The organism is Rhodococcus sp. 14-2483-1-1 (assembly GCF_002259335.1).
Taxonomy (GTDB): domain Bacteria; phylum Actinomycetota; class Actinomycetes; order Mycobacteriales; family Mycobacteriaceae; genus Rhodococcoides.
In genome coordinates this window covers 1-195,764 of sequence record NZ_NPFX01000024.1, presented here as the reverse complement: position 1 = coordinate 195,764, position 195,764 = coordinate 1, and the positions used below count along the sequence as shown (strand labels likewise).

Annotated in this window: 170 protein-coding genes and 2 pseudogenes; 52 read left to right on the top strand and 120 right to left on the bottom strand. The window is 61.9% G+C overall.

All coding sequences use genetic code 11. The features are described from left to right. Positions 1 to 228: 228 nt before the first annotated feature. Positions 229 to 966, bottom strand: coding sequence for a hypothetical protein (locus CH294_RS26260; RefSeq protein WP_015586238.1), 738 nt, complete (start codon positions 964 to 966; stop codon positions 229 to 231). On the opposite strand from CH294_RS26260, the gene CH294_RS28040 reads away from it, so the two are divergent. Next, positions 965 to 1,087 (top strand): hypothetical protein, encoded by a 123-nt coding sequence (locus tag CH294_RS28040; protein ID WP_255032396.1) that lies wholly within the window; start codon positions 965 to 967, stop codon positions 1,085 to 1,087. The genes CH294_RS26260 and CH294_RS28040 overlap by 2 nt on opposite strands. Positions 1,088 to 2,268: 1,181 nt before the next feature. Continuing rightward, entirely contained in the window at positions 2,269 to 2,559 is a 291-nt protein-coding gene (locus tag CH294_RS26250; RefSeq protein ID WP_032375883.1) for a hypothetical protein, read from the top strand. Positions 2,560 to 2,917: 358 nt separating this feature from the next. On the opposite strand, the gene CH294_RS27645 is transcribed toward CH294_RS26250, so the two are convergent. Beyond that, positions 2,918 to 3,088, bottom strand: a complete 171-nt coding sequence (locus CH294_RS27645; RefSeq protein WP_155289038.1) for a hypothetical protein — start codon at positions 3,086 to 3,088, stop codon at positions 2,918 to 2,920. Between the two features lie 123 nt (positions 3,089 to 3,211). Here CH294_RS27645 and CH294_RS27315 point away from each other — a divergent pair, with 123 nt between their 5' ends. Further along, the gene (locus CH294_RS27315) at positions 3,212 to 3,469 is read left to right on the top strand and encodes a hypothetical protein (protein ID WP_141215472.1); all 258 of its coding nucleotides are present in this window, start codon (positions 3,212 to 3,214) and stop codon (positions 3,467 to 3,469) included. Between the two features lie 41 nt (positions 3,470 to 3,510). On the opposite strand, the gene CH294_RS27310 is transcribed toward CH294_RS27315, so the two are convergent. The 23 genes and pseudogenes from CH294_RS27310 to CH294_RS27935 all read right to left on the bottom strand — a co-directional run bounded on the left by CH294_RS27310 (position 3,511) and on the right by CH294_RS27935 (position 29,539). After that, positions 3,511 to 3,807 (bottom strand): hypothetical protein, encoded by a 297-nt coding sequence (locus tag CH294_RS27310; protein WP_139278548.1) that lies wholly within the window; start codon positions 3,805 to 3,807, stop codon positions 3,511 to 3,513. Positions 3,808 to 4,386: 579 nt separating this feature from the next. Further along, positions 4,387 to 7,131, bottom strand: a complete 2,745-nt coding sequence (locus CH294_RS26235; protein ID WP_015586233.1) for an FtsW/RodA/SpoVE family cell cycle protein — start codon at positions 7,129 to 7,131, stop codon at positions 4,387 to 4,389. Then, positions 7,128 to 7,976, bottom strand: a complete 849-nt coding sequence (locus CH294_RS26230; protein ID WP_032392088.1) for an FHA domain-containing protein — start codon at positions 7,974 to 7,976, stop codon at positions 7,128 to 7,130. Before CH294_RS26230 ends, CH294_RS26235 begins: the two co-directional genes overlap by 4 nt. Positions 7,977 to 8,047: 71 nt before the next feature. Continuing rightward, positions 8,048 to 9,082: a protein phosphatase 2C domain-containing protein gene (locus CH294_RS26225; protein WP_157773226.1), complete on the bottom strand. Its 1,035-nt coding sequence runs from the start codon at positions 9,080 to 9,082 to the stop codon at positions 8,048 to 8,050. Between the two features lie 404 nt (positions 9,083 to 9,486). Next, positions 9,487 to 11,901 carry a DUF4407 domain-containing protein gene (locus CH294_RS26220; protein WP_015586230.1) on the bottom strand — a complete coding sequence of 805 codons (2,415 nt, stop codon included), beginning with the start codon at positions 11,899 to 11,901 and terminating at the stop codon, positions 9,487 to 9,489. Between the two features lie 79 nt (positions 11,902 to 11,980). Then, positions 11,981 to 13,129: a DUF4407 domain-containing protein gene (locus tag CH294_RS26215; protein ID WP_157773223.1), complete on the bottom strand. Its 1,149-nt coding sequence runs from the start codon at positions 13,127 to 13,129 to the stop codon at positions 11,981 to 11,983. A 14-nt stretch (positions 13,130 to 13,143) separates the two neighbouring features. Then, positions 13,144 to 13,755 (bottom strand): NYN domain-containing protein, encoded by a 612-nt coding sequence (locus CH294_RS26210; protein ID WP_157773221.1) that lies wholly within the window; start codon positions 13,753 to 13,755, stop codon positions 13,144 to 13,146. A 142-nt stretch (positions 13,756 to 13,897) separates the two neighbouring features. Beyond that, entirely contained in the window at positions 13,898 to 15,292 is a 1,395-nt protein-coding gene (locus CH294_RS26205) for a DNA cytosine methyltransferase (protein ID WP_015586227.1), read from the bottom strand. Beyond that, entirely contained in the window at positions 15,289 to 16,251 is a 963-nt protein-coding gene (locus CH294_RS26200; RefSeq protein WP_015586226.1) for a phage Gp37/Gp68 family protein, read from the bottom strand. Before CH294_RS26200 ends, CH294_RS26205 begins: the two co-directional genes overlap by 4 nt. 208 nt (positions 16,252 to 16,459) lie before the next feature. Then, complete coding sequence (locus tag CH294_RS26190; protein ID WP_015586224.1) at positions 16,460 to 17,179, bottom strand: HNH endonuclease family protein; 720 nt, start codon at positions 17,177 to 17,179, stop codon at positions 16,460 to 16,462. Then, complete coding sequence (locus tag CH294_RS26185; protein ID WP_015586223.1) at positions 17,176 to 17,496, bottom strand: hypothetical protein; 321 nt, start codon at positions 17,494 to 17,496, stop codon at positions 17,176 to 17,178. Before CH294_RS26185 ends, CH294_RS26190 begins: the two co-directional genes overlap by 4 nt. Before the next feature lie 151 nt (positions 17,497 to 17,647). Further along, a complete protein-coding gene (locus CH294_RS26180) occupies positions 17,648 to 18,055 on the bottom strand; it encodes a hypothetical protein (RefSeq protein WP_032375879.1) in 408 nt (135 codons plus the stop codon). Positions 18,056 to 18,398: 343 nt separating this feature from the next. Beyond that, the gene (locus tag CH294_RS26175) at positions 18,399 to 18,701 is read right to left on the bottom strand and encodes a hypothetical protein (protein ID WP_032375878.1); all 303 of its coding nucleotides are present in this window, start codon (positions 18,699 to 18,701) and stop codon (positions 18,399 to 18,401) included. Between the two features lie 677 nt (positions 18,702 to 19,378). After that, positions 19,379 to 19,714 carry a hypothetical protein gene (locus tag CH294_RS26165; RefSeq protein ID WP_015586219.1) on the bottom strand — a complete coding sequence of 112 codons (336 nt, stop codon included), beginning with the start codon at positions 19,712 to 19,714 and terminating at the stop codon, positions 19,379 to 19,381. 27 nt (positions 19,715 to 19,741) lie between these two features. After that, positions 19,742 to 21,037 (bottom strand): AAA family ATPase, encoded by a 1,296-nt coding sequence (locus CH294_RS26160; RefSeq protein ID WP_015586218.1) that lies wholly within the window; start codon positions 21,035 to 21,037, stop codon positions 19,742 to 19,744. Between the two features lie 57 nt (positions 21,038 to 21,094). Beyond that, positions 21,095 to 22,291 carry a hypothetical protein gene (locus tag CH294_RS26155; protein ID WP_015586217.1) on the bottom strand — a complete coding sequence of 399 codons (1,197 nt, stop codon included), beginning with the start codon at positions 22,289 to 22,291 and terminating at the stop codon, positions 21,095 to 21,097. Continuing rightward, positions 22,288 to 22,476 carry a hypothetical protein gene (locus CH294_RS26150; protein WP_032364835.1) on the bottom strand — a complete coding sequence of 63 codons (189 nt, stop codon included), beginning with the start codon at positions 22,474 to 22,476 and terminating at the stop codon, positions 22,288 to 22,290. The genes CH294_RS26155 and CH294_RS26150 overlap by 4 nt, the downstream gene beginning before the upstream one ends. After that, a pseudogene (locus tag CH294_RS26145) lies at positions 22,473 to 23,643 on the bottom strand (VWA-like domain-containing protein). The gene CH294_RS26150 and the pseudogene CH294_RS26145 overlap by 4 nt, the downstream one beginning before the upstream one ends. Then, on the bottom strand, positions 23,640 to 24,740 hold the full coding sequence (locus CH294_RS26140; RefSeq protein ID WP_015586215.1) for an ATP-binding protein: 1,101 nt from the start codon (positions 24,738 to 24,740) through the stop codon (positions 23,640 to 23,642). The pseudogene CH294_RS26145 and the gene CH294_RS26140 overlap by 4 nt, the downstream one beginning before the upstream one ends. 976 nt (positions 24,741 to 25,716) lie before the next feature. After that, on the bottom strand, positions 25,717 to 26,433 hold the full coding sequence (locus CH294_RS26125) for a hypothetical protein (protein ID WP_015586212.1): 717 nt from the start codon (positions 26,431 to 26,433) through the stop codon (positions 25,717 to 25,719). Further along, the gene (locus CH294_RS26120) at positions 26,433 to 27,293 is read right to left on the bottom strand and encodes an RAMP superfamily CRISPR-associated protein (protein WP_015586211.1); all 861 of its coding nucleotides are present in this window, start codon (positions 27,291 to 27,293) and stop codon (positions 26,433 to 26,435) included. The genes CH294_RS26125 and CH294_RS26120 overlap by 1 nt, the downstream gene beginning before the upstream one ends. Continuing rightward, positions 27,290 to 27,739 (bottom strand): hypothetical protein, encoded by a 450-nt coding sequence (locus CH294_RS26115; protein WP_015586210.1) that lies wholly within the window; start codon positions 27,737 to 27,739, stop codon positions 27,290 to 27,292. Before CH294_RS26115 ends, CH294_RS26120 begins: the two co-directional genes overlap by 4 nt. Before the next feature lie 750 nt (positions 27,740 to 28,489). Beyond that, complete coding sequence (locus CH294_RS27935) at positions 28,490 to 29,539, bottom strand: MinD/ParA family protein (RefSeq protein ID WP_306436682.1); 1,050 nt, start codon at positions 29,537 to 29,539, stop codon at positions 28,490 to 28,492. A gap of 776 nt (positions 29,540 to 30,315) precedes the next feature. Here CH294_RS27935 and CH294_RS26100 point away from each other — a divergent pair. Continuing rightward, positions 30,316 to 31,176, top strand: a complete 861-nt coding sequence (locus tag CH294_RS26100; protein WP_032375899.1) for a phosphoadenosine phosphosulfate reductase family protein — start codon at positions 30,316 to 30,318, stop codon at positions 31,174 to 31,176. 136 nt (positions 31,177 to 31,312) lie between these two features. On the opposite strand, the gene CH294_RS26095 is transcribed toward CH294_RS26100, so the two are convergent. The 4 genes from CH294_RS26095 to CH294_RS26080 all read right to left on the bottom strand — a co-directional run bounded on the left by CH294_RS26095 (position 31,313) and on the right by CH294_RS26080 (position 34,478). Then, complete coding sequence (locus tag CH294_RS26095; protein WP_139278550.1) at positions 31,313 to 32,320, bottom strand: DUF6615 family protein; 1,008 nt, start codon at positions 32,318 to 32,320, stop codon at positions 31,313 to 31,315. 52 nt (positions 32,321 to 32,372) lie between these two features. After that, positions 32,373 to 32,975: a MerR family transcriptional regulator gene (locus CH294_RS26090; protein WP_094615671.1), complete on the bottom strand. Its 603-nt coding sequence runs from the start codon at positions 32,973 to 32,975 to the stop codon at positions 32,373 to 32,375. A 73-nt stretch (positions 32,976 to 33,048) separates the two neighbouring features. Continuing rightward, on the bottom strand, positions 33,049 to 33,246 hold the full coding sequence (locus tag CH294_RS26085) for a hypothetical protein (RefSeq protein WP_032375875.1): 198 nt from the start codon (positions 33,244 to 33,246) through the stop codon (positions 33,049 to 33,051). Positions 33,247 to 33,620: 374 nt separating this feature from the next. Next, positions 33,621 to 34,478, bottom strand: a complete 858-nt coding sequence (locus CH294_RS26080; RefSeq protein ID WP_158514280.1) for a LysR family transcriptional regulator — start codon at positions 34,476 to 34,478, stop codon at positions 33,621 to 33,623. 92 nt (positions 34,479 to 34,570) lie between these two features. Here CH294_RS26080 and CH294_RS26075 point away from each other — a divergent pair, with 92 nt between their 5' ends. From CH294_RS26075 to CH294_RS26025, 11 genes are all read left to right on the top strand, one after another. Beyond that, a complete protein-coding gene (locus tag CH294_RS26075) occupies positions 34,571 to 35,563 on the top strand; it encodes a DMT family transporter (protein WP_230591638.1) in 993 nt (330 codons plus the stop codon). Next, a complete protein-coding gene (locus CH294_RS26070; RefSeq protein ID WP_015586201.1) occupies positions 35,514 to 36,350 on the top strand; it encodes a hypothetical protein in 837 nt (278 codons plus the stop codon). Before CH294_RS26075 ends, CH294_RS26070 begins: the two co-directional genes overlap by 50 nt. Before the next feature lie 22 nt (positions 36,351 to 36,372). Continuing rightward, the gene (locus tag CH294_RS26065) at positions 36,373 to 36,684 is read left to right on the top strand and encodes an antibiotic biosynthesis monooxygenase (RefSeq protein WP_015586200.1); all 312 of its coding nucleotides are present in this window, start codon (positions 36,373 to 36,375) and stop codon (positions 36,682 to 36,684) included. Next, on the top strand, positions 36,681 to 38,159 hold the full coding sequence (locus CH294_RS26060; RefSeq protein WP_015586199.1) for a pyridoxal-dependent decarboxylase: 1,479 nt from the start codon (positions 36,681 to 36,683) through the stop codon (positions 38,157 to 38,159). Before CH294_RS26065 ends, CH294_RS26060 begins: the two co-directional genes overlap by 4 nt. Beyond that, positions 38,156 to 39,163 (top strand): cupin domain-containing protein, encoded by a 1,008-nt coding sequence (locus CH294_RS26055; RefSeq protein ID WP_015586198.1) that lies wholly within the window; start codon positions 38,156 to 38,158, stop codon positions 39,161 to 39,163. The genes CH294_RS26060 and CH294_RS26055 overlap by 4 nt, the downstream gene beginning before the upstream one ends. Further along, positions 39,160 to 39,894, top strand: a complete 735-nt coding sequence (locus tag CH294_RS26050) for a type 1 glutamine amidotransferase domain-containing protein (protein ID WP_015586197.1) — start codon at positions 39,160 to 39,162, stop codon at positions 39,892 to 39,894. Before CH294_RS26055 ends, CH294_RS26050 begins: the two co-directional genes overlap by 4 nt. A gap of 752 nt (positions 39,895 to 40,646) precedes the next feature. Continuing rightward, the gene (locus CH294_RS26045; RefSeq protein WP_015586196.1) at positions 40,647 to 42,551 is read left to right on the top strand and encodes a hypothetical protein; all 1,905 of its coding nucleotides are present in this window, start codon (positions 40,647 to 40,649) and stop codon (positions 42,549 to 42,551) included. Positions 42,552 to 43,407: 856 nt separating this feature from the next. Further along, positions 43,408 to 44,163, top strand: a complete 756-nt coding sequence (locus CH294_RS27930) for a site-specific integrase (protein ID WP_230598334.1) — start codon at positions 43,408 to 43,410, stop codon at positions 44,161 to 44,163. Further along, a complete protein-coding gene (locus CH294_RS26035; protein WP_015586194.1) occupies positions 44,156 to 46,075 on the top strand; it encodes a hypothetical protein in 1,920 nt (639 codons plus the stop codon). The genes CH294_RS27930 and CH294_RS26035 overlap by 8 nt, the downstream gene beginning before the upstream one ends. Next, positions 46,072 to 48,153, top strand: a complete 2,082-nt coding sequence (locus tag CH294_RS26030) for a hypothetical protein (RefSeq protein ID WP_015586193.1) — start codon at positions 46,072 to 46,074, stop codon at positions 48,151 to 48,153. The genes CH294_RS26035 and CH294_RS26030 overlap by 4 nt, the downstream gene beginning before the upstream one ends. After that, complete coding sequence (locus CH294_RS26025; RefSeq protein WP_015586192.1) at positions 48,150 to 48,527, top strand: hypothetical protein; 378 nt, start codon at positions 48,150 to 48,152, stop codon at positions 48,525 to 48,527. The genes CH294_RS26030 and CH294_RS26025 overlap by 4 nt, the downstream gene beginning before the upstream one ends. A 289-nt stretch (positions 48,528 to 48,816) precedes the next feature. On the opposite strand, the gene CH294_RS26020 is transcribed toward CH294_RS26025, so the two are convergent. The 4 genes from CH294_RS26020 to CH294_RS26005 form a co-directional block, all read right to left on the bottom strand. Further along, positions 48,817 to 49,977, bottom strand: coding sequence for a glycosyltransferase family 4 protein (locus tag CH294_RS26020; protein ID WP_015586190.1), 1,161 nt, complete (start codon positions 49,975 to 49,977; stop codon positions 48,817 to 48,819). Further along, a complete protein-coding gene (locus tag CH294_RS26015; protein ID WP_015586189.1) occupies positions 49,974 to 51,176 on the bottom strand; it encodes a glycosyltransferase 87 family protein in 1,203 nt (400 codons plus the stop codon). Before CH294_RS26015 ends, CH294_RS26020 begins: the two co-directional genes overlap by 4 nt. A 72-nt stretch (positions 51,177 to 51,248) precedes the next feature. Beyond that, a complete protein-coding gene (locus CH294_RS26010; protein ID WP_015586188.1) occupies positions 51,249 to 51,917 on the bottom strand; it encodes a response regulator transcription factor in 669 nt (222 codons plus the stop codon). Then, on the bottom strand, positions 51,914 to 53,092 hold the full coding sequence (locus CH294_RS26005) for a histidine kinase (RefSeq protein WP_139278552.1): 1,179 nt from the start codon (positions 53,090 to 53,092) through the stop codon (positions 51,914 to 51,916). The genes CH294_RS26010 and CH294_RS26005 overlap by 4 nt, the downstream gene beginning before the upstream one ends. Before the next feature lie 389 nt (positions 53,093 to 53,481). Between CH294_RS26005 and CH294_RS26000 the strand changes: the two genes are divergently transcribed. Continuing rightward, the gene (locus CH294_RS26000) at positions 53,482 to 54,459 is read left to right on the top strand and encodes a hypothetical protein (protein WP_032407140.1); all 978 of its coding nucleotides are present in this window, start codon (positions 53,482 to 53,484) and stop codon (positions 54,457 to 54,459) included. Between the two features lie 549 nt (positions 54,460 to 55,008). After that, the gene (locus CH294_RS25995; RefSeq protein ID WP_141215047.1) at positions 55,009 to 55,848 is read left to right on the top strand and encodes a hypothetical protein; all 840 of its coding nucleotides are present in this window, start codon (positions 55,009 to 55,011) and stop codon (positions 55,846 to 55,848) included. 77 nt (positions 55,849 to 55,925) lie between these two features. On the opposite strand, the gene CH294_RS25990 is transcribed toward CH294_RS25995, so the two are convergent. The 19 genes from CH294_RS25990 to CH294_RS25895 form a co-directional block, all read right to left on the bottom strand. Beyond that, on the bottom strand, positions 55,926 to 56,165 hold the full coding sequence (locus CH294_RS25990; RefSeq protein WP_141215468.1) for a hypothetical protein: 240 nt from the start codon (positions 56,163 to 56,165) through the stop codon (positions 55,926 to 55,928). Positions 56,166 to 56,280: 115 nt separating this feature from the next. After that, a complete protein-coding gene (locus CH294_RS25985) occupies positions 56,281 to 56,871 on the bottom strand; it encodes a hypothetical protein (protein WP_141215467.1) in 591 nt (196 codons plus the stop codon). A gap of 101 nt (positions 56,872 to 56,972) precedes the next feature. Continuing rightward, a complete protein-coding gene (locus CH294_RS25980; protein ID WP_139278554.1) occupies positions 56,973 to 57,728 on the bottom strand; it encodes a hypothetical protein in 756 nt (251 codons plus the stop codon). A gap of 311 nt (positions 57,729 to 58,039) precedes the next feature. Continuing rightward, positions 58,040 to 58,876, bottom strand: coding sequence for a hypothetical protein (locus CH294_RS25970; RefSeq protein WP_015586180.1), 837 nt, complete (start codon positions 58,874 to 58,876; stop codon positions 58,040 to 58,042). A 390-nt stretch (positions 58,877 to 59,266) separates the two neighbouring features. Beyond that, positions 59,267 to 59,419 carry a hypothetical protein gene (locus CH294_RS27640; protein WP_155289037.1) on the bottom strand — a complete coding sequence of 51 codons (153 nt, stop codon included), beginning with the start codon at positions 59,417 to 59,419 and terminating at the stop codon, positions 59,267 to 59,269. Continuing rightward, complete coding sequence (locus CH294_RS25960) at positions 59,416 to 60,615, bottom strand: hypothetical protein (RefSeq protein ID WP_032384406.1); 1,200 nt, start codon at positions 60,613 to 60,615, stop codon at positions 59,416 to 59,418. The genes CH294_RS27640 and CH294_RS25960 overlap by 4 nt, the downstream gene beginning before the upstream one ends. A 208-nt stretch (positions 60,616 to 60,823) precedes the next feature. Next, the gene (gene mce, locus CH294_RS25955; protein WP_015586177.1) at positions 60,824 to 61,258 is read right to left on the bottom strand and encodes a methylmalonyl-CoA epimerase; all 435 of its coding nucleotides are present in this window, start codon (positions 61,256 to 61,258) and stop codon (positions 60,824 to 60,826) included. Positions 61,259 to 61,570: 312 nt separating this feature from the next. Continuing rightward, positions 61,571 to 62,326, bottom strand: coding sequence for a methylmalonyl Co-A mutase-associated GTPase MeaB (gene meaB, locus CH294_RS25950; protein WP_015586176.1), 756 nt, complete (start codon positions 62,324 to 62,326; stop codon positions 61,571 to 61,573). Beyond that, complete coding sequence (locus CH294_RS25945; RefSeq protein ID WP_015586175.1) at positions 62,323 to 62,778, bottom strand: cobalamin B12-binding domain-containing protein; 456 nt, start codon at positions 62,776 to 62,778, stop codon at positions 62,323 to 62,325. The genes meaB and CH294_RS25945 overlap by 4 nt, the downstream gene beginning before the upstream one ends. Next, complete coding sequence (gene ccrA, locus CH294_RS25940; protein ID WP_015586174.1) at positions 62,775 to 64,097, bottom strand: crotonyl-CoA carboxylase/reductase; 1,323 nt, start codon at positions 64,095 to 64,097, stop codon at positions 62,775 to 62,777. Before ccrA ends, CH294_RS25945 begins: the two co-directional genes overlap by 4 nt. After that, on the bottom strand, positions 64,081 to 65,925 hold the full coding sequence (locus CH294_RS25935; RefSeq protein WP_015586173.1) for a condensation domain-containing protein: 1,845 nt from the start codon (positions 65,923 to 65,925) through the stop codon (positions 64,081 to 64,083). Before CH294_RS25935 ends, ccrA begins: the two co-directional genes overlap by 17 nt. Then, the gene (locus CH294_RS25930; RefSeq protein WP_015586172.1) at positions 65,922 to 67,505 is read right to left on the bottom strand and encodes an AMP-binding protein; all 1,584 of its coding nucleotides are present in this window, start codon (positions 67,503 to 67,505) and stop codon (positions 65,922 to 65,924) included. The genes CH294_RS25935 and CH294_RS25930 overlap by 4 nt, the downstream gene beginning before the upstream one ends. Next, the gene (locus CH294_RS25925) at positions 67,502 to 67,762 is read right to left on the bottom strand and encodes a phosphopantetheine-binding protein (RefSeq protein ID WP_032382025.1); all 261 of its coding nucleotides are present in this window, start codon (positions 67,760 to 67,762) and stop codon (positions 67,502 to 67,504) included. Before CH294_RS25925 ends, CH294_RS25930 begins: the two co-directional genes overlap by 4 nt. Before the next feature lie 98 nt (positions 67,763 to 67,860). After that, a complete protein-coding gene (locus CH294_RS25920) occupies positions 67,861 to 69,324 on the bottom strand; it encodes a methylmalonyl-CoA mutase family protein (protein WP_032364855.1) in 1,464 nt (487 codons plus the stop codon). Then, positions 69,293 to 80,905: a non-ribosomal peptide synthetase gene (locus CH294_RS25915; protein ID WP_254923896.1), complete on the bottom strand. Its 11,613-nt coding sequence runs from the start codon at positions 80,903 to 80,905 to the stop codon at positions 69,293 to 69,295. The genes CH294_RS25920 and CH294_RS25915 overlap by 32 nt, the downstream gene beginning before the upstream one ends. Before the next feature lie 108 nt (positions 80,906 to 81,013). Further along, positions 81,014 to 82,243 (bottom strand): NAD(P)/FAD-dependent oxidoreductase, encoded by a 1,230-nt coding sequence (locus CH294_RS25910; RefSeq protein WP_202902191.1) that lies wholly within the window; start codon positions 82,241 to 82,243, stop codon positions 81,014 to 81,016. Positions 82,244 to 82,544: 301 nt separating this feature from the next. Continuing rightward, a complete protein-coding gene (locus tag CH294_RS25905; RefSeq protein ID WP_202902192.1) occupies positions 82,545 to 83,207 on the bottom strand; it encodes an FMN-binding negative transcriptional regulator in 663 nt (220 codons plus the stop codon). Further along, complete coding sequence (locus CH294_RS25900; protein ID WP_015586166.1) at positions 83,204 to 84,478, bottom strand: SidA/IucD/PvdA family monooxygenase; 1,275 nt, start codon at positions 84,476 to 84,478, stop codon at positions 83,204 to 83,206. The genes CH294_RS25905 and CH294_RS25900 overlap by 4 nt, the downstream gene beginning before the upstream one ends. Before the next feature lie 4 nt (positions 84,479 to 84,482). Continuing rightward, positions 84,483 to 84,794, bottom strand: coding sequence for an MbtH family protein (locus CH294_RS25895; RefSeq protein ID WP_015586165.1), 312 nt, complete (start codon positions 84,792 to 84,794; stop codon positions 84,483 to 84,485). Between the two features lie 203 nt (positions 84,795 to 84,997). Here CH294_RS25895 and CH294_RS25890 point away from each other — a divergent pair, with 203 nt between their 5' ends. Further along, a complete protein-coding gene (locus tag CH294_RS25890; protein ID WP_080730065.1) occupies positions 84,998 to 85,951 on the top strand; it encodes a UbiA family prenyltransferase in 954 nt (317 codons plus the stop codon). A 12-nt stretch (positions 85,952 to 85,963) separates the two neighbouring features. On the opposite strand, the gene CH294_RS28035 is transcribed toward CH294_RS25890, so the two are convergent. The 20 genes from CH294_RS28035 to CH294_RS25790 form a co-directional block, all read right to left on the bottom strand. Continuing rightward, complete coding sequence (locus CH294_RS28035; RefSeq protein WP_080730074.1) at positions 85,964 to 86,224, bottom strand: LuxR C-terminal-related transcriptional regulator; 261 nt, start codon at positions 86,222 to 86,224, stop codon at positions 85,964 to 85,966. Between the two features lie 611 nt (positions 86,225 to 86,835). Then, positions 86,836 to 87,402 carry a peptide deformylase gene (def, locus tag CH294_RS25880; RefSeq protein ID WP_094739352.1) on the bottom strand — a complete coding sequence of 189 codons (567 nt, stop codon included), beginning with the start codon at positions 87,400 to 87,402 and terminating at the stop codon, positions 86,836 to 86,838. Between the two features lie 145 nt (positions 87,403 to 87,547). Further along, positions 87,548 to 87,715, bottom strand: a complete 168-nt coding sequence (locus CH294_RS27635; protein ID WP_155289036.1) for a hypothetical protein — start codon at positions 87,713 to 87,715, stop codon at positions 87,548 to 87,550. 25 nt (positions 87,716 to 87,740) lie between these two features. Then, a complete protein-coding gene (locus CH294_RS25875) occupies positions 87,741 to 88,631 on the bottom strand; it encodes a hypothetical protein (RefSeq protein WP_015586160.1) in 891 nt (296 codons plus the stop codon). 168 nt (positions 88,632 to 88,799) lie between these two features. Next, positions 88,800 to 89,108, bottom strand: a complete 309-nt coding sequence (locus CH294_RS25870) for a hypothetical protein (protein ID WP_015586159.1) — start codon at positions 89,106 to 89,108, stop codon at positions 88,800 to 88,802. A gap of 36 nt (positions 89,109 to 89,144) precedes the next feature. Further along, positions 89,145 to 89,576 carry a hypothetical protein gene (locus CH294_RS25865; protein ID WP_015586158.1) on the bottom strand — a complete coding sequence of 144 codons (432 nt, stop codon included), beginning with the start codon at positions 89,574 to 89,576 and terminating at the stop codon, positions 89,145 to 89,147. A gap of 78 nt (positions 89,577 to 89,654) precedes the next feature. Further along, positions 89,655 to 90,404, bottom strand: coding sequence for a hypothetical protein (locus CH294_RS25860; protein WP_015586157.1), 750 nt, complete (start codon positions 90,402 to 90,404; stop codon positions 89,655 to 89,657). A 76-nt stretch (positions 90,405 to 90,480) separates the two neighbouring features. After that, complete coding sequence (locus CH294_RS25855) at positions 90,481 to 91,260, bottom strand: hypothetical protein (protein WP_015586156.1); 780 nt, start codon at positions 91,258 to 91,260, stop codon at positions 90,481 to 90,483. Beyond that, positions 91,250 to 91,930, bottom strand: a complete 681-nt coding sequence (locus CH294_RS25850) for a hypothetical protein (protein WP_052049379.1) — start codon at positions 91,928 to 91,930, stop codon at positions 91,250 to 91,252. The genes CH294_RS25855 and CH294_RS25850 overlap by 11 nt, the downstream gene beginning before the upstream one ends. Positions 91,931 to 92,657: 727 nt before the next feature. Next, positions 92,658 to 92,990: a hypothetical protein gene (locus CH294_RS25840; protein WP_015586153.1), complete on the bottom strand. Its 333-nt coding sequence runs from the start codon at positions 92,988 to 92,990 to the stop codon at positions 92,658 to 92,660. Between the two features lie 40 nt (positions 92,991 to 93,030). Beyond that, positions 93,031 to 95,280: an FtsK/SpoIIIE domain-containing protein gene (locus CH294_RS25835; protein WP_052049378.1), complete on the bottom strand. Its 2,250-nt coding sequence runs from the start codon at positions 95,278 to 95,280 to the stop codon at positions 93,031 to 93,033. After that, complete coding sequence (locus CH294_RS25830; RefSeq protein ID WP_015586151.1) at positions 95,280 to 95,708, bottom strand: hypothetical protein; 429 nt, start codon at positions 95,706 to 95,708, stop codon at positions 95,280 to 95,282. The genes CH294_RS25835 and CH294_RS25830 overlap by 1 nt, the downstream gene beginning before the upstream one ends. A 666-nt stretch (positions 95,709 to 96,374) precedes the next feature. Beyond that, complete coding sequence (locus CH294_RS27920) at positions 96,375 to 96,974, bottom strand: hypothetical protein (protein ID WP_015586149.1); 600 nt, start codon at positions 96,972 to 96,974, stop codon at positions 96,375 to 96,377. Continuing rightward, entirely contained in the window at positions 96,974 to 98,563 is a 1,590-nt protein-coding gene (locus CH294_RS25820; protein ID WP_015586148.1) for a peptidoglycan DD-metalloendopeptidase family protein, read from the bottom strand. The genes CH294_RS27920 and CH294_RS25820 overlap by 1 nt, the downstream gene beginning before the upstream one ends. Further along, entirely contained in the window at positions 98,560 to 100,677 is a 2,118-nt protein-coding gene (locus tag CH294_RS25815; RefSeq protein WP_141214634.1) for a hypothetical protein, read from the bottom strand. Before CH294_RS25815 ends, CH294_RS25820 begins: the two co-directional genes overlap by 4 nt. A gap of 50 nt (positions 100,678 to 100,727) precedes the next feature. Continuing rightward, entirely contained in the window at positions 100,728 to 103,253 is a 2,526-nt protein-coding gene (locus CH294_RS25810; protein ID WP_094739351.1) for an ATP-binding protein, read from the bottom strand. Next, complete coding sequence (locus tag CH294_RS25805; RefSeq protein ID WP_015586145.1) at positions 103,253 to 103,984, bottom strand: hypothetical protein; 732 nt, start codon at positions 103,982 to 103,984, stop codon at positions 103,253 to 103,255. The genes CH294_RS25810 and CH294_RS25805 overlap by 1 nt, the downstream gene beginning before the upstream one ends. A gap of 61 nt (positions 103,985 to 104,045) precedes the next feature. After that, positions 104,046 to 104,378 carry a hypothetical protein gene (locus CH294_RS25800; protein WP_015586144.1) on the bottom strand — a complete coding sequence of 111 codons (333 nt, stop codon included), beginning with the start codon at positions 104,376 to 104,378 and terminating at the stop codon, positions 104,046 to 104,048. A 33-nt stretch (positions 104,379 to 104,411) separates the two neighbouring features. Then, a complete protein-coding gene (locus CH294_RS25795; protein WP_015586143.1) occupies positions 104,412 to 105,521 on the bottom strand; it encodes a conjugal transfer protein in 1,110 nt (369 codons plus the stop codon). Next, on the bottom strand, positions 105,518 to 105,799 hold the full coding sequence (locus tag CH294_RS25790; RefSeq protein ID WP_015586142.1) for a hypothetical protein: 282 nt from the start codon (positions 105,797 to 105,799) through the stop codon (positions 105,518 to 105,520). Before CH294_RS25790 ends, CH294_RS25795 begins: the two co-directional genes overlap by 4 nt. 334 nt (positions 105,800 to 106,133) lie before the next feature. Here CH294_RS25790 and CH294_RS25785 point away from each other — a divergent pair, with 334 nt between their 5' ends. From CH294_RS25785 to CH294_RS25775, 3 genes are read left to right on the top strand one after another with little or no spacing between them, the layout of a single operon-like run. Beyond that, the gene (locus tag CH294_RS25785; RefSeq protein ID WP_015586141.1) at positions 106,134 to 106,979 is read left to right on the top strand and encodes a hypothetical protein; all 846 of its coding nucleotides are present in this window, start codon (positions 106,134 to 106,136) and stop codon (positions 106,977 to 106,979) included. 46 nt (positions 106,980 to 107,025) lie between these two features. Continuing rightward, the gene (locus tag CH294_RS25780) at positions 107,026 to 108,456 is read left to right on the top strand and encodes a cutinase family protein (RefSeq protein WP_015586140.1); all 1,431 of its coding nucleotides are present in this window, start codon (positions 107,026 to 107,028) and stop codon (positions 108,454 to 108,456) included. 39 nt (positions 108,457 to 108,495) lie between these two features. Beyond that, positions 108,496 to 109,056 carry a hypothetical protein gene (locus CH294_RS25775; RefSeq protein ID WP_015586139.1) on the top strand — a complete coding sequence of 187 codons (561 nt, stop codon included), beginning with the start codon at positions 108,496 to 108,498 and terminating at the stop codon, positions 109,054 to 109,056. A gap of 48 nt (positions 109,057 to 109,104) precedes the next feature. Here CH294_RS25775 and CH294_RS25770 read toward each other — a convergent pair whose 3' ends face one another. The 19 genes from CH294_RS25770 to CH294_RS25675 all read right to left on the bottom strand — a co-directional run bounded on the left by CH294_RS25770 (position 109,105) and on the right by CH294_RS25675 (position 130,731). Continuing rightward, the gene (locus CH294_RS25770) at positions 109,105 to 110,307 is read right to left on the bottom strand and encodes a hypothetical protein (protein ID WP_032365006.1); all 1,203 of its coding nucleotides are present in this window, start codon (positions 110,305 to 110,307) and stop codon (positions 109,105 to 109,107) included. Between the two features lie 129 nt (positions 110,308 to 110,436). Then, the gene (locus tag CH294_RS25765) at positions 110,437 to 111,741 is read right to left on the bottom strand and encodes an NtaA/DmoA family FMN-dependent monooxygenase (protein ID WP_015586137.1); all 1,305 of its coding nucleotides are present in this window, start codon (positions 111,739 to 111,741) and stop codon (positions 110,437 to 110,439) included. A gap of 106 nt (positions 111,742 to 111,847) precedes the next feature. Next, the gene (locus CH294_RS25760; protein WP_202902193.1) at positions 111,848 to 112,429 is read right to left on the bottom strand and encodes a TIGR00730 family Rossman fold protein; all 582 of its coding nucleotides are present in this window, start codon (positions 112,427 to 112,429) and stop codon (positions 111,848 to 111,850) included. A 14-nt stretch (positions 112,430 to 112,443) separates the two neighbouring features. After that, complete coding sequence (locus CH294_RS25755) at positions 112,444 to 113,760, bottom strand: FAD-binding protein (protein WP_032365005.1); 1,317 nt, start codon at positions 113,758 to 113,760, stop codon at positions 112,444 to 112,446. Beyond that, positions 113,757 to 114,524 carry an adenylate dimethylallyltransferase Fas4 gene (gene fas4, locus CH294_RS25750; RefSeq protein ID WP_015586134.1) on the bottom strand — a complete coding sequence of 256 codons (768 nt, stop codon included), beginning with the start codon at positions 114,522 to 114,524 and terminating at the stop codon, positions 113,757 to 113,759. Before fas4 ends, CH294_RS25755 begins: the two co-directional genes overlap by 4 nt. A 28-nt stretch (positions 114,525 to 114,552) precedes the next feature. Continuing rightward, positions 114,553 to 115,443 (bottom strand): transketolase, encoded by an 891-nt coding sequence (locus CH294_RS25745; RefSeq protein ID WP_052047801.1) that lies wholly within the window; start codon positions 115,441 to 115,443, stop codon positions 114,553 to 114,555. A gap of 54 nt (positions 115,444 to 115,497) precedes the next feature. Continuing rightward, entirely contained in the window at positions 115,498 to 116,412 is a 915-nt protein-coding gene (locus CH294_RS25740; RefSeq protein ID WP_080730063.1) for a ferredoxin, read from the bottom strand. Positions 116,413 to 116,425: 13 nt separating this feature from the next. Continuing rightward, positions 116,426 to 117,625, bottom strand: coding sequence for a cytochrome P450 (locus CH294_RS25735; RefSeq protein ID WP_015586131.1), 1,200 nt, complete (start codon positions 117,623 to 117,625; stop codon positions 116,426 to 116,428). A 95-nt stretch (positions 117,626 to 117,720) separates the two neighbouring features. Then, a complete protein-coding gene (locus CH294_RS25730; protein WP_032365004.1) occupies positions 117,721 to 118,572 on the bottom strand; it encodes a methyltransferase domain-containing protein in 852 nt (283 codons plus the stop codon). 39 nt (positions 118,573 to 118,611) lie between these two features. Then, positions 118,612 to 119,463 carry a class I SAM-dependent methyltransferase gene (locus CH294_RS25725; protein ID WP_015586129.1) on the bottom strand — a complete coding sequence of 284 codons (852 nt, stop codon included), beginning with the start codon at positions 119,461 to 119,463 and terminating at the stop codon, positions 118,612 to 118,614. A gap of 1,793 nt (positions 119,464 to 121,256) precedes the next feature. After that, complete coding sequence (argJ, locus tag CH294_RS25715; protein WP_032365003.1) at positions 121,257 to 122,417, bottom strand: bifunctional glutamate N-acetyltransferase/amino-acid acetyltransferase ArgJ; 1,161 nt, start codon at positions 122,415 to 122,417, stop codon at positions 121,257 to 121,259. 32 nt (positions 122,418 to 122,449) lie between these two features. Continuing rightward, positions 122,450 to 123,916, bottom strand: coding sequence for a class I adenylate-forming enzyme family protein (locus CH294_RS25710; protein ID WP_032365002.1), 1,467 nt, complete (start codon positions 123,914 to 123,916; stop codon positions 122,450 to 122,452). Then, entirely contained in the window at positions 123,909 to 124,652 is a 744-nt protein-coding gene (locus tag CH294_RS25705) for a TauD/TfdA family dioxygenase (RefSeq protein WP_015586125.1), read from the bottom strand. Before CH294_RS25705 ends, CH294_RS25710 begins: the two co-directional genes overlap by 8 nt. Next, a complete protein-coding gene (locus CH294_RS25700; protein ID WP_033188359.1) occupies positions 124,649 to 125,704 on the bottom strand; it encodes an asparagine synthase C-terminal domain-containing protein in 1,056 nt (351 codons plus the stop codon). Before CH294_RS25700 ends, CH294_RS25705 begins: the two co-directional genes overlap by 4 nt. Positions 125,705 to 125,805: 101 nt before the next feature. Then, positions 125,806 to 126,630: an enoyl-CoA hydratase/isomerase family protein gene (locus CH294_RS25695; RefSeq protein WP_052047791.1), complete on the bottom strand. Its 825-nt coding sequence runs from the start codon at positions 126,628 to 126,630 to the stop codon at positions 125,806 to 125,808. After that, a complete protein-coding gene (locus CH294_RS25690) occupies positions 126,627 to 127,205 on the bottom strand; it encodes a formyltransferase family protein (RefSeq protein ID WP_032364999.1) in 579 nt (192 codons plus the stop codon). The genes CH294_RS25695 and CH294_RS25690 overlap by 4 nt, the downstream gene beginning before the upstream one ends. Next, positions 127,202 to 128,389, bottom strand: coding sequence for an argininosuccinate synthase (locus tag CH294_RS25685; RefSeq protein WP_015586121.1), 1,188 nt, complete (start codon positions 128,387 to 128,389; stop codon positions 127,202 to 127,204). Before CH294_RS25685 ends, CH294_RS25690 begins: the two co-directional genes overlap by 4 nt. Then, positions 128,386 to 129,903, bottom strand: coding sequence for an argininosuccinate lyase (gene argH, locus CH294_RS25680; protein WP_052047792.1), 1,518 nt, complete (start codon positions 129,901 to 129,903; stop codon positions 128,386 to 128,388). The genes CH294_RS25685 and argH overlap by 4 nt, the downstream gene beginning before the upstream one ends. A 204-nt stretch (positions 129,904 to 130,107) precedes the next feature. Continuing rightward, a complete protein-coding gene (locus CH294_RS25675; protein ID WP_032364998.1) occupies positions 130,108 to 130,731 on the bottom strand; it encodes a LysE family translocator in 624 nt (207 codons plus the stop codon). A 75-nt stretch (positions 130,732 to 130,806) separates the two neighbouring features. Between CH294_RS25675 and CH294_RS25670 the strand changes: the two genes are divergently transcribed. After that, complete coding sequence (locus CH294_RS25670) at positions 130,807 to 131,769, top strand: LysR family transcriptional regulator ArgP (RefSeq protein ID WP_015586118.1); 963 nt, start codon at positions 130,807 to 130,809, stop codon at positions 131,767 to 131,769. A gap of 322 nt (positions 131,770 to 132,091) precedes the next feature. On the opposite strand, the gene CH294_RS25665 is transcribed toward CH294_RS25670, so the two are convergent. After that, on the bottom strand, positions 132,092 to 132,730 hold the full coding sequence (locus CH294_RS25665; RefSeq protein ID WP_015586117.1) for a TetR/AcrR family transcriptional regulator: 639 nt from the start codon (positions 132,728 to 132,730) through the stop codon (positions 132,092 to 132,094). A 98-nt stretch (positions 132,731 to 132,828) separates the two neighbouring features. Here CH294_RS25665 and CH294_RS25660 point away from each other — a divergent pair, with 98 nt between their 5' ends. The 7 genes from CH294_RS25660 (at position 132,829) to CH294_RS25630 (ending at position 142,408) form a co-directional block, all read left to right on the top strand. Beyond that, complete coding sequence (locus CH294_RS25660) at positions 132,829 to 135,030, top strand: MMPL family transporter (RefSeq protein WP_052069823.1); 2,202 nt, start codon at positions 132,829 to 132,831, stop codon at positions 135,028 to 135,030. 55 nt (positions 135,031 to 135,085) lie between these two features. Continuing rightward, positions 135,086 to 136,168, top strand: coding sequence for an alpha/beta hydrolase (locus CH294_RS25655; protein WP_015586115.1), 1,083 nt, complete (start codon positions 135,086 to 135,088; stop codon positions 136,166 to 136,168). Between the two features lie 271 nt (positions 136,169 to 136,439). Next, positions 136,440 to 137,411 (top strand): ScbA/BarX family gamma-butyrolactone biosynthesis protein, encoded by a 972-nt coding sequence (locus CH294_RS25650; protein ID WP_015586114.1) that lies wholly within the window; start codon positions 136,440 to 136,442, stop codon positions 137,409 to 137,411. 2 nt (positions 137,412 to 137,413) lie between these two features. Next, positions 137,414 to 138,115 carry an HAD family phosphatase gene (locus CH294_RS25645; protein ID WP_052047793.1) on the top strand — a complete coding sequence of 234 codons (702 nt, stop codon included), beginning with the start codon at positions 137,414 to 137,416 and terminating at the stop codon, positions 138,113 to 138,115. Further along, a complete protein-coding gene (locus CH294_RS25640; RefSeq protein ID WP_015586112.1) occupies positions 138,112 to 139,755 on the top strand; it encodes an MFS transporter in 1,644 nt (547 codons plus the stop codon). The genes CH294_RS25645 and CH294_RS25640 overlap by 4 nt, the downstream gene beginning before the upstream one ends. Then, positions 139,752 to 141,413, top strand: coding sequence for an FAD-dependent monooxygenase (locus tag CH294_RS25635; RefSeq protein WP_015586111.1), 1,662 nt, complete (start codon positions 139,752 to 139,754; stop codon positions 141,411 to 141,413). The genes CH294_RS25640 and CH294_RS25635 overlap by 4 nt, the downstream gene beginning before the upstream one ends. Beyond that, the gene (locus tag CH294_RS25630) at positions 141,410 to 142,408 is read left to right on the top strand and encodes an aldo/keto reductase (protein WP_015586110.1); all 999 of its coding nucleotides are present in this window, start codon (positions 141,410 to 141,412) and stop codon (positions 142,406 to 142,408) included. The genes CH294_RS25635 and CH294_RS25630 overlap by 4 nt, the downstream gene beginning before the upstream one ends. An 842-nt stretch (positions 142,409 to 143,250) precedes the next feature. Here the strand turns inward: CH294_RS25630 and CH294_RS25620 are convergent. Together CH294_RS25620 and CH294_RS27620 are read right to left on the bottom strand one after the other, a co-directional pair. Continuing rightward, positions 143,251 to 143,823, bottom strand: coding sequence for a hypothetical protein (locus CH294_RS25620; RefSeq protein WP_015586108.1), 573 nt, complete (start codon positions 143,821 to 143,823; stop codon positions 143,251 to 143,253). Then, positions 143,820 to 143,984 carry a hypothetical protein gene (locus tag CH294_RS27620; protein WP_155289035.1) on the bottom strand — a complete coding sequence of 55 codons (165 nt, stop codon included), beginning with the start codon at positions 143,982 to 143,984 and terminating at the stop codon, positions 143,820 to 143,822. Before CH294_RS27620 ends, CH294_RS25620 begins: the two co-directional genes overlap by 4 nt. Positions 143,985 to 144,303: 319 nt before the next feature. On the opposite strand from CH294_RS27620, the gene CH294_RS25615 reads away from it, so the two are divergent. The 6 genes from CH294_RS25615 to CH294_RS25595 all read left to right on the top strand — a co-directional run bounded on the left by CH294_RS25615 (position 144,304) and on the right by CH294_RS25595 (position 150,394). Continuing rightward, the gene (locus CH294_RS25615; protein WP_032375847.1) at positions 144,304 to 145,917 is read left to right on the top strand and encodes a hypothetical protein; all 1,614 of its coding nucleotides are present in this window, start codon (positions 144,304 to 144,306) and stop codon (positions 145,915 to 145,917) included. 304 nt (positions 145,918 to 146,221) lie between these two features. Beyond that, positions 146,222 to 147,712 (top strand): DEAD/DEAH box helicase family protein, encoded by a 1,491-nt coding sequence (locus CH294_RS25610; protein WP_143538007.1) that lies wholly within the window; start codon positions 146,222 to 146,224, stop codon positions 147,710 to 147,712. A gap of 115 nt (positions 147,713 to 147,827) precedes the next feature. After that, on the top strand, positions 147,828 to 148,754 hold the full coding sequence (locus CH294_RS25605; RefSeq protein WP_032381211.1) for a hypothetical protein: 927 nt from the start codon (positions 147,828 to 147,830) through the stop codon (positions 148,752 to 148,754). Positions 148,755 to 148,902: 148 nt separating this feature from the next. After that, the gene (locus CH294_RS27615) at positions 148,903 to 149,055 is read left to right on the top strand and encodes a hypothetical protein (protein WP_155290115.1); all 153 of its coding nucleotides are present in this window, start codon (positions 148,903 to 148,905) and stop codon (positions 149,053 to 149,055) included. A gap of 4 nt (positions 149,056 to 149,059) precedes the next feature. Further along, the gene (locus CH294_RS25600) at positions 149,060 to 149,797 is read left to right on the top strand and encodes a hypothetical protein (protein ID WP_141216544.1); all 738 of its coding nucleotides are present in this window, start codon (positions 149,060 to 149,062) and stop codon (positions 149,795 to 149,797) included. A 231-nt stretch (positions 149,798 to 150,028) separates the two neighbouring features. Next, positions 150,029 to 150,394, top strand: a complete 366-nt coding sequence (locus CH294_RS25595; protein ID WP_015586104.1) for an Lsr2 family protein — start codon at positions 150,029 to 150,031, stop codon at positions 150,392 to 150,394. A 351-nt stretch (positions 150,395 to 150,745) separates the two neighbouring features. Here the strand turns inward: CH294_RS25595 and CH294_RS25590 are convergent, their stop codons facing one another. Further along, a complete protein-coding gene (locus CH294_RS25590) occupies positions 150,746 to 151,375 on the bottom strand; it encodes a TetR/AcrR family transcriptional regulator (RefSeq protein ID WP_015586103.1) in 630 nt (209 codons plus the stop codon). 311 nt (positions 151,376 to 151,686) lie between these two features. Here CH294_RS25590 and CH294_RS25585 point away from each other — a divergent pair, with 311 nt between their 5' ends. Further along, positions 151,687 to 152,208 carry a hypothetical protein gene (locus CH294_RS25585; protein WP_015586102.1) on the top strand — a complete coding sequence of 174 codons (522 nt, stop codon included), beginning with the start codon at positions 151,687 to 151,689 and terminating at the stop codon, positions 152,206 to 152,208. A gap of 78 nt (positions 152,209 to 152,286) precedes the next feature. Here the strand turns inward: CH294_RS25585 and CH294_RS25580 are convergent, their stop codons facing one another. The 4 genes from CH294_RS25580 to CH294_RS25565 form a co-directional block, all read right to left on the bottom strand. Then, the gene (locus tag CH294_RS25580; protein WP_032364995.1) at positions 152,287 to 153,306 is read right to left on the bottom strand and encodes an ATP-binding protein; all 1,020 of its coding nucleotides are present in this window, start codon (positions 153,304 to 153,306) and stop codon (positions 152,287 to 152,289) included. Continuing rightward, positions 153,303 to 154,373, bottom strand: a complete 1,071-nt coding sequence (locus tag CH294_RS25575; protein WP_015586100.1) for an ATPase AAA — start codon at positions 154,371 to 154,373, stop codon at positions 153,303 to 153,305. The genes CH294_RS25580 and CH294_RS25575 overlap by 4 nt, the downstream gene beginning before the upstream one ends. A gap of 63 nt (positions 154,374 to 154,436) precedes the next feature. Continuing rightward, the gene (locus tag CH294_RS25570; RefSeq protein WP_015586099.1) at positions 154,437 to 155,066 is read right to left on the bottom strand and encodes an RES family NAD+ phosphorylase; all 630 of its coding nucleotides are present in this window, start codon (positions 155,064 to 155,066) and stop codon (positions 154,437 to 154,439) included. Continuing rightward, the gene (locus CH294_RS25565) at positions 155,063 to 155,566 is read right to left on the bottom strand and encodes a hypothetical protein (RefSeq protein ID WP_015586098.1); all 504 of its coding nucleotides are present in this window, start codon (positions 155,564 to 155,566) and stop codon (positions 155,063 to 155,065) included. The genes CH294_RS25570 and CH294_RS25565 overlap by 4 nt, the downstream gene beginning before the upstream one ends. A 169-nt stretch (positions 155,567 to 155,735) precedes the next feature. On the opposite strand from CH294_RS25565, the gene CH294_RS25560 reads away from it, so the two are divergent. Continuing rightward, entirely contained in the window at positions 155,736 to 156,500 is a 765-nt protein-coding gene (locus CH294_RS25560; RefSeq protein ID WP_141216543.1) for a hypothetical protein, read from the top strand. 21 nt (positions 156,501 to 156,521) lie between these two features. Here the strand turns inward: CH294_RS25560 and CH294_RS25555 are convergent, their stop codons facing one another. From CH294_RS25555 to CH294_RS25545, 3 genes are all read right to left on the bottom strand, one after another. After that, positions 156,522 to 156,767, bottom strand: coding sequence for a type II toxin-antitoxin system RelE/ParE family toxin (locus CH294_RS25555; protein WP_094615520.1), 246 nt, complete (start codon positions 156,765 to 156,767; stop codon positions 156,522 to 156,524). Between the two features lie 29 nt (positions 156,768 to 156,796). Then, positions 156,797 to 157,084 carry a type II toxin-antitoxin system Phd/YefM family antitoxin gene (locus CH294_RS25550; protein ID WP_230591632.1) on the bottom strand — a complete coding sequence of 96 codons (288 nt, stop codon included), beginning with the start codon at positions 157,082 to 157,084 and terminating at the stop codon, positions 156,797 to 156,799. 177 nt (positions 157,085 to 157,261) lie between these two features. Further along, positions 157,262 to 157,804 (bottom strand): hypothetical protein, encoded by a 543-nt coding sequence (locus CH294_RS25545; protein WP_015586094.1) that lies wholly within the window; start codon positions 157,802 to 157,804, stop codon positions 157,262 to 157,264. Between the two features lie 64 nt (positions 157,805 to 157,868). On the opposite strand from CH294_RS25545, the gene CH294_RS25540 reads away from it, so the two are divergent. Beyond that, the gene (locus tag CH294_RS25540) at positions 157,869 to 158,168 is read left to right on the top strand and encodes a hypothetical protein (protein ID WP_015586093.1); all 300 of its coding nucleotides are present in this window, start codon (positions 157,869 to 157,871) and stop codon (positions 158,166 to 158,168) included. Positions 158,169 to 158,202: 34 nt separating this feature from the next. On the opposite strand, the gene CH294_RS25535 is transcribed toward CH294_RS25540, so the two are convergent. Then, entirely contained in the window at positions 158,203 to 159,831 is a 1,629-nt protein-coding gene (locus CH294_RS25535; RefSeq protein ID WP_052049375.1) for a hypothetical protein, read from the bottom strand. Positions 159,832 to 159,926: 95 nt separating this feature from the next. Here CH294_RS25535 and CH294_RS25530 point away from each other — a divergent pair. Both CH294_RS25530 and bcmE read left to right on the top strand, forming a co-directional pair. Continuing rightward, positions 159,927 to 160,648, top strand: a pseudogene (locus CH294_RS25530) (transposase); the annotation flags it as partial. A 241-nt stretch (positions 160,649 to 160,889) separates the two neighbouring features. Continuing rightward, entirely contained in the window at positions 160,890 to 162,158 is a 1,269-nt protein-coding gene (bcmE, locus tag CH294_RS25525) for a thiamine pyridinylase (protein WP_032364993.1), read from the top strand. A 636-nt stretch (positions 162,159 to 162,794) separates the two neighbouring features. Here bcmE and CH294_RS25520 read toward each other — a convergent pair. The 15 genes from CH294_RS25520 to CH294_RS25450 all read right to left on the bottom strand — a co-directional run bounded on the left by CH294_RS25520 (position 162,795) and on the right by CH294_RS25450 (position 178,120). After that, positions 162,795 to 162,983, bottom strand: a complete 189-nt coding sequence (locus CH294_RS25520) for a hypothetical protein (protein ID WP_015586087.1) — start codon at positions 162,981 to 162,983, stop codon at positions 162,795 to 162,797. A 9-nt stretch (positions 162,984 to 162,992) separates the two neighbouring features. Next, entirely contained in the window at positions 162,993 to 163,622 is a 630-nt protein-coding gene (locus tag CH294_RS25515) for a hypothetical protein (protein WP_139278539.1), read from the bottom strand. Positions 163,623 to 163,668: 46 nt separating this feature from the next. After that, a complete protein-coding gene (locus tag CH294_RS25510) occupies positions 163,669 to 165,183 on the bottom strand; it encodes a hypothetical protein (RefSeq protein WP_015586085.1) in 1,515 nt (504 codons plus the stop codon). A 1,060-nt stretch (positions 165,184 to 166,243) separates the two neighbouring features. After that, positions 166,244 to 166,867, bottom strand: a complete 624-nt coding sequence (locus tag CH294_RS25505; RefSeq protein WP_015586083.1) for a hypothetical protein — start codon at positions 166,865 to 166,867, stop codon at positions 166,244 to 166,246. 115 nt (positions 166,868 to 166,982) lie between these two features. Beyond that, complete coding sequence (locus CH294_RS28030; protein WP_015586082.1) at positions 166,983 to 170,645, bottom strand: LysM peptidoglycan-binding domain-containing protein; 3,663 nt, start codon at positions 170,643 to 170,645, stop codon at positions 166,983 to 166,985. 124 nt (positions 170,646 to 170,769) lie between these two features. After that, entirely contained in the window at positions 170,770 to 171,237 is a 468-nt protein-coding gene (locus tag CH294_RS25495; RefSeq protein ID WP_015586080.1) for a pilus assembly protein TadG-related protein, read from the bottom strand. After that, positions 171,237 to 171,695 carry a TadE family protein gene (locus CH294_RS25490; RefSeq protein WP_015586079.1) on the bottom strand — a complete coding sequence of 153 codons (459 nt, stop codon included), beginning with the start codon at positions 171,693 to 171,695 and terminating at the stop codon, positions 171,237 to 171,239. The genes CH294_RS25495 and CH294_RS25490 overlap by 1 nt, the downstream gene beginning before the upstream one ends. Continuing rightward, entirely contained in the window at positions 171,692 to 172,117 is a 426-nt protein-coding gene (locus CH294_RS25485; protein WP_015586078.1) for a type II secretion system protein, read from the bottom strand. The genes CH294_RS25490 and CH294_RS25485 overlap by 4 nt, the downstream gene beginning before the upstream one ends. A 38-nt stretch (positions 172,118 to 172,155) precedes the next feature. Beyond that, entirely contained in the window at positions 172,156 to 172,386 is a 231-nt protein-coding gene (locus tag CH294_RS25480; RefSeq protein WP_015586077.1) for a hypothetical protein, read from the bottom strand. Positions 172,387 to 172,555: 169 nt separating this feature from the next. Next, positions 172,556 to 173,479: a type II secretion system F family protein gene (locus CH294_RS25475; RefSeq protein ID WP_015586076.1), complete on the bottom strand. Its 924-nt coding sequence runs from the start codon at positions 173,477 to 173,479 to the stop codon at positions 172,556 to 172,558. Next, positions 173,476 to 174,354, bottom strand: a complete 879-nt coding sequence (locus CH294_RS25470) for a type II secretion system F family protein (protein ID WP_052047795.1) — start codon at positions 174,352 to 174,354, stop codon at positions 173,476 to 173,478. The genes CH294_RS25475 and CH294_RS25470 overlap by 4 nt, the downstream gene beginning before the upstream one ends. Beyond that, positions 174,354 to 175,982: a CpaF/VirB11 family protein gene (locus CH294_RS25465; protein WP_015586074.1), complete on the bottom strand. Its 1,629-nt coding sequence runs from the start codon at positions 175,980 to 175,982 to the stop codon at positions 174,354 to 174,356. The genes CH294_RS25470 and CH294_RS25465 overlap by 1 nt, the downstream gene beginning before the upstream one ends. A 32-nt stretch (positions 175,983 to 176,014) precedes the next feature. After that, positions 176,015 to 176,839 carry a hypothetical protein gene (locus CH294_RS25460; protein WP_015586073.1) on the bottom strand — a complete coding sequence of 275 codons (825 nt, stop codon included), beginning with the start codon at positions 176,837 to 176,839 and terminating at the stop codon, positions 176,015 to 176,017. 3 nt (positions 176,840 to 176,842) lie between these two features. After that, entirely contained in the window at positions 176,843 to 177,391 is a 549-nt protein-coding gene (locus CH294_RS25455; RefSeq protein ID WP_230591630.1) for an SAF domain-containing protein, read from the bottom strand. Between the two features lie 168 nt (positions 177,392 to 177,559). Continuing rightward, entirely contained in the window at positions 177,560 to 178,120 is a 561-nt protein-coding gene (locus tag CH294_RS25450) for a hypothetical protein (RefSeq protein WP_139278540.1), read from the bottom strand. Between the two features lie 689 nt (positions 178,121 to 178,809). Here CH294_RS25450 and CH294_RS25445 point away from each other — a divergent pair. The 10 genes from CH294_RS25445 to CH294_RS25405 all read left to right on the top strand — a co-directional run bounded on the left by CH294_RS25445 (position 178,810) and on the right by CH294_RS25405 (position 191,376). Continuing rightward, on the top strand, positions 178,810 to 179,508 hold the full coding sequence (locus CH294_RS25445; protein ID WP_015586069.1) for a hypothetical protein: 699 nt from the start codon (positions 178,810 to 178,812) through the stop codon (positions 179,506 to 179,508). Positions 179,509 to 180,385: 877 nt separating this feature from the next. After that, entirely contained in the window at positions 180,386 to 181,300 is a 915-nt protein-coding gene (locus CH294_RS25440; protein ID WP_015586067.1) for a ParA family protein, read from the top strand. Continuing rightward, positions 181,297 to 182,016 carry a hypothetical protein gene (locus CH294_RS25435; RefSeq protein WP_015586066.1) on the top strand — a complete coding sequence of 240 codons (720 nt, stop codon included), beginning with the start codon at positions 181,297 to 181,299 and terminating at the stop codon, positions 182,014 to 182,016. Before CH294_RS25440 ends, CH294_RS25435 begins: the two co-directional genes overlap by 4 nt. Before the next feature lie 460 nt (positions 182,017 to 182,476). Continuing rightward, positions 182,477 to 182,647 (top strand): hypothetical protein, encoded by a 171-nt coding sequence (locus CH294_RS27610; RefSeq protein ID WP_015586065.1) that lies wholly within the window; start codon positions 182,477 to 182,479, stop codon positions 182,645 to 182,647. Between the two features lie 223 nt (positions 182,648 to 182,870). Further along, the gene (locus tag CH294_RS25430) at positions 182,871 to 188,243 is read left to right on the top strand and encodes a telomere-binding protein (RefSeq protein ID WP_032364989.1); all 5,373 of its coding nucleotides are present in this window, start codon (positions 182,871 to 182,873) and stop codon (positions 188,241 to 188,243) included. Between the two features lie 3 nt (positions 188,244 to 188,246). Beyond that, positions 188,247 to 188,897 (top strand): helix-turn-helix domain-containing protein, encoded by a 651-nt coding sequence (locus CH294_RS25425; protein WP_015586063.1) that lies wholly within the window; start codon positions 188,247 to 188,249, stop codon positions 188,895 to 188,897. A 103-nt stretch (positions 188,898 to 189,000) separates the two neighbouring features. Then, entirely contained in the window at positions 189,001 to 189,126 is a 126-nt protein-coding gene (locus tag CH294_RS28025) for a hypothetical protein (protein WP_254924250.1), read from the top strand. Between the two features lie 6 nt (positions 189,127 to 189,132). Continuing rightward, positions 189,133 to 189,771 (top strand): hypothetical protein, encoded by a 639-nt coding sequence (locus CH294_RS25415; RefSeq protein WP_015586061.1) that lies wholly within the window; start codon positions 189,133 to 189,135, stop codon positions 189,769 to 189,771. 265 nt (positions 189,772 to 190,036) lie between these two features. Continuing rightward, positions 190,037 to 190,756, top strand: a complete 720-nt coding sequence (locus CH294_RS25410) for a CPBP family intramembrane glutamic endopeptidase (protein ID WP_032394817.1) — start codon at positions 190,037 to 190,039, stop codon at positions 190,754 to 190,756. Further along, the gene (locus CH294_RS25405; RefSeq protein WP_015586059.1) at positions 190,756 to 191,376 is read left to right on the top strand and encodes a DUF2637 domain-containing protein; all 621 of its coding nucleotides are present in this window, start codon (positions 190,756 to 190,758) and stop codon (positions 191,374 to 191,376) included. The genes CH294_RS25410 and CH294_RS25405 overlap by 1 nt, the downstream gene beginning before the upstream one ends. 13 nt (positions 191,377 to 191,389) lie before the next feature. Here the strand turns inward: CH294_RS25405 and CH294_RS25400 are convergent, their stop codons facing one another. Both CH294_RS25400 and CH294_RS25395 read right to left on the bottom strand, forming a co-directional pair. Beyond that, positions 191,390 to 192,391, bottom strand: coding sequence for a hypothetical protein (locus CH294_RS25400; protein WP_015586058.1), 1,002 nt, complete (start codon positions 192,389 to 192,391; stop codon positions 191,390 to 191,392). A gap of 40 nt (positions 192,392 to 192,431) precedes the next feature. Further along, positions 192,432 to 192,959: a hypothetical protein gene (locus CH294_RS25395; RefSeq protein WP_015586057.1), complete on the bottom strand. Its 528-nt coding sequence runs from the start codon at positions 192,957 to 192,959 to the stop codon at positions 192,432 to 192,434. Positions 192,960 to 193,246: 287 nt separating this feature from the next. Here CH294_RS25395 and CH294_RS25390 point away from each other — a divergent pair, with 287 nt between their 5' ends. Both CH294_RS25390 and CH294_RS25385 read left to right on the top strand, forming a co-directional pair. Next, positions 193,247 to 194,170 (top strand): DNA processing protein DprA, encoded by a 924-nt coding sequence (locus CH294_RS25390; protein WP_052047799.1) that lies wholly within the window; start codon positions 193,247 to 193,249, stop codon positions 194,168 to 194,170. 352 nt (positions 194,171 to 194,522) lie between these two features. Continuing rightward, on the top strand, positions 194,523 to 195,518 hold the full coding sequence (locus CH294_RS25385) for a DUF4192 family protein (protein WP_015586055.1): 996 nt from the start codon (positions 194,523 to 194,525) through the stop codon (positions 195,516 to 195,518). Positions 195,519 to 195,764 lie beyond the last annotated feature (246 nt).

Genomic DNA, 195,764 nt, shown 5'->3' with positions numbered 1-195,764 from the left:
GCTCTGGTGGGCGCTGCGCGCCCACCGCCAGAAGCCGGCCGCCAAGGCGGCCTATTGCGGTCTTTCCTTGCCGGGCGCTGCGCGCCAACGGCCAACGGATCACCTATCTTGGTTGTCTTCCAACATCTTTCGCATTTAGTACACCTTCGGACCGCTGCGCGCCCCGACCAAGTAGACCGCTACCGGGAAGTGGGGCACGCTGCGCGTACCCCACTTCCCGTGCGACTACTACTCACCCACAGTGAAATTCACATCGAGATACGAGAAATTGTCTCGTAGATGCTGCCGTACATCGTCGAGATCTACGGCCTCGTCCGCATCTTCTTGGCTACGCGCCGATCGCGTCATTGTTAATGCAACCGTGACATTCACTTCTACATCGAAGTCACGTTCTCGGCCTTCGAGCCCCCACTGTTCGCAGAACCTCTCGAACTCGCTGCACAGACTGTTCTCGTCCGCCCATTCGCACGCGGACTCGCTCATCCGCCTGACCCACTCGCGATGGTTCGCACGCTCGGTATTGGCGCTCTCGCGTACGGCCTGCAAGGTCCGTTCGACGGCGGCCCGTTCGTGGATCGGCCGCACATACTCACCGAACCACGCGGGAGCGGCCCCAGGTGACACCGTGACCGGTGAGATGTCACGTGTACGCACCAACCCCGTCCAGCTCTTGTAGGTGTGCTCGACGGCCATCAACGGCTCACGCCACACGACAGCAACGCTTGCATGGGTCTCGGTGGCATTGCGCTCGTCCACCGAGAACCATCCCGACGCGGCGATACCGCCGCTTCCATCACTTATCTGCACATAGGCCCCCTCTGCGGGGTATCCCGCAACCAGGGGCTCTGGCAAGGCCTCGAGCACGACGGCCCGGTTCGACCAGTCAGCACCCCCTAGAGACCCGTTGTCGAAGACCACCTCGAGCACGGACGCAACTGGCAACACTGAATCGACGATCGATGTCATGGCAGATTTCAGCCTCTCAATTCGGGTGACGGATGGTCAGTCCGCCGATCAACAGAACGCCTCTGAATCTACCATCGAAACACTTGCACTGGAAGACGTAGGAGTCATCGAAACACGTTGATAAACAAAGCGTTTGGGATCACATCTATCGACAAGACGCAACCCGGCAGCGGCCGCAATTGTCCCCGGCGCACTCGGTGCCGGGGACCGGGTGCGCCCTGTCCGAAGCCAATGCCGGAATAGGATCGCTCAGGTGCCCCGTCCCTTTCCTCTTCTCGACGACTCCGTCTTCACCTCCTCCGGATACAAGCGGAGTACCAAACGGGTGGGACCCGATCTCGAGGACGCCTGCCTCTGCGGATCCCGCCGGCGGACGCGGTCCTGCCATGCGACTGCAGCCGGTCGCTGGATCGTCTCGGAACCGCCACCCCTCCTGAACGATGCTCGCACTGGCTACGCACACCCCGAGTGCTTCGGCCAGGCAGGAGCAGACTGTTCCGACAAGATCAGTAGAGAGCATTGGATCAGTGCCAACATTCACCGGCAGCTGCACATCGACGGAAAAGCACCCATGCTCAGCGGCGCACCGTGGCTGCATGGAGCATCGAAATCGGTAGGCACAAAAGCACTAGCCTCGAAGATCCTCTGTGAGCACCACAACAATGCATTGTCACCTTTGGATTCCATTGCAGGACAGTTCTTTCAGGCAGTACGGGACATGCAGTTGTCCTTGGCGAGCACGACAGCACCTTTCCTGGGGCCGGCCGACGATCATTTCCTCCTTCTCAGTGGACCACGACTACAACTTTGGCTCCTCAAACTCGTTCTCGGGGGCGTGGCCTCACGCTCCTTCGGTGCGGCCGGCACACCCCTCAAGTCAGTCAGGACACAACCAGGGGTTGCGCTCCATGATATTCTTTGGCGCGGAGCGTTGTTCCCTAATCGATGGGGACTGCACGCTCGAAGGCACCGAGTCGATCCCAAGGGCACGCCAGAATCCATCGGCGTCATCAACCAAACAATTGACGACGAGGTATGCGGTGCAACAGTTCAATTCGGGGCACTCAATCTGAACCTCGGCCTTGGGGTGCCCGAGAACAGCGCGACGGTACAACCTGCTTCATACCGCTTCGATAGACCCTCGACAGACGTCCAGAAATACATTGCGCTTGCCTGGCCAGAGGACGGCCACGAACCCATCAGTTACTCGAACCTTGGATAGCCCACGGCGCGGCCGCTCCGCCACCAACAGCGTTGATAGCTCCCATTTCGACCTCGTATTCGCGATGTATTCTCGCGGGCATGACGCTCACCAGTTCGCTGGACCAGGCCAGTTCTACGATCCACGACGCCGGCCTCCGCATTCAATCTCTGCAGTCCACACTGGACGGCACCAAGCGAGACCTTGCGCAAACGCAGGAAGAACTGGCTCGCCTAGCTCTCGTTCTCGACACCTACGCTGCAGCTACCGAGGCTGGGCAACCTGCTGAAGGGAACCAGCTCAGACTGATCTCAGGAGCACTTGCTGCCGCAGCACAGAGCCTCACTAAGTCGTCCGACGCGCTTCGCGACGACGTGATCGCAGGCATCTAGCTAGCAGGTGACCGCCCCTTGGTCTCGGTCTCTGCGTCTCCGCGACGAGCTCGCCGGGCTTGCCAAGTACCTGATCGAACTGCATCGCTCGACAACCCGGTTTGGAGCTGGTTTGCCGCCAGGCGGGGAAGCCGTCGCTCGACACAGTTACGCAGCCCCGCCCCATAGCCCTGCAAGAGGATTGCCCACCCAGCGTAGTTGATTGAACGACCCTCGACGTCGCGCACGTGACAACAACAGTGACCCGTCGTGAATTGCTGAGCAGAACTCATCGATCCTGTTGAGCACCGACTCGGCCGGGGACGATTGCACTGTGATCCACACCGGAACCGAAAACTTTCGTATCCATTCCCACGTCTCACGGGATCCGGTAGCGGCCCACAGCAACAACACTATTCGGGTTCACGCTGTTGATGTTCGGGGTCCGATCGAACTGCGCCGCGCTACCGTTGATCTCGTCCTCGAACAGCAACTCGCACGCGCTCGACGAGTCGCGTTGACCGAACGTCCGTACGCGCAGCCGTGGCACGAATATTTGACCTCACTCGGCGACGGAGATCAGGAGTTTCTTGATCTGATAGAGGCGGCGTCCCAGCAGCTCGTAGCCCGGTCCGGACGCGCCGAGGTAGTTGCGAAGGTGTGCTTGGCTGTAATGCTCGCGTCTGGGTGTGTGGTTCGGCCGGCGTTCGACGGCGGAGCGCGGACGACCAATCGTGCAGCCGAGTCGGCCGACGGTCAGGACGACATGGCAGCGTTCCCGGAAACGTGGGCGGCGCGAGACGTCACTCGAAATAACAGGCTGGTGCTTGCAGTGGGATCGCTTCCTGCGAGCGATCCCACCTTGGCGGACGCCCTGATCACTGCGGTCGTACAGCCGTGCCGAGTCAGTGTGTTTCGCCCGCATTCTTGACAGAACACGGCGATACGCCCGGACAGTGATCGGGGATCGCTCTAGTCGAGCGATCCCAGGCGCGAGTCTTGCCGATGATCGTGGAACGACAGCATGTTGTGCGCGACGATCCACTGTAGAAACGAATCCGGGAGAGCGTGAATGGCGTCGGCATCGACGTGGTGCCCGACTTGGGTCAGGGCGTGACGGAAAAGCAGCACCTTCTGACGCTCGCCAGAGAGCCCGGGCCTGCTCGCCGAAGGCTCGAAACGCGGCGGCCACTCCAGAAGATCGCTGAAGTGCCATTCGATTAGATCGAGTGCGGCCAGATACTCCCGATGCGCCTTGGTCCCCGGCACGACCTTTGGGTAGAAGTACTGGTCAGTCGGGTCTTCTCCGGCTGTGAGACCGGTTTCTAATTCGCCCGGAACATAGTTCGGGGACGTCGGTGGCAACCGATGCACCCTGCCCGGATGTACGAGCACCCAGACTGCCTGCTCGTGGGATGTCGTTTGACCGCGTTCCAACGGTCCCGAGCAATCGACTCGGAACGACGTGGGGTCCGTTGTCACGAAAAAATTCTCGTTCATTCTCAGCGCTCTAGCGGTTGCGTGACCCCACCACTGGATATGGCAGCCTCCGCGCTGCTTGGTCCTAACCTGCGTCGCGTCCGCCCTCTCCGTGATCAAAAAACTGTTCCGAGAGAACGCCTTATGTGCATCCGGCACATCTAGTCGTCTGTATCCGTCGGTGACGTTCTTGGTGGGCCTACCGATTTCGAGGCGGTCCCCTTCCTCCAGCTGGATCGCAGGTCCGACCTGTTTCGGCGGGCTGAACCTTACGACGGGGACGCGCCTGTTGTTCGCACCGTCATCTCGGTACTTGACGATGTCCGAGGCCCACACTTCGACCGTGGTGTAATTCGTTGCCGTCATGAACTATTTTCCCTGCGTTCCTTGTGGTTTGCGACACGGGCCGATATCTTCTCGTACTGCGTCGATTGCCGCCACCGCTACCTCGGCTGCGACGGGAGCGGCATCCGCTGCACCGGATCGAGGCGACTGTTCACCGCCCAAGATTCGGACGGCGATGACTATTTCGGGGTTCTCTGCCGGCGCGAGTGCGACTACCCAGCCGTCGTAGGAACCGCGGTCGTCATCCGCGGTGCCGGTCTTCGCGGCGACCGGCATGTCGAGAATCCCGAGCTCGCCTGCGTGTCCGTCCTGCACGACCGCCCGCATACCGTCGAGCACGGGTCCGGTAACCGGGTTGTCGAGAACGAGTGCGGTTGCCGGTGGCGACGTAACGGAGTCGACATCCAGCTGGTCGTCTGTGCATTGCCCTAGCTGCACCCGCGCGCGGGGTAGTGCTCCGTTCGTCGCGAGTCGGCCCACCGCCACGGCCATTTCGTACGGTGATGCGCGGACGTCCTGCTGACCGAATCCCGTGCGCGCAAGCGCATCTGGGTCGTCGCCGACGCCTCCCACGACGATGCCGGGGTGAGTCGGGAAGTCGGCGGAATCGGCGGAGAGCACCGCGGTCATCTGGGTGATCGACTGCAGACCGGTTCGGATGGCGATCTCGGCGAATGCGGTGTTACTGGACTCCGCAAGTGCCTGGGTCAGATCGCCGCCGCCTTCGATGTTGCCGGCGTTGTGGACGATGCCGACCCCGCCCGGGGGTGTGTATTCGTCGCGAACCGGCGTGGTGGTGTTCTGTCCTGCGCTCAGGGCGCTGGCTGCGACGATGGTTTTGAACGTCGATCCCGGTGCGCTTTGCGAATACACCGCCGGGTAGCCGGCGTCATAGGAGTGTTGGTCCGAGCGGTGTGAGTAGAGGCCGAGGATACTGCCGTCCTTGAGGTCCAAGGCTACGACGTCCCCTTCGTATCCGCGGGTTTCGAGACCGTCGCGGGCAGCGGTCTGGACCGCTGAATCGAGGGAGGTGACCATTGTCGGTGATTCGCATGCCTTCTTCACAACAAGGTGTTCCAGCCATGGTCGTAAGCAAGTGCCGGCGCTCATGTTCGTGGCGACGAAGTAGGCGGCGTCGATGTCTCCGTTGAGCTGCGGTATCGACGACTCCAGGGTGCGGGTTTGCACGTCGGCATCGGTGGTCGCGTCACGCATCGTCGATGGGACGAGGAACGGCGTCCCGTCGCGGAAGACAACCGGGCCGGGGTTTCGTGACGCGGCATCCTGGGCTGCGGTTCGTGCGGGAACTTCGGGTACGACGGTTTGCCAGGCAACCAAAGTGATGACGATCAACCACAGTCCGAGGATCGCCCACTTCGTTCGGTCGACGCGTGCGACAACGCGGAGTTCGGGGACGCTTGGAACCGGCCGCCAGCGGTGGGATCCGATGCCGACGATAAGCCCGACGGCGATCCACATACAGGTCAGCGAGCTTCCTCCGTTGGAGAGGAACGGGACGACCATCCCCGTGACAGGCACCTTGTTGATGGTGGCGAGCGTGACGTACAGGGCTTGCACGGACACCATGGCTGCCAGGCCGGTCGAGATCAGGCGTGGCCCTGCGCTGGTGGCACGGATTGCCGACAGCCAGCAGGCGGTGACCAAGGCACCGAATAGGCAACAGATTGCTATGACCACTATCGCTCCCCGTTCCTCTCCGATGCCGGCGAGGACGAAGTCGTTCTCTACGTTGGCGACGTCGAGCGGGGATCCGTTGTTGAAGCCGGTGCCGAGCCAGCCTCCGGTCGCGAACGACCGAAGTGCCGCGCCTGTGTTCTGAAGCTGTCCGTCGGACGTGATGGGGTTCAACATCTGGTCGATGCGGGCGCGGAGCTTTCCCACACCGAAAAAGGTTGCGACGACGAGGACTGTACCGACGGCCGTAAATCCGATCCAGACGCGCGGTGGCGGGCCGCACACGATCAGCATGACTGCTACTGCACCGGTGAGCACGAGTACCGGACCGAGGTCGGATGCGTAGCCACCGAGGGCCGCGGCGAAGGCGACCGGCCAGCAGGCTAGCAACGCGGGCGTAACCCTTCCCGCTCGCAGCGCTGGTCCTGCGGCATACAGCATCGATCCCAATCCGATGATGATCAGGATTCTGGCCAGATCGCCCGTCTGTCCGACGAAGGGCCCGACAGATATCCAACCAGGGGCACCGTTGACTAGTACGCCGATCCCGGGCATGAGGGGAAGCGTCAGTGCGACACAACCTGCGACCGCTACGCCTGTCCCCGTGATCGAGCGAGCGGTGGTGTTCCACGTACTGCCGATCCACGCAGCGACGAGGAACGCGGCCACCCCGACCAAGGCCCACCGCGCCTGGTCGACGCCGCTACCCGGATAGAGCCTCTCCGCCGTCACGGCACCGAGGCACGTGAGGGTCCAGGCGGCGACTGGGATCACGAGGGAGGCGGATGCGCCCACAACGCGCCGAACGAACGCACACAACACGATCGGAACCACCGCTGCCGCCGCGACGTAGAGCAACGAATGCTGCACGGACCAACCCAGCTGGGCTGCTGCAGTCAGCACCAGCGCGGGAGGTCCCCCAAGAGCCGCGAGGTCGCTGGAACTCTGCCCGCCGCTGAAACCGGGTGCGCCGCCACCTGCTGGTCGAGTCGCCACCGCTTCCGTGTGTACCCGCAGGAGGGCGAGAACTGTGAGCGCCAGTACGGACAGCGTCGCGAGCATGTCGGCGATCATCTCGACGCCCCCGAGGCACTTCGTTTCACCAGACGTATCCGGTCGTGCTTTCCCAGTCGGATCACGCACTCGGACGTCGCCGCCCTCGGTTCGCGGGGGGCCACCCGGCTGTTGTCGAGCCAGGTGCCGTTGGTGCTGTCGAGATCTTCGACTTCGACCACCTGAGCGGCGGGATGCCAGCGCAGGGCAGCGTGTGCCCGTGAGACGGTCCGCGAGGAAACGACAATGTCGGATGTGGAGGATGCGCCGACCACGTAGCGCCGACCCTTGCGAAGAGCGACGCGTCGACCGTCGGGCAGATCGGCGAACCACAGCTCGGAGGCGTCACCCGGCGCGACATCGGTGATGTCGTCCTCGCCGCGCGGTCGGCGAGGGACGTCGCCGACTTGGTCGGTCGGAGAGTCGTCGCCGTCGGGATAGCGAAGTACTACCTCGACATCTCGTCGGCCGAGAGCCGGGTTTGCGCGGAGGGAGAACGCAACGCCGGAGTAGTTCCACGATTCTGCTTCAGCACGGGCGGCGAGATCTTCTCCCAGTTCACGGGAGAACTGCACCCAGATCGGCACGACGCGTTCATACATCTCCGGAGCGAGTTCGAGGAGCACGCCTACCGGCATGAACTTCGTTCGAGCGGTGCCGATCGCACCGCTCACGATCTTGTCCAGAACCCGGACACTAACGTTTTCGGGGGTGGGTAGAGGAACCCGAAGACGCTCCTGCACCGTCTTGGAGACGGCGCGAGGAGCGTTCCCCGCGAAAGTGCCCTGTGCGCGTTGGGTCCGAACCACTTTCGCAATGACAGCGGCTGTAGCGACCAGTGCTGCGATGATGATCAGAGCAGTCATGCTTTCCTCCTCGGTCGAGGAAAGCATGACGCGCTACGGCCTTCACGAACAGAACCGATGGATTCTGTAGTTCACGCGCGCTGGATTCGGCCCACGATCACTGTGATGTTGTCGGTCGCACCGGTTTTGGCAATCTCAACGAGGCGTTCTGCGATGTGAATCGTGGAGCGTTGTCGCGCCTCCACCAACGTTGATTCGATGTCATTCTCGTGCAGTGAGCCTTTCCACAGACCGTCCGTGGCGACGAGCACGATGTCGCCTGGTTCTGCCTCGTGGGCCCACACATCGGGCGTGACCGACCGCGCACCACCGATACTGCGTGTGAGCGTGTTGCCGGTCGAATGGTCTGCCGTCAATCTTCTCAGTCGCCGACCTCGCGCAGGAAGAATGTAGACGCGGCTGTCACCGACATGGGCGCCGTACAGATAGCCGGTTTCATCCAAGTGAACGATATCCAGAGTCGTTGCTCTTCCTCGATCCGCGGGGTCGTCGTCCTGGCGCGCGCGGACGTCGGTGTTCGCACGCGTAACCGCCGACGCCAGACTCATGCCGTCTTCCTCGATCGCATCGCGGACTGCCCGCAGCGCAGCGCGAGATGCTTGACCGCCGGCAGACCGCCCGCCGACCCCATCGGCTATACCCAGCAAAGACCCGCTGAGGATCGCCCAGTCCTGATTTTCTTTGCGCGGGCCGGCGTCCGTCGCGCTGTCGGCGTCGAAGAAGAGTGCGCCACCGCCGCCGCCGGGAAACGACAGTATTCGACCTACTGTCGATTCCTCGGTATCGATCCGGTCCGTCGATCGGCCGAACAACCGGTCAAGGGCTCCGCCTCGGGTGCTCGTACTCGTACTGGGCTCGCCACGATCGATTACGCGAGACGCAGGGGGCACACCGATATCGGTCATTTCGCTTTGCACAGAGTCGGTTTCACCGCCGAGTGGAACGTGACGGGTGACGGTCAGGCTGTCCGGGTTGACCGTTGCACGAGGCGCACTGAAATCGTCCGGACTCGCTTGCCGTAGCACCCGGTCGGGACCGAACGGTTGCGGTGCCGGTGTTCGCTCCGGACGGCGTTCATCGTGGAAGTCGAACAGGTTGCGAGACATGTCATTCCGATCGTCGCGGCGGGGGGAGGCGGCCTGTGATTGCGCCACAGGATCGAAGGGATCGTGTTCTGTCTGTTCCTCGCGATCGGTCCATGAAGCACCGGCCTGGGACCCAAGCCCTTGCCCACGTTCGCGGCGATACTTCAGGTCTGAAATGCCAATACCAGCAAACCGCCACACCATCAGTGGGACAACACTTCCCACGAGAAAGACTGCCAGTGCGGCGTTGTCACGGACGAAGTCGATTCTCCCCACACCGAAGACCAGCACAGCGACGAAAACGATCCACAACGCAGCGCAGGCTATCCGGGTACGCAGTGCCTCGCGGATCCCGATCTTCGCGGGCGGAACTGGCGAAGAGTTGGGGACCATCGCACGTGCCTCTCTCAGTGGTAGATGCTTGTTCATCGTATGCCCCTGACCGTCGAGCCGAGGCGTGCCAGAGCGTCCGACATCACGGCTTCGTCACCGCGGTTCTCGAGCAGCGCACCGGGGTCGGACAGGCTCTCACCCTCGGCCAACGTCAGAGCAGTGCGATCAACTCGATCGAGTGGGTTGTTCGATAGCCATCGTTCGACGAGATCAGCAAGCGGCGTAGGCACACCGGGGGTGATGACGTCCAGCCGGGGCGCGTCAGGCCTGGTCTTTTCCAGCCACCGTCGGTACTCGTCCGATCGGCGGTCGACTTTGCCGTTGTCGAGCAGGGGCATGTCGACCCAACGGGACTCGGCGAAGTCACGCGGGTACGCCCCCGAGATGAGCCGATAGACCATTGCGCCCACTGACCACAGGTCGCACAGTGCCGTTTGATGGCCGAGTCCGCGCCCCGGGAGGATCTGTTCGATCGCGGCGTAGTTGTACGTGCCGGTGAAGGTGGAGTCCATGTCGGTGAACCCTGCTTGATCGAATGCGCGGGTCGCTCCGGCGATACCGAAGTCGGTGAGCACAGCGTGAGGTTCTCCATTGATCAAGTCGACAAGGACGTTGGCAGGCTTGATGTCGAGGTGCAGGAAGCCGGCGCGGTGCGTCACGAGCAGAGCTTCCAGCGTCTGGTGGATCAACTCCAGCAGTGGAAGTATCGGCACTTCGTTACCCCATCGGTCCTCCACGTACTTCTTCATATCGCCTAGCGGGTAGTGCCTCATGACGATGAACGGTCTCTCGGAATCGTCGTCTAGCTGCACGTCTTGTCCACTGACTATGTCGACGACATGGTGCCGACCCAACGGAATGAGCCGAGCGAGAACGTCGCGTTCGAGCCCTTTTAACGCTGGCTGCTTGGCCGGCGCAAACGCAGGATCGATTTTCCCGATCTTGGCTACGAAGTATTCCTCCCGAGTCGTTTGGTCTTCGTCCTCACGATCTTTTCTGGTGCACAGCCAGAGGTCGTACCACCGTGTTCGAGCGTCCGGGAGTGGTTCCACGAGCTGGAATTTGTCCCCGTCAGTCGTTCGGAGGACGTATCCGGGTCCGACACCGTTCGTCGGTTCGGAGTCCGGGTCGACGAGTGTCTCCGGCTCATCGAGAACATCGTCACGGGCGTTGGTCGGGGATTGCCAGCGCCCCCGAATGTCGTCGGCTTGTTTCTCGAAGACGTCGGTGAAGAACGCGCGGCGTTGATCGGCCGCGGGCTTCTTCCATCCCCTCTGCTTTTCCAGGAAGTGTGGAACAGCGTGCACAGAGTCGTTGATCTTCTCGGCCAGTTCGTTGTTCGCGTCGATGCTGTCCTTGCGGACCCGCGCGTCATGACCGGTGGTGCCGCCGACGAACTTCGCGGTCAACGGCACCAGATCGATGCTGGCGAGCACGATGAACAACAGGATGCGTACTGCCCAGATAGTGGTTCCGTGTTCTCCGGAGGCAAGTGAGGACAGCGCGACGATCCGACGCAGTAGCCCGTTCTGGCTGGTGTCAGCCTCGCTGGGTACCGGTACAGCGTTGACCTGTTCGCTGACCAGAATCTGTGCTTGGCATGTATCGATGGCCTGCTGTGTCAGGTCAGTGCTCGTCGGTCCTTGGCCGCACGCTTGCAACTGGTCGGCGGTGAAGCCTGATGGTTTGAGTATCACCGTGTAGTCCTGGCGCGCAGCGACTGCTCGCTGAAGCGCTTCGTTCGCTCTCGCGACTGCAGCGGAGGCCTCTTGTCCTTCTGCGCCGAGCCCCGGGATGCCGGTTCCCGTCTCGCAGTCCGGTGCCGGGTTTGATTCGCACTTGAGCACGCGATTCGCGTCCTCGACCTGTTTCGTCGCGGCATCGACCGAGGCCGTGAGACGGTCGACGGCTGTGTTCGGGTACTCGATTTGCTCTTTGTACCTCTGCTCTGCCGATGCCTTGGCATCGAGCCGAGCCTGGTTGTACTCGTTCTGCTGCCGGACTGCTGCAGCATTGTTGTCTCGATCGACCTGCGCTGAGATCTCGTCGTCGAAAAGCGTCAGCTCAACGCCCTCGGCCATCAAGATCGCGATGCCCGCGGCGAGGAGAAAGCGCACGAAGAACAGGCTGAATTTGCTCCGCCACCGCGACGAGGTGAGCGGCCGGGAAACGATCAGGCGGTCGACGTTGAACACGACGATCGTCCACACCACTCCGATGGCAATCACCAGCGCCAGCGGCAGATTCGAGTAGCCAGTGGTAGCGAGCAGCACTGCGGAAATGCCCGAGATGATCGAGGTCACGATCACCGACATCCCCAGGCTGCAGTACCAGTTGAGCTCCGCTTTTTCCTTGATGTGCATCCAGTTGGCACCGCAGCAACCGAGTAGAAAGCGTGCGATGGGGCCGGGTCGAGTGATCGTGTCCGGTCGGGTGGGGGTTGTCATGGCCGTGGCCTTTCCGAATGCTGCTGAACGCCGACGGGATCGGCATCACGATGGTCGCAGGTGTTGAAGTAACTAGAAGTCATCCGCGTCGGCCGCTCTGCACGAGAAACAACAGAGGTAGGAGATCCACGCTGACCAGAACGAAGAACAGCCCGACCACGACGAGCCAGACCGGGCCCGCGTTCTCGGAGTTCCACAGCAAGGAACCGAATGCCTCGAGGTGCGGGAGAAGCCCGTTGCTCGAGCGCGCGGGTGGGTGCTCCGGGGCGAGTTGGTCGACGCTCGATTCGACCAGCAGCATGCCCTGACAGCGGTCGGAATCGTAGGGCGTCAACTCGGTCGTCTGTTTCGAGTATCCGCACGTTGCAAGTTGGACTGCGTCGAAGGGGGCAGGCACCGGAAAGACGGTGTACTCGGCAAGCCGCTGCTGGGCCGAAGTGCGCTCAGTGGTGACAGCATCCAGCTCTTCATTGGCCGCCACCGACCGAGGGCCTATTCCTACTTCGCCTGTGCCGGAAAAACAATCGGGTGAAGACGTCATCTCGCACATCACCATTTGCCAGGCCCCGGCTTCGCGCATTTCAAGACCGGAGACTGCGTCCTGCAGGCTGTCTCGCATCTGCGCAGGCTGCGACAGTTGCTCGGCGTACATCCTCGACGCGACATCACGGTTGGCTTCTCGGCTGCGGTACCACTCGTTCAAGTCGTCTTGTTGATGCATCGCCACGTTCACCGCGACCTGAGAGCGAACCTCTTGCCCGAAGATCGCCATCCCGAACACCCAGGAACCCGTCCCGGCAGTGAGCACGCTCACGGACGCCATGACGGCCACACTGACGAGATGCGATCCGGTTCGTCGCGACCGCGCGAACACGGTGGACGCCACGGTCGCCACCACGAGGCGGCGATACGAAAAGTAGAGGGCGGCAACAACGACGCTGACGATCGATGCCCACACAGGACCCATGTCGGCAAGCCCCGCAATGATCGTCGCGCTCAGCGCGACGATCATTGTCGAGAACAAACCAGCTACTCCGACGCTCTGCAGCAGAGTCCATGTACCAACGGGCGCAGTACGTACGTACGTCGGGCCGGCGCACCACACGAGCGCCTGGGAGAAACGACTCGGCCCGTACTGGCCGCTCAATTCCTCACCCCCTCGCTCGACTCCGCCGCCGACCGACCCGTCCGGATAGACCGTTGGCTCCTCGTCGTCGTAGGACGTCACGCTGCCTTCCCCGCTCATTGCGCTGCCCGATCGGTAGTCCGTAACTGCGGCCGACTATCGGCCATCCGCGCTGCGAACACGGCGACACCCGAGCTGCGCTCGGACGCACGTGGGCCACGCCGCGCTGCGCTCGTCGAATGCGCGTTATGCGCCTCGACAACACGGTCCGATCCACGAAGACAGATCAGATCGTCACAGCTGCAGTACAGTTCGGCGCTCACACCGACGCCGGAGGCAACGACCTGAACGACTCGAACGCCGGCAGCCCGGAGCGCGCGTGCAAGCGGTGCGAAGATGTGGTCCCCGGACGCGATGATCACCTCATCGTGCTGGTGAGCCACCCTGCCCACATCCACCGAATCGAGCAACGCGAGGTCCGCGGCATCCGGCGCGGACGTGACACCGATACGCCGAGCGTTCGCCGGGACGGCGAAGAATGCCGGCGCGGCATGTCGCCAGGCTGCGGCGACCGTAATCTGGTCACGCTCTCCGACACCCACATCGGTGACGTAGTCCGCCCACCAGGCGGAGCATCGGACAGCGGAAACGTCGCCGGACACCATGTTCTCGATGTCGAGCAAGTGCAATCTGGATGGATCGATTCGGCTAGCCCGGTCGTCGCTCATGACTTCTCCGATCTCCGTCAGGACCCGCATATACGGGGTCTGACGATGATCAAACTGGAGGAGAGGCGACGACAACAGAATCGGTGCGTCCCCTTTGCCCGGGAACCTTGAATGCAACTACAGAACGACTGTTTGGCCGATGTCAACGGCTCAAGCTCTGCACGCCGACTCCCACGATATCTCGCGAGGTCGGTGGGGTAACCGCGTTTCCGCACATCCGAACATTTCGCTGCTTGGTTCCCCCGCGTAGAACGTACGTCGACGCGAAGCCCATTGCGCCTTTGAGTTCCGGTACGTCGAGCATTCTGAAGGACAGGTCTTCGACAGCGATCGGTCGGCGTGTGGACTTTCGATGGTGAGCGGCAGCGGGCACGACCAAGCCATGGTGGTTACCCGATGCCGTCACGGTGCAGAGAGCGTCGCTGACCGATCGCGCAGTCGAACCTCCACCTCGCAGCTCTGCGATGAACGGGGTGATCACCGCATGATGGCGGCCGCCCGCGGATACGGTCGACAGCGCCTCCGAGGTTCGATGATTCTTCGACTGGCCCCGCAGCACCGACACGAACGGCTCGAACACCGGGGCCCGCCCCTCAGACGGCCGTGATCTTGCCTGCCGATACTCGAACAGCGTGCCCGCGGCTTCTCTCGCGTCCTCGGCATGCGGAGCTGCCCAATACCGGTCGATGCCGGCCTGGATTCGTGCGATCGTTTTCGGCTTCAACGGACGAGTGCGGTCCCCTATCCGCTGGCCGGTCTTGGTCCAGTCGATGATGGTCGAGGCAGGGAGCCAGTCGGGCTCGAGCACGGTGTCCGCACACGCACGTGCGGGGCACCGGTAGGAGTACTGGCTACGGTACTTACCCACAGCCACCCCTGGGTTCTTCCAGGCCTGCAACGCACGCACGGGCCCGCAGCGAGAGCAGGTTGCCGGCGGACGGACCACGGTCTCGAAGTCAGGTGCCCGGTTGCCGGCCTTCCAGAAGCACACATAGAGGCGATCGCGGGACTGCGGCGCTGGTGTCCCAAAAGTCCATGAGTGCATCGAATTCAGGCAGATAAGGCGATGTTCGTAACCGAGGGCGTGCATCGCCGCGATCCATGGCCTGTAGAGAGGCCATGAGTAGATCTCGACGACGTTCTCGACGAAAACCAATTCGTATCGGTGATACTCGGTGAACCGAACGACGTCCCACATCGTCGCCCTCGATCGCTCGGCGGCCTCGGACGGTAGGTCGTCGGACAGTAACGAGATCTGCGCGGCGAGGCGCTTGGCCCCGCGAGCATTCGAGTGCCAGGTGCATTCGGGGCTGAACCATCCGATTGTCGTGCGAGGAAACAGCTTCGGAGTGATCTGAGAGAGGTCCGCGAGGATGTGCTCGGTGTGCTGGTGGTTGTACTGGTGCGTCTCGATTGCCTTGTCCCAGTGGTTCGACGCTGCCGATACCCTCACCCCGGGGATGGCGATCATTCCGGTCGTAGATCCGCCGGCACCGCAGAAGAAGTCCGATGCCGTGATGTCGAGCGATCCTCTCATCGTCCGGCTCCGTCGGGCACGCTGTCCCACACCCGTCGGTCGAGGATCCGGCCGGCGGCCTTACGGCCGACTCGTCGAACTTCGGTGCCGTCGTCGAAGTGGTGGTAGTCGCGGAATCTGGCGATCACCTCCGCTGGTGCCCACTCGCCCCACTGCTTGAACAGAAAGGGCACATCGGCAGCGGTGCACTGGTCCCGGATCTCTCGTACCCATCGCGGATGCATAGGCCGTGCCCCGCGGCCGGACTCACCGCCAACGATCACCCAGTCGAGCGCTGGTTCGCGCTCGCCGCCGCATTTCGAGTCTTCGACCGAACGGAGCCCGTCGCGAGTCAGCGCTCCTCCGATTCTGCTGGGTCGTAGGCGCGTGAAGTCGATCGGTCCGAGGAGCGGTTCGGCAGAGACGAACCGAAGAGCTGCAGGCGTGTCCAGCAGCGCCCATACTCGCAGGTCTGCAGTCTTCTGGTCTTCGGCCGAGACGCCGATCCACAGGTTCGGCAGCGGCCAGCTCTGGTACCAGACATCGGCGGGGCGGAAGGCTGCGACGACGCCAGCGATGGCGTCGTCGACGGCGCGGCGGAAGGCATCGGACTGGAGCAGTGCCCGCATCCGAGCGGGTCTCTTGGTGAGCAATTGAAAGGTGTGCTGGCGGGCGAGCGCGATCACCGCGAACACCGCGAACACCCGGGCGATGTAGTCGTCCGGGATTGCTGGATGGAAGAGGTCGCTCATCGAATTCACGAAGATCCGGCGTGGCCGGCTCCATCGCAGCGGCTGGTCGAGCTTGCCGGGGCGCATCTCGACGTCGAATCCGTGCTCGAAGTAGTGCCCCGGTGTGCCGCGGAACCGCTCAGCGAGGGTTTGGGCGTAGCAATGATCGCAGCCCGACGAGACTGCGGTGCAGCCGGTGACCGGGTTCCAGGTTGCGTCGGTCCATTCGATGGCCGTGGCGTCGCCCATCATCGCTCTTCCGGGTCGTGGAGGGCATCGAGGAGCTGGAATCGTAGATCGGCGTCAATCGCGAACGAGATCCCCCTGCTGGGCAATTCGATCGTGTAGCTGTTTCGATCAGGTGCGGTCGTGATGATCCATGGGTTGGGGTGGAGCGGGACAGCGTTTGTGTCGGTGGTGGGGTCGGTTTCGGTCATGGCGTCCTCCGAACGTTGGGTCATTGGCTGCAGACGCTCGACGCTGTTCGCGCATCGGCGCTGGTGATGTCGAGGTCGTATTTCGCGGCCACGGTGAGATACGAAGTGACGTAACGGCATTGGTATGGCGCGTTGGGTGGCAGCCAGGTGTCGATTCCCTTGTCCGACTTCTGCTGATTCGTACGTCCGTCCACCGCGAGCAAGTTGATGTCGACGTCGTTGGCGAAGGCGGTTCGCTGGTCGATCGACCAGGCCCACGCCCCTGCGTCCCACGCCCTCGCCAACGGGTACACGTGATCGATCTGAATCTTCCCGAGGTCGTCGATCGTCGATCCTGTGTAGGGGTCGTGGAGTATCCCTGCTGCGACTTTGCAGTCGCGGGTTCCGGGCTTGAACTCGACGTCGATCAGTTGGGTTGCCAGGACGTCGTTTCGAGTGTCACAGCCGTTGTGCGATCCAGGGGCGGACGAGTCATCGGTCCACGCCGGGCCGAACACGCACCCTGAGCCCTTCTTGCAGGATCGGTCGTATCCATCGACGTCTGCGAGCGAGTCCACCGTTTCGAGCTGAGCGAGGAGCTGCGCGATGGGTACAGGCGTGCTCGCCGCGGCTGGGTCTGGGGTGTTGACCACCGCTAGTCGTGAGAGCGGATCGGCGTGCGTTCCGAACGTGTACGTCCCGACCGCGAGTACGGCCATCACGATGGGCACCGCGATGCGGAGTCGTCCGCGCGCGCTCATCGAACCGCCTCCGCCGGCAAGTCGGCATGCCCGCAGCTTCCGCGCCGCCTACGGTCCGAACGGTCTGACCAACGATGCAGTAGTGCCAGAGTCAGAGCCGAGAAGGCAGCGAGCAACGTGCCGGCCAAGGAGATGACCAAACTGACGGTGACCAGATCCTTCACGATCGGCAGAGCCCCGTTGAAGATCGCGAGCATGCCGACGACGTAGCCGACACATGCAAGCGCAACAGTGCGAGCCTCGCGGCGGCCATCTTCGGCCGCGAGGTGGCGCTCTACGTCGTGGATGAGGCCGTCTCGGCCGGATTGTGGGTCCATCAGGGAGTCCTTTCGTAGTGAGCGCGATAGCAAACGCAGTCCTGCACGGGGTAGATAGCGTGGCGGTGAGGTCTGTGACAGCCGGCCACTGAATCGCAACCCAGGAGCGTTCTCCTGTGGCTGCACCGGGCGGGCAATATGCGCCCGGGTGTCACAAGCGTTGCGAGTTCGGGGCCGTCTGGTACTGGTCTAGTGGCCGGTCGCCGGGATGGACCGGGCCGACGTTGCGACGCCACGGCCCGGTCAGGTAGTCGTAGTGCTCTTGAGTGAAATCGGAACCGATCAGATCTCGTACGACCAAGCCTCGGCCGACATCGCGGGCAGCGACTCTGGCAGCCCCGCATCCGAGGACGCCGAGCAGGTTCATGGTCGCTGTGAGTTCGTGACGCCGATTGTCGCCGCAGGCCGCCGTGTGGGCAGCATGTGTCGCTTTCCGCCAGCCGGGTGCGCACCACCACGCGGCGCTGACCGTCTCCGGTGCGGTTTCCAGCAGATCGGACTCGACGTCGAGGGTGCGCGCCAAGTCGAACACCTGCCGCCACCGCAATCCGAAAACCACCTCGAAAACGTGGTCCGTCAGCTCATGGTCAGGAACGGTTGGTCGGAAGCGGTCGGCGGCGTTCGGAGTAGCAGCAAAGTACCTCTCAGACAGGCCGTGTTGCATCCGGCGATGGACTTCGCTGGCGATGGCGCTGTGCGCCTTACTGTTCGAGCTGCAGCCGGTACTGCCGGCAGCTCGTGCGTGCGGTGAGAGGTCGACCGAGGGCGGCCGCGTTGTCGAGATCGAGGATTGCATGGGTACTCCCGTTTCTGTGGGACAGATGGTCGGTCTGTCGATCAATTTCTGACTGGTCTCTGTGCCGCTATGCGACCAACAACGCGGCGCTATATCACTCTGCTGCTTAATTTTCCGATCTTTCAGCGCCGTCCAGCCAGTCACCGATCCTGCCGCGGACGGCGTCACCACCGGGGGGATCGTCGTAGGCGTCTTCGAGCGCTCCCCGCGCTCCGGATGAGATGACCGCGAGATCGCAGTCTCGTGTGTCGGCCCAGTCGCCCCACGTCCATCCCCTTCCTGCGTCGATGTGAAATTGTGTTGCTGCAGCCGGAACACCGTCGACGAAGACTTGGATGTGGGTAGGACCATCTGGATCGCGGACGACGATCACCTCGATCCGAAGTGCGGGGGCGAATCTTCTCGTCACGATGTCGCACCGGCCAGACGCTCGGGCCTGTCGAACTCCCCTGCCGCCCGACTATTCGAGTTCACAGTCCGGTGGTGGCGCGACGCAGCCTCTCTCGGTGGCCGTGCCCTGTGAACGGGCTTGGCATCCGTTGCGCCGCTACGCCGTCGAAGCAGCCACTCGATCCCGGTTGCTACAGCACACGCCACGGAGGAAACGGCGAACACCATCGCTACACGACGCGGATCTCCGTCGATGGCGGCATCGTCGGTCCGGCGCAGCAGTGCAGCCCAAGCCAAGCCGGCAAATGCAGCGAAGACAGCCAACACCCCCGCAACACCGCGCGCTACGGCTACCACGCAATATCGCGACGAACCCGAACTGCTCGCAGGTACATGATTCCTACCGTCGATCCGGACGAGGACTCTCATATTCGACACACCTCTGCACTTCTCGGAAGTCGGATGGTCAGTCCGCTCATCTGGTGAAAACGCCGACAACAACAGAAGTCGTCGTCGCCGCGGCTTCGTGGAACCACCCACCAAGCCGATACGCCAGGACACTACCCACCGGACCCGGAGTTCGCTAGGGCTCAGCAGCGAAAACGTCCCCGGCGCACCCAGTGCCGGGGACGGGCCTGGGGCGAGCAGCGACCCGGCGCACCGAACCGCCGCTCACTCCTCTCCCCAGAGCGTCCCCTACTCGGTCCCGTACAGCTCGCAGCGGTAGTGGTCTTGACCGCGTTCGTCTACGGCGTCCCAATCGACGCCGACGGCGTCGGCAAGGTGCCGCAGGTCGCTCAGAAAGTCTCCGAACACCGTTGTCAGTTCCTCGGTTTCGAGGCCGATCGGTCTGGCGTATGCGATCAGCCCTTCGGCAGCGTTGGCCGCTCGAACACCGTTGTCCCGGCTTTGGGTATCGAGGGTGTAGCCGATGCGCGGACGCTCGCGTCCCTCGACCGATGCGTGGAGTTCTTTCGGCGTCTCGATGCCGGATAGCCGCTCGGCCTTGTACTCGATACTTGTGTCGGACATGTTGTGTGCCTTTCTTTTTGGGGATCGCTACACGACGGGCGTGCAGTGCAGTGCGGCCATCAGGCCGGTGTGGGTGGCGTGAGCCGGGGATGGTTCGGCGTGTTCGAGGACGTGGGCGGTGGCGTCATCGATGACCACAGTCATGTGGGCTCGGTGGCGGGTGAGCATCACGCACGCTCTGCCGGGGTCGAGATTGAACGGCTCGGCTGTCCGGTACCCGGCAAGCGGGTGCAACACGACAACGGCGGCGCGTTCGAGGCCTTGCAGAGAGTTTGCGGTGCCGACCAGTACGTCGGGGTGATCCGAGAGCAAGGCCCGGACAGCGGCAGCCTGCGTGACATGAGGGACGACGACAGCCAGGTCCGCCGCTGTCATGGCCCGCTGTCCGTCCGGTGTGGTCACATCGGCGTCCAGCAGTTCTCGCGCGCGCAGGGCGCACTGTGTGGCCAGGACGGGGTCGGTTGGGCCTCCGATGACCCGCACTGGCCGATGCGCGAGTTCGGGCAGGCCGGGGCCGCTGGAATCGGTCAGATGCTCCGGTGGGCGACGGGAAGTGAAAGGCAGGCCGGGGTAGAACAGCGGTTGAATGAGGGCCGTTGTCCTCGCGCCGAGACGCCAGGTGTGTCGCAGACGGACCACGCCGACCGAATCGCCGTGAGCTGCTTGCAGAGCGAGGGGGGCAGGCAGGTTCGGTGCGGTCTCGCTGCCCTCCCACCGCGATACGTCTCCGGTGACCACCGGATCGATCTGTCCGGGGTCTCCGACGCAGACGACCTGTCGAGCCATCGCGCCGAGCGCCCCCAGATCGGCGTAGGTACATTGCCATGCTTCGTCCACGATCAACACATCGGCACCGATTCGGTCCGGGTCCGAGAAGAGCCACGGCGCCGTGGTACCGATGAGAATTGCGCCAGTCTCATTCGACCACCGCACTTTTCGTCCTGTCACTACGGGAGTGCTTCCACTGTCGGGGAGGGGTGCTTTCGCCTTCCAGATCAACGCTGCTCGATCTGTCAGCGCGCCGAGCCGACGCGCGATTTCCACGGCTTGTTCTCGGGTTTGCGCCGCGATACCCACCCGTAGGTCTGCGCGATGGGCCAAGGCGGCGGCGAGCAACGCGACCAGTCGAGTTTTTCCTGCGCCCGGTGGTGACGGGACGACGACAACGGGGTCTCCGGACCACACAGAGAACAGCACGCGTGCAGTGATCGGGTCGGCCATGATCTGTGATCCGGGCCAATGGGCGGGCGATGACGGTTCGGTTCCCTTGAAAGGTGTTGCGTCGGGGTTCGGGGTGTCCGCTCCGGGTGCGACGATACGCATTGTTGTCCCGTTCTTCTTCTAATGTGTTGTTCATGAATACTTTTGGTCGTCTTCTGATCACGGAGCGTCCTCTGCACCCGCTATCAGGACATCGAGCGGGACTTCGCGGCGCACGGCGCTCGGGGCTTGTCCGGTCGAAAGCCAGGAACGGCGAGCGCGGTACAGATTCCAGTACCTCGCCCGTCCTGCTCGCATCGTCGCCGGTGAAGGCGGTTGGGGCATCAAGGTCACCTGGTCTCCGTCGTTCGGTGCGTGCGCTCCGAACACCCCGATACCGAGCGTCAGTTTGCCGTTGACCACCTGTGCGGACGTGACGTCGGCAGAGAAGCGCTCGAAGGGTTGATCGAGCGGTGATCCGACCCATCCCGTAACTGCCGAATCAACCCGCATCCTTGAGTCCAGCCGGTCGCAGGTCACCGACACCGAAACGTTGCGGCGGCGTGAACCTGTCGGCGGTGCCGCCACCGATGCGATGCCCTGGGCCACGTGTCCTGTATGCAGCGCACGTACTCGCCACAGTGGATCACTCAGCAACGCAGCGGCTTTGAGGTCGGCGGCATCGCATCGGGTCCGTAGTCCCATGGCCGCACTAGCTGAGTTGTCCGGCCGTGACCAGTCGTGGCCCGCAGTCGTGGCCGACAATGTCCGATCCCAGGAGTATCGGTCATCGTCGTGTATCGGATCGAGAAGCGGCAACAGCGGTCCCGTTGCGATGCACGCTGCCCACTCATGCAGGCCTGCGACGCTCTCGTCGGTAATGCCGAGCCAGGAACGCCATGTTCGGGCCGCTCGCTCGGCGTCGGGCGCAGTGCCGAGGACCAGACGCGAGGACGACGCAGCAACCAGATCGATCACCGCCGACGTTCCGGGATGGTCGGCTCGATCGGCCCACCATCCGATCATGGCGGCAGCCCCCGCTATGTCCGGATCAGGGTGGTGGGCGTGCGCACGCGCCAGGGCCAGCAGGCTCGGTATCGTCGCGGCGTCATCGGTGAGCAGCATGGCCGGTTCAGCCGTACCCACCGTCGTTGCCCCGTTGCGAGCGAGCAGGGCCAGAGCCTCGGTGTCGTGCGCGGACTCTTCGGTGCATCCATCTCGAGCGACGGACACGGCCAGCGTTGTTCCTCGCGTGACCGCACGCACGGCCACGGCGGCTCTGGACGGCTTGAAGGTGGCATGTGCCAGCCGAGGGACCGGTTGCATCTTTTCGGCGGCATAGAGGCGTTGCGCGAGGTCGAACCACTCCACGCTCATCGCTCGTCACCGTCGACGAGGATCAGGGCGTTGCTCGCGCACTCCCACCCTGCGCGCAACGCCATTGTGGCGGCGTCGGCCGCTGCGCTGGCGACGACGATGCGGATATCGGCGGCGGCGATTCCAGTGCCGGTGAGCACCCTGTCTGCGTACTTGAGCAGTTCCACGGGTCCGCTTTCGTTCATCGTGTGGCCCCCGATCCGACTGGCACGTGCACCGTCGATGCCCATGCCGGTGTGACGCCCCTACCCTGGACGCCGCCGATGATTGCGCACACCAGGTGGGACCTCGTGGGCCGGTCGGGCCAGGGTGTATCGCCATCGGTCAGCACCACGACGACGTGGGGTGCAGGGCGCGCAGCGTTGGCTGCGGCGATTCCCACCCTCATATCGGTTCCGCCACCACCAACCAACGTCACATCAGCGACCGATCGTACGTGTTGTGCCGTAGTGGATTTGGCGTCACACGCCAGAATCCGAACCCGGTCGCGTGCTATGCCACCAGCTTTGAGAACTCCCGCCACTTCGCCCATCGCGGCATCGAGGTCTGCGGCGGGAGGGACGGGAGTACGAATAGTTCGTCCTACCCGCCTGCTCTGCCAACGCACGCCGAATTACGGCCCGTAGCAGACGATCCCACGCTACCGTGGGCGGGGCGAGAACATCAGCTGCCCACCGGACCAGTCCCGCCGGGGCACTACCTCGACCGGTACCAGCTGCTTCGCGAACTGCCTGCGCGATAGATCGGCGCACCAGGTCCGCTTCCGCATTGTCCAGTCCCTCCGTGATCACTTCTCCCGAGCCGATGAGTTCACCGGGGACCGCAGGGCACCCCGATCCTGATCCGCATCCCGGATCGCCCTCAGCGCCAACGAGTTCGGTGACAGTCTGATGCGCAATCGGGTCACGCAGGTAGTCGTAGTACTGCTCGGCTGTGTCTCCGGAAAGGCAGCCGAATGATTGAGGGGTGATCACCCCTTCGGGCAGGCTGACTCCCGCAGCCAACAGGTCGTCGTTGATTTCGGCGTCGGCCGCGAAGTTCCACACCAGATGATCGATGGGCTTCGCCAGAGCGGCGGCACGGTCGGCGTGTGCCCGTAACAAATGCCCGACCTCGTGCAGCAGCACTGCACCGACCATCGGCACCGGCCACGCGCAAGGCCCGACCAACAGATCCGGATCCAGGTACAGCCGCCACCGAGCGTCGACCGCAAACGTACCCAGGCCCGGTGCCGCCACGGGTTGCGCTGCGAACAGAGCGCGCATGAAGTACGGCATCTGCTCAGCCGACACCAGCCGCGCGAGTCGGAACGCTCGCATTTCAACCGGCTCGAGCTCACGCACGCCGCTCATGCCGCAGCCTCGACCAAACCCGCTGCCACCAGCATCGGCGCAAACCGGCGCGCGCTCGCAGGAACAGCGGCCTTCGCCGGTCGCGCTTTCGCCAGAGTGCGTGCCGCAGCCCCGGCCACGTCGGGTGCTCCTGCCTCGGCGGCGGCAATCAGCGGACCCCAGGCGTTGCGCCACGCTTCGACGGTGCCCCGCGAGGCCGCCCACGCCGTCACGCCGGACAGCACGGCCCACACCAGATCAGGACGCGAGCGCCAATCGAACGCCGTCTCGGGGTTTTCGATCACGGCAACGGGGTCTGGGAGGTCGGCCTTGCGACGCCATTCGAGGAATTCGACACCCGCGCCTTCCCCGATCAAGCCGAATACCACCGCGTTGGTCGCCGCATTGTCGTCGTCGCAAAGATGTGGCAACACCCGCGCAAGCATCGACCAGGTGCGCCGAGACGGCCATGCTCCACCTGTCTGCACTCCGACCTTCGGAAACGCATCGAGCGCCTCGGGCGCACGCTGGATGTACCCGATGATGGAACTGCGCACCAACGCCTCCCGCTGCTCGTCGCTGGTCACCGCACGCGAAGAGGCCGTGCTTGCCCAACCCGTGGCCATACCGTCGAGCCATTCATCGACAGACGGCGTGAACTCGATGTGGCAGAAGCGGTTTGCTAAGGGAGCCTCCAACTCGTACCCCCCTGCAGCGCAATCGGGCGGATTCGCACCTGCGATGACCCGAGTCCCCTTCGGCAGTTGCAGATCACCCACCTTCAAATCCAGTGCGACTGCCAGCATCGCCGCCTGAACGGCCGGTGGACTCGTGGTCAGCTCGTCCAGAAAGAGGTAGCCCCCACCCTCTGCATGTAGCCGTCGCGCCCAATCCGGGGCCTCCAATCTCACGCCACTCTCACGGACTACCGGTAGGCCTGCGAAGTCGGCGGGCTCCCGCAAGGACCCCAAGACCGTTTCGCACAACACCCCCTCGGATGCAGCAAGTGCTCGAACCAGGCTCGACTTCCCCATACCCGGACCCGAGATCAACAACGACGGGACACCAGCCCTCCCGCACGCATCCACAACAGTTACCGCAGTCGCCAAATCCGGCATCGCAAAACTCCTCGAAAGATGGGCAAGATGGTCAGTCTCACCAACAACAGGACGCCTCAATCTTACTGCGTCAGAACGCTTTTCACCCAGTCACACCAACCGTCAACGTCCCCGGCGCACTCAGTGCCGGGGACATTGACGGTCCGGGCTCAAAGAGCACCGGACCGCCACGTGTGCTGCGTGAAGTGTCCGGGTCCCTCGATATCGTCGAACCCACTCGAAAAAGGCCGGGTCGCCCGAAAGAAAGGACCCAACACGTGACACCGCTCGAAACAGCCATCGCCGCGCCACTGCCCCCGCCCGCGGCGGCGGACATTTCGTCATGGCGCTCGGACGCATTGTGCGCACAGACAGACCCCGAGGAGTTCTTCCCGCCCCCGGGTGGAGCAACCAGCAGAGCAAAGCGGGTCTGCGCAGAATGCCCCGCCAGAGCCGCTTGCCTCGCCCATGCACTGACGTACAACGAACAACACGGAATTTGGGGCGGAAAGACACCACGAGAGCGCCAAGAGCTTCAGCACACCACAGCCATAGAGAGCCGGCCTACCCGGCATCAACAACAGGCGCTCACGATAGCCACGCTTTCGGCCCAGAACGTCCCAGCCGAGTCCAGTGCAAGCCAGCTCGGAATCACGACCCGGCAGGTGTACCGAATACGCTCCCGCACAGCGTGAATCAACGCGCGATTCGCCGGTCAGACCTGCCTGGTGATGCCTACCCCGTTACAGTCGGCGCGATCAACCGCGGTTGATCGTCGAAGCGTCTCGACTTGCGTCGCTCCTCGCTGAAGGCTTCTCGCCGCAGGTGATGTCTTGGCCGGCGAGAAGGTCCGCAAGAACGACCGCGCGCGCCGCATGGGCCAAGATTTCGGCAGGTAGCGGTGGACCATCGAGGGTTCGGATTCGCATGGTTGTCAGTATGGCGTTCGGCTCCGACAAGTTGCTGTCCCGCAACGTTTCCGGTGCGTGTTCACGGGTCACTGGGGTGTCCATGGCATGCATAGCTCGCGCATTCTCGACCGGTGCATGTGCGGTGGCCGTATCGCGCCTCGGCCCAAACCGCCTGTTTCGACTGTTGGTTTGCCCTGCAGACAGATGCGTGGGCTCAGGCGGCCGAGGTGGCCGTTCGGATGGAGGTGGCCGGCCGACCAGTCATCGATGTCGACGGGCTGCACTTCCCATCTCAGCACCTGCCCCTCGCCCTGGCTGCGCTTCTTCCCGATCGCATCGATCGACGCCAGGGTTGCGCTCACCCGGTCGATGTCGCCGACACCTCTCCAGAGCACAGTCCGCGTGGAGGTCAGTAGGAGCGGCATTTGGCGTGCGCGATATCGGCCCTGCCGGTCGGAGATGACCGATGGTCGGTACCTCGCGAGTTGCTCGAGCGCACGGTGGTCGGGTCGTCCGCTCCAGTGATGGATTTCCGGGGCGTCGGCCAGGTCTTCGGGATAGGCGTATGTCGCGCACCAATGCCAGTCGTCGCCTCCCCCCAGAGTGCACCGAGCGAGTGGTAGATCCAGATCGGCGGGCACCTCGTCGGGGCCGGCGGCTTCGAGGTACTGTCCGCGGTCCCGAGCAGCGGCTTTTTCGTCTTCCCACATCTCGGATGCGAGCAAGCCATCGAGGCTCGTCGCCCACGGAGCTGCATGCGCAAGTCCGACCGCCAGGTGTGCTTTTACCTCGAACGGCCTCATCACGTCAACGCCTCCATGACTTCCAGCGCCTCGTCACGGCGCTCTCGAAGATGGGTTCGCCAGTCGAGCTCTTTCGGCTCGTCGCCGGCGAGAAGGGTCCGCTCGAATCTGGTGCGGACGAGGCCGTGTCCGATAGCTGTACGCCCGCCGATGGTTCCGGACTCGACGAACCTGCCAACGACGTCGGAGAAGAAGGCCACGTCCAGATCGGTTGCGCGATCGAGACGCAAAAAGGACTCGAATCGTGTACCGGCAGGCAGCGTTTCGATCTCATAACGCATCAGAGAGCTACCGTCGACGGTGGCTGCGTCGGTTCGGCCGACTGCGGGGAAGTCATGATCGGTGGAATCGTCGAACCGGCTGTACCGTTCGAGCGCCATGGTGTCGAATTGGCTCAAGACAGCACGGTCCGGTGCGGGACGGCTCATGAGGTGGTCGGTTTCGAGGACGTGCGGGATCACTTTGCCCACGCGGAGACAGCCGTCGATCATTCGACCGCCGCCGCTCCCGCCGAACACGCTGACCTGTGGGTTCAATGTACGGAGCCGGTGTAGCCGTTCGCCGGACAGCGGCTCTCCGGTGACCTTGGTCAGGCTGCCCCCGTTCCGAAGTGTGTGTGCTGCAGACAAGCTGAGAAGCCCTTCGTATGCGAGGACGTCCCGTAATAGCTCCTCCCCGATCCGCCGGAGCGCCCCTCGGAAGGAGTTCCCGGACACAATCGGAACCAAGGCTGCGGAACCGTTGGGCTGCTGTATTTTTTCGCGCCGGAACAAGGTCGTTGTGGTGGCGCTGTGTTCACCGCGGTGCGAGATTGCCGAGACCGCTGTGATGTCGAGCTGCCAGCGCATGGTCGAGGTCACTTCTGCCTCCTGGGCGATGTAGCAGTCGCTGCGGTGGACCGGCGCGCTTGAACAGCTTCGGCCACGATCCGTGTTCGGAGTACGAGGGCGGTGGTGTTTTCCCGTAAGAGGGTCAGGACCGGTATCGATTCCTCGCGTAGAAGGACCGATAGTTCGAGGCGTTGTTCTTTCGTCGACGGCGCTGACTCGAGATCGGTTGCCACGGTGCTCCACCATCGATCGAGGTCGGCTCCGCCGGTGTATGTCGCGACCCGGACTCGGTCTGGCAGGTGGTGGTCCCAGTACAGCTCTCTCCGGCGTCCCACCCACCCGGTGTCCCAGTTGATTCCGTAGTGCAGCAGCAACAACAGTCGTTCAGCTATTGCTGCCGCACCGGTGACGGGCGGCAGAAAGCTCGCTGCGTCCAGCCAGGTTCGGGTCGGTGTCGTAGCTCTGGTCGGGGTCATGCCGTGCCTCTGGTTGACGTTGAAGCCGTCGCTGCGAGGTCGAGGTACACAGGACGCTCTCGCCACGGATCGAGGCTGTCCCAATCCGCGAACACAGACGTCCACGTTCGATGAGGAATGTTCTTGAGCGTGCTGAATGCCGGCGCTGCGCGCGCAAGCGCTGCCAGGGAGAACCCTCGCCGTCGCAATCGCACGACTGCGCTCAGGCGTTCCGCGTCGTGCTCTGTCCATGGAAGCGCGACGTCGTCGACGGCGACCCGACCCCACCGGGCATGAGGAAGAATGTGCTTGCGCCCAGGGCGTAACGGAACCACGACGGCGGACGTCGGAGAGATCGCTTGTCCCAGAACGCGACGTAAGCGGGTCTTCGACAATTTTGTGGCGCACACTGGATCACTGGTGACCAGCAGGAGGTCCGAGCGAAGTGCCGTTGTCGTGTACACCCAGACGCAGACGTGACACATCGTAGGAGCCGCAACGTCTACCCACCCGTCGAACCCGGTGAACGTTCTCGACACAGTCTCACGCACTCGCCGTCCGGAACCTTCTGTCGCGCCACCGCACCGCGCGCACGCGGAGTCACCAGAAACGCCGGCTGGTGGCCACGAAACCGCGCATCCTGTTGCGGCCTTGTAGGCGGTCGTCACAACGTCGAGCGCCGCACTGCCCCTTGATAGTTCGACCATCTCTGCACTCTAACGGCGCGCCCGGACACCACGGACAGGCCAACTTTCACCGGCACGGTCCAACTCACCAAGGACTCGGGCCGGGCGCTGGTGCGTGCCGGCCGACGTTGGCAGGAAAGTCGTCGGCGAGGAGAGCAGCCAGCTCGACGAACGCGCGTTGTGCAGGCTTGCCCAGTAACTCGAGATCGATGGTGTCGCCTTCGGCAAGGTGGTCGTCGTACGGGACGACCTGGACGGCGCGAGTGCGTTCTGCGAAGTAGGACTTGAGTTGCTCGACATCGAGGGCCGTCGAGCCCTTCCGTGATTCGTTGATGACGACAACGGTGCGTTTGACCAGGTCGTCGAAGCCGTGTCGCGACAGCCATTCGAGGGTCGCCCCAGCGCTGCGCGCTCCGTCCTTGGCCGCGGAGGAGACCAGGACCAATGCGTCGGCTTCTTTGAGGACCCCTGCCATGGCCGAGTTCATGAGACCGGTGCCGCAATCGGTCAAGATGATGTTGTAGAACTGTTCGAGGATGCGCAGTGCGGCGGTGTAGTCGTGCTCGTTGAATGCCTCGGAAACGGACGGATCACGCTCGCTTGCAAGAACTTCGAGCCTGCTTCGCGCTTGCGAGGTGTAGCTCCGTACGTCGGAGTAGCTGTGTACTTCTTTGTCCGCGAGCAAGTCCCGCACTGTGCGGTCACTGTCTCGGTGAATGCGGTAGGCGAGCGTCCCGAAATCTGGGTTGGCGTCATAGGCAATGACGCGGTCGCCCCGCAGTGCTGCGAATGTCGATCCAAGCCCTGTTGTCGTGGTTGTTTTTCCGACCCCGCCCTTCATGGACAGGACTGCGATCTTGTAGTTCCCTCGAACCGGTTGCCGTACGCGGCGCAGGAGCTGCTCGTACTCGAGTTCAGCCGGCGACTGTCCGGGATTGGCTGAACCGAACGAGAGTCGGTAGAGCCACCGTCGCCAACCTTTGCTCGGAGGCAGTTGCGCACGGCGGATCAGCTCCAGTTCGTCGATCGACCGCGGAGGGGCAACAGCTGCTGTCGGCCTTGCTGTCGGAATTGCTGTCGGCACTGGTTCTACCAACTGAACGGGCTGCGAGGTGAAGGGGCGATGAGCTGTCACTGCCAGAGAGTCGGAGGCGCTTGTTGGCTCCGGGTGAGACGTCGGTGCTGAACTGTCGACCGACTTGTTGGTGTGCCATTGCTCAACAGCGGGTGCGGAGCCGCCCTGCCCTGGCCAGGCCGAGGGCCGGTCCGGCATTGGTGCCTGACCATCGTTGACGCGCGGCGGCCGTGAGGCCGGCTCCGAGGTGGGTCGATGTGCACCAGAATTGGGCTGGCTCGCCGAGGGGGAGCTGCTGGGTGCGGAGCTGGGCCGGTCTCTCTGCGCGAATTCTGATGCGACTTTGGACCGGGCTTGGGATACGTTTTTCGACACGTTTTCATCAGCGTTGTTGGCTGCGACTTTGGGTGCGTCGTTCGGCACGAATTCGCTGGCTACAGGCTGTTCACGGGCGGGTTCTGGATGGCCTACGCCCGAGTCCTGGACGAGGTCACCGTCCTGCCCATCGTGGCGATCTTCCGACCCCCCTTCCGGCTCGGAATGGTTCGACTGATCGGTCGCATTGTTCGCCGCCGACGGATCGACCACCCACCGGGGCAACGCGCTGCCTGGGTCGGACTCTGTGGGACTCATCGGTCGCCACCTCTTCCTCTTGCTCATTCAACGGACGATATCCGGGCGAACATAACACCGGCACCGGACACCTCGAACACCCCGAAAACTGCTGCCGAGCGGCCCCACGGACCGCCGTTGTGCAACCGGTAATTCCGCCTGTTCGGGTACAGCTTCTGCTTTGTCCAGTCTGAAGTGTCCGTGTCCCGACTATCGTTGTGGCGGTGCGTAGCAACGATTTCGACGGCCTCGATCTCACTCGACTACGGTCCCTTCGATCCTCGCGGCATGACATTTCGACGATCGTCGATCGCGTGGCCGAACACCTCGACGAATTCGATGGGTACGTCGCATTCAGCGGTGGAAAAGATTCCGTCGTTGCTGTCGATCTCGCCCGCCAGGCGGACCCAGATGTCCCGGTAGCCTTTTTCGATTCCGGTCTCGAATACCCCGAGACCTACGCCTACGTCGAGCAGATTGCGACGAAGCTGGGACTGGACCTGCACATCATTCGCGCTGAACCAACGCTGCTGACAGTGATGGCCCGGACCGGGGAATGGGACCACGGCGGTAGCCCGTCGGCTCATGTACCCGCACGAGGCTTCGAGACCTTGATTGCGCAGCCTGCCCGGGCTGCGCACACCAAGTTCGGTGACGGGGAGGTCTGGGGCGTGCGGGCAGACGAATCCAGGAAAGGAACCGGCAGGTGGTCGATGTACTACTCCGCTCTCGCACGTGAGATCAGCGAGCGCTGCCAAGGCGCGAGCTGCTGCAGCAACAAAGCGGAGCAGCGTCGACACCACGGGGGGACGGTTCGCCGCACCGATGGAACTGTGGCCTATGGGCCGGTATGGGACTGGTCCGCGGACGATGTGCTCGCCTATTCGCATCAGCACGACCTTCCGAGCAACCCTGTCTACGCCAAACTGGCCGCGCTGGGCGCACCTGCAGCGAATCTGCGGGTTTCACACATTCTCGACGGAAATTTCCTCGAATCGGGCAGGGTCACTCGTCTGCGTCGAGGTTGGCCGAGCCTGTTCGAGGAGATCGCCGCAGTGCTCCCGCGAATACGCGAGTTCGTGTAGATCGCCATATCGACTGTGCGCGTGTAGCATTCCTGGCACTGAGATTGCACAGGGTGAGTCGGAGGCACACCACACGGTGGCCTCCGACTACTTTTTTTGCATCAGAACCAAACGACCTCTTGTCGGCCGATCGGCGCTAGCTCAGGCGTAGGTTCATGAGGTCTGAACTTTCCGGGTTGAGCTCCAACAACAGGCGATACCCCGGCCCTGTCCGCTCGGTCTCGTCGGGCAGGTTCAGCATTCGACCCACCAGATCGTCTCTGCCGATCTCATGAGCGAATTGTTCGGCGCTCGCGAGGCGCTGAGCGTAACGCGCCTCATCGCGGGGGTCGAGAAATTTCCTCATCGTGTACATGCCGTAGGCGGCCTGCTCGGCTTCGCGAGACGGAATCGGGTAAGTCATTGCTTCGAAGGCATCGTCGGTGAGCGGCGATCTGTTTCCCTCCATGTGGTGCAGGTTCTCGGCCACCTGCCGCACAGTCGGAGCCGCGCCCGAAGGCCCGGAGTGAAGTAGATACGCCCAAGGGGTCGAATGCACGAGATACCGTGGGATATAGCGCTTGTTTCGGCGGGTAGCAGCTGGGATGAGAGCTGGCGGGAAGACTGATGTGGATGGGTTCTCATAAATTTCTTTGACCTTCTGCGCCGCGGAGACTGCGCACCCCCAATCCAACGAGCCCCACATCGGATACGGAACGTGCCCGCCGTGCACCGCCCTGAGGTTGCGTGCGATCGCATCGATGTACTGGCCCTTTACGAGAAATCTATCTTCGGGCCACCCGTTGAAGAAGACATACAACGGAGTTGCACCGTCGAGCCTGCTCTTCAAAATCAGGGTCTCGTACTGCTTGACTTCTTTAACTGAGTGTCCGAGCTGCTCATAGCGGTTGAATTTGTGGCTGGCGCGTTTTGCTTGAATACGAAGCTTGATCCACCGCTCGTCGGCCGAAGAACCGATCCACCACTCCCAATCCGCACCGTTGCCCGCCTCGACCGCCTTGGCGTATTTCGTCACTCTCAGCGCCGGAATACGCTGCTGAAGCTTGATCAAGTTGAGGTCGGTGAGCGTCTCTTCTCCAGGTCCGATGCCGCCTGCAATTCCCGTCTCCATCAGATCCCAGGTATCAGAGGCTGCTTCATTCATCGCGTGGACCATGTAATTGGCACTGAAGTGTGTACTCATCCCGGGGCCGACTTCAGGCGCTCTTGCGGTCGCGTCGCGATCCCAGTTCGTCGATTCGGGTGACCTTGTCGCTTCCCACAGAAACTGCAGGGAGCGCACGGATATCGGCAGCCACGTCCGCGACTGTATGTCCGATCGCGATGCCGAACACGCCCTGACCACCGTGTAGCAAGTCCACTATCTCGTCGTCAGATGTGCACTCGTACACCGAAATACCGTCGCAGAGCAGAGTTACAGACGCCAGCCCCTGGGCGTCACGCGCACGCAGGCACTCGATCGCAATGCGTACATTCTGCAAAGACACTCCGGCCTCGAGGAGACGACGAATCACTTTGACCACCACGATGTCGGAGAAGGCATACATCCTTTGCGATCCCGAACCGGATGCAGGGCGGATCGACGGTGACACAAGCCCTGTACGGGCCCAGTAGTCGAGCTGGCGGTACGTTACCCCAGTCACTTGCTGGACCTGGGGCGATTTGTACCCCAGACACCCGTTCACGGCGTCGGCGGCGGTGCCGTTCGAGGTCTTGAAAAGCCCCGGCACGATGTCCTCGAACGAACCCTGTTCGCTGCAGCTCACAACTCGCACCCACCCTTTAATCGATCGTTCGATGCACGATACCGCTCGACATCGCTCTGCTTTCTCTCCCGGCCAGCGGGCCACCTCTGCACGTCCGCCCCCACCGTTACTCGGCGGACAAACCGAGCAGCCATCCGATGAACGGCGTAAGACGAGGAACACCGAACCTGAAGAGCAGAAACACCGCGAGGAAGACGGCTATCGTGACCCGCTTGGATCGGAACTCCGTGAAGGAACGGATCGCTATAACGGCAGTGACTGCCACTACCAGGGAGCAGAAGTTCAGCACGTCGTCGCCGCTCATCCGAGCAAACCTGCCGATGCAATCGGGCTGAGTGGGGTCATTTCATGGGGCGTGATGCTGTTCATCGCCGCACCGTAACGATTATGGCACCGATGGCGGAGGTCTTGAACGGAACGTAGAATTCCCCGAATAGGGGAATTCTACGAAGCTTGATCCCACGGGCGTGTCGGACAGTGTTCGGCCACCACCGTCGCCCTGCTGACGTTCAGCATTCTCGATCTCCCCGCCTCCGGTGGCCGTGAACCCGGATCTAGCGCATACCTGCGCCCTGACAATCACTGCCATACAACCTGTTTCGCAGATGTCATGTGCCTGCCCGTTACCTTTTGAGCAGTCCTGATAACCGAGCGTTACGGGTGAGATCGGCCGCGGAATCAGCCTGCGAGAATCACGTTCATCGCATTCAGGAGCGCGCCGACTGCCGGGATTCGGGTCGAGCTCGCCGCACGTAGCGAACGTGTCACGGCCGGCTCGGTCGGCAGATACCGCACCCTGGCCGTTCGGACTCGCGCGGTGTCCGGAACCAGCGCGACGGCCAGACCTGCTTCGACGAGGGCCAGTTGGGTCGAGTAGTCGGACACCTCGTAGCGGATCGTCGGTTCGACTCCAGCTTCGCGCAATGCGTGCACGAGCGCGGAGTGCGCATCCGACCCTGATGGGCATACCGTCCAGATCGATTCCGTTTCGCCGGAGAGGGTTGCCATCTCACGGTTGTCCTCGATCGGTACCGCGAGGTGTACATCCTCGGTGTGGAGCGTGTGGACGTCGATACCTGCGGGGACCGTCGCCGGCCGATGGTCCCAGGACTCGAAGACGACGAGATCGAGGGTGCGGTGCTGGAGGCGGTCGAGCAAATCGATTCCTTCTCCGTCGACGACCTCGGGGCGCAGCAGTGGATACGTGCGAGCAAGGTCTGCCAGAGCTGGGACCACCAGCCGACGTAATGCACTTGCGACCGCGCCTACTCTCAGCGCTCCGGCAACGTCGGTGTCGATCGAGGCAAGGTCGTCTTCTGCGGCTTCGGCGAGAGCGGACATGGCGGCCGCACGTGTCGCCAGTGCGCGACCGGCGGGGGTCAGCCGTATCGACCTTCCCTCTCTCTCGACCAGGGTGGTGCCGGCTTCCTTCTCCAACTTGCGGATGTGTTGCGACACTCCGGGTCCGGTGAGGTGTAAAGATTCTGCAGCTCGAGTGACCGAACCTTGTTCGGCTACTGCGGCGAAAACTTTCATCCGATCCCACGACAACATATAAGTGATACTACTGTTTCAGCGGTAGAACTGGCTAGTAGACTTATCGGTTTGTAACTGGTTGCCTTGACCAGGTGACCAGAACCGCGATACCGAGAGCTGACGCCGCCGATCGGGGGGTGGGCGGGAATGCGGCGCTGGTCATCGCCGGTGCCGCGTCGCTGTCACTGTCCGCAACCTTCGTCAAACTCGCCGATGTCACCTCGGGGACGGCGGCATTTCTACGATGTCTGATCGCGCTGGCGGCTCTCGTTCCGATGGCGCTGTGGGAACTTCACCGACGCGGCGCAATGCCGACGAGGTTGTATCCCATGGCCATTGGTGCCGGAGTCTTCCTCGGAGCGGACTACGTGATGTGGACCGCGAGCATCCTCGACGTCGGTGCCTCGATCGCCACCGTCCTTATCAATGTCCAGGTCGTCGTGCTGCCGCTGATCGCGCTCGTCGTCGATCGAACCGCAATCCCCCGACGATTCCTCATGGCGGTGCCTTGCATGCTGCTCGGCGTTGCACTCGCCGGCGGACTCATCGGCGGAACAGGAGCCGACAACGCGCTCCGCGGGTCCATCCTGGGAATCTCCGCCGGTGCCGCGTACGCGGCCTACCTGTTCCTGAACCGCCGCTCCACCCAGCGAAGCCCCAGCCATCTGGTCACCCCGATCTGTGTGGCCACCGCATCGGCAACGGTCACTGCCGGCATTGTCTCGGCAGGCCTCGGAGACCTCGATCTCGACATCTCCGCGGCCGCGTGGGGATGGATGATCGCGCTCGCTTTGCTCGGACAGGTTGCCGCCTGGCTGTTCATCAGTTCGGGATCCCGATCGCTGGCGGCTAATACCGTCGCGGCCCTACTCCTGCTGCAGCCTGTGCTGGCTATCGCGTTCGGATTCGTTGTCCTCAGCGAGCGACCCACCTGGATTCAACTAGCCGGAGCCGCCGTCGTCGTCGGAGCCGTCTGGACCGCAACCCGACACCCCCACCACCCTGACTCCACTTCAAGCCACGGAAGAGGCCTTCATGACCCCATCTCCGACGAGCATCGATCGAGTCGTCCTACCCACCGATAGCACCATCCCTGTCGCCCGCAGCGCCGAATACGACACCTACTTCAGGATCTCCCGCAGCAACGACCCGCACGCGTGGGCGGTCAGCGCACTGACCGTCGTCACCGCCATCACCACAGATCTGCCGCAGTCCACTCTGGACAACGACTCACGACTCCGCCTACTCGACGCCCTGGCCGTAGTCGTCGGCGATGCCTCCGCCGCAGCAGCCGTGTCCGCACGGGAACGAGATCCTTCCCAATTGGCAGCGCCGACGGACCACAGTGCGGACAATCGCACCCCGCAGGCTCCGAACGACTCTGCACGACAAGCGATCACACGCTGGAAGAAGGGCCACCACCTGTTCCACCTGTTCGTCATATCCATGAACAGCCGGCTCGCGGCAGTGCTGGAGTGCCTTGCAAACAAGCAGTGGCCCACTCTCGCCCACCAACTCACCGAACTAGGGACTCTCTACGCCGGGGCGACCGAGAGCATGCGGTACGCGTCCGATTTCTCACCGGAGATCTACCGTGACTTCGTCCGGCCTTCCATGGAACCGCCCTGGCTCGAACCCGGGTTCTCCGCCGTGTTCAACCGGGATCACGACGTGATGCTCACCCGCGCCAAGATCGTCCGTACAACGCTCAAGACGGCTGAACTTCCCGGCGTCGCAGCAGATTCCGCACGACGGCTCTGGAAGAGCCAGGCCGAGAACCGGCGCGCCCACCAACTCATCTGCCAACGATTCGTCCCCGGCGGCGATTCACTGCTGCAAGAGCACTTCGACAGCACCGGTCAGAGCAACTGAAACAGAAAGGCTTCGCCCTCTCATGATCACCGTCATCGAAACCTGGCACCTGACCGCCGAAGCGGCCGAGAACGCCCTCTCGGTCCTGCAAGAAATGGACGAACTCCTCGACGACAACGCACACCACCACCCGGGGTGGGCGGGCCACGCGCGCTTCTTCCAGCACGCATCGGACCCCCAACGCGTAACGATGACCTACCCCTGGGAAAGCGCCGAGCACGCCACGCACCTCCTCGAATCGGAGACGCCACTACTCGAAGATTTCTACCGCCGGTACTGCGAACGCCCCCGCGAGGTCGTCTTCGCCCACGAGCTGCCGGTCGACGTCGAATGACCCCCGACCCAACAAAGCCGACTGGCGACTGGACTCCCGAGCAGCTCAAAGCCTTCGGCACCGACACCCTCGATCGAATATGTCGACACTTCGCCGCGCTCGACGACGTGCCCGTCACGACGCCGGCCGATGCGGCCGATGTCGCCGACGCGATCGACAGCGAGCTGCCGTCCGAGGCAACAGATTTCGCCGACATACTCGACGACACCTGGAACAACGTCGTTCCGCATTTGACGCACTGGAACCATCCACGATTCCACGCCTACTTCAGCAACAGTTCCTCCGGACCGGCCATCCTCGCCGAGATGACCGCTGCGGCATTGAACGTCAACGTCATGTTGTGGAAGAGCGCGCCCTCGGCTGCCGCCGTCGAAGACACCGTCACCAGATGGCTCGCCGAACTGCTCGACTACCCCGCCGCAGACGCACTGCTCGTCGACGGTGCATCACTGGGCACGTTCTACGCGTTGGCCACCGCCCGCCACCGGGCACAGCCCGAGGTTCGACATCACGGAACATCCGGCCAGAAACCCGGCCGGATCTACGCCTCCGACCAGGCCCACTCGTCGGTCGACAAAGCTGCGATCGCTCTCGGCATCGGGCTCGACAATGTCGTACGCCTACCCACCGACGCTAGCGGCCAACTCGATCCTGCTGCTCTGTCGACTCGCATTGGATCGGACGTCGCGGACGGTTACACACCGATCGCTGTTGTCGCCACCGTCGGTACGACCACTTCAGGTGCTCTCGACCCGGTCGAGGCGATTGCGGCCGTGTGCCGCGACCACCGAGTGTGGCTGCACGTCGACGCCGCGTACGGAGGCTTCTGGCGCATAGCCCCGGCCATCGCGCAGGTCCTTCCGTCACTCGCGGCCGCCGATTCTCTCGTCGCCAACCCACACAAAGTGCTCTTCACCCCTATGGAGTGCGGGGCACTGTTCTGCCGTCACCCCGGAGCACTCGAAGCCGCCTTCACACTGGTTCCCGAATACCTGCGTACCGACACCACCGGCGGTATCGACTACATGAATTACACCCTCAACCTTGGGCGACAATTCCGAGCTCTGAAACTGTGGTGGACCCTGCGCGCCTTCGGAATACGAGGCATCCGAACTCGACTCGAACACAGTCTCACCCTGGCGACGAGGCTGCGAGACGCCCTTGCCGCAGACCCGCGGTGGCATCTCGCGAACGATTCGCCGCTCCCCTTGCTCTGCCTCCGGATCTCCTCTGCCGACGGACAGGCGACGCGGAAGATCCTCGAGACCGTCAACAGCACCCACCGGACGCTGCTCTCCCACTCCGAGCTCGACGGCCACTACGTCATCCGAGTGTCCATCGGCAACATCCACACCACTGCCGACCACATCGACCAACTGGTTGCCGAACTTACCGAGGCAGCCGACGCCGTCGTCGGCACACCCCGACCACTCGCTTCAGTGACCGTCACCCAACAGGAGGTACCTGCATCGTGACCACCACCATTTCCACCGAGGCCATGCTGCACGAGAAGGCGGCAGCAATCTCCGCCATCGGGCGGTGGTCCGCGGCCAACGAGAACTTGCCGTGGGCCCCGGCCCCCGACTCCCATGCCGTGCACTGGAGTTATGCCGAGCTTCGACCGCTCGCGATCGCGGCCGCCGACATGGTCAAGGGCGACCGAGCAGCTCTACGGGTACTGACCCTCGCCAATCCGGGCCATGCCCGCGAGGCCGCCGTCGGATATCTCTATTCGGGGCTGCAGATCATCAACCGCGGTGAAGGTATGACCCCGCATCGGCACGCGCCGACGGCCCTGCGCTACATGCACGAGGGTGACGGGGCATGGACGGCCGTCGGTGGAACCAAGATGTATCTCGAGCCTCGCGACGTGGTGATCACCCCCGCCGGCGAATGGCATGAGCACGGCAACGACAGCCCCACCGACTCCCCCGCCATCTGGCAGGATTGCACCAACGACCCCCTCGTCGCCGCCCTCGCCGCGACACAGTTCGAGCTCCACACCGACAACACCCACCTCGAGCCCCACATTTTCGCGCAAGACAGACACCACCGAAACCTGAGCGAGCCGCTGCTCTACAAGTGGGACAACGTACTTCGCGCTCTCGGTGAGCAACAGCGGACCCACGAGGCCGACCCGCACCACGCATACCGACACACCCTGCACGCAGAAGGAACCCACGACCCTGTCACACCGGTCATCGATGCTGCATTCACACTCCTACCTGCAGGGATCCAAACACAACCGATGCGGCGCACCGCTTCCGCCGTCTTGATCGGGGCACAAGGGTTGTCCACCATCCACGTCGACGGAAAGCCGTTCCGGTGCAGCGAAGGAGACAGCCTCGCCGTTCCATCGTGGTCGACTGTCAGCTACGTCAACGACACCGACATTCCAGCCGTGCTGTTCGAGTTCAACGACGCGCCCGCGATGACCGCCCTCGGTCTCTACCGCGAAGAGAAAGACGCACAACGGTGACACCAACGTCGACCATCACGATCCTGCTGTCCGAAGCCCACATTCTGACGCTCAATGACGGCTCCACTCAACCATGCGGCTTCTGGGCCGAAGAGTTCATCACAGCCCATCGAATCTTCACGGCCGCAAACATACGGACGATCATCGCGACACCCGGCGGCGGCGCTGCGCACGTCGAGCCCGACAGCATGCACGCCCCTCACAGCCCAGACCCTGACGGGTACAGAACGTACCTATCCGGTCTGAGCGAAAATTTGCGCGCGCCGGCCGCGCTCGAAACGGTTGACCCCTCTACCGTCGACGGGATCTTTGTGCCCGGCGGCTACGGGCCAGTGGTGGACCTGCACAAGAACTCTCACGTTGGAGAGTTTCTCCGCGCGCTCCGACGGGAGGGGACCCCGATCGCGACGGTCTGCCATGGAACTGCGGCGTTGCTTGCCGACACAGCATCCGGAGCAACGTGGCCGTATGCAGCCCTGACGATGACGAGTTTCTCGGACCAAGAGGAAGCCGATGTAGGACTGCTCGGCACGCTCCCCTTCACCGTCGAGCAGGAAATCCAGCGCCGGGGCGGCACGTACACCGCAGGACACCCGTGGCAGCAGCACATCGAAATCACCGACACGCTCATCACCGGACAGAACCCCGCCTCCACCGAGGCGGTCGCAGAACAGCTGACCCAACGGATCGCAAACTACTCCAGTTCGACTACCCGTTCAGGAACTCGCTAGTTCACCGGCCGGTTGACCTCTCGGCTTTATCCCTGGATGGAACTGCTCGGAACGCTGTAACGTGCGTGGGATTTGGAATTTTAGAGGCCTATTCTGTCTGTCAGGATTGACGTCTTGGCCGAAGTCGCCACGACCAGCATTCTTAACCACTGACCGACCGAAACGAAAACACGACCATGAAAACCGACATTACAGATACAGAAAACCCGCCACCCTAGGTCGAGTGACGGGTCTTTCCATCGATTAAAGCGCCGCAATAATGCAAATCAACATTAATATCGAAGGGATCAATGTAGACGCTGCTACAACCAATCCCGTTGTTGCCTTAATTACTTCTGTCACGGCAACAATGATCGCCGCTAAGGTGTATAATTTATCTATCATGATTCAAATAGATCCTCCATTCAATAGATTTACCGATGCTTTTCCGGCATCCACCAATTATAGCAGGTAATTCACCTTTTCGCTTGAGCAACCCATTCCTCCAAACGATGAGAACGAACTCTGCGAAGAGTAGAAGGCAGATACTTTAAGTAGTCCTATTGTCGCATCAATTCTGCCGCGCCGCTGCCCGGCAGACCTTACGGAATTGACCGCTTCGATACCTGCGATAGCACTTCCCGGATCACCGGCCAAAACGATTCAAGACCTCGCCTCAATCACCCCGGAGGCGTCGTGCATGCTGGGACCACTCTACAGCTGGCTGACTGCATTCGGCGACCTAGCATTGCTCGACCTCGTAGGCTGCACGAATGGACAGAGCAAGCATTCCGTCGCCTGGCGATATGGACCATCTGAGCAGCGCAGAACGCAAAGCGAAGCGCAAAGATGACCGTGGACGGCGAGTCGGCACCAAAGTGCGCGATTACGAGCGCATGTGCGGATCTGGACCCGATCGATTGGCCGAGACTCTGATTGCGCGCCACAACGTCAGGATGAAGAACACGGAGAAGCTGCCGGATGGATTCCGATTCGAAGCAATCCTTTTTCTGGCACCGATAGCAATACTGGATATCGCGCATCGCAAGCTGAACCTCACTTTGGATCGCGCACCGTCAGCCTATTATGGCAAATGGCCTCACGACCTCGGTTGGGGAGTGGACAGCTGCGTCGCGGCCACCCGACTGCTTCTCGCAGGACAAGTGGTGGCCGCTGCCACGATCGCCCGACAACAACTCGAACGATGGACTGCGGTCATGGCACCTGTCGTCGGAGTCGAGCAACATCCGTCTGAAAAAGTGGAGGACTTCATCGCGCGTGCGTGGACCGCATACGCCGAGCGCATGCCAAATCCTGGCGCACCGCCGGAATCATCCAACATCGAGGGCGACGCAGACCCGACTACTGCGCAAGATATCGAGGGCGACGACAGCTCCGCAAGCACAGAGGAGCCAACCGCACCTCATAAGCACGTCGTCCTGGCGAACGGACGTGAAGTATGCCCAGCCGTCGTCTACGGCGTTCTCAGCGAAATAATGCATGCGCGACTCTTCGAGGAAGCCATGTGGTGGGAGTCGGCCGCGCTCCTGAGCAGATTCGATGTACCAAGTGTCGTATACGGCGCGGTGGACTGCATAGCGGACGCGTTGAGCTTGAGCCTTACCCAGATCCAGTACATGACGGCTGCTGGCCTGTATCGGCAGGGCGATCCCGAGGACGCCGTGACGTTGATAGCAAGTATCAACCTTGCCGTACGGCCGTCGGCTGACGTCGCGTGTGAAGAACCACCAGATGATGCCCTCCCTTATTCGGCATCGTTCGTACTGCCGAGATTGCCTACAGTCATGCCATTGTCGCCCGATGAAGGCCTCTTGCCGGTGTTTGTTCGCTACCTAGACGATCAACGATCCACGTACGAGTCGCTGGCCTGGAATCATCGGCCCGCAGGTCGCTTGTATCGGGACGACGAGCTTGCGACTTTAGCCTTCGGCGCTCATCGCCAGGCGAGTGCATCGTTTGCGCTACGAGCCCTCGCCGCCGAGCGAGACGAACTAGGCGACGATTTCAACATTGACTCGGTGGCCTCGCGCGGGACGAACTACATCGTGGTTGCCGAGTTGGCAGCTCTTGCTGCTCTGTGGACACGCAACGGTCCTCTGCTACCAGCAGCATCGACTCCACTGGCTCTGGTGTCGTCGACGTTGCGGTCCGCATACTGGCTGTGGTTGGAAGACGACGACCGGGCGATGGCCTCGCTTCGATGCACGCTCGAACAAATCGCTCGATCAAGAGTCCACCGGACGAAACCGGAGAAAGCGCAGCGCCTTGAAAAATCCGTACACAACAAGCCCCAGCGGTGGATAGAGACCGCCGGGTGGAGTCGACTGTCGGCTTGGAATCGAGTATTGGGCGCATACGCGCACGCCCACAAAAAGCCTAACTGGGAAGGCGCAAGAGAGCTCCTGAAGGACTTGCAGCTCGACGCTCACGAGCCGTACGCCTTGCAACGCGCGCGTGGTGACGCACTGAATGTGGTGACGACTCTGGTGGCGCACGAGTCAATCAGCATTCTGGCTCTATTCTCACAGAAGGTGGCGGCTACCGCCGCTGAACTGCTGGAAAACCACTCAGGCTTGGACATGACACGGGAATGGATGGATGCGTTGATGAGTAACGCACTTGCCCATCGGAAAACACCGATTACAGAACAAGACTGATCGGCCAGCCCGAACACCCCGCTCCGGTAGCTACTCGACGGGCTGGGCGGCGTCGGCGGGGCACCATTGGTGATCGAGGCGTTATGCGGTTCTGAACTTTGTCCGCAGGTATCGGTGATAGCTTGCGGCTGTGCATTCGGGGGGTTCCGGCGTATTGGGCTGGCGACTGTTTTTCACTCGTCAGCAGTTGCCTATACCTCGGTCAGTGAACGACCCGGGGGCTGAATCGGAGGATCTCGACAGATTGCCTCACACCGGCAAAACGCCGGATGGCACTCCGTACCTGATCGATCCGTCCGGACGATACGACGTACGCCTGAACGACTTTTTCACCACGGAGTTGATCAACGCACCGCCGACCACCCAGGCAGCGTATGCGTACGACCTGAAACGGTTCCTGAAATTCCTATGGGACAACCGATCCCAGAGATCATGGACTGATGCAACGCCAGGCGATCGTGATGCGTACAAGCATTGGCGATTGCTCGACCCGGCGGGCGCACGAGTAGAAGCTACGACGTGGGACCGTGAGGTAGCGACGGTGAACCAGTTCTATCGCTGGGCAGTCGTACGCGGGCACGCCGCATGTAACCCGTTCGTGCAGCGCCTATCTCGCAGCCGAGATCCACGGAGACCCCGCGGTCAAACACCGGCAGAGTCATCGCACAGGGGCCGAGTCAATGACGTCGCGTGGCTCCCACCGGCCACGTATCGGCGGTGGCGCGATATAGGTGTCCGAGGTTTCGACATGGCAGGGTTGCCGGATCCGGCGTTCCGCGGACGGTTTGCCTCACGGAACGGGGCTTATTGCGACCTGATGATTCGCACCGGTTTACGGTTGTCCGAGCAGACAAGCTTGAGTGTGTTCGAATTCCCTCACCCAGTAGCGGGCACGTTGAACGTTCGATCGTGGCTTCCGCGGAGTATCGCCAAGGGTGGATCGGCCCGCCACATCTACTTCCCGATGTCGACGTTGACCGAGGTATGGAACTACATCGCGATAGAGCGGGCGGAAGCCATCGAGATGGCCCAGGCGAACGGCGCGTACGAGCAGATTCGGAGTCCGCTGATCGTTGCCAATCGGCTTCGGCCGTTCGTTCGAATCGGCGGCGAACGGGTCGACGCTGCCAAGCTCACCCACGACGAGCGGCGCCGTACTTTCATCGAGTGCCGCGAGGGCTTGGAGCCAATTGCCCTGTGGATCAACGAGGACGGTCTTCCGAGCAAGCCGTCCGCGTGGCAGGAAGTGTTCAAGACAGCAAACCGCCGCTGTGTGCGCCGCGAGGTCCCGATCCGGTGTCATCCGCACATGCTTCGGCATTCGTTTGCCGTGATCACTCTCGAACAACTGTGGCGCGGGCATATCAAGGAGCTGACACCGATGTCGGGACCTCAGCGCGAGACGTACCAACGTGTGTTCGGCGACCCGCTGAACTGGATCCGCATTCGATTGGGGCATCGCTCGATCGAGACGACACAGATCTACCTGCACACCCTCTCGGAATTGGAGATGGAGACGCGCGTGGCGTTGGTCCCCGACGGGTGGGAGCCCACCGTTGTCGAGAAGCGAGTCGACCCCGACTTATCCTGCGCGGACAATTGCGTTGTCTGAGCCGATCAACGGCCAAGTGCGCCGTGCGGGACTGCATCACGTGGCACCGCATCCAGATGGCTACTACCAGCCCGATGTCACCGAGCAATCAGCAGGCGACCCGCCGGTTGTGCGGTTCTACGGCGAGGACAACAGGACAGCGCACTATTCGTTCGCGCGGTTGCCCTGCCCTGAGCTTCACGCCGATCTGGCTGTCGCATGGGCGGCTCGAATCGGGCCGGTGGGTCAGGTGCGCACCCGTTCGGGTGCCGACAACGGGTGGATCACTCTGCAGCGTTTCCTGAGGTTCCTCGGCGATCTCCCACAGCCGCCTGTCTGTTTGGACCGAGTGACGGTGGCGAATCTCGAGCACTATCGCGCACTGCAGCTCAAAAGAACCACTGCGACGCGCGTGACCCAACAGATGGCTGCAGTGAAACTGATACTTCGCCACCTGCCGGTCACCCGATTGCACTGGGAGGTCGCAGAATACGTAGCGCGACCGGGTGACTTCCATGAACCTCACCGACCCGGGGCCGGCGCGGCTCCCGGATACTCGGACCGCGAGTTCATGGCGATCATGGCAGCGGCACGTTCGGACGTCGCTGCCCTTCGCGGGCGGCTGCGGTCGTCGCGGCGATTGCTGTCCGTGTTCGAGCTGCAGCCGCACACGCTTTCAGCGGCAGAACGCGAGCGAGCCGCGCATCTGGCGGAGATGGCGAGCACCGGTGCCGTCACACCACCGCAACGCCCGAGCACTGTCTCCGGATCTGTCACCGACCTGGCCGGATGGCTGACGAAGGCCGGTCAACTATTTCTCACGACCCGCGACGTGCTGCCCCTGCTCGTGCTGGGCGTCGGACTCAGTGGCCGTAACAGCGAAACAATCAAGGAGCTTTCGCCCGAGCACCGCGTTCTGGAGGATCGCGCGGTAGCGGTCAACGTGATCAAGCGCCGGCGAGGAAAGGCTCGTACCTGCGAAACAGTGCACTGGGAGGGCGGCCCGAACGACTCCGGACTGCACACCCCCGGCGGCTTCTTCCTACTGCTCCACGAGTTGACCAGCAGTAGCAGAGCATTCAGCGGTAGCCGACGGGTGTGGTCCATTTGGACACGTGACAACATGCGAGGAACAGCGGACTTCATCCGGACGCGCTCGGCAGCCAACGGTCACATCGACCCTTTCGATCTGCAGGTTGGCCGATGGCTCGAGCATCGCAAGTGGGTTGCGCAGCATGGTCTGACAGCCGACGGCAATGGTCCGGGGGCGGAACCGTTGGTGTTGTCGATGAACCGTCTGAAAACCACGGTGGAAGTGCGTCGAACACGCGCTGTCGGAGGGCATCTCAGGTCTGCGTCGAGAACGAACACGCCGGATGTGTCATTTCTGCACTACCTGCGTAGCGATCCTAGGGTGCGTGACTGGGCCGATGAGGTACTCACCGAAGCACTCCACGAGGCAGAACACAATGCTCATGCCTTCCGTGGGAGAATTCTCGGACCCACTGGGGCGGCTGCATTCGTGTCGGATCCAACTGGCACCGCCGCCGGACTGGGTGTTTCGGTCGATCAGATCCGGCGCGCAGTCGACGGCGAACTGGACACCTTGGTGAGTTCGTGTCTGGACTTCGAGCACAGCCCATTCAGCGGCGGCGGAGTGTGTGGGGTGTCCTTCCTGACCTGCCTGCGCTGCCCGAACGCGTTGGTCACCGAACGCCACCTCCCCCACCTTTTCTCGTTGCTCGACTGGCTTCAACGTGATCTCGACCAACGCGACATCGACGATTGGTGTGGTCGGCACGGCGTCACTTGGCTGATCATCACCCGCCTGATACTTCCCAAATTTACTGATGCGCAACAGGAACAGGCCCGCGCCGCGAAACCTGACGACCTACCCGCCGACCTGCTCGACGGATTGAAGGAACTCGCATGAGCTTGCCAGCACCCCACCCCGGGCCAGCACGGATATCTGCCGAAACGCTGGTGCTCGGGGACCGAACTTTGCGACCGGGCGCGGTACTCGAAGACACGGCACGCTTTTCGGACATGGTGTGGAGGCTGGGACCCGCACAGCGACAACAACACCAGAAGCAGATATCCATCGACTTCACCAATGTTCCTAAGAGTTTTCGCGAGGTCGCGAAACAGGTTACTTACGCATTGCTCCGGGCGGATCGTCCTCGCGGGTGCGAACGCATCAAGGCGATCGACACGGTCGCAAACCTGTCCGGGCAAGTGGGTGCGGTCCTGCGCTGGGTCGACAACCGTGGCCTACGCTCGATCTCCGCGATCACGCGCGACGACCTACGGGCCTTCAAGCAGCATGTGCACGAGCTCCGCCTCACCGACGGAAGCAGAGCGCACCTTCCGCGGGCCTTTCAGCTGCTGTGGCTCTGCCGTGCACACCTCGATGATCCTTTGACCTTCGATCCGGCCGCCGCCCTCGATACACCCCGGTCCGGACACTCCCAGCACGGACACGAGAACGAGACCGCCCGCATACCCGAGCAGGTGCACGCACCGCTACTGGTCTGGGCCATGCGATGGGTCGACGATTTCGCACCCGATGTGCTCCGCGCCGGGGCAGAGTGGCACACGCTGCAAAGACCCCCGGCCGCGCCGGGACAAGATCGCCGAGGGCCGCAGACAGACACACGGGCCAACGTCGCGGCGATCTCCCGGGTAATAGCTCGCTATCGCGGTGAACGACGCGCGCTTCCGGCCTACCAAGGAACGGTGAATTTGAGTCACCTGCGCCGCGAAGCCAATCTCGGCCGCTCGGTCGTCGGCCCGACCCGGCCCGCCGGCGCGGTCATCATCGCTGCCGTCGCCGAGCTCGGGATCGACGACGACACCTACCTGCGGGCACCGATCGACGGACTGTTGGACGGACAACTCTGGCGGGGACGGATCCGATATGCGGAACTCGAAGAACTCACCAGGATGCTGTACATCGCCTGCTACATCGTGATCATCTACCTCTCCGGCATGCGGGACAGCGAGGTCAAACACCTACAGCGAGGATGCGTATCGGTATGGCGGGACGACACCGGAAAGGTCGCAAGGCACCGGATAACCGGAGTGGCGTTCAAAGGTGAACGACAGGCCACCGGGGTCGCCGCCACCTGGGTCGTTACCGCGCCTGCACAACGGGCAGTTGCAGTCCTGGAACGGTTGCAACCCACGACGGAGAAATACCTGTTTGCGCTGCCCCCGACCTCGAGAAGAAGCGGCAGCCCGCGGCCCAACCATGTGAAATCTACCGCTGCCACGAACCGCGACCTGGCCGACTTCGTAAGTTGGATCGACAAATTCAGCAGCAAACTCGGTCACCGCGATCGGATTCCCGAGGTCAATGGCGCGGCATGGAAGCTGAGCAGCCGACAGTTCCGGCGAACCCTGGCCTGGTACATCGCGAGACGCCCCGGCGGGAGCATCGCCGGGGCACTGCAATATCGCCACGTGCGCGTCCAGATGTTCGAGGGCTACGCCGGCACCTCCCAGTCGGGGTTCCGCGACGAAGCCGAAGACGACATCGCCCGCGGCGACAAGCTCGCCGACCTGATCACCAACCCGGATCTGCACCGTCTGACCGGACCCGCCGCCGCCGAGGCAGAACGACGGCTCGCTGAATTCGAGCGTCACGTTCGATTCGACGGCACGGTCATCAACGACCCCAAACGAATGCAACGCCACATGGCACGTCACGACCCCCACATCTACCCAGGCGAATTCGTGACCTGCGTCCACAACCCCGACCGCGCGCTCTGCCGACGAAGCGACGGACGAGACGGACCGTCACTGCCGGACTGCCAACCACTGCGCTGCCGCAACGCAGCACTGACCACCGGCAACCGCGAGCAGATGAAGGAAGCGCTGCAGTCCTACGACCGCGAACTCTCCGACACCGTCCGTCTGGGCCCCTATGTTCGTCACCGCCTCCAACTCAAACGATCCGAAATCGCAGAATTCCTCACCGACGAGCACAACGTTTCACTCACAGCACCGTGAAGAAACCACTCCCCGATGACGCCGCAGTCCAGGCCGCGATGGATGGCGTGCTTACCGAATGCGAAACATCGGGGCGTCGAGCAACCGTCACCTCGGTAGAGGACCGTCTCGGCATTACCCACGCGACGTTCTACCGGAACTATCCCGCCCTCATCACCTGGTTCCAGCAACAAAACAAGAGTCGGGCAGCGACACAGGTCAGCCGAAAAGACAGTGCAGCAGACGATCTCGCTCGACTGCGGCGCGATAACTCCGACCTGAAAAAGCTAGTGGCGATCTACGCGAACGCAATCCGTCAACTCACCCTCGACAACGCAGCGATGACAGCGGAGCTCGATAAGACGTCCGGCGTCACCACACTCAGACCTCGATGAAGCTGGCACCTTCTCCAGCCCAACTCCGATCCGCGTCGGCCGTAGCCGTGACCTCGCTGGTCAGGTTGACATATCGCGTGCCCAAACGCTTCCCGGGCGGATACGCAAGCCAGTGGCCAACGCGAATGGAGCGAAGCCTTGAGCCCAATGCGACAATCTCACCCCACCTCGAAGCTCCGGCGACTCCGGTGTTGCAGCTCTCGTGCCCGGACCGGCTCACACCCGCCCCGAGTTACCGCCACCGCTCTGAGCTGTAGGTCTAGATCGCAGGGTCAGGCGGTTTTGCGAATCACTGTTGTGGCGTACTCGACCGATCCTGGCCGTCTGCCAGGACGTTCGGGAACAGAGCAGTGAGAAGAGTTGAATACGCGGTATTCCAAGTCCATTGCGCCGCAACCCAACTGCGTCCGCGTTCACCCATCGCGCGGGCGCGGACCGGGTTGTCGAGGAGTTCGACGATGGCTTGGGTCAATTGCTCGACGTCTTTGACTACATAGCCAGTTCGGCCTGCCTGCACGGTTTCGGGGGCACCTCCGGAATCACCCGCGATGATCGGCAGTCCCATGGCGGAGGCCTCCAGGTATGCGATACCGAGTCCCTCCTCTTCGAGTCCCAGGCGACGCGTTCGGCACGGCATCGCGAAGATCGTGGCGCCGGCGAGGACTTGCGCAACGAGCTCGTGCGGAAGTCCCCCAACGAAGGTCACCGCGTTCTCCACGCCCTTTGTCCGGGCCAGACGCTGCAGACGTCGACGGTCAGGGCCGTCGCCGACGAGAAGCAACGTGGTGTCGGGATGTCGTTCCAGAACCGCAGGAAGCGCACGAATCAACGAGTCCTGGCCTTTCCGCGGGACGAGACGCGCGGTGCACACGATCACGCCGCTGTTGCCGTCCGGGGATGGATCGGGGCCCGCCACGGAGCCGCGCACGGGGTTGAATTGTTCGACGTCGACGCCCGGGCTCAAACGCACCAACGCTGTATCGGGCGTAACCGCTGGCAGGATTGCGCGGTAGGTATGGCCGGAGATGTACGTCAGCACGTCGACCCAACGGCCAATTGTGTGCAATCCCCACCGCGTCAAAGGAACCTTGGCCCACCATGTTTCATGCCCGTGAGTGGTGGCGACGACCCGCTTCACCCCGCAGGCCCGAAGCGCGGGAGCGATCAGGCCCAGGGGAGCTGCGGCAGCGATCCACGCGGTATCGCAGCCGTGTTCGAGCGCGATTCGACCTGCCCTGCGCATCACCCGTCCCGTCGGAAGCAGGGTTCGGCTGCGGTCCCGTATGACCAAGAATGGAAGCGAAGCGTCGTATGCGGCTGCTCCGCGTTCCGCCGAGGTGTAGACCACGATCGACTCGGACGGAAAGCGGTGAGCCATTTCCGATGCGAACGTTTCGATGCCGCCCTGCCTCGGCGGGAAGTCGTTGGTCACGATCAAGGTCCGGCTCATGCCGCGACCCGCTCGCTTTCACGATTGGGACTCGAGACGGCGGTGTCCGTTCCGGGAACCCTCGCAATCCACGCCATTCCCCAGAACATCAAAGGGTAGGCGAAGTACCCGAACCTGGCCGAAGGGGCAAGAAGGAACAGCACGGTGAGCCCGAGTGCAGCGATCGAGCAGGCCGCCGCGAACGTGCGCGGTGGTTTCACGCACAGTCTGATTCCGATGACGATGGCACCGACGAAAAGTGCGAGCAAAGAAACGATGTGGCCGTACTCGCCCGCTTCCGCCAACGCGCCGCCGATCACCGACGAGCCTGCCGGAGTCGGAACGTCTGCGCGACCGAGTGGGAACAACACCGTGTGCTCCACCAGTGCGCCGCCATCGAGGATCACTGGAGGAACGACTACCGCTCCCGCCAGAGCAACGGACACCGCACTGACCCGCACTGCTGACCATGTACCGGCGCGTTGACGATGTAGTACCAACGCGACGATGGCTACCGGCCATGCGGTCCACTTCAGTGCGCATGCGAACGCCAACACAGCAGCCGCGGCCCATCGGCGGTCTGCCGCCATCAGCGCCAAACCGAGCAGACAAGCACCGATGACCGGCAGATCCACCCCACCTGTGCACAGCGGAATCGCGATGAGAGGGGACGCTGTGAGAAGCCCGAGCTTCCCGAACGACTCCTGATCGATTCGTCCCCGGTCGGATCTCGTCAGCCGAACAACGATGAGCACACAGGCGGCGAAGAACACTCCGAACCAGACTCTGGGGTCCCCGAGCGGACCCTCCAGGACGACGCCAGGCAGCCCGAACAACGCCATCGCCGGAAGGTACGGGTTGTACTGAGTCAGCTCGTGAGGGTCATTGACATATGGACTGCCGGTGTCGAGCAAGTGGCGGGCCGAGTCGATGACTACTGCAACCTCGAGCTGCGCGAGTGCGCCCCCGATCAGCACGATCATCGGAACCAACACAGCGCCCAACACAGCGACACCAGCCGCTCGAGGTCGATTACGTGATCGCAACAGGACCGCACCCGCAGCGAGATAGCCAGTGACAGCGCACACTCCCCACACCCGATGCGTGGTCAATTCGGTGGTCATCACGTACACGGCCGTGTACGCGGCGAGTGCCACGTAGATCCCGACGAGTAGGCGGTCCCGACCGACAATGCTACGAGAATCCCTCTGTAAGAGCATGTTTCGACGCTACAAAGACAGTGGGACTATGTCGTCACGCATCGGAGCCAAACTCGGCATCCCCCGGAGGAGCTAGTCGAGTCGGTGGGAGAGTTCATTTTCGTAGTAGAAAACGACAGCCTGCGTCCGGTCACGAAGGTCGAGCTTGGTGAGAATCCGCCCGACGTGGGTCTTCACTGTCTCCTCCGCCAGCACGAGATCGGACGCGATCTCTCGATTCGACAGACCCGTGGCCAGAGCGTCCAACACGTCGAGCTCTCGGGGAGTCAACGCCGACACTGCGGCGGTGTTCGGGCGACCGCGCCGACGCCGGGCGAACTCCGAGATGAGCCGGGTTGTGACAGTCGGTGCCAGCATCGATTCCCCGGACGCGACTGTGCGGACGCCCCGGACGAAATCCGCTGCGGTGGATTGCTTGAGCAGAAACCCGCTTGCACCGACACTGAGCGCTTCGTACACGTAATCGTCGAGGTCGAACGTCGTGAGCATCAGCACGCGGATCGAGTTCGTCCTCTCGCCCAGTGATGCGAGGATCTGCTCGGTCGCCCGGATTCCATCGAGCACTGGCATTCGGATGTCCATCACGACAACGTCGGGCCGCAGGCTGACAGCAAGATCGACGGCCTCCGCACCGTTCGCGGCCTCACCGACCACGACGATGTCAGGTTCGGCCCTGAGTACGGCTGCGATTCCGTCGCGCACCAATTCCTGGTCGTCCGCCAGCAGAACCCTGATGGTCATCGGCGGCGCTCCACTGCGCTCGGATCATCGCCAATGTTACTGCGTGGTGGGATGTTTCGTCCGCGAACTGGGAAGATTACAGACACCTCGAATCGTCCGTTCTTCGTCATCCCGGCAGTCATGCTTCCGCCGAATGCGGCTGCCCGCTCGGAGATACCGACAAGTCCGTGTCCTCGGCCTCTCGAATCGGCGGACACCTGTTCGGTTTCGTTGCCGACAGTCACCCGAAGCTCGTCGTTCGTGCGGGTCACGCGTATCTCAACCTTCGTGCCGGGTGCGTGACGTGCTGCATTGGCGAGCGATTCCTGGAGGATGCGGTAGACGGTAGTGGACAGCGCTTCCGGCAGCGTGTCGAGCTCCCCGTCCGTATACAACGTGACGTGGGCTCCGGCCGCGCTCCATTGGCTCACAAGGGCGCCGATGTCGGACAGGTTCGGTGCCGGTGAGTGTTCAGTTGCCTCGTCCGGGTCACGAAGGACCTCGATAACCTGGCGCATCTCGGTCAGTGCGGTTGCCGATGCGCGATGTATGTCGTCGAACGTCGCAATCGCCTCGGGTGGGAGGTCGGGGCTCTTGAACCGTGCGGCCTGTGCCTGCACCGCGATCATCGACATGTGGTGCGCCACTACATCGTGCAGTTCCCGTGCGATCCGCGCCCGCTCTTCGATCACCGCCTGACGCCGCTCCTGTCCCATGCGGAGCTGCTGTTCGTCCGCCAGGGCGGTTTCCGCCGACGACAGTCGCATCATGACCACTCCCGCGACGGTGATCGCAGCCAACGTCGCGGCAATGATCAGCAAAGCGAACGGTGGCATCTTCACCGTCAAGACAGTCGGGACCACGACCGCCAGGAAGGACACGAGGGCGACCGCGGCTCCCACGTTCGGCGGATGCACTCGGGCCACTCGATACAGGGCGAGCCCCGCCGCAATGCAACTTGCCGCCGGCCATGGGAAAACCTCTTCCTGAACCAGCCCTGACAGCGTTCCGGCGAACATCCCGAGTGCGATCAACTGCCAGGTCAGCAGAGGTGCCACCCGGATCAGAAGGAGGGGAAGTGTCTGAACAGCGCCGAGGACGTAACTGGCGGCGACCGAGTTGACCATACTCGTCAGTTGACCTATCGCAGTACCGAACAGCACGGCGACAAGCACCGCTCCAGCTGCAAGCGCCATGAATCTCGGCCGACTACCAGGCTCGTCGGTCCGCCCTCTCATTGTGGGCAACGTCGGGCGCAGGGCCGTTTTGATTCCGGCTGTCAGTTCGGCAATCACCGACACGACCCTACTTTGAGAAGATCCGCTTCAAATCGAAGATTGCGCGGCCGCCCACGATGCAGTCGTGGGCGCGCGGCGAAGCTGATCGCAGACAGCTTCTAGATCGACTGTGGACGGTGACACAGGTTGAACGACCTACGGCGAGCCGGACATAGCCCTTGTCGTTGCCCTCAGCCACGTTCGGGTGACATACTCGAATGGTCAGGAGCGACGCCGTGGTGGTGCTACGGGGTTTCCGGCGAATCTTCCACTATTTCGGCTGTCCCTGCTTGGCAACCAGTCTGGCAGTGCCACGTGCACTCCTGGTCGCCCGGCTCGGCCCGGCTCTCAAACGAGAAGGCGGCACCATCATGACCAGCTACAGCGTAATGAAGGCATCACACGACCGGGCAGCGGTAATCGCGACGTGGCCGGGCTTCGACTCAGAAGAACATTCCATCAAGATCACCACCGTCGCCAGCGCCTCGTACGCTCACAGCCTTGCTTTTTACCTCACTCAACTATCGGAATCCGCATGGGACGCAGCTATGTGGCTCGACACCTACCCAGAGATAGCCACGGCCATATCGAAATTGATCGTGCAGCTCCGAACATCCAATAGAATTGGGCCACAAACAGTTTCGACCGACGGCCTGCGCCATGGAGAAACGTGGACGTCCTCGGCACTGGCAGAGCAGCTCGTCGACGACTACTTCATCTCCCTACTCGACGACCTGACCACCACACAACGACTCTCTGTTGCCGATGAACTCGAAACCGACGCTGACGAACGACGCGACCTACTCGACCACACTCGCGACGAATACGAAACCGACAGCAGAGTCAATCAAGCCGGCCTGGTCACCCGCGTTCAAGAATTCGGCTCCATAGGACCTCTACCCGAAGGCGCATCCGGCTACCTACGCACCTGCTACAGCGAAGGACTCGATTTCGGAGACCGATTGAGGGCCGCGAAACAAATCCGACGGATGGAACAACTCGTCGCTGCATGCAACCATCACGGCGGACGCGCACGGGCACATACCGATCCCTGCGAGGCACACTGCGTTGTCGCTGTGCACCCCGGGAAAATCAGCGACGGCGACACACCGTGCTACATCACTCCCGTTCGCTTCGGACCGCACACACATTCCCCGGGCAGACCCAACCCGTACGGCAAGCTGCGCATACGTCGCGGCCACGAGTGGATCGCCGAGGTCGACCCAGATGACACTGCAGGTTTTGTCACCGCCCTTGGTGACTGGGCTGGAACCTTCGCGTCGTAGTGCCTGAGGCCCAAAATCGGCTCTGCGGCCAACTGCCCGAGGGCGGTAAGGGAAGGAGACCTCGTCGACGCCCGCAATCACCTCGCACACGGCGATGAACCCCGCATTTGCAAACGGTCAGAGAACGAATGGTTCGCACTCTACGAATCCACCCTCACGTTGTTGGCATTGGTGGCGATGACGAAGCCGGCGTATTCGAGGCGGTGCAACTTCGTGCACTTCGACGCGGTGCTCTACGACGAGCAGGTGTCGATCGCAGAGAACGCGCGTTGAACCGTCCGTTGGGCAAGGCCCGGCCAGGCTGCCGATCGTGCTGGGGCGGGCTCTAGGGGTGCTGTGTAGCTGTCTGGTGCGCGAGTGCCACGGTGCTTACGGCCTAGCTTCCAGGGCGGCTGGGGTCGTTGTGCGGCCTTGCCCCTGCTGCGCCAGTCTGCCTGTTCGTGGTCAGTTCGGAAGTTCGCAGTCGATGGTTGCACTGCACACCAACCCGGCCAGGCGCGAGGGTGCCTGCAGGCGGCACAGGTGGGCTCACCTCCTTAGGGTGATTGGGTGAAAGCAATGCGTGGAGATCGCCCCTGGAGCCGCATCGCAGGCCTGGTGTGCGGTGCACTCGCCGTCATTTTCGGCACCTTTTCCCTCCACCGGACGGGGTGGACCGTAGATCGGGTCTTCCAGGAGTTCTGGGTAGCCACAGCTCTCATAGGCCTTGTATTGGGCTGTGCCGCGATCGGGTGCCCCATCAGCGATTTCTGGCGTGCCCGTCCACGCAAAAGAGACTGGGCGTGGTCCATGGCCGTAGCGCTCGGCCTGGTCGCCGTCCTTGCTCTGACGAGTACCCACACCAACGTGGATCTGGGCTCGCTGCCGGCATGGGTCTCGGCAGGTGGTGCTCTGTTCACCGCCGCAGGCGTCGTACTCGCCCTCCGGTCGTACCAATCGACGCGGCATTCGGACCTGGAGGACCAGGCGAACCAGGTCCGACTACTGCACATGCTCCCGTGGCCCGACGGCCTCGACGCGAACCGAAAGCAACAGTGGCGCACAGAATTCACCAATCGCAGCAAGGACCCGCTGTACGAGATCGAAATTCACGGCTTCCGCGCCCAGGTCGAAGACGACGCTGACGCGGTGAATATGCGGGCGTTCGCAGAGACAGCCCTGTCGGAGGACACACCGATCAGATCGGGTGGTTGGCGGAGGCAGGCCGTGCTCGAGGCGGGTGAAACGTTCAATATCCGGTGGGAATCAGACGATCCCGCCGAGCAGAACCCGGCTCCCGCATTCGTTAGCATCTGGTACTCGGTAATGGACGCCAACGGCCGCTACTGGAACGTCGTCGACAACAACGAACCCGAGAAAGTGCCCCGCCCGTCCCGTCGCCTCGGATGACACGAGCAAAGGCTCACACCCCCAGCCGCGGAAGCACACTCGACGGTGTCAGCCCTCTGCTTCTCCCCCTGGGCGGCTCAGACACCATCCGAGGTAACCGGAAGAACGTCGAACTCAGCGTCGCGGATCACCGATAGATCGAACGCGTCCGAGCCGTCGACCGGTGCAACGAGAATCGTCTGACCCTCATCTGGGGCTGTGATGATCCGCCCCCACTTCTCAGGCTCGTAGCGGACGAGCCCGAAGCGATAATTCCCGAGGTGACGGCCTCGGGCGGTGACGACACGAGCCGGGTCGATAAGCATGTTCGTAGCCATAATCGCACCGTACCCGAACACGGAAAGCCATAGTGCACAACACCATCAAGCATCAAAGACCTGCCGAACAATGGCAAGTTGCTGGTCGCGTTGTGTTCGCGATGACCCGAGGCTTCTACCGTCGAAATCCCCGCCGAGGGTCACGTGGCTCGTGTCCGTCCATGGCCGTGAACCACGTATCGCATGGAAAGACACGTAGACCGTGTGCCGCTGTCGCCGGGTGATAGAACACCTCGACATCGCGGTCGCCCATCAGAACGTCTGTGACGGCGTCCCAGTCGACGTCCCGCGGATGGGACGCCAGTACGGCAACATCGTCGCCGTACACCTCATCGGCCAGCGCTGCGGCGGCTTGGGCGATGACGATCATGAGCGCGAGCTGTTCGGCGATCGTGTGAGGCCGGGGTAGCCGACCGGCGTCGAGGTCCTGAGCCAAGTCGTCGAAAGATCGGGCCATCTGACGTCGCCACAGAGCGGACTCGGCGAATGTGCATTCGGGAAGTCGGTTCAACAAATACCACCACCGCACCGTGTCGACCGGATCATCACCGCGCTCCTCGACGTCGTCGTACGCCATGTCGGCGCACACCCACGCGTGGATCCGTAACAACTTCCGCTGCCGATCAGTCAGTGAGAACCGCGGCACAAACTCGATGACATCGCCCATGGTCGTCCATGCTGCCCGCCCCAGAACTGATCTGCGCACGGATCGACCACATCCGCACGTCGACCCGTGCATGCAGGAATACGCGCACGTCTGCATGCAGATCGGATACCACGTACCAGCCAGGGTCACTCGGCAGTGAGCTACCAGGACAGCCGGAAGCTCCTCAGATCATTCGATTCGATGGTGTCACCGTCCCACGCGAATCGATCGTCGGGCAGTTCAGCGTGTTCGGTCAGTTTCTCGAGGTGGAGCGCCTTGCTGTGATCGCGGCTGCTTAGGCTCGCGATGAGGCCGGTTCCATCGTCGATGACGATTGTCGTGGTGAGTCCAGTGGGCGATGTCAGCTCGGTCGACCATGCCGGACGGTCAGCGTGGTCGATCGCCGTCGGGCCCTGGGTGACGTGCTGAGGTGGTGTGCGCCGAGTCAGGAGTGAACGCGGGCCGAAGAGATCTCGCGGGGTGAACAGTGCGCCGAGGCGGATCAGGCTGGTGGTGCGTTGGTGGACCATCTGTCCATCGATGCGGGCGACGGGGACCGTATCAGTGGAGCTCGACGATGAGTAGACGATCTCGCCATTGCGTTCGACCCACCAGCGGTCACCCCGGCCGTAGCGGAACTCGAAACGGTCGTCGACGAAGCCTGTGTCGGTCACACCGACAACGTGCAGCGAGCCTGACATGTTGAGGTCGGTCGCCGCGGCATTGCGCGCTGTGAGTTGTTGCCACGTCGGGACATTCACCGTCTCGAATTTACACTTGACCTCGTTCGCTTCGACCTCCCCGAGCAGGGGCGCATCTTCCAGCCGGCGGCACGCTTCTCCCGGGCAGGCGATCGAGTCCGCACACAACCGCCGGAGTCGTTGATCGCAGGCAGCCTCTAAATCAACCTTGGACAATAGACACAAGATGAACGACCGTCATAAGAGCTGAAGGTACCCCTTGCCGTTCCCGATCGGAATTTTGAAACTTAGGCAGCAAATCCACTGTCCCCTTCCAGTTTTCGCCCATGCGTGAAAAAGCCCAGGGGCCTTGACGTCCATCGCGAGACCTTCCGACCGGACTTTGAGCGGCACCCCGTCACGGAAGGATCCTCCAGACGAGCCAGCCACGGTGAGCGCGACGCTGACCAAGACTCTCTGAGGGGGATCGACAACGAGGCGTGTGGGCGGATCGAAAGTGACGGGCCAGTTCTCGTACATCTCGGGGCTCACTGCACGACCGCCAGACCGTGTGGCCGGTGCAGGACGGCCGCGTCGACGCTGCTCGGGATCCACCGCAGGCCCTGTTCGCCGAACGTGGGCGCGGTGAGGGTGTAGCGGCCGGTGCGCTCGGCGATACCGCGCCCGTGCACGGTGGTCTCGAGGGTGATCGACCGGATACGGCCCCTGCCCTGCTCGATTCCGCCGTACGCGACAGGCCGCGAGGAGACTGCCAGGTCGAGACCGGGCATGCGTCCGTTCGTGATCGCGAGAATTCCTGCGTGCGTACGGTTTCGGGCCAACAGGGCACGCGCCCGGGTTGGCGGAACATCGCGTCCGTGCACGGTCGTCACGACCAGATCGAGGCCCTCGATACAGAGGCTCGCAGCGTCGAGGGGGTCTGTTTGGCCTGGGTCGATCAGGTGGATTTTCGACAGGTCGCCGCCCTGCTCGTGGACGGCGAGGAGTCCGAACTTCGACTGCCCGATCAATGCGACGTGGTGGCCGGCCGCGCTGGCTGTAGCGACGAGACCGACGAGGATCGATCCGGCACCAGTAATCGAGATGGCCGTTCCGCGGGCCAGCGCACCGCGTGGGAGGAGTTCCGACAGTGGCGTGGGCACGGGGATGGTGCGCAGGGTCTGTGAACGCACAGGGCCGCTGAGGGTCTGTTCGTCGGCGGGCGGGGCCGTTGGCTGAGATGGGGCGAACAGGGATGCGTCGACGGGCTCGATGGGTGCGTGGACACGTCGTCCGGGGATCGCGGCCATGCTGCGTCGGAGCGCGGCGAGCTGTTCGGCCTTGCCCAAGCCGGTGAGGTCCCCGATTGCGTCGACGGTGGCCATGTGGATCGACCTTTCGCGCGCCGATAGGAACCACCACACCGTATCGAACGCATGTTCGATTGTCGAACGTGCAGGTGGGCGCGTTCAGCGGTGGAGGGTGCGAGTGTCGAGGTCGTCTGCCGTGAAGGTCCAGGCGAGATGCCGGTATAGGTGAAGCGTTCGTTTCACCTGGTCGAGGGCGCTTACGACGGCCGGGTCGCTGGGGTCGCGCCCCTCGTCACGGATGGCTGCGCACTCGTCGTCGTCCATGCTGTGTTGGACGCACAGCGCTGCTTTGTGGTTCCCAGGCAACAATCATTCATGTGAATGACTGGACGAGCTGCGTCGTTCTTTCCGGCATGACGGTGCATCGGTCTTCTCGAGCCTGCGCCGAGGAGTTCCAATCTACGTCTAGTTCGACGCGTCGGCCTCGGGGGCGGTTGCTCCGTCGTAGATCAGGTCGTCCGAGCCGTGGTAGCGGTAAGCACGCTGTCCACTGGGCAGAGTCACCCAGCCCGCCTGGCCGTGATCGGCGTCCGGATCGAAACTACGGTCGTTGGTCATTCAACACTCTCATTCTCCGCAGGCGGGCGCACCACAGTCACCTTGCTCTTGACGACAATCGGGGCATCCGCGGGCCCCTGCAAATGCTCATCGATCCACATGGGTAGATGACGCTTCTGCGATGGATACCAATGCCGACGCCAATGCCCCCGAACGACGTGGCGGTGCGAGAGCTTGCCAGATCCTTCCGACGATGAAGCACTGGATGCAGACCGCGGCTGCCGGTACGACAAATACGTCACCTCACGCATCCGCTTGACTACGCCGTCGTTGTCTCGCATGCGCGCCGACTGCTGGCGGGTGGACTCCACGAACTTGTTGCCTCGCAGCATGTTCACCATCGAGAAGAACGTTCGCGCAACGTAATCCAGGTCATTCATGGCGGTCACGGAATGCGCAGGTTCGTCGGGACCGACGTCCGTGAAACCCGCGCCTCCTGATCGGTTCGGTGCACTGGGCGCAGCATCGGATTCGGCTGGGCTGAGCTGGACCTCGGCGAAAGGAAACACCGGTAGGTAGTCGTTGACGACGCGGTACAACCGGTTTCCGTCAGTAGGAAGTGCCCCGTCGGCCCGCGCCAACCACCACCGCAAAGCAGGAACGGTAAGCATGGCTATCAGGAGAACATCGGTTCCACTTCCACTGTCGCGACCTGTCTCGTTCCACACCAGGACCCGCCCGTGGTCGGGCACTCCATCCGCTGGAGCGAGATAGAGAACTCCTCTGCTCGAGGGAAGATCGGCCACGGTCACAGCAACATCATGGTCTCGATCGGCACTCTGGCCGGCCTCGATCAACGCAGACATCTCCGGCGTCGCATAGTAGGCATACCGGTCCGCCGTCGACGCGCGCAGAAGGAAGTGGCTGTAGTAAAGCATCTGGAACCAACGGAAGGGCTGCAGGCCGACATCGTGCGATTCCGGTTCGTCATCGAGCCAGAAGGGCAAGTGCTTGTGGGGCTCCCGCGCAACAGCTTCGACCGGCAGCTTCGTCATCCGGGACAACCTATGGAGCATCTCGCCCACGTCGGCCGGGTCGGACCGAAACCGGATCACGTCGTAGCCGCCCTTAAGGAATTTTCCCAGGTAGGTCTCCACCGGCCAGGCTGCGGCCTCGATGGCCTCGAGCACAAGGGGCCACCGCGCCGCGGTGACCTTTGCTTCCAGCACCTCGGCGGCCTGACGGCGGATACGCATGTCGACCGAAAATTGTTGCCCTGGAACGAACTCACCGTCGAATCCATCACGGCGAACCCGAGTGCCCTTCGCATTCCGAGGCTTCTGCCCTCTTCTATCCGAACGCCGCGCCAATTTTCCCATCCCGCCCCCTCGTCTACCACTCCATGGCACAAATCCGCATCAACACTCTGACGATATGGACCATCGCAACATTAACTGGCAGTTGTCATTCGGAGTCTGGTGTTGCGGCGGTGACGAGTTCAGTCAAGACCCCGTGGCAATCCTTTGGGTGCAGGAAGTTGATTCGGGACCCCATTGAACCTTGTCTCGGCTCGTCGTAGAGTGCCCGGACGCCCTTACTCCGTATGGCTTCTGTTTCGCCACTCACGTCGTTCGTGCCGAATGCGATGTGGTGGACGCCTTCTCCGTTCTTGGCCAGCCACTTGCCTACTACTGAGTCGTCCCGGGTCGAGCCCAGCAGCTGGAGGTACGAGGCGTAACCGTCCGGGGTCTCGTTGATCTTCAACATCGCTTCACGGATACCCTCCTCCTCGTTCGATTCCAGGTGAGTAACCTCGAATCCATAGGTGGCACTGTAGAATTCGACGGTTTTGTCGAGGTCGAAACAAACAATCCCGATATGGTCAATTCGAGTCAGCATGCCTACAGTCCACCGCATAACTGCTCGCTATGCAACATGCTGACATGACCGAATCCGCTTGTCTGACTGATATTTACAAGATCAGTCAATCTGAACTCTGCCAACAGTCCCTACTTTGCTTGGTTGCCTAGGTCGTCAAATTCAGCCCAACCCTTGACTCGGGCCCAGTTCAAGCCGCTGCGCAGGTGATTTCGTGCCATGCAGGTGTCCCCGTCGATGTCGCAGACTTCGATCACCTAACGGTGGCCCAAAGCTTCGCTGCTTTGCAAAGCGCGGCAGAGGTAATGACTGGAGGAACGATCTGCTCCAGCTCTACGTCATAGGAGATTTTCGCTTGGCCTCAAGGGCTCTAACTACCTCGGCGGCCCCTTCTTGACGGCTGGCGGTAGTCGTCACAATGGGGACGTCGCGTTGACCAAGCTCGATCACGGCCTGGAGTTCGCGAAGTACTGCGTGGACTCCGTTCTGATCTGCCTTGTTTACGACGTAGAGGTCGGCGATTTCCAGAACACCAGCCTTGGCCATTTGGATGCCGTCACCTGCTCCAGGCGCTAGAACAACGATGGTGTCGTCCGCGATTGATGCGATTTCCACCTCTGACTGCCCGGTTCCGACCGTCTCGATCAAGATCCTGTCAAATTCGATCTCAGACAGGATCGCGATCATTGTCCTGGCCGTGGCCGAAAGTCCTCCGAGATGGCCACGACTGGACACTGACCGAATGAAAACTCCGGGATCATCTGAGTGCTCCTGCATACGGATGCGGTCACCGAGGAGCGCACCGCCGGTTATCGGCGATGACGGATCAAAGCAGAGCACTGCCACGCGCTGACCCCGCTTGCGGTACTCGGCGATAAGACATGAAATCAACGTCGACTTTCCGACACCAGGAGGACCTGTCAAGCCAATCACCGTACAGGCGGTTCGGGGGTGGTCCGGTGCAGCCGGAGAGATGACGTCAACCTCAGTGATGGCGTAGTTCTCCGCGCGAGTCATTAGTTGCGCCAGCGCCCTGATATTGCCTTGCCGTGCAGACTCCAAGGTCTGACAGTTCTGGTGCCTCGTCACTCCGTCTCCTTGAGCGGATGTAGGTTCGTTTGTGCCCAACGGGTGATCTCCTGAAGGGAATCCCGAGAGGTAAAGACCCGGAGCACTCCCATTTCAGCGAGCTTGCGTGCGTCTCCAGGTGGAATGACGCCGCCACAGAAGATGGGTATCTCCATCGCGTTATTCTCGGCCAACAGCTCGATTACGCGGGGTACCAGTTCCATGTGAGCGCCCGATAGCAGTGACAGACCGACAGCGTCGGCACCCTCTTCCAAAGTGGTGCGGACGATTTGCTCGGGTGTCTGACGCAATCCGGTGTAGATAACTTCCATGCCGGCATCACGAAGTGCGCGCGCCACCACTTTGGCACCGCGATCGTGGCCATCCAGCCCAGGTTTGGCAACCACCACTCGGACACGATGCACGCGGCCTTCGGCCTTTCCTGCGTCGAAGCTCGGGTTCGGAGCTGTCATGCCGTCACCAGCGGTGTGATCCGCGCCTCGCCGATCCGGGAACGCAGGTCGACGTCGGTGACACCGAGCCCACTCGAGGGTGCTAGGCAAAGTATGCCAACTTTGCCGAGGTGCTCGTTTAGTTGAATCCTGCGTGCGGCTTCTGGTGTCTCTTGAAACGGGTGCACTTCAGACAACATAGGTTGCACTTGGCCGCGCTGGATGAGGCGGTTCGTCTGCCACTGCTCGTACAAATTCGCCCCGTGGCTGCCTACTATTCTTTTCAGGCGCATCCACAAGTAGCGGTTGTCGAACGTGTGTTGGTAACCCGTGCTCGATCCACAGGTGACGATTGTGCCGCCGCGGCGGGCCACGAATACCGAGAGGCCGAAGGTCTCGCGGCCAACGTGCTCGAAGACGATGTTCGGATCCTCTCCGATCTCTCGCCTGATGATCTTGCCCAGCAGTTTTCCTGCCGCGACGGTGGCGTCCGGGTCAGCGGAAATCTCACCGATCTCGCGCCGATCGATGACCAGCTCACAGCCAAGCTTGCGGGCGACCTCGGCTTTTGCGTCCGAGCTGACTATGCCGATTGGTATGCCGCCGCCGTTGCGGACGAATTGCACGGCGTAGCCACCGAGGCCACCCGCCGCGCCCCAAATGAGGACTACATCGCCTTGACGCATGTTGGCACCGCGCTCGCTGACGAGCATCCGGTAGGCCGTTCCCGCGCACAATGGGTTGCTGGCAGCCTCTTCCCAGGTGAGGTGCGCTGCCTTGGGTAGTAATTGACTCGCGCGGACGACCGCATAGTCAGCGAGGCCTCCGAAGTTTGTCTCAAACCCCCATGCTCGCTGCTCGTGGCCGAGCATGCCGTCGTGATGGGTGAGCGGTTCCTGGTCATCGACATGAGCCGTCCCTACGGCGACATGGTCCCCGACCTTCCACTTGCGCACACCGGCCCCGACGCGCACGATCACCCCGGCTGCGTCCGACCCCAGTACGTGGTACGGCTGGTCGTGACGAGAGGCCCAGCCGCCCTGTTTTGCGTAGTGCCGCAGGAAGTTGAAAGTGGGGATCGGCTCGAAGGTAGCGGACCAGATTGTGTTGTAGTTCATCGCCGCTGCCATAACAGCGACCAACACCTCATCAGGAGCAAGTTCCGGCATGGGCACACTGCCGAGGTGAATCGACTTTCGAACGTCTTTGTCCTCGACGCCGGCGAAAATCTGGATGTCTTCTACATCTAGGTAGGCGGCGTTGTATTCAGGTGGGACGGGAAGGCTCTCAAGTACGTCCGGAGAGGCACCCGCGATTACAGCTTCAGAGAGTTCGTTCATTGTCATCCTTGTTCGTCGGTAGGGTGTCGGTACAGGTGATTTTGATACGTCCAGGCAGATCACTGGCGTGCAGAAAAGTCCGCAGATGTGCTCGGATTTCTCGTGCGCTCGGGACATTGCGAGTTGGTCCAGACACACTGAGCACCGCGGTGTCGGTACGGCCCCTCACCAGCTGCACTTCCGCCTCTCGTACCCAAGTGTGGGTTCGGGCGACGCGGGCGACTGCGGAGGCATCAATGAGGCTTCGGGTGCGGATCCACCGACCCTCCCGAGGTCCTAGGTGTCGCATCTCGCCGTCTGCCGCGACGTACCCACAGTCGTCGGTGCAAACCTCGCGGCCGTCGGCGAGATGAACCCAGATCGTGCCCGCTATACAACAGGGCAGTAACTGTTCCGACCGGCCACGCACGGTGAATCTCACACCGTCCGATGGCATCAAGCGCGGAGGGTGGGGAGCGTCGTCGTTACATAGTGTCCCCGCGCGGACGCCAGCACAGATGTACGGGGTCCCCGCGCCGGCTGCTCGGGGCCGGACTTTGCTCGTAGAGCTGACCAAGGATGTTTCTCGGTCTGAAGCGAGATCTGTGACAGCAGTGCGAAAATCGGCAAGAAATATTTCTGCTTCCGCTGCACCCATCAGATCCTGGCGATAGTCGAGCCGCACCCGGCACTGCGGCCAGTGCGCACGGATCTGCAGCGTTCTGGCCAAAGCAGCGTTTGTGTTTGGCGTGAAAAACTCCCACTCCGAACGTAGGCCGGGGATTTCCAGGTCAAGTTGGGCTGGCGGACGGGGAAATGACAGGCCGAGCTCAGTACTGAGCCGAGCGAGGGGTCTGCCGGGCACACCGGACACCAGGTCCACGAACGGGACGCGGCGATAGCGAGCCAAGTGTGTGAGCGCCCGGCGGGCCGAGGCAACGGATTTTTCCGTCGCCATCTGGCGGGAGGTTTCGATGGATACGGGGACCACGTTGGTTTGCAAGCCGGCGACATGTCCGGTGTGTTCGTCACTGACGTCCGAAGCCACAGACAACACCGGATCAATGTTGTCGTAAGCCGTCATTTGTCGAGTGAGCGCTGCGAAAAGCATCGTGAATGTGCTCACCTGCAGGTTTTGAGCGATCGCGCGAAGGGCGGCAACCGCTGAGGGCTCCAGTTCGATTGTCGGCGAGGCAGCAATGGACCGCTGCCCCAGACGGCCGCCCTCGGGAAGTGTCAAGGGCATCCGTTTGTCGATAGCAGTACGCCAAAATTCGATGGCCTCCGCGGTGACTGCCTCCGTGGCAACGGGCGTACTGGGCGCGGCCAGCGGCGTCGGATTCACTTGATGGCCGATTCTCAGTTTCCCCAGATAGTTCGAGAAATCGCGGGCGACAATAAACTTGCTGCGCCCGTCAAAGCCGGCGTGATGAGCCTCGAAGACCATCGAGCAGCGGTTGGGAGCATGGGTTAGAAGTTGGAAACGAATTGGTGCCTCGGTGGCTAGGTCCCAGCGCTTGTCCTGTTCGCGCTGCTTGCACCATTCTCGGACCGCCGCCGACTCGGAGCCGTCTTCGCATGGGATAGTGGCGCGCTCGAAAGAACATGCCTCAAGTGCCGGCAGGACGCACTGGCGCAACTGTCCCCGCACAAGCCGCAGCACCGACCGCAGCGGCTCGTGTCGTTCAAGCACGGCGCGCGCAGCGGCCTCGAGGTGATGCTCGTCAAGTACACCGCGAAAGGTCGCCACGAAATATCCGCCGCCACTAATCGAGGGATCAATCGTGGCTTCGGCCCAGAGTGCGTATTGGCCCGCATCGGCGGGCCTATCGTGCAGGATTGTGGTCATTCGTCACCGCCCTGACTGTGTCGGCGACGCCGCCGGCAGTCATCTGCGATGAGCTCAGCGACTCTCTCACGATTAACCTTCCCGCTGGGGGTCCTGGGCAGTTCGGGCAGTTCCGTCACCGAAACAGGGACCGAAACCTCGGGCAGTACCTTGCGTAGTCGCTTAAGAGCGTTGGCCTCGACTGGGCCGGTGCAGCCCTCACGAAGGACTACTGCGGCGCGCAGGCTGGCATGGCCGGACTTAGTCACCACCATGACCGTCGCCGCTGCAGCGAAGTCGGGAGCTGTTAGCAACTGCGCATCGATTTCTAGGAGATCAACGCGGATTCCCCGCACTTTGATCTGGCTGTCCATTCGGGATAGGAAGCGCAAGCCGCTGTCTGTCAGCTCCACCAGGTCACCGGTACGGAAGGCTCGGGTGTTACCGGCTGGTGAGGGAAGGATGCTGACGTAGCGCTCCACTGTCAGCTCGGGACGCCCCAGATATCCATCCGACAATGGATTTCCGGATACGAGAAGCTCTCCGATGTTCGGAGTTTCTGGAACTTCCGGCGCGATGAGTAGTTCGCATCCCGGCAGGGGTTCGCCGATTGGTGGCAGATTGGGCCAGGCATACGGATCGGGCCCCAGGATGTGCGAGGTCACCATGGCGGATTCGCTTTGTCCGTAGTGGTTGACCAGCCGGCAGCCGGGCATACATGCGAACATTGCGCGAATATCTTCCGAGCACACTACTTGCTCACCGGCGGTATTTACCTCGACCAAGCACAGTTGCGCCAGCATGTCCCGCTGGGCCGTCACTGCCAGCATCTGCAACGCAACGAATGGGACGAACAGCCGCTCGATTCGTTGATCGGAGAGCCATCGAAGCAATTGGGCTGGTTCACGGCGTAGCTTCTCCGGCATGATCGCAAGCGTGCCGCCGCCGCACAGCGTGCCCAATATCTCCTGGAACGAGACGTCGAAATTTAGCGGGGCGAACTGTGCGGTGCGTAGTTCGGGGTGGGGTGAGTGGGATGTTTGCCAATCGACCATTGTGTCGATGCAGAGATGGTTCAGCGCTACGCCCTTCGGCCAGCCGGTCGATCCGGATGTGTAGATGATGTAGACCGGAAGTGCGGCATCGCACGCGACGGCGCGCAGGTCGATCGGTTGGGTTACTCCGGGGGGCAGCCCGATGTCGACCAGCGGGGCGTGGTGGTTCACACGTGATCGCGTGGTGGCGATTAGGGCGCGAGGTGCGCAGTCATCCACCATGAACTGAATCCGTTCCACGGGGTACTCGGGGTCCAACGGGACGTACGTCGCTCCATGCAGCAGCACCCCGAGTAATGCAGCGACTGCACCCGCGCCTCGCGGAAGCGATACCGCAACCCGGTCTCCTACGTTCACGCCGGCCAGCGTCAAGTTGGACGACACCGTTTGCGCCCAAGCTGCCAGTTCTCCGTAGGTGTACGAACGATCGGCGTCGACTACAGCCGTACGCCCCGGATCGTGGGTGACACGGCGAACAAATCCAGTTAAGTGACAATCGGGTGTCGCCGGACCTCCCCACAGTGACTTGAATTTTGGGGCGGTCATGCATCTTCTCCCCGCGGCGCTACCCCTGCTAGTTCTTCATCAACGGCCTCCACGAATTCTTCGATGGTGGGGTTGTTAAAAATTAGATGCAATTCCGCTTGCAGCCCATACTCCCGCTGGATAAGGGCAAGGATTTTCGCGGCCGTGAGCGAATCACCGCCCAAATCGAAGAAATTGTCATCGAGCGTGAGATTTTCTTCGCCGAGAGCCCGTTCCCAGAAACTCGTAATAGTGGTAGCCATCCGTTGTTTGCTCATATTTCTCTGCTCCCCATCCGAGTGGTCAGTTGGCTGCACCCTTGAGTGTGTTTGGGTACGGGATTGACCCGGACTGCTGCTGCTCCGGTTAGATGCGGTCATTTCGATTCGAGCCCTTCTGCCACCGCCCGTTGCATTTGGCCGATGCTGGCCCGAGCCCGTGCTGCTGCGATCATCGAATTCATGACATTGCGGCCCGCGGCCACGTCATCGGTCACAGCACGTAGTTCTGCGCTACAAACCCCGCGCTCGAAGGGACGGCGGCGGCCCGGTACGACACCCGAACGCAGTTGCCTTTCAGTGAGCCACTCCTCTTCTTCGGAACTCTCGGCTTCGACGACGCCGACGACGGGGCCGCGGGTGGCGTAGGCCATGTCGTCAATGCGCGATTCCAGCCAGCCACTGCGCAGACAGTCCAACAAGCCACCATGGGCAGCGATGTCATCTAGCCACCCCGTAGCCTCTGCTTCGATTTCATCGGCGATGCGAGCTATTGCCTCGGACCCGCCGAGGGGGTCGACGTATCTGGCTAGATCGGTTTCCTTCAAGATGATCTGCTGAATCCTCAGCGCAATGCGTGCCGATAGCTGCCCAGGCGTTTGTTCGGCCTCGTCGAAGCCGCACACATGCAGAGACTGCACCCCGCCGAGGACGGCCGCTACGGCCTGAATGGTCGTACGCGCGATGTTGTTGAGCGGTTCGGAGGCGGCGAGAGCGGAGCCGAAAGTATTGACCTGAACACGCATGCGGCTCGACTTCGCGTCAGCAGCGCCGAAGAGGTCCACCATGCGGCGGGCATACATCCTGCGTAGGACACGGAACTTGGCCGCCTCGGCAAGAACCTCCATATGGGTCCCAAAGATGAAGCTGAGCCGGGGTGCGACCTCGTCGACGGTAAACCCCCGCTCCAGCATCCCTTGCAAGTACGTCTCCGCATCAGCGATGCCGAGCGCCACTTCCATTGCTCGGCTCGCACCGGCTTCACGGGCGTGTCCACCCGAGATCGATACCGGATTGACCTTGGGCAAGTTGCGTATGCAGTACTCGATAACGTCTAACGAGAAGCGGAAGCTGTCGTCCAAGTCGAACACGAACGCCTTGCGAGCCGCGTGCTCTTTCAGCATTTCGTTCTGCAAAGTGCCACGTAATAGCGCAGGGTTGACGCCTGATTCTTCGGCAACCACGATCCATAGGGCCAAGATCATCGGTGCGGTCGCATTGATGGTGAAAGAGACTGACACCTGATCCAGCGGTATTCCGTCGAACACTGCGGCCAAGTCGTCGACGGTGGACACCGAGACCCCGGCGCGACCGACCTCACCGGCAGCCGTTGGATCGTCCGGGTCGAGTCCGAGCTGGGTGGGCAGGTCGAAAGCCAACGAAAGACCTGTCTCGCCTTGGTCGAGGAGATAATGGAACCGCCTATTGGTGTCTACGCCGTCGCCAAGCCCAGCCAATTGCCTGATCGTCCATGGCCTAGACACATAGCCCTTGGGATGAATACCTGCCTCATAAGGAAACTCGCCTGGTTTACTCATAATCGTCGCCTTCCAGTTCTGCACGCAGCCGGTCGCCGTAGGCGTCCAACGCATCGGGACTCAACATGTCGTTGTGTTCGCACTCCACTGCGATCTCCGTGACTGGACGAGCGATAAAACGTGTCCAGTCTCTTGAATAACCTGGATCGCGTTCGTGATCGCTTCCCTGGAACACCACAGCGCCGCCCCCGAATAGGTCCGGTGTGTGGCCGTGCCAGAGGTCAGAATTGAATCGGAGATTGCGAACGACGTGGCTGATCATCCAAGCTGGCGGAATAGCTGCGCCGAGTGACGAATGAGTTTCCAGCCATTCCGTGGCCTGCTCGTAAGAGGTCAATTCTTTCAGATCGGGCAGGTCGACGTTCTTGGACACGAAATGCCGCAGGACGTCGGTCTCATTGAAATCCGCGTCTGGCGAGCGTGTCGTACCGGGTTCTACTAGAGCTGCGTCCAACAGTATTAGCCGACGTACGTGCGCCCCTCTCCGTTCCAGCACGGTAGCCATCTGGTGGGCGACGACACCACCGAAGGACCATCCCAGCAGGTCGTAGGGCCCATCGGGCTGGACTGACTGGACGAGGTCGGCATACTCGCCGGCCATTTCGCGGACCGTACGCGGACGTTCGCCGTCGACGGTTTGCTGAATAGCGAATATTGGGCGCTGCACGATGCTTCCCAAGGCGCGGTACGCCCAGCTGACGCCCCCACCAGGGTGTATGCAGAAAAGTGGACGCCCTGGCCCTCGGCACAACTTCACGACCTGAGGTATCTCGTCGGAACTGGACCAGTTGAAGAGTTGTTTGCTCAGGCCCGCTACGGTGGGGGCTTCCATGAGTGCACGGACGCTGATTTCACAGTCGAAGGTTTCCTGCACGGCGGCTACGACACGCATCGCAGAGAGCGAGTTGCCGCCCAGGTCGAAGAAGGAGTCGTCCACGCTGACTCGCGGCAGGTCGAGAACCTTCGTGAAAATGCCGGAGATAATTTCTTCAACCGGAGATGACGGCGCTCTGTGAACGCCGCTGGCGAATTGCGGCTCGGGCAACGCCCATTTGTCCAGCTTGCCGTTGACAGTTAACGGCAACTCGTCGATGACCATCACCACGGCCGGAACCATGTACGCAGGCAATCGCGCGGCAACTCGTTCGCGCAGCGCCCCACCATCGATTCCCGCAGACACCTCGGTAGGTACGACGTAGCCAATCAACTGCTTGCCGGTATCGGTATCACGGGCCACCACTGCCGCACGCTCCACTCCGGTCAAGGCAGCGAGTGTTGCTTCCACTTCACCGATTTCGATGCGGTAACCACGAATCTTCACCTGATCGTCAGAGCGACCCACATACTCCAGCTCGCCGTCGTGATTCCAACGAACCAGATCGCCGGTGCGATACATCCGCGAACCCAAAGGGCCGAGCGGACACGCGACGAATCGCGATGCCGTCAAGCCCGGCCGTCGCACATAACCGCGTGCCACACCCCGCCCCGCGACATACAACTCACCAACCACACCGATCGGAACCCGCCGCAAACCGGAATCCAACACAAACAACGCATCACCCGGCACCGGCGTACCGATAGGAGCTCCATGACCAGGCTTCATGGGCGCACTCATAGAGGCGTAAACGGTGCTTTCGGTAGGACCGTAGGAGTTGATCATTTCTCGGCCTGAAGCCCACCGATCGACAAGTTCGGGCGAGCACGCCTCACCCCCCACAAAAATGGTCCTCAATGCGCTCAGCCGCTGCGGTGACAGCCGGCCGAGGGCGGACGGGGTCTGGGTCAGAACCGAAACACTTTCGTTCACAAGTAGGTCATGAAAGTCGGTGGCAGAGTTGGCCGTGTCCTCAGAGGCTATGACTAAGCGGCCACCGTGCAGCAGAGCGCCCCACATCTCCCACACCGACACATCGAACGAGTACGAATGGAACATCGACCACACCTGTCCTGGCGACAATTCGGACGTCCGTGCGGGTCTGGTGAACAGTTGCGTCACGTTCTGGTGGGTGACCGAGACGCCTTTGGGTGTGCCTGTCGTTCCTGAGGTGTAGATGACATAGGCCGTCAGTTCTGGATGGGGGAATGGAAAGGTGACAGTGGGAGGTTCGACGGTGACCCTGCCCCCGAGGGTCACGACTGCCACTTTGCTCTCATCGACCCGGTGCAATTGCGCTACCGTTGTCACTATTGCTGCTGGTTTGGCGTCTTGTAGAACGAATGCCAGGCGCTCGTCAGGGGTGTTGATGTCGATCGGCAAGTAAGCAGAACCCAGCTTCAGCACCGAAAGTATGGCTATCACAGTGTGTTCCGAACGTGGCAGCAACAGTGCAACAACGTCCTCTACTCCCACCCCACGCCCAGCCAACAAATGAGCCAACTGCGTCGATGTGTCGTCCAACTCCTGATACGTCCACGACCGACCCTCGAACACCACCGCTATGACGTCCGGCCGCACCCTCACCTGCTCGGCGAACAACTCCGGAATCGACACGCCAGCAACGGACTCCGTCACAGCCGACCTGTTACCCAGTACGTCCAGCTGCGTCAGCTCATCCTCACCCAGGATGTCGAACGAAGCCAAAGGACGATCCGGGCCCGCCGCCATCGCAATCAATAGTGTCTGGAGCCATACCAGGATTTGCTTGGCCAACCGCTCGTCGAGGACCGCCATGCGGTATTCCAGCCGCACCCTCAGCTGTGGACCGGGCCAGATCTGTAAGGCGATTGGATAGTGAGTGAACTCGCGACTTGAGGCTATGCGTACGCTCAGTCCGTTTGTCTCGAGCTGCCCGCCGGACATCCTCAGTGGGTAGTTCTCGTAGACGAAGAGGGTGTCGAACAGTTGTTGATGTCCCGCGGCGCGCTGGATATCGGCCAGGGCCACGAACTGGTGGTCTAGCCCATCGTGGTAGTCGTCCCGCAGCATGCCGATCAGTTCAGCCGTGGTCGTCGTCGCGGTCAGGGATGCTCTTACCGGGACGGTGTTGATGAACATGCCCACCGCCGACTCGCTGCCGAACAGTTCTGCTGGCCGCCCCGATACGGTAGTGCCGAAGACGACGTCTCCGCTGCCAGTCAATGCGCCCAGCAGACGGCCCCAGGCGGCCTGTAGCACGATGTTCATGGTCGTGTTTTGCGAGCGAGCCAACTGCTCAACAGAACGCGTGACGTCGATAGGGAGGTCGACTCGCAACAGCGATCGCGCATCAGTGAAGCGATCTCCTGGATCTAACAAGGTCGGCGTTTGAAGTCCCGCCAGCAGCTTCTGCCAATGCCGCCGCGCCGCGCTCCAGTCCTGGGCGGATAGCCACTCGACGTAATTTCGGAAGGTGGGCGCGGGTGCCAGAGTCTCCCGTTCGTAGACGGCGAACATCTCTTTGAGCAGAATCTGGATTGACCAACCGTCCACCACGATGTGATGGACGGATAGCACCAGCGTGTGCTTATTCGTCCCAGTCTGATGAAGGAGAATCCGTAGCGGTGCCTCATCTACGAGGTTGCCGCAGGCGGCGAGCTCTGCATCCAGCAGCCTCTGATCGCACTCGTAGCCGTTAACTACCGTCCACGGTATGTCTGGGCGTGTCGGAATGATCTGCACCGGCTCGGGGAAACCCTCGGAGACGAACCGAGCCATTAGGTTGGGGTGGCGTCCGACGACTGTATGAGCGGCCTCGCGCAAGCGCGGCACGTCGAGTACGCCAGCAATCTCGATACCCAGTTGCACGGTGTACAGCTCTACGGGTTCATTACTGCCGGAACGGCGATGGAAAAGCAGCCCGGTTTGAAGCGGAGTCAGCGGGAGAAGGTCTGCTGGTTCCACGATTTGTGCGAGTTGATCGATCTGCCGCTGATTGACCACCGCCGGCAGGACGTCGGAGGGAGTCAGTCCTCCGCCGCCGTTCTGCACGTACGCCGCAATTCCAGCTAGAACGTCATACCAGCGCGCGTACAGCTCGGTGATATAGGAGCGATCCACCTGTGTGCTCGTCCAACTCCAGGACACGTGTAGTTCTGACTGCGAACCTTCGGCTAGCACGGCTGCATTGATGCCGACTGTGTGCGGCAACAGCATCGAGCGGGAACCAAAGCGTCGAGCATCAGGCGATTCAGTCGGTCCGAGGATCCGCCAATCTTCGAGGGGTGCGTCGAGCTGGCTCACGCTGCGCCGGCCGAGGTAGTTGAAGCCGATGGCGGGATCTACGCCAGACAGATTGTTGGTGCCTAGATACTTGAGAAGACCGTAGGTGATTCCGTCGGGGTGGGCACGCAGCTGTTCCTTGGCGTCCTTTATCCAGATACCCATGTCCGAGCCCCCGGTCAGAACAGTGTCACGGTCCATGGGTACGACGTTCAAAGCGACCGGGTGCTTTGCGGTGAACCATCCGACGGTGTTGGTCAAATCGATCCCACTGCCGATTTCATCGCGACGTCCGTGGCTCTCCACGTCGATGCGGAAAGGGACGTCGAAGTGCTGGTGCTGTTCAGCGAGGGCAGAACCGAGTGCGATGAGCAGCAGATCCTGAACGTTGATGTGCAGAGCCGCAGTCACGTCGGTTACCAGCACTTCGGTTAGCTCCGTGTCGATGCTGACCGACAGATGCTCCACATCGCGCCAGATACCAGGAGTCGGGTGCGGGCTGGGCAGCAGGGTGGCAACGGCTTCAATGCGCTGCCAATGCGGAAGCTGGTCAGTGACTTTCCGCTCGGCAGCGTACTGCGCCAACATCGTTGACCACTCACGGAACGAGGTGCCGCTGGCATCCAGGGTAATTTCTCGCCGCTCGGTGAGGCAGCGCCAACCCGTTGCGAGATCCCTTTGGATGATTCCCCAGGAGACCGCGTCGACCGCGAGGTGGTGGACGATGAGCAACAGCTGGCGGGTGCGCTCAGCCCACAGCCCATGCACCATGGCTCCTCGACGCGGGTCAAGACGGCTCAAGGCATTGGCAAACGTGGTATCGGAGAAGTCCACGACGGGGGTTACACAGTCGGCTGCGCTGATCGAGCCTGTTGGTAGGACGATGCAGTTGTCCGCGTCCTCAGTCGGGGCGTTGTCCACCTGCAACCGGAGCATGGCGTGCCGATCGACCAATGCCTGTAGTAACAACACCACGTCGCTGTACTTCGCCTGCTGCGGCCCCTGGAACAACATGGTTTGGTTGAACTCGTCTGTCGGTGCCGTGAGAGATGCCAGCCACCGCATGATCGGCGTTGCCGTGACGGGCCCAGCCTCAGCCGGCCGAAGGAGAGACTGCTCCGGGACCGAGAGCTGGAGAGCGTGGGCAAGTCGTGCCACGGTTCGCTCCACCAGGATGTCGCGGGGCTTGCAGTACAAACCGACTTGCCGGGCCCGGGACACCACCTGAATGGACGAGATGCTGTCGCCGCCTAGATCGAAGAACGAATCGTCGACTCCAACTTTCTCCACATTCAGTACGCGCGCGTAGATGTCAACCAGGCTCTCCTCGAGTGGAGTAGTCGGTGCTCGGTATTGGTTCGATTGTCCTAGTTGAGGTACCGGAAGCCTCTTTTTGTCAAGCTTGCCGTTACTCGTCATGGGCAATGCATCGAGGACCACGACCGCCGCAAGCGACATATATTCGGGCAGCCACGCGTCGGTCAAGCGGCGCAATTGGTTGCCATCCAACTCGCCCGCCCAGTCTGTGTGGGGAACGACGTAGCCGATCAGCCGTTTGTACCCTGGGTGGTCCTCATGGACGACGACCGCAGCCTGTCCTACTCCGGGGGCCGTCCGGAGCACCGATTCGATCTCACCGATTTCGATGCGGTAACCACGAATCTTCACCTGATCGTCAGAGCGACCCACATACTCCAGCTCGCCGTCGTGATTCCAACGAACCAGATCGCCGGTGCGATACATCCGCGAACCCAAAGGGCCGAGCGGACACGCGACGAATCGCGATGCCGTCAAGCCCGGCCGTCGCACATAACCGCGTGCCACACCCCGCCCCGCGACATACAACTCACCAACCACACCGATCGGAACCCGCCGCAAACCGGAATCCAACACAAACAACGCAGTGCCGGAGCCAGCGGCACCGATCGGCACTGCCCCTGTAGGGACTAGCGGTTCGGTCATCGAAACGTAGACGGTGCACTCGGTCGGGCCATAAGCATTGATCACGGCTCGCTCAGGCGTCACCCATCGCTCGATTAGCTGGGCTGGGCACGTCTCTCCCCCGAGTAGAAGTAGCGCGATCGACGGTAGCCCCTCGGGAGACAGCCGTGCCAACGCCGAGGGTGTCTGGGTCAGCACCGTTACTTCTTCGTTTACGAGCAGGTTATGGAAATCGGAAGGAGAGTAGGCAACCTCTTCGGGAACCACGACCAGCCGTCCCCCGTGCAGAAGCGCGCCGCACATCTCCCAGACCGCGAAGTCGAATGCGTATGAATGGAACAGCGTCCATACGTGGTGGTGGGGTTCCAGAGTGCCGGTGGTCGGGTCCTCGACATTGGCGAGGCGCGCGATGTGGGTAGCGATGAGGTCATTGACGCCGCGGTGGGTGACCGAGACGCCTTTGGGTGTGCCTGTCGTTCCTGAGGTGTAGATGATGTACGCGAGGAGGTCAGCATTCGGCACCGGCAACGTCGTCGTCGGCTGTTCAGCGACCTTGGGATCCTCGACATCTATCAGTGGGACCCCGGACTTACTGACGCGACCAGCGAGGCTCACCGTGGTCAAAATCGCGGCCGGCGCAGCGTCTTGTAGAACGAATGCCAGGCGCTCGTCAGGGGTGTTGATGTCGATCGGCAAGTAAGCAGAACCCAGCTTCAGCACCGAAAGTATGGCTATCACAGTGTGTTCCGAACGTGGCAGCAACAGTGCAACAACGTCCTCTACTCCCACCCCACGCCCAGCCAACAAATGAGCCAACTGCGTCGATGTGTCGTCCAACTCCTGATACGTCCACGACCGACCCTCGAACACCACCGCTATGACGTCCGGCCGCACCCTCACCTGCTCGGCGAACAACTCCGGAATCGACACGCCAGCAACGGACTCCGTCACAGCCGACCTGTTACCCAGTACGTCCAGCTGCGTCAGCTCATCCTCACCCAGGATGTCGAACGAAGCCAAAGGACGATCCGGGCCCGCCGCCATCGCAATCAATAGCTGCTGCCACCGAGCCGCCATGCGCTTTACGGTCTCGGCGTTGAAGATGTCGGTGCGGTACTCGACGATTCCGCTGATCCCATCGGGCTGACCGTCCGCAGTGAACCGCTCGCGCAGGCTGAATGCCAGGTCCATTCGAGCGGCTCCGATGTCGACTGACGCCGTCTCCACGTCGAGACCCGGCACCGAGATGTCGGGGACCGGGTCGTTCTGCCAGGCGAACAGGATTTGGATCAACGGATGGTGAGCCTGCGTACGGACCGGATTGAGGCGCTCGACAAGCGCATCGAACGGCACATCTTGGTTCGCGAACGCGTCCAGGCTCCGCTCCCGTACCTCCTCCAACAAATCACCGAAGTTCATCTCGGCTGAAACCCGCGTACGCAACACCAGCGTGTTGACGAAAAACCCGACCATGCCGTCAAACTCGGTTCGCCCCCGCCCCGCCGTCGGCACCCCGAACGCCACATCCGCGCTCCCGCTCAAACGCGCCAACAGCACCGAAAGCGCCGCCGACATCACCATGAACGTCGTCGCATTGCGTTCCCGCGCGATCCGCTGCGCCAATTCATGGAAATCCGCGGGCAGGTCGACGACGACTCGACCCCCATTCGTGTCGGTCTCCGCCGGGTACGACCGGTCCGTGGGAAGCTCCAACCTGCTGGGTAGATCTTTCAGGGCGTGTTCCCAGAATTTCAACTGCCCGGCGAGCACGCTTTGCGAATCCGCTTCGTCACCCAGCAGAGCGTGTTGCCAAAGCGTGTAGTCGGCGTACTGGACGGGAAGTGGCGACCAGGAAGGCGACTCGCCCGCAGCGCGGACTCCGTAGGCGCTCCATAGGTCACGCAGGAGCGGAGGAAGTGACCCCCCGTCGACTGCAATGTGGTGCATGACCACGACCAGACGATGGTCAGTGGCAGACACGACAAACAGCGCCGCGCGGAAAGGAAGGTCTTCGGCTAGGTCGAAAGCATGCTGACCCCGAACACGCGCTGCGTCGGATATTTGAAGTTCCGTCCAGGTGGTGGCGTCAATGATGTCCCAGTCGAAGTCAGTCTCAGCTGCAAGGACACGCTGCTCCGGCACACCAGCCACCGCTGGAAACACTGTCCGCAGACTCTCGTGCCGCTCCACAACATCAGCGATCGCCGCGCGCAGCGCACAGACATCCAAAGAACCGGTAATCTGAATCAGTAGCGGTATGTTGTACGTCGCCGACTGCCCTTCCATCTGGTGGATGAACCACAGCCGACGCTGAGCGAACGACAACGGCAATCGCTTGGGACGAGCTACTGGGACCCATGCCACGCCGCCACCCGGCGATCCACCCACCAACCGTGCGAACCCCGATACCGTTGAGGCTTCCCAGAGCGCCTTCACGCCGATCGATGAATCAAACGACTCCTGCACGGCCGCGATCACTCGCATCGCCGATAGCGAATTTCCGCCGAGGTCGAAGAACGAGTCGTCCACCCCTACCCGCGGTAGGTCCAGCACACGCGCAAAGATTTCAGCCAAAATTCCCTCAACCAAGGTCGACGGATTTCGGTAGGATCCGCCTGCGAACTCTGGATTCGGCAATGCCTGCTTGTCTAACTTGCCGTTGACCGTAAGCGGTAGGTCATCGACGATCATCACCACTGTGGGGACCATGTACTCCGGTAGGTGCGCGGCCACATCACCACGCACCACAGCACCATTTACTTTTGGACCGGTCTCCGCAGGTACGACGTAGCCGATCAGCTGCTTGCCCGAACTCGAAGACCTCACCACGACCGCGGCGCGCTCCACCCCCGCGACACGGGAAAGAGCAGCCTCGACCTCACCCGGTTCAACACGAAAACCACGGATCTTCACCTGGTCGTCCGAGCGGCCCACATACTCCAGCTCGCCCTCGCGGTTCCACCGCACTACGTCACCCGTCCGGTACATCCGCGAGCCCGGCGGGCCGAGCGGAGAAGCAACAAACCGCGACGCCGTCAGCCCCATGCGTTTCAAGTAGCCCAGGCCGACACCATGACCTGCCACATACAACTCTCCGACTACTCCTACCGGCACGCGGCGGAGACCGGTATTCAATACGAAGAAGGCAAGGTCAGCAAGCGGACCGCCCACGGGACTGACATGGCTGTCGAGGTCAGAAGAAACGATCCTCCGGAACGATGCGTGGACGGTGGTCTCTGTGGTGCCGTACATGTTGATCAGGTGCGGCCAGGAATCCAGCTGATCTAGCCAAGGTCGCAACTTCGACGGTTCGAGAGCTTCGCCTGCGAAGACAATCGCTTCTAGACCGCTCAGCCGAGACTCGCCCGGCCGGCGCATGTCGACTGCCTGCAGAGCATAAAATGCTGACGGTGTCTGACTCAGAACGGATACGTTCTGGTCTCGCAGTAGTTGATGAAAGTCGTTGGCGGACTGGGCAATTTCTCCAGGTACGACAACCAGTCGGCCACCGTGTAGCAGCGCGCCCCACATCTCCCATACCGACACATCGAACGCGTAGGAGTGGAAGAGTGACCACACCTGGTTTGAGGACGGCACGAACCCCGGAGCCGTCGAGCTGAACAATCGCGTGACGCTCGCCTGGGTAACGGCAACCCCTTTGGGGACACCGGTGGTACCGGAGGTGTAGATGATGTACGCGACTTGGCCGGCCTCTGGCGCAGGCAGAGCCGTAACCGGCTGCACGGCAATCGCGTCGTCGTCGACATCCACAACTTCGATACCAAAACAGTCTACCCGGCAAGTCAGTTCGGCAGTGGTCACGAGGGCAGCTGGAGCGGCATCGCCCAAGATGAACGCCACCCGCTCATCGGGGTGCTTGATGTCAATGGGTACATAGGTTGCGCCCAGTTTCAACACTGCCAGGATCGCGATTACTGTCTTGTTGGAACGCGGGAGCATGAGAGCAACAACTTCTCCTCCGCGTACCCCACGAACGGCTAGTAGATGTGCCAGTTGCGTGGAGGCCTCGTCAACTTCCCTGTAAGTCCATACCTGATCCTCGAAAACCATGGCGTGCGCTTCCGGCGCTCGATTCGCCTGTGCTGCAAACAGTTCGGCTATGGATATACTGGCGGCAGTCTGAGAGTGCGCAGAACGATTGCCCAGGCGGTCAAGATGAGTGTGTTCGTTTCTGTCTAGTACGTCGATCGAGATGACTGGCTGGTCGATCACGGCGATCATCTCGGCGATGATTCGCCCAAGCCTGACGATCATGGTCTCGACCGATGCAGCGTCGTAGACATCAGAGCGGTACTCGACCACTCCGTCGATTCCCTGCGGCTCGCCGAACTCGGAGTACCGCTCCCGGAGACTGAAGGTCAAGTCCATCCGGGCCTGTCGAGAAATGGTGGGTACCGCCTCTGCCAGCACCCCCGGCAAGTCCAACTCCGTGGAGATCTGGTTCTGCCATCCGAGCATGACCTGGACCAGTGGGTGATGCGATTGTGACCGAGCAGGTTTGACGAGATCCACCAGCGCGTCGAACGGGACATCCTGGTGGGCCAATGCGTCCAAAACCGCGTCCCGTACTTTTTGCAAGAGGCGACGGAACGTCGAACTGGCAGACACATCAACGCGGAGCACTACTGTGTTGGCGAAGAAACCGACCATCTCCGCAAGATCAGCGTCACGTCGGCCCGTAGTTGGAACACCGAAAGCGACATCGGAGGTGCCGCTTAGTTCGGACAACAGCACCGCCAGCGCCGTCGAAATCACCATGAAGCCGGTAGAACGATGCTCCCGGGCCAACTGTCGCACCTGCTCTTGCATCGACACGGGCCATTCGATGGGGATTCGATTGCCTCGATAGTCGGCCACGACCGGATAAGGGCGGTCGGTTGGGAGCTCAAGCCGCCCCTCGTATCCGGCTAGCGTGTTCTTCCAGTAAAGGAGGTGCCGGCTCAGCGCACTGTCGGGGTCGGACTCGTCGCCGAGCGACTCACGCTGACGGAGCGTGTAATCCCGATATCGCAATGGCAACGGCACCCAGGCAGGCACCTCTACGCCCACATGGGCCCTGTACGCCAGCCCGACGTCGCGTACGAGGGGCGTGAGGGACTGGCCGTCTGACGCGATGTGATGCATCAGGAGCACCAATACATGCTGATCGGCCGATAGTCTGAAGAGCTGCGCTCGGAACGGAATCTCAAAGCTGAGGTCGAATTTGTATCCCACTGCCTGTGCGACTGCATCGTTCAACGCGTCTGTCGACCACCCTGACGCTTCGACTACGTCCCAGCCGAAGTCTGCGTCGGCCGAGCCAAGAACACGCTGCTCCGGCACACCCTCATGGGAGGGGAAAACAGTCCGCAAACTTTCGTGTCGACTCACGACATCGCCGATTGCCCTGCCCAGCGAATGAACACTGAGCTCACCAGTCAGGCGTAAGACCAGAGGAATATTGTAAGTTGACGACAATCCCTCCAACTGGTGGATAAACCACAGCCTACGCTGCGCAAAAGACAACGGGATCAATGCTCAACCCTTTCAGCGCCCAGCAAAACACTTCCTTGCGAACCACTCGGGTGACCACCCTCAGCGTTAGATTCAGACCCGAAATATTTCATCAGCAAGCTACAACAAGTCGACGAGCTCGGCCGACATAAATTCGCGCATCCCGATGGCCCCCGAAACCAAACCGAAGTACCGAGATGTAAGTTCGGGCGAATTGGCAATGGCATGCAGCATGCGCAACCGGGACTTCGTCGGTTGAAGCTTCGCCAGGGCGAGAGTACTCATGTACGGCTCCTCTAGAACAGCTCCTGTCGACAGTGCAAAGTGCACCATCGCCTCATCTACTGCGACCGAGTTCCCGACATCCACCCCGGAAATAGAATCGGTGAGCAGGTCGGCTTGAATCAGCGCATTGGTGATGCCGCGGGCGCTGATCGAGTCAAGGTGGTGAGCCGCATCCCCCGTCAATGCCCAGCCCGGACCGTGCGATTTACGGAAATAGTTGCGTTGGTCCCCCGTACCCCACCACCGATCCACTCGGTCGAGTGCCATAATTTGTTCGTATAAATCCGGCGCTGTCGATTCGATCGCGGACAAGTACGCCCTCTGCGGGTCCCGCCGAACGACCGAGAATTCGCTCTGCGGCAGGTAAGCTGCCACAATTGTCAGGTCGTCATGTGTTGGAATACGGGCTATCCAGCGGCCGACTCGCTCATGGAATCCGAATCCTGTTCGCAAGCCTTGCCAGAAGGTGTAGTACACGCAGCTTGCTATGGGTGCCGATCGGAGGATCGGTGCCTGAACAAGTTCCGCGACCTTTGATCGCATACCGTCGGCCCCAATAACCAATCGAGCAGACACCGATGTGGTCGAATTTCCACTCCGGAGGCGAACTCCGGCGACGCGTTCGTCGTGCCAAATCAATTCTAGGACCGACGTCCGATCCGAGAACTCCGCGCCCGCTGACACGGCAGCTCGAATGAGTAGATCGTCGAGTATGTACCGCCGTGGTGCGTAAGCGGCATTAACACCGTCCTTCGCCGGGGTAGCAGCGATCAGACTCAGTCCATCCACATCGTGACTAATAGTGCCCAAAGGCGGACAACCGGAGGCCACAACATCATCGAGCATCCCCCACTGTGCGAGTCTCACGACCCCAGGGTGCTGGATATACAACGTGGACATGGTGTCCGCCGGAAAGGAGGCCCTATCGACCAGCAGAACACTTCGCCCCTGTCTGGCTAACAGCAGTGCCACCGAAGCGCCGGCACATCGCGCCCCAACAACAACAACGTCGTAATCCATTACCAACCTTCTGGCTTTCTCTGGCGATGACACCGACTTGGTCACGTTCGCCGGTCGGCTCTTTTGCCGGATTTTGGTCCGGAAGCAATCCCCCGGAATCCCAACTTCATTCCGAAGGTAGAACGATTGACCTGCTCGACGAGTCGGAATGGCGGCGGACAAGGTGCGTGAGAGCAGTAGCACAATTTATAAACTCCGCTTGCATCCGTAAACCGATGAACAGACCAGGCCGAAATGGCTGAGCCGGTGCGAAATTGAAGGTTTACAAATGGCGGGCACGGAATGCTCTTTTGGCGCAAAAGGCTCCCGGGCCGTGGGTTCCGTCGGTGCGTCCGACATGTCCCCATCAGAAGTTGTTGTAGTCACCATGGCTGTACTCCCGCATGAACGAAGCTAGTTCTTTGCCTCGCCCGGCGTGGTTCGCGCTGAAGTGGTCCGCCACCCGTCGCCTGGTCTCGAGGTTCTGCTCCTGGCTGAGCTTGAACATGCCATCCGCCGATTCCACCTCAAAACTGAATGCACCCACAGCCGGACCGATCCTTCGGTAGTGGTCCAGCGAACTGTCCATCTCCCACCCGCTGCCGAATTTCTGCTCGTACGTACTGACTGTCAATTGAACGACCTTGAGCGTCTCCTCGAAATCGGCAACAGGTTGCAGCTTTCCTCGGAGATGTACCGAGACGTAGTTCCAGGTCGGTGCTACAGAATCGCGTTGGTAGACACTTGGGGTGACATACCCATGAGGCCCGGTGAAAATAAGTTGGGCATCCGCACCGTCGACGAGCGAGTCCCAGTGGGGATTGGCCCGGTTCATGTGCCCAAACAGTGTCGATCCTTCTAAGTCCTCGCTCTCTGAAGGGGCGCAGGGAGCACAGATGACTGGCAAATGGGTGGCGTACGGGGCCTTGGGGCCGTTTGAGATCAGAGCCGCAAAAGGGTACTGCGCAACCACGCGGCGCAGCCATGTCCGATCACTTGCCTTGTAGATCCGGGGGACGTACATGGTCATCTCCTGAGAATGGATTGGGCGATTTCACCGGATCTGACTGCAGTGTTGGACAGGAGACCAGCAGAAAGTCCATGGCTGTGTTCGGTACTGGCACCGTGCACATAGATACCGGCGCGCACCGCATCCGACGTCGTCACTCGGTAGTCGCGTCCCACGCTGAGCCGTCCCTGCTCGTCGTGCTTACATTCGCGCATCAGGCCCTGGAGTAGCGGTGCCGGGTCACTTGGCCGGTAGCCGGTGGCGTAGACGATCACGTCTGCTTCGATGGTATGGGTCAGACCGGTGGCCGAGGATGTGACCTCGACCCGTACGCCGTCTGTGTCCTCGTCGACGGATGTGACGCGCGAGGTGTTGATCATCCGTAACCGCTGTTTGCCCAGGACCTTCTCCTGGTAGCTCTTGAGATACAGCGACTGTGAAATATCGAGATCGACCACTGAGTAATTGGTGTTGGCGTGGTATTCGAGGAGCCTCTGCTTCTCGTCGGTCGGAGCGGAGAAGAACCGGTCAACTCCCTCCGGATCGAAAATTCCATTCGCATACGGGCTGTCATCGGCGACGCTGTAGCCGTAGCGGGACAGGACGGTGTGCACATTGGCGCGAGGGAAAGTCCGATGAAGGTAGTCAGCAACTTCGGCGGCACTTTGGCCAGAGCCCACGACGACAAAATTTTGAGGGACGTATGTAACTGCGGCTGCTCTGCCCAGCAGTTGGGAGCTGTGCCAGATCCGCTCAGATCTGTTGACACCATCGGGAAGTCGAGGCGTCAAACCCATTCCGATCACGATGTTCCGCGCCCGCTGAACAACGTCATCTGGGCCGACTACATCGACGTACTCCACCACGCCATTCTCGACTACTGGTCGGATGTCTTTGATCTCGGACCCGTACGAGACGTTTGACTGAAATTGGCTAGCTGCCCACTCCAGGTAGTCATGAAACTCCACCCGCAGTGGGTAGAGAGTTTTGCTGTTGATGAACTCAGCAATTCTCTCTTTCTCTCGGAGGTAGGACACAAACGTATACCGACTCATCGGATTGCGCATGGTGGCAAGGTCTTTGAGAAAAGAGACCTGCATGGTCGCATCCTCCATGAGCATCCCACGGTGCCAGCCGAAACGAGGCTGGAGCTCGTAGAACTTCATGCTGAACTTTGCCGGCACCGGTCCGGGCTGGATGGACTCTTGAAGAGCTATCGCGAGAGCGAGGTTGGAGGGTCCAAAACCGACCCCAACAACGTCCGCGACGGACGAGCCTGACTGTGCTCCCATCGAGCTACGACCTAATTTCGTTGTGGTAGGCATCGGCTGGGATGCCCTCAACCGAATTGGTCGTTCCCGGCCGCATAGTTGGTCCGACATTAGTTGTCTGGCTGCGGTTTTCGGCCTGAGCAATGGCGAGTGACTTGGGGCGCAAATCGGTCCAGTGGGTGTCGACGTACTCCAGACAAGCAGTCCGCTTGGCCTCGCCGAACACTCTTGACCAACCGGCCGGGACGTCGATAAAGACCGGCCAGAGAGAGTGCTGCCCCTCCTCGTTGGTGAGAACGAAATAGCTGCCGTCTTCATCGTCGAACGGATTGCTCATGGTCCTCGCTTACTCGGAGAGTTGCAGTACGCCTGCTGTGCATTTCGGTACCAGTCGAGTCTGCCTAGCAGCGAATACGTTGGTCCCCTTTGTGGCACGAAGGGAGTAGGTAATACCTCAGAAAACTACAACTTTGGATGTAGTTTTAGCGAAGACAAGTCCGGGCAGAAACCTTCGTGCACTGCGACAGCTAGGCTCCGGCTGTGTCAGATGGGTGGTCGTATCGGTGTGAGTCGGTCAAGCACGGCACACAGGTAGGTCGTCCTGGGGGCGCGTCGAGTCCCGCAAGAAATGCATGGTTGTGCTTCGTGGAGGCCAGACCGCAGGTCCAAGGTGTCTATCTGCTTCGATTCGCGGTTGGAATTGCCGGCGTATCAGCGACTGCAGGGCCTGTCGGTGTCGGACAATTAGCGGCCGGCGCGTTGACCTGGTGGGCCGTCGTGATATCGACGTACTTGTTCAATGGTGTGACTGACGTCCTTGAGGATGTGGCAAACGCGTCGCAGCGACCGATTGCGCGGGGGGAACTGGCAGTCCGTACAGCCCGGTGGGTCAGCGTGGCTACGGCGATCACAGCCCTGCTGATGGCTGCAGTTGCGGGGCGCGAGATGTGGTGCTGGACCTTCGCCTTCCTGACGCTTGGGTGGGTGTACTCGGCACCGCCACTGGCTGCCAAGCGTTGGAGTTTGTCTTCTTCTGTAGTGATATTCGGCCTCGGCTGGGCAAGTTATGCTGCCGGAGCGGCCGCCGGCGGCGGAGGATTTGGGCGTACGGAACAAGTCTTCTGCGCATCGATGGCAACATGGATGGCGTTGGTGGGAGCGGTCGTGAAGGACCTATCCGATGCCCACGGGGACGCCATTGGTGGGAGGCGCACTCTGGCAGCGCAACGTGGACTCAGCTCTGCACGGCGGCTGGCCATATTCGGAACGACTGTCGTTGGAGTATGCGCACCGATCGCCTCACTGCTATGGGCACCGCTCGCACTGTTCGGAACATTGCCGTTGACTGCTGGAGCTCTCTGGGTGATGGCGCTATGCGCGCGGGCGAACGACTATGACCTGAAGGCACGGCGCTGCGGGTACCGCGCTTTCATGGCCACCCAGTACGCAGCAAACCTCGCGATGCTCGGCACCCTCCTGGTGCGCGCGGTATGAAATTGCGGGCCGCTAGATGCGGCTGCCGAATAGCCTGTGCAACGCGTCCATACGGGACGACGCCCCAAGTTTCAGATAGGCGTTGGACAGATGCCGCTTGACTGTGAGCTCTGAAATATTCAGAGTGCGAGCGATCTGCCGGTTGGTCATCGCGAACGCCACAGCCTCCAAGACTTCAAGCTCCCGGTTGGTCAAAGATGCGTCTGACGCGGCCTCAAGCACTCGAAGTTGCCTGTCCCTCAAATGGCCTCGGGTCTCCTCGTAGCTGAGCATGCCCGTGTGAAGGCGGCCACCGGCAGCAAGGCGAAAAGCGGCGTTGATGCGTCTCCAGACCCCAGGTCGGTGTGTCAAGGGTGCCTCTTTGGCGGCCAGCTCTATTGCAGGCTCAAGGGATGACCACAGAATCTCCACAGCTCGCACGGACTCCGAAGCCGGTATTGCCTGTAGGGCTCGATGCGAGCCGAGCAACCGGGTGTACTCGTCTGGAATCGCCGACCGAGTAGTCGAAGACGTGGGAAGGCCTAATGCATCTACGCACTCGTTGAGGATTGCCAGTGCTTGGCGGCGGCACTGTGACCACACCCCCGGATTGATCCCGAGGGGACTATTCTCGCGTAGCAAAGTGGTTCTGTACGCCGTCACTACCTCTGGAATCGCGGCCCGTAGCGACGCCGCAGCCATTGCGTAAGGCATATGTTCCCCGAACTCCTGTTCCCTAGCCCAGGATACAAGACCATATGGTCCGTTGCCGTGCAATAGCGAGCCATGGATGCGTTGAGGGTTCGACCTACTGTTTCGTGTAGATGAATGTCAGGCTTCGTGAAGGTCTTGACGTCACCGGGTGGGTAGGCGGAGCAGAGCGGTCACTGCTTCCGGAGCAGAATCTATCGTGTTGGCCAATCGTTGCTGTACTGCTCAGAGACCGTCTCGTGGTCACGATAGAGCTGTTTACGTTTGCGCTTCGAGAGGCGGTCGCCGAAAACGATACCGTTGATGTGATCGGTTTCGTGTTGGAAACAACGCCCGAGCGTGCCGCCTGCGTTGAGTTCGATCTGGTTACCGTACTGGTCCTGTCCTCGACAGATACAGAACTCTGGCCGTGCGAGGTCGGTGTATGCGCCGGGGAGGGACAAGCATCCTTCACCGAAATCGATGAGGTGTCGATCGTTTCCTTCGGCGAGTTCGACTACCGGATTGCAGACGACACCAGTTCGCCGTGTCCCGGTCTCGTCACTGCAATCGTAGATGAACACCGCAAGGTCGATGCCTACCTGCTGAGCGGCGAGGCCGGCACCGTCCGCAGCAGTATTGGTCGCGAACATATCGGCAAGCAGACTTTGCAGATCAGGACCGAAGTCGGTCACCGGTCGAGCCGATGTGTGCAGGACAGGGTCGCCCCATCGGACGATTGGTCGAGCATTGCCGAGGCGCAGAAGTTCAGAGACAGGCATGACTCGTATGCTCCACCCTGGCTACGTTAGAAGCAACCGATGAGGTTTGTTTTGGGCGCGTATCACGTTTTGTGGCCGTCATCATGGTGCGGAGTGGCTCGACGAGAGCATCCGATCGCGCAGGGCCCATGACAAGTGACCGTCTCTATTCCGATTCTTCGCCGGTGTCGATGGCTCCGTCGATGGGTCCGGTCTGGGGGTCTTCGGCTTGGACGGCGCGAAAGTCGGCGCGCGGCATGATGTCTGGATGAAATTGCCATGGTGCGCGGCGTTCTCGTCGGTGTGGTGGCGGTGAGGCCTTTTCGGTGGGCATGTCTGTTTGTTCCTTTCGCTGATGGTCAGTCCGTGTCGATGTCTTCGAGTTGCACGACGAGCCTTTCCCTGACCCTCTGACCTGGTCGCTCGTAGGGGACGAAGTGCGAGTTGACGACTCGGTAGCGGGTGCCCCGTGGGAGGAGGTGGCTCGTGTCGTCGCCCTTGTCCGATGCTCCGAGGTACAGCCCTCGTGTTGTTTGGATCTCGAATACGGCGTCCGTCGGATGGCTGTGTGCGTCGAGTTCGTGGATCGAGTGGCGGGCGCCGGTGAAGCGGTCGAAAGCTATGACCGAGCCGGGTGAGAGGGTCTCGGGTAGCTCGGATGGATGGATGACGGCGTGGGGCAAGCTCACAACGGTGTAGACCAGGTGTCCACGTCCGGACTCACGCTCGTATCGCTGGATTGCGCGGTCGACTCTCTGGATGTGGCGGCGCTGGTCGTCGTCGAGCCGAACTGCATCACCGTTGACATCGGACAATGCGTCGTTGGTGCGTTTCCAATTTTCTGGATCTCCGATCAGTGTGCTCATCGCACGGTGCTGGGCTCGGGGAACGCTCTGCTCGACAGTCCTTTTGGTGGCTGATCGCGCATTGCGCTGGCGGGCGCTGAGGCTTCGACGGAGTTCGATCGCGGCCGGCAGCGAACGTCTTTTTCGTTCGTTCGTGATCGGCGCGGCGGTGTTGCGGGGGAAGGCGCGTTCGAGGTCGCGGCGCGCGCGTGTCAGACCGGGCAGTCCTTCGATGTCGGTATCGAGGCCGCGGGCATGCTCGCGATTCGCGGCTCGGTCGGCGAAGGATGCGTGCGGGAGCACCACCCCTTGCTTCTTCTCCAGCTCTCCGCTGGATCCTCGATCGGGGTCGAACGCGCCCCCGTCTGGGGTGACGCGGTTACGACTACGGCGCGCGGAGGACATCGGACCTCACCCGGAGGGGGTCTTGCGGTCCCGGATACAGAGTCGGTACTGCGGCCCCGCGGGGGGCGGCGGTACCGACTCGACCTGCAGCGCCGCCGAAGTATTCGACAGCGCTGCAGCAAGTGCACGCTCGGCGGACGCCTCCACCGAGCAGTGCGACAGCTTGGGTCATCGTCCCGGCCGGCCGGGCAGGTCGGTTCCGGTTCCTATCGTCCATGCGACATCGACGACGTCGGACAGGGTCCGGCTCAGGTGGCCACAACTCGTGCATACGCCGGGCAGCTTCTGTGAAATCAGATCGAAGAAGTGCTCGTCGCACGCGAGGTGGGCCATGAGCTGTCCGCCGGCGCAGCAATCTTTCATGGCCACCGCCCACCATGCGCCCCGCGGTCCCGCTCCCCCGTCCCTGGGTTCCAGCGCGCAGACGTCGCAGGCCAGCTCGATATGGGTGATCGCGTCGGTTCGGTCGGTGCTCATCGCACAGCCCCCTCTGGTTGTCGACGGGATGTCATGTCAGCTCGCCATGGCGTCGTGCTCGCCGTGCTCGTTGTGGTGATCACTCCGGTGTTCCTCCGACGCCGGTGCGGCATGGTTCTGCTGCCCACTGTCGTGCCCGTGGGGTTCGCCGCCGGTGGCGGCGGTTTCTGCCGGCGGGGTCTGCGTGGGTTCTTTCTTGCTGGTGGCCGGTTTTGCGACTCCCTTCAGTGATGGCCGGACGTAGCCGCCCTTCTTCAGTTGGGCGGTGGTGAAGCCTGCAGCTTTGGCGGCGTCGTAGGCCACGATGAATTCGGCGGTCGAGTCGACATGTTCGGCCTGCGCTTTGGCGACTGCTTCGGCCTTCTGCCGGCTGTTCTCGGCTGCTTCGACAAGGTTGCGCATTGCGGTGAACTGCGGGCCGAGGATCTCGCGGGTGGTTGCATCGGCCTGGTCGGCGGTCTTGGGCATGAGATTCCTTCTTTCATGTTGTGTGCGAGGGACTTTCATTTCCTCTTGGGGAGGAGATTTGTGTGGCCGATCGTGTGGTCAGTTCGCCGGTTCGGTCTCGCCCGCAGTTGTCACCGCGGTGTTGCCGAGACCGCAGAGTTGCGTGGCCGCGACAGCATCACCGCGGGTGATGGGCAAGGCGTATGTCTGCGCCACACGAAGATATTTCGCCGCAAATGCACATGCGAGGTCGTCGTTGCTCGGATGCCACTGAGAAAGCCCACGTTGGGCTCGATGTTCAACTGCCTGCGCGCTGGCGACGATGATGTTGGTCTGTACGTCGCTGACAAAGCGTTGCTGCTGTTCGGGTGCCCATGCAGCAGCACCCAACGCCCACGCCGCGTCCAGCGGGTAGACGTAATCGCTTGCTGCAGCATCTTTCTCAGATGCTGCATCGAATTCGACGGTGACACCGGTGTATGGATCATTCAACACGCCCTGTGCCACAACGCAATTGTCCGTTCCGGCAGCGAATGTGACGGCCTCGAGCTCCGCTGCCAATGCGATGTTCCTGGTGTCGCATCCGTGATCGCTGCCTGGCGGCCGCACGAGAAGTTCCGCCAAGCGCTGACCGTCGGGCCACCTGGCCGTGCTGTCGATATCGTCGACGACGGGCAGGGCGTCGAGAAGGCTCGCAACGGTGATGACGTCGTGGAAGACCTGGGGTGGTGGTGGCGCAGTGTCGGCCTCGTGGTGATCCGTCGTGATCACCACGGCAGCCGCGGCCGCCACAGCGACCATCACGGCTGCGGCAATGGCTGTCCATGCGGTCTGATGTGTCTTCGCCATGATGGCAATCACCTCTTCGGGAGCTGTCGAGTTCGGGGAGGGAAGAAAAAGCAGGACGCAACTGCGCGCAGGCGGATCAGGATGCGACGAGAGTGAGCGCGGTGCCGAGTGCGAGGTACGGGCCCAGCGCGATATGCGACCGTGCAGGCTCGGATCTGATCGCTCGAAGGACCCGCACGACTATCACTCCGACGAAAGCCGTCAGGATCGAGAACACCAGCGCCGCACCGAGGGATGTCCAGCCGACGTAGCCTAGGACCATCGCGAGTGAGACCACCAGTCGCGCATCGCCGATACCGATTCCGCCGCGCAGAAGCACTGCAAGCGCGAAGAACAATATGCCGGCGGCCAGGCCGGCCAGAAGGGCGCGACCGACCGCGCCCCAGGTGCCGTGAACGACACCGGTGAGCAAGATCATTGCTGCAGTTCCGCTGGCGGCCAGATACGCAAGAGCAGTCGGAATCCGTTGCACGCGTTGGTCGATCCACGCAATCCAGGGCACTACCAGAGCCAAGAACAGCATTGCCGCCGGCGGCGCACTCGTCGGAGTACTGACGAAAGCGGAGATGACGCCCCACACGACACCGGAGACGATGACGGGAATTTTCGTCCCCAGCGCCGCCTCGTCGACGGAGATCTCGACCCGTGCACACACCGCGATGACGGTGGTCCGCAGCGCGGCCGACAGAGCTACCCCGACGATCACTGCTATCGCGACAATCGAGACGCGGCCGACAGTCGCAGCAGTTGATGCCTGAGTGCTGGCCCAGGATGCCGACGACGCCTCGATCAAGGCCCATAGGACGCCTGCCGCCAGAGCGACCACGACACTTCTGACGTAGTCGCTACGCAACATCGGCTTCTCGTTCACCATCGGAGCGAGCGGCGTGCACGGCCATCCGGGCACGGTAGCGGACCTTCTTTTTCACCGCTGAGTCGAGATCGATTCCGAGTACGTCGGCCAGGTGCTCGGTTGACCACCGCCGACGGAGCGAAATTCCTACGATCTCGGCTTGCTCTGCAAGAGTGAGCGGCAGTCTCCATTCGCCGCACAGGCGACGGTAGACGGCCGCCTCGTCCACGCCGCGGATGCCTCGGGGCGAATGTGGACGTGCTCGGGGGTCGTCGATTTCGTCATCGTCCCAAGCAAGAGGCGTCGCCCATCCCTGCTCACGGGCTGCATTCCGGACCTGCTCGTCGGGGCCGGGTGTCATGGAGATCTGGTCGTAGACGTCGTTGATGACGGACCAGAGTTCACTGGGGACAACTTGATCCGATGGCAACGTCGAAAGCTTGGGCACCGACAGCCCGGTCAGTTCGGACAGCGCTTGCACCGAGTAGCCCATCGCGACGAGGGCCCGGATCCGTCGCTGAGCTCCGACACCTAAGGTCATCGCCCGTCCCCGGGTGGGGTGGAAGGTGACGTCGAGAATAGCTTTCGAGATGCTTGCGGTGGTCTCGAAGCATTTGTGGTTGGCGACTGTCTCCACATCACTGAGGCTGAGCTTCGTGAGATCGAGGATCATTTGGTCGGGCATACCGCCGAGCCGCAACGACAGCAGGTGGCGGCGGGCGGGTCCGGAGGGTACCGACGAGGCACTCCCGCGGCGGGATGTTCTGTTAGATCCCGCCGCGGGAGTGGAGCGACGTCGCGCACGCGCAGCGTCACTGCCGTCGCTCGTCGGGCCGAAGGAACCACCCCTCGACGTCGTCGAGCGACTCCATGAACCGGTATTCCGGTCAGGATTCATTGTATTGCTATCGGGCACTGCATCACACAGTGCGGGGGAAAGATTGTTTTGCGTACGCGAAACCACGTCGACGTCAGTCATGGTGCATCCCTTTTCAGTTGATGCGGTTGGTCAGACCGCACATCAGATGTTGGGGACACTACCTCGCGGGAGTGCATCGCGTCCAGACCGTCGGGTCGTTTTTCTTCGGTGATGAGAGTTCCTCGGTCGTACAGTCCGCCTGCCGCGACGCCGGTATAGCTATCTGCCTCGGCTCTTGTGCGGCATGCGACGAAGGCCGCGAGCGGGCAGGTCTCGCACGATTCGAGGAGATGCGCTGCAGCGACGGTTGCTTTCCGGCGCCGTTCGAGACGTGGGATCCGTGACTGCAGCAGCTCTGCGACCGCCGTTTCGCGGGCGGCCCAGTTGCTGTCTCGGACACACTGACCGAGCGGCATCGTGAACGATTCTCTGCTCGCGATCGCGCGTAGTTCTGCGCGGCGACCACTGGTGGCTTTCGTTCTCATCCCCGGTCTCCTCGGTGCAGTCGAGCCTGTCGGGCTGAGTAGGCCGAGCGGCCGGCGCTGATCGCGACGGCACCGAGGGCGACGACGACGGCGAGAGCGATGATCAGTCGTCGACCGTCGAGCCCGGCACCGTCCGATGCTGGGATCTGCACCATCGGGGATGCCTCGCTGGCGATCAGAATGGAGTGCTCGACCAGCCAGGCGATTGCCGTCGACCACCACAGGCCTGCGGATCCGAGAGCCATGGTGGCTGCGAGTGGGGCGATCCAGATCAGCGCCATCTGATCGTCGTCGGAGAGGGCTTTGCTGTTGTTGCCGTGTTGGGACATGTGGTTGTTCCTCTTCTGATCGTGTGTGTCGCAGAGTGATTCAGGTGGCGAGGGCAAGGGGGCGACGAACTTGAACAGTCGCGTCGAGAGGAATGTCGAGCACCCCCTCGTCGTCGCCGTCGCCACGCCAGGTCAGCCCGACCATGTCGTCACCCGACTCGTCTCCGTAGATGTCGGGTTCGTTGTCGACGACGACCCAGATCCCGGCGTCCTCGTCGAGGAGAACTAGGTCGCCGGCAACGAGGTCGACCGGAGCAGTGTCTTCGGATTCGCCGTAGCCCTCCCAGTCGTCGACGTCGGTACCGGCGTCGGGGACCACCTGCAGGTGCGGGCGGTCCTTGTGCATCGGAGAGCCCGGGACGCCGGACACGGCTTTTTCTTTCGGCGTCTGCGCGTCGGGCTTGGGCTGGCGAACGGTGGGGGTGTCGAGATTGAGCATTGCCATCGGCGACGATGCGCGACGAGCTGAATCACTGTCCGCGCGCGTCTTTCGCCTGGCGACGGGATCGAGATTGGGATGGTCCGACGCGCGCGCCCAGGGCGCGCCGGAGACGTGATGGAAACGGATCTCTTCGTCGCCGTCCACGGTGCCGCCGGGATCCGGGTCGAGGATCACCAACCGCTCGTGCCGCACTTCGAGAGGACGCAGGCGGTCCAGCACCGCTGCGTCGTCGGCCCCGGGCTCAGTCTTGCGGGGGTCGGGAGTGAAGTAGGTCTGAATTTCGACCGCTTGGTTGTGGTCGTTGACACTGGTCGCCCGCCCACGACATCCGCGCGGGATACCGACTCCAGTGGTTGCCGATTCCCACATCATCAACGCGCCCTGCGGACTCAGACGGCCCATCGATACGCGCTGGCGAAAGTTGTCTCGCATGTCGCCGCCGAAGTACTCGGCATCGGGTCGCTGCGTTCCCAGCACCATGTGGCACTTCGCTGTGCGGCCTTTTCGTCCGATCGACGCCACTTCCTGGAGGGTCTTCGGCTTGGTGGGATCACCCTTACCTTTGATGCTCGAGTACCAGTTGAGCAGGTTGCCTCGGAAGTCGGCGTACTCGTCGATGAACAGAACGACGGGCTCAAAGTCGGCCTCGGTAGCTTCTCCGTTGACGATCAGCGAGTACCGGGTTTCCATGAGATTCCAGAACCGATAGATGACCGCGACCTGGTGCTCCATGTGGCTGGCGACGATCTGTACATTCGGCCAGTCCTGGAAGCCCAAGAACTCGACCCCTTTTCCGTCGACGACCCATACCGGCCAACCGTGCGCGGTGAGCTGTGTCAGCAGGGTGTGTGCGGTGACGGTCTTTCCGGTTCCGGATGCACCGACGAGCATGAAGTGTGGGTCGATCGCCGGCCGCCACACCATGGGGTTGCCGTCCTCGTCCTCGCCGTACGAAATCGCGACCGAGTCGTAGTCGGAGTGCGCGAGGTCGCCGAGATCGGTCGTGGATTCCGCGTCGCCGAGGCCGGCCGGGTTGTAGAGCTTCTTCGGAAAGGTCGGGCGCACCTCGAAACGCACCCAGTCCGTTTCGAGGTTCCAGCGAGCACGCCACCGACCGGGCAGATTGACGCTCACTACTCGTTGTACTCGGGCCCGATAGCCCTCGGACTCGAGTCGATGTCCGACCTCATGGGTGGCTTCGACAGCTACAAGATCCCCGGTGCTCGGGTCCGTCTCGTGTCTGGTGATCTTTCCGGTCGGCCCTAGCAGCGCGAGAATCGTGCGCGTGGCTTTGACGAGTTCGGGCGAGACATGCGTCTCGGAGACGGACCGTGTGTCCGGGACGAGAACGAGACGGCGTTTGCGTGTGTTGTGCTTCTGGATCCGGTACCGGCCCCAGCTCTGCTGGGAGAGCAATTCGACGACGCGGGGCTCCCACTGTTCGTCGAGAAGGAGCGCGGCCGACTGGTAGCGGACGGTGATTCTGCCCGGACGGCCGGGCCACTGGCCGCTCCACCGAGTCGCCGTCAGGACATCACGGGTCGGCGGTGACGCGGTCAGCCGGCAGAGCTGCTCGATCGCACGATCGGTCTCTTCGGCTCGGATCGTGGCGCGATAGCCGTTGTAGCTGACGGCCGCGCCCGCGCCGACGCCGAGTGCTGCTCCACCCCATGCGATCGCTGTGTCGAGGTTCAGGATCGGGCCCAGTGCTGCCGACACGACTCCACCGGCAACGTAGAGCACACAGTTGCGGATCCACGGATTGTTCTGGGGGTCGAGCGAGGGTGCATCACGTAGCGACCGGTATCCGTCGAGGGGTGCCTGAGTCGGGTTGGGTAGCGCGCACATCATGCATCCCGGGTGATCGTGATCAGGATCCCGTCACCGGAAGTTGGGCGCATCGTTGCGGTCAAGGCCACGCTGCGTCGGCCGACTTCGTTGTTGAGATGGGTCGGGTTGTAGTCGAGGGTGAAACGGCACGCGGCGTGAGGCTGGCAGTGCGCAGCGCGGAGAGCCGCATCGACAAGTCTGATCAATCGTTCGTCTTCGGTGTCGACGAGCAGGTTGCTCGAATTCCACTCGACGACGAGCGACCAGACCTCGTCGGTGGTTGCGAGGGTCACGATCCGGTTGGTGGGATCGTCGAGCCTGAGGGTCTCGATCCGAGCGAAGTTCGGCAGCGCTCCTCGATCGATGACAGGACTCAGGGGGCCGGCCGTAGATCGACTGCTCCTCGAACGTGCCCTCGCTACGTGTAGTCGTGTCGGTGCGCTCATGGGGACTCCCTGTCTCGTCGTGCCTTCTCGAGAACAGGTAGATCCAGGTGCGTCGACTTCTGTGACAGCCGCGGTGAATCTTTTTCCGACAACCTTTCATCTCGCGCTGCAGCGCATGCGTTCATGGCCCCATCAGTGGCGCACCGATCGGTCACCAGTGCTCTATCGGTGAGGGTGCGATTGGGGACGGGCAAGTCGCGTTCCGTGTTGCGACTGACCGTCGCGGGAACAGCTATGTGCGCTCGACACCCCTTGACATGGGGGGTACGCTGCAAACGGCGATGCGAAGCGAGTAAGGCTTGCAGCGACCTTCCCACATCCGGGGCATATAACCACCAATTCGCGGCAGCATCGGCGCCTCATCAACTGCTCATCGGATGCGGTTCGATTCCTCTCTTACGCACCCTCGGGCAACGTCCATCCGCCAACCCCAGCGTCGGCGTGACTGCCACGAGATTCGGTATACGCAAGCCACCCCGACCGGCCTGGGGTGGGGCTCCTCCTCGCGGATCCGCGAGCTAAGGGCCGACGGAAGCCGGTTGTCACGTAGCGCGACAGGGCTATGAACGGCGGCACCGATCACGGGAAATAGTGCGTTCCATGTTGCCTGTACAGGGCGATCGGTTCAGTGGCCGGCGACCCTCTCCGGGTCATGTGCGGCGAGGGTCAGAAATCGAGAGTGTCCACACTCCACCCGGCTGCGGTCGGCACTGCCGATACCCACACGGTCGTGGTGGAGTCGACGGGGACCGTGGCATCCGAGGTGACGGCCGATTGCGTTATCTCCGCGACTCGATAGATGCGCTCGGCGGTATCTGCCGGGCATCCGGAGCAGCCGATCGAGACGGTTGCGGTGATTTCGGCGTCTTCTTTCTTCCACTGTTCCCACTGGGCACCGGGGCCTCGCTCGGTCGTTGCAGGGGTGGAGAGTTTTGCAGCGAGGTTGTCGGTGAACCATCGGCGGGCGCGTAGAAACGCGTCGGTCGAGCTCGTGTCGGTGCTGGGGTACCAGGTGAAGGCGGTCGTCAGTGCTTGACGGATTGCGGTCTCCGCGTCTGTGGCGGCGCTGCTGATCGGAGCGGGTACAGCGGTTGTCTCGGTTGGCTGTGTGTTGATTTCGGGTAGCGACGGCGCGGTTGGCGCGCTCGTTGTCTCCGGTGCCGATTCCGGCTCATCGGTGGCGGGTGAGCTGCAGGACCAGGCGATGGTCACCACGGCTACAACGACGAGGAGGACGGCTATAAGACGTCGGCCGGCAAGGGACATCAGATCCTCCGGGCTTTCATTCCAGCCATGAGTGGAGCTTGTTTGACGACGTCTCCGGTGGTGGGGGCGTGGATCATCTGACCGCCGCCGATGTAGATACCGACGTGCCCAGGGCCGTTCGCCTCGAACGATCCGAAGACGAGATCACCGGGCATCGCTTGATCGATCGGGATCTCCGAACCCACTCCCCATTGGGCCTCGGATGTGCGGGGCAGGGTGATGTGCTTGCCCGCGAAGTAGGCGAAACTGGTCAGTCCTGAGCAGTCGAATCCTCCTCGGGAGGGGCCGTTGATATCTCCGCCGCCCCAGACGTAGGGGGTTCCGAGGTACTGGCGTGCAGCCTCGACGACATTGTCTCCGTCAGCTCCGGTCGGCACGAACCGGCCTGTGGAACCTTCGGATGTGTACTGCGCTTGGCCGGCCAGAATCTTCGCCACATAGGGCTGTGTTTGTGTGGTGTAGTCACCGCCGGATGGCATTCCACCGGCTGCGAGCACCGCGGCGGGGCCCGCGTTGTAGGCGGCAATCGTCAGTGCAGTTGGGTCGCCCTTCACTTTTCTCGCGGCGATGGCTGCGGTGATATCTCCGTTGATGGCGCACATGAAGTGGGCTTGTGAGATCACTGCATCTCCGATGGAGTTCGGGTCGGCTCGCCCGTCTCCGTCGTAATCCTTGCCCCACGTTGCCCAGGTTCCCGGCATGAATTGTGCGGGCCCCAACGCTCCGGTGCTCGATACCGGAGCGGACGGGCCGTAGCGGAAACCGTTCTCGGCGGAGAGTTGGGATGCGATCAGGGGAGCACCCACGCCTGGGCACACGGCTCCTGCTTTGCGGATCCACGGCTCGAACTCCGGCGGCACGGATCCGGTTCGGAGATCTCCGCCGGCCGTGCCGAAGCCACAATCGACAGCGGTACCGGCGCCGGTCGGTGAATCAGCGCCGGACGATTGGGGGCTTCCCGCCTGACCGAGTTTGCTCATCGGGTCGATAGCGGTTCCGCCCTGTAAACGGCCGCCTTCCCAGTACTCGAAGTGCAGATGTGGTCCGGTGGAGCCGCCGGCGTTGCCGATGTCGGCGATGTGGTCGCCGACCTTGACCTGTTGTCCCTCCTTGACGAGGACGCCGTTGGGATACATGTGCCCGTACACGGTGGAGACCGGTTTTCCGTCGACGATCGAGTCGAGGACGATCCACATTCCGAAGCCTTGAGCGGGTCCGGCTTTGACCACAGTGCCGTCGAGGGCTGCGTAGATCGGGGTGCCGATCGGGCCCGCGAAGTCGACGCCTTGGTGCATCGTGCCCCACCGCTGCCCGAAGGGGGACGTCATCGTGGTCGTGCCATCGCGGGTCGGCTTGCCGATGGGACCGGACGGGGTCAACGGCGATGCATCATCACCACCGGTACCGGACGAGACCGTGGGGGCACAACCGCTGGAACCTGACGATGTGACGAGTACGACGACCATCAATGGAATGACGACGAGTACACCGAGAGCGGCGATACCGACCGCCAGGGCGAGTTTCCACCATCGACGTGGCGCTTTCGAGTTCGGCGACACCGCTGTCTCAGGCGGGGCCACCAAGGTCATCGCCGTGCGCCTGACGCAGCTCGATGGAGGATTTCCGTCGGATTCGTGGTGGCACCTGGTTGGACGGTCGGTCGGGCACGACGCGGAGCACTCGACGGCCGCGTGGACCGGTCGGGAAGCAGAAGCGGCGAGCCCTCATCGGTGGAGTACTCACGGAATCGTCCGCCTCCAGGGCCGGTCACCGTGGCGCGGCTGGCCCGAACTTCTCGGTTTCCTGGAGTCGACAGTGCGGGAGCGGTGGCCACCGGCCGCTTGATACCGGGTGCGTTCGTTGTCTTGTCGCCGTGAGAGCGGACCGCCGATCGGTCTCCGACGGGGCTGGAGACCGGAGTGTGGGAGTGACCGGAGCCGACGACCGACTGCGTCGGGGGAAGGTCGATGTTGATCGGTTTGCGAAGGCTGGGGTGGGTTTCGGAAGCATTGGTGGTGTCGGTGGCCGCCTGGGTAGCTTTGGCGTCGCTCCGTCGACCGACGACCTTCTTGACGCCCGCGGTTGCAATCTTCCCGGCCGAGTAGACCACGGCAGCAGTTCCAAGTGTGGCTGCGCTGCTGGCGGCTGCCGTCCCGTCGACGAGAGCTTTACTCGCCTTGGCGGTTCGGGCCGTTGCATGGCTGGCTGTCTTGGCCAGTCCCTTTCCACCTTGATAGGCCTGGCGGGCCACTTGTCCGGCGTAGGCAGCTTGGGCGAGGGGGCTGGTCGGTGTCTTGGTCGATATCGCGGTGGGCGCGGCTCCTGGTCTGCTTCCGAGCTTGCGTGCGAGGGCGTCGGAAGCTTTGCGTAGTCCTTTCACTGCGCGGCGGTAGAGAATGATGCCCGCGATCAGAACGATGTCGGTCAGGATGAATTTCATCATCAGCGGAGAGTCGCCGTCTCCTCTGAACAACTGTCCGATCACGATCATGTATCCGACGAGGAACACCACCGCGAAGATAACGATGACCATCGACATCAGCACCGCGGCGAGGGTTTTCCACAATGCTCCGCGGCCGGATCCGGGCAGAATTCCAACGACGGTCACCACAATTCCCTTGACGGCCGATGCGAGGGCGGTGAGTACCGCGAGGATGAGGGTGAACGCCAGAATTGTGGCGAATCCGAGCAGGATGACACCGGCCAGTAGCATCGCGACCCCGGACCCGACCTGTCCCGGTCCGGGGTGATCGGCGAAGTCCTTCATCTGTTTTGCGCCTTCGCCGCCGCAGCCTTTGATGTTGTCTTTGAGGGTGTCTCGTGTGTTGCCGTCTGCTTTTTCGTGGCCGGCGTCCCAGGCTTGAGTGCAACGTTCTCCGTCGGGCGAGCCGTCGATGACTCGGCCGAAGTTCAGCAGTTGGGTGGGTTGCCTGATGAACGTGTCGGCCATCTGTTCCGAGATCTGGTCGATGAGTTCGTCGGAACTCGACGTCGTGTCTCCCTTGTTGGCCAGGCCTGCCGCAAGCTGCACGCCGGCGTCGCGCGCCTGCATGATCAGGCCGTCTTGTCCTGCGACCCGTTCGACTGGATTGGACAGGATCCCCACTGCCGCAGCGGCGATCGCTGCTGCCATCAGGAGTTCGTACACTCCCGTCGTCCACCGTCCGCGAATGACCCACCACGCTCCGATGCCTGCAGCAGCGGTGAGAAGAAGGCCCGTGAGCTGGAACTGATCGGTGACCGTTTGCATGGCATCGCCGATCGAACGGAACGGCGCAGTCAACAATTCGAGCCACTCGAACCGCAAGGCGTAGGTGACGAACCAAATCGCGAAGCCGGTCACCCCGCGGTACACCTCGTACTCGAGCATGATGAAGGTGGAGAACACGGTGTACATCGGGTGCCCGACCGAGCCTTCGTCGATGGACATGAAGTAGTCCCAGACCAGAATTCCGTGAGAGTCACGGACTTCCATCCAGCTGAATGTGCTGTTGGTGGGCAGGGTTTCACCCGGGTCGGCATGAGCCGGTGACGCCAGGGCGATCGCCAGCAGACCGATCATGTGCCAGACAGCGACACCTGTGACGATCGCGCGGCGGATTCGAGATGCCACTACCCACTTGAAGACAGGGCCGAGGAAGCGAGCGAGAACACTGCACCACGACCGCGGGATCCACGACCACAGCACGAGCTCGAGAACCATCTTGACGCCGCCGCCAATCGAACCTGGCCGGCGCACAACTCGTTTCGACATCACCATGTCGCCAACTCCGCAGCGCGCTCGGTAGTCGATTCTTTCGGAGTCGTACTCGCCGCTTGGTATCTCGCTTCCGATGCCGGAAGTAAGACCTTGATGCGGCCGACGTTGCCGGCGGGATCGCGCATGTAGCCCTCTCCGCGGCGATGCGGTGCGACGTATCCGTCTTTGCCTTCGACGGGCGATGTGTTCTCCATCAGCTCTTTGAGCAGTCCGAGATCGTCTTCCCCGACGCCGAGCCACTTCAACGATTTTTGCGCTAGTCGTCGATCCGTCTGCCGGAACACGAGCCGGGTGGGGATGAGCCCTCGCAGCGTCTCGGAGCCGAAGTCTGCTTCGGGGTCGTGCGATCCGAGCATCACCGCGGCGTCGTGTTTGCGGCCGTCTCGAATGAAGTCGATGATGATCTCGACACCTTCGCTCGAGCGCGTCAGGTGATGGCATTCGTCGAGCAGGAAGACCGCGAGGGTGTTGGGGTCCGCGAAGCAAATGCCGCGGGCGATCTGCGCGATGAGGGTGTACATCATTCGCCCTACCCGCTTCTGGAGCGACATCTGCTTGAACAGATGCTCGTTCTCCACTTCTCGCTCCGAGGGCAATTCCAGTGTGTGAGTGCGGAAGACGATGGCTCCTGCGCGTGGATTGAACGGCTCTAGGTCCGGCCGAAACAGCGCTGCTGCATAGGATTTGGTCGCGTAGACCTTCAACTTTCCGGCAAGCTCGGCAGCTCCGTCGAGGGTGCAGTCCTTCTCGAGGTGCGAAACCAGGCCTGGGGTAGTGAAATTGCCGAAGCGAGCGCGGTATTCCGGCTCGAGCACTTGAGACAGCAGTACCCCCAAACGGTCGTCGGGCTGAAGTTGCAACAGCGGCAACAGAATAGACACCGCAACTTCCCCTCCTCGTGCGGGCGAGAACAGCCGAAGAGGGTCCATCGTGACGTCCGGTACTGCGGTATCGACGACCACCGCGTCGGTGATCGCTTCGGCCCACAGTGCGTATTCGCCCAGAGGGGTCCGGTCGACCACGATGACTTGGCCGCCGCGGTCGACGACCTGGTTACCGGTTGTTTTCAAGTAGCCGGACTTGCCTGATCCCAAGTTGCCACACACTCCCACCGAACCCGAAACGTCACGTGACGCTTTCTTGGCGATGTCGTGGTGCACGACGCCAGTGCGGGCCGAGGAAATGTTGAGTGCGATCAGCGGGCCGTCTCCGTCGCCGAGATCGTTGCGGGTGACCGGTACGTACGCGGCGAAATGTTCGGATGTGGTGATCTGCGCGAACTCGTTGCAGATCGCCGGCGTCGGCACGCCGGGTGTCATTGCCCAGAACAGCTCCTCCTGGAATCCGATCGGTGACTGCAACCTGTAGGTCGAACCCTCGAACTCCTTCGCCAGCTCGCGCTGATATGCGATGGCCGTCTCTTCGTCCGCGGCGGCGACACAGAAGACGGTGGTGGATTGCACTTCCATCTCCATTGCGTCCGCCTCCAGAAGCGCGTTGTATTCCGCGAGGGCGACGGCAGCGTCGTCGAGGACGCTGCCGGTGCTCAATTCGTCTTCTCGCTGGGTGTATTGATCGTTCATCTGCACCAAGGCGCGGCGGTTCTTCTTCAGAACCTCCGATGCAGCGGAGTTCTTGAACCGAATTGCCCAGTCGACATCGACGCCGCCCAGGTTGTCCGCGAGGGTCAGGTACTCCGAGCCTGGAAACAGCGTGCCGCCCGAAGGAGTGGCGGCGAGCACCAGGAAGCACTGATAGCTGGCCGGCGGTGGCGTTACCTCCCACGGCTGGTCGACTTTGAGCACACGCGACAAGGTCGGCGCCTTGGCCCGCCAGCCCGATTCGGGGCGATCGCTTTGAGCCCCTTCGTCGAGCCGCGCGGCAGTGAAGGATCCTCGAGCAGTGCCTGCCGGATGATCTAGAGCGGTGGGCATGTCGGTATCGAGGCCGAGGCCGCGCTGCAGAGCATGTTGGTGCAGCCACACCATCTGGGAGGGGGTTGCGGGGGTCGCATCGTAGAAGGCAGGGATGGCCGCGGCGATCTGCGCGGCCTGAGCTGCGCGGCGTTCTCTCTCCTCGACGGGAATCGACGAGGGCGGCATCCCCAGCAGATCGGCCACCGAGGACCATGCGGCGGACGTTGCGGCCTTGACGGTGTCACCGAAGCCGTGGTTGGCCAGGGGGATGGACAGCCAGTAGATTCGCTGGCCGGGTCGGATCTCCTCCAGGCGGTCGATCGTGGCGTCGCATTCGTCTGCCCACGCGGGATGGAGATCGAGATCGACACCCCGTTCCATGCGCTCGACGATGGTCATTGGGTCCAGACTGACCGCGACACTGAGCAGGAGAGATTCGCCAGGAAGAGCGCGCAGCAACATCTTGTGCATCGCCCGCGCGGTCTGTCGGTCTTCGATCGGCCGGTACCCGTACGGGATTCCGGTCAGGACGTAGTCCGCCCAGACGACTCCGGAGCGGGTCCAGCGCAAGTTCGAGGTGACGAGCCGGTTCGGTTGTTGCATTACGCCTTCTCTCGGGTCGGGGTGGGGGCCGCTGCAGCCATGGCAAGCAGCTGCTGAACGCTGCTCGCCGGTGCCAGGTTGGCGACGCCGAACGCTTCGGCCAGGGCTGGACTCTGCGAGCGCTGGCGTTCGCCGTCCGATCGCGGCCGGGCTGGCGCTGGTGCGATCTTTCGCTCCGGCCGCGGTTGGGTCAGAGGTCTGAATGCTGGTGCGGCCGGCGCTGCGTTGTCGTCGAGCTCCACCGGTGCCGCGGCGTTCTCTACTCGATCGCTGGATGCTCTGATGACTGCTGGTTCACTGATAGCAGCGTCGTGGCTTGGCGGGGTGTCGAGGATGATCACCGACCCCAGTACCGCGTGAGGGCGTTTGATCCGGATCGGCTCGCCATTGATCCTCGACGGTGACATCGCCCCGGTAGCCGCGCGCCCGACACCCCGGACTACTGAGATCGGATTCCGTGCTCCCTGCGGCAGCCTCCCCAACGCCCACAGGGTGCCGCCGGTGACACCGAGGAAGATGACACCGTTGGTGATGACACTGCCCTGCGCCCACAGCGACTGGGTCAGCCACAGCAGTCCGCCTGCAATACCCGCGCCGACGAACTGGGTCAGGGTGTAGGGGCCACCGGGGATCTTTCGGCCGTCTGGCGCTTTGCCGATCAGCTGCGGAAAATTGCGCGCTTTGGTGAACATCTTGACCACGCTCCGCGAGGAGGCCTGCTGTTCGGTCATGGTCGGTCACACTCCTGCGGGGGTCGTTGAATCGAGGTGTTCGTGAGTTGGCCGAGCAGTGTCAGATGAACGCCGCGATCGGATCGGGCACCACGACGACCTCGCTGCTTTGTGGCGAGGCGGAGCCGGGAAGCTCGTCGCCGACACTGTCTTTGACGGCGGTGATGTTCCACATCACCCAGATCAGTGCCCCGCCGACCACGATCGCCACCAGTGTTTTGGCAATGGCGAAGTGACTTTTGAAAGCAATCGCGGCGATGAACCCGGCGACGCCGACGCCCACGAGAGTGCGGATGAGGCCCTGCACCTCCGCACCTTTGTTGTTGGCCCATTCGATGATTCCTTCGGCGACGACGGTCGACGACGGATCGGCCAGGATCGAGGTAATGGTCATTGTTCGTACCTTTCGGATAGGGGGAGCAGAGCGTCAGTTCGGTTGAACGGGCGCTGCGGGAACGGAGGAGGTAGTGCTGGCACCAGTCGAGGTCGGCACCGCAATGGTTGGGGTTGCTGCGCTGAGTCCGGTCGAGTTCGCGAGCAACGGCATCGGGTCGAGCGCGGATACTTCCCACCGGCCACCCCGGGCGATCGCTGTCAGCGGGTATTGCACGGTCGAGGTCTGCGCTCGGTCCGTGGCTGTGACGGTCGCGGTGGCGAGCACCCGTACCGTCGCACCATCTGCCGGGGATCCGGACGCACCCGCCGAGAAGTCGGTGTCCGAGACGAGGTCGGTGATCTGGACACTGGTGTACGGCGCGGGGGTGACGGCACGGATCGGTGTGCCGGGTGAGGTGTAGCGAGAAATTTCTCCGGCACCGGCAACCATTGCCGAGAGGAACTGGCTGATCGACTGGGTGAGCGAGTGATCGAGGCCGACTCGGAATCGGTAGCCGAGTGTGAGGTCACCGCCGGTTGCCGGGGCCGCCACAGCAGCAGGGACTGCTGCAGCCCGCGCGTCGTCTCCCACGAACACGACAGGGACCGAGAAGTATCGACGTTCCGGCTTCGTCGCCGGGTCTGCCCCGATCGGAACCACCGAGACCGACACAACGATCGCGTAGTTCTGGCCGGCCGCCTGTAGCGGTCCTCCTTGCGATGTCGATCCTGTGGGACCCTGATTTCGCGCCGGCGGGTCGATTGCTTTCACGCTCGCGATTCGAGGTTCGGACGCGGTATAGCTCGCCTGAGCCGGAAGCGACATGCCGTCGGTGCGGACGAAGCGCGCGAGGGCTTTCTCGTCTCCTCGCTTGGATTGCAACCACGTCAACACGAAGTCCTGCGCGAGGTCGGTCGCTGCTGCTTCGCGGGCTGTGTCGATGACCGTCTGAGGGTTTGCCTTGCTCTGGATCGGCGTCGTGGACCCGACGCCGGCCAAGACGAGAACCAGTGCCACCACTCCGGAGCCGATCGCCGCGAACAGACCCCACTTCATCGCCTTGGTCGCGACCGCTTGCTTGCCGGCCCACTGATGAAGCTCGGTGGCCGGCGCAGCTTCTGTCGGCTTGTTCGAGCCCTTCTTACGGAGATGGATCTTCATGAGATCTCCTCGTGCCGAGACGGCTCGACCGTGGCGGGTACGAAGCCCTCGTCGACCAATCGCAGAGCGCCTCGACCCCGGGTCGCCATCATCCGTTCGAGCGCTGCCCGCGCCTGCTCGGCCGGCTCACCGAGCACGACCTCGCGGACGCGGCTGGCGATCTCTGCGCTGAGCGGATTGTCGCCGAGTTGCGCCGCGAGGCCGCGGATCTCTTCGGACACCGAGTGCACGCGAGCGGTGTCCGAGAGCAATGCGGCCGACGGATCGTGGTCGTCCATCCGGGGTCCTCCTGTCGGTAGCCCGCCGTGTACGGGCTTCTGAGAACAGGTAGATCCCTTCGCGGGCGGGTCTGTGACAGAGGCGACCGGAAATTTCTCGAACTTTTTTTCACCGCCCCGCTGCGATTCGTCGGGCTGTTATCACCGTCGCCGTGTAACCGCAGGTCACAGCGGTCTATGTCGAACGCGGGGCGCTGCCGTTTTCTGGTTCCGCCGGACCCGGCGGGTATAACAGCTCCGCCTTTTCGAGTAAGAATCCGCAGCTCAGCGGATATAAGGCGCTGTTTGTGTCAGAGGCGATCGAACTTCAGTTGCCTCTATCAGGAGCGCCCCAGTGACCTCGCCGCAGCCTTCCTCGCATTCCTCCACCCCACTCGGATACAGCACATCGCTGTTTACGACGATCAACGCCGAGTGGACCAATCTCTGTGTCGACGCTCTCGCAGGCCGCGAAGTCCGCACGTGGGCCGATCGACACCCCGCATGGTCGTCCGCTCGCTCCGTGGCCGACATCGCTGAGCTTGCCGCTCAGGACAGTGACGCCACCCTGTCCCTTCTGCTCACCGAGCACAGTGCAGGCAGCGCCCTCGCCGGCACAGTTTTGGTCCGGTTGATGCTCCCCAAGCTGGTCCGAATCCATCGCTACGCGCGGCTGGACGGAACCGATCACAGCCGCGAAGAACGTGCCTCGCGTACCATCGCCGCGTTCTACGAGGTGATCGCTTCGCACCGTCCCGGCGGCACTGGGATTGCCGGGGCACTCTCGCTTCGGACGCTGGGTCTGATCACCAAGACCTGCGAATCTGCGGTGGAAACGCCGGCCGAACCCGACCAGCTCCACCGGGTTGCCGACGGATCCGATGACCGCACGACCAGCAATCCGGGGGAGGTATCGGCACGGGAATTGCATTCGGTTCTTGCATGGGCAGTGCAGTCCAAGACCATCACTGCCGACGAGCACTCACTTCTGATCCGTGCATATCTCGTCACCGAAGGTGCCGATCTCGCATCGCTCGCCGTCGAGGAGAACTGCTCACCGGCAGCCCTTCGACAGCGCTTGAGCCGCGCTGTCGCGCGAGTCCGCGACGGAGTAGCAGCACGCACCGGCAACACTCCCTCGCCGGGAAAGCGGACGTTCTTCTACACCCGATCACACCATGAGTCCGCCTTGGCGAGCTGAAGTCCACCTGCACCAACCCCGCTCTCACCTACAAAGGACGCACATCATGACCGCATCTCGTACACGCAAGAGGATCGTTGTCAGCGCAGTCGGGCTCGCCGTCGCTGCCAGCATCGTCGTCATTCCCTCCGCCATTGCCGATCCGCAAGCCGGTGCTCCGGCATGCCCGGACAACATCTTGGTGGCCATACCCGGCACCACGGAAACCAACGAGCAGGCCGATCCGAATGTGCCGGTCGGAATGCTCCGCAACGTCGTGGACCCACTCGACTCCGAGTTCTCATCCCAGGAACTGCAGACATACACAGTTCCCTACGTCGCGACGATCGTGAACGACAAGGCCCAGACCTACGGAACCAGTAAGAAGGAAGCGATCGATCGCGCATCGCAACACATCTCCGAGAAGGCAGCCGAATGCCCGAGCACCAAGTTCGGGCTGACCGGCTTCTCCCAAGGGGCCGACGCCGCGGGAGATCTAGCCAGCAAGATCGGAAACGGCGAGGGCCCGGTGAGCGCCGATCGCATCTTTGCCGTGGGCCTGATGGCCGACCCCGGCCAGAGCCCGACCGCCGGCGTTCAACTCGGAACCAAGACCACCGGCAACGGCTTCGTCGGTGCGCGACCCAAGGGATTCGGAGCTCTCAACAACGTCACCGCCAGCGTGTGCGATCCCGACGACACGTACTGCAACACCCCCGACGACGCCATCGCCACACAGTTCATCGGGCAACTCGGATCGAAGATCGACGCCACCGATCCCGCGTCTTCGGTCGCCGGAGTCGTCACCACGCTTCTCGGTCTCGACGGCCAACCCCTGACCGACACGCTCGGCAAACTGAACACCGCAGTGACCACAGGCAACATGCTCACCGTGCCGCAGCTCGCACTCGACCTCGCCGGCAACGTCTCAACACTGAGCGCAAAGGTCGCAGAAATGACCATCCCCGGGGCAGACATCGCCCCGATGGCCACCACCGTCTCGCAGCTCACCGATGCAATCCACCGCGGTGACATGTTCGCCGTTCCGGCACTGCTGGCGACCCTCACACCCCAAGTCATCAGCTTCGCGAGCCAATTCAGTTCGATGATCGGGACCGTGGTGTCCAAGCTGCCTATCAACGAGTACATCGCGATCGGCACCACCGCAGCGCGGATCTCCACCAACGCCGCGGCCCAGAACTATGTGGCTCTACCGGCCGATCTCGGCAAACTCGTGGGCCAGGTCAACAACGCGGTCCGCAAGACCCTCCGCGCACTCCCCCTCGACGAGTTCCCCCTTTTGAACCGGCTGGCCGATAATCTCACCCCAGGCCGCGTGCTCGACGAGGTGCTCAACTACGCCACCTCGCTCGCCACCGATTCGCACAACTCCTACGCGAACGAACCGATGGCCGACAACGGTCGAACCGGAGCGGACGAGCTCACCAACCTCTTCCGCACCCGCATCACCAACCCCACGGCACAGATTGCTTCGTAGCCGACCCACCTCCCTACTCGAACACAAGGAACCGTCACGATGCTGACAGAGCTGGACGACCCCGACACCGACATCGCTGTCCGCATCGACGTGCACGACGCTGGGGGTACCAAAACGTGGCACCCCCAGCGCGACGGTCATCTCCTCCTGAACGCCGATCCCGCGGCGTCGACGCACCTCGCACACACCCTCGCCGACACCCTCAGCGGCCACTCTCCGCACGTATGGATGATCACTGGCCCGTCCAGAACCCCCACGTTCTCGACCACCGCGGACACCGACCCGGACCCTGTCGACATCATGGATTCCGTTTGGCGATTCACAACCCAACGCAAAACTCTGATCGACAACGGTCAAGCCACAACCCACGACTTCACCCCCGCATACCTCGTCATCGACTCCCTCGAAGGCGTCGTAGACACCCTCCGCCTCACCTGCAACCGCAGTCTCCAACTCCTGTCCGTCCTCGCTCACCGCGGACACCGCGCCAACGTCTACCTCGCCACGATCACCGATCTCAACGCCCCACGCATCTCCGAAGCGTTGCGGAATTTCGCTGAGCCTCGTCTGCGAGACCGGGACTGTCTGAATAACGGTTGATCCGCTGACCTTGCGTGGCGCGGCCTCACGGAACCGGTGCCTGGTCAATCACGCCACGGAACGAAGGTGGGATTCGAGCGTTCTGATCCGTTCCCGGCCTCGGCCGATGTCGTAGCGGGAAGCTCCGTGCGGCAAAGCAAACTCGATGTTCAGTCGACCGCCATACCCATGGACGATGTAAACAGGAAAGGAAAACCCAGCTGGCGCGGGCCGGCAGTCCTCGAGTTTGAGTCCTGCGGGCGATCGCAATGGTGGAACCGTGCCTCCATTGGTGCAACGAACCTCGTTGGGTTCAGGCAACAGCACTGCCATCTTCGCGGCTGTCAGGGCTTCACTTTGGAGGTGGCCGGCGGCGAGATCGATGTGCAATTCCTCATTTAAACTGCGAGCCAGATCCACGATTTCTACGGACTCGGCCGTAGCCCGATAGACGGGGAAGCCGACAATATTTGTTCCCGCGGTGGAATCCACTGCAGGTGTGACGTGAGGCCTGAGGTCCACAATAAAATGGTAGGCGATGTCGGCGAGCCGAACACTTCTCAGATCTGACTCGGTCCGCATGATAGCGGCAGATACTAGGCCGTTTACCGTAACTCCATGGTGACGTCCGAAGTCGATGAGCCCGGTCGTGACTCGCCTGCTCAAACGACAACGCAGTTGGGTCATCGCACGATGTGGCTCGGTATAGCCAGCCGTCGGCGGCCTGTTTAATGCCGACTCTAATGGTTCGTCATTGCCGACATCGGGTGTGTCGATTCCTCTCTCGGAGAACAGCTTTTCCAGCGACTCGGGATAGCCATGAACAACCGCGTCAGGGGTCTTTCCTTCCACAATGTCGGTGTAGAAAGACCACAGATCGCTGAGCAAATCTACAGAATGGCGACCGTCGGCTATGCAGTGGTGGGTTAGTAAAGTCACACTCGCGCAGGCGGAATCGCCGACGACGTGTAGCCCGGAAAGGGCGCGGCCCGCACTGAGGTTCACCCCGCTCAGCGGCTGACCGGGATCCCCTGTGTGCACGCTGAGGCCGGGCAGCGGACCGGATGGTTTGACGATCATATGGTCTCCATCGATCGTCTCCACGTGCGCAGCCAACACAGGATACGAGCGTCGCAATGTCGCAAATGCCGCCGAGAGCCCCGATATGTTCAAATCGCCGCGAGCCCGCACCGAATACCCGATGAAAACTCCCAAGTCGACGTAGAGCGCCTCACTGGGAGCGAGCCCCCGAATAGAGTAATCCACAGTCACCACAAATTCCTGTCACTTAAATTGCTGTTCGATAGGGGACGTGCAGCTCGATGATCACGAGCCCGGCACCACCAGGAGCGTTTCTGATCATGGGATGGCCTCGGGAGATGGCGCGAACGAGCACCAAAACTAGAACTCACGAAGGTTGTCACGTAGATACACCGACGAATATCCCACCCGCGTTCGCCCAATTCGTTGTAAAGCTGGCACGAGGCCGTCGGTAATCTCAGCGATGAATCGGCGGGTGAGCGAGTTCGACCCGGTATAAATCAAGAATCCGTCACCGCCTACCTCGTCGACGATCTCCCCCATGCGCTCCGCTACGTGATCAGGCGTCCCCACCAGTTCGATAGACGGAGCGAGGTAATCAATGGTCAGCTCGCGCAGAGTTTTACCGCTACCGTGCTGCAGGAAGCTCTCCAGTGATGACTGCTCGCCATTGGTTGTCAAGTCTTGCGGAGGTACTTCGTCGAGCGGAAACTGAGAGAAGTCGATGTCGGTGACGAAAGACAGTTGCAAAAGAATGTTTTCGATGGCCCGGTCGCTGGTCATTCTCCGTTTATTCGCGGCCTGAGCCTCATCCATAGTGGCACCGAGTACTGGCATCGCGATGAAGAGAACCTTGATGTCGTCAGGGTCTCGACCGTGTGCCTGCGCCCGGTTACGGACATCGTCACGAAACTCCCGCATCGTCTCCACGGTGTTGACGTTGGCAACAATCGAGTCGGCGTACTTCGCGGCGAAGTCGCGGCCCTTGGGGGATCCGCCAGCTTGGACGAAAACTGGTTGCCCATTGGGTGGGTGCACCGTGTTGAGCGGACCCGCCGAACGGAAATGCTCCCCAGTGTGGTTCACTGCCCGAACAGTGCCGGGCGCAACATAAGTCCCTGACTCGCGGTCACGGACGATGTTGTCTCGATCCCAGGAATTCCATAGATCTCGGACAAGGTCGACGTACTCATGTGCTACCTCGTAGCGCTTGTCGTGCGGCAGCAGACGATCCATGCCGAAGTTGCGCGCGGCCTGATCTTGACCGGTGGTGACGATGTTCCATCCAAAGCGCCCACCAGCGATGTGGTCGACCGTAGAGACAGTGCGTGCCAGCATGTATGGGGGATAGAAGGCCGTCGACATCGTAGCGATTACGCCTATGCGGTCGGTCGCGGCCGCGATCACCGACGCCAACGGCACTGGGTCGTGTTTCGGCACCCACAGGGCGTGTTTCAGGTACGCATCGAAGGATCGCCCGTATGCATCGGGTACCGACACCGTGTCCTCGAACATCATGTAGTCGAATCCTGCGCGCTCTAGCGACTTCGCCATCTCGACATAGAATCGGCCATCCCATGGCTCTTCAGGCGGCGAGAAGTCGCCGGTGAAATCGTTAGCAAAGAAACCGACAAACCAGCCTAGGTGAAATTTTCGTACAGACATCGACGTGCCTCCAAATTTCGTATACGGACGAACTGGGTGGAACGTGAGCGATATAGAATGCACCGAGGACGGAGCAGATCTACCGGCCAGGCAGAAGTCCCACTAATTAGGGTGAGCGAATGGCCGCGATAGCCCCCTCGATGTCTTTGCAGACGATTACGCGAGACCGGGTTGCGGGGGTGATAAATCCTTCGACGGCAGCGTGCTCGATGTAGGAGAGCAAGGGGCGGTAATACTCGTTGTCGTTCAGCAGTACACAGGGTTTATTGTGAAGCCCCAGGTGTGACCACGTAAGGACCTCGAAGAACTCTTCTGCGGTTCCGACACCGCCGGGGAGGGCAATGAATGCGTCACCGAGTTCGGCCATGAGAGCTTTGCGTTGGTGCATGTCATGGACGACGTGTAGTTCTGTCAGTCCATGATGCGCAGCCTCGGGTATCGCAGTGAAGCTCTCAGGGATCACGCCAACGACGGTTCCGCCGGAGTCCAAGGCCGCGTTCGCGAGGGTGCCCATGAGGCCGACTCGGGCGCCACCATAAACGAGGCGCAGCTTCGATCTAGCAATCGCACGCCCCATCCCCTCTGCGAGCTGTCCATATTTGGTCCCGCGCCCTGGCATAGCTCCGCAGAAGACCGTGACGCTCTTGGGGGTCGGGCGGGCCTGTGCCGAGACCGTAGTCGCGGGCATTGGTCGAAGGTTCATCAGTCGAATGACATTCTGTATCCAGGGGCGAGGATCCTGTATGGGTCGAAGCGACGCTTAGCCCGTGCGATGGCCTGCCATCGCGAACCGAAGTGCGTACACCAATCTCCCGGTGACATGGGGACAGCATTGACTGCGTAGGCCACCCCGCCTACATCCCGAGCCTGTTCATAGAGCAGGCGGTTGCTGGCAATCATTCGGGCTTCGGCCCCTGGGGATGCTGTTCGAAGTACGGCCAACATGAAGAATGTGTCGCAGTGAGGAATCGGAATGAACGGTGCGGTGATCGGTGTTGTTGGAATCGGGTAAACCATGATCAGCCCGGAGTTTCCTAGGTCATCCGTCAATGAGGAGCTGGTAGTTTCGATGAACTGCTCGATCTTGTCTGCCGGGATCAGCAGGCTGGCCCATGGATGTGGATAGAACCACTCACCTGTGTGCCGAAGATCAAGCTCCTGATCCGCCATACGGTTGATAAAGTCACCATAATCTACGTCCGAGTTGTATTCGGCGCACGAATCGTATTGGAGCGATGACAACAGCGCATCGTCGTCTGGCCTTCGTGGTGGGGTGAAGTACTTGGCTAGGTCCAGTCGATAACGTAAGTGGCCGTCGGCATCGACACGAATTCGTCCTTGTACATGGTCGAATAGTCTGTTGGACATGGCGCGGAGTTGGTCGCCAAGGAATACGCCGAGGTTGGAATACTGCAATTTGTACTGTCGAACCGACTCGTGAGCAGCGGTCAGACGGATTGTCGCGTTGACGATTACGCCGAATTGACCGAGGCCGCCGCGCACGGCGTCGAAAAGTTCACTGTTCGATACGGCGGAGCATTCCCGAAAATCTCCCGATCCGGTAACTACAGCAAGAGAGTCCACGTTGTCGGTTTGCAAGCCAAAGCCGTGACTCGATCCCCCGAAGCCGCCGACCGAAAGCGTTCCGCCGACGGTGGTCCCGAGATAGTCGGTGAGTACCGGAGGGGTTTGCTGGCGGCTGAGCGTGGCAGCGACCACGTCGCTCCATCGCACACCCGCATCGATCGTGGCCTGCCCCGATCGAACGTCGTGGACGGTGTTGAACCTTTTCATGTCCAGCACGACTCCGCCATCTGCCTGGCATTGCCCGTAAGTCGAGTGTCCGGATCCGCGCACCGCGAGCGATAGGTTCCGCGCCGCGGTGTAGCGCAGGGCTTCCTGCACGTCGGCCACGGTCCGTGGCACGACAACGACGGACGGTTTCGCATGGATGCAGTTTCCGAAATCAGCCCCGGCGGATGTCAGGTGCACGTCGTCGGTGTGCCAGATCCCGCTCATCTGGCGGTCACACCTGGGGCACCGAAGGTTCTTAAAAATATTTCCTGCTGAAGGACGCCGTGCTCGACATACCGGCCACCCATTGATGCCGCCAGTTCGTCGAGCACCTCCGTGGTGAGGTCTCGGTTGGCCAACTCCTCTGGTGTTACGGAATGCGTGGCGCACCAGTCGAGTACACAGTCCAGACCCGCAACCGAGGCTATGAAGTTGTGCTGATCGCCTAGAACCCACGCTTCCGCCAGTTCGGTGAGTAAATTCCTGCCCGTTGAATCTCCCCGTAACATTTGTCGTGCCCTTGCGCACTGCTGGGCAAAGTAGTGTTGCCTATCAGGAATAGGCATAACATTCACGACAGCTGGGAACGGTAGGTTGGATATCGTTTGCGCGAATCGAAGAATGAGCGATATCGAACCGCCCTCCATTACCACCGCTTCGCCGCGATCAACGTACGAGGTCAGTACTTTTATCAGCCGGTCAAAGGCCTCGTCCGGATCGAAGTTGCCCTGATGTATGGTCCGGTTGTCGAGCCAAACGCGGTTGAGCCCTTCCACTTTCGCGTCGAACGCTCGACCACTGGTGACCAGGAGATCGGAGTAACACTGGATACGGTCGGCAACAACAATCGGAGCCGAGTGACTCAATGCCAACTTGCTCGCTTCGGCGCTCTTTCCAATTCCGGTGGCACCGACGATTGCGTATACGCCGGGTTCCCATCGCACCCGATCAAACCTTGCTTGCGTCTGTGCCATGGTTGATTCCTTCATCCCGATTCCTTTCTCTCGCGGGTCGTGCTCAGCCGAGGAAGGAATTGATCGAATTACTCAGGGAACGGGCGTCAAGTCCGTGAATGTGGTCGTGGTCGTCGGGGGTTCCGTAGTGGCGATCTTCCATCTCACGTCGAACGCCCAGGGAGAGCAGCCGATGGGGATGGCTGACGAGACTGGACGAGACTTGGTGCGCCGAGGTGCCTGCCAGATAGGGCTCGACCAACACGACGTTCGGACGGTTCACGGCTTGCACCGCGGCACACAGGCCCGTGGCGTCGAAGGGGCGAATCGTCGCCGCGTAGAGGATGGTTACGTCGAGCATGGAGGTTGCCGACAGCACCGCATCTAAACAGGGCCCGACTGCGAGGACGACTCCGCGGGTGCCGTACTTGATAGGTGTGAACGATGTCCCTCGGACCGCATGGGGGTAACGGTTGACCTGACTCGACAGCCGTAGGTAGACCCGTCCATCGCCTGGTAGCGATTCGAGGAGAAGATCGGCGGCCTCCTGTGGATGGCCTGGCACGTGAACTGTCCAGTTGGGCATCGAATCGATGACGGTGATATCGCCCGGGGTGAAATGGGAGAAGGCGAACTCCGACAAGTCGTAGGAGGCTCCCCAACTGACCAGGACTGCGCCGACATCTTGCTGGGCGAAGTTCAGCTTTATTTGTTCAAGAGGCCGCTCGACGAGAAAGGCGGCGACTGTGTGTACCACGGGTCGCATGCCACACATGGCGAGCCCGCCGGCTACCCCCATCATCAGCTGTTCCCTGATCCCTACGTTGATCACGCGGTTGGGATCTGCGATCGCGGCCGCTTTGAAGAGGTGGGCTCCGATGTCGGCCAGCACAACTACGGCGCGGGGGTCTGTTTCCAATGCACCAGACATGGTCGTTCCGAATGCGGTCCACATGTCAGTGTGGTTGAAGGACTTTGGTTCTTGCGTGTCTGCGGAATTCATGGCGATTCATCTCTGCTGAATGGACGAACGGGCCGATTGCCGAGTCACGGTGGCGACCACCGCGAGCGGTCTGTCGTTGTGATCTCGATTCAGTGCCGCAGCGATCTCCTCATGGTCAGCACCGTTGATGTTGATTGTGTCCCAACCCTCACCGTCGAACCGTTTATCGATTCCATGCGGCCAACCCATACTTGCCGTGCCGTTGTCCAGGACGATGACCGTCAGTTGGTTCAAGCGCGCGCGTCCTGCAAAAGCCATCGCCTCGTGGTTGCTGCCCTCATCGAACTCTCCATCGCCGATGAGCACGAAGACTCTCGGTGCGTGACGATTTTGTATACGGAGTCCCATCGCGACGCCCACTGCGAGCGGCAAGCCATGGCCGAGCGAGCCACCCGACATTTCTACACCCGAGATTTTGGTTCGATCCGGCGCGAAGCCGAGTGGTGAGTTCTTTGTCGCCCAGGTATCGAGGAGCTCTGGTCGGAGGAACCCTTTGGCCGCAAGTACCGCGTAGTAGGCCATCGGGCCGTGACCTTTGGACAGCAAGAAGCGGTCCCTGTCGTCGTCGTCGGGGCTCTCGGGGGATACGTTGAGGATTTCGTCGTAGAGTACCCACAGCACGTCCATCGTCGATGAGGATGAGAACGAGTGCCTTTCGTCTCCCCGCATACGGGAGATCAGAGCAGGCAGATCGTCATAGCTGAATTCGGTTGGCTCTTGTCGCATCGCATTCTCTTCGAAGCGGATAGCAGTAGCTGGGCAGGAACGTGCAGCCGCGCGTACCAGCGAATGGTTGTCTGGGGAAGGTTTGTCCACGAGCAATGTGACTGTGCCGTCGTTACTCTGCTCGAAGACCTCGGGCGCGACGAGCACGCACTGACCGGAGCCGAAACACCTCCGCTCGTTCACGACGACTTTCATGACCGCTCGCTTCTCACCACGTCAGCTGTAGTTCTTCGAGGCCGAGAACAATGCTGGCGGAGCGGAGCCGAACGTCGTGCGAGGGTGAGAGGGCTAGGTCGGGAAAGCGCCTCAGTACCGCCGGCACGGCCGTGCGCAGGGTCATCCGAGCGAGTGAATGCCCAAGACAGAAATGGACGCCATGCCCGAAGGCGAGGTGACCGGCTACTCCCCTGGTGATATCGAGGTCGTCGGGTCTGTCCGTCAGATTGCTGTCGCGATTAGCGGCCAATAGGGACGGGATGACGAAAGATCCTGCCGGAATGGTCACCCCGGCGATTTGCACCTCGGTTACTGCCATGCGCGGTGGCTGCGAATGGGCGACCGACAACCACCGCAATAATTCCTCAATTCCGGAATTGACGCAGTTCGGGTCCTCGATCATCATGGCGGCTTGTTCCGGGTGATGCAAAAGGGCCAGTACACTGAGGCCGATCATGCTTGCTGTGGTCTCGTGTCCACCGAGCATGATCAGACTGATGATGCTGATAAGTTCGTCGGTGCTGAGGTTGTCGCCAATCTTGCGCGCCAGAATTCCCAACAAGTCGTCACCGGGTTGTTCCTGCGCACGGGTAACCAGGGTGGCCATGTATCGACGGTCTTCTCGCTGGGCAACCGCTCGTTGTTCTGCAGATGCCGACAGATCCAGGAGGCGTGCTGTTCGATCTCGCAATTCGTCGCGATCGGCATAGGGCACTCCCAACAGCTCACACAGTACGAGCAAAGAGACTGGTAGCGCGTAACGGTCCATAAGGTCGGCGGGTTGCCCGGCTTGCTCGAGACCATCCAATGCACTGTCCACTATCTCTGCGATGCGCGGCTGCAGGCGACTGAGCCGGTGCACTGAGAACTCCGCAGCAAGGATATGACGCAAGCGGGTGTGGTCGGGGGGATCGAGTCCGATGAGGTTACCGGCGCGCATGGCGGCTAGTTCATCTTCAATCACATCGCCGCCGCTGGGTATTGCGAACATTGGCGTGTGGGCGTTGCTGAACCGGTTTGAGTCTGCGAAGATTCGCCGGACGTCTTCGTAACGGCAGACGAGAAAAGCCGGGGCCCCGTAGAGTTCTCCTACTGGGATAACACCGTCGCGGTCACGGACCTGGGCGAGCTCTTCGGTCGGGTTCAGGCCGTTGCGTCGCATTTCTAAAGGTAAATCAGCCGTTCCGGCCATACCGGAATCCCTTCGATTGTTTGTAGAAGGACGAAGTGGCGCGCCGATGCCGAGGATCGCTGGCGCGTGGATAACTCGGATATCTCAGGCCACCGCTACAGACGCTCGCACGCGATAACCAAGTAGTCGATGCTGCGTTCGCGGAAGCCCTGGAGGAATGGTTCCTCGACACCTGTGCGCAACGCTGCCTGGTTGCGCAGGTCCCAGTACGGGATGGCTTCGTCGGTGTATCGCTGAACGTGATACGGCACCAGACCATTTGCTGCCAGAGTTTGGAAATAAGTACTGCGGGTGTGCATAGCGCACTGATATTCTTCGTCGATCAACCGTGATGCCTCGGAACGCTCAGCAACTACGTCGTTGCGGCACCAGGTGACTGCGACATAGCGGCCGCCGGGGCGCAGCAACCGGGCGAACTCGGTGAACGCCTCCCCTAGGTCGACACACATCGTGGTTTCGTTGGAGACGATGTAATCGAAGGTGTTGTCCTCGAAGGGGGCCTGAACCATGTTTGCGAAGTGGAATTGCACACGGTCCGAGCTCCCGCGTTCACGGGCCAACTTCTCTGCGAACTCGACATGGTGAGCGCAGTAGTTCACCCCGTCTACCCGGCAGCCGAATCGATCAGCGATTGTGAAGGTCGTTCCGCCTCGCCCCGATCCCGCGTCCATGACACGAGAGCTCGGTGAGACCTCCCCTAATGCATCGACGATAAGGTTGATTTCCAGCGACTCCATCCGGTGAAGTTCGCGCAGGATCAGTGACTCCCGCAGCTCCGCAGGTGCAGCGAGTACAGAGTGATCGTAGTCACCGATTCCGTAGTGGTGGTGGTACAAGCCGTCTTCAGTGCCCAGCAGCAGGTTGATATCGTCGGATTTTTTGGCATCCCAGTAGCGGCGCTGCTGTACGTCATGCTGGCCGAGGACTGCCACGTCGAGGTTCGGCATTTCAGGCTCCTTCAAGTTTGTGGTTTCCGGGTGGATGTCTCAGATGCGTTCGGCCGCAATCACTAGGTAGTTCAGTGAACCGTCGCTGTAGCCGCTGAGGAACGCATCCTCAACGCCGGTGCGGAGTTTGCTGTTGTTGCGTAGCTCCCAGTACGGCATAGCTTCGTGTGTGTACTGAGCCACGCGGTACGGAATCAGGCCGTTTGCCGCGAAGGCCTTGAAGTAAGTGCTTCGGCGGTGCATTCGGCATACGTAATGTTCATCGATCTGCCTTGTCGCGTCCGAGCGTGGGTCGACTGCGTCGTTGCGGCACCAGGTGGTCATTACGTAGCGACCGCCCCGTCGCAGTAGGCGGGAGAACTCGGCCATTGCTTCGTACGCGTCGGCGTACATCGTCGTCTCGTTTGAGACCACGAAATCGAAAGTGTGATCAGGAAATGGTGCCTGCAGCATGTTCCCGAGGTGGAATTGAACGCGGCTATCCCAACCGCGTTTGCGTGCGATCTGCTCGGCGAACGCGACGTGATGTTCGCAAAAATTGACGCCGTCGATTCGGCTCTCCGTCGCTCCAGCGAGACGAAAAGATGTTCCCCCGCGACCTGACCCGGCATCCATGCCGCGAGAGTTGGGCGGCAAAGGACCGAGGGCGTCGAGGATCAGTCCGACTTGATCATTCTCCATTCGATGCAACTCTCGCAAAATCGCGTTCTCTCGCTCCTCACCTACGGAATCCAGAATAGAGCGGTCGAAATCGCCAATCGCGTAGTGATGGTGGTAAAGATCATCATCAGCGCCCAGTAGAAGATTGATGTCATCGGTTGTTTTAGCGTCCCAGTGAGCTTTCAACTCACGTTCATAGCTATCGCGCGCATATTGATCTGCCGAGATCATCACAGTCTCCTTCTTCGGTTCTCCCCATCATTTCTGTATCTCAAGTCGACATGTCGAATGAACCATTGCGACCTGCAAGGTCGGCGACTTGATGATGTCTTCGACGCTACTTATCGAAATTAATTGCGGAAATACCTCCACAGCTCTTCGTCGCGAAGCGACAAAACTTTGGCACCGTGCGACAAGTGGGGTCGAAGTCCCCTACGGGGTCCAGTGCAGGTAGGCACCCATCTGCGCCGGCCGTGAGGAGACCATGGAAGCCGCAACCGGCCAACGATCAAGTCCTCGGAGTCGGGCCCTCCAAAGTCGACAACGACTACAGCCACGTCTACCGCGAGAACCCGCAGATCAATCGTCTTATGCCGTGAAGGCGATGCCCCGATCGGCGCGAGTGCGCGCGGACGTGACGGAGTGGCGTGGTAGCTACCGTGGACGGATAGCCGGACCGTCACTACCTCGAGCAAGGTCAAGAATTTTGTCTTGATGAATCCGTCACCCGGTCGTGTACTTGTTGCCCAGCGAGTTCGATCACGTCGACGCGGCGCGCCGGTACGAGAACCTTCGTTCCGGTCTTGACCACTCGGAATTGATCGGTGGATGTGTTCTCGAATTAGCTGGGTTCCGCGTAAAACCTTCTGAATTCCGAAGGCGAGCAACCCTTCAACTCGCGAAATAGCCGAGAAAGTCTCGACTGGTCACTAAGCCCCCACCGCGCACTGATGTCGCCTATCGGTATCTGTTGTAAGCTTGGGTCGATCAAATCGGCAGCGCACCTTTCAATGCGCTCATATGCTATATAAGCGGACAGAGTTCGCTCCTCTCGCTCGAAAGCGCGATGCAGCTGACGAACCGATACATGTAGTTTGCGCGCGAGTAGGTCGGGATTGAGCGTGGGATCAGAAAGATTCTTCTCGATCATCAAGCGCGCCGTCGCTACGAGGCCGGATTGCTGGTCAGGCGGTGCGTGGCCATGGGGCGGGTGCATTCCTTCCCACGCCAGTAATCGAACGGCTGAGATGACATTATGAGCCGTGAACGTGTTCAGCATTCCAATTTCTCTCGAAGTAGAATGTAAAGTATCTGAGAGTATTTTCCCCGTACCTTCAGCGTTTGGCACAACGCGAAGACCTCGACCCGAGGCGGCGTCGAAGTCTTCTCTTGAGCCCACCCTCTGCCGTAACGTGACTACCGCTAAACAGCTGGCACGGGTTACAGTCATTGTATAACTGTAATCGCTATAGTATAGGCCAATGCCTCCACTCTTCAGCGATATTTGGACGCCGTTCTGCGACAGAATTACTTCGCCCGATAAGACGTATTGAATCCTCACGGAGAATCGTGGATCGGCTTCGAGATCAACCTGTCGACGAGTAATTTCTCCTGGTCCGCACCGAATCGACGCTAAGCTGTCCCCATCGACTATTCGCGCAGTGAGTCGTGTCATACACTGTCGTTCAGGCGCGTGACACGCGGTTCCGTACACGGTGTACAGCTCGTGACTACGCTCTTCGCTAGATGCGTGGTCGGAAGTTTTGATCAGAGTTGTGGCATTGCGGTCGTTATGGGCATTGTCTCGGAACCTTTTTGAAGGTTCTCTATCGGTTGCAGCCATTTTCGCCCCCCGGCGCGAATCGTGTTCGGTCTTTAATTTGCTCATGTCCAGAGTCCGGCAGAACCGGCAACATCAACGGCCACAGGCGACGTGCTGTAACGGCTTCGACAGGTCGAGGCGTCGAGGCCGGATGCCCACTCCACGTTACTGCGGCCTGTTGGTGAAGTGATTGGAGTGATCTCTATGTGGTGTAGTCCGCGTTTATTCGAATGTATTCATCGGTGAGGTCGCAACCGAACACTCTCCAGGTGTCGGTGCCGATTCCGAGGTCTACGTTGATCTCGACGGTGGCAGTTGCAAGGTGTTCACGAACCACCTCGACGGTGTCGTGCTGGTCGAGTGACGAGCTCGGATACACATCGATGTCCGCGAATGCGACTCGGATTCTGTCGGGTTCTATGTCCACCTCGTTGCTACATTTTCCGATAGCCATGAGAACTCGACCCCAGTTGGGGTCTTCACCGTGGATCATCGTCTTGACCAAGGGAGAGTTGATGATCGACTTCCCGACCACGCGCGCTTGGCGCTCGCTCGATGCACCCGAGACCGTAGTGACGATCAGCTTGGTCGCACCTTCGCCGTCGCTGGCAATCATTTTCACCAGATCCGTGCACACTTCCTCGAGAGCCTGCTCGAACTCGGTATCGGGTACCGGGCCGGCGGCACCATTGGCGAAGACCGCCGCTGTGTCGCTGGTGGAGGTGTCGGTGTCGATCGAGACCGAGTTGTAGGTGCGGTCGACAACGTCACGAAAGATTCGGTTGAGCGTGTCCTGGGGGACGTCGGCGTCGGTGAAGACAAACGACAGCATGGTCGCCATGTCCGGTTCTATCATCCCGACGCCCTTCGCGATTCCAACGATGGTGCTGGTGCCGACGGCTCGTTCGGAGACCTTGGCGCGGGTGTCGGTGGTCATGATCGCTCGGGCCACCGCGTGCGCGTCGAGTGGTGTTCCCTGGCCGAGCCCGTCGAGTCCGGCGCGGATGGTGTCCATCGGATATTGCACTCCGATGACTCCGGTGGAGGCCATTATCAGGGCATCGGGTTCGATTCCTACGGTTCGTGCGACGGATGCGCGTATCTCGCTGGCGTTGCGGAGCCCTTCCGCGCCGGTCGCGACGTTGGCGTTCTTCGCCAACACGAGGACCCCGCGCGGACTGGTCTGCTCGATCGAGGTCTTGCTCAAGGTGACGCAGGGGCCCGCGAACAGTGACTTCGTGAAAACGACCGACGAGGTGCACGGCCTGTCGGAGATGACCATGGAGAAGTCGTCTTTACCTTCGTCTGCCAGTCCTAAATGGGTTGTCCAGCAGTGAAACCCTTGTGGGGACGCGGCGCTCATGTCTGCCCTTTCTGATCCGTGTGATGTCGAACTCAGGACGCTCTGCACCATGCCAGCAATGCGCGCCGGTCGGGCTTGCCGACAGACGTTTTCGGCCAGTCGGACATCAGAGTGATCTTTCCGATGAGACCGCAGCTGTTCATCACTTCGGTGACGCGAAGGTGGATTCGTCCGAGGTCTGCCCCGGTGGGTGCCAGGCGGCACAGTACTGTCGTCGGTGTGTCTGCTCCTGTGGCCGTTGGGGCGAAGACGACGACCTCGTCGACCTCGTCGAGTGCGGTGATCTCGTCGACCAGGACGCCTGCCGAACAGAGTTGACCGTGGTTGTTTGTCCATACGTCATCGATGCGGCCCAGGACGTTGATGGCACCGTTGTCGTGGACCATCACCGCGTCCCCGCTTCGATACCAGCCGTCCGTGAATGCGCTCTGTGTACGGTCCGGGTGTCCCCAGTAGCCTTCGGCTCGGTGCGCTCGGCGGAATTCGGGCTCGCCCACTCGATAGGTATCTGCGTCGATTCCGTGGATGGGGCGCACTCGCATCTCCACCCCGGGTAGGGGCCGCAGTTCGGCCGCGCTCTGCAACTGTGGCCGCAGATCTGCGCACATGATGCCGCACTCGGTGGCCCCGTAGAGCCTGCGTAGGTGGACCCCGCACCGCTGGTGGATCAGTCGCGCAGTGGTCGGCGTCAGGAGAGCCCCGCCCGTCAGTGCGGTGGTCAGGTGTTCACCCATTCGCTCCGATGCCGCCGGTGACGCTGCGATCGCGTCGTAGTGCGAGGGAAGGGCGCTCATATAGGTACCGTTCCAGTCGCAAATCGCTCTCGCGTGGGCAGAGGCCGGGAGACCGGCGTCGAGGTGCACCGTGGGTGCTCCCGAGAGCAAGCCCGCGAGAACGTGAACGTCCATCCCGTGCGCGAAATCGAGGGGGTGGATGTTGATGATCACATCGTCGGCTGTCAGACCGAGCTGCTGGCACCAGTCGGTGCGGTCGGCGAACAGCGATTCCTCGGTCCAGTACACCCATTTCGGCTCACCACTCGATCCGGATGTTTCGAGGATTCTTCCTCGCACGGTGTCGTGCTCGGTCACGTCGCATTGACGCGTTGGGTTGCAGTATCGGAGCTTTCGGGTTGCTGCATCGAACACGGAGGCCAGTTCGGGCAGGTCGGGGTCGATGTCGTGGTCGGTAATGGCGTGCCAGCGGCGGCCCAGTGCGCTCAGTCGGTCCCATGCTGGATGCCGCGTCCGGCTCGCCAGGTGCACGCCGCCGGCGGCCATCGTTCCCAGTAGTGCTGCAACGAAGTCTGCGGCCCCGGGGTGATGATCGACGACGACCACGTCGCCTTCGTCGATCACCGGTGCCAGTGCATCACGCCATGCCATCGCCGCGGCCGACAGCTCCCCGAACGTCGTATGGCGTCGTCCCTGGTGAAGTGCGTCCTGATCCTGTTGGGGCATGCTGTTCAGTGCGGCGAGGAACCCTCGCGCGTCAGACATTGATCTGTCCTCGGAACAAGTGTCTGACGCTGCCCGGTTCGATCGTTGTCCGCCCGTGCAGAACCTGTTCGTTGTCGAGGACGAGAAGATCACCCGGGGCCCAGTCGTGCGAGTAGAAGCTGGTACTGCCCCGCAGGTAGGAGTCGAGCCGTGCGAAGACGGCCCGGCTGTCTTCTTCGGTCGAGCCCGCCAGACGGACCGACCATCCTGCGGGGGTGGTCCGTTCCTCGGTGAACGGGAGTGCCACGTTCAACCGCGTTGTCCCCGTTGCTGATCGCACTGCAGGTGGAATCGACAGCCAGCGGTGCGCGACGTCGGGAAAGTGGGATTGGTCGGTGACGTAGTACTCCCAATCCACGTCGGTCACCGTGCTCAGGTCCGGTGGGAGTGTTGCATCGAGTAGATCCGATTGCAGACAGAGTTCTGTGCGTCCGGATCCTGTGGGCTGATCGACTGCATTGCAATACAGCGCAATGTATTTGGGACAGGTCCCGACAAGTGTGCCGTCGGTGTGCAGAGGCAGGGCACTGCGCCCGGTGACGACGCGGTCCGGTAGCGGGCTTGCGTCGAGATCGAGCAGACCTGCGCTTCCGGTGCCGAACCGATGTGTGGCGAGAGTCCCGAGCCCCTGCACGAAGACCTCGAAGTCGCTTCTGCCGAAGTCGACGTCGCCGACCAGAGCGAATCCATCCCGGGTGGCCACTGCCGCGAGATCTCCGGGATCGGTGGCCGTCACCGCTGCTCACCGCCGACCGCAACATCGTGGTTTCCCAGAGGGACCTCATCGAGGGTCTGTGCCCGGATTTGGGCACAGACGGCAGCCAGTTGTTCTCCGAGCGCGCCGTCCAACCCTGCTGACAAACCCGCCCCTTGGTGGATTGCGACTTTTCTCCCGAACGCAGTCTCACGGGGCAGTTGGTAGGCCGCGAGCTCGCGGAGGTAGTACTTTTCGATGCCGTCGACGGTCTTCAGCTGAGCGGGGACACTCTGTTGAAGGTGCAGTAGAGCAGGACTCCAGTACGGGTGGTACATGCGCGGCCCTGGGGTGAATTGGCCGGTCACCATCATTCCTGATGCGCTGGCGTCGTCGATACGTTCGTTCAGATCGCCGGCGACTGCGCCCATACCGAAATCGCTTCCGGCGTTGAGCAGATCGCTGCCGAGTCCGGTCACGAGGTCGGCACCACATGCTCGCGCCAACTCGAAGGCCACTGTCACCAGCAGATGCACGGTGATGACTTCTGCATCATCGGATTGAGTGTGCTGCATGCACGGGTAGATCGCCGCTGTCGATTCCTGTGCGGTGACGTCGATGACGTCGAGCGGCAGACCGACGTGGCGCGCTGTTCGAGAGGCACCGTCGATTTCGTCACCCCAGGGTGTGCGGAGGGTCAGTGCACGGACGTCGGCACCGGCCCTCCACAAGTAGGAGGCGAGGAGTCCGGAGTCGACACCACCGGAGAGCAGTAAGCGAATGGGACGACCCGACGATGCGATTTCCGTTGCTGCAGTGCGTAATCCATGGTCGAGCCACCCCATGGCCTGTTCGAGCGAACACCCTGGGACACCGCCCGACGGCGACGATCGGGGGACAGCGCGGTGCACCGACAACTCTCCGTCGGCGGAGCAGACCAGAGTCGTCCCGGGGCGAAGTGCCGTGGTGGTTCCTGCGCGGTGACCGACACTCGCGGCGGTCGCCGCGAATTGCGCTCCCACCGCCCATGTCCGTGCATCATCGGTGCGGGAGAGAAAGACTCGGCATTCGCCGTGCAGCGGCGTCGTGATCATGACTGTTCCGTCGTTGCGGTTCAGAACGGGGCCGGTATGTCCGCCAACACGGCGGATGCGGCCGCTGTGCGAAAAGACGACCCACCCATGATCGGTTGGGGTCATGGGTTGTCTCCGACAATTGTGCGCATCTTCTGTTGGGCCGCATCGCCTGCAGCGAACCCCGCTCGGTGGCCGGCTATTGCTGCAATACGGGCTCGTTCCATGTCGAGCAGCAGATCGTGGTTGACGAACGCCTTGGTGCGGGCAAACGGCACCGATTGGTACTCGGCCAGTGCCTGTGCTCGGGTGCATCCTGCAGCGAGCGGGTCACTATGGGCTGCAACGAGTTCATCGAGGAGGCCGTCGGAGAGTGCGGTGGTACCGAGCCATCGATCGCACCCGATGATCATTCGATTCGCCACGGCAGGCCCTACTCGGCGTTGCAGGAGCGGAGCTCCGAGTATGCAGGAGATACCCAACTTGAGCTCGGGCATACGGAGGTCCGACGTCGACGTTCCGATGCGCCAGTCGGCGCACAGTGCCAACTGAAGACCGATGCCGATGCAGTATTTGTCGATGACTGCCACGGTCGGTTTCGAGATCGACAGAACTGCTCGATACATGTCCACGCAGGCGTCGATCCATCGGTTGACCTCGGAGCCTCCCGTGAAGTCCTTGACTTCGTTGAAGTCACCGCCGACACCGAAGGATCGACCGTCTCCCCCGTACAGAACCAGCCCCTCGACATCCGGGGTGTCCCCTAGCTGCCAGACCAACTCGGTGATGCCGCGCATCTTGTCTGTGGAGAACGTGTTGTGTCCTTCACCGTCGAATTCGATGATCGCCAAGGGGCCGTTGCGAACTGCAGTACCGCCATGGGCTTCGGGCGACCTGGGCCGATCGTGGGGCTCGTGGGTGGCGGAGGGTGAGTGCAGTGTTCTCACGCTTCGACCAGCTCCCCACGCTTTCGGCGGTCTGCGTCGAGGGCGCGGCGTGTGTAGAGACGTTGTCCCCATTGTTCGCTGTGATCGGCGCTGATAGCGGTGCCGTTGCATATTGTGGTGACGATTCGATGGAATTGAGCCAGTGCGGCGGCGGCGGTGCGTTCGCTCAAGCTCGTCTCGGATTCGCCTGGGACGATGTCGAATCGGTCGACTGCGATGATCGGACCGCCATCTACCTTCGGGGTGATGATGTGGCAGGTGGCCCCGAATTGCGTCTGGTTGTCGTCGATCGCGTAGCGATATCCGCCGATCCCTCGGTAGTTCGGGGTCGCCGGGTGGAAGTTCACGGCCAGTTCCCGCACTCGATCGAGTGTGGCCTCGGACAGGATGAAGTCCGATTTGAAGGACAGAAGCAGGTCGCACCCGTGCCACTGATCGAACGATCGAGTTACTGGATCGCCGTAGTCCCAGGCAAACCAGTCGACGTCGGCGAATCTGCGGCGGAGAAAGTCGTGGGCGAGTTCGCCCCACCGTGATCCGTCGGAGATGAGCAGAACAGAGCGGGTGTCTTTCATCGAGTGACAACTCCTTCGGTGAGTGGGAGAGCCCAGCAGTACGCGAATCCGGCACCTGCTTCGTGTAGAAAGGTGTCTGCCTCTTCGTAATCGGCCAGAGCCGAGCTGTATCGGCCGTATTTCGGGGACGTCCGGCCGATGCATCGAGCGGAGCCCTTGTACAGCTCGACGGTCACTGTGCCCGTCACGCGGTGAGCCAGACGGGCGCAGTAAGCATCGAGTGCTGCACGCAGATCGGTGAACCAGTAGCCGTAGTAGACCAACTCTGCGTACTGGTCGGCGATGGACCGCTTGTGGTGGAGCGTCTCTCGGTCCAGTACGAGTGCTTCGAGATCGGTTCGTGCAGCGAGAAGAACTGTTGCAGCGGGTGCTTCGTAGATTCCGCGGCTCTTGAATCCGACGATGCGGCTCTCGAGAATTTCGGTACGCCCGATACCGTTCGCGGCCGCTGTGTCCCCGAGTTCGCTGACCAGGTCGATCAGGTCGAGCTTGCGGCCGTCGAGAGCGACGGGGATGCCTGCTTCGAACTCGATCGTGATCGTTGTTGGACGATCCGGTGCCTGCACCGGCGCGGTCGTGATCTGCCATGCATCGGGCGGTGGAGCGTGGTCGATGAGGTCGAGATCCCCGCACTCGATGCTGGTGCCCCAGATATTGGTGTCGATGCTGTACGGCGTCGTCTTGCTGACACCCACATCGATACCGTGACGATCGGCGTAGGCAATTTCGCTACCGCGGGAGGTCATTTCCCAATCGATGACAGGTGCGAGGATGTCGAGCTCGGGAGCCAACGCCCGCACGGAGGTGTAGAACCGGACCTGATCGTTTCCCTTGCCCGTGGCACCGTGAGCGACTGCGGATGCACCGCGTTCGCGAGCGATGCTGACCAGCCGCTCGGCGATCAACGGTCGAGACAACGGTGCAGCCAGAAGATATTTTCCCTCGTATGCAGCGCCGGCGGCGAGAGCCGGGATTGCATAGTCGTGGAGGAACAGGTCTCGGACGTCTTCGACGATAACTTCCGACGCGCCGGCCGCGGTTGCGCGCTTCGAGACGGCCTCGAGGTCCTCGATTTGGCCGAGGTTCGCGCAGTACGCGATGACCTCGGTCTGATAGCGCTCTTTGAGCCAGTGCACGGCAACGGATGTGTCCAATCCGCCGGAATATGCCAGGACGATGCTCATACCCCGACCTCCATCGCGAGTTCGGGCACGCTCACGCCGCCGACGACGGATCGCGCTGCTCGTAGGCATTCCGCCTTCGCCTCCCAGAGGCGGGTTCTGGCTTGCCGGATTTCGGCGAGTCTGTCGGTCACGTCGGCCAGGCCTTGCTCCTGCTGTTCGGAGACCCGCGTCGGTCCGGTGGATCCGGCAGAGATGTAGCTGCGCAGTGTGTGGAGCGGATCGCATATCTGCTTCATGTCGACCTCACTGATGTCGATGTCGTGTTCCTCGCGGAGGAAAGTGGTGGTGAACGCGACGTTGCGCAGGGTGTGACCGGCTGCGAGGGCGGCGTTGACGAGGTCACCGGTGATGCGGTGGGCTGTGCGGAAAGGAACGTCGAACCGAGAGACCAAGATGTTGGCGATCTCTGTCGCGGTCGAGAAGTTGTCCCAGCACAGGGCTCTGCCGCGAGCACCGTCGAACGCGGTGTGCAGGTTCTGGCGTCGGCACAGGCGAATGGTGTCGAGGTACGTATCGAGGGCGCCCCAGTAAACCGGTTTGTCCTCCTGCAGGTCGCAGCTGTACCCGAGACCGACCGACTTCTCCATCACCAGCAGTTGCACCAGCGCACCCACCGCGCGACCGGACTTCCCTCGCGCCAGTTCTGCAACCACCGGATTCTTCTTCTGCGGCATGATCGAGCTACCGGTCGCGAACGAATCGTGCACTTCGGCGAGAGCGTATTCGTTCGAGCTCCAGGTGACGATCTCTTCCTGCATGCGAGATAGATTCACAGCACCGCTGGCAGCTGCGCCCGCTACTTCGACTGTCCAGTCCCTCGTCGACGTCGCATCGAGCGCATTGACCATCGGTGCATCGAACCCGAGAAGCCGGGAGGTGTAATCGCGGTCCAGGGCGAATGTAGTTCCGGCGAGCGCACACGCGCCGAGCGGATTGATGTTGATGCGCTTCCAGGCATCCATCAGTCGGGAGGCATCACGCAGCAAGGCCTGTGCGTGCGCAGCCTTCCAAAATGCTACCGAAATCGGTTGCGCTGCCTGCGAATGCGTGTAGCCGGGTAGAACTGCTTCTCGTTCCGACTCGGGGCACCCGAGCAGATCCTGCACGAACATGAGCAGTTCTTCGCTGGCATCGAGCAGCCACTCGCGGGTGACCATGCGTGCGTCGGTCTGCACCTGATCGTTTCGGGACCGTGCGGTGTGCATGCGGCCGCCGACGGGTCCGATCCGTTCGATGAGCATGAATTCGGTGTTGAGGTGCACATCTTCTTGTCGGACGTCGAGCTGCAATCCACCGTCGGCTCGGCTGCTCTCCATGTCGAGCAGCCCAGCGAGAAGCGCTTTGGTGTCGGGTTCGGTGTTGATTCCCGCGCGACCGAGCATCAGAACATGAGCGATGTTCTGCCACAGGTCGTGTTCGAGCATTCTGCTGTCTACCGATGCTGTCTCTGTGTAGCGAAGTACATCGTCGGTGATATCGGTGGAGAATCTTCCACCCCAGAGCTTTTCGCTCATTGATCGGTACCCCTCTGTGTGCGTGATGGTTCGGTTTCGGTACAGGAAAGTTCGGGTTAGGGCACGGCAAAGCCAAGACCTGGCGGGATTGGACGGCCCGGGGCGCGGACCCGGGCCAAGGCGTCGTTACACAATCAAGTCAGGTCGGGCTCGGGTCGAGTAGTTGAAAGAGCGAAGGGAGAAGGGCTCGGACGGCGGGGGTGTTTACTCGAAGGCCAGCCGGACGCCGAATCCCACCAGAACAACACCCAGTCCACGCTCGAGCCACGCCCCCAAGCGGCCCTTCTCCAAGAACCGGCGAGCGGACGAGGCAAGAAGTGCGTACGAGGACAGACATATCAGCGCCACCACGAACTCGATCGACATGAGCAGCATGGACCAAACGAAAACGTTCCCGTCGCGCGGAATGAACTGCGGCAGCACCGCCAGGTAGAACGCACCCATTTTCGGATTCAACAGGTCCGCGACGAAACCGGTCATGAACGCTCGCGACCACTTCGGCTGGTGCGCGTTGTAAGTCGCGGCATCGACGTCGGTGAAGCTGCCCTTGCGCTGCCAGATACTCTGAATTCCTAGAAACACCAGGTAGGCGGCACCTGCGATACGTACCGCGTCGAATGCCCCGGGGACGCTGGTGAGCAAGGACGCCAACCCCACGGCCGCAGCGATGCCCCAGGCCATCGACCCCGTCGCCGCACCCAAAGCTACGGCGATGCCGTGACGCACACCGCCGGTAAGCGAGTGCTTGACCGCCAACATGACGTCAGGACCTGGGATTATTCCGAAGACGATAGCGACGGGGAGATAAGCCAGAACGGGGTTGTTCACGGCAAGAACGGTACGACCGCTCCAGCATCGATGCACGTTTCCTAAGTATCGCTGATCTAGGTTTAGTATTTGTGGATGTACAACCACGATCAGCTCGCCACACTTGCCGCGATCTGCGATTCAGGGTCGTTCGAGGGAGCTGCAACGGCGTTGCACATCTCGTCTTCTGCAGTCAGCCAACGCATTACCGCGCTCGAACGAGCGTCGGGGGCCGCGCTGCTACAGCGAACCAGGCCGGTACTACCCACCAGAAACGGGCAAGCCCTGCTCCGACTCGCGCGGCAGATCGAAGTCCTCACCGTCGACGCCGACGCTGAGCTACGCGGCGGCTCAACGACAACGAATACTGCTGCACCGCTGCGCTTTTCACTTGCTATCAATGCCGATTCGGTCTCGACGTGGTTCCAACCGGTGATGAAAGCGATAGCCGTCGACCGACGGATACTGCTGGACCTCCACATCGAAGATCAGGACCATACAGACGCTCTACTGCGTCAAGGCGCGGTCATGGCCGCCGTGACGACCTCACGCACCGCAGCACCTGGCTGTACGGTCGAACCGCTCGGAGCCATGGTCTATTGGCCCGCGTGCGCACCCTCACTCATTCGCGACGCCGACTCCGACGGTTGCGATCCCAGCCGCCTCCCGATGCTGCGATTCGACAAAAAGGACGACCTGCAACACGCCTATCTACGCAAGATCAAGGCGCACCGTGAGCCCCCGATCCACTACCTCCCATCGAACCGCGAATTCCTGACTGCAGCTCGACTCGGACTCGGGTGGGGCGTGCTACCGGAAGGACAAATCGCACGCGACCTCGCCGACGGGACACTCGTTCACCTCGACCCCGACCACAACGTCACCATTCCCCTGTATTGGCAACGATGGCACCTGCCATCCGAAACCCTCGACAGAATCACAGGCTGGGTACGCGATGCTGCACATAACGCATTGATCGACACACCCAAAGAACGAAAAACAGCGAACCGTCCCCCAGGTCATGCGGTGACCGGCGCGGCAACACCGGAACCTGCGTGAGTCCGGCGGTCATCGGTCCAGCTGTGACGGCTAATTGCACACCCTGATTGGACCAAAGTTGCGGCGATGCACGCCGGTCGCATGGTCCGCCGCCGGGTGCGCGCCTAAGGTCGCCGATCGCTGACCGAGCATACGACGCGGGGCGTTGAGCCTCGACCGAATGCTCCACCACGCATCGAAGTATCGATCGGCGCGGATCCCATAGTGTACGAAAAGCAGTGATTGCTGGCAGCACAACTGAAAAACGTCAAAACAGCTACTGCTGCAGCTTTTTTCAGACTGGGAGTACGCACGGCCTGCGGCGGCGCGGGTCTCTGTTCCGTCAGGGTGAGGCGAGTGCCTCGGACAGGTAACGAATCAGTGCCGCCTTGAGCTCGGTCACGAGCTGGTCCTTCTTGTTAGTTTTTTCTGCGGCGATGACGGGCATCATTCCGCGGGTGATCTGCAAGGCCACCAGCGCGTGGAGGTCGATGCGTTCGCTGGACAGGGTCGGTGCGAGTGCGGCCAAGGTCTGGGCGACCCTCTGGGAGAGTTCGCTCTGCAATGGTACGACTGCGGTATACAGGGCAGGCTGGGTATCTGCTCGCGAGAACAGTTGCAGGAAAGCCGGATTGGCCGCATTGAAGGCGACCATATTGTCGACGGCCCGGTCGATGAACTGCGGTAGAGATTCCACGAAGCCGTCCGGTCGCGGATCGACCGCGGCCGATTGGGCGTCGGTCAACTCCACGACGTAGCGTTCCGCCAATGCTGCGGCGATGTCTTCCTTGTTTCTGAAGAACTGGTACAGCGAACCCGGTGACATGCCCGATTTGCTGGCGATAGCGTTCGTGGTCGCTGCGTCGAACCCGACTTCTCCGAACAACTCCTCCGCACCGTCGAGGATCGCAGCGATGCGCTTGAGTCCGCGATCCTGACGCTTGGGTGCAGGAGAGGTAGTTGGCGTCGAGGTATTCGGCATGTGAACTCCAGGCTTTCCGGTAGACAAGACGAGCTTTCGCTCGTATTCTCGCAAATCACGAGCAATCGCTCGTATCCACGGTAGCAGGGGGACCCGCGATGCCCACCCGATTCGCCACAACTCGACCCGGCCTCACCCTCGTAGTGGCCGGCGTCCTCTTCCTCGTGCTCGCAGCAGTCGCTGCCGGTGCGATGAATGCACTGTCCCTGAACAGGTTCGAGGCGACCAACGCCCCGTCTGCGGCAGCCGAGGCGCTGCTCAACGACACCTTTCAGACCGGCACACCCAACATCACCATCCTCGTCACCGCGAAGACCGGCGACGTCGACAGCTCGGCCGTCGCCGCGGACGGGTTACGTCTGACCGAGTTCGTCGACACCTTCCCCGGCATCGACGACACATGGTCCTACTGGACCGAAGAGGTTCCGACCCTCGCCGCCGGGGACGGCAGCTCGGCGCTGATCCAGGCGTGGGCACCGGGCGACGCCACCGAAATCCGGCAACAGGTCCTTCCCGCTCTCGACGAGGCACTCAGCCGGTCGGCTACCTCGAACATCGACATCGCTCTCGGCGGCAGCGACGAGGTGTTCCGCTCCGTCGCAGAACAATCCAGGACCGACTTTCTCCGAGCAGAGCTGATCATCGCCCCGCTGGTGATCGCACTGTTGTGGGCCGTCCTACGGCGGCTCCGTCTCGCCGCAGTGGTCTTCGCAACCGGACTGTTCTCCGTCGTCGGCACCCTGGCCATCATGCGCGTGGTGGCAGCCTTCACCGAAGTATCGACCTTCGCGGCGAACATCGCGCTGGTGATGGGCATTGCACTCGGCGTCGATTACGGACTGTTCCTGATCTACCGCTTCCGAGAGGAAGCCCGCCGCACCGCTGACCTGACGTTGGCCGTGCAGCGAGCAGCGCAGGCAGCCGGACGCACCATCATGTTCTCCGGCGCCACCGTCGCCGCGTCACTGGCCGTTCTGCTGGTCTTCCCGTTCCCGTTCCTGGCCTCGTTCGCCTACGCCGGGATAGCCGTCGTCGCCACCGCCGTGCTCGCCGCTACGGTCGTACTCCCGGCCGCATTGGTGCTGCTCGGGCACCGCGCCTTACGGCGCAAGGAACCGGACACCGACGGAAGTACCGTGTGGCGGCGGATCACCGTGGCCACGACCGGCCGACCTGCAGTGTTCGCGATCGCCGGTGTGGTGATCTTGATACTGCTCGGAGCGCCGGTACTAGGCGTTCGGTTCGGCGCACCGGACGATCGCATCCTGCCGCAGTCGGTTCCGGTCCGCGCCCTGTACGACACCATCCGCGACGACTACGCCAGCGAGGATGCAGACGCAATTCTGCTCGTCGCACCGACCATCGCACCGGACGGCCTCGCTCGGTACGCCTCCGATCTCGCAGCACTGCCCCAGGTGCTACGAGTGGACAGCGCACTGGGCACCGTCGAACCCGACAGGGCGCTCACTGCTCCACCGAACGGCGCCGTCCGTTTCACTCCCGACACCGCAGGCAGCTACCTCTCGGTGGTACCGACTCGCGAATCACTGGACGACAGAGCCGGATTCGTCTCCGCGGTACGGTCGGTGGAGCCTCCCGGCCAGGTACTCGTCGGCGGCTCACCCGCGATGCTCGACGACTACACCGACGGCGTCACCGCCCGGCTCCCGCTCGTGGCCGTGCTCATTGCACTGATCACCTTCGCCATTCTGTTCGTGATGACCGGATCGATCATCGCCCCCATCAAAGCCACCATTCTGAATCTGCTGTCACTGACGGTCATGTTCGGTGTCCTGGTGTGGGGTTTTCAGAACGGCAATCTTGCTGGGCTGCTGGGTTTCACCCCTACCGGTGCCATCGAGCCGAGCATCCCCATCCTGATGTTCTGCATCGCCTACGGCCTGTCGATGGACTACGAAGTCTTCCTGCTCTCGCGCATCAAAGAAGAATTCGACCGTACCGGAGACAATCGCCAATCCATCATCGATGGCATCTCACGCTCCGCACCCGTCGTCACCGCAGCAGCTCTCATCCTGGCCGCATCCTTCGCCACCTACGCCACTTCCGGGGTGACCTTCCTTCAGCAACTCGGAATCGGCATGGCACTGGCGGTCCTGATCGACGCCACCGTCATCCGAGCGATCCTCGTCCCCTCCATCATGGCCCTGACCGGCCGCTGGAACTGGTGGGCACCGCGCCCACTGGCACGCCTGCACCAGCTCATCGGCATCACCGATGCTCCACGCGTCGATACACCTGGTACCGAAGTCGACCCTGGAAGACCCAAAACCCCTGTATGAGCACTGCACTCGCACGCTCCCAGCCACCACATCCCCGCCCCGATCGGAGTACCCCATGCTCGACAGCCGCCATCACCCCCTCTCACGGCTCCTCGCCGCGATTGCGATAACCGTCGCGTCGACCGCCATCTTTCTCGGTGGAACGGCCATCGCCTCCGCGCAGCCGACCCGATCGGACGTGATCGACGTACCGGTGTCCTTCACAGTCCGCAACACCAACGACACAGCCGTCCCGTGCACCGCCGACGGCGGAACCTACACCATCCGTGGCCATCTCACCGCTCCCGCAGAGGGTTTCGGCAACGCCATCACCCTCTACGAACACGGCATCGCAGCCGGCGAATGGTACTGGCGTCTTCCAGTCGAGGGATACCACCACACCTACGAAATGGCCGCTCGCGGACAGACCTCACTGACGATCGACAGACTCGGATACGACACGAGCGACGCTCCGGCAGGCGGGGCCATGTGCGTGGGGTCCCAAGCAACGATGGCCCATCAGATCGTCCAAGCGCTGCGTACCGGCACCTATCAATGGGATGCATCCGGAACGGCCCCCACCTTCGGGCACATCACCCTCGCCGGCCAGTCGAACGGCGGGCAGATCGTCCAGATCGAGGCCTACACCTTCGACGACGTCGACGCTCTCGTCGTCATGGACTGGGCCGATCGCGGACTGACACCCGAGGCCTACGTCAGATTCTTCGCCGCCACACCACGCTGCCTCACCGGAGGCTCGGCATCGGAAAACAATCCCGCCGCCAAGGGCTACACCTTTTACGACCAAGGAACCACTGAATTCGTGACAGGAAACTATGCCGATACCGAACAACAAGTAATCGATACAGCAGCGCCCTATCAGAACCAACACCCGTGCGGCGACATGCTTTCACAAGGCCCCGGAATTCTTCTCGACCTGGCCAAAATGTCGAGCATAGACATTCCAGTTCTCGGCCTCTACGGACAGGACGACGCACGCGTGCAATTCGGTGACGAACATATTGCATCGTTCACCGGAACATCGGACAGAAAGGCGATCACGATTCCTCACGCAGGCCATTACATGGGCCACGCACGGAACGCCGCCATCGTCTTCGACTCGCTCGACCAGTGGCTCGACGCCCGACAACCCCACTGACCGCATCAGATCGGCATCAAATAGCTGAACGCACTATTGCGAGCCTGTGCACTTAACCGTGTGCACAGGCTCACAATAGTGCTCGAATTACTGGCGGTATATCTGCGCTCGAACTGAAATTATATTGTTACGGGAATCACTTTCCGAACATTTGGAATTAACGTGAAAAGAATTGACTTATCGAAAACGTGGCGCTGTACTTGAAACCACGTACCGATCGGTGCGTTTCGCACAAAGCAGAAAATCTGCGACCACCTTCCTGGGGGAAGAAATGACTGTCACCACACCACCGTTCGATATCGCCAGTGAACTGACATTCGATCGCACTGTGCCGCGAAGCCTCGTCCACCGCGCAGCTGTCAGCGAGGTCTTCCTCACCGACGCTGCTGCGACGGGCGAGAACCGATTCGTCGTCGCCGCGCAGCTACCGCGAGGGCATGCCCTCTACAGCGACCGACTCGACGACCGGTACGACCCCATGATCCTCGTGGAGGCATGCAGGCAGGCCTCGATCCTGATCAGTCACCAGTTCTACGGAGTACCCAAGGACTGGGCGTTCGTCTTCCGCAAGGCCTCGGTGTCGGTGACCGACCTCGCTGCCCTCCAGGTCGGGGAAACACCGGGCCGGTTGGTCATCCGAGTCGAATTCGAGAAGCGGTTCCACGTCGAGGGGTACCTGACCGGGGCAGTCGGTAGGTACCAGACCGTTCTCGACGGCGTGCCTGTCGGCGAATTCGTCGGATCCCTGAGCTTCATGCCCAAGCAGATGTTCGCCGAGATGCGCGCGGCCGGGCGGGCAGCGAAGAACACCCCCGATCAGCCGTATACCTCTGCCGCCGTTCCGCTTCCGCCTGCACGCGTTGCCCGGCGGGACTCGAAGAACGTCGTCATCGCCTCCACCGGCACCGAACACCCCGACACGACGTACGAGGTCGTCGTCGACAACAACCACCCGTCGCTCTCCGATCACAAGGTCGACCACGTCTCGGGGATGCTCTTGACCGAAGCGTGCAGGCAGGCATCGGTGTGCGCCGTCCTCGACACCCACTCACTGCCGGAATCGTCGGTCGGTTCCCCGGTGCGCTACGACATCCAGTTCCTCGACTTCGCCGAACACGAGCTTCCTGTCTACTGCCGCTTGATCGACACCGCACCCACCGAGTCCGGGACTGGGATCGTCGCATCTTTCGAACTCGTCCAGGGTGACGTCGTCATCGTCCGCTCGCAGGTCGAGGTGGGATGACGATGTCCGACAACAGTATCGACACCGGTCCCCTCGTTCTCGTCGTCGACTACGGCGGCGTCCTGACCAACCCCATCGCCGACACCATCGCGGCGTTCACCGAGTACATGTCCGTGCAACCGGAGGACCTGATGGGTGCCCTGTTCACCGCGCACGATGACCCGGACGAAACGATCATGGCCCCGCTCGAACGCGGCGAAATCACCGAAGCGGCCTTCCTCGACCGAGTCGGATCGGCACTGGAAACCATGACCGGACGCGCTATCGACCTGTCACAGTTCCGGCCGGCATGGTTCTCCGGCCGGGTCCCCAACTCGGAACTTCTCGACTACTTGCACACGCTGAAATCCGAAGGACGAACTCTGGGACTGTTGACCAACAACGTCCGAGAATGGGAACCCGAGTGGCGAGGAATCGTCCCCACAGGCCTGTTCAGCGTCGAGGTCGTCTCCGCGAACGAAGGTGTCCGCAAACCCGAACCCGAAATCTACCGCCGGACGACCGAACGACTCGGCGTCCCTGCCGCTCGATGCCTGTTCGTCGACGACGACCTACGCAATTGCCAAGCCGCCCGAGCGCACGGAATGCAGATACATCACTTCACCGACACCGCGGGAGCCATCGAGGCAATCGACGCCTGGTTCGGACGCCAGCAGCCGGCCGCGCAACCCACCGCGGACGCGCTCCTCGAGGAGTCCGCATGAGCACCCCCGAACCGCTGCAGTCGGCCCCCGAACGCTGGTGGACGCTGACAGCGGTCTGCCTCGGAACATTCATGCTGTTCTTGGACCTCACCGTCGTCAACGTCGCACTGCCCGCGATACAACGAGACCTCTCGGCCAGCTTCGAGCAGTTGCAATGGGTGATCGACGCCTACGCCCTGGCACTGGCCGCGTTTCTGCTCACCGCCGGCTCGATCGCGGACAGACTGGGCCGCACCCGGATCTTCGCCGTCGGCGCGCTGGCCTTCACCCTCGCGTCCGTGGCTTGCGGTCTCGCTGGGTCAGCAACTCTGCTCAACGCAGCACGTGGAGTTCAAGGCCTCGGCGCGGCCATCATGTACGCCGTCGGCCCAGCGATGATCGCAGCGACGTTCCACGGCCGCCAACGAGGAACCGCCTTCGGCATCTTCGGGGCCACCTCGGGCATCGCCATCGCTGCGGGACCGTTGATCGGAGGCATCCTCACCGAAGTGGACTGGCGATGGGTGTTCTACCTCAATATCCCTGTGGGACTGATCATTCTGGCCGTCGTCGCTCTGAAAGTCCGGGACCACCAGACATCGACCGCGCGCCGCGGTCTCGACCCCCTCGGTCTGGCACTGTTCTCCGCAGGTCTGTTCGCGTTGATCTTTGCAATCATCCGGGCACCCGTCGTGGGATGGACCGACCCACGTACCGCGGTAGCGTTGGCGGTCGGTGTGCTCGCCCTCCTCGGCTTCGCTGTGGTCGAGCGCCGCGTCCGCAATCCCATGCTCGACATGGTCCTGTTCGGAAACCGTTCCTTCAACGGCCTGTCCGCGGCAACGTTTGCGATCAACTTCGCCGTCACGGCCACCATCTTGTTCTCGGTGCTGTGGATGCAAGGCGTGCTGGGCTACTCGGCTATCGAGACCGGATTGAGGTTCCTGCCGCTTACCGGCGTCCTGCTGATATCCGGTGCCGTGGGCGGAATACTGAGCGCCCGGATCTCGACATCGATTCTGATCGGAATCTCGCTGTTGTGCACAGGAATCGGGTTTCTGTTGTTTCGATTCGCGGACGTCGGTGACAGCTGGACGGCGTTGTTACCGGGGTTTGTGATCGCGGGACTCGGTATGGGACTACACAATCCACCCCGTGCGAGCGCGGCAGTGGCTCTCGTTCGGGCCGAAGACTCAGGGATGGGAGCTGGGATCAACGAGACATTCCAGCAGGTCGGTGCGGCATTGGGCGTGGCGGTACTCGGAGCTTTGGCTCATCGCACCATCGAATCCGAACTCGACACCGCGTACGGATCCGCCCTGACTCCGGCCCAGCTCGACGCCACCGTCGACGCCGTGGCCTCCGGGGCCGTCGCGGCGCTGCAAGAGACCGGGCAGGACGTTGGGGTGGCAGCAGAAATCGCGTTCATCTCGGCGCTGCATCAGGTCACGACGATCGCGGGAATCGTCACCCTCATCGGTGCGATCGCGGCATTCACCCTCATCAGACGCAAGGACTTCCTCGTCGACCCCGCGGCAGCAGACCCGCACGCAGCGGCCTCTCCCCTACCCCGCGACGCGCCGTCCACCGGATACGAGGACGTGATCTCGGCCGAACAATCCAGCCTCGCCCCGCCTCGCCCGTCAGGAGTCCGGACATGACCGAGCACACCGTCCTCATCGTCGGCGCGGGCCCCACAGGTCTGACGCTTGCTTGCGAGCTCGCCCGCAGGAACGTCGACCACATGATTATCGACGGCAAGTCGGGGCCCTCGACCGAACCGAAAGCCCTCGTACTCTGGAGTGCCGCCCAGGAGAGCCTGCGCATCCTCGGTGTCGATCCCGCGGTATTCGATGCCGGCGTCACTCTCGACCGAGCGTCGTACTGGTCGAAAGGGTCACAGATCGGCCACGTCGACTTCACCGGCCTCGACCAGCCCGGCCTGCACAAACCACTGTCCCTTCCGCAGCCCCTCGTCGAGGCAGCTCTCCTCGAGCTCTACCAGGCGCTGGGAGGTACGGTCCGCTGGCGGCACAAGTTCCTCGGTGCCCTCGATCCGGACCCTGCCGGGCCCAGCGACGGGGCGAGGGCGTCATTGGTCGGTCCGAGCGGAATCCGCTTCACCACAACAGCAGAGTGGATCGTGGGCACCGACGGTGCACACAGCACCGTGCGGAAAACAGCGGCCATCGACTTCGACGGCGACAGCTACGACGACGCTTTTCTGCTGGTGGACGGCACCCTAGAAACCGATGGGTCGGTCGGGGAGGCTCAGTACCATCTCCACCCGGACGGGGTGACGGTCGTCGTCCCGCTCCCAGGTGGTGGACACCGGGTATTTCTCGGACACCGTCAGTCCGCTTCCCCTGCGCTCATACCGCCGACTCAGATCACCGATCGCGCCAACATCATGCTCGGCCAACGCGGCCTCGGCCGCTTCCGGGTCAGTAATGTGCTTTGGCAGAGCGACTTTCGAGTACACCGGAGACTGTCCTCGCGCTACGTGTCGGGCCGATTCATCCTTGCCGGCGACGCTGCACATATTCACAGTCCTGCGGGAGGTCAAGGTATGAACACCGGAATACAGGACGCGGCGAATCTCGCGTGGAAACTTGCAGCAGTAGCGGTCGACGGAGCCGATGCAGCACTACTCGAAACATATGAACTCGAACGACGACCCGTCGCAGAATCGGTCGCCGCGATGACCGATCTTCAGACGAAACTGTGGACAACTCGTGCTGCCGTTTCGCGGTGGATCCGCGACCGAATCCTCGGAATCCTCTCGGCGACAGGGCTCCTCACCCGGCGTGTCGTTCCTCAACTGGCGCAGATCGATACGGCCTACGGCCCGTCAGTGGCCCGCGGGGGCGGGCGCGGTCGAACCATCTCGCCGGGCAAGTTCCTGCCCCCGCATCCCGTCCAGTTCGACGGAGAGGTCGACAAGTTGCTGCCCGACCTCCTCGATGACCGACGAGTCCTGGCGCTGGCCACCATCACCAGTATCGACGAACTCCGGGCCTTACATGCCATCCTCGACTCGTGGGGGTCGCGGCTGCACGTCGTGGTCGTGGTCCACTCCCCCACCACACTTCTGAGCGCAACTCCCACCGTGATCGACACCCACGAGATCGTTTCGAGCGAGCTCGGACAGGGCGGTGTCGCTGTCGTGCGTCCCGACCGCATAGTGGGCATGACCGGCTCGCTGCAGAACCCTGCAGCCATACGGACCTACCTCACCGCAGTGGCCGGACCCGCGGACACACAGGCAGTCGAACGCGGTCGACCCGAAACGAGCGCCTCCAAGGAGACAGCATCATGACCGACTTCCCACACGTGAACCTCGGAACAGGCCTCGAAGTATCCGCACTCGGATTCGGCGGCATGGCATTGACCTCGATGTACGGCGAATCCGACCCCGACCAAGCACTGAAGACCCTGCATCACGCCGTCAACCTCGGCATCGACTTCATCGACACCGCAGATGTGTACGGCCTCGGGACCAACGAGGAACTGATCGGCAGACTCCTCGCCGACCGTCGCGACGAGGTCACCGTCGCCACCAAATTCGGTATCGATACCTCCGTAACCGAACCCGGCCGCAGAAGCCGCGGAGACAGGGCTTACGTCCGCCAGTGCATCGACAACAGCCTGCGTCGCCTCGACGTGGACGTCGTCGACCTCTACTACCTTCACCGGGTCGACCCACACATCCCGATCGACGACACCATCGGAGCGATGGCCGAGCTCATCGCCGACGGAAAAGTCCGGCACATCGGAGTATCGGAAGTAACCGCCCCCGAACTAGAACGAGCGCACCGGACCCATCCGCTCGCCGCGGTCCAGTCCGAATGGAGCTTGTTCAGCCGCGACGTCGAGAACGCCATCGTCCCGACCGCAGCTCGACTCGGCATCGGATTCGTTCCCTACTCCCCACTGGGACGCGGAATGCTCACCGGAAAAGTGAAACAGGAACAGCTCGGCGACAACGACTTTCGGCGGTATCTACCCCGCTTTCAACTCGACGCATTCGAAACGAACACCGACGCCCTCGCCCCATTGACAGACATCGCGTCACAGCACGGATCCACGCCCGCCCAGATCGCATTGGCGTGGCTACGGGTGAAAGGTACACAGTTCGCGCTGCCCGTCGTTCCGATACCCGGCACTCGGAATGCGGATCGGGTCACCGAAAACGCGGGCTCGGTGCACATCGAACTCACCGCGGACCAGCTCGCCGTCCTCGACACCCTCGCCGACGCCGTCACCGGAACCCGAGCACCCGACATGAGTTGGGTATCAGCCGGCCGCGAATGACACGGGCACAACTGCACGGCACAGCCGCATTCCCGCCCCGTCGATCAGATCGACGGGCGGGAATTGTGCCGCCGGGAACCGGAGCGTCACTGCGCCGAAATGCCCGAATTGCGATGACTCCAACTACGGCCACGACGAAAGCGCCAGTGGCCCAGGGGATCCACGCGGGGTTGGCTCCCAACACGCTTCCCGTGGTCAACAGAAGAGTGACCCACACGGTTGCGGCGACGATATTCAACACCGCGAACCTCGAGAACGACAACGAGGAACCCGCAGCGAGACGTGGCCCCAAGGTCCTCGCGCCTCCGACGAAATGCGTGGTCACTGTCCCGACGCGCGCATCCCCCGAAAACAACTGACGTGCCCGAGCAAGCACCCTGTTGATCAGGCGCGCAAAGCGGCCTGCGCCGGCGATATCAGCGCGACACGATCCACGCCTGATGGACCGAAAGGCCAGCTGAGCCCCTGCTGTCGACGAAGCGATCAGGACGATCGCCGTCACGACGGGATCAAGTTCGCCCAGCCCCACGAGAGCACCGACCGCCAGAACCGTGCCAGTACCCGGGAGGAGAAACCCGACGAGCAAGCCGGATTCCACCAAGAGGATTGCGGCAGCCACGAGCAGAACCATCGGAGCACACCAGGAAGCGATTGAGGCTATGACATCGATGAACAGATCCATCAGATCCCCACGTCCAACGGTGACGGCCGCTGCCATCAAATACGAGTATTAACTCGTAGAATACCATTCGTCTGGATTCGCCGCCTGCGATAGCGTGACTACCGAGACAGAACTGCGGGGCTCAGGTGTGGCCCAGCGCAATAAGCGGCTGCTTCAACACCTACTCGCCTCTGAGCGTTGCCGACACCGATTCCCGTCCGCTTCTGCGGTCGAACGCCGCGAAGCAATCGGCGACAGCGTGCGCCCGATCCAGCGCCGAAGGAAATTCCGCGAGCTGCACATTCCACAATTCGCAGCACACCTCCAGCCGCGGAATGTTGGTTGCGGGGATCCCATGGGCACCGGCGGTCAACGCCGCGATATCTGCGGGCAGGTGGTGCCAACGCGACCGGACACCATGCCGGTGAAAGACCTTGCTCAAAAATGCCGCATGGATCTCCGGATCTGCGCCGCCGAGCGTGTTTCCAGCCAACACATCACTGAGCGCCGCGAGCTCCGTTCCAATGGTCAACGCGTCATGCTGCGCCTTTTCCACCAGCCGTCGACGGTGGTATCCGCTGAGCTGCAGGAATGTTGAATCCGCCCGTTCGAGCTGTGCCGATGTCAAAGGCAGCGCGAGATCCCACACCCTCCCGGATGCACCGTCGATCGCGGCGAGCTCGAAGGCCTCGTGAGCCTCGAACGACGGCCCCGTGGTGTGGACGTCAACAACGACGAGCTGCCGGCCCCTCATCCCCGCAACTCCCCCTGCCACACCGAATCGATACACGGCACACCCACGCCGGCAGTATCGACGTCGAATTCGGTCATCACCGCGGCGAACCTGTCCACGACGTGTCCTACGGCGTCCCCGCTTCCGTCGACGTTCACATCTCCACCGCTCTTGTCTCGCATGATCATTCACCCCCACCGATAGGCCAAGGCCCCTGTTGGCTGTCTCTGTCGATGCACACTAGCGTCAGGACCGGACACCACGAACAGCTCGAATTCTCATCCGCAGGCCAACGGGTCTGCCGTTCAAACGGTTGTCAGCCCTAACTACCAGTGACATCGCCCCCCAACACGAGGACCATCAGAAGCGGCCTGGCCGCAACGACCAGCTCAGCGGGTTCGCGGTTGCACCTCAGGTATCTCCACCCGTCGATTTGAGTCAAGGACGACGAGTTACAGCGGGGGCATGTGCCTGCTGCGACGAACACTCGTGGAGGTTCAGATGGGCGAAATAAAATGCCGACCGTTAATCCTGATCAGGGGGTTCGGCGGCGTCGATGTCGCTGATGATCAGCGTAGTGCGTATCAGGGATACAACGACGGCACGGTCTACCCCACCAAGCGTGGTGACAACTACATCTACGAGGGCTTCCTGCTCCGCGCACTGAAAGCGAAGAGGTACCGCTACACAGACGCGACCAACGTTGTGGGCTACTACGCGCAGAATGTCGAAGGACCCGCCGACACGGGCGAATACGACCCCTCTGATGTAGGCGGCAGCGTTGTCATCGATCCGCGCACGGCCGCGCGCGTTCTCAACGAGGCCACTTCCGGGACGATATGGGTGTACCGATTTTACGACCTCTCGCCGCGGACCCTGGCCCGATACGCGGAAGGGCTGGTCCGCCTCATTTCCCTGATCGAACGGTCGTCAGAACAGCACAACCAGACATTCGACGGCGTCGACGTCATCGCCCACAGCATGGGTGGGCTGGTTATGCGGGAGGCCCTGTTGGCGATGGAAGAGAACGCACACCATTCAGCTCAAAGACTGGTGCATCGCGTCGTCACCCTCGGCACACCGCACCGCGGGATTGCCTTTCAACGCGTGCCCCGCTGGTTGCTCGACCTGCTGCCGGGCGCGCGCGACGCAAGCGACGAACTGGCCTCGTTCTCGCCGTCGAGCACGAGGTTCTTGAAGGTCTTGGACGCGTTTCCGATCCAGCGGATCCTGACTGTCGTCGGCACCAACTACCGCACCTACGGCGCGAGCGGAGCTTCGTTGGCAAATCGGCTGTCCACCCTGTTCGACGGAGGTTCGCTAAGTACGAACCGCAGCGATGGGCTCGTCAAACAGTCCGCCGCGCAGCTTCCCGGCGCGCCCCGCACCTTCGTACACAAGTGCCACGGCGGGGTGGACTCACTGGTGACGTGCAGGGAATCCTACGAGATAGCGATGCGGTTCCTGCACGGGTCGCATCGCATCCAGCTCTGGCTCGACGAGGCAAAAGTCGAGCGGGGACAGGACTGTTTCGGAAAAAGTGAGTTCTACTTCGGGGTGACGATCAAACCGCGGTACGTGGACTTCGAGCTGTTTCACCAAAGCCCGGAGGCGGAGAACTGCTACGGCCCGTTCGACCGTCCGGACCTGCTCGGCGGGCCACCCGACCTGGAAGGTGAACTCAGGAATCCCCTGGACGATGCCGGCGATCGCACCACGGGGTGGGCTGGGCCGGATCGGTTGGTCTGGGAAGGCTGGGTCGATCAGGATGACAAACCTGACACGGACGTGCCGGGTCTGGTCTTCCGCCTCGATGTATACGTCGGCGAGAGAGACAGCTACGGCGTCGGGTTCTCCGACAACGTGATCTTCCGAAAGCAGTATTACGTACAGGTGTTCCCTCGCGCTGGTGGACCGGCCGTGTTCGTGCACACCGGTGAACGGTTTCTCGGCAGCAACGACCCGCAATACGAGGCCGAGCTGGGACTTCTCGCCGACAACACGGCCAACGGCGTGCAACAGCTGGCACGGAACGACGCCGGTGACTGGACGTTTGCCGTCGACGGAACCGGATTCGCAGGAGAATTTCGCATCGCAATCAATGCCGAACAATGATCGGACGACCGGCTGTTCGTACTGGTCGTGGCTGTCCGCTCCTAGACCTCAGTCACGATGACTGCAGGCTGACCCCGATCAAGCACGACTGCATCGTCGTCGAAATGGCCCCGCAGCATACTTAGCGGAACCAGCATCGACCTGCCGATAGCACCCGTAGCGTCGGCAGCTATCGCTCAAACTCAGCGAGTCGGAAACCCTGAAACAACATGGGAGTTCGCAGGTACAGTCGAAAGCCGCTGGGCTCGACGAAGGGTATGTGACGTTGACGATCGATGGCACCGTGCCGGACTTCGCAAACCGCATGACTGCGTTGGGATCTGCACGTTTCATCGGGCTACGTCCCAGCCAGAGCCAAGTTCTCAGCGCATATGCCGCAGAACATTTGGCCACTCCGGACCTGGCAATCGAAATGGGCACCGGCGAGGGCAAGACACTAGTTGCTCTGCTGATCGCTGACTACGCGCTTGATCAAGGCCGCACTGTCGCCTATCTGGCCGGAACACGTCAACTCGCCGAGCGGGTTCGAGCGGAAGCGGAGGAGCTCGGGTTGGAGGTGGTCCTTTTCGCGGGCAAGTCCTACGGCGGGACCACGCTCGACGACTACAACCAGGGTCAGGTCGTCGGCGTAATGAACTACTGGGTCTACTTCAACTCCAGCCCAGTCCCCGAGCCCGCCGACCTCGTTATCTTCGACGATGCTCACCTCGCCGAACAACCGTTGAGTTCTATGCAGACCTTTCGCATCCCCGACGAAAGCGGTGCGGCCAGGTCGCTCTATCGGACGATCTGCGGGTTCGTGATCACATACACATCGTCATACCCCGGACTGCACGCCATGCAGGACGGAACAGCCCGGTCTGGTACTCCGCCAGAACTACTGTCCTTCAAGGACTGGAAGACTCTTGAGGAACGTATACGTAACGCCATTGAAGCATCGCCGTACGTCGAGGCCCAAGAAGCCAAATATGTGTGGCCCACCATCCGAGACCACCTCGGGCATTGCGGGGTACTGATCGGGCCTTCCGGGATCGAGATCCGGCCCTATCATCCGCCGACAACCCTCAACAAGTGGTACTCACGTGCCAAGCAGCGTATCTACCTGTCGGCAACGCTCGGAACCATGGACGACCTGCAACGACGAGTAGGCGGCCGACAGATTATGGCCCTGTCAACCGCCGACCCGTTGAATGCGGCATCCACTGGTGAGCGTCTGTTCGTACTCAACCCCAGCCCAGACGAAGCGCTCGGTCCGAACACACTTGCCTGGGCGCTCGAACAGTCGGCCGAAGCGGGCGGCAGAACGGCGTGGCTGTGCTCGAGCCACGCAGAAGCCGACGCCCTACAGACCAAATTGTTGGCGGAAAAGCTCACTGTATTTAGGCTGAAGCCCAGTGACGACTCCGCATTCGACAGTTGGACTCACGCACCCTCTGGCCACCTCATCGCCGCCGGCCGCTACGACGGTCTCGACCTCGCCGGCGACCTGTGCAAGCTCGTCATCATCACATCGGTACCCCAAGCAAGCAGCGAATTCGAGCGCTTCGTCGTCGCTTATCTCGGTGATGCCAGCTTCATGCGACACCGCGTCGGCCAGCGCGTCACGCAAGCACTCGGCCGCGCCAACCGCGAGCCCTCGGACCGATCGATGTACCTGGGCTTGGACCCACTGTTCGCTCGTGTGCTGGCCGACAACCGTCGTTCGACAATCCATCCCCGACGGCACCCAAGACACCATCAAGGGAGCACTGGAAATCTACGACACCGGCTGGGCCGGCACACGGGAAGCCTGTGACAAGTTCTGGACCGCAGCGACGTCGACCGCGTCACCAGCGTCTACGCGGCCTCGCCGGCGACGACCAGGAAAGAAGACAGGCGGCAGCAGCACCGTATCGAGCGCCGACCTCGAAGTGACCGCCGTCGCTGACATGTGGATCAGCGACCACACAGCAGCGGCACAACACGCACGCGAAGCATCGGACAAACTCGCGGCCGCGGACGAAACCGAACACGCCGCGTTCTGGCGGTACGTCGAAGCCCACGCACACTTCACCGGCGGCACCCCCAAAGACTTCGCAGCGGCCCGTAATGCATTGGAGGATGCCACCCACGACGGACCCCGGACCGCATGGTTCCAGAGGCTTCGTCGCACAATCTCGGACCTCGACGGCTTCACCAATCCCGCAGATGACACCGACCAGCTGTTCCTCGCGTGGGATGAGTGGCGTCGAGAGGCCGGTACCCGACTGGCAAAGGAAATATCGGCCGGACGCGCCTTGCTGGCCGGAACTCACGACGAGCAATGTGCCGGTCTGCTCGCGCTGGCGCGGTTGGCAGCTACCAGCGGTGAACGACCGCCGGACAAGGAACAAAGCGCCACTGACTGTCGATGGACATGGTCGACCACCAAACGCTCCGAACGCCGTGTGTGGGAAGTCAAGACTGTCCCGTCCGGTACCCCACCTCCGTTGAGCCGCACGGACGTCAATCAGCTGCTCGGTCAGATCCGGGTCGAGAAGACCCGCGCACCCAAAACCCATGTCTACGGCTGCCTGTTGACCCCCGCTACGGAGGTTCAGAAGGACGCGCAAGAAGCCGCACGAGACAGCATCGCCTTGATCAACCACGCGGCCGCGCTGCACCTGTACGACCTACTTGCAGATCGACTACAGCAATACGACGCACTGTGTGGAGACGACAGCGCAGCCTCTCGTGGAGATGCCCGCACCAAGGTAGAAACTCGACTGCCCAGCGGACGCTGGCTCGGCACCCTCCTGAGCCCGACACGCGGGAAGCTGCTCACCGGGGCCGAGCTAGACGACCTCTTCCCGAACTGAACGCCACCCAACCTATCTGCGTTGTCCTCGCCGAGGAGGGGGTGCAGAGCCTCAAGGGTTCAGCGCAGAAGAGACCAGTGGGGCGCACCATACCTAACTGATTTCTCGGTGCACGATCTTCACCACAGCCCCAGAGGCAACTGAGCTCGTGGAGGCACGAGGAACAACCAACAGAACTAAAGCAGTCGACGTCGTCGCCACCGTCGACTGCCAGATGATGCCGCCGACGGACCCGTCGGGCAGCATCGTCCTCGGTAGCGAGAATTTGAAAGATGGCAATGCGGTGCACTATCCCGCATGAATGGGTGGCAGAGATTCTGGTCGGATTGTGGAGCGCAAAGTGGCTGCAGACACCCGGAGTACCGACAGTAATAACCGTCGCGGGTCTTGCCATTGCATACAAATTCTTCACAGACCAGCTCGCCCATGATCGCTGTCTCGACAAACAACAGGCCCACCGCGACAGGAAAGAGCGCGACCGCGACCGCAAGATCGGGTTCGCATCGGCATTCGCGCTGGAGGAGAGGCGCATTGCCTACAACTTCCGAGACCTCGACCACGAGTTCCATAGTGGGCGAAGCGTCGACGACGTCGCCCCGTACATCGCCCGATCGCGTGAACTACCCAACGATGCGCGCCGCGCCGTAGACACTTGGGCCGCCCAGGTAGGAAGAGGCAGTTGGTCTGTCGAAACCCGTGGCGCGATAGCTGTCATCCGCAGCCAAGTGCGAGTGCTCGATCGTCGCAAGGAGGAACTGTCAGACACACGCTCGTCACCCGGCGCTGTCCGCCGACACCGAAGTTTCGTCGTGAACTCGACTACCGCGCGTGCCACAACTTTCCTCGATCGACTGACTGCAAAATTCGACATTTGGGATGGCGAGGAACCCGTACCGCAATTCAAGTTCAAACCACACGAACGACGGCCAGCGCCAGTCGGGCAAACGAATGGCATGAGGCAGCTGATGGATTGGATCAAAGACAGAAGCGACGAGTTTCGGGATGAGCTGTCAGCCCGATTCCAGCATGCCCCTCGGCCCTAGAATGCATGCAAGAAATCTTGCCATTGCATCGGCTGCCCCGACATTGAAGTGCACACGACTAGTAACTTGGGCTTCATCGCCGACCACGAATGGAGCGCTGCCCATAATCGCACTCTCTCGATCCTGCATCCGAACCACGCGCGCCGCACCCACAGTTGTCACGACCACGCAGACCCGTTATACGCTCACTTAGCTGTCTTCCATACATTTTTGCGAGAGGGTTTCTTCACTGTGGCCAAGCTAGAAACGATTCAATTGGTCGACGACATCGACGGATCGGTCATCGACGACTCCGGTGAAACGATCGAGTTCGCGGTCCAGGGCGTCGAGTACGTGATCGACTTGAAAGCAAAGAACGCCAGCGAGTTTCACAGAAAGCTCGACTACTACATCAAGCACGCCGCGCGGGTTGGCGGACGCAAACGTAAACCCTTCCCCGCAACCGCGTCGACGCCTTCGACAGCCGGGACACCGGCCAAGCGTGACCCGGCGCAGACTCGCGCAATTCGGCAGTGGGCGGCGGACAACGGTCACGAGATCGGCGATCGAGGCCGCATCCCCACCGACATCGAAGAGGCGTACAACGCCGCACACTGACAGCCCAGGAAACTCACCTGGCACGTCATCGAACGCCGGATCACCGACGCGCTCCGAACGATGTTGGTCACCGGCTCGACTACCCGAAAGGGCGATTCGGATGTGCGCACGATCGGCTCTGCGATCAGCGGGTGCAGCGGCGATACCCAGTCTGCTGCCGACTGACGTAACAGGCCCAAGGCAAAGACCGCGTCCGGTGTCCGGGCGACCACCCCTGAAGGGCTCACACACATCTCTCGTACGCCGACACCGGTGCCCCACGACAACGTGAGCTGGCCCGGCTCGTCGCCCACTACCGGCCGCGGGTAACCGGCGGAGATCAAGGCTTCCCGGAGTCCCCGCCACCGCTGTTCATACCGCCACTGCACCGGCAGCCGCGATCACGGGCCCCGTCAACCGCAGGACGGTGTCGAGATCGCCGCCGTCACCGAAGCCCCCCGGCCCGGCGGTGGTCGTCACGCCGCACACGATGGCCATGACAGCATCGGCAGTGTCCACCGATATCGTCGGCAGCCTGCCGTTGCTGGTCAGAAGGGCCAGGACCGCGGCCCTGAGAGGGTGGTAGGTCGCGGCCCGTGCGACGTCCTCGTAGTGGAGGTCGGTCCACAACACCGCTGCTGCCCTCAGAGACCAATACCGTTTCGCATGAGTGAAGTAGCCGCCGAGCAAGTCCTGAACATCGGCCACAGTGTCTCCTGTAGACGGGCGATGCGCCCGGAGGAACTCGCATTGTCGAGCAGCCTGGTCGACCACTGCATGAACAACAGCGTCCTTCGATGGGAAGTGGAAGTACATGCCCCCTTTGGTCACCCCTGCAGCCTGTATCAGGTCGTTGACCGTGACGCCGCTTCCCCCACATGCGATGGTTCGAGCCGCACCGGTAATCAACGCGTCACGGGTCCGTTGCGCACGTTTCTGCGGAGGACGCGCGCGATGCTCGGCATTCTCCCGCTCCGAAACCTTCTGATCGGCAACCGTCATGTCACACTCTCTCCGGTCCATCGCCACATAGGACTGCCTTCTACTCCGATTCGCACGCGCGGATCCGACCATCTGTCGGCGACCGAAGCACTACCGTCCCTAGGCGAGGAATTTCGCCATTCCAAAGTCGATCGGCTCCAACAGTCCACGATTATGCCTGCGGAGGTGGACACTTCGAGCACCGGCAAATATTCGGGAGTCGGAACATCTGCTGCCGCGTGAGGCGCAATAGGTACGGAAAAATCTCTCCTTTTTCACCACTCACGTTGCGTCAACCGACCCCAAGTTCTGGATCCGAATACTGTTACGAAATGGATATCAGTGGTGTGGCCTCGATTATCGGAGCTCTCGGTATCGGATCCTTTGCGGGCCAGTACCTGATCGGCAGTCAGCAACGCCGTCAACTGCGTAGCGAGGTTCTCCGGCACTTGGCGAGCACCGAACGCACCCGATGGGCAGGGTCGTCGTCCACTGATCCGTCGTTTCAGCACTTCAAGGACAGTGTCCGCGAGCTTGAGACGGCCGCGATCATTGCACGGGTTCCGCGACGGCCACTGCGTTTGTACATCCAACTGGCCACTGTGGCGCGCCTGACGAGCGACGACGACGTAAAGCAGAAAGACGGTCAGGAAGAAGCCGGGGGAATCAACACTGCGCTGGGGCGATGTGTGCGCTTGTCAGCAGCGCAGCTCAGTCGACTGATGTGGTCGCCGTGGCTCGCCAGAGCAGGCATGAAGCGACGGGTAAACGCGATCGAACGAGAAGCTCAAGGCCTCGACGCTGAGGTCCTCGATGCGGTGGACAGGGCCAAGCAGTTTCACACCTACTACTGAAGCTGCAAAGGGGTTGGTAAACCCGAATTGCAGTTCAGGCGATGCATTTTGCGAACTACCTACGCCGGTAGTCGTGTCCTAGCCTGCAGCGATCGCAGCGACGACGTGAGCTGCGGCGATGGTCTCACTTACTGCAGAACACGCTCGTACCAACGCATCCTGCAATACGACCAGCTCCCGGCGGACACTGCGACCGGCCCCGTAGTGGTCGAAGAGATGCTGGAGGGCGTCAGCGTCGATGACGTCGACCGCGCCGAGATTCGGATTTCCCGCGGCCTGGCGGGCCCGCCTACCGATGATCGACCCCAGCGCGGCTGAATTAGCTAAGGCGGGCAGGGTGATTCGCGTGTTCAGGTATTCGCGAGCCTGTTTGTAGTGGGGGCTGTCGATGTAGTCGTTATGGACGGCGACGACACATGCTGCCGGAAGTCGCTCGGCGATCATCCTCAGAGTCAAGCCGAAGAACATTGCGATCCGCGGCTCCGGATCGACGCCGATACCTGGACGACGTATCCACTGGTCCGTGTCATCGAGCACGAGCGTCGGAATCAAGCCACTGCGCGAAATCAGTTCCAGGACCCTGATGGCCTGATCCACGACATCCTCACCTTGCGATGGTTCGTTCACCACGCTGCCGAGCTCGATCGCGAGATTGCCGGCCAACCATGGGAGACCAACCGAGAATTTGACCGGTCGATGTGGGGAACCTCCACGCATTTCCCGAGCAATCTTCTGGACTGCCCGGTTCTCGTCGAGCTGTTTGGCGATGGTGTTGACCAACAGACGCGGGAATTCAGCCGGATCGGAGACGAGGGAGTCGGTCTGAAATCCCATCCTGATCCTCAGTGCTGCAACGTTTTCGGAGTGAAGAGCGTCCATCACGTACTCGGTGATCGAGGACTTACCCGAGCCACTGGCACCGATCAGAGCCACACGCTCACGCCGCCGAACAGCGTCCATGAAGCGCTGCTCGTAGTCACCACTCACGGGGCCAGTGAGGACGTCGAACGGCACATGGACCTGCCACATACGATCCGGATCCGGCGACGGGTCGAAGGCCTTCGAGTCCCGCAATTGACGCAGTAGGGCGTCACTCATTTCTGGTCCTCCGGATCAGCGTGTTCGGTCCGCAGCCATTCCGCCGGCGGAGTCAACTCGTACACCCGCCGCGGCCGCCCGGGACCTGACGAGACTTCGCTGCTCCGGACCAGCCCCTTCTCGTAAAGTTGCTTGAAGACTTGTACAGCACGAGGACGCGTCCACCCCAACGCGGCCAGCAAGTCTTCATCCGATGCGCTGACCGGGCCCCGCACCTTCATTTCGGCCGCCAGCATCGACGCTGGGCGACCCAAAGCCCAGAGCGCATTGTCTCTATCGGCGAGGGCCAGGTAGTTGTCCTCGTACGACCCGGGGTCCTGCAGGAATCCCCGCAGAGCACTTACCAGATCTCGGGGGTTTCGCCCTACCGCATCAGCGAGGGTGCTGGCTTGCGGTTCCATGTCGATTCCCGCGCGGCGAGTGATCAACTTGATGCTTTCCGTTCTCGAGAGCGGGGGTACGTCGACGATCTTCTCGAAGAATGCATCTGCAGGCGGAGTCAGGAGACCTTGACGGTCACTTTCACGCACCGACACCGCCCACAGGTATCCCGTCGCCCACACCTCATCGCGGTACCGCCCGAACAGTGCGTGCCCGGCCGATGCGGTGACGTCGTCGACGATGATCACCGGATACAGCCGCGTCCCAAGCGGAGCAGTGCCGTCGTCGCTTTCTGCTGCCCACCTCCGAAGCGTGGCGTCGATGAACTGCAGGCGAAAGTCACTCAATCGCCGCAGCAAGACGTCGGGCCCGTCACTGTCGACTGCCGGTTCGCCGGTGACCTGTTCTACGACGCGGGCGAGCACGTCACGGCCGTCCGAGATCCCCTCGACCCGAACGAAGCTCATCGGGAAGTCGCCTTCGCGGCGGGCACCGGTGAACGGCTCTCGGCTGTCGAGCTGCAGCTGTCTAAGCAGCGACGTTCGGCCTGTGCCGCGGTCCCCCGTCACCAGAACGTTGAGCTCAGCGTTCAATCCGTCCCATATCGCGGCGAGTTCGTCTCGCCGGCCGACGAACAGTTCGGCGTCGACGGAATTGTCGAGCAGAGGACGTGCGCTGATCTTCATGAGACTTACAGTACTTACTGTAAGTTTCGTTAGCAATACCTTGCGGGCGGTTGACCACGATCGCTACAACAGATCTGGTACGTCCAAGATCGCGACACCAGTTTCTTCACGCCACCGCTCCAGCAGGTCCGCTCGCTCAGACAGGGTGACCGTGGCCTGGACGGTATGACGATGCTCCTCGCCTGCCACCCCCGCTTGCCCGAACAGTGCAATGCACCGCCGGGCATGTTCGAGGTCGTGGCGGGCCCAGTACCGCAGACCCTCGAACCCGGCCTCCCGTAACGCGGCCGCCCACCGCTGCGTCAGCGGATAGTCGGCGGTAGTAAAGATTTCTGCCGTGACTCCGAGCGCGACACCGGTGTTCGCAGTCAGATCAGCGAGCCTGATATCAGCATCCAACGTGATCGTCGACGCTGCACGCGCATCGACCTCGTATCTCGGCACGACCTGTTGGCCACCGAAAATCTCCAGGAGAGTGACCACTTCGTCTTCGGCCAGGTAGCAAGTCCCATCAGGGGCTTCGAGGTCGAACCTGCCGCCGCCATTCGATGAGTACCACCACGGTCCCAGACTGGCCTGATGCGATCGAAACAGCTCGGCCCCAGCCGGGTAGACGCACGACGGAAATCGCTCCGCCAATTCACCGACGGGCTTGGGCTCGAACAGATGAACGACGGCGCGTTCAGCGCTCACGCCGCAAGCCGACTGACCGCAGCCCGGGCAGCGCGAGCAGCCGTAGGAACGTCCCCGTCGAGAAGTGCTTGCCGAGGTGTACGGCCGTCGAGCTCTGGCTGTTCGGTAGTCAGCCACGCGACCGCCAACCATCCACGCGGGTCCTGCCCCGCCCACACACGCAGCACCTCTTGGATGCCGAGAATCGGCTTCGCCGGTTGGGCATCGGTGAAGCCTGCGGCGGCGTAGCCGTATTTGCCGTTGCTGCCGGTCAACCGAAGAACGCGGTTCTCTTTCACAGCCTTGCTCAAGGCAGCACGCGTCCAACCCGCAACGTCGAGGGCCTGACTGGGGGTCAAGATTTCCCCTACGTGCTCACTCCACGCGCGACGCGCCTTGAGGCCGTTGACGATGCCGCCGAGGCCCGCTATTGCATACGCCAGATCACGCTCGTCCGGCGCGCCACTGGCCTCGACCAGCCGGTGCGCCATGACCTCGAAATCCTTCTCGACAGTGGACATACCCTGATCATCCCCGGCTGTTCGCGTCATGTCAACCATGTCAACCTGAATACAGGGATGTGATCGTTAGCGTGCGGGAAGTGTCGTACCTGGCCGGTACGGTCGGGACGCGAAACTCCTGCGACGGGGCAGAGAGTCGAGGTGGGTTGGGAGCGTCTAAATGTCACCGGTGAGCAAGAAACGCAAGGGTGCAGGCAAGGGGTCAGGGCGATCGCGTAGCGGTCCGGGAGCCGCTGCATTGCCAGAATGGGCGCAGCGGGCCGGGTACGTCACACCACCGGTAGCGGGGATCCGTCCCCCTGCGAATCCTGGCGTGACTGCACCGGCAGAAGTGCAGATCATCGACCGGCATTGCCAGATTTGGCAGGCCTACACCGAGGGCGGTTTTTCCGGCACCTGCATTGCTGCGGTGCGTTGCCTGATTCCGGCATTGCGTGACTACGGGATCGAGGCTGAGCCGTTGGTCGTGTACGGGCAGGTGGCGTGGTCGGACGAGCAGTGGGTGGAGCTGGGAAGCCGCACACCGAAATGGGAGTCGGACACATGGTGGACAGGACACCTAGTGTTGTGGATTCCGGCAATGGGCCGGATTGTCGATCCGACCGTCTACCAAGCAAACCGGCGCGGAATGCCGACAACGATCACTCGGGCTCTGGTCTTCTCGATCGGTTCACTAGATCTGATGGAGACAGCGGGAGTGAACAAGGATGGTGCCCTGGTGCAGTACGAACGAGTCATCGGCGCGGACATGAGTTGGTTCGATCGCGATCACGCCGATCGCGAGGCGATCGAAGATGCCCTCCGAATTCTGCGAAGCGCAGTATCCGACTCACTCGGCAGCAAGGCGGACCGAAAATCTGGTTGGATGGAGACCGCGACCCACCCACCATTGGTGGAAGCCTTACGCCTACGAGGCTTGATCTCCGCAACATAATCCGGTAGCTACGCAATCTTCTCAGCGGTAGGCATCTGACCGGTGTGAGATCGCGGTGACCTGCACGATGCGCTGCCCGGCGTCGATCAGATAGAGAACCCGGTAGGTGCCTCTGCGGGCGCTGTAGGCGGGCGAAAGCGGCGGGGCCAGGGGCTTCCCGACCCGCTGCGGATTCTCCAGCAATGCTCCGGTGATGAACTCGTACACCGCAGCGGCGACCTTCTCGGGAAGAGTGTGACTGATAGCGCGAGACGCTGATCGAGCAATCACAAGCCGATACGGCGCTTCAGGCTCACTCACGCGCGGGTAGACCGGCCAGCGACCCGCATGACCTCGGCCAACTCCTTCGCATCGAGACTGTCACCCTCAGGCAGCTCCGCCACGCCCCGAAGATGAGATGTCAGCAGTTCCTGATCCGATAGCACTGCAATGGTCTCCTGCAGCGCATCGAAATCGTCGGCAGCGAGCAACACAGCAGCCCGGTGCCCATTACGGGTGATCTCATACCGGGCGTGGGTTTGTTCTGCATCGTCCACAATCTTGGACAGACGCGCACGCGCATCCGCGACCGGCAAAGTAGTCATGTACATAATTAGAGCGCAAATAGTGCGAGGGTGCAATTGCCGTTCGACGCGACACAGCACTAACTGGTGACCAAAACCCGAAGTTCGCCCATCCGACTTCAGTGCGCGCGGTCAGCGGCGTGGGAATTTCACCACCGCTCTCGGACTCGCTGCAGCCGCCCGAACATGCCGTAGGTCCTAAGATGCATCGTCGAACGGCCCGAATGCCGCTTCGTCCCAATGCCGTTCGAGCGCCGCGTTCCATTCGTCGATATCCGACGCGGAGAACAGATGCATGTTGTGTTCGGTGAGCAAGAACCCGGTGTCGCGCCATGCTTGGAAGTAGGCGGGGTTCTCCCCTGCTTCGCGGGCCTTGTCGATCAGGGAGTCCACGTCCGCCAACAAGTTCTCCTCACTGATCTCCTGCGGCGTGTCAGCAGCTGGGTCGAAGAACAATGGATCGTTCGGCCCGAGATCTCGGCCGAACTTGTCCCGAAACGCCTGTCGCTGCTCTTCGAGAGAGTCGTTGAGCTCCGCACCACCCACCATGTCCTTGCTCCACGACAGAGTGCGCCCACCGTCGGCGTTGGTGCGCCGTTGCACGAACGAGGGATCACCGCTGCGCTCGAGCACCAGCGCAGCGTGCTGCTCACGTGAGACCCCTTGCTGTGCAAGTCGCTTTCGACGTTGCTGGACCTTGCGGGCGCGTTTGTCGCCGGCGGAGGTACGTTTCGATGTCATACCTCCACCGTCTCAGAGATTCTCCAGAACATCCGGTATTCGGCCGATTGCTAACCTTCACGCTATGAGCGCAATCAATCCGAGGGTGGCGTTCGCTGTACCGATGTTTCTCGAAGCGCTGGCCTTGATCGAGTTGGGCCAGCCTCAGCCCGCTGAAGTCCTGGAACATCCGAAGATGATGGCTACCACGATGCTTACTCTGCTCAGTCATGGCGACGACGCGATCTTGGATCTGGGAGATCTTGCGCTCGCGTCGCTTGCCAGGGCTGCGATCGCGCTCTGCGATGCTCCGACTGAATCGGGTGCTGTGGCGACCTACCAACACGCGTTAGACGCGTGGGGTGAGATCAATGCGAACCCATGATCAGAGCGAGACTGGAACAAAATGACCGGCACCATCACACTTGCGGGGGCGTCCTTCGGAACAGCTCGGACAAGCCCTGCAGAGCCATCGTAACCCGATCTACGATTGTCTCGAATTGTTTGTCCGGCTGAAGAGAATTCAGTCCTGCGGCCGACAGCGCAGTCGTAAATTTCGTGCCCTTCATGTGGGCCGAGCCTGCCGATCGGATTCCCTGAAGCTGGCGTAGGGGTCCGACGAGACCATTCGGGTCGGCACCCAAGTTCTCGACGAGTAGCTGTAGGCAGGCAAGCGAAGGACTATTCGTGTCCGCGCCCGAGGACTCTCGAAGAGTCTTGACATCGAGTGCATCCACGATCCCTTTCGACAGAACCATGACACCGTTGTCGCTTTGGCCTTCGGTTGGATTGGTACACAATGCCAAGGCATCGAACGCACGGAGGTCAGCCGGGCCGAGTTGCTTGTACAACGACTCACCGAAGTAGCCAGTGAACGCCTCGATGAGTTCTGCCTTAGCTCGTCTCAGCCGAGCAGGGTCAGGGCGTTCGTCCTCTACCCACTGGCCCGCTAGGTCCCGCACGCTACGTGTGATGGTTATTCCACCGTTCGGCGGGACGTTGTGTGTGAGCCAGTGCTCTCGCTCGGTCTCGGGTAGCCGGATGAGGTGTCCCAGCCACACCTGGACGAGGTTGGCACCGTTGATGTCGACATCGATGGCCCACCGACCGTGGCACGAGACATCGGTCCGCAGCACCGTGTAGCGGTCTGGGTTGTCGCGGTATCGGGTCAGAACATCCGTGTCGAAGAAGACTGGGGTGAGGTAGTTCGCTTCATCGCGCTCGCAACTCAAACGAACCTCGTCGCCGGTCGAGGGGTCGATGTCAACGATGAACGATTGAAACCGCTCAGGCCTTTGCAGATCGTCGGGGTGCTCGCCAGCGGACGCGAACGGCAAAACTGCCTGTTTCCCAACCAACTGCGCTACGAAACCAGGCCCCCGATACGCGTCCCACGCCGTGTAGGCGAACGCTGCGTCTTTGGTGCGAATCTCAAGGTCGATCCGAGCTTCATGCACGCTGTCGTCAGCCCGAGAATGGGCGTGCTGGATCACCAGGCTCATGCTCCGGGCCGCGAGATACTTTCGGAGGTGCCGTGCATTGACTCGAACCTCGTATTCACCAGGATTCGGTCTGACGATCTCGACGACCTCCTCATCGCGGCCCGCGTGATTAGTTCGATACATTGTCTCGTTCGATCGCGTGATCAGGCCCAACCACCATACGAACGACGGCGTGAATTCGATAACGGGTTCTGTGGTTGCCGATGGCACCCAGGACACGTTGACGAACAGATGAAGGTCGTAGCCATCAGGGTTGGAGGTCAAGCCGTCGCGGAAGGCCGGGAGGCGATCAGAGCTGTAACTGGGCTCGCCGAGGTCGTTGATGGACCAATCGGTAGTGGCGAGGAATTTGCGCTGGTCCGATGTCGCCACCAGAAGAGGTTGAAGCGAGCTGTACTTGATTCCGCTCCCTCGATTCCGTAGAACCGAGATCCACTCGGTCGGCTCCGCCTGGATCTCCGAGAGGTAGCTCCTCAGCTGGAGAATCGTGGGCAAAGCCTCATAGCGCTCAAGTGAGCCGGAATTCGGCAGTGGATCGGTCAGCACCCCCTTGATCGTACGGAGGGCAGGCGACCGGGCTGAGAGTCGACTTAGAATGGGCCACCCGTGCTCGCCCGGATGACTAGGGCTGAGCTGCGACATCCAGTCTCGCCAGCGGGAAAATCATGGTCCGCGGCGACTCCGCCTACGGCAACAGCCGCGTCGTACGCGCCTGCATCAAGTTCTCGTTCGTACTGATCAAGAACCGAATCGTCCAACGAGCGATCGCCTCCATCCCTGACACCGCGTGGACGCCCGTGCGCTACCCGGGAGCGGTCCGCGACCCCGACACCGACGGCTGGATCTCCGACGCCGAGGTCGCCGAAACATCGTTCACCGCTTTCTCTTCCACCGCGTATCCTGTTTCTGCACGGTTGATCGTGCGGCGGGTCAAAGACGCCCGCTACCGCGATGCATTGTTTCCGGTGTGGCGGTATCACCCGTTTTTTACCAACAGCACCCTGCCGACGACGACCGCAGATGTCGTCCACCGTGCACACGCGGTCATCGAGACTGTGTTCTCGGATCTGATCGACGGACCGCTCGCGCACATGCCGTCAGGATCGTTTGGCGCGAGCTCTGCCTGGGTGCAGTGCGCAGCGATCGCCCACAACCTGCTGCGCGCCGCCGGAACCGTCTCCGGCGGGCGTCACGCGAAAGCTCGCGGAATAACGCTACGGCGCAAATCGTCAACATTGCCGCGCGTTTCGTGCGGCCACAACGCACACCCACACTGCACCTGCCGCGACACTGGCCGTGGCTCGATGCGTGGCTTCAATTATGGCGCAACATCATTGGCATCAGCCCACCCACACCCGCCTGATCCTCACCCGACCCGCCGACTCGGCCCGAGCAACGACAATCGTGGAAATGCTGGGTAGACCAGCGGACGAAACACGCCCAACCAGTCCCGACCCCACAATTCGGTCATCGACCACAGTGGGTCACCTCAGTCCGTGGATCGAGGGTAAGTAAATGTGATCCTTGCCACTTTCGGAAAATCATGCGACTGTATGAGGCAATCGCCGTTCCCCTGCAGACAGTGTGATGACGGGAAGTGTGCAGTGACCAGTACCGAGTTCGGACGCAGTTTGAACAAGGATTCCGGCCCCACCAACCAGCCACCTCCAGCCAGCGACGCATCCACGTTGAACGTCGCCTTGTACCCGTACACGCCCGAACCGAAATGGTTCGAGTCCACCATCAGAGCCGCGTGGCACAGCGTCCAACCGGATGTCGCTCTCAATTTCGTCTACACCTACGACTGTTACAAAGGCGATCCGCCGTCCACTGTGGACGTTTTTGCCTACGACTGCATCTTCGCTGATCACATGCGTCAGTTCTGTGTCGAGTTCGATATCGACGGCACCGCAGACTTTTACCCGTGGTCTCTCGCATCGCTGAAAACGGAATCCTCGGAGTATCAAGGAATACCGTATTTAGGGTGCATGCAAATTTTGATTCGCCGTCTCACTGACGCAGCACTGGGTGCGCCGGGGATGACTGTCGAAGAATTACACAAAATCCTCGGCGACGGGGATCCGAAAGCAGTCTGGCCCGCGCAGGGTCAAGGCATGCTGTTGGATTTTACTGGGGGAACGACCGTCGCGTGCATGTACGAGCAGGCCGTCATGGAGGAGTCGGGCCAGTTTCCGCTCACTCCCGCCCTTCCCCCCTGTCCAGGACTCGATCAGCAAGGCCTCGCCGACATGCAGGTGCTGCGAAACATCGCCGGGTACGCCCAGGCGACATATCCCGACTCGGGCTACGACCGAATCACGAAATGGAACCAGCGGATCGGTCGAGCCTTCGTAGGCTTGACCGAAATCTTCCACTTCATCGACAACGTCGACGCCTCGACCTATTCAGTCATGCCGCTGAGCTCCGAACCTATCGAAAAAGTGGGGATACCGCTTTATACCGACGCACTTTCCGTCAATGTGGCCATCGCCCAGGAAAAGCGAGCAACGGCTATCCAGCTCGTGAAGTTGATTGCATCGACCAACGTGATGCTCGAGTGCATGTCCCCAACAGGAAAGAAACCGCAATACCTGGTGCCCACCCGGCAATCGCTGATGAATCAGCTCCTGGCCCGGCAACCCAATTCGGCGGTGTACAACATCATGCGCAACATCATTTCCAACGACATGGCCCATCCATTTCGACTTGGGGCCGATTCCCGTACCTGGCTCGACTCGACCAAAGGCTGCATCAAAACTGAAATCCTCGGGCCACCCCCCGCTGGCGTTGCGGAGCATGTCGGCGAAGACAGCGCCGTGTTCAACGACCCCGCGTACGCTTCCACACCTGCAGGGCTACTTCGCCGCCCGTGACAGGAGTCCGTCGCAAAGTCGTAAGCAATGGCTGGTTGTGCCACGTTTGGTCCTCGCCGTTCGGACACGCGGCAATGGAGTATCGCTATGAGATCCATACATGCGGTCCGGTTGCCCACACCACCGCTGTCTGAGTGTCGCGGGGTTTGCGTCGAAATTCGTCGAACACCGTGCAAGCTTTTGGCTAAGGGATTACCCTGCCGAGTTTCACCCGATGCTCGACTACTACATCGAGCACTCGACGCGGGTCGGTGGCCGCATCGTAAGCCCTCCCCCGCTGCTGCATCGATCACCACAGCTGCCCAGGTAACGGCCAAGCGTGATCGGGAGCAGACACAGTCGACGCTGCAGATCGGCGACCTGGACGAACACGTTTGGCACCGTCTGCTAGCCCAATTTTGGATCATCTACGACACAGCGCAAAGGCGTGCGCGCGAAATTAGTGCTCGCGGCGGACAGCGGACCGCACATTTTGAGGTGCAGCCCCCGCAGTGATGCTGCGGATAGCTCTCTCGTTGGGTGCTGCCCGAACAATGGTGCGATCACCCGCAGCCGATGTCGGGACCACCACCACAGGGCGCGCGCTGGCACGTGGAGCCGACGACCCCGCCGGCGGATTCTGATCTTTCGAGGCCGTCACGCCGACGCCCCCTGCTGCTTCTCTATCTGGCGTCGCACTTCGTCGATCGTGCGGGAACTGCCCTCGTAGTTGCCCACCAGCCGAGGATTGGGACGCAAGGCCACCTTGCGACGCCGCGACGCCGTCGCCGGGCTCGCCGAGCCCACCGGTCGATCAGGTTTCTGCTGCTCGTTCACCGTAGCCATGATGTCCTCCTACATCCGAATGATAGCCGTCACGAGCAACACCAGCACAGATCCAGCCAACAGACCCGTCGTGATCCGCAACCGCATCAGCTTGCTCCGAAGCCGCATCTCTGTCACCTGATAAATCGACACCAGTGTCGACGCGATCTCGAACCGGCCCGTCGTCTCATCGACTGTCGAATACTCCTCCAACACCACTTCCGGATTGAGCCCCGACGCGGTATTGGGTGCAATCACGAATGCCGCCATGATTGCCGCCGCACCGGCCAGGGCAGCACCCGCAACCTCCCACACACCGATCCCCGCGGGATTGCGCAACACGATCCCCACCAGAATGCCCGCGAATCCCAGCAGCACACCCCCGCGCTGATCGATGCTCGTCACTCGGCGTTCCTGAGAATCCAGCGTCCGTTCGATGCTCGCGTGCACCATCTCGATTGCCGCCGGATTCAGCTCGACACTCACCGGGTTGAGCTCGGACGCCATCTCTTCGCCAGCAGCGGAGTCCGGTGAAGCATTTTCGCGCCCACCCCGGTCGTTCGATTCCACTGCTAGCGCCCCCTTTTCGACATCAATTTCGGCTGCGCCGAACCTCGTCGGCCACACCGCACCCATCAGCCGGCGCACCATGACACTCACCGCAATATTGTCTCAGCACACCACCGGCAACGTGTGTGAACACCTCTCACTGCGTCCTGCGTCTTCGAGCGGATCGACGGAGCAGACGACGTCTCAGGTCATCAGGATCGGACATGATGTACATCAAGTACAGCAGCGGCAGGTACATCAGTGTCGCCGGCAGCCGGCCGTTGTGTTGCGCGAAAAGTCGGTCACGGACGGGATCAGGTTTGTCGAACCCGTGTGTAGTGTTCCTGCGCAAACGCATGAACTGACTCACTGCGTCATCGAGTGACAGGGATTTGTCCGCTCCACCGGGCAGCTTCAGAATTACCTTCTCCGACCTACGGTAATTCTTGATGAAGAACCCGTCCCCCACTTCGGTCAACGCTTCCACACCAAAAGCCGCGTACGGAAGCAGGACGGACTGAACATCAGCAGGCATACGTTCTCGAACTTGCTGCAGCGCTTTCGCCGCAACCGAGGGCTTGCACAGTGCCGTGAGATCCCATGAAAGCCAGGTCGCCTCGATCAGGTCCATTGCTGACCACATCAGAACTCCGGCTGCGTAGTCGTCGTGCAGCGATAGCAGCGTCGAGGTAACTCGTTGCAGAAGATCCGCAAATTCCATCAACCGGTTCTGCTGCGCATAGGGGAGGTAGTCACCGTCAGCATCTGCGAACAGGCATGGGTTCAGGAGATGCCCGAGAACAGAGTTCATCTGAGCAACCCACCAAGCGACGGCCGCACCCCACGCCTCCGGTGCCGGCGGCTCCTGCCGCTGGGGAAGGCGACCCACTGGTGATCGGGGAAGTACCTGATGCGCTTCGTACGGAACAGGAGACCTCCCGACAATATCTGTGCCGAGAGTGAAAATCACCGCACCCGACACCCTGTTCGCTTGAAACGCCCATACCCATGGAGACCGTGCGGCCAACAACGGACCGAGATGGCTCGCGGGAATCAAGACACTGCTCAGGATCGACGATCCCGACGCGAAAATGGTCTCATCGACGTCGATCGGCCCGCGTCGTATGTCGTCGAGAAGTTCGGGGTCCTGATTCAGACGTAACACGAAACCAGGAAACCTGATCCGACGGTGCGTGGCGTTGCCATAGCGAACAACGTGGACAGCATGCCGGTCGAACGGATGCTCGTCATCGTCGTCCGAAGTTCCGGCCAACTCCCTACTCGCGTCCTGTACTGCCGCGGACAAGGCTCGATCGCTGGCGGTGATGACAGGTAGCTGGAGTCCGTACAGGAACGATCCCACCGCACCCGCGCTCATCTGTCTGATCGCGCGAAGGCGCTCCTCAACGACTCGCCCATGGTCCAGCCTGGAGACGTAAGGGTCTTGCGGGAGGTCGACGAGCTCGTCATCGACGTCCGCTTCCGAACCCGACAGGGTGCGAACGGTCATAAAATCGACACAGTCCATGCTGGCAGCCGGCTCGGTTAACGCCCACACATCGGGCGCGGACGTGTGGGCGACCTCGAACCCCAACTCTTCCAGGTAGGCCTGCACTTGCCCCCCAGCCAATTCCGGTGGCATCGTGACGTTGACAGTCAACCGTTCAGGCATTCCACCAGCCTACAAACCGGTAAGCCTGGAGTGACTCAATTTCGCACCCGAGGAGCGGGGGCGCACGGCTCTAATTTGTGACCAGGACCTGCAGTTCACCAATCCGAACTTCAGTACGCGAAGTCAGCGGCGTGGGTATGACTCCACCGACCGTCCCGTTGGGTGTCGTCGCTGTCCACGTGACGAGCCAATTCGATGTCGCGGAGACCTTGAATGTCCCACCGGGCTCGGTAGTGGACGTCTTGTGATAAACGATATTGCCGCACGTCGGACTTGGAAGCCCTTGTGCAACATCGGTATACGGCGTGAAGGGCAGTAACGCACCTGGGCACACCGACGGCACGGATCCGTCCCCCCAATTGACGACCACGGACGTATTGACCCCTGTAGCAGAAACTATGACACCCGGTCCTGCTGCAGTTCTGGTCACGGGGCCGACTGTCGATTCCCGTGGGTCAGCGACCCAGAACCAGCCGGGTAGACCAACCAGGCCGACAGCACCTGTGTTTGCGGGGTTCGGGGTGATGCCTATTCCGGGCGGATCCAACTGCATTGCCGTAACCGCTTGGCCGACAACGGTCATAACGTCGACCACCGGAGGCGTAGCCGGCACCCCAACGTCCGGAATTTGAACACACGGACCGGCCGCTTCGCAGGACCATGTTGTGCCGTCATCATTAACGACGTTCACTGCCATCGGGGCACCACTATCAGCATTTCGAACAAGCGTCATATTGGCGGCGTCAGTCGACGGAACGAACTCGAGCGGCGGTCCGGACGGCGCGGCGCTCCCACCACCTCCCCCGCCCACAGCAGCTGGCGCGGATCCAGTCGTTCCACCCCCTGACGGCACACTCGTGTACGTACCTTCGACCACAACTGTCGAACCACCCAAGCCTCCGCCGAAGGCACCGCCAGTTCCGGTGCCGATCCCCGGCTGCGCAAATACTGGGTTCGCGTTGAACACTCCAACTAGAAGCACTGATGCGATAACCCCAAGCGGCTTACGCATGACCCACCGCCCTTATGGATTCCAGTTGCCTACTTGCCAAACCGTCGATCATGGTGCGTCGCATGGGGTACCCGAAGAAGTCACTGCATCGGAAACAATGCGCCAGCCTGATGAATCTGGCCACGCCACGTTCTCCAGAGTCGGCTTGCCCAGCTCCCGCCGGACTCGGTCAGGAGGGAGCACACTCGTGCCGTCCGGACGGATCTGGTCATAGTTCGAGCTGTCGATGCAGACTCGCAATGTTGCCGACGCTTCTTCCTTAATTGGGTTCCCGTCAGCATCCTTTGGTGCCTGCAGTTCCGTCACGAATGCATCTGCGACAGTCGCAGCACCCGTGGAGACAATTCCTTGAGATCGGCGCAGGTTCACGTTTGCCTTCAACTGATCGAGGATCTTTCCACTCGCAACAGAGTCCAGCATGTTGATGTCTACAGCAGGATCGCTCTCGACCTTCGCGAGAACGGCGAAGAACTCATTCACCTTTGCTGTTGCCTGCTCGGTCGCCTGTTGTTCCGGGGACTTTTCGACGCCCTCTGGTCCCGTGAGGACCGGCTGCGTGGTGGTCGTTACGGGGGTCGCCTCAATGTCACCGCTCCCGCATGCGACGCTGATGCTTGCAGCGGCTGCTACTGCGAGGATTGCCGCGCCTGTGCGACGTCGTGTGCTGATCATCGTGGACCCCCTACGTTGTTCTGTGCGTTGTACTGCGATAACGATAATGGTGCGGCTGTTTGGACCGTAACGTGCTTACCGGACACTTCAGACACCTCGATTGACGCGACTGCTATCAACTGGCTATTGCTCCGATCCGGTAGAGGGCGTTGCCGCCATTGTGGAATTGCGCGAGGGCGCGCAAGAGTTCGTCGGTTTCGGGTTCTGGGTCGACATCGATGTCGGCGAGGTTCGCGAGCAGTTGGTCGATCAGCTCCTGGGTCTTGCTGATCTCGTCGCTCCCGTGGGTAGCGATGATCGCCAGTCTCCAGAGACCTTCTCGGAACGGTTCGACGGTGACGCCGCGGTTTGCGGTGGTGAGCGCGGCGGAAAGATCTCCGGTCTTTATTTGTCTGGTGGCGAGCTCTTCGAGGGCATCCGCGAGGGTCGAGATCATGTGCTGCTGTAGGTTTCGTGCCCACCCGTAACGGTCTGACCGTGTCCCGGCGAATGGTTGATCGTTTACCAGTTCTGCAGCCGTCCGCAATTCCGCATCGGTGGCGGCGGCCGGAGTGGTGTCGATCAGTTGTTGCCAGTAGTCCCAGTCCGATCGGACATCGGGGTGCAGTCGGTAGCCGGTGCGGCCGGTGCGGTCGCCGTGCTTCGGAAATGCCTGCTCACCGTTCTCTGTCTCTCCCAACCAATTTCGCAGTCTCGAGAGGTAGTTCTGGCGTCGTGTCGCCTTCTTTTTCGGCTGATCCTCCAGAGGGAGTTTGTCGAAATTGTCTGCAGGCCAGATCTTTTTGTCGATGGAGTCGTGTTTGATTCCCGGGTGGATGGAGAGAAGAGCGGCGATCTCGGTTAGGAGTACTTCACGGCCGTCCTTGGGTGGCTCCCCGGTCGGGGTGGTGACTGCTGGTTTCCCGAGAAGATGGAGCCAGAGATGTCCCGGGGCCGGTACGTCACCAGCGACAGGAGCGATGGGTGGGGCCTGGTCGTCGTACCTGATCGCTTCTGGGGATGTCCACTGCGCGGCGTCCGGGCTGTAGGTCGGAACGTTTGTGACGTCGGGGGCGGTCTCCGATGCGGTAGTTCCGTTCAGCAGCAGCTGGTCGGTGGGGTCGATCGTGGTGACGGAGTCGAGGAAGGTCTCAGCGCTTTCGGCGTCGGTGAGGTGTGCGTCGATTTCGGCTGCAGCCCAGGGGTCGTGCATGGACGACTCTGTGGGGATAGCTGGCTGTGTGGCGGTCGCGAGGTAGGCGGTAATGCCTTCATATTGGTCCGGCTCGAGAAATGCTGGCTGGAATGCGAAGCCGCCGTCGGTGTCTCGTTTGACAAGGCTTGCGGTGTTGCGGTCGACGATGTCGAGTGTCCACGCGGCCTGGGTGTTCTCGCTGGCGGTGCTGGCGGTGCTGGCGGCAGCGAACGCCACGCGCGGTGTGGCGGCCAGGATCTGATCGAGTGATTGCTGTTGGTCGGCCGTCAACTGACTCGCGATGAGAACTACTTCGGGGGCGGTCATTTCGCTTGTGTCGTAGATCGAACGGGCCGCTGCAATGCTGTCGATGTGTTGTTCGACGAGGGTGTCTTGGTCACGTTCGGCTTGTCGGGCGAGTCTGGCCAGCACTTCGCCTGGTTGGTCGGTGTGCTCGATTCGACCGTTGCCGAACAGTTCGGGGAGCTCCTGTCCGAAACCGATCAGCGTCAGGTGCAGATTGTCGGCGAGCGGGGATTCGACGAGTTCGAGGGCCAGGGCCTGGAGAGTGCCGCGGGCGTGCTCTGGTGAAGCTGAGACGCCGAGGTAGCCGAGTTCTTCCAGGTTGAGAAGAACTTGGGTTCGGTCGTCTGTGGAACCGAGTGTCACGAGCGTGGGGTACGGGCTGATTGTGGTGGGTGCTGGGGCGATCCGGACGTCGGCGGGGAGGGTCCAGGTGCCGGTCTCTGATCTGAGCCACTGGTCCGGCAGTACGGAGTCATCAAGGATTACTAGCTCCACCGCATCGGGACCGATGAATGCGCCGAGTAATGCCGGCAGTGCGTTGCCCTGTGTCCGAGCGTGTTCGGCGATAGTCCTCAGTGCTTCGTCGAGCCGCGTGAGGACGTTGTTGTCCGCTGCAGAATGAATCTGTTCTTCCACAACTGCTGCAGCGCCCCAGGTTTGAGGGAGGGTCTCGCCTCTGCGGCGATCGTGCTGTTGACGGTGCCGGCGCAGCCCGAAGGCCCCAGCCAGTCCGATGGCCGCTAGGGCTGAGATACCGAGCCACAATGTGCTGTTCTGATCCTCGGAGACATCGCTTGGCTGCGCAGTGGCGGCGATATATACCGGGTCTGTCGTCGATGTATTCAGTGGGATCTGGGTGGCTGGCTGAGTCGGGGCGGGAGCTGCAGCAGGACTGGGTGACGACGTCTGCGCTGGAGCAGGCATTTGAGCGGGTGCCGGCCCGGGTGCCACAACATCTGCGCCCGCGGACTCAGCAGCAGGTTCGGAAGCTGCCACCGGGGCGGGAGCCTCTGCTGGCTCAGGGGCGGCCACCGGAGCAGGCGCTGGCTCAGGAACCGCCGACGGGGCGGGGGCCTCTGCCTGCTCAGGGGCTGCTGGAGCAGGCGCTGGCTCAGGAGCCGCCGCTGTCGGAGCAGGTAGCTGTGACGAAGCGCTGTTGAGTTCGATGCCGAAAATCTTCGCAGCGGCGGCGGCAGCGGCCTGCGCTTCTGCCTGAGCCTGTTCGTCACCGCCCGGAACCATCTCCGCTTGTTCCGGAACGTCGGTGCCACCCAGGAGAGGTGCAGCGGAGGACAGTTCAGGCGCTGCTGCGGGGGCCGGTTCAGGAGCGGCAGCCGGAGCCGGTTCGGGAGCGGCAGCGACCGGGGCCGGTTCAGGAGCGACGGTCGGTTCGGGCACAGCAGCAGGTACAGGAGCGGCAGCAACCGGGGCCGGGTCGGGGGAAGCAACCGGACCCGGTTCGGGCGTGACGGTCTCGGCGGTTTGATCGTTGACGGTGAGCTGCTGGCCGACGTGGATGATTGTCGACGGTGCAGTTCCGTCGGCGTTGATGATTTCTTTGTAGCGGTGTCCGTCACCCAGATGTTGCTCGGCGATGCTCCAGAGACTGTCGCCTTCTCGAACTGTGTAGGCCCCGTCGACGGTTGTGGGTGCGGCGGCGGGGAGCTGAAGTTTCCATCCTGGTTGCAGCCATCCGTCGACGGTCAGGACGTCGGCGTTGAGTTGCTTGATCTCGGTGTATCGAAAGCCATCGCCAAGGTGGCGTTCTGCGAGTTTCCATAGGCTGTCGCCCTGCTGCACCGTGATGGTTTCCCCGTTGATGGGGCGGGCGGGGGCTTCTGCTGGATGCGGTTGGCTTTGTTGCGTTACTTGGATCGGTGCCGAGTGGGCAGGGGCGTCGAAGAGCGGTAGTGCTGTGGCGGTGAGGGGTTGGGCTGTGGCGGTGCCCGCTGTTACCAGCATGAGCGCTCCGCCTATGAGAACGGAGGCGCTTCGCTGCTGGAAGCCGAGGCCTCGGAGTTGAGGTGCTTTGATGCCGCGTAGTGCTGCGACGAGTTCGATGACGGTGCTGAAGGTGAAGGTGGCCCAGGCGAGCCAGCCGATCCAGGTCACGAATCCGAGGAAGAGTGATCCGTCGTCTTGGGTGGTCAGAGCTGTTTTGATCTGGTCGAGATCGGGCAGCGTCGTCGGTATTGGGTTGCCGCGGAATGTCCACAGTGCGAGCGGAATTCCGACGACGAGGACGAGTAGGACGATCAGGTAGAGCAAACCAGTCAAGCGCCGTCGGATGGTGGTCATGCGGGTGTCCTTTCCGATGGCTGCAGGGTGGCCGGGGTCGTGCAGCGTTGCGCCGCGAGCTGTCGAATCACGTCCTCCGTCTTCTCGTGGAGTTCTGCGACTCGTCTGCTCTGCGGTCGATTGGTCATGGTGTGCCGGGGATTCCGAGGTTGGTGCGGTTCAGGTTGACGGTGGCTGTTCCGATGATCTGCTGTGGCCCGACGCCGATCAAACCGAGGACACGGGGTTGGTAGGTCGTTGTGGTGGTGATCAGCAGTGTTGTCGGTCCGGTCTGCACGACGACGCCGGGGATTCCTGCTGCGGCAAGGTATTTGGTGGCTTTGGCTTGGGCTGTCAGCGGGTTGACGACGACGTTGGTACCGCGGACTGCGAGTGGTTCGATGATGGCTTGTCCTGCCCCGCGGGCTGCTTCTTCAGCGACTTGCTCGGCGCGCTGCTTGGCGTAAACTTTGCCGCCGCCGTCGACGACGAGACCCATCATGATCAGCAACGCCATGGCTGTGATGACGCTCCACATGGCGATGGTTCCGGCGTCGTTGTGCGCGTCTCGCCGTGTGCAGGCGGCCACCGCCCGGCGTAGTGCTTCGGTCATCAGGCGCGCTCCCGGTAGGTGTCGACGGGTGAAGTCGCGGTTGCTGTGATGGTCCGTGAGCCCATGACTTGCGGGAATCCGAGTGCGTCGAGGGAGATGACGCACGTGACGGTGGCCGAGACGGAAGCCGTGACGCCGGGGCGAGTTCTGAATCCGCCGAGGTCGGTGTTGACGTTGAGAGCGGAACAGGTGAGCCCTCGTGCTGCCAGGTCGTTTCGCGCGGCTGCTTGCGCATCGGGGGCTGCGGAGAACGCCGTTCGCGCGATGGAGGCGGTACGCGCGGCCTCGTTCGCGGCGTGGACTACTTTCTGGTGCGCTTGCGCGAGAACGCCGAAGGTGACGATCAGTGCGATCAGGAACAGTGTGGCGGGGGCGACGATGACAGTCTGCAGGGCCGATCCTCGGTCGTCGGCTCTGGCTGCGGCTGCCAGCTGGCGCAGTTTGTTCGCGGTGTTCATCTGGTTCCTGGGGCAGTGACTCGTTCAACGGGAAGCGTCTCGCTGACATTGATGTCGAGGGAGAAGAAGGGGATGAGGCGGATGGGTTGTCCGGTGATCTGGACAGTTGCTTCTCGCAAGCCTCGGTTGACGACAATGACGGGTGCTCGAAGGGTCGTCGGGCCGGCGGTGGATGCGAAGGCGTAGCCCGCCGCTGTTCCGGCCGCAGCGCTGCCGAATTGCGATCGCGCTTGTCGTAGAGCTTCTTCACCGGTCGAAATCGCTACGGTCCGTGCGTGAGCGTAGAGAGCTGCCTGGATTGCGATGAGGAAGAGCAGTAGGACGACGCCGAATACCACGACTGTTTCGAGGGCTGCGCCGCGGTCGTCTCGACGTATGCGGGTGAGCCATTCGCGTAGTGGTACATGTGTGTCGGTGAGCAACGCTGGTCCTCCCCTGTCTCGTTGGGCGAGTGGTGGGGTTACTGGATTCGGTTGAGGTAGCGCTGTGCAACCACGGTGATTCCGGCGACGATAGCGATGGCGAGGATGACGAGGCCGGCGGTGATGACGACGGTCTCCATGCTGTAGCCCTTGTCGCTTTTGCGTCCGCCGGCGCGCTCGGTCATCCGGGTATAGGAGAACAGTGCCAATGCGAACAGTGTTGCGGTGGTTGCTGCGATCCGGTTTGCGATTGTGCGCGATGCTGCCATGTGACGTTTCCCTTCGATATGTAAAAGCCCTGGTTATGACGGTTCTGGATGCCGGTCAGACTATCGCCAAGACCGGACACTTCGAGCAGGTGAAGTGCACGGATCGGTGTTTGCACAGCTCAAACTTGGTAGTTGATCGTTGAATGACAACGCATTCGGGTTGTTCGGTCTAGACGCCGCCCATGATGTTCACTCCGGCCGGCACGATCAGCATGATCATGAACAGCACGGCCAAGGTGCCGAGAGGTGCGTCCATCTTCTTCGTTTTGGCTCCTGCTTCGCCTTGTTCTTTCGAGAGCAGGGCACTGCGGAGCGCTCCGGCCCGCGCGGCAAGAGTGTCGGCCACGCTCGCTCCCTGGTCGCCGGTATAGGTCATGATGTCCGCGAGATCTCCCAACTCCGGCAGCGCCAGTTCGGCTGCAAGATTGGACAGAGTAGCCCATGGTGCCTGTCCGGCGAGGGACGCTTTCTGAAGCTCGGCATCCAGACGTAGAAACACCCAGCTATCGCCCACTGCGGCAGCGCGTTCGAGACTTTGGAATGCAGCGACGCCGCCACTTCGGTTCAACGAAACGAAGTCGATGAACGCCGCCAATGCTCGGGTGAATTCGAGTCGGGCACTAGCGGCGCGAGTCTTGACGTCGGCGTCGGGCGCGAAGAATCCCACCAGCGCCAGGACGAGGGAACCGGCTACGGGAAAAGTCAGGGGCACTGCCATGCCGAACAGCGCCAGGAGTGCGATCGAAATCGGCGCGATGATCAGACCTATTGCAGCGGAAAGGATTTTGTCTCCGATGAACTTTTGTGGAGTTTCTCGGAGGATCGCCAGGTCCGCGGTCGGGATCCTGAACCACGCCTGCGATCGCAGCCGCGGGTAGAAGCGGGCACCGACCTTGTAGGACAGGGCATCCGAACCGGTGAGGTCGTCACCGCCGCGGGTGTCGACGGTGTACGGGTCCGGGGCTGCACCGGACAGTCGTTCCATGGCATCGCCGAGTGCTGGGTCGGCCGGCAGTATGCGGAGAACGAGGAGGATCAAGCCGAGAGCGGCGAGAGCGGCAAGGGCGATCGCCCAGAGCTCGAAGTTGTTCATACTGCGCTCCTCTCACGTGCGGTGTTTGCTGCGTCGCGGTCCTTGGTGCCGATGAACCTGGGGTATTTCACTGGCAAGGTGTATCGCTTCATCCACCCGAGCACCAGGCCGAAACCGATGAATTCGAGGAACAGAACGGGCTGGAGGAGGGGCTGTTTGTACGGGTCCATGTAGTTGGTGAACAGGAACAACCCAACGATGACAACGACGGTGATGACGGTGACCCCGCGAGCGGTCGTGCGGGGCCCTTGCCGTTCCGCTTCGGCCGTTCTGCGGTTGCGCACGTTCTCTGCCACCGATTCTGAAAGTCGCTTCAAGGCTGCGGTGAGTCCGGAGCCGCGCAGGCGAGCTGCCTGCCGCAGTGCACCGACCACGTAGTCGCCGGTGGAATCGTCGAGATCGTCTGCGAACCGAAGCAACGCTTCGTCGATCGACACATTGCCACGCAGGCGCGTGATGAGGCTCGTAATTTCCGGACGCAATGCTTGAGGCATTCCCCTGTGCGTTGCGATGATGGCCTGTTCGAGGCCGGATCCTGCTGCGAGCACTCCAGTCAGGTTGCGCACCCATTCTTCGAGGGCATTGAGGCGTTCGATGTCGTCGGCGGCGGCTGACGATCCGAGTAGGTAGGGGACGCCTACTGCTGCGATCGGAATGATGGGGAAGAGTACGAACCATCCACTGAGGAGCCATGCAGCAAGGCCGACGGCAGTTCCGATGGCGAGGAGTAATTTTGTCCGCCGGGCAATCCGCGCACGTGAGGTGCGGTGGCGTGTCGGCGCAGTCGGGTCGCGGCGATCGCGAATTCCGTTGGCAAAAAACCACATCCCGGCGGCAAAGACAAGGACGATACCGACGGCCGTGAACGTGTACATCAGAGCCCACCACCTGTGATCGTGTTGATGGGGATTTGGTTCGGACTGAAACCGCCTGCGTAGAGCTTGCGGAGCAAAGCTGGGGGCAAAGTTCCGTATTCGCCGGTCCCGCCCGGCTTTCCTTCGTAAATTTTGGTTACTGCGGGCATGGCGTTTTCGCCGGCCTCGATATGGATGACCTCGCTGACGAATCGGACCTGACGCCTCTCGCCGGTGTCGGTAAATTCGTAGTCCGTCTGCAGCTGAATGATCAGATTGATGTGGTGTGCCACTTGGCGGTAGGCGTACTCGACCGGCACTCCTGCTTCGAGGGCGCAGGTGACGAGGCGGTCGATCGCGCCGGCGGCATGCTCGGCGTGCGTGGTACTCAGGGAGCCTTTGGCCATCTGCATTGCTTTGAACATGTCGATGATCTCGCCGCCGGCTACCTCTCCGACGATGACACGGTCGAGCTGCATTCGCACGAACTGGTAAAGGATGTCGGACAGCGTCGTCGCGCCGCGTAGCGCTCCGGTCAGCTCGTTTCGTTCGCCGCCGCCGGTGATTGCCTCGGCTGCAACAACATACGGTCTGCGACCGTCGAGTTTGTCGAGGAACAGTTCGTACTCTGTCTCTGCTGTGCCGATCCGTGTTTGCAGGGGAAGGCAGTTGGCGAGCGCACGAAGGTTGGTTGTTTTACCTGATCCCATGGGCCCGGAGATCACGATGGAGGCACCACCGATGACTGCGGCGCTGAGGATCTCGGACAACAGTTGGGGCATAACACCCATTTCGACCATCTTGTCGATGGTCACATCCTTGTGGCGGTGCATGCGGATGGCGATACTGGGATGGCGGACCGAGTAGCCCATCGCGGACAAGCGGATGTCGCCGGGCAGATTGAGGCGGAGGTTGGGGTTGACCTGCGAGAACGGTCGTCCACCACCGGGTGCGCGCTGCGCGAGGTTGGTGAGCCAGTCGTAGAGCTCTTCGTCGCTGTCCGCGATCGGCGGTCGTGCCTGCAGACTCCCGTCGGGGTACATCACAATGACGCTGTCGCCGTTGATGAGGATGTTCTCGACGTTCGGGTCGTCGACGAGCGGCTGAAGTGGGCCGAGTCCGAACAGCGTGTCGAAGACCGCTTTGACCAGCGTCTGTTCCTCTTGGACGCTCAGCTGTTCGTGACCGGTGTCGATCGCGGACTGCACTTCTTTGCTGACGAGATCTATGACGATCTGCCTGCCCGACTCACGCTCCTCGTCCGGGGTCATGGCAGTGACGCCCAGCTCAGGGTTGAGGGCCTGATCTGCTCGTTGGGTCTTACGGAGAGAGAGGATTTCGGATGCTTCTTTGGTCAGTTGCTTGACCAATTGGTGGTTGGTCCTCGCGACGTCCGACCGCTCAGCTGGAAATGGTGATGGCGATGTGAACGGGACCGTCTCGAGTCGCTCGGGTTCCGGGTGGGAGTGGCGACCGTCCTTGCCGGCTGCGGCGAGCAGACCTGCAGATGAGGAGCCGTATTGCCCGCTCCTGTAACGAGTTATCTCGTTGTCGCCATCGTCGAGGATGATCGGATCGGCGGCAAACATCGGTAGGTCGGGTAGGGCTGGTCGCTCGTCGTAGTCGAAGTCGGGGGCGTTGTTGGTCATGCGGGTGTTCTCCCTTTGGCCTTGTCGGCTCGTTACGCGGGCTGTGAGCTGTATGGCGAGTTGGCGATCCATACGGGCTGGTGCGTTTCGTGGAAGCGCTCGATCTTTTGCCAGGTTCCGTCGATTGCGCGTAGATAGCTTGATCGACGTCGCCGCCAATTACTGAGCGAGGCACCTTCGGAAAAAACTTGCGCGTGTACCGGTGATTCGGGAAGGACTGCGATGACGTCGAGGCCGGTCGCCGCGGCGGTCTCGGCTGCGCTGTAGGGCTCGGTACCCCTGACAATGAGGCCGATGCTGGCCGGCGACTTCGTATTCTCCAGATGCTGCTGTAGTGGGCCCAAGCCAGCACGAACCGCTGCCACTGCGGTCCTGGTCGGTCTGAGCATTATGGCGATAACGTCACTGTGACGGATCAGGTCTTGATGTCCGGACCGTAGATTGAGGCGACCGGCGTCGACGAGCAGGTCACCGCCGCCCTGTTTCGACAACAACGCCAGATGTGCCCCCAACGGGCCCCACGTCGACTTCATCGATTCCGTTTGAGCTGCATTGACCAGGCCGGGGACGAACCATCCTTGCGCCTTGGTCGGCTCCTCTGGATCGAACGGCCCGATTCTAACTATTTGGTGCTGGAAGGCTGGGCCTATTCGGCCGTGCCTGTTCGGCTCGACCAGTTGGATGATCGATCGGTCGTGCCGGCGGCGCGCGTGAAAGTACCCGGCCAGCGTCGGGGACGATCCGATCGGATCGGCCTCGATGTACAGCAGCTTGCGGGAGTCTGCGGTGAGAGCGATGCCCAGGCCGGTCGTCGAGACGCCTGGCGAGCCGGAGATCGAGGTCAGGGTGACGAGCATGGCTCAGCGCTCCCGGGAGTCGAGGACGATGGCGACGCGGTTGGTGGCGGCTCGGGCGGCGATCCAGCTGGCCTCGTCTTTCTTGACCAGAACGTCCACTGTCGTCTGTCCGGTCTCGGGGATGTCCTTCACGGCAACGACCTGTGCGTTCGCGGTGACCGGACCCTGCACCGGGGAATCGTCTTGATCTCGGGGAGTGTCGACGATCCGGACGTTGTCGCCTGCGAGCAGTGGCTCTGCGGGAAGTTTGCCGATTGCGACGGTGATGCCGACCAAAGTGTTGTCCCCGCTGGGGATTACGGCGTTGGTGAACGACGATGGGTTCAGTGCCGATCCGCTCAGGAGCGGAACTGCTGCGCTCTGGCCCACGACCGATGCTTTGTCTGTGGCAGGAACGGTCGCGATGGTCGCATCGCTGTTGACCTCTGCGGTTTTGAGGTCGTCGGTGGTGATCGTCTCCCCCTGTGGCACGTCGCGGGCGAGCACCAGAATTGTCGTGGTGGCGCGCATGGCGTTCACCAAAAAGACCGCTCCTACGATTGCGACGGTCATCAAGGCGACTCCCGCGATCCAGTACGACCGTCGACGGCGCACTTTGGTGGTGGATACGACTTCGGTGAAGTCATGGCCCGGCTTAGGAGATGCCTCTCTTGCGCTGCGCGGCTCCCCCACTGTGGCGGTCGATGTCTTTTCTTTGAGATTGCCGAACATGGGCATAGCTCAGTCACTTTCCGTTTGTGTCGTGGCGTCGAGGCCGAGATGTGCTTTGAGGGCAGTTCCGATGAGGTGGCTGCGGGAACGGGCCTTGAACTGGTCTTTCAGTTGATCGATGATCACCCAGTCATCGGCGTACAACCCGACCGTGACTCCCTTCTTCTCCGCCTTACCCTCAGACGGCTTCCCACCTACTCCCCTGGCGCGGAACAGACCTCCGCCGACCTTGCCTCCCGGAAACAGAAGGCTTTCGAGATCGCTGTGGACATCCTCGATAGCAGTGATGACCACCTCGCCGTGGGTTCTCCCTGTCCGTTTGCTCTCCTTCGCCAGACCGTGTGCAACCCCGACAGCAAGATGAACCGTCGACGGCACAATCGTGTCGTCGTGCCCCAATTCAGCTGCACCAGAGGATGTCTCCTCCTCGTTTGAACTCAACTGCACCACCTCCGCTGACATAGCACTTATCGATCCGGCCGGCGGCGGTGGCATGAAGGCTGCCCCGAGCGACTGTCGCGCAGGCGGAGATGTCGGCACGTTCGCACTCTCAGCGCTGTCGGTCCTCACTCACGATCCTTCCGATGTCCCCGTGTACCTGAGTCGCAGGCTTGAGTGCGACGTACGAGATATACCGGGTCTCCCGGACACCGCGAACAGCGTCGATCCGAACCGAACCCTGCAAAACGAACCCCGTGTTCGTCCCGCAAGAGGACCCCATCCCCTCCCCACCAGGACAAAGGCTATCTCCACCTCAACAACAGTGGTGATCAACACGCGGTACATAACATTTCAGTAACAAGGTAGTCGATCGCGCACTCGTTCAGTTCCGAAGCAAACGCGGCGCGGCACCGACCCCTGACGGTCCGTGCCGCAAGCAATGTCCTCTGCAACTTCTACGGGCCGTTGACTGACTCTCAACCGAACTGCACTCGGCGCTGCCTCTTGACTCCAAGACAAGTTGGATTATGATCACTGCCACGTGATCACAACACGATTTTGTTATCGTTTGACACTCATGTCGGACTGATGTGGTTCTCGTGACTCAGTGCTATTTGATTTGATGGCTTTCATGTGTGTCCACAATCTGCCGCCAATGTTTCTTCAACGCAGCGTCGTTCACCGACGATCTTGAACCGATCGCCATGCAGAGCTCACCAGGAAAACCACCACATCTACCTCTTCGGCCGTGGGCACAGTCATAGAACTGATGCCAGAGGGGTGGTGACACACCACCATTTACCTGCAACCATTGAACGATGAGCTTCTCCGACACCGCCACCGCGCCAGGCAGCGGCGTCGCAGCCCGAACGCTCGACGACCTACGATGGCACCGCGAGTTCCATCGTCAGTCCCAGTTTCGCTGGTGGGACACCGAGGCCGCGCTCGTTGCCACCGAATTCACTCGTGGACAGGACCAGTTCCACACAGTGCACGACCTGGCACAACTGGAGCGATGTCGGCTAGCGCTCGCCGACTACACCACGACCTGCCAGCGAGCCCTGGGCCGCGCCCTCAAACAGTCACAACACGTTCTCGACACGCAGAGCTGGACTTTCGCGACTGATGCGCTCCTGCTGTTGCCGTGGACATGCGAGCAGAGCAGCTACCTTGCGACCTGGGCCGACCCGCACGATCCGACAGCTCTGAGCAACCCTCAAGTCCGGCGCATTCAACGTTCCTGTGAGCGCATGATGTTCGGAAATCCCCTCATTCTTAGTTGGGAATTGAGCCACCTGTGGAGCCTCTACCGAGCCGCCGAGACACTGCTCGAAGACACCCTTGTAGATCTCACCGTTGAACTCTCAGAATCAGTCCCTGACGCCACCCTGCTGTGGGCCACCCAAATGGCGTCGAAGATCGGTCTGGAACAACGGATAGCCGAACAGCGAACGACCCGCGGAGAGCCTGGCGATCCCCGCCGCCGACTGCGTCAGAGCTATTCGGATCTACGCTGATTGGAACGCGAACAGTCCCCCGTTGACCTGGCGTCTTATGTGAAATTCGTGCCAGGCTCGCGTCGAACTACGTAGCAATCCTCGCACTCCCCTACCGATACCTCTCCCCTCAACACTTCGCTTGAGCCTTCGCGAAGCCAGCAGAGCCTGCGGATTGGGAGTCGCGGCCATGATCGCAGCTCGAATCGCACGCTGATTCGCACATATCGACGCTTTGTTGATCCGACATAACTACCCACTCTCGATCCCGTTCATCATCCCAGTGCTCTGCTCCCCTACCTCCGTTACCGTCTACCGGGCAATCATCCCAACACAATGGGCGTAGCACTTCGTAGTACTCCTCGCACAGTAAAGCGTTGGTTTCATCGCGTACTAAACCGCGTGTTTGAGGGCGTACAAATACGCTTGTTACACCGTTGGTTAATACGCGTAATACTACGCATGCAATACCGGGTAGAACTCCGCACGTCAACACGCGGGTTAAATACCGTTTTGGTCAGCACATCAATGCCCGTGTTTCTTCACGTGTTAACAAGGGTGTTGATATGCGACTTAACGTGCGTATTGGTACGCTGTTACTAGGGCGCAGTACTACATGTTTTATTGCGCGTGTTTTGCCGCGTAAGAGTGCGAGCATTGATACGCATGGTGTTACGCGACTTAGACCGTGTTGACTGACGTGCGTGACTGGGCGTACTCTCGCGCACACAACCACGCACGACAACCTGCGCATCCGCCCGCACAAGAGCGTGCGGGACAAGTCGAGCCGCTCGCACGTACCGATTCGGCACCGTGAACGCCTCCCGGTCACGCTTCTCCACGGCAGCGCTCGAATAGATGCACGCGGATCCAGGACTCTGGAAGGAAGGTTCTATCGATGGCAATATCAAATTCCCTCGCAGTCACCCAAGGTAAAGGGGGAGTGGGCAAGACGACGGTTGTTGCCAACCTCGCAGGCCTGTTCGCCGCTGCCGGCTACCGTGTTCTCGTCGGGGAGTTCGACCCTCAGGGCAACCTGGCCCGCGATTTCGGTTACGAAAAGCAGTCCGGTGAAGAACTTCTGATGTCGTTGATGTCAGGCGGACAACCCCCGATCATCAAAGACGTCCGACCCGGTCTAGACGTCATTCCCGCTGGTCCTGCGCTCGTCGACGTTGCTGGCATGATGCTCTCCAGGCTCAGCCGCGGGGGCGAATCGCTGGGGCAGATCCTCCACAAAGTCCTTGCCCCGATCGTTCCCGACTACGACATTGTTCTCTTCGATACCCCGCCAGGCGACGTGATCATCGGTGATGCGGTGCTGTACTGCACGTCGTCCGTTCTCATCCCTACTCGCGCCGACGATGGCAGCCTCGACGGCCTCGACCGCGTCGCCGAGCGCTTCGCGCGTGCCCGGGAGCACAATCCGCAACTGAGATTGGCTGGCATGCTTCTGTTTGCGGTCGGCAGTAGGTCACAACGGCTCCAGGACCAGGTGAGGGAAAGTATTACGCAAGCCATTCCTGACACCATTGCCCCCATCTTCGGCACGACAATCCGCTACATGGAGAGCGCCGCTGCCGACGCGCGGCGGCATGGGCTCCTAGCTCACGAACTCGAAGGCGCTACTGCTAGCGCAAAGAAGGCTCGGTTGAAAGCGCTGAGGGACAAGGTGAAACCACCCAGCCTTCTGCTCTCTCGGGATGCAACCGGGTTGGCGGATGACTACGAGGCCCTAGCAGCTGAGGTCTTGCAACGCTTGGCCGAGCTTGCTGCCGAAGCCGATCACGCAGAAGAGGTAGCACCCGCATGAGCACCACTGATCGCAAGAAGCGACCCAGCCTGGCGGACCAATTCGACAAGCCCGCTCCCCGTGGATCTGGCCTCGCCAACATTTTCCCTCGCAATGGAACGGGTTCCCTCGCCAGGCCTGCCGCAGTGGAACCACGCTCGACCGACGTGGCTGCCGAAAGAGCCGTCGACGAGCCGCACGTACAGGCTCCGGACGTGACATCTGCACCGGATGCTCCTGCAGCACCTGCACCAGAGCCTCCGACCGAGGTTGCTACATCTGCCTCGCCCTCCGGGGGCAGCACTGCCGCAACCGAGGACGTAGCCACCACACCCGAAACCGGGGCCGACACCGCTACAGCGGAGCCGTTGGCTGCGATTGTCGGTGATGAAGATGTGCGCCCGATCGCGGTCTACGTTCCCGCGACGGTCAAAGAGGCCTGGAAGACGCGATCTCAGCGGGAGAAGAAGTCCTACGGCGAGATCGTCGAGGATGCCTTCGCCGCGCACACCCCGGAAACCTTGGTTCGCCTCTTCGCCCCTCGCGCCGTCGAATCGCCACGCGGTGGCATGCCGCGTCTGGCCCGCCCGAAGGTCGCGAGCGGGGGAGTGGAGGTGCGTCCACATCTGTGGGTAGCCCAGACCCGATGGATAGACGAGCAGGTAGAAGCAAGTCCGCTCATCCCCTCACGAAGCGCGCTGATTGCTGCGGTCGTTGAGGACTATCTGATCTCTTGATCCGCCGGGCCAGAGCGTCTTGCTCCTGGCTCCCCACCGTGCTCCCCACCATGCTCCCCACTCCGGTGGGGAGCGTTTTTTTGCCTTTGAGCTGCCCTTATCTCCATGCTCCCCATGCTCCCCACATAAAAGAGCCAAGGTCACGCGTATATCGATGAAGGGGCTTGCGCAGCGGGTCGGTTCGACGAGCTGGGGTGTTCGTCGTGTCCGGTGCCGCAGAGACAATGTCGAGAGATTTCGCCACTTCTGTCACAGAGGTAGATCGAGACGGATCTACCTGTCATGTGTGGTGCGAGGGCGGGTACGGACGAGGTGCGGAGGAACATGTGAACGTGGCACGACAGGCAGGCGACACACCGGATGTCGCGGCCTCCCTGTTTCTGTTACCGAATCCGTTTAATGTGATCGCATGGCTGGAAGCAAACCTGGGAGAGAGTCGAAGGGCCCTCGCATACCCGCAATGGTGCGCACGCCCGACACGCAGTATGCGCATTACAAAAACGAGGCCGACGCCCTTGGCCTCGACCTCAGCGACTACTACGTCTATGTCATGGCGCTGCACCATGATCTACCCATGCCGCATTACATCCAAGATCGAATCGATCCCGCACAGTACAAGCTGGGCGCGTGATGACCTACCCCTAGACAGTGAAAAACCCCCCTCGTGCTTGGCGGCGAGAAGGGGGGTCTTCCGGATTCACAAGTGAGCGAATCGCTCCGCTCCAACCACCCACCGGGAACAACCACGAACACGACAGGAGGTGTATTGACATCATAGCTCAGTACCCCTGCCTCGCCGTGATTTGCGCTCCGAACCCAGCGCGCGTCGTACATCTACGTGTCGGCGGTGAGTCGTGACGTCACCGACTCCCAACCGCGGCCACATGTGGTCGATGGACAACATCCGTCCACGCCTCGAGCAGCTCGGCGGCTTCAAAGCCACATCGAGTACCCAGTTTCAGGCGAGATGCCCCGTTCACGACGACCGTCACGCTTCGCTGTCTGTCACCTGGACTCCGGGCCACCACGGTTCTGGAATGGTGCTGCTGCGGTGCCATGGCTGCTCAGCGACGGCCGCAGAAATCGCCGAGCGTCTCGATATCGGTGTGTCCGATCTGTTCGACGAACCCTTGCCGAGTCGGGATCCGAGCGCACCGCGTGTCGGTAGATCCCCGCAGCAACGGGCAGCGGGCAAACGACGTGGGCGTCTGGGGCGTCTGCCTGCTCGGATTGCCGGTCCGATGCCGGAGCCCGAGGTCGAGCACTCTTGGTCGGAAGTTGCGCGCTATCCCTACACCGATGCCGACAGCGTATTGGTGCAGGAGGTCATCCGCGAGGAGTGCACCTCGTGCGGCGTCAAACACAAACGATTCCGGCAGTTGTTCGTCGGTCCGAATCGCACGTACGTCAAACGTAAGCCTGCGGTGTTCACTCCGGTCCTGTTCGCGATGCCGCAGCTGCAAGCGGCGCTGTCGGCCGGCCAGCCGGTGTGGCTGCTCGAGGGCGAAAAGGATGTCGAGACCGCGATGCGTCTCGGTCTGTGCGCGACCACGAATGCCCAGGGTGGCCTGAACTTTCCGCCACAGCTCGCCGAGGTGTTCGCCGGTGCCGCAGTGCGCGTTGTGCTCGATCGTGACGCCGCAGGATACGAGCGCGGCATCGAACTGGCGTCGCTGCTCGGCGCAGTTGATGCCGAGGTACAACTGCTGCTACCCGGCACAACAGATGACAAATCAGACTTCACAGATCACGTCGAGGCCCAGCTGTGGGATCCGGACGATATGTGGAACGGGTTGATTCCCGTCCATGTCGGTGAGGTTGCGGCACATGCTGCGCTGGCCAAGCTGCGCGGCAAGGCCGCCGAGGTCGAAAAGGCGGCTCAGGAAGCGGCTGCGCGTGCCGAGCGCGGGCGAGTATCAGGTCACCAGGATGAGTGCGCAGACGAGATCCGCCTCGCTGGGCGCTGGGCCGTCGAGGCGGAGCGCCTGTTCGAGCCGTTGAGCGAAGCCGTCGATGCGGTGCGTAGTTTCGCTGCCGCTGAGGGCACGAAGTGGTCGCAAGAAGCGGTCGATGCCGCTACCGCTGTGTGGCGTACTGCCCGCACGGCTGCCCGTGCCGCACACGATATTTCGCGCACTCCGATTCCACCGCTGCTGCACGACGAGGACGAGCACGACGCGGTGCCGCCGGCGACCGGATCCAGCCACATCGACGCCGGTGAATCGACACATCCGCTCCCTGACGGACCCCGACTGCACCTGGTCGGGGCGGCCACCCGCGGCGCTCAGATATCTGCACCGACGTATCGGGTCGTAGAGGGAAGCCTCGTCGAAATCGTCACCAACCGAGATGGCGAGCAGACCGCCAAAATGGTGCTCAGCATCGATGCTCGGATCGTGGAGATGGAATACCTCGAATCGCAGGACGACGGCCTCGACGTCGACGCACCGACCCTGCTCGGACGCGAAGATATCGTCGGGCAGCGGGAAGCCAATCCGCCGTCGCCCGAACAGCTTTCCGCTGTCGTCATCGGGTACACCCATCCCGATACGGGCGAGTTCATGCGTATGCGGGTGGACGCACAGGACTATCGGGACTGCACCTGGGCGGATTCTCTTCCCGGGCCGCCGACGTACGACTCCAAACCCTCTGGAATCGCCAAACTTCGCGACGCCCTGAAAGTGGCGGGTGGAGTGACGATTGCCCGGACGGTTCGATTCCGTTCCACCGGTTGGCGTAAGGACCGAAACGACGAGTGGTTCTACGTGCACGCGGGTGGCGCTATCAGTGCTGCCGGTGCCCGTGTTGCGCCGGTTCTGCTCAGTGGACCGCTCTCGCGTTACGACCTGCCGTGCCCGATCGCCGATGCACCTCGATTGCGTGATGCCTTCATGGTCGATTCGGGATCGATGCTGACGCGTCTGCCGGTGCGAATCGCTGCTCCGTTGCTCGGGCACGTCTTTCGCGCGGCCTTGGGACCCAACCCCTGGGTTCTTTCGCTCATTGGTTCGCCCGGTTCGTACAAGACCTCGATCGCGTCGATCGCGATGCATCACTTCGGTGAGCTGTGGGATCGTCGGCGGCCGGCATCGTCGATGTCAGGTAACGGTGACACTCTCAATGCGCTTCGCATCAAACTGAATTCGTCGAAAGATGCGCTGTACTGGGCCGATGATGTCGCTCCCACACGAGACTGGGGGGCTGCACAGAAAGCGCTCGAAGAGTTCGCGCGCATGGTCCACAACGGCGAACAACGGAGCCGTTCCAGTCGCGACGGGTTGAGCATCCTCGACGGCACCGCCCCCCGATCGTCCGCGATGGTGACCTCCGAGGTCATGCCTCGACCAGGGTCCGGCGCTCAGCGCATGTTGGTGGTGCCGTTGCAGTCCGACGAGATCGAACTCGACGAGCTGATTCGACTCGACAGTGAGCAGTCTCGACATGGACGCGCCCTGCTGATGGCCTCGTTCCTGCAGTGGTTGTGCCCCCGCCTCGAGGAACTGCGGGAAAAGGTCTTCAACGAGGGCGCGCACTACGCCGAGGGCTTACGTGAGCAGGGTGAGACCGTGCGCCAGGCCGAAGCGGTCGGTGCAGTGTGGGCAGGGTGGCAGGCGTTCACCGCTTTTCTGCTCGATGTCGGCGCGCTCGATGCCGATGAGGTCGAGCAAGTTCTCGACGTCGTCGACGGCGGATTGCACGACGCGGTCGTCGCTGCGGCCGATCCCGATCTGCCTTCACGTACCGGGGCGCGGGTGCGCGAGCTCCTTGCGCACGCACTGCGTACCGGGTTGGCCTACGTCGACGACGTTCGTACCGGTGAAGCACCCGACCGCCCGCTCGCCGGCCGGTTGGGGTGGCGACGGACGTTGGTCTCGGACTATCAGGACGTCAAGAAGTACCGCGAAGACGCACGCGGGATCCGGTTGGGGTACGTGCTCACCGACCCCGGACCACGCGACGGTGAAGCGCAGCTGTTGATCGAATCGACTGCCCTCGAACAGGTTCTGAAAGCCGCGGCATCGACGATGTCCGATGCTCCACAGATCGATCGAGGCACGGCGCTGCGGGCCCTCTACGACGAGGGAGTTCTGATCGCCGAGGAACGCGCAGGCAAGACACCCCGTTACACCGTCCAACGCACCATCCATTGTGAGGAACGGCGGCAGCGGATGACCGCTCTCCGTCTGTGGGCGATCCTCGGCGACGGCCCCGACGACGGTCAGATCGGCATCTTCGACGCTGATGGCGGACCCGACGATGCACCGGACGGTACGACACCGAGCGACGTTCCGGGTTCGACCTCCGCAGTGGCCGACCTCGCGACGTTGTTCTCGGTATCGAACAGCGACACCTCATCGACGACGGGCAGCTCTCGTGCCAACGACGCGGAAGCTACGTCTGACAACTCCGAACAGGAGGACATTCCAGTGGGAAGCTACCCCGATGCCGAGGGCCATATCGCTGTGGCAGAACATATTTCGCCGAGCGTCCCGTGCGTGAAGTGCGGAGTGGGCTCGGGCCTTCGCTTCGATGGCCACGTTCTGCACGCGCAGTGCTGGTTCGGAAGCACAGCTGCCTCCCGCGCTGCACTGGTTGCCGATACCGCAGCCGCAGCGAAGCCGCCTGCACCCGCCTCCACTGGCCCGCGGCCGTCGAACGAACCTGCTCGTCGAGCTGCTTCCGAGGCCGCCGAGTCGAGTGCTCCTACGGTTGCGCAACCCAGTGCGCCGCTCGAGACCACGCAGCCTCGGCGTTCAGCTCCCGCGAAGACCGCGGCCAACCCGTTCGCTGCCCCTGCCGCCGTCCTGGACGTCGATGGCATTTGGATGCCCGACGGAAGTCGAATCAATTTGCCACAGAACATCTCTCACGTCGGTCATGTCGCCGCGCTGGTGCAGGAGCTGCGTCTGGGCACTCAGACTTCGTCGTGGCAGAGCGAACCGGGACAGATCTGGGTGACCGCGGCGATGACCGAGAAGTTCGGGGTGGATCTGAGCACGCTGAGCGACGATCCGTCGCAGCGACGCAAAGACGTCGGCGAGGCCACTGCCGGCACAGCGTTCGTCACAGATGCAATCGCCGACGGTTGGACCCTGGGCAAGCCCGGTGACCGGCTCGGTGCGTGGACCCGTGTGTGGCGCACCCAGGGCGAGCACCGCGGTGTGTGGGTCGTCCTGGCTGCCGGCATGAACGCCGATCCACGCGATATCCCTATTCTCGGAGACCGACCGTCCCCGAGCAAACTCGCGCGTCGATTGTCGCTGTTCGCCAGCGCGTTGAAGATGCCGTGGGTGATCACCCCGCAGTCCACAGGTTTCGACCTGATGATCTCGACTCGATTCAAGGACCGCGAGCGGATGTTCGGGGCACAGACTCCCGTCGGCCCGGCCACCATCAGCTCCCTCGAGGACGATTACGCATGGTCCCGCAAACCGACCAGCGACGAGACATCGATGATCTACGTCCACGCGTACGACCGAGGAGGCTCGCATGCTGCGGGAATCGCCGGTTTGGAGATGCCGATCGGATCGGCCACTCATCATCCAGACGGGCGAGCGTTCGACAAGAAGCTGCCGGGCTATTGGCGGGTAGAGGTTCCCGAGGCAGGGGACTGGCGCATCCCACATCCATTGATGCCTCTCGGCGGCCGGCCGGGCCTGCTGTGGGTGACCACACCGAGTCTGCAGGTCGCCGGAGAACTCGGCTACGAGCTCGAACCTGTCGAGGCCTACGTGTGGAACGAACATGGCCGAGTACTCGATCCGTGGTACGAGCGAATCCGGGACGCACGAACAGCTTTGGACGTCGACGACGTCGACGCTCAGTTGGCCAGAGATCTGCTCAAGGGCGTCTACACGCGCACGATCGGCCAGATGGGGTCCTCGGTTCATATGACCGGACGAGCAGGTTTCTCGCCTGAGCGACGCCATCACATCATCGCCAAAGCGCGGGCGAACATCACTCGTCGCATCGTCAAGATCGGCACCGTCTCCGACCGGTGGCCGGTGGCCATCACGAACGACACGGTTCTCTACACCAGCAACGATCCGGATCCGATCGCGTCCTGGCCTGGGGAGGACAAGCAGCTCGGTCGAGGGTTCGGCCAATACAAGTGGGAGGGCTCCGCTCGACTCGGCGATCATCTCGAGTTCCTCGTCGGTGGCCGCTACAAGGGCAAGGAAGCGCTGACGATGAACTGGGATGCCACGACAGGCAAGGGGGAATAGCCAATGGCCGGGCGCAAGCATGCTGGCTTCAAAGAGAACCTGGAAGCAGACGAACGCCGACGCAGCTCACTGTTCCAGGGCTTGACGGGCAGGCGTGGTGCCGATGTCTCCGGCAAGGCCGGCACCACCCCTGACATGCGTGGGATGCTCCTCGCCGCGTACGGCCCGGGCACTCGGGGCGGGGTGAACACTGCCGCAGCTGCGCGCGATCTCGGAGTCTCACGTCGTACGGTGGAACGCTGGGTTGCCGCCGAGGGACGCCAGCGAATCTCGAAGCCGAAGGCCGAGACTCTGAGCAAGCTCACCACCAAGTCGCGGCAGGCAGCGACGACGCAACAGGGCCGGCGCGCCGCCATCAAAGCTGTCCGAGAGAGCAAACAGGGCAAGTCGATCGCCAAATACGGTGCGCGCGTACAGATCAAGGGCCGACAAGGCGTCGCCGGTGGGGGAGGGTTCTACATTCGCAATCGTTCCATCCAGATCCCCCCGGATCAGAGTGGTATGTCGCCATCCGATGTCGAGTCGATGTGGTCGGCGTACGAACGCGGCGGCGACAAAGCGCTCTCGAAGTGGCTCAGCGGCTACGCCAGCGATCGGTACGTCGACGGATGGACCTTCGAGAGCATCGACAACATCTCCATCGACCCGGTCTGACCATAAGAGTCTGCGAGTTCAGGTGTTCGGAGTGTCCGGTGCAACCGCTACGGTATCGGTGGAATCGCGCACGGCAGCGCTCTGCAGGAGGGATCAGAAAGACATGTTCGAGACCAAGTCTCAGCAGTGGAAGACCCGCGTCGTTTCTGCGTTGGCGGGTCTGATCCTCGTCAGCATGGCTGTGCAGGCCAAAATGGGATACGGCGTCTTTCTCGGACCACTCCATTAGAGCGACATGAACCCGAAGCGGCCGCGGTGGACCAAACGACAGCTCGAGGTCGCATTCACCGCGTGCTACGGCCCCTTGGTCAACGGTGGTGTCGATATCGACTATGTCGCAGCGGCATTCGGGGTGACTCGCCGTACCGTTCAGCGTTGGCTGCAGGGCTCACCTCGCGCTCGAGCGGCCATTCCCGTCCGCCGGTTGCAGCAACTTCAATTTCCCCTTCCTGAAATCCGACGTGTCGAACAGCAGACCCTCGACAATGCACGAACTGTCTTGACCGGGCTCGATCTTCCCCGTGGCCGCGGTGTCCGCAAGGAATGGCGAGAGCGACGATGGCTGGACCCCCATGTCGTGGCGATCCTCCGTCCCCACGGCTCTCCGGACCTGCGGCAGGTAGCGATCGCCAGAGGCGCACCACGCCCCGTCGCGGCACTACATAAGCGGGGCCCGCTCGATGACTTCGTCACCGTTCCCACCCGTTTCCACGCCGACGCCCTCGTCGGTGAACTGCTCGACCGCGTCGGCCCATGGCGGCTCTATCCGGACGACCGTGTCGTCGAGCTCGGCCGAACCCGCGTGTGGGCCGCATGGGCACCACCGATCGACCTACCCGCTATTGCCCGCGGTGCGGGCCTACTCGACAACTGATCAGCCTCGACCGCCGTACCCACGCTCAGTACTCGTATCCGCACCCATGACTGTCCTGTGTCGCCGCGACGAGAGAATGTCAAAGAAAGAGTGAATCGCGATGAATCGCAACAACAACTGGAACTCAAGCCTGTATATCGCTGCTGTTCCGCTCGGGCTTGCTGCCGCCTACCTAGTCGTGTGTTGGCCTTTCGAGGCATTAGTCTCGGTTCAGAGGCATCTCGGTACCGGATCCGAGGTAGTCACCGAGTCGACCCCGCCGACGATGCCCGGCGCTCAAATTGGCTTCCTAATTCTCTTCTTCGCCGCAGTTGCCGGTCTCGCTCTCGTCGCGGCGGTGCGCCGGTTCATCGAACCGAACGAGACCGAACCGAACAGCTTCCCTGGGACGTGGCGAGCGCGGACGCTGATGAGTGCAGGATTGTTCCCCATCGGCCTGTGCATGGCCTCGTTGCTGTCCCCCGAGGATGCCGAAAACCTTTCGCGCACCAGTGACTACGGCAACCCGGCACAATGGTGGAACAGTGCGCACCTTCTCGTCGCCGGCTTGGCCGAGGAACCGTTCTTCAGTGCGCTTCCGGTCTTGTTGCTCTTCGGGGTCGTCGGACTGGTCTGGCGCGTCCAGCCGTGGATGCTCGGCATCGTCATCGCGAGCTCAGCTCTGTTTCGAGCCTCCATCCATCTGTACCAGGGAACAGGGCAAGCGTTGTCGGCGTTCGTATGGGGCGCTGTGGCCGTCTACGTCTACTATCGACTCCGCAGTCTCACGGGACTCGTTCTGGCCCATACAGCTTGGAATGCATTCGTCATTGCGAACAATGGTGACTACACCGCGGCTCAGATAGTGATCGGCGGGTGTATCGCATTCACCGCCCTGTGGTCGATTTACCGACTGTCGAACACACCCACCCTCAAGCACGCCGATCTAGCACGCCCGACGGCAGCGGCCGGCCACTTTTCGATCACCACCAGCGAAGGACATTGATGAGGAATCTGACAACCATCAAACGTTGCGCGGTGATCGGCAATGCGGTGATCGGTATCAGCGCCTTCACAAAGAGCGGAATATCGTTGTGGCAGCTCGCTACTGCCAGCGGATACCCGGCAACACTGGGATGGGTTCTGCCACTGGTGCTCGACGGAATGGTAATCCTCGCAACACTCATGCTCGTCGTCGACGCCTCACACCGCTGGTTCGCGTGGGCCTTGCTGATTCTCGGGTCGATCGCATCGACGGCCGGCAACATCGTGCACGTCTCGATGGTGGACTACAGCTCGACCTTCACCGTGGCCGCGCTGGCCGCTGCTGCGCCGCCGCTGGTGCTGCTGGTCACCACGCACCTGATGATCCAGCTGGTCCGACTCGAAGCATCAGCTGTAGACGACAGCACCGACCAGCGTCACTCGGCCCCGAACAGCTCCACAGAGGCCGAAACAGCCGTTCTGTGTGTCCACGTCCTGAAACTGGCCAGCGAAGGCCACGAGCACGCTGCAGTGGCCACCAAGACCGGGCTACCCATTGAGGTCGTCGACGCAGTCATCGCAGCCGCCGAGGACGAACTCCAGATCGGCTCTGAGGAGGATCGATACCTCGCCCCGGCATGAGTTCCCCGTCGGTCTACTTCATTCGCGAGCTCAGTTCGTCGAAGAATGCTGCGAGCATCGACGGCGCGTCGGGGCTCTCGAACTCTTTGCCCCCGAACCGATAGACCTCGTATCCCGCTAGCCGGAGACGTCGGTCTTCGGTGACCATCTCGGCGTACAGCTGCGTGCTGGCGCGGCCGTCTTCGTTGGCGTAGTGCTGACGACCGTCGACCTCGATGACGACGCGTTTTCTTGCACTGAAGAGCAGCAAGAAGTCCATGCGTTGGCGTTCGAGGGGACTGCTGCCCTTGCGTTGATACTTGGTGTACGGGTCGTAGTGGAGGTAGACCTGCGGGATCAGAGGGGGAATACCGAAGCCGTGCTCTCCGTATCGACGTGAGTAGACGTCCAAGACCATCCGCTCGGGTTCGTTCTTACCGAGGCTCTCTCGCAGCCGTTTGTACAGTGACCGCCCGACATCGCGATCGTCCGTGTCTGCCATTGCTTGGTGCTCACGCCACCACTGAATCAGCTCCTGAAAGGACAGGCCGGCCTCGGTTATCGGTCTGTCGTAGACCAGGCAGAACTCAGCATTCTTGGTGATCAGGATGTCGTTGCTGACCGCGTCGCGGAGCACCATCTCCGGTTTGGGACCATTGGCCGCGAAAATGAGGTTCTTTGCGGGAGAATCGACACCGCTGGAGCCCTTTTCGTACTCTGCGATCAGCACCGCGAGCCCGTGGTCCGCGACGTCGCATTCTGCAAGCACGCGACGCGCCAGTGCGACGAGCTGGGGGATCTCGAATCCTACGAGGTAACCATCGATCAGCGACCGCTTGGTGTCGGCCTCAACCGGGGTACCTGTACCTGCCCACGTCAGGTCGAGTTCGTCGGGTAGGACCACTTCGAGGGCGGCTCGCGAGAACCCATAGATCAAGGTGTCCTCGATCGCCGACCTGAGCGTTCTGGTCGACACGATCACCCGTCGCGGCGGCTCCTCCGAGAGGCCGGCCGCAAGTGAATCCCAGAAGCTCATCGGTCAGAGGCTCCGCGGGCGGCCATGTTGAGCGGAGCGCTTACCGGCGTCGATGGCCTGGATCCAAACGAACTTCGGCGAGAATCGCCCAGAGCTTGGCGTCGTCGCCGTCGTCTCGGTGATCGGCGATGGCCTGCACGAGGGTGTTGATGACCTCACGAGAGCGTGGATTGAATCCGGCAGCTCGCGCACCAGCCCAGGCCAGGGGGTCGTCGACCACCTTGTCGAGCCTGTCGAGGGCGTGGATACACAGGTCGTGGAACTTGCCGGCACGTTTGTATTGGGCGTCGTCGAGTTCGCCGGTATCGAGCGCTGCTGCTGCTTGCTCGACGTAGACATCGATGATCGCGTTTGCGCGATCGTTGAGCTGCGGATCGAAAGTGAGGGTGTTCCAGAATGCACGCCAATTGGCTGTATCGCCGGCGGTGTTCGAGCGCGGCAGGAGGTTGTCACGAATGATCGCAGCCAGTTCCGGGTCCGTCAGTTCGCTGATCGCTCGGGCGTCGGCGGAATTCGAGGGGAGCGGGGCCGGCGTCTTGCTTCGACGCCATGGCTCGGGCTCGGTCATGTGTGCAGCTTCCCTCTCGAACGTCGCGGTTGGTGCGTTTTTCGTCGGCGGCCCGTGAGATCTGCTCCGGTATTTGTATCACTCGAACAGGACACTTCGGTCTGCTCTTTTGGCCGCTTCGTGAACTTACCGCCCGGCGCACCCGCTGTCCCCGGCACCGGGTGCGCCGGGGACATTTTCGCTTGTCAGGTGCTGTTTTTGTCGGTGTGTCGGGGTAGGTTCGAGTTGTTCTGTTGATCGGGCGGACTGACCATCTGCCCTTGTGTTAGCCCTGGGAGGGTTTCGTCGTGAGCGGTGTGTCGAGCGAGAACGCGGTGTCGGGTAGCGAGATGGTGTGGCGTGAGCGTGTTGCGTGGGCGTATCTCGCTCACGTGGCGCGGGGGCAGGGCTCGTTGGTGCATCTGGCGGTGTCCTTATCGGGCGTGGAGGCTGCAGCCGAGGCTGTGCGGCATCGGGAGGTGTCGGAGGACTTGTTGCGTGCGACGGCTCGCTCGTGGGACTACTCAGGTGCCGAGGCAGACCTCGAGACGGCGGCAACGCTGGGAGCACGATTGGTCACTCCTGCGGACGCTGAGTGGCCGCAGCGGCTGCGGATGGCCGGATGGCTGGAGGGATCGACTCCGGTCGCTCTGTGGGTTCGTGGACAGGGCGCGCTGCCCGGTGCTGATGTGTCGGCGGTGGCGCTCACCGGCACCCGGGCTGCGACCGCTTACGGCGAGCATGTCGCGTCGGAATTTGCCGGGGATCTGGCGATGCGTGGGGTGGCGGTCCTGTCGGGCAGCGGGTTCGGGATCGAGGGAGCGGTGTTGCGGGCAGCGTTGGGGGTCGGTGCAGGACCGGTAGCGGTAATGCCGTGCGGCTTGGATCGGGCGTATCCGTCCGGTCACGCTCGGTTGCTCGAGCGCGTCGCGGAACAGGGTGTGGTGGTGAGCGAGTACTCGTTCGGTGCAGAGCCTCGACGAGAACGATTCAACGGGAGTGGCGCGCTGCTGGCGGCTCTCTCCGATGCGGTAGTGGTGCCCGAGGCCGGGTCACGCGGACGTGCACTGTCTGTGGCCAGGGAAGTGCACAGGCTCGGGCGGGCGGTGTACGCGGTACCAGGGCCGGTCACCTCCGCAGCGTCGAACGGATGCCATACGTTGATCATCGACGGTGTGGCGCGTCTTGCAATGTCGGCTGCTGGCGTGTGTGCTGATCCGAACGTCTCCTGATCGGCTCGACACCGATCCGAAAGTGTGGTCGGGTATGGACGTGAGCCCTAGATGGGCCTCGGAAGCCGACTCCGCTCCCGAGGAGTTAGAGCGAGAGCCTTTGTCGCTCTGATCCTTTCGCTTCTCCCTAGACGTTCGACAACAGGCTCGCCCAGCGAAACACATGGGCGGGCCTGTTGTCTTTCCCCACCGAGCCCCGGCGCACTCGGTGCGGTCCCCGGCACCGAGTGCGCCGGGGACCAAATGTGTTGCGCGTGAGCCGTTCTTGTCGGTGGTCTCGGCTAGATTGTGGGTGTTCTGTTGATCGGGCGGACTGACCATCTGCCCCTGTGCCCTGAAAGGGGTTTGTCCGATGTCCTCTGTTTTTCGTATCTCCTCACCCGCTGATGCTGTTGCCGTGGCCGTGATGCTGGTCCGCTACGTTCCCGAGAACGAAATGGTGGTGTTCACCCCAAACTCGACAGGCGGGGCCGTCATGGCCTGCCCGCTGGGGGAGGAAGCGCCGATCGGTGGTGCCCCGTTGCTGGTGCCCAGCGGTCACCCCGTGCGTGATCTATCCGGACCGCGCGTGGTGGTCGTGTTCGGCAGTGACACACACGCCGATGCGGCATCGATGGCCGTTCTCCACGAGTTCTCGGGCGATGACGTTGCTGTGTTCCAGTTCCACGAGGGACGTGCGCGCCGCTACTTGATGAACGGGGTACTGGCGGGACCGCACGAGGTCGGCGAGGCGGTCGACCTGACGGCTCACCCCTACGTGGTCGGAGCGTTGCTCGAGGGGCAGGTACGTCTGGCCTCTCGCGCCCAAATCCGCGCGGGCTTCGTTGCCGAACAGTTCGGTGCCGAACGCGCCGCGAGTGTGGTGGACATGATGCGGGCTGCACGCGGGGCGTTCCCGGCAGTAGGGCCGATCTCGGCCGCAGAGACCATCCACCGCGAGGTACTCGCCGGGTATCTCGATTCAGGCAACCGCGGAATCGAGATATCGGATTACCACGCTGCGATGCTCGCAGCCGCCGCCTCTGACGTGCGCGTGCGCGATGTGCTGTTCGTTCACTTCACCGAAGCCAACGCCGCAGTCCTCGGCGAACTGTGGCGGCAGGTTGGCGCGGTGTTGCCCGCCAGCGAGGCAGGCCCCGCCTTCGTCCTCGCTTCGCTGAGTTACTGGATCGGACGGGAGGCGGTGCCGGCGCGGGAGGCAATGAACGTTGCCCGTGGGCTCGCCCCCGATCATTCCTTGGGGCAGCTGCTCGAACGCGCATACAACGCGGGAATCAACCCGGCGCTGTGGGAGCAGATTCGGCCCGCTGCGCTCGATGCAGAATCCGAGCGATCCCGTAACGAATGACTTGAATGCGATTGATCCGAAACCGGTTTCGCTGAATACACCATGCATCGGCGAGCCGGTTTCGGTTCGACCGCCCTCGAAAAATTCTCGATTGCAAATTGCAAATTGAGCGCGATCGAATAACAGATGCAACCGCGAAGGCGCGCAGCGCTTCGACCGAGTCCGCGAGTTCTTCGGAACGGCTTGCCGTTTCGCCTGCAGCGGCGGGCGCGCAGCGCCCAGCCCCAGCCCCTGCGGGGCTGGGGC

Bases quoted from the DNA above. Each gene is read 5' to 3' on its own strand.
- CH294_RS28040 (WP_255032396.1), top strand. From the start codon at position 965: ATGGCAGATTTCAGCCTCTCAATTCGGGTGACGGATGGTCAGTCCGCC.
- CH294_RS26260 (WP_015586238.1), bottom strand. From the start codon at position 966: ATGACATCGATCGTCGATTCAGTGTTGCCAGTTGCGTCCGTGCTCGAG.
- CH294_RS26250 (WP_032375883.1), top strand. From the start codon at position 2,269: ATGACGCTCACCAGTTCGCTGGACCAGGCCAGTTCTACGATCCACGAC.
- CH294_RS27315 (WP_141215472.1), top strand. From the start codon at position 3,212: ATGCTCGCGTCTGGGTGTGTGGTTCGGCCGGCGTTCGACGGCGGAGCG.
- CH294_RS26235 (WP_015586233.1), bottom strand. From the start codon at position 7,131: ATGATCGCCGACATGCTCGCGACGCTGTCCGTACTGGCGCTCACAGTT.
- CH294_RS26230 (WP_032392088.1), bottom strand. From the start codon at position 7,976: ATGACTGCTCTGATCATCATCGCAGCACTGGTCGCTACAGCCGCTGTC.
- CH294_RS26225 (WP_157773226.1), bottom strand. From the start codon at position 9,082: ATGTCTCGCAACCTGTTCGACTTCCACGATGAACGCCGTCCGGAGCGA.
- CH294_RS26220 (WP_015586230.1), bottom strand. From the start codon at position 11,901: ATGACAACCCCCACCCGACCGGACACGATCACTCGACCCGGCCCCATC.
- CH294_RS26210 (WP_157773221.1), bottom strand. From the start codon at position 13,755: ATGAGCGACGACCGGGCTAGCCGAATCGATCCATCCAGATTGCACTTG.
- CH294_RS26205 (WP_015586227.1), bottom strand. From the start codon at position 15,292: ATGAGAGGATCGCTCGACATCACGGCATCGGACTTCTTCTGCGGTGCC.
- CH294_RS26200 (WP_015586226.1), bottom strand. From the start codon at position 16,251: ATGGGCGACGCCACGGCCATCGAATGGACCGACGCAACCTGGAACCCG.
- CH294_RS26190 (WP_015586224.1), bottom strand. From the start codon at position 17,179: ATGAGCGCGCGCGGACGACTCCGCATCGCGGTGCCCATCGTGATGGCC.
- CH294_RS26185 (WP_015586223.1), bottom strand. From the start codon at position 17,496: ATGGACCCACAATCCGGCCGAGACGGCCTCATCCACGACGTAGAGCGC.
- CH294_RS26165 (WP_015586219.1), bottom strand. From the start codon at position 19,714: ATGTCCGACACAAGTATCGAGTACAAGGCCGAGCGGCTATCCGGCATC.
- CH294_RS26160 (WP_015586218.1), bottom strand. From the start codon at position 21,037: ATGCGTATCGTCGCACCCGGAGCGGACACCCCGAACCCCGACGCAACA.
- CH294_RS26155 (WP_015586217.1), bottom strand. From the start codon at position 22,291: ATGAGCGTGGAGTGGTTCGACCTCGCGCAACGCCTCTATGCCGCCGAA.
- CH294_RS26150 (WP_032364835.1), bottom strand. From the start codon at position 22,476: ATGAACGAAAGCGGACCCGTGGAACTGCTCAAGTACGCAGACAGGGTG.
- CH294_RS26140 (WP_015586215.1), bottom strand. From the start codon at position 24,740: ATGCCGGATTTGGCGACTGCGGTAACTGTTGTGGATGCGTGCGGGAGG.
- CH294_RS26125 (WP_015586212.1), bottom strand. From the start codon at position 26,433: ATGAGGCCGTTCGAGGTAAAAGCACACCTGGCGGTCGGACTTGCGCAT.
- CH294_RS26115 (WP_015586210.1), bottom strand. From the start codon at position 27,739: ATGACCCCGACCAGAGCTACGACACCGACCCGAACCTGGCTGGACGCA.
- CH294_RS26095 (WP_139278550.1), bottom strand. From the start codon at position 32,320: ATGAATGAAGCAGCCTCTGATACCTGGGATCTGATGGAGACGGGAATT.
- CH294_RS26085 (WP_032375875.1), bottom strand. From the start codon at position 33,246: ATGAGCGGCGACGACGTGCTGAACTTCTGCTCCCTGGTAGTGGCAGTC.
- CH294_RS26080 (WP_158514280.1), bottom strand. From the start codon at position 34,478: ATGAAAGTTTTCGCCGCAGTAGCCGAACAAGGTTCGGTCACTCGAGCT.
- CH294_RS26070 (WP_015586201.1), top strand. From the start codon at position 35,514: ATGACCCCATCTCCGACGAGCATCGATCGAGTCGTCCTACCCACCGAT.
- CH294_RS26065 (WP_015586200.1), top strand. From the start codon at position 36,373: ATGATCACCGTCATCGAAACCTGGCACCTGACCGCCGAAGCGGCCGAG.
- CH294_RS26060 (WP_015586199.1), top strand. From the start codon at position 36,681: ATGACCCCCGACCCAACAAAGCCGACTGGCGACTGGACTCCCGAGCAG.
- CH294_RS26045 (WP_015586196.1), top strand. From the start codon at position 40,647: ATGGACAGAGCAAGCATTCCGTCGCCTGGCGATATGGACCATCTGAGC.
- CH294_RS26030 (WP_015586193.1), top strand. From the start codon at position 46,072: ATGAGCTTGCCAGCACCCCACCCCGGGCCAGCACGGATATCTGCCGAA.
- CH294_RS26020 (WP_015586190.1), bottom strand. From the start codon at position 49,977: ATGAGCCGGACCTTGATCGTGACCAACGACTTCCCGCCGAGGCAGGGC.
- CH294_RS26015 (WP_015586189.1), bottom strand. From the start codon at position 51,176: ATGCTCTTACAGAGGGATTCTCGTAGCATTGTCGGTCGGGACCGCCTA.
- CH294_RS26010 (WP_015586188.1), bottom strand. From the start codon at position 51,917: ATGACCATCAGGGTTCTGCTGGCGGACGACCAGGAATTGGTGCGCGAC.
- CH294_RS26005 (WP_139278552.1), bottom strand. From the start codon at position 53,092: ATGGCGCTTGCAGCTGGAGCGGTGCTTGTCGCCGTGCTGTTCGGTACT.
- CH294_RS25990 (WP_141215468.1), bottom strand. From the start codon at position 56,165: ATGGCTACGAACATGCTTATCGACCCGGCTCGTGTCGTCACCGCCCGA.
- CH294_RS25970 (WP_015586180.1), bottom strand. From the start codon at position 58,876: ATGGCCACCGTCGACGCAATCGGGGACCTCACCGGCTTGGGCAAGGCC.
- CH294_RS27640 (WP_155289037.1), bottom strand. From the start codon at position 59,419: ATGACCAACGACCGTAGTTTCGATCCGGACGCCGATCACGGCCAGGCG.
- CH294_RS25960 (WP_032384406.1), bottom strand. From the start codon at position 60,615: ATGCGTATCCGCCGTCAGGCCGCCGAGGTGCTGGAAGCAAAGGTCACC.
- mce (WP_015586177.1), bottom strand. From the start codon at position 61,258: ATGCTGACTCGAATTGACCATATCGGGATTGTTTGTTTCGACCTCGAC.
- CH294_RS25945 (WP_015586175.1), bottom strand. From the start codon at position 62,778: ATGACAGCTCCGAACCCGAGCTTCGACGCAGGAAAGGCCGAAGGCCGC.
- ccrA (WP_015586174.1), bottom strand. From the start codon at position 64,097: ATGAACGAACTCTCTGAAGCTGTAATCGCGGGTGCCTCTCCGGACGTA.
- CH294_RS25935 (WP_015586173.1), bottom strand. From the start codon at position 65,925: ATGACCACAATCCTGCACGATAGGCCCGCCGATGCGGGCCAATACGCA.
- CH294_RS25930 (WP_015586172.1), bottom strand. From the start codon at position 67,505: ATGACCGCCCCAAAATTCAAGTCACTGTGGGGAGGTCCGGCGACACCC.
- CH294_RS25925 (WP_032382025.1), bottom strand. From the start codon at position 67,762: ATGAGCAAACAACGGATGGCTACCACTATTACGAGTTTCTGGGAACGG.
- CH294_RS25905 (WP_202902192.1), bottom strand. From the start codon at position 83,207: ATGACCATGTACGTCCCCCGGATCTACAAGGCAAGTGATCGGACATGG.
- CH294_RS25900 (WP_015586166.1), bottom strand. From the start codon at position 84,478: ATGGGAGCACAGTCAGGCTCGTCCGTCGCGGACGTTGTTGGGGTCGGT.
- CH294_RS25895 (WP_015586165.1), bottom strand. From the start codon at position 84,794: ATGAGCAATCCGTTCGACGATGAAGACGGCAGCTATTTCGTTCTCACC.
- CH294_RS28035 (WP_080730074.1), bottom strand. From the start codon at position 86,224: ATGCTCAGCTACGAGGAGACCCGAGGCCATTTGAGGGACAGGCAACTT.
- def (WP_094739352.1), bottom strand. From the start codon at position 87,402: ATGCCTGTCTCTGAACTTCTGCGCCTCGGCAATGCTCGACCAATCGTC.
- CH294_RS27635 (WP_155289036.1), bottom strand. From the start codon at position 87,715: ATGCCCACCGAAAAGGCCTCACCGCCACCACACCGACGAGAACGCCGC.
- CH294_RS25875 (WP_015586160.1), bottom strand. From the start codon at position 88,631: ATGTCCTCCGCGCGCCGTAGTCGTAACCGCGTCACCCCAGACGGGGGC.
- CH294_RS25870 (WP_015586159.1), bottom strand. From the start codon at position 89,108: ATGAGCACCGACCGAACCGACGCGATCACCCATATCGAGCTGGCCTGC.
- CH294_RS25865 (WP_015586158.1), bottom strand. From the start codon at position 89,576: ATGCCCAAGACCGCCGACCAGGCCGATGCAACCACCCGCGAGATCCTC.
- CH294_RS25860 (WP_015586157.1), bottom strand. From the start codon at position 90,404: ATGGCGAAGACACATCAGACCGCATGGACAGCCATTGCCGCAGCCGTG.
- CH294_RS25855 (WP_015586156.1), bottom strand. From the start codon at position 91,260: ATGTTGCGTAGCGACTACGTCAGAAGTGTCGTGGTCGCTCTGGCGGCA.
- CH294_RS25850 (WP_052049379.1), bottom strand. From the start codon at position 91,930: ATGATCCTCGATCTCACGAAGCTCAGCCTCAGTGATGTGGAGACAGTC.
- CH294_RS25840 (WP_015586153.1), bottom strand. From the start codon at position 92,990: ATGTCCCAACACGGCAACAACAGCAAAGCCCTCTCCGACGACGATCAG.
- CH294_RS25835 (WP_052049378.1), bottom strand. From the start codon at position 95,280: ATGTGCGCGCTACCCAACCCGACTCAGGCACCCCTCGACGGATACCGG.
- CH294_RS25830 (WP_015586151.1), bottom strand. From the start codon at position 95,708: ATGAGCGCACCGACACGACTACACGTAGCGAGGGCACGTTCGAGGAGC.
- CH294_RS27920 (WP_015586149.1), bottom strand. From the start codon at position 96,974: ATGTCCCTTGCCGGCCGACGTCTTATAGCCGTCCTCCTCGTCGTTGTA.
- CH294_RS25820 (WP_015586148.1), bottom strand. From the start codon at position 98,563: ATGACCTTGGTGGCCCCGCCTGAGACAGCGGTGTCGCCGAACTCGAAA.
- CH294_RS25815 (WP_141214634.1), bottom strand. From the start codon at position 100,677: ATGGTTCTCGAGCTCGTGCTGTGGTCGTGGATCCCGCGGTCGTGGTGC.
- CH294_RS25810 (WP_094739351.1), bottom strand. From the start codon at position 103,253: ATGCAACAACCGAACCGGCTCGTCACCTCGAACTTGCGCTGGACCCGC.
- CH294_RS25805 (WP_015586145.1), bottom strand. From the start codon at position 103,984: ATGACCGAACAGCAGGCCTCCTCGCGGAGCGTGGTCAAGATGTTCACC.
- CH294_RS25800 (WP_015586144.1), bottom strand. From the start codon at position 104,378: ATGACCATTACCTCGATCCTGGCCGATCCGTCGTCGACCGTCGTCGCC.
- CH294_RS25795 (WP_015586143.1), bottom strand. From the start codon at position 105,521: ATGAAGATCCATCTCCGTAAGAAGGGCTCGAACAAGCCGACAGAAGCT.
- CH294_RS25790 (WP_015586142.1), bottom strand. From the start codon at position 105,799: ATGGACGACCACGATCCGTCGGCCGCATTGCTCTCGGACACCGCTCGC.
- CH294_RS25780 (WP_015586140.1), top strand. From the start codon at position 107,026: ATGACCGCATCTCGTACACGCAAGAGGATCGTTGTCAGCGCAGTCGGG.
- CH294_RS25775 (WP_015586139.1), top strand. From the start codon at position 108,496: ATGCTGACAGAGCTGGACGACCCCGACACCGACATCGCTGTCCGCATC.
- CH294_RS25765 (WP_015586137.1), bottom strand. From the start codon at position 111,741: ATGTCTGTACGAAAATTTCACCTAGGCTGGTTTGTCGGTTTCTTTGCT.
- CH294_RS25760 (WP_202902193.1), bottom strand. From the start codon at position 112,429: ATGCCCGCGACTACGGTCTCGGCACAGGCCCGCCCGACCCCCAAGAGC.
- CH294_RS25755 (WP_032365005.1), bottom strand. From the start codon at position 113,760: ATGAGCGGGATCTGGCACACCGACGACGTGCACCTGACATCCGCCGGG.
- fas4 (WP_015586134.1), bottom strand. From the start codon at position 114,524: ATGAAGGAATCAACCATGGCACAGACGCAAGCAAGGTTTGATCGGGTG.
- CH294_RS25745 (WP_052047801.1), bottom strand. From the start codon at position 115,443: ATGTGGACCGCATTCGGAACGACCATGTCTGGTGCATTGGAAACAGAC.
- CH294_RS25740 (WP_080730063.1), bottom strand. From the start codon at position 116,412: ATGAAAGTCGTCGTGAACGAGCGGAGGTGTTTCGGCTCCGGTCAGTGC.
- CH294_RS25735 (WP_015586131.1), bottom strand. From the start codon at position 117,625: ATGGCCGGAACGGCTGATTTACCTTTAGAAATGCGACGCAACGGCCTG.
- CH294_RS25730 (WP_032365004.1), bottom strand. From the start codon at position 118,572: ATGCCGAACCTCGACGTGGCAGTCCTCGGCCAGCATGACGTACAGCAG.
- CH294_RS25725 (WP_015586129.1), bottom strand. From the start codon at position 119,463: ATGATCTCGGCAGATCAATATGCGCGCGATAGCTATGAACGTGAGTTG.
- argJ (WP_032365003.1), bottom strand. From the start codon at position 122,417: ATGAGCGCCGCGTCCCCACAAGGGTTTCACTGCTGGACAACCCATTTA.
- CH294_RS25710 (WP_032365002.1), bottom strand. From the start codon at position 123,916: ATGTCTGACGCGCGAGGGTTCCTCGCCGCACTGAACAGCATGCCCCAA.
- CH294_RS25700 (WP_033188359.1), bottom strand. From the start codon at position 125,704: ATGATCACGACGCCGCTGCACGGCGAATGCCGAGTCTTTCTCTCCCGC.
- CH294_RS25690 (WP_032364999.1), bottom strand. From the start codon at position 127,205: ATGAAAGACACCCGCTCTGTTCTGCTCATCTCCGACGGATCACGGTGG.
- CH294_RS25685 (WP_015586121.1), bottom strand. From the start codon at position 128,389: ATGAGCATCGTCCTGGCATATTCCGGCGGATTGGACACATCCGTTGCC.
- argH (WP_052047792.1), bottom strand. From the start codon at position 129,903: ATGAGCGAAAAGCTCTGGGGTGGAAGATTCTCCACCGATATCACCGAC.
- CH294_RS25670 (WP_015586118.1), top strand. From the start codon at position 130,807: ATGTACAACCACGATCAGCTCGCCACACTTGCCGCGATCTGCGATTCA.
- CH294_RS25665 (WP_015586117.1), bottom strand. From the start codon at position 132,730: ATGCCGAATACCTCGACGCCAACTACCTCTCCTGCACCCAAGCGTCAG.
- CH294_RS25660 (WP_052069823.1), top strand. From the start codon at position 132,829: ATGCCCACCCGATTCGCCACAACTCGACCCGGCCTCACCCTCGTAGTG.
- CH294_RS25655 (WP_015586115.1), top strand. From the start codon at position 135,086: ATGCTCGACAGCCGCCATCACCCCCTCTCACGGCTCCTCGCCGCGATT.
- CH294_RS25650 (WP_015586114.1), top strand. From the start codon at position 136,440: ATGACTGTCACCACACCACCGTTCGATATCGCCAGTGAACTGACATTC.
- CH294_RS25645 (WP_052047793.1), top strand. From the start codon at position 137,414: ATGTCCGACAACAGTATCGACACCGGTCCCCTCGTTCTCGTCGTCGAC.
- CH294_RS25640 (WP_015586112.1), top strand. From the start codon at position 138,112: ATGAGCACCCCCGAACCGCTGCAGTCGGCCCCCGAACGCTGGTGGACG.
- CH294_RS25635 (WP_015586111.1), top strand. From the start codon at position 139,752: ATGACCGAGCACACCGTCCTCATCGTCGGCGCGGGCCCCACAGGTCTG.
- CH294_RS25630 (WP_015586110.1), top strand. From the start codon at position 141,410: ATGACCGACTTCCCACACGTGAACCTCGGAACAGGCCTCGAAGTATCC.
- CH294_RS25620 (WP_015586108.1), bottom strand. From the start codon at position 143,823: ATGAGGGGCCGGCAGCTCGTCGTTGTTGACGTCCACACCACGGGGCCG.
- CH294_RS27620 (WP_155289035.1), bottom strand. From the start codon at position 143,984: ATGCGAGACAAGAGCGGTGGAGATGTGAACGTCGACGGAAGCGGGGAC.
- CH294_RS25615 (WP_032375847.1), top strand. From the start codon at position 144,304: ATGGGCGAAATAAAATGCCGACCGTTAATCCTGATCAGGGGGTTCGGC.
- CH294_RS25610 (WP_143538007.1), top strand. From the start codon at position 146,222: ATGACTGCGTTGGGATCTGCACGTTTCATCGGGCTACGTCCCAGCCAG.
- CH294_RS25590 (WP_015586103.1), bottom strand. From the start codon at position 151,375: ATGACGGTTGCCGATCAGAAGGTTTCGGAGCGGGAGAATGCCGAGCAT.
- CH294_RS25585 (WP_015586102.1), top strand. From the start codon at position 151,687: ATGGATATCAGTGGTGTGGCCTCGATTATCGGAGCTCTCGGTATCGGA.
- CH294_RS25580 (WP_032364995.1), bottom strand. From the start codon at position 153,306: ATGAGTGACGCCCTACTGCGTCAATTGCGGGACTCGAAGGCCTTCGAC.
- CH294_RS25575 (WP_015586100.1), bottom strand. From the start codon at position 154,373: ATGAAGATCAGCGCACGTCCTCTGCTCGACAATTCCGTCGACGCCGAA.
- CH294_RS25565 (WP_015586098.1), bottom strand. From the start codon at position 155,566: ATGTCCACTGTCGAGAAGGATTTCGAGGTCATGGCGCACCGGCTGGTC.
- CH294_RS25550 (WP_230591632.1), bottom strand. From the start codon at position 157,084: ATGACTACTTTGCCGGTCGCGGATGCGCGTGCGCGTCTGTCCAAGATT.
- CH294_RS25545 (WP_015586094.1), bottom strand. From the start codon at position 157,804: ATGACATCGAAACGTACCTCCGCCGGCGACAAACGCGCCCGCAAGGTC.
- CH294_RS25540 (WP_015586093.1), top strand. From the start codon at position 157,869: ATGAGCGCAATCAATCCGAGGGTGGCGTTCGCTGTACCGATGTTTCTC.
- CH294_RS25520 (WP_015586087.1), bottom strand. From the start codon at position 162,983: ATGGCTACGGTGAACGAGCAGCAGAAACCTGATCGACCGGTGGGCTCG.
- CH294_RS25510 (WP_015586085.1), bottom strand. From the start codon at position 165,183: ATGCCTGAACGGTTGACTGTCAACGTCACGATGCCACCGGAATTGGCT.
- CH294_RS25505 (WP_015586083.1), bottom strand. From the start codon at position 166,867: ATGATCAGCACACGACGTCGCACAGGCGCGGCAATCCTCGCAGTAGCA.
- CH294_RS28030 (WP_015586082.1), bottom strand. From the start codon at position 170,645: ATGACCACCATCCGACGGCGCTTGACTGGTTTGCTCTACCTGATCGTC.
- CH294_RS25495 (WP_015586080.1), bottom strand. From the start codon at position 171,237: ATGACCGAAGCACTACGCCGGGCGGTGGCCGCCTGCACACGGCGAGAC.
- CH294_RS25490 (WP_015586079.1), bottom strand. From the start codon at position 171,695: ATGAACACCGCGAACAAACTGCGCCAGCTGGCAGCCGCAGCCAGAGCC.
- CH294_RS25480 (WP_015586077.1), bottom strand. From the start codon at position 172,386: ATGGCAGCATCGCGCACAATCGCAAACCGGATCGCAGCAACCACCGCA.
- CH294_RS25475 (WP_015586076.1), bottom strand. From the start codon at position 173,479: ATGAACAACTTCGAGCTCTGGGCGATCGCCCTTGCCGCTCTCGCCGCT.
- CH294_RS25470 (WP_052047795.1), bottom strand. From the start codon at position 174,354: ATGTACACGTTCACGGCCGTCGGTATCGTCCTTGTCTTTGCCGCCGGG.
- CH294_RS25465 (WP_015586074.1), bottom strand. From the start codon at position 175,982: ATGACCAACAACGCCCCCGACTTCGACTACGACGAGCGACCAGCCCTA.
- CH294_RS25460 (WP_015586073.1), bottom strand. From the start codon at position 176,839: ATGCTCGTCACCCTGACCTCGATCTCCGGCTCGCCAGGCGTCTCGACG.
- CH294_RS25455 (WP_230591630.1), bottom strand. From the start codon at position 177,391: ATGACCGTCGCAATCGTAGGAGCGGTCTTTTTGGTGAACGCCATGCGC.
- CH294_RS25445 (WP_015586069.1), top strand. From the start codon at position 178,810: ATGAGCTTCTCCGACACCGCCACCGCGCCAGGCAGCGGCGTCGCAGCC.
- CH294_RS25440 (WP_015586067.1), top strand. From the start codon at position 180,386: ATGGCAATATCAAATTCCCTCGCAGTCACCCAAGGTAAAGGGGGAGTG.
- CH294_RS25435 (WP_015586066.1), top strand. From the start codon at position 181,297: ATGAGCACCACTGATCGCAAGAAGCGACCCAGCCTGGCGGACCAATTC.
- CH294_RS27610 (WP_015586065.1), top strand. From the start codon at position 182,477: ATGGTGCGCACGCCCGACACGCAGTATGCGCATTACAAAAACGAGGCC.
- CH294_RS25425 (WP_015586063.1), top strand. From the start codon at position 188,247: ATGGCCGGGCGCAAGCATGCTGGCTTCAAAGAGAACCTGGAAGCAGAC.
- CH294_RS28025 (WP_254924250.1), top strand. From the start codon at position 189,001: ATGTTCGAGACCAAGTCTCAGCAGTGGAAGACCCGCGTCGTTTCTGCG.
- CH294_RS25415 (WP_015586061.1), top strand. From the start codon at position 189,133: ATGAACCCGAAGCGGCCGCGGTGGACCAAACGACAGCTCGAGGTCGCA.
- CH294_RS25410 (WP_032394817.1), top strand. From the start codon at position 190,037: ATGCCCGGCGCTCAAATTGGCTTCCTAATTCTCTTCTTCGCCGCAGTT.
- CH294_RS25405 (WP_015586059.1), top strand. From the start codon at position 190,756: ATGAGGAATCTGACAACCATCAAACGTTGCGCGGTGATCGGCAATGCG.
- CH294_RS25400 (WP_015586058.1), bottom strand. From the start codon at position 192,391: ATGAGCTTCTGGGATTCACTTGCGGCCGGCCTCTCGGAGGAGCCGCCG.
- CH294_RS25395 (WP_015586057.1), bottom strand. From the start codon at position 192,959: ATGACCGAGCCCGAGCCATGGCGTCGAAGCAAGACGCCGGCCCCGCTC.
- CH294_RS25385 (WP_015586055.1), top strand. From the start codon at position 194,523: ATGTCCTCTGTTTTTCGTATCTCCTCACCCGCTGATGCTGTTGCCGTG.